Here is a 188,919-nt window from a genome sequence, read left to right as displayed (position 1 = left end):
CCCTTCTGCTCTGGCCCCTGCCTCGCGGCGCTGGTCGCGCCGCCGCCTCAGTCCTTCGGCGTGTGGCGCCCTAAGCCGCCGGGCTCCTCGGACGGGGCTCCGCCCTCCTCGCGCTTGCTCTCGTACGCGCCGAGGTGCAGCCGCTCGCCGTGCGCCTTGGCCTCGCGGCGCACCTTGACGACGCTCGCGATCGTCGCGACCGCCATCGAGAGCACGATGACCCCGAGCGAGAACCAGGTGCTGATCTCGGGCACCGGCACGTGCTCACCGCCGTTGATGAACGGCAGCTCGTTCTCGTGCAGGGCGTGGAAGATCAGCTTCACGCCGATGAACGCCAGGATGAACGCGATGCCGTACTTGAGGTACTCGAGGCGCTCGAGCAGTCCGCCGAGCAGGAAGTAGAGCTGACGCAGCCCCATGAGCGCGAACACGTTCGCGGTGAAGACGATGAACGGGCTCTGCGTGATGCCGAAGATCGCGGGGATCGAGTCGAGCGCGAACAGCAGGTCGGTCGCGCCGAGCGAGATGAGCACGAGCAGGAACGGGGTGAACATGCGCTTGCCGTCGACCGTCGTGCGCAGCTTGCCGCCGTCGTAATCATCGCTGAACGGCATGACCTTCTTCGCGAGTCGCACCGCGAGCCCGTCGCCCTGCTCCTCGTGCCCGCCGGGCTTCACCTGCTGCCACGCGGTCCAGATGAGCCAGGCGCCGAAGAGGAAGAAGATGGCGATGAAGCGCTCGATGATCGCCGCACCCGCGAGGATGAAGAGACCGCGGAAGACGAGCGCGAGGATGATCCCGATCATGAGGGCTCGCTGCTGGTAGGCCGTGGGCACCTTGAAGCTGCCGAGGATCAGGACGAAGACGAAGAGGTTGTCGATCGAGAGACTGTACTCCGTGAGCCAGCCGGCGAGGAACTCGCTGCCGTGCTGCGCGTCCCCCAGCAAGAACATGCAGCCCGCGAAGATCAGCGCGAGCAGCACGTAGAAGCCCACCCACAGGCTCGCCTCCCGCATCGACGGCACGTGCGGGCGCTTGATGATGAGCAGCAGATCGACGAGCAGGATCCCGACCAGAACGATCATGGATCCGATTTCGAACCAGAGCGGCAGAACAGCGTTCACTCAGGTGTCCCTTCGGTATGGCGCAGTGGATATGCGAACGACCGAAGGTCTCTTCCCGACCCGGCGCTTCGCCGCGGGCCGCGCCTGCACCGGCCGGGCCACGGAGCCAGGCGTATTGACGATGCGGGCGGGAACGGAATACTCCCCTTCGCTCGGGTAAGCATACTCGATCTTCCCCGTTTCTTCGGCATCCCGCCAGGGTCGACGCGGCATCGCGGCCCCGACGCAGACGGCACCACTAACATGAAGAACGTTTTCCGACCCATCGAGGAGCCCTTCGTTGAATCAGACGTCCGCCGCTTCACCCCACCGCCGCTCCGGACAGGGCCCCGGCCCCGCCTCGCGCACCATGGCCGCATTCATCTTCGCGAGCCGCTGGCTGCAGGCGCCGCTCTACCTGGGCCTCATCATCGCGCAGGCCGTGTACGTGGTGCTGTTCTTCGTCGAGCTGTGGCACCTCGTCGAGAACGTGGTCTCCACGGGGCACATCAAGGAGACCGACGTGATGCTGAGCGTGCTCGCGCTCATCGACATCGTGATGATCGCCAACCTGCTGATCATGGTGATCATCGGCGGCTACGAGACCTTCGTGTCGAAGATCCGGGTCGAGGGGCACCACGACGAACCCGACTGGCTCTCCCACGTCAACGCGAACCTGCTCAAGGTGAAGCTGGCGATCTCGATCATCTCCATCTCCTCGATCCACCTGCTGAAGACGTTCATCGAGGTCGGGCGCATGGAGGGCGGCTACGTCTACGGCGCCAACGGCACGATCATCTACTCGTCGGAGGGCGTGATGTGGGAGGTCGGGATCCACCTCGCCTTCATCGTCTCCGCCCTCGCGCTCGCCTGGGTCGACCGCATGAGCCAGCACCACCCCGCCGTCCGGGGAACACGCGAGACGCCGGTGCCGTCGCTTCCCGACCTCGTCACCGGGGCGGAGTCGGGTGGCGCCACCGCCGCGCCGGCACCCGACTCCTACGTCACCGTCCGCCTCCCGGCGGGCACCGCGCTCCCCGAGGGCGCCGAGGTGGTCGCCGCCGAGCAGTCCCGCTAGCGCGACTGCAGCTCGGGCTTCCCGTTTCCGATCAGGCTCGGTACGCTGCACCGAGCAGGAAAGATCGTCGCGAGAGGCGGGTTTTCACTGCAGGTGGAGCGGATTGCAGTGAGAATTCGCCTCTCGACAGGGTTCGCGGATCTAGATTCCGCCTGCGCCGAGTTGAAGCCGGGGCGCTCTGTACCTGACGTGTCGCACTCACTCGAGGAACGCCAGCGCTCCGCGCACGAGCACCGCGATCGTTCCGGCCCAGGCGATGCCGAGCATCCCGAGCCTGGACCATCTCGACGGCACGATTCTCGCGAGGAGCACCCCAAGCAGCGTGCCGAGGATCGAGAGGCCGATCAGCCAGCCGAGCTCCTCCGCCTCTATTCGCGGCAACCCCCGCCAGGCGACGGTGATCAGGTGGTAGACCAGGAAGACGACCTGCAACGAGGCGGCGAAGCTGCGCTGATCCCATCTGTCGTTGAGCCCGTATGCCACGAGCGGAGGGCCCGAGAGTCCGCTGGCGACGTGCAGGAATCCGCTCGCCGACCCGGCGAACAGCGCCCCGCGTGTGCCCGTGAGCATGCGCGCGACGCTCACCAGCCGCCCGCCCAGCAGCGAGAGGAGCCCCGCCGACCCCACGATGAGCAGCAGTGCCTGCGGGGGCGAGACGTGGACGACCCAGGCCGCCAGCGGCGAGGCCGCCACCCCCGCGGTCGCGAGCAGGAGGCTGCGCCGCCAGTCGACCTCCCCCAGCATGGTCGCCAGCATCACGATCGCGGCCACCGCCCCGGCGACGACGACGACCAGCACGCCGTCGACCGGTCCGTACAGCAGCACCATCAGGGGCGTCGCCACCAGCGCGAACCCCAGCCCGGTCAAGCGCTGGACGACCCCGGCGACGACCATCACGATGCATGCGACGACGAGCAGCATCAGAGCCCCGAGATCGCCTTCAACGCGGCGAAGGTGACGACGCCGAACACGAGGATCACCACGACGTCGGGCACTCGGGAGAAGCGATGGGCCAGGTAGGCGACCACCACGAGGACGAGGCTCGCCGCCAGCGTCGCTACGGGCATCGCGCCCGCCTCCCCCGCGATCTGGGCGCTCACCCGGAGCATCGAGAGAGCGGTCGTCATGAGCAGGCCACAGATCACCGGGAGGATGTAGAGGGCGATGTTCCGCACGAGACGCGAGTGCCCGAGGCTCCCGTAGCCCGCGAGCACGCCAGAGGCCGCGGCCCCGCACACGCCCACGGTGATGAGCAGCGCGGCAGTCGCCATCACGAGGCCGAGGGGCCCGCCTGCCAGGTACGCCACTCCGGCGGCGATCTTCACGAGGATCGGGCCCGGCAGCGCGTTGGCGATGGGCACCACCTGCCCGTAGAACTGCGTCGAGTCGACGGCGCCGGTGGCCACGAAGAAGCCGTCGGCCACGGCGACGTAAGCCTCGCCCCCGCCGAAGGAGGTCCCCGTCGAGGCGGCCACCGAGAGCATGAAGCCGAGCGACTGGCGGACCGGCGGCACCAGGAGCGCGAGCGCGGCGCCCAAGAGGAAGAGCGCGGTGAAGGCCGCGATCGCGATCAGCGCCCGCCTCCCGATGCCCGATCCGCCGCCGGTCTCGCCAGGAGGGGGCGGCACCCGGCGGCGCCTGCTCCGGATCCGCTGCCAGAGGGTGAGACCGGTGATGAGCGCGAGCGCGACGATGACGACCTGGACGACCGAGAGGGCGGGCAGGCCCGGGTCGACGGTCGCCCCGAGCAGATCGCCTGCGAAGCGCAGCGTCTCGTTGAGCCCCGTGAGCGCGAATGCGGCGAGAGCGATCGCCAGCGGCACGGGGCGGAGGCGACCGGAGGGGGCGAGCACCTTCAAGATGTAGTGCAGCAGCAGGTACACGATGAAGGCAGTGATGCCGACGGAGGAGTACTCGAACACCTCGACCACGCCCGGCCCGAGGAGCCTGGAGAGCGCGAGCAGGGCCACCGTGCCGACTGCCCCCGGCAGAGCGACGCAGAGCGCTCCCGCCACCGCCGACGCTCCGCCGTGCAGGCGCACCCCGGCGAGTCCGGCCAGCTTGACCGGGAGCGCCCCTGGCGTGATGTTCGCGATGACCGTGTCCTGGGTGAACTCGGGCTCGTTCAGCATCCGCCCGCCGACCAGCTCCCGCTCCATCACCGGTATGAGGGCGCTGCCGCCCCCGAAGCCGATGGCGCCGATCTTGAGCATGGATAGCGCGAACCGGGATCGACTCGTCGAGCCGGGTTGCGCGGCGCCCTCCCGCTTCACTGCACGAGCGGGATCTGCAGGGTTTCCTTCACCCAGGAGCGGATCGTCTTCGCTCCACTCGCGGCGGTGTGCTCGCGCGCGGCCTGCCACTCCGGGGAATTGTAGGCCGTCATCGCCGCTTCCATGTCGGCGAACTCGAGATAGTCCGTGCCTGCGATCGCCGGATCGCCGCCGCTCTCGTCGGTGTCGGCGAGGTTGATGGTGTAGCCGAGCAGCCCGGGCATGCGCTTGGCCATCGGCGCATGATCCTCGAGCCACCACCGATGCTGCTCTTCGAGCGATCGGTCGTTGCGGAACAGGATGATTGCTATCTTCACGGTCATCGTCGACTCCTAGTGCTCATGCGCCCGGCGCCGAGCGCTTCGACCGCTTCGCATCCGGGCACTCCTGAATGTATCTGAATCGTACCTAACATTCATATCCAATTGTACCCATGAAAATGTGAATAATAAAGCACGAATTGTGCACCCGAGGGCGCAGTGGATCGAGGTGGCGAGACGCGCTACTGCACGCCGCCGGTGTCGAACGTGTACGAGATCTCGGGCGGCAGCTCGGCCGCCACGTCCGCCGTGAGCTCGAAGGCGTCGGGGTGGATGTAGGTGACCGTGTACTCGAGGAAATCGCCGCGGGCCCCCTCGGTGAACCGCTCGAGCCGCGGCACGTAGAGCAGATCCTCGGCGCCGAGCATCGTGGCGATGTGCTCCGGCGGCTCCTGCATCGTCACCCTCAGCTGAGCCTCTCGCAGCTCCTGGCCGAGGCTCTCCTGCAGCACCTGGTAGACCGGGTGCTGCTCGATCTCCGCCAGTGTCACGCCCGCGCCGATCTCGCGCGGCATGTAGATCTCTGCGACGGCGAGCGGCGTGCCCTCCGACTCGTAGATCCGTCGCACGAGGAGGAAGCTGGTGCTCTTGTCGCGGATCGCGGCGGGCACCGCCTCCAAGTCGTGGATCCAGGTGAACTCGCGCAACCGCACGGTGGGCCGGATGCCCGCGACCGTGAACGACTCGACGAAGGGGACGAGCTTGGTCGCGGACTGGATCGGGCGCGAGCCCGTGACGAAGGTGCCCTTGCCCTGCCTGCGGATGAGGAGCCCCTGATCCACTACCAGCTGCACGGCCCGCCGCACCGTGGTGCGGCTGAGGCCGTACGCCTCGATCAGCTCCTCCTCGGTGGGGAACCGATCGCCGGGGCTCGCCTGCTCCGCCTCGGAGATCAGGTGACGCGCGAGCTGCATGTAGACGGCCTCGTGGCTGTCGCGCTCGATCTCGGCAAGCCCCCCGTTGCGGTCACTGGCCACGCGGCACTCCCTCTCCGAATACGACTCAGCTGTCTGCCCACCCGAGTGAGGCCATTGTACCCAATGGTTTCTCGGCCCCCGAACCCGTTCTCCCGCCGGGACGACCGCTCGGGGAGGCGGTCGTCCCGGCGATCCTCAGCTCGACAGGTTGCAGGTGCCGTCGTCGAGGTAGTCGTGCAGAGGCGCGGAGTTGATCATCGAGAACACGTCGCTGTTCGAGAGCGACTGCTCGAACACGCCCGTGGTCTCGAGGACCTCGCTCGCATCGGAGAGCTGCGCCGCGAGCCCGCCGTCCGGGTCCACGATGGAGAACGGCGAATCCTCCTCAGCCTGCTCCTCGATGCTCGGGATGCGCAGCGTGTCCACCGTCTTGAGAGCGACCTCGGGCGAGATACCCAATTCGGTCTCCAATGTGCGCGCCGCGGCCTCTCGGTCGGTGAGACCCATCTCGATCGCCCGGGCGTGGCCGTCGATCATGCGGCAGGCCGCGCCGGGGTGCTCCTTCTCGAAGGCCGGGCGGATCGCGATGTTCGTCGGGCAGAGCCCGACCCCCTCCTGGTAGTCGGGGTCGAAGTTCACGATCTTGTTGCCCTCGGTCTCGAGCGCGAGGTTCCAGGGCCCCCAGATGAAGACCCCGTCGACCTCGTTGTTCGTCAGCGCTCCGCTCATGACGGTCGGATCGAGGTTCGAGATCACGACCTCATCGGTGGTGAGGCCGGCGGCGTCGATGGCGCTCACAGCCGAGATGTGGCCGCAGGTGGCGGTCGGCGCGCCGACCACCATGCCCGGCCGCAGATCCTCGTAGGAGGTGATCGGGCTGCCCTCCGGCACCACGAGCCCCTCCTGGCTCGAGGAGTCCAGGGGCGTCAGCACGTACTCGAGCTCGACGCCCTGGTTCACCGCGAAGAGCGTCGCGAGGCCGGTGTACACGGCATCGATGCTGCCGCTGTCGAGCGCCGCGATCAGCGGCGCTCCGCTCGTGAAGCTGATGTACTCGGCTTTCAGGCCCGCCGCCTCGAACAGTCCCTCGTCGCGCGCCAGGTAGCCGGGCCAGTAGTTCGAGACCGGGAGCCCGATCCGAATCGTGATCAGCTCCTCGGCGCCGTCGGCGCCACCGCCGTCCGCGGTGTCCGGGGACGACGAGCAGGCCATCAGCCCGGCGGCGCCCAGGACGACGGCGCCCAGGCCCGCGGCGATCCTTGCTCTTCTCGATCCATGCATGTGCATGCCTCCTCGTTGATGGTGATCGATGTGCCTGTCACCCCGGGATCGGGGCCTTCCTACGATTCGGCCCGGGCCATCCCGTCCGTCGAGGTCCATCCCCCGTCGACGACGATGTCCGCGCCGGTGATGAACGCCGAGGCGTCCGACACCAGGAACACCACCGGGCCGACGAAATCGGCCGGCTGAGCCCAGCGCTTCAGCAGCGAGCGCTCGGAGACCTGGTCGACCCACTCCTGCTTCGCGCGGACGTCGGCCGTGAGCGGCGTCGCGACGGGAGACGGGGCGATGGTGTTGAAGCGCACGCCCTCGGCGCCGAACTCGAGCGCGAGCGACTTCATCATGAGGATCAGCGCGGCCTTCGAGGCGGAGTACATGCCCGAGTGCGTCTCGACCACCTGCGCGCGCACCGACGACATGGCGACGATGCTGCCGTGACCGCGCTCCGCCATCTTCGCGGCGAAGCCCCGGGCGATCAGCAGGGTGTACTTGATGTTGAGGGCGAGCTGGAAGTCGATCTCCTCCTCGGTCTGGTCGATGAGCCGCTTGCGCACAAGCGCGGCGGGCATGATGACGACCGACTCGGCGTCGGAGTGCGCCTCGACGAGCGCCGCGATCGACGACGAGTCCATCATGTCGCACGCCTGCGCCTCGACGCTGCCGCCGGCGGCGCCGATCGCTTCGGCGGCCGACTCCGCGAGCTCGTCCGAGCGGTCGACGGCGACGATGTGCGCGCCGAAGGCGGCGAGGCCCACGGCGACGGTCTGCCCGATGCCGCCGGCGGCGCCGAGCACCACGACCTTGCGGCCGTCGAGGCGGAAGAGCCCGGCGAGCGCGCCGGCCGCCTCGTAATCGACCGGCATCCTCGGGGTGCTGCTGCTGTTCATCTGTCTCTCCTTAGTTCTCGTTGAAGCTGACGACCGTGCGCGCGCCGGGCCGCTCGAAGCGGAAGGATCGGATGCGCGGATCGCGGGCGACCGTGTCGAGCAGCACGCCGAGCGCGTTCCTGGGCGTCGCGCGGTACCCGTCCCAGTCCTTGCAGTTCCACTTCTCGAGGTCGGTCTTCGAATAGAAGATGGCGAGCGCGAGCGCCTCGTCACTCTCGAACGGCCCGTTCTCGGCCGCGAAGCGCTCGACCATCGGCTCGAGCACCTCGCCCGGTCGCCGGGTGATGGGCTCGGCATCGCCGATGACCCGGTCGAGCACGTCGGGATCGACCGGCCCGGGCGTCGCGCCGTAGTAGCCGAGCAGGTAGCTGCGCACCTCGTCGGGCACCATCGCATAGCGGTCGCCGGTCACCACGTTGAGCACGGCCTGGATGCCGACGTACTGCGCCATCGGGCTGACGAGCAGCGGGTAGCCGAGGTCGAGGCGGACGCGGCTCACCTCGTCGAGCACCTCGGGGAGCCGATCCGCCATCCCCTGCTCGGTCAGCTGCCGCTGCAGGTTGGCGAGCATCCCGCCGGGCACCTGGTGCACCAGCATCGCCGGGTCGTCGGGCACCTCGTGGCTCGTCGGCATTCCGCGGCGACGGGCGAGGCCGGTGAAGTAGGCCTCCATCTCCCGCACCGCCTCGCGATCGATGTCGACGGTGAAGCCCCGCTCCTCGAGGTTGTCGATGAGGAACTCGTGGGAGGGGTGGGAGGTGCCCCAGGCGAACGGCGGCACAGCCCCGTGGAAGACATCCGGGGTCAGATCACCGAGATCCATCGCGGCACGGTGCACATCGGGCCCGGTGCCGGTCGAGGTGTGACAGTGCAGCTGCAGCGCCTGCCCGTTCAGCACCTCGCGGAACTTCCTGATGAGCGACTGCGCGCGCTCGGGCACGAGCAGCCCGGAGGGGTCCTTCAGCGAGACCGCGTCGACGCCCATCGCAACGAGCTCCTTCGCCTTCTCCACGAAGTGCTCGTCGGTGTGGTACGGGCTGATCGTGTAGGTGACCGAGCCGATCGTGTACATGCCCAGGTTCTTCGCCGCTCGGCAGGAGAACTCGAGGTTGCGCATGTCGTTGAGCGGGTCGAAGAGCATCACCGAATCGATGCCCGCCTTGCCGAACACCCGCAAGGCGAGCTCTGCGACGTCGTCGGGGTACTGCGTCCACCGGAAGACGCTCTGACCCCGGGTGTTGAAGTTCAGCCGCGAGTCCGGCATCAGCTCGCGCAGGATCCGGATGCGGTCGAACGGGTTCTCCCTCAGGTAGATGATGCTCGTATCGATCGCGGCGCCCCCGGTGACGTCGATGATGTCGAAGCCCGCGCGGCCCATGGTCTCGGCGATCGGGACGATCTCATCAGTGGCGAGCCGGGTCGCCCAGAGGCACTGCGCCCCGTCGCGGATGGAGATGTCTTCGAGCTTGATCTTGCGCGACATCACAGGTCTCCTCTCGCCTCGCCCTGCGGAGTCGCCGACTCCAGAACCTGCAGGATCGAGGGCATCTGCTCCTCCAGCCACTTGGTGTGGAAGAGGTTCGCTTCGTAGTTCGCATGCTCGAGCACGCCGAGCAGGAACGGGATGTTGGTGGTCACTCCGTCGATGTGAGTCTCGGAGAGGGCGCGGATCGCGCGCCGGCGCGCGGCGTCCCGGTCGCGGTCGTGCACGATGATCTTCGCGATCATGGAGTCGTAGTAGGGCGAGATCATCGCCCCCACCGTGCAGTGCGTGTCGACGCGCACGCCCGGGCCGCCAGGAAGCTGCAGGCCGGTGATCCTGCCCGGCGACGGCATCATGCCGTTGCGCGCGTCCTCGGCGTTGATGCGGAGCTCGATCGCCACGCCGCGCAGCAGCACGTCGCTCTGCGCGAAGCTCAGACGGTGCTCCGGGTCGGCGACCCACAGTTGCTCGCGCACGAGGTCGATGTCCGAGACCATCTCGCTGACCGGGTGCTCGACCTGGATGCGCGTGTTCATCTCGATGAAGTGGTGGGTGCCGCGGTTCAGGTCGACGACGAACTCCACGGTGCCCGCGCCGACGTAGCCGATCGACCCGACGAGGCGCACCGCGTCCTCCTCGATGCGCGCCCTCAGCTCCGGGCTGATGGCCGTCGCCGGGCCCTCCTCGACGATCTTCTGGTATCTGCGCTGCACGCTGCAGTCGCGCGTCCCGACGTGGACGACGTCGCCGCCGTGGTCGCCGACGACCTGCACCTCGATGTGCCGGATGCGCTCGAGGTAGCACTCGCCGAAGATGACGTCGGAGCCGAAGGCGGCGAGTGCCTCGCGCTGGGCATCCTCGAGGTTGCCCCGCACCTCGTCCGCGTCCCGGATGATGCGCATGCCGCGACCGCCTCCGCCCGCTGCGGCCTTGACGAGGATCGGATACCCCTGCCGCTCGCCGAGCTCCAGCAGATCCTCGACCGATGCCGCGCGGTCTCCCGTGCCCTCGACCACGGGAACCCCGGCCTCGACCGCGATGCGGCGAGCGTTCACCTTGTCGCCGAGCCGGTCGATGATCTCGGCGGAGGGGCCGACGAAGGTGACTCCGCTGTCGGCGCAGAGCCGGGCGAGGTGCGCGCTCTCCGCAAGGAAGCCGTAGCCGGGATGGATGGCGTCGGCTCCCACCGCGAGCGCTACCTGCACGAGGGTCTCGGCGCGGAGGTAGCTCTCGCCCGGTCGCGGGCCCCCGATGCGCACCGCACGATCCGCCATCGCGACGTGCCGGGCGTCCGCGTCGGCCTCGGAGTACACCGCGACCGTCTCGAGCCCGAGCTCCTGGCAGGCTCGGAGGATGCGGACCGCGATCTCGCCGCGGTTCGCCACCAGCACTCGCGAGATCACTGGTCACCCGCTTCGTCGGGCTCGATGACGAACAGCGGCGCGCCGTTCTCGACCAGCTGCTCGTTCTCGGCGCACACCTGCCTGACCGTGCCGCTGACGGGCGACGAGAGGCGGTTCATCAGCTTCATCACCTCGATGATGGCGAGGTCATCGCCCGCCTCCACCCGCTGCCCCTCGGCGGCGAAGGGCGGGGCGTCGGGCGAGGGCTGCCGGTAGAACACGCCCGTCATGGGCGAGCGGACGGTGTGGCCGCTCTCGATGGCGGGCGCCGCAGCAGCCGGCGCGGCAGCGGGCTCAGGGGCGGGCTCGGGCTCCCGGGCGGCAGGCGCGGCGGTGGGAGCAGGATCGGTCGCCGGCGCCGGCGCCGCGACCGGGGCCGCCGGGGCGGCAGCGGCGGGAGCTGGGACCGCGGCCGCCGCATTCTCGTCGCCCTTGGCGACCTTGAGCTTGAGATCTCCCACCCGTATCTCGAAGGTCCCCGAGCGCGGCGAGGCGTCGAGCAGCCTCAGGATGTTATCCAGCTCCTGGAAAGACAGCACCTGCTTCTCCATGATGTTCCTTACCTTCTCTGTTGTTCCCGTTGCGTGATGCCGGATGCGGCGATCAGCCCTGCTGAATGGCGAGCGCGTCGACGGCCGTGACCGTGTCGCCCCTGACGATGACCGGGTTCACCTCGATCTCCTCGAGGTCTGCGCTCGCCTCCGCGGCGATGCTCTGCAGCACCCCGGCGATGTCGGCCACGGCGCCGAGAGCGGTCTCGCCGAGCCGAGCCTCGCTCACCACGGCGAGCCTGCCGAGCGCCTCGAGCACCTCCTCTTTCGAGATCGGGGTGGGCACGAGCACCCGGTCGCCCATCTCCTCGACGCCGGAGCCGCCGCGGCCGAGCAGCAGGAAGCCGCCGAGCGAGCGATCCCTCAGGTAACCGATGATGAGCTCGGTGCCCCGCTCGGCCATGCCCTGCACGAGCATGCCGCGCATCTCGTCCTCGGGCCTCCCGGTCGCGAGCGCCGCCAGGTGATCGGCCGCCTCGCGCACCGCACGAGTGCTCTGCACGCCGAGTCGGATGGCGTCGACCGCCGCCTTGTGCGGCACGTCGGGCGACTGCAGCTTCACCACCACGGGGAACCCGATCTCCTCGGCCGCCCGGGCGGCCTCGTCGGCGTTCTGCACGAGGCGCTGCTCGGGCACGGCCACGCCGCGCGAGCGCAGCTCCTCGAGCACGTCGAACTCGACCGTGCGCGCCCAGTCGCGGCCCCGCTCGGCCGCGGGCTGCGGCGCGGCGGCCCCGGCAACCGCCGCGCCGGCGAAGCGGGTGTAGCGATCCATCGCCTTCAGCGCGCGCTCGGGGCTCTTGAACACGGGGATGCCGGCCTCGGCGAGCAGCTCGAAGGCCGCGCCGTTGAGCTCGTCGCGCGCCGACCAGGAGACGACGATGGGCACCGAGAGCCTGGTGGCGGCGTCGACGATGGCCCGGGCCACCCGCTCTCCGACCGCGCTGTGCACCGACGCGACGCAGGCGAGAATCTGATCGACCGCCTCGTGCTCGGCGAGCACGCCCACGACCCGTTCGAAGAGCTCGGGGTCGTTGAAGATCTGCGCCGTGACGTCGACCGGATTGACCGAGGTCGCGAAGCCGGGCAGCTCGGCCGCGATCCGTTCGACCGCGGCTGCCGGGAACTCGGCGAGCTCGAGCGTCTCCATGCGCTCGAGGGTGTCGGCCGCGACCACGCCCGCGCCGCCCGAGACCGAGATGACACCGACGCGGCCACCGGCCGGGCGCCGCGAGCTCTGCGCCATCTTGAGCACGTCGATCATGTCGGCCGAGTCGTCGACCTCGATGATCCCGTAGCGCTCGAACACGGCGCGGTAGCGCTCCATGTCGCCCGCCATGCGCCCGGTGTGCGAGACGACCGCGCTGGCGCTCGCGCTCGACTGGCCGGCCTTCCACACGACGAGGGGCTTGCCCGCCTCGAGCGCGCGGCCCGCGACGCGGGGGAACTCGCCCGAGTCCCCGAGGCCCTCGATGTAGGTCACCAGCACCCGCACCGCTGGGTCGTCGACCCAGGCGTCGAGCACGGTCTCGATGTCGACGTCCATGGCGTTGCCGGTGTGCACGAAGTGGGCGAACTGCACGCCCTGTTCATCGGCGACGGTGAGCAGGGATCCCCCCACGCCGCCGGACTGCGTGACGAACCCGACGGGGCCGGGTTGGAAGTCGTAGTCGAAGAAGGCCCCGAAGCCGGCGTACACCCGGTTGGCCGCGCTGATGAAGCCCACGCAGTTGGGGCCGACCACGCGCACCCCCGAGGCGACCGCGGTCTGCCGCAGTTCTTCCTGGAACCGCACTCCGTCGCCGCCCGCGTCGGCGAAGCCCGAGCTCAGCACGAGCGCGTAGGGGATCCCCCTGCGGCCGCAGGCCTCGACCACCCCGGGCACGACCGCGGCGGGCACCGCGATGATCGCGAGGTCGATGCCGTCCGGCGCCTCATCGATTGACGGATAGCACCGCAGCCCCTGCACCTCGTCGCGGTTGGGGTTCACGGGGTAGATATCGCCGGCGTAGCCGTGGCTCACGAGCTGCGAGATGGGTTTCCCGCCGATGGCGGCCGGATTCGCCGAGGCGCCGACGACCGCGATGCTCCGGGGGTTGAAGAGCTGTTCCATCTGTCTGGTGACTCCTTGTGTCTGGTGAACGCTCTAGCCCGCGGGGGCTTCGAGCACGAGGGTGGCGTGCGTGGACATCGTTCCGCCGATGCCGTGCGCGACTGCGGTCCGGGCCGAGACCTGCCGGTCGCCCGCCTCGCCGCGCAGTTGCGTCATGGCCTCGATGACGGTGTAGATGCCGAACATGCCGGGATGGGTGAAGGCGAGTCCGCCGCCGGAGGTGTTCAGGGGCAGCTTGCCTCCGGGTCGCGTGTGACCCGCCTCGATGAACGGGCCGCCCTCGCCCTTGGCGCAGAAGCCGAGATCCTCGAGGATCATGAGGGGGTTGATGCTGAACGCGTCGTAGATCTGGACGACGTCGATGTCTTCGGGCCCGATGCCCGCCTGCTCGAACGCCGCGCGACCGGAGAGCACCGCGCCGCAGCTGACGAGGTCGGGCATCGCGCTGACGGTCAGGTGCTCCGAGGCTTCGGCGAGACCTCGGACCCTCACCCCTCGCAGGCCGCGGGCGGCCGCGCGCTCAGCCGACATCACGACGATCGCGCCGCCGCCGTCGGTGATCAGGCAGCAGTCCAGCTTGTGGAAGGGCGTCGAGATGAGCGCCGAGGCGACCACGTCGTCCACGGTGATGCGGTCGCGCAGCTGGGCGGCCGGGTTGAGCGCGGCCCACTCGCGCGCGGCCACCGCGACCGAGCTGAGCTGCTCCCGCGTGGTGCCGTACTCGTGCATGTGCCGCGCCGCCATGAGCGCGTACGAGGCGATCGGGAACAGGGCGCCGGCGCCGGCCTCGAAGGGCGGCACGTGCGCGACCGCGGGCCGCGTGCCCGTGTCCTTGAGCGCGGTCCGCTGGGTGCTCCCGTAGACGACCAGCGCGACGTCGATGGCCCCGGACCGGATCGCCGCCGCCGCGTGGGCGATGTGCGAGAGGTTGGAGGATCCGCCGTGCGCCGTCGAGTCGAGATACCGGGGCGTGATGCCCAGGTGCTCGGCGAGCGCGAGCGACGGCAGCGAGGCCTGAGCCGTCGCGGTGAACACTCCGTCGACCTCTCGGGCGGCGACTCCCGCGTCGCGCATCGCGAGGATCGCAGCCTCCGCCATGATGTCGAGGGGGTCGCGGTGATGGGGCGCCCGGGTCTCGGCCAGGCCGTACCCCGCGAGCACGATATCGGTCATCGCGATCCTCCTCTTCGCAGCACCGGCACGCGGCTTCCCAACTCGGTCTCCGCCTCGGCGACGTCGAGCACCACGGCGTCGCCGATCCGCGCCTCCGCGGCGTCGGACCCGACCACCTCCGCGAAGAGCCGGCCGCCCCCGTCGACGCACTCGAGCTCGGCGAGGGCCACCGTCCTGCCGTTCGGCATGCGGGTGAGACTGTAGATCGTGCCGGTCGCTCCCGTCGCGTCGTGCCAGCCGAGCCGTTCGGCCCCGCAGGCCGGGCAGAGGGCCCGCGGCGGCAGGAAGCGCACGCCGCACTCCTCGCACCGCGGCACCGATGGGGTGCCGTCGGAGATGAGGGCGAAGTACTCGCGCACCTGCTGGGTGACGTTGTGCATCAGCCGCGCCCCCGCCAGTGGATGAGCCGGCTCTCGATGAAGTTGATCAACAGGTTCAGCCCGAGCCCGATGACACCGATGAGGATGATGCCGATGAAGACGATCGGGATCTGGAAGAGCAGCGCCGCCTGGTTGATCATGTAGCCGAGACCGACCTGCGCACCCACGAGCTCGGCGGCCACCACGACCGCCCACGAGAGCGCGAGGGCGACCTTCAGGCCGGCGAAGATGTTCGGCAGGGCCGCCGGCAGGATCACCCTGAAGAACTCGACCCGCTTCGGGATGCCGAGGGTAGCGGCGGCACGGCGATAGGCGACCGGTACCCCCGCAGCGCCGGCCTGGGCGTTGACCACCGCGTAGTTGAACGAGGTGAGCGCGATGAGCACGACCTTGCCCGTCTCGCCCAGGCCGAAGTAGAGCACGACCATCGGGATGAAGGCGATGGGAGGGATCGGCCGGAGGAACGCCATGATCGGCGAGATGGCCGCCGAGACCACCGCGCTGGAGCCGGCGGCCAGGCCGACGATGATCCCGATGAACGAGCCGATGACGAAGCCCGAGAGCGTGCGGCCGAGACTCGCGCCGATGTGCTCCCAGAGCGACTTGCCCTGGTAGCCGTCTGAGAGCAGCACGCCGAACTGCGCGACGAGCTCCTGCGGCTTCGGCAGGTACTTCGGCCCGACCAACCCGGTATTGGTCACTGCGAACCAGACCACCAGGATCACCACGATGGTGCCGATCGAGATCGGGAGCAGGCGCCTCGATCTGCGCTTCTTCTGTCCGCCCGACGACGCCCTGGGGCGGGTGCGGATGGGGGCTGTTATTGCCATGGTTCGTCTTCTCCGTTCGATTGCCGGCGACGATGGGCGGGTCTGCGGTGCCCGCCGCCGGCTGATCTCAGTGCTGTCTATTCGCCCGCGAAGACCGCTTCGAGAGCAGTCGGGTCGACGGCGTTCTTGAGGGTCTCCGCTGAGAGCGGCTCCGCGATCACGCCGAGGTCTACGAAGGCGTCCGCCGCCTGGTCGAATTGGCGGACGATCCCCTCCGTTCCGACGAAGCTGTGCGCACTGCCCGCGGTGGCGAGATCCTCGAGCGTGGGCTGCGATTCGATCGTGCGCTCGACGACCTCGAGGGCGGTCTCCTCCGAGCCACCCATACGGTCGAGCAGCGCGGTGACGCCGATCTGGGGATCCTCGCGAAGATCAGCCCAGGCCCGCTCAAGAGCGCGCACGATCTTCACCGCCGCATCCGGGTGCTCGTCGAGGAACTCGCTGCGGCCGTAGTGGGTCTGCGGGCAGCTCGCGCCGCCGGGCACCCAGTCCGTGTCCCACCCGATGATCGTCGCGCCGCTGTCGCGCTGCAGGTCGAGGATGTACGGCGACCACGAGAAGCCCGCATCGACCGACCCGCTCTCGAACGAGTTGGCGAACAGGTTCGGCGCGAGGTCGACCACATTGATGTCGGAATACTCGAGGCCGGCCTTCTTCGCCGCGAACAGAGCAGATATCTGCGCGCAGGTCCCGGTAGCGACACCCACCGGCGCGCCGTTCGCCAGGTCATCGATCGACTGGATCGACCCGCCCGCGCGGGCGACGAGCCCCTCCGTGATGTCCGTGCCCCCCTCGAAGCCGAAGATCCGGATGTCGATGCCCTGCCCCAGTGCGAACACCGAGGCCAGGCCGCTCGTCGCGATGTCGAGGCTGTCGCTCTGCAGGCCTGCGAGGAGTGGGGCGCCCGATTGGAAGGTCTGGAAGTTCGGAGCCAGGCCCTCGTCTTCGAAGTACCCCTGGTCCTCCGCCACGTACAGGGCGACGTAGGCCGAGGTCGGCACGCCCCACTCGAACTCGATCGGGGTCTCCGCACCCGATCCTTCGCCGTCGGATCCGCTCTCGGCACCGGTGCCGCCGGAGGAGCAGGCGCTGATCCCGCTGAGGGTGAGCCCGGCGATGGCGACGGCACCGATCACGCGCACGGCTTTCGATGTGAACATCATTCTCCTTCACTATCGTCTTGCTGGGACCGGGTTACTCGCCGTTGACCACCGCTTCGATCGCGCTCGAGTCGACGGCGGACTGGAGCCGTTCGAGGGGAATCGGGGCCTCGATCACGTCAAGAGCCGCAAAGGCGTCGGACGCGACCTCCAGCTGGGCCACCAGACCCTCGTCGCCGACGAAGGCGAAGCGGTTGGAAGGGTCGAGCAGGTCGGCGAGCTCGGGCTGCGCATCGACGTAGCGGTCCACGACGTCGACCGCGGTCTCCCGGGAGACGCTCAGGCGCTCCACGAGCGCATCGACGGCGATGCTCCGGTCTGCTCGGATGTCGGCCCAGGCGCGATCGAGCGCCCGCAGCATCTTCTCCGGCACCTCCGGGTGCTCGTCGAGGAAATCGCCCCGCCCGAACTGAGTCTCGGGGCAGCTGCCACCTCCGGGGACCCACTCGGCGTCCCAGCCGATGATCTCGCTGCCCGCGTCCTCGAGATCGACGATGAACGGCGACCATGAGAAGCCGGCTTCGATCGAGTTGCTCTCGAAGGAGTTGGCGTAGAGGTTCGGCACGACGTCGACCACGTTCATATCGTTGAACTCCGCTCCGATCGATTCTGCGGCGTAATACGCCGAGACCATCGCGCAGGTACCGGTCGGCACGCCGACGGGGCTGCCGTTCGCGAGATCTTCGAGGCTCTGGATCGAGCTGCCCTCGCGCGCGACGAGACCGGAGGCCGCGGAGGCGTCGCCCTCGAGGCCGAAGTACCGGATGTCGATGTCCTTGCCGAGCGCGAAGACGGTGGCGAGGCCGACGGTGCCCACGTCGAGACTGTCGCTCTCGAAGGCGGCGAGCATCGGGGCGCCCGACTGGAACACCTGGATGTTGGGGTCGAGGCCCTCGTCGGCGAAGTAGCCCTTGTCGAGCGCGATGTACGTGGCCAGATACGACCCGGTCGCCATGCCCCACTCGAACTTGATCGGGGCGTCCGTCGAGCCGCTGCCGCCCGAATCGCCCCCGGCGGAGGCGCCCCCGCTGCATGCGCTCACGCCCAAGGCGAGACCGACTGCGGCGAGTGCACCGATGATCCGTGTCTTCTTCGACATGAACGCTTCTCCTTGCTTTCACTGTGTGCATTACTAGGCCGCGGCTGCGCGCGCGGCGGTGATCTCTTCCTGGACCGACTCAAGGATCTGGTGCTCGAGTTCGGTGAACGTGGACGAGGTGAGGAAGTCGAGTGATCGGGGCTTGGGCTCGCTCACGGTCACGTCGAGCTTGACGCGGCCCGGGCGGGCGGTCATCACGATAACCCGGTCGGAGATGTAGATCGCCTCGCCGATGTCGTGCGTGATGAACAGGATCGTGGGCTCGAACTCCTCCCAGAGCTCGAGCAGCAGGTGCTGCATGAGGATGCGCGTCTGGTAGTCGAGCGCGCCGAAGGGCTCGTCCATGAGGAGCACCTCTGGGCTCGAGATGAGGGCGCGCGCGATCTGCACGCGCTGCTGCATGCCGCCCGAGAGCTGGTAGGGGTAGTGCTTCTCGAAGCCGGTCAGGCCGACCGCCTTCAGCAGGGTCGCCGCCTTCTCGAGGTAATCGTCCTTCGGCATGCCGCGAGTCTTGACCCCGAACACGACGTTCTCGAGCACGTTCATCCAGGGGAAGAGGGCCGCGTGCTGGAACACGACCGAGCGGTCGGGACCGGGACCGTGGATGGTCTGCCCGCCGAGCAGCAGCCGGCCGTCGGTGTGCTCGTCGAAACCGGCGACGAGGTTCATCGCAGTCGACTTGCCACATCCCGTCGGGCCGACGATCGAGACGATCTCGGACTTCCCGACCGCGAGGTCGAGGCCCGAGACAGCGGTCACCGTCGATGCGGACTTCGTCGGCGGGTCGAAGACCCTCTCGACACCGATGAACTCGATCTTCGGCACCTGCACCGCGCTGTCTCGCATCGCTTCTCCTTTGAATGTAGCGAGTCGAATCCGACTAGTTCCTGTGTTCAATGACAAACGTTATTCAACATCTCTTGGACGAGATTAGCGGAGAGCATCGGAATCCACAATCCTTTTTTTCTTACAGTTCAGCATGATCCGGGCGTTATAGAGCAGAACATCCACTTGCCGTGCTTTCCGATCTCAGCTATAAGTCTATATGTAACGTATCTAATCGTCTCCAAAGGAGATCACCCATGATCCTCACACCTGAAGAGCAGCACATGCTCGACTCCGGCGGTGCAGTCGCGGCGGCGCTTCGCGAGCAGATGCTCGTCGGGGAGTTCTTCGGCGCACGGGGCTTCGTGGAGATATCCAACGCCCACTTCACGGGGGACCCGGAGGTCTTCGGAACAGCGGGGAGGGAGTACCTCGAGGAACTCGTCGAGGGGCGGGGGCGGTGCCGCATCCCGACCACCCGCAACGCCATCTGCGTCGACCTCGAGTCGATGGACGAGCTCGCGCAGTCCACCCACCTCGCAGAGGAGGAGCTGCTCGTGCGCAAGCTCCTCGCCTCTCTCGGGGCGATGGCGGTCAACACCTGCATCGGCTACCAGACCGTCTACCAGCCCCAGCGAGGCGAGCACGTCGCCTGGGGCGACACGGGCACCGTCGCCTATGCGAACGCGGTGCTCGGCGCCCGCACCAACTACGAGGCCGGCAGCGCCTCCCTCCTCGCAGGGATCACCGGCCGCACGCCGGCCTACGGCTTCCACCTCGACGAGAACCGGGCCGCGCGCTACCTGGTCGAGGTCGACGCCGAGCTCACCGATCCCGCGCACTGGGGGGCCGTGGGGGCTCTCGTCGGCCAGCGGTACCGCGGCTACGACAACGTGGCCGCCATCCGGGTGCCCGCCGGCAGCGCTCCCGACACCGACGACCTCAAGCATCTCGCCGCCGCCATCGCGAGCTACGGCTCGATGGCGATGTTCCACGTGGTCGGCGTGACGCCGGAGGCGCCGACGCTCGAGGAGGCGACCCGTGGCAATCCACTTCTGGCCGCTTCGTCCCTCTCCGCGGCCGAGCTCGACGCCTTCCTCGAGCCCGGTGCGGGCGAGGCCCCCAGCGTCACGGTCTTCACCGCGCCGCAGCTATCGCTGTTCGAGGTGGCCCGCATCGATCAGCTGATGCTCGGACGCCGGGTCGCAGACGGCACGACGATGATCCTGACGACGAACCGGATGGTCGGAGAGGAGGCGGAGCGGCTCGGATACGCCGAGCGGCTCCGCGCAGCGGGGGTGAAGATCATCCACGACACCTGCTGGTATCTCATGGATCCCGCCAGTCAGCGCGAGGAGTTCGGCTGGTCGACGCTCACCACGAACTCCGCGAAGCTGGCGAACATCGTCCGCGCCCACGGCTACCAACCCTCGATCCGCACGACCGAGGACTGCATCGTCATCTCGACCGAGGAGATCTGAGAAATGGAATCCACTGCAACCCGGTTCTCCCTCGCTCGCGCGATCGGTCCCACCGTGCGGGCCCGCGCCCTCGTCAGCACGGTTCCGTTCAGCGCCCGCTACGACCTCGACCGGGTGAACGGCGTCGTCAGCCGCATCGATCATCCGCTGCGGGGCTCCTCCATCACCGATCGCTTGTTCATCGCGCCGGGCGTGCAGGGCGGCGTCGCGGGCGGGTGGGCGCTCATGGCCATGGCGAAGCGAGGAATCGGCTTCGCCGGCCTGATCCTGGGCGACACCAATCCCGTCATGGTCCAGGGCGCAGTGACCGCGGGCATCCCCATCGCCGCGGGCTTCGATGTCGAGCTGCTCGAGACGGTGCGGACGGGCGACCTGATCGAGCTCGATCCGGAACAACGCACGCTCCGCATCATCGAACGACTTCGGAGTTGAGCAGGTTATGGTTGTCAAGTCCGCGGACTCTCCGGCATCGGGCGGCCCCTCCGACCTTCGGCCGGCCAGTGCCCGTGCAGGTGGGCAGCACCCGCTCCGAGGCCGGGATGGAACATCCAGTCGTCGACCCCATGAGCCGCTCTCACCGGACCAGGAGTCTGGCTTCCATTTTCACTCCACCGCAACGCCCCTCTGCAAGACGATCGGACGGCGGCGAGAACGATGAGACGCACGCGGCCTGAAGACTCGGCGACGGCGGTGAGCGCTTTCGTCGACATCATGGGGAAAGCGAATGTGCTCACGACTGGGCGCTCCACCGAGCGGTACGTCAAGGGCAACCGATTCGGATCGGGGAGAGTGCTCGCGGTGCTCCGCCCGGGCAATCTCGTCGAGATATGGCGTGCTCTGCAGGTGTGCGTCGAACGCGATCTCATCGTCATCCCGCAGGCGGCGAACACCGGGCTGACCGGCGGATCGGGTCCCGGTGACCAGGATTACGACCGGGAGATCGTGATCATCTCGACACTGCGTATCAACCAGATCTACCTGATCAACGACGCCCGTGAGGCCGTCTGTCTCGCCGGCTCCACGCTTCATGAGCTCGAGGAGATCCTCGCCCCGCACGGGCGAGAGCCCCATTCGGTGATCGGATCCACCTCGATCGGCGCTTCAGTGGTGGGCGGTATCGCCAACAACTCCGGCGGGAGCCAGGTACGCAAGGGCCCCGCCTTCACAGCACATGCGATATACGCCCAAGTCGGCATCGATCGCAAGATCAAACTGGTCAACCACCTGGGCATCGAACTCGGCGATGATCCTGTGCACGTGCTCGACAGCCTGCAGAGCGGCGTCTGGGGCGCCGTGGATGCCGCAGCCGCGCCGCAGGAGGGCAGTCGCGTTCCGTACAGCGATCACGTGCGCCGGATCGTCGGCACGCCGGCACGTTTCAACGCCGACCCTGGTTTCCTCTTCGAGGCCTCGGGGTGTGCGGGCAAGATCTTCGTGTTCGCCGTCCGCACACCCACCTTCCCGAAAGAAAAGAACACCACTACCTTCTACATCGGCACGGAACGCCCATCTGAGCTCGAACAACTGCGCCGAGATATCCTTCGATCGGAAAGCCAGCTGCCGATCTCGGGCGAGTACCTCGGGCGTTCAGCATTCGACCTCGCGGCGAAGTACGGCAAGGACACCTTCGTCGGGTTGAAGTACGCCGGCAGCCGGCAGGTCGGGCGGCTGTTCGCAGTGAAGAGCTGGGCGAACGGTATCTTCGCAAAACTGCCGTTCTTCGGCCCGACCTTCGCAGACACGATCGCGCAGCGAGCATTCGGTCTGCTGCCCGAACATCTGCCGCAACGCATGCGCGACTACCGCGACCGTTTCGAGCACCATCTGCTCATGGTCGTCGGCGACACGCAGAAGCAGGAGACCGAGGCATTCCTCAGCTCCTTCTTCGCACAGTCCGGGCGCAGCGGTTCTTTCTTCGTCTGTACCGACGACGAGGCCACAAGCGCGATGCTCCACCGCTTCGGAGCGGCCAGCGCGATGACGCGCTACTACAACCTGCATCGCAAGGACAGCGCCGGCATGATCACTTTCGACGTCGCGCTGAGGCGCGACGACGAAGACTGGCTCGAGACACTCCCGCCTGAGATCGCCGAACAGCTCGCTGTGAGTTCGTACTACGGCCACTTCTTCTGCCATGTACTCCATCAAGACCATGTCGCAAAGGAGGGAGTCGATCCGACGGAACTCAAGAAACGGATGACGGCACTACTCGAAGCCCGTGGCGCGGCCATCCCGGCAGAGCACAACTTCGGCCGTCTCTATCAGCTCCCGTCGGCGCTGGAAGCTCACTTCACACAACTCGATCCCTGCAACATCTTCAACCCGGGGATCGGCGGCACCTCGCCGCATAAGAACTGGGGCGAGTCGACCCCCAGAGAACATGAGGCTGAGGCGTGAGATGCAGCTCATCAGTGCCGCGTCCCTGTGAACGGTGGGGTTTCGCGCCGCACGAACTACGGTAGGAACGCGAAAACCCCCGCCTGAGCGGGGGTTTTCTTGTTGGTGACCCCAGCGGGATTCGAACCCGCGTTACCGCCGTGAGAGGGCGGCGTACTAGGCCGCTATACGATGGGGCCGTGTACAACCCGGGCCGGCGGTTCCTCCGCTGCCCTGGCAACTCATATATTGTGGCATAGGTTCTCGAGACGTTTCAAATCGGACCGTGCACGACGGCGCGTCGCGAGTGATTCCGCCGTTTTTGCCCGCACCCGGAGACCTGCTCACCACGCGCTCACCCCGCTCATCCAGGCCGCCGCCCGCTCGCCCGTTCTGCCGCGCTGAGCGCTGCAGGACGGGCGAGCGCACCGCCTACCCCCGCGAAGCGCCGAGTCGCGAGCGCGTCCAGAGCGCGAGGGCCGCCGCGAGCAGGGCCGACCCGGCAACCGCCGCGAGGGGTGCCGTCGCCGCCGTGTGCAGCCACAGCAGGCCGAGCGCACCGCCGACGATGACGGCGAGGATCGCGCCGTCGAACGTCCAGAGGAAGACGTGCACCCCCGCCAGATCCCCGATGGGAGTCGGCACGGGCGCGAGCAGCCGCTGCGGCAGCGGCCCCTTCAGCGCGGCCAGCAGTCGCAGCAGCAGGGCGGCTCCCAGGAATGCGAGCACGGTCGCTCCGAGGCGGAGCAGCTCTGCGGCGCCGGGCTGATGCCCCATGCCGAAGGCCCAGACCCCCAGCGCCGCTCCCCCCGTCAGCAGCGCCGCGCCGAGCGCACCGGGCACCAGCAGATGGCGCAGCAGCAGCGCGCCGGGAGACAGCGGCAGCAGCGGAGGGCTGCCCACCCCCTCCGCGGCGACGCGAAGTCCGCGGCACAGCGGCACGATCGCCGAGCAGCACGCCATCGCCGCGGCGGCGCCGAGCAGACATGCGAGCTGCGGATCGACGGCGAGAAATCCACCAGCGCGCCCGGGGCCGGCTGCCAGTGCTCCCGCGCCGAGTCCGGAGCCGAGCAGCGCCGCTGCTGCGGCGAGCGTTCGGGCGGGCGTTCGCGCGATGCCGAGCAGGTCGCGGGCCGCGATGACCCGCCACAGTCCGCCCCGTGACTTCCGCACCGACCGCCGACGCGACCACCGCCGCGACCACCGCCACCGCCTGCCGATGCGCACCGGCGCCCCCAGCCGCGCCGCCGCGACCCGCGAATCGCCGGTGATCGCGAGCGCGCTGACGGAGCTCCACAGCGCGGCCTGCTCCCGCAGCGTCTCCCAGCGCAGGCGTCCTGTCAGCCACGGCGCGCTCAGCGCCGCGAGGCCGCCGCAGACGAGCGCGGGCATCGCGGGCCAGAGCACGGCCGCGGGATCGCCTCCCGGGCAGGCTTCCGGATCGAGAGCGGCCGAGAGCAGCACCGCGGCGAAGCCGGACCAGGGGTCCATCGCCGATGCCCGGCCGCAGGCGATCACGCTCCCGACACCGGCAGCACCCCCGGCACCGGCAGCACCTCCGGCACCGGCGAGCGAGGCGACGCCGATCCCGAGCTGCACGACCGTCAGCGCGAGGAGCGCAGCGGCGGAGGCGGCGCGCACGCGTCGCCCGAGCTGGCCGACGAGCGCGCCGACCGCCGTCAGCACCCCGAGACCGACGGCGCCCAGGACGAGGGCGGCGCCGAGCCACGGGTCGAGTTCGCCGCGCAGCAGCCGCGCCGCCCCCACCAGGGCGGCGCCCAGCGCCGGGACGGCCGCCCCGAGCGCGATGCCGCGCACGAGCGAGCCCGCGAGCAGACGCGGCCGCGAGAGCGGCGCCGTGAGCAGCAGGTCGATGCGCGGCAGATCTGCTCGCGCCGGGCCGATCCGCGCCCCCGCGAGCACGACGAGCGCCGAGACGAGGGTCAGGATCGCCGCGACGATCGGCACGGGAACGGCCTCGAGGACGGGCATCGCCTCGGCGATCCGCAGGACACCGACCCGCAGAAGAGGTGCGATCGCGGTGAGCGCGAGCATCGCGCCCAGGTAGACGCGATACGGCATGTCGAGCCCGCGCGCAGGCCGGCCCGCGCGCAGCAGGCGGCCGACCGACGCATGGCCGGCCGAAACGCCCCTCCCCGGGGCGCCCCGCCTCTCCGGGGCGCTCATGCGCCGACCCGGAGACGGCGGTCGGCGAGGCGCTCGACGAGGCCCGCGTCGTGAGATGAGAACACGACGGCAACGCCGCGGCTCCGTGCCTCCGCGATCGCCTCGGCCACGAGTCCCCGGCGCCCGGGATCGAGCCGCTGCTCGGGCTCATCGAGCAGGAGCGCGCTCATCGGCCTCGCGAAGGTCACGGCGAGGGAGACCAGCTGCCGCTGCCCGCTCGAGAGCTCGTGGGGGAACCGGTCGCCCAGGGCTTCGAGGTCGAAGCGTGCGAGGGCGGCCGTGCCCAGCCCCGCCATGATCCCGCTTTCTGCTCCGTCGGGAGAGCCCGCCCAGGCCGCGTCGATGAGGACGAGCTGGTCGCGCACGGTGAGATCGGGGTAGAGCGCCGGAGGGTCGATGAGCGCGGCGATCTCACGGCGGGTCGCGGCGCTGCGCTCGTCGAGCGGCCCGCCCCGGAGCCTCACGGTTCCGGCGGTCGGGCGGAGCCTCCCCGCCAGCACGCGCAGCAGCGTCGTCTTGCCCGCTCCGTTCGGGCCGAGCACGGCGAGGCACTCTCCGGGCGAGGCCTCCGCGCTGGTCGCCGGCAGCAGCACCGCTCCGTCGACGGTGACGGCGGCATCGCTGGCGGTGAGGATCGGAGGGCGCGTGTTCGGCGTCGGGTCTGGTGCGGTGGGCATGGTCGTCTCTTTCGTTCGACGTGATCGATCGGCGCATCTGCCCGAGCGGGAGGCACGCGAGGGAGACCGAGATCGACGAAGACGCCGTGCGTCGCGGCGAGAACGAGACGGTGCGCGCTACCCGAGGGGCCGGGCGGACGCGGAGGGGGCGCGAACGCGCACCGTACCGCGCGAGCCGGCGGCGCAGGGACGGAGGAAGAGCGGGATCGGCGCCGCGCGCACGAACCGTGGAGGAGCGCCGGGGGCGATCCCGAGCAGGTGGGAGAGGAGCCTGACGAGCAATGGGGTCGCCGACGCGAGCACGAGCGCGCCGATCAGCGCGAACAGGAGCACCTGGAGGAACTGCGCCGGACCCGTCGGGAGCAGCGGTTCGATCAGGAGCCCGAATGCGAGGAACTGCACGATCAGCCAGACCCGAGTCCGCATCGCGCACCTCCCTGGTGTTCCGTCGTTCCGCGGGCCCAGCCTAGTCGAGGGGCGGAGTCGCCGCGACGGCACCGCGACGCCGAGGCGGACGCCGGAGCGCCGCAAGGCGGACGCCGGAGCGCGGCAAGGGCGAGGCGGGAGGGCCTACGCCTCCTCGAGCTCCCACGGATGCGGTCTCGCCCACCTCGCCGCGGTGTCGGGGCCGTCCCAGACCTTCACGATGCCCCAGGCGACCGCGGCGATCGGCACGGCCAGCACGGCTCCCAGAATGCCCGCGAGCACGGTGCCGATGGTCAGGGAGAGCAGGATCACGAGCGCGTGCAGCTTCAGCGCGCGCCCCATGAGGACGGGCTGCAGCAGGTTCCCCTCGAGCTGGTTCACGAGGACGACGATGCCCACCACGATCACCGCGCTCCACAGGCCGTGCGTCACGAGGGCGACCAGGGCCGCGAGGATCCCGGCGACGGTCGCGCCCACGAGGGGGATGAAGGACAGCATGAACACGAGCACGGAGAGCGGCAGCGCGAGGGGCACCTGCAGGATCGCGAGCCCGATGCCGATGCCGATGGCGTCGACCGCTGCGACCGACGCCGTGCCGCGCACGTACGAGCCGAGCGTCTCGACCGTCTTCTTGCCGGCGCGTTCGGCACGGGCGAGGTGGTGGCCGCGGAAGGGGCGGAGGAGGAAGTGCCAGATCCTCGGCCCGTCCTTGAGGAAGAAGAACAGCACCACGATCATGAGTACGAGCCCGGTGACGAAGTTCGCGACGATCCCGACCCCGGCGAGGGCTCCGGAGCCGAACTGAGCGCTCGTCAGGAACTCGGTGGTCCACTCGACGGCCCGGTCCTGCCACTCGGCGATCTGGGCGGCGTCGGGCGCGAACGGCAGCGTCTGCACCCAGTCGACCACCTGGAAGAAACCGTCCTGCGCCTGCGAGGAGAGCTCGTCCCACTGATCCCTCACGGCCCACACGATGAGCCAGCCGACCCCGGACAGCAGGAGCAGGATGCCGAGCAGCACGATGACCGTCGCGAGCGCGTCGGGCACCCGACGCCTGCGCAGCCAGGCCATCACGGGAGCGAACGTGCTCGCGAAGATCAGGGCGAGCAGGATCGGGATCACGACCGTGGTCAGGGCGCGCAGGCCCCAGATGATCCCGGCCGTCAGGATCAGCACGATGATGATCTGCAGCGAGCGGGTGGCGAGCAGGCCGAAGCCCTCGGCCCAGGCGCCCCGCACCCCCGGGGCGGGAGCGGCGCCGTCAGCGGCGTCGATGAAGCGGGACGTCGCCCCGCGCGCGGCCTCGGCCGTCCTCGTCGCCCCTGCCCGTGCCGTGTCGCGGGTGCGCGACCGCTTTCCGAACACCATCCTGCCCTCCCCGAGCTCCGATTCGTTCACAGCCGTACCGTCGTTAGACTACGCGGTTTCGGAGGGCGTCGTCCGATTTCGGGCGTTCCCGCCGTCCGCAGGGACCGGAGCTACGGCTTGAGCGCGCGGGCGGCGACGTACTCCCGCAGCGCCGCCGCGTCGTCGGGCATCTCCACCACGCGCTGCGGCAGATCCAGCAGCTCGGCGAGATGCTCGGGCAGCGGCTCCGTCTCCCCGATCGCCTCCACGACGATCTCGGGGAACTTCGCGGGCTTCGCCGTCTCGAGCACGAGCATGGGCACCCCCGCCTCCGCGTACTCACGAGCCGCCTTCACGCCATCGGCGGTGTGCGGGTCGATCACCGCCCCGCTCGTCTCGTGCACGGAGCGGATCGTGGCGACCCGGTCGGCGTGGCTGCTCGTGCCGCTGACGATGCCGAACTCGCGCTCGAAGCGCGGCAGCTCGGCCGAGAGATCGATCTGCCCCTCGGCGGCGAGCTCGCCCCACGTCGCCGCCAGGCGTTCGGGATCGCGGCCGAGCAGGTCGAAGACGAAGCGCTCGAGGTTCGACGCCTTCGAGATGTCCATCGACGGGCTCGAGGTCGCATAGGTCTCGGCGGCGCCGCGGGGCTTGTACACGCCCGTGCGGAAGAACTCGTCGAGCACGTTGTTCTCGTTGGTGGCGAGCACGAGGCGGTGGATCGGCAGGCCCATCGCCCTCGCGAAGTGCCCCGAGAGGATGTTGCCGAAGTTGCCCGAGGGCACGGTGAACGAGACCTTCGCGGTAGCGCGATCCTGCTCGGACAGCGCATCGGTGGCCCGCAGCCACGCCCAGAAGTAGTAGACGATCTGCGCGCTGACACGCCCGAGATTGACGGAGTTCACCGCACCGAGATGGTTCGCCCGCTTGAACTCGAGATCCTCGAAGAGCGCCTTCATGAGGTTCTGGCAGTCGTCGAAGACGCCCTCGACCGCGATGTTGTGGATGTTCTCATCGGTGAGCGAGTACATCTGCGCCCGCTGGAACGCGCTCATGCGGCCCTGCGGCGAGAGCATGAACACCGCGATGCCGTCCTTGCCGCGAAGCGCGTACTCCGCCGCGGAGCCCGTGTCGCCCGAGGTGGCACCGACGATGTTCAGCGTGCGGTCGGTCTTCGCGAGCACGTGCTCGAGCGCCTGCCCGAGGAACTGCATCGCCATGTCCTTGAACGCGAGGGTCGGCCCCTCGGAGAGGCCCACCACGCTCAGCGGAGCGCCGTTCGCCTCGCCGATCGGCGTCAGCGGCACGACCTCCTCGGCGAGGAAGTTCTCGGGGCTGTAGGCCGCGCGGCACATGCGCTCGAGATCCTCGCGCGGGATGTCGGTGGCGTAGAGGCTCAGGATCTCGGTCGCGAGCGACGCGTAGTCGAGCTCGCGCCAGGCCTCGATCTGCGCGGCCCCCACCTCGGGCACCGTCTCGGGAACCACGAGGCCGCCGTCGGTGGCGAGGCCCTCCAGCAGGACCGCGCTGTAGGGGGCCGGCTCCATGCCGCCGCGCGTCGAAATGTACTTCACCTGTGCTCCTCTTCCGGGGTCGGGCGTTCGAGCCAACCCCTCCATTCTTTCACCCTTCCCGGCGCGGCCGGCGACCGAGGGCCGGAATGACCTCGGTCTGCTCGGTGGGCCGGCGCGGCAGCGGCACTGATCACCAGCTCACCGGGAGCGCCTTGCCCTCCTCGTAGCCCGCGGCCGACTGCAGCCCCACGTGCGCGCGGACGTGGAAGTCGGAGAGGGTGGGCGCGCCCGCGTACGTGAAGGAGGAGCGCACTCCCGAGGTGATCATGTCGAGCAGGTCCTCGACTCCCGGACGCAGCGGATCGACGTAGATCTTCGAGGAGGAGATCCCCTCCGCGAACAGCTCTTTGCGGGCCCGTTCGTACGCGTCGAGGCCCCCGAATCGGGCCTGCACCGCCTTCGTCGAGGCCATGCCCCACGACTCCTTGTACTGCCGCCCCGAGCCGTCGCTCAGCAGCTCGCCCGGCGACTCCGCGGTTCCCGCGAACCAGGATCCGATCATCACCGACGAGGCGCCGGCCGCGAGCGCCAGCGCGACATCGCGGGGATACCGCACTCCCCCGTCGGCCCAGACGTGGGCGCCGATCTCCCGCGCGGCCTGGGCGGTCTCGAGGACCGCGGAGAACTGCGGCCGTCCCACGGCGGTCATCATGCGGGTCGTGCACATCGCGCCCGGACCCACGCCGACCTTCAGGATGCTCGCTCCGGAGTTCACGAGGTCGTGCACGCCGTCGGCGGTGACGATGTTGCCCGCGACGATCGGGATGCCGAGCCCGAGCCCGGTGACCGCGCGGAGGGCGCGCAGCATGCCCTCCTGGTGCCCGTGTGCGGTGTCGACCACGAGCGCGTCGGCGCCCGCCGCGGCGAGTGCCCTGGCCTTGCCCGCGACGTCGCCGTTGATCCCGACCGCCGCGACCACGGCGAGACGTCCGTCGCGGTCGACCGCGGGGCGGTAGAGCGAACTGCGCAGCGCGCTGCGGCGGGTGAGGGTGCCCACGAGGGCGCCGTCGGCGACGACGCAGACCGTCTCCGCGCCGGTCCGGGTCAGGGCCGCCTCGACCGCGTCGAAGGTCTGCCGCGGCGTGCGAAGCCCCTCGGCGTCGATCGTCGGGGCCTCGCCGTGGATGAGGTCTCCGAGCCTCGCATCGTCGGGCACCGAGGAGAGCCGGGTCGCGGCGAGGACGCCGTGCACCGCGGAGAGCGGCAGCGGCAGACCCGCGTCGTCGGCGACGACCACGCCGTGCCCCTCGGCGACCGGCACCAGGCGGAGCGCGTCGGCCGCGGTCGCCGAGGGCGGCAGCACGATCGGGGTGTCCCACTCGACGGGCTGAGCCTTCACCCAGCGGATCGCGGCCTCGAGGTCGGGCAGCGGCAGATCCTGCGGCAGCACGCCCAGACCCCCGCGCCGGGCCAGCACGGCGGCGAGACGCGGGCCGGTGACCGAGTTCATGTTGGCGGCCACGAGCGGGAGCGTCGCGGGCGTGCCGTCGTGCGGCGCCAGATCGACGCCGAGGCGGCTGCCGACCGTCGAGTGCCTGGGCACCAGGAACACGTCGGAATAGGTCAGGTCTACCGCGGGGCGTGCGCCGATGAACTCCATGCCTCCACGCTAGGCCATGCAGCCGGATCCGCACCTCCGCGACGGCGCAGAGTTCCGGCGCGCGCACGAGGATGCCAGACTGGAGGCGCACGCGCGGGCGCGTCCTGTGCGGAGCGACCACCGGAGCAGAGGGAGCAGAGGGAGAACGATGTCTGACCAGCAGAACCCCGGCGACGCCGCGCACGACGGGGAGCCGCAGAGCCGGGAACCCGGCACCCCCTCGGGCCCTCCGGCCCCGCAGACCCCGCCGCAGCCGCCGGAGCCCCCCGCTCCGCCTGCAGCCCCGCCGGCCCCGCCGGCACCAGCAGCCCCTCCGGCACCAGCAGCCCCGCCGGCCCCGCCGGCACCATCAGCCCCTCCGGCGGGTGGGTATCCCCCGATCCCGCCGGCGGGCGGCCCGCAGCCCCCGTACTCCCCGTACCAGGGCCAGCCTCAGCTCGAGCCCCCGATGAACCCGCTCGCGCTCGTGGCCTTCATCGGCTCCTTCTTCGTCAGCCTCGTCGGTATCATCTGCGGCCACATCGCGCTCAAGCAGACGAAGCGCGACGGCACGCGAGGCCAGGGCTTCGCGCTCGCCGGCACCATCATCGGCTACGTGATGCTGGGCGTCCAGGTGCTCACGGCCATCGTCCTGATCGTCATGCTCAGCGTCTTCGGCGTGACGATGGGGGCGCTGTTCTCCGCCGCCGAATCCGCGTCCCGCAGCGCGGAGGGCCCGGATCCGTTCGAGGCGCCGGACTCCGACTCCCGGTTCGGCTACGCCCCCGAGAACATGCTCTCGGGCGGCGCCGTCTTCGAGGAGGGCTTCACGGTGATGCCGACCCCCGCGCTCGCCGAGTTCGAGGATCGGGTCGCGCCCGACGTCGACCGCGATGCGCTGCCGCTCGACGTGACGGTGTACGTGGACTACATGTGCCCCGCCTGCGGATCCTTCGAACAGACCTACGGCACGATGCTCGAGGACTTCGTCGACGCCGGTGACATCACCCTGCAGGTCTACCCGCTGAACTTCCTCGACAGCATGTCGATGGGCGGCGAGTACTCGACGCGGGCCGCGAATCTCTTCGGGTGCCTGGTCGAGCAGCAGCCGGAGACCGCTTTCGCGGCGCACGGCCTCCTGCTGAGCCCGGACGTGCAGCCCGCCGAGGGCACGGAGGGTCTGACCGCCGACGAGCTGCTCGACGTCGCCGAGGACGCGGGAGCGATCGTCGACGAGGAGCTCGAGGGCTGCGTGCGTGAGGTGCCCTTCGACGACTTCTTCGACGAGAACACGAGGGTCGCCACGAGCGAGGGCATGCTGGGCCTGGAGGGCGGCCCCCGGCCCGTCAGCTCCACCCCGACGGTGGTCGTCAACGGTGTGCCGTGGGACCAGGCGAGCGACGGCGATCTGGAGGCGCACCTGCTGCAGGTGCAGTCCGAGCTCCAGCCCTGAACCCCGGCGGGGCCGGGCGTCTCCGCCGGGCACCGCGGGGTCGGAACCGGGTCCACCGGGACTGATACATTCTGAATACGGTCGTCCGCCGCGCGGCGGACGGTTCCCGAGCAACGTGTACAAGGAGACGCCGTGGCACTGGTGATGGGTATCGATTCGTCGACGCAGTCGTGCAAGGTCGTGATCGTCGACACCGCGAGCGACGAGATCGTCCGCTCGGGGCGCGCCTCCCATCCCGACGGCAGCTCGGTCGATCCTGAAGCGTGGTGGACCGCACTGCAGAGCGCCATCGCCGACGCGGGCGGCATCGACGATGTCGAGGCGTGGGCGATCGGCGGCCAGCAGCACGGCATGGTCGCGCTCGACGACGAGGGGCGCGTCATCCGGGACGCGCTGCTGTGGAACGACACCCGCTCGGCCGGCTCGGCGCTCGATCTGATCGAGGAGTTCGGCGCGGCGGAGTTCGCGCGCCGCACCGGCGTCGTGCCCGTAGCCTCGTTCACGGTGACGAAGCTGCGCTGGCTGCGCGACAACGAGCCCGAGAACGCCTCTCGCGTCGCGGCGGTGGCGCTTCCGCACGACTGGCTCACCTGGCGGCTGCGCGGCTTCGGCCCCGAGAACCCGGCGCTCGACGAGCTCGTCACCGATCGCTCCGATGCGTCCGGCACCGGCTACTGGAGCCCCGACTCGGGCGACTACGACCGCGAGATCCTGTCCGCGGCGCTCGGCGGGGACGCGCTGCTGCCCCGCGTGCTCGGCCCTCTCGAGAGCGTCGCCGACGCGCGCGGGCGTCGCGTCGGCCCAGGTGCGGGCGACAACGCCGGGGCCGCGCTCGGCGTCGGGGCGCACACGGGCGACGTGGTCGTCTCGATCGGCACGAGCGGCACCGTCTTCGCGGTGAGCGCCGAGCGCACCATCGACCCGAGCGGCACCGTCGCGGGCTTCGCGGACGCCGACGGCGGCTTCCTGCCCATCGTCGTCACGCTCAACGCTGCACGCGTGCTCGACGCGATCGCGCGCCTGCTCGGGGTGGACCACGGCGAGCTCAGCGACCTCGCCCTGCAGGCCGAGCCGGGGGCCGGGGGCCTGACGCTGCTGCCCTACTTCGAGGGTGAGCGCACCCCGAACCTGCCCGACGCGACCGCCTCGCTCAGCGGCATGACGCTCGCGTCGACCACCCGGGAGAATCTCGCCCGCGCCGCGGTCGAGGGCATGCTCAGCGGGCTCAGCGCGGGCGTCGAGGCGCTGCGCGGCCTGAACGTCCCGCTCGAGCGCGCGCTGCTCATCGGCGGCGGAGCCCAGTCGGAGGCGGTGCGTCGAATCGCACCCGAGATCCTCGGCCTCCCCGTGGAGGTGCCGACCCCCGGCGAGTACGTCGCGCTCGGCGCCGCGCGCCAGGCGGCCCGGGTGCTCGGGGCCTGAGCGGCGGGCGGCGGATCGGGCCCGAGTCGACATGGCCGGGGTCGGCGCCGGGCCTGAGCGGCCGGTGCGGGATCAGGCCGGCTCGGGATCGTCCTCGCGCGACCACGCGATCGCGATGAGCCGGCGCAGCACGTCGAGGTCGATGTCGTCGAGCTTCTTCACGTAGACGCAGCCCGCGCCCTCGGTGTACGTGCCGAGATCCGGAAGCAGCGCGGCGCCCTCGGGCAGATCCTTCAGCCCGTAGATCGAGAGCTGCGCCTTGCGCGGCGAGAAGCCGGCCTTCGGCCAGTCGCCGCGGGTGCGCGGATTCGCCGGGGAGACGTAGCGGTAGCTGCCGTAGCCGACGATCGACGGGCCCCACATGACCGGATCGGCGCCCGTGACCTCGTGGAACACGGCGGCGAGCGCGAGCCCGTCCTCGCGGCGGCGGGCGGGGGTCGCGGCCTCGAGGAACGCGCGGACGCTCTGATCGGTGGGTTTCGTCTTCGGCTCGGCCATGCGCTCATTATCCTCTACGCCGCGAGTGGATGGCTCTTTCTCGAGCGGATGGCCGAGACACGGTCCCGGTGCGCGATTCAGGCATCCACTCGCGAATCCCCCATCCGCTCGCGAAACGCCCGCTGCGCTACGCCGAGCGCCCGTTGAGCCGCGCCAGGAAGATCGCCTCGCTGAGCAGCGCCCGCTCGAAGACGCCCAGGTGCAGCGACTCGTTGGGGCTGTGCGCGCGGGTGTCGGGATCCTCGACGCCCGTCACGAGGATCTGCGCGTCGGGGAACTCCTCGGCCAGCTCGGCGATGAACGGGATCGATCCGCCGATACCGGTGTCGACGGCCTCGCGGCCCCATCCGGCGTGCATCGCCGCCCGCATCTCCTCGACGGCCCACCCGCCCGTGTCGATGAGGAACGGCTGGCCGGCGTCGACGTCCTCGAAGTCGAGGCGGGCGCCGAACGGGGCGTTCCGCTCGAGGTGCTCCCGGATCGCCTCGTAGGCCTCGCCGGCGTCCTGGCCCGGTGCGATCCTCGCGCTGATGCGCACCCTGACTCCGGGGATGAGCGTGTTCGAGGCGTTCGCGACGTCGGGGGCGTCGATGCCGGTGACGGTGATCGCCGGCTCCGACCAGAGGCGGGAGAGGATCTCGCCGCGGCCGATCGGCTGCACCCCGTCGAGCAGCCCGGTCTCGGAGCGCAGGCGATCCGCGTCGTAGGCCGGCACCTCGAGGCCCGCCGAGCGGAGCCCCTCGACCGCCACGGCGCCGTCGGCGTCCCAGAGCGTGTCGAGCAGCCGGACCGCGGCGAGCATCGCGTCGGGCACCGCACCCCCGAACATCCCCGAGTGGGAGGCGCGATCGAGCGTGTCGACGCGCAGGTTGAAGGCGACGGCGCCCCGGAGCGCGACCGTGATGGCCGGGGTCTCGGTGTCCCAGTTGTCGGAGTCGGCGACGATGATCGCGTCGGCCGCCAGGAGCTCGCGATTCTCGCGCAGGAAGTTGCCGAAGGATCGGGAGGCCCACTCCTCCTCGCCCTCGATGAACACCGCGAGGCCGAGGTCGAGATCGGGGCCCAGCCCCTCGAGCGTCGCGGCGAGCGCGCGGATGGCGCCCACGTGCACCATGACGCCGGCCTTGTCGTCGGCGGCTCCGCGCCCGTAGAGCCGCTCGCCGTCGGGGCTCTCGCGGCGTACCGGCTCGAAGGGCGGCGTCTGCCACGCCTCGTCCCGGCCGGGAGGCTGCACGTCGTGGTGCGCGTAGAGCAGCACGGTCGGCCTGCCGTTCCGCGCGGTCCGACGCGCCACCACGGCGGGCTGCCCCGGTTCCGAGCCGCCCTCGACCGGCGCTCGCCGGATGTCGACGGTCTCGAAGACGCCGGTGTCGCGCAGCAGCTCGGCGACGGCTTCGGCGCTCTCGGCGACGCGGGCGGGGTCGAAGGCCGGCCACGAGACGGACGGGATGCGCACCAGCCGCTCCAGCTCCGCGATCGCCCGCGGCAGTCCCGATTCGACCGCCGCTCGGAGCCCCGCCTCCACAGCGGCGGCAGGCGGTTCGACGGGTGCGGTCTCGGCGGCGGTCTCGTGCTCAGCGTCCATGCCCTCGATCCTCTCACCTCCGGTGCGTCGGGCGCGCGGGTGCGATGCCCGTGGCCGTCCGAGGTGCCGCTCCCTCCCGGCTCACCCGCCCGAGGGCGGGCGCTTCAACTCGCCGAGCGTCTCCCTGGCCCCACGCTCGCGGAGCGAGGTCAGCGCCCGGAGGTAGGGCCCGACGAACTCCGGTCGATCCGCGAGATCGCCGAAGATCTCGCGGTTGCCGAGGAATGCGAGCGGCTCCTCCCCCTGGCGGCCCGCCCGCTCCATCAGCTGCTCACGCAGCGGATCCCGCACTTCGAACGGCTCGCCGTCATCTCCGACGCCCTCCGCGTATCGGGCCCAGCTCGCGACCACCGCTGCGCAGACGTCGGCCCGCTCGTCGGCGCCCAGCCGGTCGAAGACGACCGGCAGCAGGAACTTGGGGATCCGGTCCGAGGTCTCCTCGCAGATCCGCACGAGGGTGTCCTGCAGCTGCGGATTGCCGAACCGCTCGAGCACCGTGCGGCCGAAGGCCCGGAAATCCTGGCCGGGGATCGGGGCGAGCGTCGGAATCGCCTCTTCGTCGATGTATCGCAGCAGTACGGGGCGGATGTCGGGATCGACGATCGCCTCGTGCACGTACGTGTGCCCGAGGAGCCTGCCGAAGTAGGCGAGCGCCTGGTGCGTGCCGTTCGCGAGCCGCAGCTTCATCAGCTCGTAGGGCACGACGTCGTCCACGATCTCGACCCCGGCCTCCTCGTAGGGCGGTCGGCCCGCGGCGAAGTCGTCCTCGAGCACCCACTGGCGGAACGGCTCGGCCGTGACCGGCCACCGGTCGTCGAGCCCGTAGCGCTCGAGCAGATGCGCGCGGTCGGCGTCGGAGGTGCGCGGGGCCACCCGGTCGACCATCGAGTTGGGGAACGAGAGGTTCCGCTCCATCCAGGCCGCCAGATCCGGATCCCTGCGGCGCGCGAACCCGAGGAACGCCGCCTGCGCGACGCGCCCGTTGCCCTGCATGTTGTCGCACGACATGACCGTGAGCCCGCCGTCGCCGCGATCCCGGCGGATCCGCATGGCCTCGAGCACCAGTCCGAAGGCGCTGCGGGTGCAGCGCTCCGCCTCGAGGTCGGCGCGCACGATCGCGGAGCGCCCGAGGAATTCCCCGGTGCGGTCGTCGACGTCGTAGCCGCCCTCGGTGATGGTCAGCGAGACGATGCGGGTCTCGGGTCTGGCGATCCTGGAGATCGCGAGCTCGGGATCGTCCGGCGCGTAATGGTACTCGCTGATCGACCCCACGACCCGACTCTCGCATCGGCCGTCCGGATGCTTCTCGGTGAGGGTGTAGAGGCAGTCCTGCGGCCCCATGGCGGTGCGCGCGGGGGCGTTCGGCGAGATCAGCCCGATGCCGCTGATCGCCCAGTCGAGCGCGAGGCCGCGGTTCATGAGGTCGTCGAGGTAGAGCGCGTGGTGCGCGCGCATGAAGTTGCCGACCCCGATGTGCACGATGCCCGGAGCGAGACCCGCGCGGTCGTAGCGGGGGCGCGCGATCCGCTCGGGTAGCCGCTCGAGCGACCCGTCGTTCAGTTCCATGCGGTGCTCCTCGCACGAGAGTCGGGTGCCTGCAGCAGCGCGCCGTCGATGCGGCAGGTCTCGGAGGCGATCGCCACGGCGTCGCCCAGCACGGCCGGCCACCCGACCAGGCTGCCCGGCCACCGCGGGGAGCCGAGGTCGAGGGCGAGCCGCGCCATCAGTGCGTCGCCCGCCCCCATCGAGTTCACGACGGGCTCGGGAAGCGGTGGCGGGGAGATGCTCGAGCGCCCCTCCGGCGTGTGCACGGTCGCGCCGCGCGCGCCGGCGGTCTCGACCACGGCGGCAGCGCCGAGATAGAGGAGCCCGCGGGCGTGGGCGCCGGGGCCCCGGGCATCGTTCCCGTCGCCGTAGAGGAGCCCGAGATCCTCGGTGCTGACCTTCACGAGCGCGGCCATGCCGGCGAGCCGTTCGAACCCCCTCCGGTACGCGTCGCGATCCGGCAGCAGCGCCGCGCGGGCGTTCGCGTCGACCGCGACGGGGATCCCGATGCGCGACAGCAGCGCCGTCAGCCGCTCGACCTCCTCCGGATCGCCCATTGGGAACGACGTGACCACCACGGCCCGGCACTCGCCGAGTCGCCGCTCGGCGTCTTCCGGATAGGTGTAGTGCCGGTTCCGGATCTCGTCCGAGAACGAGTAGCTCGGCTCTCCGTCGCGGGTCGACGACTCGGCGACGCCGGTCGCGCGCCCGCCCGGCAGCGGCACCGCCTCGACCCCCTCGGTTCCGAGGAGCCGTCTCAGCCCCCGGCCTCTCGCGTCGTCGGCGAACGGCGCGGCCAGCATCGCGCGGCCCCCGAGCCTGGCGATGCCGACTGCCACGTTCAGCCCCGCTCCCCCCGGATGCTCGACGGCCCCCCTGGCGTCGGTGACGACGTCGATCAGGGCGTCGCCGACGATGCCGACCGCGGGCTCCATCACGTGGACCTCCACTCGTCAGTCCCGGCCGTCAGAGGAAGTTGGTGTGGCGCGCGGCCATCAACTCGTGCGGCGTACCCCTGCGGTTCATCTGGTCGAGCACGATGCTGTCGAGCAGCACGAGCGCCGACTCCTCGAACAGCGTGCCGCCGAACTGCGCGGACGTCGCCGGGATCACGATGGCCGCGTCCGCGAGATCCTGCAGCGGTGACTCCTGCTGGTGCGTGACGAGCAGCACCCTCGCGCCGACGCCGCGGGCGACCTCGGCGAAGTTCACGCTCACCGGCGTCTTGCCCGAGCCGGAGATCACGACGAGCGTGTCGCCCGCCGCGATCGAGGGCGCCGTGGCCTCCCCCACGAACGACGACGGCAGGTCCATGTGCATGAACCGCATCGCGACCATACGGGCCGCGAGCCCGGAGCGTCCCTGGCCGGTGAAGAACACCCGCGACGAGGCGCTCAGCCCGTCGAAGCGCGAGGCGAACGCCTCGTACGCGTCGGCGTCGAGCCGCTCCGCGACTTCCGCGAGCTCCCCGGTGGTGGTCAGCCACGCTCCGTGGCGATCTGTGCCGCGATCCATTCCGCTTCCTCCTCGGGTCGGGAGGCGCCGGTCACGGACGAGCCGATCACGATGACCTCCGGTGGGTTGGTGAGTACGCGCGACAGGTTGTCGCGGCCGATACCGCCGGCGAGCGAGACGCGGAATCCCGCCCGTCGCCTGGCGCCGACGCGCTCGATGTGGGCGTCGTCCCCCTGGCCCGCGAGGCGGGCGTCGGAGGCGTTGTGCAGTGCGAGCCAGATCTCCTCGCCCGCGCCCGGGCCACCGCTGTCCGGGCCGCCGCCGTCGCGGTCGTCGCGCAGCGACTCCGCGGGGAACTCCCCGTCGAGGATCGTGTCGTAGACGACGGTGACGCCGTAGCGGGCGGCCACCTCGCGCGTGACGCGCCGGGTGGCGGGGGCCGCGTGGGCGACCACCGTCATCATCGACGCGCCCGAGGCGCCCACCATCTCGGCCTCGAGCGCTCCGCCGTCGACCGTCTTGGTGTCGGCCAGCACCGGGATCCCGCGCCCCAGCTCGCGAGCGGTGGTGATCGCCGAGAGCCCGAACCGCTTGAGCACGGGCGTGCCGACCTCGATGATGTCGAACCAGCGGCGCAGGCGCGGGATCAGTGCGAGGTGCTCCGGCGCGTCGATCGCGAGCTGCAGCTGCGGCCGCGACGCCGCGACAGAGGGATCGGTGATCGTCGGTTGTGTGTTCACAGCGGAGCCTCCTCGGCGAGACCGGTGATGACTTTGAGCAGGCTGTCGGGCGTGAAGCTCGAGGTGGGCCGGTCGGCTACCACGCGCCCCAGCCGCAGCACGACCACACGGTCGGTGGCCTCGAGCACGTGCGGCAGGGTGTGCGAGATGAAGATCACGCCGAGCCCCTGCTCCTTCGCCCGCCTCATGACGTTGAGCACCTCTCCGGCTTGACGGGCGCCGAGGTGGTTCGTGGGCTCATCGAGGATGACCACCTTGCGCGCCCACGCGACCGCACGGCCGATCGCCACCGCCTGCCGCTGACCGCCCGAGAACTGGTCGACGGTGCGGCGCACCCCCGCGAAGCCGATCCCCGCGCGATCCAGCGACGCGGCGGCCTCGCGCTCCATCGCCTGCTTGTCGAGGAACCCGAGCTTGCCCAGGACCCCGGGGCGCCGGATCTCCCGGCCCAGGAACACGTTGCCGCTGACGGTGAGATCCGGGCAGAGCCCCGCGTCCTGGTAGAGGGTCTCGACGCCCGACTCGAGGGCGTCGCGCGGCGACTTCCAGGAGTGCTCGCTGCCGTCCATCAGGATCGTGCCGTCGTCGGGCGCGAGCGCTCCCGAGAGGATCTTGACGAGCGTCGATTTGCCGGCTCCGTTGTCGCCGACGAGCCCGATGACCTCGCCCGCGTGGAGGGACAGGCTGGCGTTCTCGAGCGCGACGACGCTCCCGTACGACTTGGAGACGTTCCTCGCCTCGTATACCGGTGTGCGTTCACCCACGGCTCGCTCCTCTCGACTGCCTGACCGAACTCAGCTGCTGCACGCCGACCGCACCCGCGATCAGCACGCCGACGACGACCTGCTGCCAGTAGGGGCCGACGCCGATCAGGATCAGCCCCGACAGCACCGAGGTTGTGATGAGGGCGCCCAGCACCGTTCCCGACATGCGGCCGCTGCCGCCGAACAGGCTCGTGCCGCCGATCACGACGGCCGCGATGGCCTGCAGCTCGAAGCCGAGCCCCGAGGTCGGCGATCCCGATCCCAGCCGGAAGTAGACGAACAGCCCGCCGAGCGCCGCGGTGACGCCCGAGAGCACGTACACCTTCATCAGGTGACGGTTCACGTTGATGCCCGCGCCCCGCGAGGCGAAGCCGTTGGATCCGATCGCCTGCGTCCAGCGGCCGAACTGCGTCTGCTCCATCACGACCCACGCGATCGCGAGCACGACGAACACCACGATCAGCGGAACTGTGACGAGCCCCAGGAACTTCGTCGTGCCGAGGGCGATGACCTCGGACGGGCCGCCCGCGATCTGGACGCCGCGGGTGACGACCAGCGTCATCCCGGCTCCCGCCCCCATCGTCGCGAGCGTTGCGATGAAGGGGGCGAGGCCGACTCTCGTGATGAGCAGGCCGTTGACGACCCCCACCACCGCGCCGACCAGCAGCGCGGCGACCACACCGACCGCGATCGCGATCGCCGCGGGCTGGCCGCCCTCGGTCAGGGCCCGGATGACGAGCGCCCCCGTGACGCCCGAGAGCCCGAGCGTGGAGCCGACCGATAGATCGATGCCCGCCGTCATGATCACGTAGGTCTGCCCGATCGCGAGCAGCATCACGGGCGCCCAGTCCTGCAGGATCGTCGCGAACGCCGGTCGCGACAGGAAGAGCGGGTTCATGACCGTGAAGAACGCGACCATGATCAGCAGGACGAGCAGCAGGGCCGTGTCCTGCCTGAGCAGGATCCGGCGCAACCTCGGCCCGACGCCCTCAGGGGATCCGCCGGCCCCGGCGATCGCACCGCCGGGGCCTCGCACCGCGGTTCCCGCCCCCGCGTCAGTTCGGGTACTGGTACTGGCCGGTCTCATCGAAGTTCTCCTTCGTCATCACCACGTTCTCCATGACGACCTCCTGCTCGACCGACGACGTGTCGCCGTCGATCGCCGCGAGAATGGAGTCGATCGCGAGCGCGGCCATCTCGCCCGGCTTCTGCACGACGAGGGCGGTGTAGACGCCGGCCTCGAGGTCGGCCACCTGGTTGTCGTAAGCGTCGTAGCCGATCAGGGCGATCTCGCCGACGACGCCGGCATTGCGCAGCGCGGCGACGGTTCCGGTGCCCGAGGTGCCGTCAACGGCGAAAATACCGGCGAGGTCGGGGTGCTCGAGCAGGATCGTGCTCACCGCTGACGTGGCGTTGGCTGGCTGGCTGTTGGCGTATTCGACTCCGACGAGCTCGATGTCGGGGTACTCCTCGAGCGCCTCCCGGAAACCCTGCTCGCGCAGCGTGTTGGTGGTGGCGGTGGGGGAACCCGACATGAGGAATACCTTGCCCTCGCCGCCGATCTGCTCGGCGAGGGTCTCCCCCGCCATGCGCCCGCCGTCGAGGTTGTCGCCCGTGATGTGCGAGACGAGCGCGCTCTGGTCGGTCACCGTCGTGTCGACCGTCGCGACGGGGATCTCGGCGCCGACGGCACTCACCACGCTGGCCTGCAGGGCGTCGGGGTCGGTTGGTACGACGATCAGGCCGTCGACCTGCTGGGTGATCATCGACTCGACGAACGGGATCTGCGACTGCGGCGAGTACTCGTCCGGGGCACCCTGCCAGATCAGCTCGACGCCGAGCTCCTCCGCGTGCTCCTCGGCGCCCTGCTGCATGGCGACGAAGAACGGGTCGGAGGCGATCCCCGGCACGAAGCCGATCGTCACGCCCTCCGGAGTCTCGCCGTCTCCCGTCGTCGTCCCCTCCGATGCGCCGCACCCCGCCAGCGCGGCCGCTGCTGCGAGCGCGGCGGCGCTCGCGATCCATCTGCGTACCCGGGCCATCTCGTACTCCTTCGTACTCTTCATCCGACCGCTTCGATGCGGGCGGCCTGCCGCGTCCGCAGCGCGGTCATCGCGCTGCCTGCCTGCGAGGTTACGGGAAGCCAAGCGCTTGCGCAACTAATTGCGCAAGCGCTTGGCAGAGATCCTCTATGCTCGATGCATCGGCAGGATTCGGGGGTCGCGCCGTTGCCTCCTCCGAGGGAGACGTCAGGAGGTCAATGCCGTGGTAACCATGGCCGACGTCGCACGACGAGCCGGAGTCTCCGTGACCACCGTGTCGCACGCGCTGAACAGCACGCGTCGCGTCGCCCCCGCGACCGTCGAGCTGGTCATGCAGGCGATCGCAGAGACCGGATACCGCCACAACCTGACCGCGCGGGCGCTCGCCACCTCGTCCACGACGACCATCGGGCTGGCGATGTCGATCGTGACCAACCCCTACTTCGGGGAGCTCGCCGGGCAGCTCGAGGAGCGACTCCGTCAGGCGGGCTTCTCCCTCGTGCTCGCCAACACCAATGACGATCCCGGCCGGGCACTCGACGTCATCGAGGATCTCTGCGCCCGGCAGGTCTCCGGGATCATCGCGGTGCCCATCGAGGGGAGCCCCGAGCTGACCGAGGCGCTGCGGCGTCTCTCCGAGCAGCGCTTCCCCCTCGTCTTCCTCGACCGGCCCTCGGATCTGCCCGTCGACCAGGTGTACTCTGACGGCGAGCGCTCCGTCTACGACCTGGCCGAGCACCTCGCGCTGCTCGGCCATCGCCGCATCGGGTTCGTCAACGGAACCACCGAGTCGGCGAGCGGGCTGGACCGCCTCGCGGGCTATCGGCGCGCCGTCGAGGCGCTCGGGATCGAGGACGACCCCGAGATGATCATCGAGGGCGAGTCCGACGAGCGCGTCGCGCAGACGGCGGTGCGCCGTCACCTCGGGTCGCCGCGCCGCGCCGAGGCGCTGATCGTGTCGAACAATCAGATGGCGATCGGCGCGCTCCGGGCGATCCGGGAGGCAGGGCTGTCGATCCCCCACGACATCGCCGTGGTGAGCTTCGACGATTTCAAGGGCGCCGACCTGCTGAGCCCCGGGCTGACCGTCGCGAAACAGGATGTGGACCTGCTCGCATCCTCGGCCGTGCGTCTGCTGCTGCGCCAGGTCTCGACCCCCGGACGCGCCCCCGACACCGTGGTGGCGAAGACCCGGTTCGTCCACCGGGAGTCCTGCGGGTGCCCGGCGCGCGGAACGGGAGAGGGAGGACCGCCATGATCCCCGTGATCGCCCTGACCGGGCACCTCGGTGCGGGCAAGACGACGGTGCTCAACCACCTCCTCCGACGCCCCGGGGCAAGGGTCGGCGTGGTCGTCAACGACTTCGGGGCGATCAACGTCGACGCCGGGCTGGTCACCGGCCAGGTCGACGAGGCCGCCTCGATCGCCGGCGGCTGCATCTGCTGCCTGCCCGAGGCGGGCGGCCTCGATCAGGCGCTGTCGCGACTCACCGAACCGCGACTGCGCCTGGACGCCGTGATCGTCGAGGCGAGCGGCGCGGCCGAGCCCCTCGCACTGGCGAGGCTCATCAGGTCCAGCGGCGCGGAGCACGCGCGCCCGGGCGGGCTCGTCGACGTCATCGACGCCGTCGAGCACTTCCGCACCGTCGACACCGGCGGGCTGCCTCCCGCGCGCTACGCCGCGGCGAGCCTCGTGATCGCCAACAAGATGGATCTCCTCCCGCCCGAGCAGCGGGAGACGAGGCTCGCAGAGCTGACCGCGCGCGTCCGCGAGCGCAACCCCGTCGCACCGGTGGTTCCGACCGAGCGAGGAGCGATCGACCCCGCTCTCGTCTTCGACGTCGCCGAGGCGGAGGATCCGCCCGACCAGCTGCCCATCGCCGCGCTGCTGCGGTCCCTCGAGACCGGGCACGACGGCCACGGGCACGACGCTCCCCTGCACGAGCACGCGTCGGCCGTCACGGCGCGCGCCGATGGGCCGGCCGACGCCGGAGCGATCCTCGATCTCCTCGAGGATCCGCCGCGGGGCGTCTACCGGCTCAAGGGGTGCGTGGCGGTCCGCACGCCCCGGGGCGGACGCCGCTACCTGTTCAACCTCGTCGGCGCGTCGATCCACGTCGCACCGGCCCCGCCCCGGAGCGCGGACGGCGCGGACGCCCTCGTCGCGATCGGGCCCGAGCTGGACGAGGCCGAGGTCGGCGCGAGACTCGCCGCGGCCCTCGCGCCGGCGGACCGCGCGGCGGCGGCCGGGCTGCGCAGGCTCCAGAGGTATCGTCGTCTCAGCGCGTGATACGCGGGCGGCGAGGGAGGGGGCATCCATGTCAATGACGGACGAGCTGCTGGGAGCGGCGACCGCGAAGGCGCTCGTCGACGCCCTGGAGGCTGCGGGCGGCGGGCGCCTCGACGGCACCAGGCGCGCGGCCGAGTCGCTCGGCGCGCTGACCCTCAGCGAGCGGTCGCGGGCGCTCGCCCGCGCGATCCTCGCGGATCTCGACGGCGATCGCCTCCGCCTGCTGACGACGGTGCGGCGGGCGGGCGACGATCCCGCTTTCGCGGGGTGGATGCTCTGGCCGGTCGGGCTCGCCGTGGCGTGGCGCTCGGTCGAGGCCGACAGCGCCGAGGGCTTCGACGCGGGCATGACGACGCTCCGGGAGCTGACGCCGCGCATGACGTCCGAGTTCGCGGTGCGGCCGATGCTGCTCCACGACCTGCCGCGAGCGCTCGCCCACATGGCGGAGTGGACCGGACACGACGACTGGCACGTGCGCAGGCTGGCATCCGAGGGCAGCCGACCGCTGCTCCCCTGGGCCGAGCGGATCCCCGCGCTCGTGGCAGACCCGACCCCGACCCGGCGGATTCTCGACACGCTCTACGACGACCTCGAGGAGTCCGTGCGCCGCTCCGTGGCGAACCATCTGAACGACCACAGCCGGGCCCACGCCGCGTTCGCGGTCGACACGGTGACCGGCTGGCAGGCGACCGGTGGCACGCACCTCGCCCGCACCTCCAGGCACGCCTTGCGAACGCTCGTGAAGCGGGGGCACACGGGCGCGCTCGAGCTGCTCGGCTTCCCGCCGGCCCAGGTTGCGGTGTCCCCACTCTCCGTGACGCCGGGCGCCGTCGCACCGGGAGATGCGGTGCGCTTCCGGGCCACGGTCGAGAACACCGGGGGAGAAGCCGCGAACCTCGTGATCGATTACCTGCTCTTCTTCCCCGATGCCCGCGGCAGCGAGCGCTCGAAGGTGTTCAAGATCGCGCAGCGGAGGCTCCTTCCAGGCGAGAGCACCGTGGTCGAGGCCTCGCACGCGTTCCGGGAGCTCACGACCCGGCGCTACTACCCGGGCAGCTACGGCGTCGCACTCCAGGTGAACGGCGTCGTACAGGAGCGCGTAGCTTTCAGTGTGGGGGCGGCGCCGGCGCCACGGTCTCCGGAGGAGTAGACGCGGCGCATCCTCCACGCTCTCCGTTGGCCGCTCAGCTCCCGGCCGTCGCCATTCTCGCGGCACTCTGCTTGTCGACGGCCCACATGGCTGCTGCGCCGAGAGCCGGCCCGATGGCCAGGACGCACAGCGCCAGGTTCCACGAGGCATGTTCCACGATCTGCGGCACCAGCCAGAGCGTCAGTGCCGTCGTCGTGTAACCGAGCGCGAGCTGCAGCGACAGGGCACCGCCGACGTACTCGGGTTCTGCGTTCTCCGCGACGAGTGCGGAGAACTGCGCGGAATCCGCGATCACCCAGAAGCCCCAGAAGCCGCACAGCGCGATAATCACCCAGAATGGCAGGGCTTGGTAGGTGAGACCGAGAGCGAGCGCCGCGGCACCGGAGCACACGAGGCTGATGAACGCCGCCCTCGCACGCCCCCAGCGATCGCTGAGCACGCCTCCGACGAAGCTCCCCACCGCACCGACGCCGATGCAGAAGAACGCCAGAATAGGCGCCAATACCCCGGACGAGGGTCGAGAGAGCTCCGGAAGGGAGAGGATGAACGCCCCCACACCCGCCCACATCGCGTACAGCTCCCACATGTGCCCGACATACCCCACGTTGGCGAGCGCGACCTCGCGCGTGCGCATCGAGCGGAAGCCCGCCGCAAAGCTGAACGGGCGCCGGGGGAACGGATACGGCCCCTGGCCGCGAACCAGCAGCACGACGAGGCCTCCCGCGATTCCGAGGAGGCTCGTGGCGGCGATTACCACGCGCCAGTCGAGTCCTCCGGCGGCGCCCACGAGATGCGGCAGGGCGGAGCCGAGCGTCAACGCACCGATCATGAGACCGAGCGCCTTACCGCGCCCTCGCACGAACCAGGTCGACACCTCTTTCAGGGCCGGAGGGTAGACCAACGCCAGGAACATCCCGGTGCCGAACCTCGCCGGAACCGCCCACATGAGGTCGTCGCACCACAGCAGACCGGCGTTGCAGAAAGCCGCGCCGAACGCCCCGAAGCACATGAGCTTGCGCGGCGACAGGCCGTCGGCGAGACCGCTGGCGGTGCTTCCCAGAGCGCCCACGACGAATCCGCCCTGCACAGCGATAGTGAGCAGAGAGGTCTGACCTTCGCTGAGCTTCCACTCGAGACTGAGCGAGGGAAGAACGAAGGTCGCCGAGAACCACACGCTCATCGTCAGCAGGGTGCTGAGGGCGACGATCCCCACCGCTGTCCCGGGGCGGGACCGTCGCACCCGGCGCACCGCTGTCGATTCGAGGTCCATGGCCGAGTTCAGGCTGCTTCCTTCGCAACGGCGGACGACCGGCCGGCGGTCGCCCACTTCTTCCCCGCAAGAGTCAGGAACCTCGCGCCGCCGATCGCCGCTATCGCACGGTCGACGGAGTCGAACACCGCCACACCGGCTGCTCGCGCTACTCGGGCCAGGTCGCGCACCAAGAGGTCCTGGTGCTCTTCGAACCCGCTTCGGAGTACCAGCGCCAGTGGCGTACCGCGGGTCTCGGCACGAACCATGTCCTCGGTGAGGCGCTTCAGCAGCCGAGCACCGGATTCTGCGCTCTCGATGTCGAAGACGGTGCCAACATCGATGAACGCGCAGATCGCGTCGATGGAATCGTCGAGCGCGACACCGGCGACCATAGCCCCCGTCCAGCACTCGTCTCCACGGAACATCGACCACACCGGGATGTCTACCGGGTTCGCGAGGCTGGCGCCCGGCGCCGCGAAGGGGGCGAGGGCGGCAGACGCTCTCTCGCCGAGACGCGGGACCTCCAAGCCCCAAGCGTCAGCGGTGTCGGCGCCAACCACGGCGACACCGCCGCCGGAGCCGACGATGCCGAGCCCATCCCCGCGGATGCCGGGAGCGAACTGCAGCATCGCCAGGACGTCGAGCAGCTGGTCGAGATCCTCGACCAGCAACACTCCCGCTTGTTCGGCGATGTCGAGGAGCAGCTGCGGGTCGCCTGCGAGAGCCCCCGTATGAGAAGCCGCCGCCGCCCCTCCGGTCGCAGTCCGTCCTCCCTTGAGCAGCACGACCGGCTTGCGGGTGGTGGCGGCGAGACGGAAGAACTCCTCCGCCCCCTCGTCGCCCTCGAGGTAGAACGCGATCACCTCCGTCTCGGGGTCGGCCTCGCAGAACGCGAGCAGCTCGGCGGGAGACACGTCGTCGCAGTTGCCCACCGAGGAGACGAAGCTGAAGTCGAGTCCGAGCTGGGATCCCCTGCGCACTACGTCACCGGCGTAGGTGCCCGACTGGGAGACGACCGCTATGCGGCCGGCCGTGCGGCTGCTCGACTCAGGGGCGATCATCGTGATCCCGAGTCGCGGGGCGTAGTGCCCCATGCAGTTGGGGCCGAGCACTCGCATTCCCCGCTCGCGCAGCTCAGGATCCAAAGGCGGAATATCGGAGGTGTAGACGTGCGCAGCACGGATGCCCTGCTGAGACAGCTCGTCGAGCGCTGTCGGTACGCCGGCGGCAGGGACCACGACCACGGCCTTCTCGATGCCTTCCGGCAGTTCCGAGATCGAAGCCACCGCCTGCAGCCCGCACACCCGATCGCTCGATCGGCTGACCGGTACGATCCGGCCTTGAAAGCCCATCTCGATGAGCCCGCTGACCACCCTGTACCCCATCTTGGAGCGGTCCGCCGACGCGCCGACGACCGCTACCGACCGCGGGTAGATGGCGGGGCGCAGCCCCTGATAGCAGTCGTCGGGATCCGGCGCCTCGGACGGAGCGTCGCATCCCGAACGCTCGATGGCTCGCGCGTCTACGGCCACCACCCTCCCCTCACTCACGACGATGGGGTTCAAGTCGACCTCCGTCACGTTCTCGTTCTCGAGCATGCCGTCCGCCCCTCCGATCGCGAGGAGGGTGTCCACGAGATCGCGGACGCGATCGGGCAACCGCTTCTTCAGCGCACGGCCTACACGGGTCCGCGAGATCAGCCCCTCGGCCTCGGCCTCGCCGAGCGGCGCCATCGCGAACGCCACGTCCTCGAGCTCCTCAATGTCGACACCGCCGTGCCCGAACATCACCACGGGTCCGAACCCGGGCGTGTGCAGACCGCCGATGACCACCTCGACGCCGGGATCCACCATCGCTTCGACGGTCACGCCGCGCACGTCGCTCCCGAGCCCGCGGTGCCTGGCGAGCATCTCGTCGGTCCGCTGCCGGACGTGCTCGGGCCCGATCCCGAGCAGCACGCCCCCCGCCTTGCTCTTGTGGATCACGTCGTCGGCCACGAGTTTGATCGCGACAGCGCGTCCGAGATCCGCGGCGATCCGTTCCGCCTCGGTCCCGTCCTCACAGAATCGCACGACGTTCGCGGATCCTCCATAGGCGAGCACCATCTCGCGCACGATGTCTTCCCTCAGCCGCGCCATCACCGATCCCCCTCGCTCTTCCCAATCGTCCCGGCGACTACCGCATCGAGTTGCGCCTGCAGCCGCGCGGGAGCATCGGGATATTCGGCCGGACGCTTCTCGAGGAACGACGCGACGCCCTCACCGCCATCCGGAAGCTCCCGCACGGCCGCTGCGAGCAACGGCTCGATCCGCTGACCCGTGACCGCTCCGTGGGCGATGGTCGCCGACAGCCCCGTCTTCACTGCGCGCACGACCGAAGGCGATGCCTCGCTGATGCGCGTGGCCAGTTCGACGGCCCGGTCGACCGTCTCCTCGGGATCGCAGATCTGGTCGACGAACTGACAGGCGAGTGCGTACTCCGCATCGACCGGCAAACCGGTCGCGAGCATCCTGAACGCGACGGGATATCCGACGAGGTGCAGCAGCCTGCTCAGCTGGCCCCCCACCGGCACGAGCCCGATCTTCGCGCCGACCGCGCAGAAACGTGCGTTCGTACCCGCGATGCGAACGTCGCAGTTGAGCGCCAGGATGAAACCGGCTGCGTAGGCGTTTCCATTGATCGCACCCACCACGGGCGTCCCCAGCGACGGCGCGAGGACAAAGGCCGCATTGGCCTCCGGATCCCCCGCCGTCTCGGGATTCTCCAGCACTTCTGCGAGATCGTGCCCGGAAGAGAAGGATTGCGTGCCGTCGCCGGTGATTACGATGCACCGTACGGAGGGGTCCCGATCCGCCTCGGTCAGCCGGTCTCGAAGATCGGGGGCCATTGACCCGCTGAATGCATTGCGCTTGGCCGGGTTCGAGATGGTGAGCACCCGCACCGGCCCCTCATCGCGGCAGCCGATCGAAGGCCCCTCATGGTGGTTCGTCCGTTCAGACATCGTCTCCTCGTTCTCTCGTCCTTGAAAGGGCGGGTCTCGCACAGTCGATCGAACGGGTGGCCCCGGGAGAGCTGCCGCGATACTCGCTGAATCCGATGCTGCCCCTTCCCTCTTGTGCTCGAATACACAAACTTCGAGAAGAAGAAGAGCGGTTGTTTGCAATATCCGCAAACAGCTTCCGCACATGCCGTGCAAGAATCGTTGTCGGAGTCGGACGTGAGGGGGCAGCCACATGGGGATTCAGGAGCGCAGTCTCAACGGTTCCGAGCCCCCGACGCTCCCCCGCGCCGAGCACCCCCGGGAACGGTCCCCCCTCGAGACAGCCCGGACGGGGCTCATCCATGAACTGCTGCGGAAACGGCAGGCGATCGCCGACGACATCGTGCACGTCGTCAGCCACGACATCGTGGACTACGGCGAGCTTCGGGCGAACACGCTCTCGGAGGATGTCAGAGAGGCCGCGATCACGACGGTGACGGTGCTCTTGGACAGTCTCCTGCGCCGCGAGACCTACGAGCAGGAGCTCGAGGCCGTCAGACGTTCCGCGGCGCGGCGCGTCCATCAGGAGGTCAGCCTCCCCTCCCTGCTCCACAGCTATCGGATCTGGGGCCGCGAACTCTGGCAGACGGTACTGCGAGAGGCCGGCGACGACTCCCTGATGCGCGACGCGGCACTCGGCCTGGTCAGCGACATCCTCGACTTCGTCGATCGGATATCGGTCCTCGTCGCACAGGTGTACCTGGAGGAGGCGGCGGGAGCCTACCGAGCCCGCGACGTGCTGCGCAGCGATGTGCTCGAGTCCCTCCTGATCGGCAAGTCGCTCTCGGACAGAGCCAGAATCGACATCGCCCGCTTGAATCTCAGCGAGGATTCGCGCATCGCCGTGGTGCTGGTCCGCCTCAGCAGCATCGCTCCCGAACGCATCCGCACGGAGTCGCTGCGCGTGCTGCAGGCCATCCGCGAGACCGTCGCCCCGCTCTCCAACACCCTGCTCGGGGTGCGCGAGAGCGACGTCATCTGTCTGGCCCGCATCGGCAGAGACTCCAGCCTCGAGGCCGTCATCGAGGCGGTCCGTACCATCGCCGAGCACCGGCCCGCCTGGCGTGTCTGCATGGGGCGCCCGCACGATGGCATCAACGGCGTCCCCCGCTCGTTCCACGAAGCCCAAGAGGCCGCCATCGTCGCCGCGGCGCAGAAACGGGAGGGCCGGGCGACCCTGTTCTCGGAGGTGATGCTCGACAGGATCCTCGTGCACAGCGACTACGGAGAAGAGCTGATGGACGAGTTCGTCCGGCCGCTCCTCGACTACGACAAGCAGCACTCCTCGAGCCTCGTCCGCACTCTGCAGGCATACATCCGGAACGACCTCAACCTCTCGCGCACTGCGAAGAGCCTCACCGTCAGCCCGAATACCGTCGCTTACCGCATCAAGAGAATCGGAGAGTTGACCGGTCAGGATCCCGCGACCTCCTCCGGGATCCTGACCTTGACGCTCGCCCTGCGCCTGCACGACGGGTGAGGCGCGGGATCAGGGGACCAGTACGACCTTGCCCTGCACGCTCTCCGACTGCAGCACCTCGAGCCCTTCTCGGGCCTGAGACAGGGGCCTCACCGAGTCGATGTGAGGGCGGATCCCCGTCGTCTCGAGCAACGAGAGCAGTTGCGAGAGCTCTTCTCGCGTCCCCATCGTCGAGCCCAGCACCCTCAGCTGCAGAAAGAACACGCGGTTCAGCTCCGAGGGCGGATTCTGGCCGCTCGTAGCTCCGCAGGTCACGATGGTGCCGCCCGGTTTGAGAGACTTCAGCGAGTGCGACCAGGTGGCCTGCCCGACGTTGTCGATCACTGCGTCGACCCTCTCGGGCAGCCGTGCCCCGGATTCGAAGGACTCGTCAGCACCCAGAGATCTCGCGAAGGCGCGTTTCTGCTCGCTGCGACTCGTCACCCAGACGCGGAGCCCCGCAGCCTTCGCCAGAACGATGGCGGCGGATGAGACGCCACCCCCACCGCCCTGGATGAGCACGGTCGTACCGGGCGCGAGGGCGGCTTTGATGAACAGCATCCGATAGGCGGTGAGCCATGCCGTCGGAAGGCAGGCGGCCTCCTCGAATGAGATCGCAGCCGGCTTCGGTACGAGATTCCGACGCGGCACCAGCACCTGCTCCGCGAGCGTGCCGTCGTAGACCTCAGAGAGAAGCGAGCGCTTCGGGTCCAGCGTCTCGTCGCCGGCCCATTCGGCAGTGGAGATCACCGAGTGCACGACCACCTCGTTGCCGTCCTCGTCGACGCCGGAGGCGTCGCCTCCGAGAATCATCGGCAACTGTTCCGGGCGCAGCCCCACCCCACGCAGCGACCAGAGGTCGTGGTGGTTCAGGGAGGCCGCGCGCACGCGCACCTTCACCCACCCCTCGCGTGTCTCGGGCTCGGGCCGATCACCGACCCTCAGACCTTCGAGCGGGTTCGAGTCATTCATCGACGCAACATATGCAGCAAGCATTCTTCCGATCCTTCTTCTATTCGCTTCTCATCCGGCTCTTCGAGCCGCGGACCCTCGGTTCGGACGGTCGTCGCTCATGTGTCGAAACAAGCTCGTCGACCAGCGCTCCGGGCTCCCACAGCGCATTTCCCGCATGATCCAGTCCCCGGAAGCGGGCCCGACCCCACTGAGGATTCTTGTCCTTGTCGACCAGCATCGCTCGGACGCCCTCGATGAAGTCGTCTGTTCTCGTTATCTGCCCCGCGAGGGCGAGCTCGGCGCGCAGGCATGACTGCAGGCTCTCCTTTCTCGCCCAGCGGAGCAGGGCGTGGGTTACCTCGAGGCTCTGCGGCGACATCGATCTCAAGGTTGCGCGCACCTGCTCCGACCATTCGGATCCGTCGACCTCGAGCCGACCGAACAGCTCGGCGACGGAGTGAGCGCTGAATACCTCGTCGATGCGCCCGCGGTGCCGCGCGACCTCGCTCGGTGGAGCAGGCCGCGTGAAACGGTCGACCACCTCGGCCACCGTCTCTTCGCCACCATGCACCAGTGCGTCGAAGAGCTCCTGGGCGTCGAGCTCGGCGACGTAGTGCGTGCCGAGCCCGCCGTGCATCGCGTCACCCGGAGAGATCCGGGCGCCCGTCAATCCCCAGTACGCGCCCAGGGCTCCCGGCAGACGCGAGAGGAAGTAGCTCGCACCGACATCCGGGAAGAAGCCGATCGCGGTCTCGGGCATCGCCATCAGCGAATTCTCGGTGACCACGCGGATCCCCCCGTGGATGGAGAGGCCCATTCCGCCGCCCATGCACACGCCGTCGATGAGGGAGAGGAACGGGGACGGATAGGTGGCGATCCGCTCATTCAGACGATATTCGCTCGCGAAAAAGCTGCGGCTCCGCTCGAACGCCCCCTCGAGGGTGTTCGAGCGGATCGCCCGGATGTCGCCGCCGGCGCAGAACGCTTTCGGATGGGTGCTGTCGAGCATCACTCCCCGCACCCGCCCTTCCCACTCGTCGAGCGCTGCTGCTATGGACCGGATCATAGGCTCCGTCAGCGCGTTGAGGGCGACGGGACGATCCAGTGTGATGCGTCCGAAGCCGCCTTCCAGCGAGGTCAGCACTTCTCCGCTCATGTGCGGGTCCCGTCCGATGCCTGAGGATCGTAGGCCTGCACATACAGGCTCTCGATCTCTTCGGCGGTGGGAAGGATCGGATTATTGGCAGGAGACCCGGAGTCGATCGCCTGTCGCGCCATCGTCGGGATCAGCTCTTCCCAGGCGTCGCGTTCGATGCCGTAGCTCGCGGGCGAGGGCACCTCGAGGTCGGAGCACAGGCGTCTGAGCCACTCCACCAGCGCACGGGCCGCGACCGCGTCGTCGGTGGCGGCCGTCGCAGCCCCCAGCGCACGAGCGACGTCAGCGTATCTGCTCTCGGCTCCGCCGATGGAGAAGCCGGTCACAACGGGTAGCAGCATCGCGTTGGAAAGTCCGTGCGCAATCCGGAAGTTCCCGCCGATCGGACGGCTCATGCCGTGGATCAGCGTAACGCTCGCATTCGAGAACGCTATCCCGGCCTGTAGAGATGCCAGCATCAGGGCCTCTCTGCCGGCCCGGTCGCCGCCGTCGGCGTAGACCTCACGAATGCACGAGCTGCTCGCTCTGAGTGCCGACATCGCCATCGAATCGGTGAAAGGCGTTGCCTTACGGCTCACGTAGGCCTCGATAGCGTGGCACATCGCATCCACCGCGGTGTCGGCGGTAAGGCGAGAGGGCTTCGAAAGCGTCAGCTCGAAGTCGAGGATCGCTGCGACCGGCAGGAATCCCGGCCCCGCGCACAGCATCTTCTCGTTCGTCTCACTGTCGGTGATCACGGAGAACTGCGTCGCCTCCGATCCGCTGCCCGCTGTCGTCGGTACGGCGACCACCGGCAGTGCCGGACCGTAGTTGACCCGTGGGGCCTTGTAGTCGCGCATCGCGCCGCCCTGGGCGCTGAGCATGGCCAGCGCCTTGCCCGTGTCAATCGGGCTGCCCCCGCCGACGGCCACGATCGCATCCGCGTCGTGCGACCGGACCGCCTCGACTCCTGCCTCGAGCGAGGCCGTCGTGGGATCGGGAACGGTCTCCGAGAACACAGCCGGTTCGAGCCCCGACTCGCGGAGGTGCCCCATCACCAGCTCGGCCGTGCCGGTGGACACCATGAACGCGTCGGTGACGACGAGGGGGCGCCGGGCACCCAGCGTTCTCACGAGTTCTCCGACCTCTGCGATCGCGCCTCCGCCGACTCGCATCGTGCGGGGCAGCATGATCTGTGCAGCCATATCCAGCCCTACCTGTTCGTGTACTTCGCCGGACGCTTCTCGAGGAAGGCGGCCATGCCCTCTTTCTGTCCCTCGGTCGCGAACGCGGCGTGGAAGAGACGGCGCTCGTAGCGAAGCCCGTCGGCGAGCGGGGTCTCGAATGCGCTGTTCACCGCCTCCTTCGCCATCAGCACAGCCGGCCGCGAGAACGCGGCGATCTTCTCCGCGGCGAGGAGCGCCTCATTCAGGAGGTCGGACGCCGGTACGACCCGCGCGACGAGGCCCATGCGCTCCGCTTCCTCAGCATCGATCATCCGGCCGGTGAGCACCATCTCCATCGCCTTCGACTTGCCCACCGAACGGGTCAGTCTCTGGGTACCTCCCGCTCCGGGCAGAATACCGATGCTGATCTCGGGCTGCCCGAACTTCGCACTGTCGGCGGCGATGATGAAATCGCACATCATCGCCAGCTCCGCTCCGCCTCCGAGCGCATACCCTGCGACCGCGGCGATCACCGGTTTGCGCCCCTTCGATGGAGCCTCCCACGTGCTCGTGATGAAGTCCGCGAGGTACACGTCGGAGAACGACTTCGGCTGCATCTCCTTGATATCGGCGCCGGCCGCGAAGGCCTTCTCGTTGCCGGTGATCACCACGGCGCCGACCTCCTCATCGCTCTCGAACTCCTCCAGCGCGTCAGTCATCTCGGCGGTCAACGCATCGGAGAGAGCATTGAGCGCCTTGGGGCGATTGAGGGTGATGAGGCCGACCGCCCCCCGCTTCTCCACGACGAGGTTGTCGTAGTCCCCGAGCTGGACGGCGTTCGTGTTTTCAGACATCGCATTCTCCTTACAGAGGGTCGTTCGTATTCCGAGCGGGTCAGTTCTCGATGGGCGTACTCTGAACCATGCGCCTCCTGGGGGCGCCCTCGCCGATCTCCGCGAGATCGACCCCCGCCGTCTCGTCCATGATCAACCAGCCGACGAGCGCCAGGGCGCCGAGGCCGACGATGTACGCCGAGAAGACCCAGGACATGCCGATCGAGGCGAGCCAGGTGTTGAGGTACGGGGCGGTTCCGCCGAAGATCGCGACGGACAAGGAGGTGACGAACCCCACACCAGTGGCACGTGCCCGAGTCGGCACCTGTTCCGCCATCAACGTGGGATAGATGCTCGAGACCGAGGCCCAGATGAGCAGGCCCAGTCCCTGCATCAGGAAGAGCGTCCAGGGCTCAGTCCCCAGGATCCATGAGAGCGGGAACGCCATCACCATGATCGAGACGCCGGCGATCATCACTATCGGGCGGCGACCGATCTTGTCCGAGAGCAGGCCGAACAGCGGAAGCGCGACGAGCGCGACGACCTGGGCGAGGGTGCTCGCGATGTATGCGCCCTGACTGTCCATGCCGTGCTGTGCGATGGCGTAGCTCGGCGCGAAGGTGGACCAGGTGTAATACGCGACATTGGTGCTGCACGAGAGCAGCACGATGCGGAAGACGATCTTCGTGATCTCACGACGCGAGAGCGGTGTGGGGACCTTCACCGGTTGGGTCTTCTCCTCTTCGTAGACGGGGCTCTCGTCGATCGAGCGCCGGATATAGATCGCGATGATGCCCAGCAGTGCGCCGACGATGAACGGAACACGCCATCCCCAGCTGTTCATCGCAGGCTCCTCGAGGACGCTGGTGAGGACGGCGCCCATGCCGGTCGCACCCATGACGCCGAGAGTGACGGCGACGTAGATCCAGCTGACGAAGAAACCGCGGCTCTTGATCGGTGCCGCCTCCGCGATGTACGTATAAGCGACACCGGTTTCACCGCCGTGCGCCAGCCCCTGTACGAGCCGCGTGATCACCAGCAGCACGGAGGCCCACCAGCCGATCTGGGCGTAACCCGGGAGTACGGCGATCAACAGACTTCCGATCGCCATCAGGATCATGGTGATGACCATCACCATCTTGCGCCCCAGTTTGTCGCCCATCCTGCCGAAGATGACACCTCCCAGCGGGCGAGCCAGGAAGCCCACGGCGAATACCGCCAGCGCGGAGAGCGTGGCCGAGGTCGGGTCGGCGGCGTCGAAGTAGCGTGCGGCGATATACGGCGTGAACACCGCGTAGATGGTCCAGTCGTACCACTCCAGCAGGTTTCCGAATATGGAGGCCCTCAGCGCCTGGAACCGCTGATCCTTGGTGAAGCGGATCCTCTCCGGCCGGCCAGTTTCCAAACTCACGCTCTGCACGTCGCTCATAAGTTCTTGTCAACTCCCTTGTCATCAAGATTCGCCAGCCGCGCTACACAGGCTGGACACGGTTCTTCCGAACCTTTCGCGCTCTACGACGTCGTAAGGTCGAGGCCCGGATCACGGCCCCGGCGACTGCCAGGAGACCGTACAGAGATACTGACGGCCCCCGCAGTCCCTCGATCATTCCGTTTTCTAGAACTTTCCAGCCTCCCCGTAGGAGAAAGCGCAAACGGCTCCTTCACGGCCGACCCTCTCGAGAGCAGAGCGGGCAGAGGGATCGTAGGTGGAGGCAGGGGCTCCTCCCCTGCCCGCGACGGCGTTCCCGTCTCACCCCCGCAGGCGCCGAAGGCGATCCTCGGCCCGCTCCCGCCGATCCTCGGCGCTCATCTCCCACCACGGGGTTCCGCGCTCGCCGAGCCCCTCCTTGGCCAGCTGCACCCGGTCGCGGAGGGCGCACCGATCCTCGTCGCTCTCCGTCGTGCGGATGCGCGACCTCGCGCGGCCGAGCTCCGAGCGCAGGGCCGCGGCCACCTCGTCGGGGATCAGCGGGTCGGAAGCGCGCCAGCGTCGGCCGCCGACCACGATGTAGCGGCCGTCTTCGGTGCGTTCAGGCGAGGTCATCGTCCGATATATACCCCGTGAGACGGATACCCGCAACGGTGGGGCGCACGGGAGGATACCCCGGTAGCATCGCCGGAACGTTCGATTCGACGGGGAAAGCGGGGAAGATCATGACCGGAACAGAGGAGCTCACGCAGGATCAGGTCGTCGACATCATGCGGGGCGAGCGCTTCGTGATGCTGTCGACCGCGACGCCGGACGGCAAGATCGTCTCGCACCCGATGACGCCGCAGGAGGTGACGGATCGCGGGGAGGTCTGGTTCTTCATCGGACTCCAGGGCGACCAGGCCGACGCGATCCGCGCGAATCCGCAGGTGAACCTCGCCTTCGCCGAGACCGGCAGCTGGCTGTCGGTCGCTGGCGTCGCCGAGTTCGTCGAGGATCGCGCCAAGGTGGAGGAGCTCTGGGACGGCCAGGTGGACTCCTACTTCGACGGCGGGAAGGACGACCCGAATCTCAGCCTGCTGAAGGTCACGGGCGAGTCGGCCCAGTTCTGGGGCGTGCCGGGCGGAGGCGTCGTGGCGGCGCTCAAGATCGCCGCCTCACGGATCCGCGGCACCGAGGGCCCGGGAGTCTCGGGGACCGTTGACCTCTGAGCGGCCGGAGGAGCTGAGCTCGCCGACCGGCCGGGAGCCCGGGCTCCGCGCGGTGCCGCGGCCCGACGGCACCGCCCCTCGGGCCCTCGTGCTGGGGGCCACGGGGTACGTGGGCGGCAGGCTCGTGCCTCGGCTGCTGAGCGCCGGCTACGCCGTGCGCGCCCTGTCGCGCAGCCCCGAGCGGACGGGCGCCTTCCCCTGGCGCGACGAGGCGGAGGTCGTCCCCGGCGACGCCGCGGACTGCGAGGCCCTCGCGGGAGCGATGCGCGACGTCGACGTCGTGTACTTCCTCGTGCACTCGATGTCGGCCGGTCGGGGCTTCGCCTCGACCGACCGCGCGATCGCGCAGAGCGTGGCGGCGGCGGCCAGAGCGGCCGGGGTCGGGCGCATCGTCTACCTGAGCGGCCTCGCCCCCGAGGGCGACGGCGTCGAGCTCTCCCCCCACCTCGCCTCGCGCCGCGAGGTGGGACGGATCCTGCTCGACTCCGGCGTCCCGGTGCTGGTGCTGCAGGCCGGGGTCGTCATCGGATCCGGCTCGGCCTCGTTCGAGATGATCCGGCACCTCACGGAGGTGCTCCCCTACATGCCCGCGCCCCGCTGGGTGCGCAACTTCATCCAGCCGATCGCCGTCCGCGACGTGCTGCACTATCTCCTGGCCGCGGCGAGGACGGATCCGTCCGTCAGCCGCACCTTGGACATCGGCGGCCCCGACGTGCTGCGCTACGGGCAGATGATGAACGGCTACGCCGTCGAGGCGGGGCTTCCGCAGCGGCGCATCGCCGCGCTGCCCGTGCTCACGCCCCGGCTCGCGTCGTACTGGGTCGGCCTCGTCACGCCGGTGCCCCGGCGGCTCGCGCAGCCCCTCGTCGAGTCGCTGCAGCACGAGTGCGTGGTGAAGGATCGCGACGTCGACGACGTCATCCCTCCGCCCGAGGGCGGCCTCACCGGGTACCGGCAGGCGGTGCGGCTCGCGCTCGGCCGGGTCGAGACCGACGTGATCGAGACGAGCTGGGTCGACGCGAGCCTGCCCGGGGCGCCCAGCGATCCGCTGCCGAGCGACCCCGACTGGGCCGGGCGCACCGTGTTCACGGACGCCCGTTCGCGGGCGACCACGGCCTCCCGCGACGACCTCTGGTCAGTGATCGAGAGCATCGGCGGCGCCAACGGCTGGTACTCGCCGTCGCTGCTGTGGCTCGTGCGCGGCTGGATGGACCGGGTCGTCGGGGGCGTGGGATCGAATCGCGGCAGGCGCAGCCGGGCCCGCCTCGCGGTCGGGGACGCCGTCGACTTCTGGCGCGTGGAAGCGGTCGAGCGCGGCGCGCTCCTGCGGCTGCGCGCCGAGATGAAGGTGCCGGGAAGCGCCTGGCTCGAGATGGGCTGCGTGGAGGCCGACGGGGAGCTGCGCTACACGCAGCGGGCGGTCTTCTTCCCCTCGGGGCTCGGCGGGCGTCTCTACTGGCTGTGCGTGCTGCCCTTCCACGGCGTCGTCTTCACCGACATGGCGCGCCGCATCGTGGCGCTCGCCGAGGCGGGAGGGGCCCGCCCTCCTTACGACACGATCGGCCGGGAGTCCAGGCCCTTGTAGCGTCGCACCGCGGTCGGAACGATGGGGAGCAACCCGCCCCGACCGAAGGAGACGAATCGTGCGAGCTCTCACCTGGCAAGGCAAGCGGAACGTGAGCGTCGAGACGGTGCCGGACCCGATCCTGCAGGAGGCCGACGACGTCATCGTGGAGGTGACCTCGACGGCCATCTGCGGCTCCGACCTCCACCTCTACGAGGTGCTCACCCCGTTCATGGACCGCGGCGACATCATCGGCCACGAGCCGATGGGGCGGGTCGTGGAGGTGGGGGCGGAGTCGAGCCTCGCCGTCGGCGACCGCGTCGTCGTGCCCTTCACGATCTCGTGCGGATCGTGCTGGATGTGCAGTCGGGGGCTGACCACGCAGTGCGAGACGACCCAGGTGCGGGAGTACGGATCCGGAGCCGCGCTGTTCGGCTACTCCCGGCTCTACGGCTCGGTTCCCGGCGGGCAGGCCGAGTACCTGCGCGTGCCCTACTCGAGCTTCAACCCGATCAGGGTCGGCACCGACCTCCCCGACCACCGCTATCTCTTCCTCAGCGACATCCTCCCTACGGCCTGGCAGGGCGTGCAGTACGCGAACGCGGGGCCCGGCGACGCCCTCGCCGTCTACGGGCTCGGCCCCGTCGGGCAGTTCGCCGCGCGCATCGGCGCCTTCCTCGGCGCCGAGGTGTACGCGATCGATCCCGTCCCCGAGCGCCGGGAGCTGGCGGCGCGCTACGGCGCGCGCACCTTCGACCTCACCGACGACGTCAACGACGAGATCCGCGACGCCACGCAGGGCCGCGGGCCCGACGCGGTGATCGACGCGGTCGGCATGGAGGCCCACGGCTCCCCCGTCGCCAAGGTCGCCCACCAGGCCGTGGGGCTGCTCCCCGACCCGGTCGGGCGCAAGCTGATGGAGACGAGCGGGGTCGACCGGCTGGCCGCGCTGCACGCCTCGATCGATCTGGTGCGCCGCGGCGGCACCGTGTCGCTCAGCGGCGTCTACGGCGGGCAGGCCAGCCCGATGCCGATGCTCTCGCTGTTCGACAAGCAGATCCAGCTGCGCATGGGCCAGTGCAACGTGAAGACCTGGATCGAGGATCTCCTGCCCCTCGTCGAGGATCCCGAGGATCCGCTCGGCACCGAGGATCTCGTCACTCATCGCCTTCCGCTGTCGGAGGCCCCGCAGGCCTACGAGATGTTCCAGCAGAAGAGCGACGGCTGCATCAAGGTCGTCCTGGACCCGCGCTCATGAGCGGCGCGGCGGACCAGCGGGGCCAGGTGGCCGACCTCGTCGTCGAGCGACTCGCGGAGTGGGGTGTACGGCGGATCTACGGCTACGCCGGCGACGGCAACAACCCGCTGCTCGGAGCGCTCCGCCGGGGTGCGGAGGCGCCGGAGTTCATCCGGGCGAAGCACGAGGAGGGTGCGGCCTTCATGGCCGTCGGCGAGGCCAAGTACACGGGCGGGGTGGGGGTGGTGACCTCCACGCAGGGACCGGGCGCCGTGCACCTGCTGTGCGGCCTCTACGACGCGAAGCTCGACAGCGCACCGGTCGTCGCACTGGTGGGTCAGCAGCACACGAGCGTCCTCGGCTCCGACTACCAGCAGGAGATCGATCTGCAGCACCTCTTCCACGACGTCGCCTCGCCGTTCGTGCAGATGGTGTCGTCGCCCGAGCAGCTGCCCATGGTGCTGGATCGGGCCTTCCGCTCGGCGCTCACCCGAGCCCAGCCCGCCGTCGTGATCCTGCCCCACGACGTGCAGCAGGCGCCGACGCCCGAGCTCGGCCAGTCGCACGGCGTCGTCGTCACGGCGCCGCGCTGGACCACGGGCCGCCTGCTGCCCCGGGACGAGGATCTTGACGCCGCGGTCTCGGTCATCGAGGCCGGCGAGCGGATCGCGATCCTCGCGGGCCGCGGGATCGCCCATGCGCAGGAGGAGGTGGTGCGGCTCGCAGAGCGGTTGGGCGCCGGCATCGCCACGAGCCTGCTCGGCAAGCCCTACGTCGACGAGTCGCACCCGCTGTCGGTCGGCACGATGGGGCACCTCGGCACGACGGCCTCGGCCCGCCTGCTGCAGGAGTGCGACACGCTGCTGATCCTCGGCTCGAACGATCCGTGGACGGAGTTCTACCCGCCGCCCGGTCAGGCGCGGGCGGTGCAGGTCGACGTCGATCCCGCGGTCATCGCGGGCCGCTACCCCGTCGAGGTCGGGCTCGTGGGCGACAGCGCGGCGACCGTCGAAGCCCTCCTCGAGCGCGTGGAGCCGCGCGGGGAGACGGCCTGGCGGTCGGAGGTGGAGCGCCAGGTGCGCAACTGGCACGAGATCTCGCGTCTGCGCTCGGAGGTGCCGGCGGATCCGCTGAATCCCGAACTCGTCGTCAGGCGATTCGGCGAGCAGCTGTCGGGCGACTGGCAGCTGGCGATCGACGTAGGCAGCGCCGTCTACCACTACGTGCGGCAGATGCGGCTGCCGACCTCCGTGCCGGCGCACCTCTCGAGCACCCTCGCGAGCATGGGCTGCGGGATCCCGTTCGGCATCGCGGCCAAGGAGAACGCACCCGACCGCCCGGTCGCCGTGCTCGCCGGCGACGGCGCCATGCAGATGCTCGGCAACACCGAGCTCCTCACGCTCGCGGAGCGCTGGCGGCGGTGGCGGGATCCGCGCTTCGTCGTGCTCGTGCTCCACAACCGGGATCTCGCCGAGGTGAGCTGGGAGCAGCGGGAGATGGAGGCGCAGCCGCGCTTCGAGGATTCGCAGGAGGTGCCCCGCTTCGACTTCGCCGGTTACGCCGAGCTCCTCGGCTTCCGCGGCATCCGGATCTCCCGTTCCGAGGACGTGCCGGCGGCGCTGGAGGAGGCGTTCGCCACGGATCGGCCGGTGATCGTCGAGGCGCTCACCGACCCCGACGTGCCCCTGCTGCCGCCCTTCCCGCACGGCCGCGAGCAGCTCGACTCCATGCGGGTGGGCCTGCGGGCGGAGGGAGCCGCGGGCGCCCGCGGGCTCGGACTGCTCGACGCCTACGTCCGTATCGAGGAAGCGCACGGGTGAGGAGCGCAACCCCGTAGACAGGGCGTACGCCGTGAATCAGGGTGATGAGGACGCCCGAGGCCAGACGACGCCGAAACCAGAAGGAGGTACGTGATGACCGAGAACACGACGAACCGAACCGGTGCGCACGAGAGCGGCGCGACGAAGGGGCAGACGGATCAGCTGACGTTCCAGAACCCCGTGACGCGCTTCCCCCGGATCTCCCCGCCCGAGCAGCACCAGCCCGAGCCCGGCCTCGACCAGGAGCTCGTGCCGCAGACCGACCGCGGCCAGGACTCCTATCGCGGCACCGGCCGCCTCGCCGGGCGCAAGGCGCTCATCACGGGCGCCGACTCGGGCATCGGCGCGGCGGTCGCCATCGCCTTCGCGCGGGAGGGCGCCGACGTCGCCCTCTCCTATCTGTCCGCCGAAGAGGAGGACGCGCAGGAGATCAAGCGGGTCATCGAGGAGTCGGGGCGACGGGCGGTGCTGCTGCCGGGCGACATCTCCGACCGCGCCTTCTGCGAGCAGCTGGTCGAGCGCGCGGTCGAGGAGCTCGGAGGCCTCGACGCCCTCGTGAACAACGCCGGCCGGCAGATCGCCGTGGAGGACATCGCCGACCTGCCCGACGAGCAGTGGACCGCGACCTTCGACACGAACATCCACGCGATCTACCGCATCACGCGGGCGGCCGTCGAGCACATGCCGCCCGGATCCACGATCGTCAACACGACATCGATCCAGGCGTACCAGCCGTCGACGCACCTGCTCGACTACGCGTCGACCAAGGCGGCGATCAACAACTTCAGCAAGGGCCTCGCGCAGGCGCTGGCCCCGAAGGGGATCCGCGTGAACGCGGTCGCGCCGGGCCCCATCTGGACCCCGCTGCAGGTCTCCGACGGCCAGCCGAAGGAGGCTCTGCCGGAGTTCGGCCACGACACGCCGCTCGGCCGGGCCGGGCAGCCGACGGAGCTGGCGCCGGCGTACGTGTTCCTCACGTCGCCGGAGTCGAGCTACGTGCTCGGCGAGACGCTCAACGTCAACGGCGGAACGCCCTCGCCGTGATCCTCGCGATGATCCGGATCGAACGCACTCACCAGGGAGGTCTCTCATGCGCGTAGCAGTGGTCGGAGCCAGCGGGAACTCGGGCACGGCGGTGCTCCGGGCCCTCGAGGAGACGCCGGAGGTGGACTCCGTGCTCGGCATCGCCCGCAGGATGCCGGACACAGAGGTGCCGCCGCACTCGGGGTGCGAGTGGGCGGCGATCGACATCGCCGCCGCGAGTTCCGAGGAGGAGGCCGAGCGGAGCCTGACCGAGGCCTTCGCTGGCGCCGACGCGGTGGTCCACCTCGCCTGGCTCGTGCAGCCCAACTCGAACCGTGAGCTGCTGCGCCGGGTGAACGTGGACGGCACGGCCCGCGTGGCCCGGGCGGCCGCGGCGGCCGGCGTACGGCAGCTCGTGGTCGCGTCATCGGTCGGCGCCTACTCCCCCGCCTCAGGCCTGGACCGGCGGGACGAGAACTGGCCCGCGACCGGCGTGCGCACCTCCCACTACAGCGTGGACAAGGCGGCGCAGGAGCGCGTGCTCGACGAGTTCGAGGCCGCCCACCCCGACATCGTCGTCACGCGCCTGCGCCCGGCGCTGATCTTCCAGGCCGACGCGGCGTACGAGATCCAGCGCTACTTCCTGGGCCGTTGGCTGCCCCTGCAGGCGCTCGACACCGTCAAGCCGCCGGTGCTCCCCCTCCCGAAGGGGCTGCGCGGCGTCCAGGCCGTGCACGCGGAGGATGCGGGGCGCGCCTACGCAGCCGCCGTGGTGAAGCGGGCGCCCGGCGCGTTCAACATCTGCGCCGACGACATCCTCGGCCCCCAGGACCTCGCCGACATCGTCGACCACGGCCGCTTCATCGAGCTGCCCGCGCGGCTCACCCGCGCCTTCCTGTTCGGCGCGCACAAGGCGAAGCTCGTGGCGGCGGACGAGGGTTGGATCGACATGGCCCTCGCGGTGCCCATGATGGACAACGCCAGGGCCAAGGCGGAACTCGGCTGGGAGCCCCGGTACACCGCGGCCCAGGCGCTCGAGGATCTGCTGCGCGGCATGATCGAGGGGCGCGGCACCGGTTCGCTGCCCCTGCGGCCGCGCGACGCCGAGGACGCGCGTCTCGCCGCCGCGGATGGACCGGTCGACGTCGGGGCGGACGCCGGAGACGGCGGTGACAGCGGCGGCGAGCGCGCCCGGATGGACGCGGAGGGCGGCGTCTCGGAGCGGATCTCGCGGGATCTGCTCGGGCTCTACCTCTCCGATCACCTGACCGGGGCGACCGCGGGTGCCGAGCGGATGGAGCGCATGGCCGACGACTTCGTCGACACCCCCGTCTTCGCCAGGCTCTCGGAGCTGGCCGAGCAGATCCGGCTCGAACGGGCGTTCCTGAGGGAGCTGATCGGGGATCTGGACCTGCGGCAGCGCCCCTACCGGCAGGCGGCGTCGTGGGCCGCCGAGCGCCTGGGGCGGCTCAAGGGCAACGGCCGGCTGCTGTCGCGCTCGCCGCTGACGCTCGTGCTCGAGGCCGAGCTGATGCGGAGCGCCGTGATGGGCAAGCTCGGCGTCTGGCAGACCCTCGAGGACAACGCCGAGGATCTCGGGCTCGATCCCGCGGTGTTCGCCGAGCTGTCGGAGAGCGCGCGGAGCCAGATCGCCACCCTCGACACCGTCCACGAGTACGCGCGAGAGCGGGCGTTCCGCGAGGATCTCGAGACCTTCGAGCCGCACACCTCGGAGGATCCGGAGCACCGCCCCGCCGATGAGGAGATCGATCGAAAGGAGAAGCCCGTGTCCGCTGCAGCATCCGAGAACGCCCGGCCCGGCGGCCCCGAGGAGGAACCCCCGGGGTCCGATCCCGTGCCCGAGGCGCCCGACACGTCGGACTCGCCCGACACCGCTGAGAAGAAGACGCCGGAGGACGTGGCCGAGAAGCCGGGCTCCCGCGCCGTGCCGCACGAGCGCGCCGACGAGCTTGCCGACGAGTGGGGCGAGGAGTCGTTCCCCGGGAGCGACCCGCCCGCCCACTACTGAGCGCCGAGCGGGGAGGAGGACGCGGGTCCCCTCCCCGCTCGGTGTGCCCCGCTACCCTGCCCGGCGCGCAGGGTAGCGTGGACGATACCCGACGAAGGACGGTGACGATGGTGGAGACTCGACCCCCGGTCGCGAAGCAGATCGCGGTGGGCCTCGGTCTGCTCGCGGTGGTGGCGCTGATCGCGTTCCTGGGCTCGCTGGCGACGATGCCGAACACCGAGGGCTGGTACGCACGGGTCGAGAAGGTTCCGTGGGATCCGCCGAACGCGGTCTTCGGGCCGGTGTGGTCGATCCTCTACGCCCTGATCGCGGTCGCGGGCTTCCTCGTCTGGCGAGCCGGGTACCGCGGCGGCGAACCCAACGCGGCTCGGGGCACGCTCGGGATCTACGCCGCGCAGCTCGTGCTCAACGGGCTGTGGACGCCCATCTTCTTCGCGGGATACCCGGTCGTCGGCGAGGTGGCCTGGTGGCTCGCGCTGGCCGTGATCCTGGCGCTCATCGCCTGCGTGGTCTGGCTCGCGATCTCGGCGGCGAAGTGGTCGAGGATCGCCGCGTGGATCATGGTGCCGTACCTGCTGTGGCTGGCGTTCGCGACCACACTGAACGCCGGCATCATCGTGCTGAACTAGCGTCGGCGGGCGACGCCGTCGCGGGTCGGCCGGTCGCACGAGGGCCGAGGCGCAGCGGCGACGCTCAGCTCTCGTCCCAGCCGCTCTGCGGAGTGCGACAGGTCTCGCGGAACACGAACTGCGACGGCGGGCGTCGCTCGCGGCTCGACCAGTCGATGGCGGGGCGCTGCGAGGTCTCCGGCACGTAGCCGAGGCGGTAGAGGGCCATGAGCTCGAGGTCGTCGGGCACGGCGAGCATCTCGGTGAGCCTGGCCCACTGATCCGGAACCTCCATGGGGAACGAGATGAACTGGATCCCCATGCCCAGCTCGACCGTGGTGAGCCACACGTTCTCCATCGCCGCGCCCATGCTGAACTGGCAGTAGAAGTCGGCCAGCGGGTGCGCCTCACGCTCGCGGCGGTCGAGCATGACGCCCAGGATCAGCGGGGATCCCGCGACGAGCTTGCGGTTCTCCTCGCCCAGGGTCTGGGGCACCCGCAGCATGCGCATCGTGCTGATGCCGGCGCTGGTGAAGACGGCCTTCGTGAACGGCCGCAGCGGGGCCGGCAGCTTGTCGAAGTACATGCCCGACCGGTGCTCGGCCATCTCCTCGGCGCTGAATCGGAAGTGCCGCTTATAGCGGTTGAAGAAGGAGCCCTCGGAGATGACGGCGGTCATCGACTCCCCGCTGATCTTCGCGATGGTCTCGATCGTGGAGCGATCCTCGATCACCAGGAAGCGCCAGGGCTGGCTGTTGAACTGCGACGGCGCCGACGCGGCCGCCTTGAGGAGCAGTCGCTGGTGCTCCTCGCTCACCGGGTCGGGCAGGAACGGCCCGTTCGTGGTGCGGCGGCCGAAGAGGGCGTCGAGGAATTCCATGGGGTGCTCCTGTGCTCGGGGTTTCTGGACGGTGTCGGCGTCGGGTCTCGGGGCGGTGCCGGGGTTCGGGGCGGTGCCGCGGTTGGGGGCCGTGCCGCGGTTGGGGACGGCGCCGCGGCTCGGGGCGGCGCCGGGATTCGGGGCGGCTCGCGTCCTCGTACGGTGGCCGCCTCGACGCGGGCGTCTTCGTGCCTCTCATCGCGGCTGCACCGCCCACATCGTGAGGGCCGCGAGGTAGCAGGGGGCGACCGAGAGCCCTATCGCGACGTGTCTGCTCGGATGTCGGCGCACCGGCGCGCTGAGGAACGGGAGCAGGGCCAGCGGCACGAGCGCGACGGCGAGCAGCAGGCCGCGGATCCAGTGCTCCGGGAACGAGAGGATCGCCGCCACGACCGTGAGCGCGCAGGTGAGGATGAAGAGGCGGCTGTGCCACCTGCGACGGATGCGGTGGCCGCGCATGCTGAGGGTGCCGACGGCGATGGTGACCGCGTAGGAGAGGACGGCGAGCAGCGTCCACGGCACCGCCTGCGCGATCTCGAGCAGGGGGTGCAGCGGGGACGAGCCGGGGTCGACCATACTGCCAAATCTACGGTCGCGGAGCTGCCCGGCATAGCCCTTGTGGTGCGGGATCGGGGGTCGCTACCCTGCTGCGGCGTCCCCCGAGACCCGCTGATGCATGCCCAGCGCCTCTTTGCTCGAGAACCCGAGCGACTCGTAGACACCGACGGCTTCCTCGCTGGCGAAGAGGCCGATGAATATCTCGGCGCCGGGATCGGGCCGCAGCAGGTCGACGAGGCGCGCGACGAGGGCGGTGGCGATACCCTCGTCGCTGTGTTCGGGTTCGACGATGACGTCTTGGATATAGGCGTACTGCAGCCCGTCGCCGACGGCCCGTGCCATGCCGACGGTGTCGCCTTCATCGTCGACATACACGACCCCGGCGATGGAGGCGGCGAGCGACGCGGCTCGGAGATGGTTGTCGAAGTGCGACTGCCAGCCGACGGCTGCCGCCAGTCGGGCGTGCTCTTCGGGTGTCGCCACCCGGTCGATGATGCGGCCGGTCATGCTGGCATCGTCTCATTCTTCGCTGGCTGCGACAACGCCGAGCCGCGACCGGCTTGAGGCTCGTGAGACTCGAACCAAGAACAACTGAAGGATCCGGAGTCCGTTGTGCCTGAGCGCCGATCGGGCGAAACACCGCGTGTTTCTGCGGTTCTCATGGCATCAGCTTACCGGTTGGTACCGGCCGATGCCAGCCAATCTGGTGACCTCGGAAGGGGTTTCTGGTGATCAAAGTGGTGACCGAGGCACTCATGATTCGGGTGGCCTCGAAGCCTCCCGCTCCGAGGCCACCGAGACGCCAACCTGGGTGCTCGGCGGTCAGTGCTCGTTCGGATCAATCGCCAGCCGCAACTTTGGCTTGAGGTCGCTTCCCGCCTCGATCACCTCGTTGATCTGATGCTCAGTGAGACGACTCGCGACGGCGAGATCCGTGCTATCGATTCCAGCGTCCTTCAAAAGAGAGGCAGCCCGACCAAGGAGTGACGGAGACTCAGGTAGGCCGAGTGGGCCAGGCTCTGGGAGGCCTTGCACCGCGAGTTGTTTGCTCGCGTTCCGGTAGGTGTAGTCCCCCCACACCTCTAGGTCGTGAGCTCGGTAGATGAGTGCCTTCAGGCTGATACCCCACTTGGCCTTCAGTTTCAGAAGGGCTTCCCAGTCCACTCTGGTCGGTAGCTCGGGTATGAGCTCAGCACTCGGAGCGAGGAACTCGGCGGCGAAGCGGTGTGCTTGATTCTCGATGATCTTGGAACCCGGTTCAACCTCGTGGTGCATAACGAGGTGCCCCAGCTCATGGGCAGCGTCGAATCGACTGCGAGCCTTGTCATGCTTTGAAGGCGAGAGGAGAACTAGGGGCCGGGAGCCGACATCGGTTGAAAAAGCATCCACCTTTCGATCGATGTCTTGAGGCAGGCGAAGGACGACTATGCCGTGGGCTTCCATCAGCCGCACGACGTTCGGTACCGGTCCTGCCTGCAACCCGAGTTTTGCGCGAGCTTGAGCGGCGAGTTCGGCTATACGTTCGCGACTGGGTTCGTCCTCAACCGGGTCGATGATCTCCGTGACTGGAGGAAAGTCGACGTACTGCTCGAACACGTCCACGACAGCGAGGGCTATCTCGGCGAAGGCGAGGGCCTGGTCTCGCGCGATCGCTGGCGTGGCTCTGAGCGAGCGGAAGTGAGCACTGCTCGCTGGGACTTGCTCTATCGCTCGGCCGCGTTGGAAGAAGCCAGTTGGGACCCCCAGCGCGAGAGCAAGCTCGGCGACAACAGTGTTGGTCGGCCGTGAGGTTCCTCGTTCGAACTGTGTGATTGCTGCTGCCGAGACAGTCGTCTTTGCAGCGAGGGTGGTTCGTTGTAGTCGCCTGAGGCGTCGAGCTAGAGAGAGTCGCCGCCCGTCGAAGTCAACGGATGTCCCGGTGGTACGACGTCGTCGGGCGCGTTCCGTCGGGTCTACTTCCTCTGTCACAGCGAGTTTCCTTCTATCTTCCGGACCTTCAGTGAGATGTTCGGAACCGGTTCTGGCTGATCCGCAAAGCCAACGTTCTCAGTCGAAGCGTCCGCGTCCTCGAACTTCGTTGTGCGCGATGCAGGTTCGTCCCACCAGAGGGGCGCAACCGCGAGCCAGCGATCCGGAGTAGTGGTCGGAAGGCCAAGCCATCCCGCAGTGAGCTCGGACTCGTACTCAGCGCCCCATACAAGGAACGCGTCCCTGCAGCCCCGGACGCTCTCGGAAGCATCGATCTGTTCAATCTCGAACAACGGCGACATCTCGGGTCTGCGGATGGGTGGCGAGTACGCCCCGTGGTTGCGGGCCGCCGCGGCTAGACGGGATTCGCTGTCCCTCCAGTCAAAGCTGGACACGAAGTCGGGCTTACGCGCAGCGAGGTGCGGGGTCTTGACCAAGCGAATATCAAAGGCGCCCACGCGCAAGACGGTGGCCGCAAAGTCCCTGGTTGCGGAAACCCCAGCACGTCGTAGCCCGCTATCCCTGTTCACTGTCGTATACAGGCGATTGGCGAGATTTCTGCTCGAGACGGTGCTCAACGTGAAAGCGTCGTCGAAGAGTTCCTCCGGCTCGTGACGTGCACGGTTCGCACTCCAGACCTCCTTGACGGCCTCCTGCACGAGAACGTCGAGGCTCACATCGGCTACAGCCCGCTTTATCTCCTCGAGGCGCTCTGCACCGTGCGGATCCCATGACATCATGCAACCAGTAAAGCAGACGCACGCGCAACCCTGTCACGCGACGCGCCATACAAGCAACAAGCTACTTCCGTTGTGATAAACTTAAGTAGAAGGTCAAGATCTACGTTGCGCTAGCCAGGCTCTCCTGTCATCCTGATCTCGAACCAACTGCCAGATGAGCTCTACAGATCAGGAGAACGACATGAGCAAGAAGCAGCCGCCCAACGCGGGCAAGCCCTGGACCTCGGCCCGAGACGCGCAACTGCGACGAGAGGCCAAAGGCAACACACCGACCCGCGTGATCGGCCTGCACATGGGAAGGAGCGAGGATGCCGTCCGGAGCCGCGCAAGCGACATCGGTGTCTCACTCAAGCCGACCAACCAGAGCCCGTACGGCACCCGAAAGTAGTCCTCAGTGAACGGCTTCGGAACAAGGTTGATGGCGAACTACACGCCATCGACCTTCGGGGACACTGTCATACGTGACTTTCAGGCACGTCGCGAAGGGCGAAACCTCAGCGAACTCTACGCGTCGGCCGCACCCGAAGCCAAGGCGCTGGGCCACCCTGCCTTCGAAGACCTTGCAGTAGGAGAACGTCGCACCGTTCCTCTGGCAGTCGCGTTCCTCGATCTCACCGACTTCACTGGCCGCACCTTCTGGGACGAAGAAACCCAAGTCGTGGATCTTGCGCACGCCGTGCTGACGGGCTTCATCGAAGTAGTCCTTGCTTACGGCGGTTATCCGCTCGGACTCCGGGGAGACGGCCTATTCGCAGGATTCGGTCCGGGAAACTCACAAGTCGACGCCACTATGGCTCTCGGAGCCTGCGCGTTCGCCCTTGGAGCAGTGGAGAGTGAAGTGAACCCGCGGCTCGAGTACCGCAGTATCCATCGGGTGCAGGCGAGAGCTGGTCTTGACTACGGTCGAATCACCTTCGTGCGGACGGGCAGCTCGGGTCACAGCGAAGTGAACCCTCTTGGGTTTGCTGCAAACTTCGCTGCGAAGTGCGAGAAGAAGGCGAACTCCTGGGAGATCGTCGTGGGCGAAGGACTGACAAGCCAGCTTCCGGGGGCGACCTCATTCGTCGAGCACAGTGACTCTCCGAAGACATACCAGCGCGACTATGAACGCAAGAAGTACCACTTCTATGACTACCACTGGCGGCAGGCTCTTCCGTATCTAGACGATGTGGCACTGCAGCTCAGCGGAAACCCGACATCGTCCATCGCGATCAGATAAGGCAGGCGTCATGAGCATCGCTGCACTTCTTCATCATCACGGAGTCGACGTTCCTCGATACGTCACCGTGAATGGGCAGATCGTCTTCGACGATGTACAAGCGTCGCCCTCCGGCTACGTTCACAGTTCCCTCGGGTTCGTCACCCCGGTCCAGAAGCACACGTTCCACGGCGGCGAGGAAGCCCCTGACAATGCTGTGAATGACGCGCCCTGGTGGACAGATAGCGCACGTCTACAGCATCACATCAGCGCCATGGAGCAGTCGTTCCCTGGCTTCACCTACCTGCCCGCTTCAGACGGCCTCGGTCCCTGCTGGGGCGGTGAACTCAACACGGGGCGCGGCAAGTTCAAAGTGCTGATCATGACCCGGCAGGATGAAGGCCTCCCCAGAGTCGCGGTCGTGGGGCCCAAGCTCGGCATCGCCGCAGGTCGATCTTGGGTGCCTTCACCTCACCTTTACTTGAACGGGAATCTGTGCGTCGCCGACGAAGACGACTGGGACCCTCATGAACACACTGTCGCCACGGTTACTGCTTGGGCGGCGCATTGGCTCGCTGCCTACACAGAGTGGCGCATCACGAGGCGTTGGCCAATCGAAGGAGCGCAGGCTCTTGTGGCCTAAGCGACGACCCGAGGCCGGTCCAACAGACGGGAGCAGTCAAGCTCTCGACCAGATCGCGAACTGGGTACGATTTGCAGACACCAAAGCGACCGTCCTCATTGCAGGTTTGGGCGTCGCAATGACGATGCTGGTAAGCAACTCCAGCACGATCATGAAGGCGGCGCAGCAGTCATGGATCACTGGACTCTACGTGGGGGGCCCAGCCACCTTGACGCTCCTCACGTTCATGTGGACATTGTTCTGGCTGATGAAAGCAATCGGCCCTCAACGCAAGGTTGGCTATCTGCAACCCAACAGATTCTCGTGGCCTTCCCTTGCCCGTGCGTCAGTCACCGACTTGCACGAGCACCTCTCTACCTCCTCAGCCGCGGATGACGCCTGGCAGCAGATCCTCGACCTTTCTAAGCTCGCTGAGCGAAAATTCGCCGCATGCGAGAAAGCCGTCTACGGATTCGGCGCACTCATTCTCCTCGGCTTCTCTTGTGTCGCGATCGCGATGATCATCATCGTTTAGATTCCTTCCGAAGTCTGCCAAGCAGAAAGCGGCTGACCCCAACCACCAGTCCTACGCCGTCACGAGTTGCATCAGCTCGGTGTAGTCGGTGACCACGTCATACGTGACGTCCTGTCCGTTCTTTTCGCTGAGGGATGCGAAGAACTTGCGGGCGCACTCGATCTTCGCGTCCTCGACGCCCTTAAGCTGGAGTGTCGACAGCGAGCCCTTCGTTTCGGCGACGAAGTAGACATGCTTCACGCTGCCCTCGGTGAACGCGATGGCCCAGTCGGGGTTGTAGTCGCCAACAGGCGTGGGGATGAAGAACCCTCGCGGGAGCTTCGCGTAGACGGCGACCTCGTTGCTGGTGTCGAGTTCGGTGACGAACTCGCGCTCGATCTTGGAGTCGGTGACCACGTAGTCGTAGACGTGCTTCTTGAGCTTCGACCCAGCCTTCGAGAAGTCCTGAGCCGTCTGGTTCTCGGTGAAGATCGCGGAGTCGAATCGGTCTTCGAGTGCGTCGTAGGCGAGGTGCTCGACGATGACCGTGGCCTTCTGCTCGTTGATGAGTCGGGCGGCCTCGGTGATGAACTGCTCGGGGTTGAGGCGGAACTTGGCGAACGTTCCTGGAGTGACGCCGCGGAGGATCGCCGCGACCGTGCGACGGGTGAGCTGGGTCTTCTCGGTGATCTCGCCGAGCAGGTCGTACTTCACCTGTGAGCCGGCGCTCACGGTCTCGGTGTGCGTCTGCGTGGTCTGCACTGCGAAGCCGGAGCCGCCGGTCAGGTCGTCCGCTTCCAGCTGCTCGCGCTGCTGCCCGGCTTGCACCACGTATTGCAGCGCGGCGACGTTGAGGTGCTTGTCGAGGTGCTCGGTCGCCTTGCGAATCAGTTCGCCCGAGTCGAATTCGACCTGGTAGACGGCGCGGTGGTTGATCCGGCCCCACAGAGCCTGGAACTCCTTGCGCGCGAAGTTGGCTTCGTTCAACGGAATCTTCTTCGGCTTGCGGTCATCGGTGGGCACCGGCAGGTCAAGGTAGAGGACGTCGATCAGGGGCCACACGAAGTCGATGACGGGCTTGAGCGCGTCGGAGGTTGGCGCAGCCAGTGTGCCATCCTCCTTGGCCTGCTTGTAAGCATCGGAGATGGTGTCGTCGTCGTTCACGTAGTCGTTCTTGACGAGGTACTTGTAGAGCGCCTGGGCGACGGCCTCCTCGATGACCGACTCGCCAGAGAGAGTATGGATGGTCTTGCCGACGAAGAACTTGACGCTGGCCTTGCGTGGCCGCGCAGCCAGCGACTCGGAGATTTCACGCTGAAGGCCGGTCACGAAGTCGGTGTAGGACTCGTCGGTGACGACGGTCAGCTCGTTGATGTCGTGCACGGTGACGTGGTTGTCCATCCGTTCGCCGTGCTGGTCGACGGCCAGCCGCAGGCCACGCCCGATCTCCTGGCGCCGGGAGACCGTGTTGTCGCTCTTCTTGAGCATCCCCATGACGAACACGTTGGGGTTGTCCCAGCCCTCGCGCAGTGCCGAGTGGGAGAAGATGAACCGGACGGGTTCGGTGAACGACAGCAGGCGTTCCTTGTCTTTGAGGATCAGGTCGTACGCGTCGGTGTCGGTGGACTGGCCCTTGTCGTCGCCACGGCCGGAGACCTTGCCGTCGATCTGGTGCTTGGTCTTCTTGTCGATGGAGAAGTAGCCCTCGTGGACCCGACGCACGTCGTCACGGCGCAGGTAGGCCTGGTACTCCTCGGTCGCCGCATCGATGGCGAGTTCGCCGAGCACCTCGTCGCGGATCGCGGCGTACTCCTCTTCGAAGATGCGGGCGTAGTCGCCGAGGGTGTCCTCGCGGTTGTAGTCGCGGTACTTGGCGACCTCGTCGATGAAGAACAGCGAGAGCACTTTGACGCCCTGGCTGAAAAGTTCGCGCTCCTTATCCAGATGTGCACGGACGACCTCGCGAATCTGGATGCGCCGCTTGGTCTCCTCGGTGACATCCCGGTCGGCGAGCTGCCCTGCCACGACCACGTCACCGTTGCTCAGCTCAATCACGTCGCGGTTGGCGTCCACCTCGGTGATGAACAGTCCCTTGTATGCCTCGATCCCGTTCGAGACGTCGTGGAGGTTCGCGCCCATGTCGAGACGTTTGACCTGTCGCTTGATGCCCGATGCGGTCTGCACCTCAAGCTCGACCCGCGCCCGAGGCTTGGCGCCCTTGGCGATCTCGATTGCGTCCAGGTATAGGTAGGCAGCCGATCCAGCGAGTCCCTTTACGGTGATGCCGCGCACGGCGATCTTCTTCACCAGCTTCTGGTTGTAGGCGTCCAGTGCGTCGAGCCGGTGCACCTTCGTGTGATCGACCTTGTGTGTGGCGGAGTAGCGAAGCAGCATCAGGGCGTTGAACCGCGACAGTGCTTCGAGCGACTTGGGTGCTCCGATCTTCTGGGGCTCGTCGATGATCACGATCGGGCGGTTGGCGCTGATCACGTCGATCGGGCGGCGGGACTGGAAGTCGTCCAGCTCGTCGTAGATGCGGCGGTTGTCTTTGCCGGTGGCGTTGAACGCCTGAATGTTGATGATCATCACCTGCACGCCGGCGTCCGAGCTGAAGCGCTCCAGTTCGTGGAGCTGGGAGGAGTTGTAGATGAACGAGCGAGGCTTGGTGCCGTAGAGCTGCTGGAAGTGCTCGGCGGTCACGTCGAACGACTTCTTCACGCCCTCACGGATCGCGACCGAGGGCACCACGATGATGTACTTCGACCAGCCGTACCGCTTGTGGAGCTCCATGATCGTCTTGATGTAGACGTAGGTCTTGCCGGTACCGGTCTCCATCTCGACATCGAGGTTCGGAGCGCCCGGGGCGGCCTTGCTGTCGATCAGCTTGGTAGACAGTGGCAGGTTCCGTGACCGTTGCACCGCATGCACGTTCTCCAGCAGCCGCGCGCCGGACAGGGCGATCTCGGCGTTGCGGAGGCCGGCGTCTGGGCGCTCCTCGGTCTCGAACAGCGCCGGAGCGGTGGCAGGGCGGACCTTGCCGGGGTCGATCCGGTAGGAGATACCGTCGTGCTTCGGCTGCCCGGCGAAGGCCTCGACGACAGCATCGACGGCATCGGTCTGGTACTGCTGGACCTTGAACTGGAGCTTCATCGGGTGTCTTTCTTTCTGCAATCAGCGCTGTTCGTCGTCGCTGCTAGAAGGTTGCGGACGGCGTAGATGCCTGTATTCACACTGATCCCGCCCCTCCAGCACCACTGCTGTCGTCGTCATCCTTCTTGCGCGGGGGCTCGGACTGCGCGCCTTCGTCGCCTGCGTAAGAAAGCTCCCATCGTGGCTTCGTACGCGTGCCGCGGTTCACGATGACGCCCTGGCGTCGCAGCTTCGTCAGCAGGTTCGTGATCTTGGTTGCCTTCTGCTGCTCGGTGAGCGCCTCGCTGAGCGCCGGTCGGAGCAAGGCCTCCACGTCGCCACGGTCTGCGTGTCCCTGCGCGCGGAGGAAGTCAGTCAGCAGGGCTGCGTAGTGCGCGTCCGCCTGAGGCTGGGTGCGGATGTAGTCGGCCATCGCCCCGGTCGCCGCTGCGACGCGAGGAGTGATCCGGCGGTGAGGCTTGCGGCCCTCGATCAGACCGACTCTGCGCAGATGGCGGGCAGCCTTCTCACTGATGTCGAGTCCCTTCTGCACCCGATCCAGCGCAAGCACGTCTTCGAGCGGAAGATCGGTTCGGACCATGAGCAGCTGAGAGTAGGACTCATCGATCACCGCGCCCGGGATGGTGAGCTTCACCTCGCCAGGGGTGCTGAGGTCGTAGTCCGGCAGCGGCAAGAAGCGACGGACCTGGTCCCGCACCATCCGGTGGATCCCGTAGCCCATCTGGTCGATGAGGTTCAACTCCGTCATCGCCTCCACGAGGAACGGGTTGCGGTACTGCCGTGGGGTGCGCTCGTCCAGGGCGTAGTCATCGGGTGCGCCGTCGAAGAACTCGCCCACGCTCTCGAACACGATGCGGTCGGCAAGCTCGGTGACGATGATCCGAGAGTTTCGCGTGTAGTCCTGGTGCGCGATGCAGTTGTAGAGCGCTTCGAGCAGGCTGCGTTCGTCGTACTTGCTGATCTCTCGATAGATCAACTCATCTGGCGGCAGGAGCCGGAGCTGCACGTTGCGGATGCGCTTCGCGAGCGCGGTCGTGTTCAGCAGGAACGGCAGACGGAAGTGCTCGTTCGCCCGCTGCTCACCAACGAGCTTCCAGGTCATCTGAGCCGGGTGCGGGCTCAGCAGGTGCGTGGAGGTGTCGGCGCCGAGCAGAAGGAGCGCGGCTCGCGTGATCTGACCGTCGCGGGTCAACCTCGCCTTGGCCAAGAACGTCGCGTCATCCCATGAGTCGATGTCAGCGGCAGGGATACGAGAGGCGTAGCGCTCGGTGAACCCCTGTCGTGCGCGTGCGATCGCCGCTGGATCGAGGTGAGCGAGCGTGGCGTCAGGAACCACCACCGCTGTCCAGTCCGCGCTGATGGTCTGCCGCCGAATCTCATCCAACTTGTCGAGCGAGAGCGGCACCAGGCTCTCGCCGGCGCGAGCTCGGTAGTCACCCTTCCACGAGATTGGGATGCCGCGGGGCGCCGCTGGCACCTCAAGAAGGACCACACGCTTGCCCGAGTGCGTGACCTCGTAGACCTCTCGCACGGTCAGGCCTTGGTCGATGGACTGATGGATGTGGTGCTTCAAGGTCTGACGCTGCTGCACATCGATGAGATGCGTTGTGCCCACGACCTGCCGAGCGTTCGAGACCCCGAAGACGAGCCACCCCGAGGCGAGTCCGCGTAGGTTCGCCTCGTTGCTCAGTGCCGAGATGTACTCACCTGTCTTGTCCGCAGAGAACTGCCGCGCAGCCTCCTTGAACTCGACAACCTCGTTCTCCCAACCGGCCAACAGCCGGTCGAGGAGCTCGGTGAGTTCGTCGTTCGTCAGGGTCATGTCGTTCCTCAGATAGTCCTTACCTCAGTCGCGGGCGACACCTCACGGAACACCTGCTCGGCGTTGATACGTGCAGCGTCTGTGGCGAAGCCTGAATCCAGGAAGACAGCCCGTAGAGGCTGCCGCCTCGCGACCTCGCTGATGATGGTCGGATTGATGTCCCCGGAGAAGCAGGCGACGAGGGCTCCCTCGGCCACCGAAAGGATTTCACGGCCGTCAACTTGTTCGACGACGACGGGTTCGCTCAGGTCCAAAGCCCAGTCGATCAGCACTTGGAACAGCAGGTCGTACGCGTCACGATCCGATCGGACGCTGTTGATCGCTCCGGACAGCATGTCCTGCGAGAGGCCGTCGGGGACCGCCAGAGTGTCGACCAAGTTCGAGCTGTCAACTCGCAGCACGCGGAAGCCGCTATCCACCAGCAGGTCACTCGCAAAACGCTCGTGAGCGAGGCGCATTCGCTGCTTGGTGATCTCAGCAACTGTCGCCGGACGCCCGAGGTGCGTGAGGTGCCGGATCGCATTCGTGGTGATCTGCTTCGCCGCCCCCTTGGCCGTGTTGAGAGACTCGTTCAAGTCCTCGGCGACCTGGATTCCGATGAAACGGCATGACATCGACTCAGCGCCGTTGAGTTCGAGAACGGCCTGCATCGCCGATCCGGAACCCGCGAACATGTCGAGCACGATGTCGTCGCCAGACACGCCGACTGCGCGATAGACGTCCCGGAGCAGGAACTCGTCCTTGGGGTTCGTGAAGACCTTCTCGCCGAACAACGTCGCGAGCCGTTTCGAGGCCGCGCGGCCATCGACGTAACGGATGCTCGTGAGGTTCTGATACTCGGTGTTCGCAAGGTAGGTCTTGTTCTTCGGCACCCCGGTGTGGTCGTTCCCGAAGTGGACTCGGTTCTCCGCGATGCGGCGAAGCATCTCGTCTTTCGGGTAGCGCCAACCGGAAGCCGGCATCTTCACAACTTCGCCGGTCACGGGATGTGCTACGTCGTAGACGTACTGACCGTCGTTTGGGCCGGAGATGTCGGACGCGAAGTAGATTCCACGTTCGTCCATCCAGTCGTAATGCTTGCTTCCGGCGACTGGATCACTCGCCTGGAAGGTCTTGTACCAGGCCTTGGCCTCCGCATTGATAGCTGCCCAGTCGTCGCCATGCTTCCTCCGGAACCCGTCGAAGGCTGCATATATCTTGTCGAGTCCCTCCTTCTTCTCAACCCAGTCACCGGCGTTGGCCTGCCGGTTCTTCACGAAGAAGACGATGTACTCATGCTGAATTGAGACGTACGCCTGGTCGTTCTTGCTGCTGTTCTTCAGCACGATCTCTCCGACGTACGACGCATCGCCGAGCACCTCCTCGCCCAGGCGGACGAGACTGGCGTGCTCGTTCTCGTCGATAGAGACGACAAGCACGCCATCGTCGGTCAGTAGGTTCCTGGCCAGCTTGAGTCGCGGGTACATCATGCTCAGCCAGTCAGAGTGGAAGCGACCGTTCGCCTCGGTGTTCGCAACCAGGCGCTCGCCGCTCTCCATGCTCTGACCTGAGCGGGCGAGGTACTCGGCGCTCGACTCGGCGAAGTCATCGTCGTAGACGAAATCGTTTCCCGTGTTGTACGGCGGGTCGATGTAGATCAGCTTGACCTTGCCGAGGTACGACTCCTGAAGCAGCTTGAGCGCCTCCAGGTTGTCGCCCTCGATGAAGAGATTCTTCGTTGTGTCGAAGTCCACCGACTCCTCACGCACCGGACGCAGCGTCTTGGCGATCGGCGTGTTGGCGGCGAAGGCTGCGGCACGCTTGCCGGGCCAGTCGAGCCGGTACCGCTCCTCTGGCCCTTCCACGATGTGGTCGCTGAGTTCCTGACGGAGCAAGTCGAAGTCAATCGCGGTGATCACGTTGCCCTCCGGGTCGCGGGACTCGGTGATGACTTGCGGGAACAGATCGGCGATCCGCTCGATGTTGCGAGCGGTGAGGTCGGGCGTATGTAGGGTGCGCTTCTCCATCACGCACCACCGACCAGCGAGCGACGGTCATATGGTCTTGACCTCAGTGTGTGGCGAGCGTTCACTGAACACCTGCCCGACGTTGATGCGCTCCGCGTCGTCCGCGAAGTCTTCGTCGAGGAACACGACGCGAAGCGGCTGACGTTCCGCGATGGCTGCGGCAGCCCGAGAGAGAGAGGAATCGCGCGCCTCACGCGGACGTGTGCACAGGATCAACGCACCCTCCTCAACGTCGTACACCTCGAAGCCATCGATGGTCTCCTTCTTGATCGGCATCGTGAGTTCCAAGCCCCAGTCGAGAAGAACCTGAAACAACAGGTCTTCACCCGTGCGGTCGGGTTTCACGCTGCTGACAGCGTCGATTAGAGCGGTCTGCACAAGATCGTCAGCTGCGGTTGCCGTATCTGCCAGGTTCGTTGTGTCAACACGGAGTGCTCTGAAGCCAACGTCGACCGTGCCTTCGAGCATGCCGGCTTCACTCTTGAGTGTGACGCCGGCGCGACGGATGCGCTCCTTGGAGAGCGCGGCGATGGTCGCAAATCCCGCCGAGGCTGCTTCTGACTTTTCGTCAGTCTGCTCATCGAGTTGGATCATGATGAAGCGACGTGTCCCGCCATCTCCAAGGTTGGCATCAAGAACCGCGTGTGCCATTGACGAGCTTCCGGCAAAGAAGTCGAGCACGGTTCCGTTGGTGCCGCAGGCGATATCTATGATGCGCTTCATGAACTCGGGCGACTTGGGAAAGTCCATGACGGCACTGCCAAATAGTTTCTTGACAGACTTGCGACCATAGTCGTTGGAGAACTCGGGGTCGAGCCAGACCGACTTGGCCAGCGTTTTCGCAACCTCACCGTCTGTGCCGTGGAGGTAATCCTTCCGGAACACCCGCCAATCGTCGCCACTACGTTCGGCGAGTAGAAGTGCCTCTTCGGCGGCCACCTTCTCTCGGCTCCAGGTCCAGCACGTCTGCGTGCCGTCAGGTGCGTCCGGCATGACTTGGACAGAAAACTCGTCACTGCCGACGGCCGAGACTCTGCCGGAGGAAGGAGAGATGAAGAGCGGGTAGTACAGGTTCGGACGCGTGCTTGGGTTGAATGCTTGATTCCGATTTCTTAGCCCTAGAAGACGGTATGGACCGCTTTCGTCCACGCGGTTGTACTCATCCGCCATGCGACCGTCCTTCTCGACACCGGTGATGGCATCGCTCAGGGGATCGCGCACGAAAACGAGGAGGGACTCGTGCGTCTTCGCTATGAACCTGTCAAGGTGTCGTCCACGCGGGTTCACCTGGATAGCGAGTTGAGCGATGAAGCTTCGGGGACCAAACACCTCTTCCGCGAGTTTCCGAAGGTTCGCGCTCTCGTTGTCATCGATCGACATGACGAGTACCCCGTCGGCCGCCAGGAGGTTTCGCGCCAACTTGAGGCGCGGGTACATCATGCTCAGCCAGTCAGAGTGGAATCGACCGTTGGACTCGGTGTTAGCCGTTAGCCTTGCGCCTGAGTCGCCCACCTGACCGGATCGGACCAGATACTCCTCAACGGACTCGGCAAAATCGTCGTTGTAGACGAAGTCGTTCCCGGTGTTGTAGGGCGGGTCGATGTAGATCAGCTTGACCTTGCCGAGATACGACTCCTGGAGCAGCTTGAGTGCGTCGAGGTTGTCGCCTTCGATGAAGAGGTTCTTCGTGGTGTCGAAGTCCACCGACTCCTCGCGAACGGGACGGAGGGTCTTCGCGATCGGCGCGTTCGCTGTGAAGGCTGCGGCACGCTTGCCGGGCCAGTCGAGCCGGTACCGTTCCTGCGGACCCTCGACGATGTGGTCGCTGAGTTCCTGACGCAGGAGGTCGAAGTCGACAGCTTGCACTGGGTTGCCGTCGGCGTCGAAGTTCTCGGTGACGACGCTGGGGAACAGCGTGGCGATCTTGTCGATGTTGGCCTGCGTGAGGTCGGGTGATGTCATGCGTAGTCTCTCCACGGGTTACCTCTGCTGTTCCAGTTCGTGTTGCTTCGTCTTGAGCGCGCGGCGGAGCTCGACCTTGCGGTTGAGCTGTGGCTCGGTACGGAGCTTGCGCTCCAAGGACGCGACCTCGCGTTCGAGCTTGCGCACCGTGGCCAGTCTGTCGGCGACGTCTGACATCTCCTCGCCCGGGCGCGCTGTGATCGGGGTCAGCGGCTGCAGGAGCGCGGCGTAGAGCGCAGGCAAGGTGATCGCCGTCGGCAGGGCCTGCCGCGTGGTGTCCTCTGGCTGCCAACCAGTCGAGTAGTAGGCGCTGAGTTTCGGCGTTCCCGCCCCGAGTTGCTTGTGCGCCGCAGCAATCCGCACCTCGGGCTGTTCGCGGTGACGCGCGATCTCGAAGATGATCGGGAACGGGATGGCCTTGTCGATGGCGCCCAGGACACCCTCGCTGACGTAATCGGTCTTGGCGTCGATCGTGAAGACCTGTATCTCGGGCACCGCCGACGTGCCAGGGAGGTTGATCGTGGTTTCGGCGAGTTTGTAGGCCCAGGTGATGCGTTGGACTTCGTTGATGAACTTCTCGCGCACTGCGGTGCTGACGGTGCCGTGCTCGTAGAACTTCTCTTTGGGCACGCGTCTGCCGAACTTTGCTGCCTCTGGCCAGCGGTAGAGGATGTCAGTCATCGGCACCGCCCTCGGTGGGGTCTACGACAGCGATGAACGCGGTCAGCTCGAAGTCGTCGAGGCCGGCGATGGTTTGGGTGAGGGCGGTGGTGCTCCCGCCGGTGAAGAGGCTGTCGATGTCGCGTTCCTCGGTGACATCGATCATGGAGTGGATCGCATCGGTGAGCAGCGCCGAGTACTTGCCCATCTGCGCACCCTCGCCGGTCGCGGCATTGAACACGCCGACGACTTCGGTGACCGGCTCTTCGTAGGGTCGGCAGCCGACGCGCAGCAGGTCGAGGAGGTGCTTGGCTTCGGTGTGATTCGCGATGACCTCGCCCTGGTCGTCGAGATAGACGAGGTAGTGCGGGTGGAGGCGGTTGCCTCGGTTGAGGTGTTCGTCTGCGGTGAGGTTTCGCAGGGCGAAGATGACGCCGGGTCGCAGTCCCTTTGCGGGGTCGGCTGGGATCACGGCGTGGAGGCCCCGGGGGGCGGTGTCGAGGTCGCCGTGTTCCTTGATGTAGCCGAGCAGGTCCATACGGAAGTCGTTGAGCCCGAGATCAGTGATCGAGACACCGGTGCGGACGTCTTCGAGCTCGATCACTTCGTCTTGGAGCTTGCGGAGCTGCTCCTTGCGGAAGGCGGCGTCGGAGTCTTCGAGGGTGAGGACGTTGTCGTCGGCGGTGCTGGCGAGGTCGGCGATGACCATGCGGTTCTCGACGCGCTCCTTGAGGTTGATGTACTCGTCGAGGGAGATGTCGGGCCAGAAGTTCACGAGCTGAATCTGGCTGTTGGTGGAGCCGATGCGGTCGATGCGCCCGAAGCGCTGGATGATGCGTACCGGGTTCCAGTGGATGTCGTAGTTGATCAGGTAGTCGCAGTCCTGGAGGTTCTGGCCCTCGCTGATCACGTCGGTGCCGATGAGCACATCCAGCTCGCGGGTCTCGCGCGGCATCGTGAGATGGCGCTGCTTGGAGCGAGGCGAGAATAGCGACATGACCTGCTGGAAGTCGAAGCCCGTGCCGAGGGTCGTCTTCGCACCGTGGCTGCCACCGGTGATCACGGCTGTGTCCAGCCCGGCGGCTGCGAGCGTGGGAGCAAGTTCGCGGTAGAGGTAGTCGGCGGTGTCTGCGAAGGCGGAGAACACGAGCACCTTGCGGTTGCCGTCGTTGATCGGGTGCCGGGCCTTGTCCTCGATGAGTTGCTTGAGTCTGCGGAGCTTGAGGTCGTGGTCGGGGGTGACCTTGCGCATCTCGTCGAGGAGCTCGCGCAGAGTCTCGCGGTCGTTCCACAGGTCGCGCTGCCAGGACTCGATGTCGAGGTCGTCGAGGTCGATCTTGATCTTCTCGCCGAAGGACAGCGCCTCGATGTTCGCGTCGTCTTCGTCATCGACATCGAAGTCGAGCCCTGCGAGCTCGGGGCTCAGGTCGGCGAGGTTGCCCGCGTGGTTGCTGATACGCCCGAGCGTGTGGGTGACGGAGCCTTCGATCTTCGCCAGAGTGAGGCGGAAGGCATCGACCGAGCTTTCCAGACGCTTGAGCAGGTTGACGGTCATGAGCTTCTTCAAGCCCTGCTCACGCCCTGCCTGTCCGAGATTGGATCGGGCACTGCCGGCGGTGACGTTGTACAGGTCTTCGTACTTGGAGCGTCGGCTCGGGAACACGTAGGCGAGCGGGGTGTAGACGGCGAGGGTCAGTGCCTGGAGCTGCTCGAAGATGTCGTTGAAGCCGGGCACGTCCGGGAGGTCCGTGAGCGGCTCGCGGATGGAGAGCGGCGGGCGTCGTTCCGGGAAGGCGCCGATCTCGGTGGTGTCGTAGAACGCGTGGATGTGTTTGCGCGAGCGGGCGATGGTGACCGAATCGAGCAACTCGAAGAAGTCGAAGTCGAGCATCTGGAGGATGCGGTCAGTGGTGCGGTGCTCAGGGTCCAGCTTGGACCACTCGTTGAACACGCGTTGCGCGTCGGAGAACACCTTCTCGACCGTCGTGGACAGGTTCAGGTGTTGGGCGAGGTTCTCCGACTCGCCCTCGTAGGCGAGCTGGAGCTGGTTCTTGAGGTCATTGAACCGGTTGTTCACCGGGGTGGCCGAGAGCATCAGCACCTTGGTCTTCACGCCCTCGCGGATGACCTGGCGCATGAGGCGCTGGTAGCGCGACTCCTTCTCCTCGGCATAGTCGGCGTTGCGGAAGTTGTGTGACTCGTCGATCACGACGAGGTCGTAGTTGCCCCAGTTGATCCGATCCAGCCGCAGGCCGAGCGACTCACCCTTCGTGCGGGAGAGATCGGTATGTGCGAGCACGTCGTAGTTGAACCGGTCGGAGGCGAAGATGTTGGTCGTGAGATTGGCGTTGTAGTTCGTCCAGTTCTCCGCGAGCTTCTTCGGGCAGAGCACCAGCACGGACTTGTTGCGCAGTTCGTAGTACTTGATGACGGCGAGTGCGGTGAACGTCTTGCCGAGGCCCACGGAGTCGGCGAGGATGCAGCCGTTGTAGGTCTCCAACTTGTTGATGATGCCGGTGGCCGCGTCGCGCTGGAAGTTGTAGAGACTCTGCCAGATCTTCGTCTCCTGATACCCGGTGCGGTCGTTCGGCAGCACGTCCTCGTTGATGTCGTCGAGGAACTCTGCGAAGAGGTTGTAGAGGATCAGGAAGTAGATTCGTGCCGGGGAGTTCTCGGTGTACACGCTGGCGATGTGGTCGTGGACGGCCTGGGTGACATCGCTGACCTGTTCGGGGTTGTTCCAAATCTGGTCGAACAGCTGCATGTACTGCTCGGTCATCGGGGCCTCGTCGAGCCGGTTCACGAAGCTCGACACGGCGTTGCCGCGTTCGTAGCCGAGGTCGGCCGTCGTGAACCCCTGGAGCTGGGTGTAGGCGGCCTTGTCATCGATGACCGCGAACTGCTGCATCGGGTTGCCCGTGGCGTTTGAGCGGAAGGTGACCTTGCGGCGAACCCAGTCAGCGCACTCTCGTGCGATCGCGCGCTGGGTGAGCTTGTTGCGCAGTCTGATCTCGAAGTCGGACCCCGCGAGGCTTGACTCGGCCTGCCCGCCGGGGATGAAGAACTCGCGGCGCTCCTTGCGGAGCTTGTCCGTCACCTTCTCGGTTACGAACGATGGCGACGTGAAGATGAACTCCAACTCGCTGACCTTCTCAAGCTCCTTGCGGAGTGCTTCGAACGCGAAGATCGAGAACGTCGATGCTGCGATGCGCACCTTCGAGCCCGGCACGATCACGGCCTTGAGATCGTCGCCTAACAGGTCGCTGACATTGTTGATGATCCGCACGCGACTACCCGGCATCCTCGTCGTGAGTCGAGGCCGATGCTCCGCCTCGTCGCACCCAGTCGTCGATCTCGCTGGCTTGGAACTTCCAGAGGCGTCCGACTTTGTGGGCGGGCATGGCCTTCTCGGCGATCCAGGTGTAGACGGTGTCTTTGGTGATCCCGAGGTGGGCGGCGATGTCGTCTGCGGACAGCCACGGCTCAGACATCAGGTCTCCATTCAGGTGGTAGCCGGGTTTCACCGGGTTACTCCGATCCTACCGGGCGGCAAGCCCTTCAGCATAGGCTTCGGACGGCGCACGCCTCGGTGTCGTCCGGTCTGTAACTTTTGCGCCGATAATGCTCCTTGCATCGACGATTGCCGATCGTGTGTGGGAAAAACGCTGGCTGGAATCTCAGCAGCCTTCCGTCGCCGACGGTCGTTCCGGCGCTGCGGACACTCGTCTGCGGGCACGCGGGCACAGCTGCCGCTGTGTCGCGACGGAAGATGAGGTCTGCCCGTGTGTTCCCAGACGGAGGCGTCATCGCGGCACGTCGCCGGGAACGGGGCAGCGGAGCGCCTTTCTCGGTGGGGGCGACCTGACTCACGTGTCGCTCCCCCGCCAGCGGCTACGCCTCAGCGATCTCGAGGGCCTCGAGGTATGCGTGGACAAGCCCGGCGGCGTGAAGCGCGTGGCGGGAGCGCCGGTTGAGAGCTTCGCGGCGTTCGGTGATGGCGGCGGTCAGGGCTTCTGTTGATCCGGCCCCGTTGAGGGCAGCAATTGCCGGGCGAATGCGGTCGAAGAGATATCCGCCCTGTCGGAGCAGATGGACGACTCGCGCGGCCTGAACCTGCGGTTCGTTGTACTCCCGATATCCGTGAGCACCGTCGCGCATGGCGCGGAGGAGGCCTGCTGCCTCCCAGACGCGCAATGCGGAGGTTCGCACGCCGAGCATCTCCGCGAGTTCGCCGATGCTCACGCGATCCGTCGCATTCTGCACGCGAGGTTGCTCGCGTCCGATCATCTGTAGCGCGAGTGCAAGGTCATCGAGTTCCTCCCGCTGAGCATGTAGGGCTGTGTGCGCTGCATCTACTTCTGCAACCCCGGTTGCAATGTCTCCCGCAGTGATCGCGACCATGATGCTGCGCGCAGTGGGTGCACCATGTACGCGGGTGAGTGTTCGATAGGCATGGAGCGCACTCAGGTGGGTCGGACCGTATCTGCGGTAGCCGCTCGCAGTGCGCTCGGCTGCCGGGAGCACGTTCTGTGCTTCGAGATTCCGAACCGTCTGCGGTGTGACCTGCGCGGCGCGGGCAAGATCGACGGGACGCATACCACCTCCATCCCCTCGCACCTCACGAACGCCACGGAGCTGCTCATGCCAAGTTTATAGAAGCACTTCAATGTCACAGTTGAAAGAAACAAGTTTCGCGTACGAAAGGACAACGCCATGCGGTTCCATCTTGAGATCGACCTCAGCGCACTCCCTCAACCCCACGATGCCGAACTGGGGAGGATCCTGCGGTACTGGGCCGGAAACCTCAGCCACTATGACCTCTCGGTCGAGACGAGCGAATCGATCCGCGACTCCGCCTACGAAGAAGTCGGCTCCTGGCGGGTAACGGCATAAGAAGCCCGCAATGGCGAAGCTGAACATTCTCAGGATGCGCACATGAAGAAAATGGCGCGCCCGCAACCGAATCTTGAACCTAGCGGGGGTGCCGATTCGGCACACCCGCTCCCTGTTCCGCCGAAGGCCATAATTTGAGCCTTTTACGGTGGTGCCGAATCGACACCACCGCCCCCTCTCTTAGAAAAATCGTGGATCTGGGCGGTCTGAACCGGTGGCAGTTCCGGAATCTTAGCTTCGTTCCGATGGAACGTCAACCACGAATTCTCGACACCGCAGCTACTTCCGAGCGTCTTCATCACACCCGCAGGCGCGACAACTCACCGCACGATCACGGAGCTATTCCTCCTTTCCGAGAGTGCTCCTCTACTCGATAGGTATGCAGCCCATCTCGCGTTCAGGACGATGCCCTGTTCCTCAGCCGACGGACCACGCGGATTTACTGAACAGCCCTGACCGAACTCGATTCAATGCAGCAGGGATTGTCGGATGTCAGAGCTATCCTCAACGCCATGAAGGAAGAGCGATTCGAACACTGGTACGAGGCGTGCGGCACGACCGCAATGCTGACCTCCGAGGAAGCCTTCGAAGCGGGATGGGATTTTCCGCCTCGGATGGGCGCGTGGGGTGTGGTTTCCTCGCGTACCTGCGGTGATTGCGGCATCGAGCAGACACTCTGGTGGGCGCTCACTGTCGAGAAGAAGGGCATCGACGGCTGCACTCCGCGGCAACGGCAAGTACTCGCGCGAATATTGAACAAGGTATCCGATTAGGGCAGCAGGTCGATCATCTGCGGTCGAGCTTTCATTGCGTGAATCACCAACTCATTGCCGCTGTCGAAGACGAGAACGACTGTCTCTAAGAGTCGACCGCGAGCGTCGAAGCCGAGCCGCAACTGCCGTGCCGGACTGTTCTCGTCGAGATCCTCAATCCATATCGCCCATGTCGCTGCTTGGATCGCGTCTTCACGGAGAACGCCGTGCTTCAGTGCCGAGTCGTGAACGTTCACGCTGCCGATAGATGAAGCGCTTCGCGGATGACTTCTGAGCGTGACTTGCCCTCACGCTCTGCGCGCTCGTCGATCGCGGCGATCTCTTCAAGTGTGAGCCGGAGCGCGACTACCTGAGACGGCTCAGCCCCTCGACCTGGACGTCCGCGACCTCGCTTCTTCAATGCCGCAACATCATAGCCAGCCTCGGCTTCGGCGGCCCAAGCGCCGATCTGCTCCTCGGTGACGGGAACTCCGTTGATCGTCTCGCGCTCGCTCATGTCATTAATGTATAACGAAAATACTGACTCGGCAAGAGAGTTTCTTCGCGTGGTCAACTCCCCAGGATCTGGTCGAGCACGTCGACAGTGATGGGGTCGACCTCTTCGGCGCTGACGACGTAGCTGGTTCTCGTGATCTGCTCGTTCGCGTGCCCGAGCAAACGCGATGCGAGTGTGAGGCCCGCCGCGCGCTCAACGAGCGTCGCGGTCGTGCGGCGGTAGATGTGCGTGGAGTACTGATCGACCTCCACGCCGAGCTTCTCGAGGGCATCGCGGTTGTCGTCGACGAAAGAGCGCAAGAGACGTTCGTAGTTGCTGACGCTGATCGGATTGCCGTTCTTCGTCGCAAACAACAGCGCCTCCTTCCCCCGCCCCGCCAACGCGAGGCGACGACGCACGGCACCCGCCGACAGCGCGGGAAGCGCCACGCGGCGGCGTTGTCTCGTGCGCTTGGGCGAATTCTTCCGGTGAATGCCCTGCTCTTTGGTCTGCACGATCGTCCCACCGATGAGCACCGTTGGCGGCGACACCGTCATGTCCACGTCGCACCGTCTCAGGCCGATACACTCCCCTACGCGCGCGGAGGTGCCGAGCATGATGTCCATCCCGTCGATGAGCGCCCGATAGTCGGGACGCGGACCGTTGCCGGGCTTCACGCGCCACTGCTGCATGAGCTCGCGGATCCCGGCGATCTGCTCGGGCGTGAGGATCGAGGTCTTCTTCTCCGGCAAAGGCAGCCGCTGCACATCCCGCACCGGGTTGAACGGGATCGCATCATCCCGCACGGCGTGGCCGCAGATCTGCCCGAGCACGGCGCGGACGCGGCGGGCGGCGGAGACGCTGCATCCGAGCATGATCGCCTGGATGATCCGATCGCACCGGCCCACGGTCAATGCGTCGAGAGTTATTCCGCCGCACTGCGGCAGCAGCACGCAGCGCACGGTTCCCGAGTACGACTCGTACGTCGAGAACGTCAGCGATCCGGCGACCGCTCGCGCTCTCACCTGTTCCAGCCAGGACACGGATGCTTCGGCGATCGTGTTCGCACCCGTGAGCCCGAGAAACGAAGACGAGCTGAGCGCTTCGACCTTGCGGCGCAGATCGATCCGCGCCGCTTCCTCCGTCGCGGCGACGGCGACGATCTGATGGAGTACTCCGGCGTCGTCCCGCGCTCTCGCACGAGCACGAATCTTGCCTTTCGCGAGCCTCGTGATCTGGACCGTGCCGACCTCTCCGGCGCGGATGCGGGGCCTACCCATGGCGGTGTTCCTTCACCCAGGCAAGCAGTTCCGCCTGCTCGTAACGGACGTGCCGTCCGAGCTTCACCCACGGCGGTCCCGAGCGCGTGAGCCGCCAGTCCTCGACAGTGCGGACAGGCACGCGAAGGAGGTCGGCGACCTCACGTTGAGTGAGGAACACGGGGGTGAGGGGCGGGTGGAGGTCCATACCGGGCAGGTACGTCTCCCACCGGGAGCGTCCGGTAGCACCCGGCACTCCCCCGCCGAGAAGCCCGAGAACAGGGGCGACGGGAGGGTTTCTGGTGACCAAAGTGGTAAAACTGCCCGAAACGGGCCGAGTTACGGAGTGGGCGGATGGGCTGGATAGCCGCGGAATCTCGCCATTTTTATGGCTGGGGTACCTGGACTCGAACCAAGAACAACTGAATCGGTTCCTAGGTTCCAGTGGGATCCCATAAGCAGGAGGGAGATCCTCGGGGCCCGTTCAAGGAGCTTAATCAGGTTCGATCTCTGCGAAACCGATCGTGGGCCCCAGCTTCCTCGGCAGTCGGATACGGCACCGGCGAGCTCTACTGTCGCACCATTACCCTGAATCCATGGCGATCCTCATCGACCCGCCCGCGTGGCCGGCCCACGGCACCCTGTGGAGCCACCTCGTCTCCGACACCGACTACGACGAGCTGCACGCCTTCGCCAGGCGTCTCGGGATTCCCCGGCGCGGCTTCGACCTCGACCACTACGACCTGCCCGCCGCCCGCTACGAGGAGGCCGTCGCTCGCGGCGCACTGCCCGTCACCGCGAAGGACATCGTCCACCGACTGCGCGACACCGGGCTGCGCGTGCGGCAGATCGAGCGCGAGACGATGACCCCGATCCGGCGCCGGCAGTACCTGCACGCCGAGTGGGCGATGCTCGCCGAGCTCAGCGGCGCCACGACCGCGGCCGGCGAGACCCAGGTCGCCGCCCGAGCCGCAGACGACTGGCACCGTCTCGGCGAGCACCTCATCGCCCGATGGAACGAGCCGCACCGCACCTACCACGACGAGCGGCACCTCGAGGACGTGCTGCTCGCCCTCGATCACCTCGCGACCCGCGGCGAGCGCCTCTCCCCCGTCACTCTCCTGGCCGCCTGGTTCCACGACGCCGTCTACGCCGGCACCGACTCGGACGAGCTCGCCTCCGCGCACCTCGCCACCACGACCCTCGGCGACCTCGGCCTCGACCCCGCGCTGGTCGGCCAGGTCGGCGAGTTCATCGTCTCGACCGCCCCGGCGCTGCGGGTTCGGGATCCCGCGCCGCCGCTCGCCCACCTGCTCGACGCGGACCTCGCGATCTTCGCCTCGTCGCCGCACCGGTACGAGCAGTACGCGACGGCCGTGCGCACCGAGTACGCCCACGTGCCCGACGCGGATTTCGCCGCGGGCCGATCCCGCATCCTAGCCGGGTACCTGGAGCAGCCGACGATCTACCGCACGATCGCGGCGCAGGGGCTCTGGGAGCAGCGCGCCCGCCAGAACGTCGCGGCCGAGATCGAGCGACTGCTGCACTGATCGCCCGAGCCGGTTCAAGCCGCCGGCTCTTCGAGCAGTCCGAGCAGGGCGGCGCGACTGAGCGCGGCCTCGCGCGAGGAGACCCCCAGCTTCCGGTAGACGTTGCGCAGCTGCGACTTCACCGTGTTGCGCGACACGAACAGCCGCGCGGCGATCTCGTCCATCGTCCCGGCGTCCACGAGCGCCTCGAGCACGGCCTGCTCGCGAGGGGTGAGCGCGACAAGCGGTTCGACCTCGGCTTCGGCGGGGAGCGCCTCCGCCGCGACGAGCGAGGTGATCGCCTCTGCGACCCCGGCTCGCAGCAGCGCGTCGACGAGCGGCTCGCGGTCGCGCGGGGCGATGGTGCGCAGCGGTGCGCGGACCTCCGTGCTGCGGACGAGCTCGGAGATGCGCGTCGCGAAGACCTCGACGTCGCGCGGGTGGCCGGCGCGCAGCGCCGAGCACGCGAGCACCAGCTCCGCCTCGAGGCGGCTGCGCGGGGTCGCCGCCGGCGCTCCGAGCACCCGCTGAGCGTGGACCGCGGCCTCGGAGGTGCGATCCAGGGCGAGCTCGGCTCGGGCGAGGACGAGGCGGCACACCGCGCTGTGCTTCGCCGAGCGCGCGGCGACGCGGCGAGCGGTGACGGCCTCCCCCGAGGCCAGGCGCAGCTCGGCCTCCGCGGCGTCGAGGAGGCTCCGCGCCATGGCGGTGCCGGGCGCCGCGCCTCGCTGCTCGCGCAGCCGCTGCACGCGCATGAGCCCCGCCTCGACCTCGCCCGCGAGGCGGTCGCGGCGGGCGCGGACGAGCGCGTAGAGGGTCCAGTGCTCGATGATGTCGACGGTCGGTCCGGCCGCGTCGAGGTGCGCCTCGGCGGCGTGCGGGTCGCCGTCCTCGAGCGCGAGCACCGCTCTGCCGAGATTGAAGAAGTCCGCGGGGCTGGAGCCGCGCCACCCTGCGGGCCACTCCGCCGCATCGGCCTCCTCGAGCAGGCGGCGTGCGAGCGGCAGATCGCCGCTCAGCGCAGCGAGGCCGGCCCGCATGGAGAGCGGGTCGACCCGATCGGCCCGACCGGCCTCGATGTGCTTGGCGTCGGCCATCTCGAAGCAGCGCCGGGCGAGCTCGAGATCGCGCAGATAGAAGGCGCCGATCCCGAGATGCACCTGCAGCATCGGCCCCATCCTGCCCAGCGCGTCCACGTCCTCGTCGCTGAGCGCCGAGAAGTCCTCGACGGCACGCCGGATGAGCGGAAGCGCGCGGCCGGAGAACGGCGTGAGCCGCAGCGCCGCGGCCTCGAACGCGCGGTAGACCACGCGCTCCCGGTGCAGGCCGCGACTCGGATGCAGCCGCTGGAAGATCGACTCGGTGGCGAGCAGCTGCAGCGCTCGCGGTCGCGTATCCGGATCCATGTTGGAGAGCAGCGCGAGCAGCACCGTGAGGCCCGGGTATCCCCGGAGATCCGACGGCGGGATCCCCTGGAACACCTCGTACGTCGCGTCGCGCGCCTCCAGCAGCTCGACCATGTTCGCGAAGACGACCTCGGTCGCGAGGCCGAGGTCGCGGAGCTCGAACGCCGTGCGCAGGCCCTGGAGCGGATCCCGCTCGACGAGCGAGGAGCGCACGGCGGCGGCGAGCAGGCGACGGCGCTCGACGAGGGGCAGCTGCTGCTCCGCGTCTTCGGCGAGCACCCCGCGGATGTAGGGGTGCATGCGCAGCCAGTCGTCGTCCCACTCCGCGAGACCGGCCTCGTCCAGATCGTCGACGAACCGGTCGGGGATCTCCCAGCCGGCGAGGATCGCGCGGTCGACTCGGGGCAGCAGTGCGACGCGCAGAGCGGCTTCGTAGCGTCCGCCGTGCGCGCCGAGCTCGCTGCGCAGCAGCCGCCGCAGCCGCTCGCGCGCACCGGAGGTTCGGCCGAGCGCGTCGTCGATCTTGGCGCGCACCGCCACCGCCAGCCCCTCGGAGCGCCGCAGCAGCTCGAGCCGGGCGTCGTCGCCGTCGAGCAGGTCGGCGTCGCGAAGCTCGTCCAGGGTGACGAGCAGGTCGGCCGGTCCGATGACGTCGAGCGCCGCGTCGGACGCCGCCGCGAGTTCCCGCGCGGTGCGCGTGCTCCGGGTCGCCACCGCCACTCGCAGCCGCGGTGAGCGATCGATGAGGGATCCGAGGCGCGCGAACTGCGCGGCGTCAGCCCGCTCCCCGAGGTCGATCACCAGCACGCCCGCTCCCGCCGCGGCGAACGCCTCCAGTTCGGAGAACGGCAGGGCCCCCGCCTCGGGCTCGCACCAGAGCACCGGGGATGCCAAGGATGCGACCCACGAGGCGAGCAGCGTCGTCTTGCCGGAGCCGATGGGCCCGTGCACGACGGTGATGTCGGGCCACGAGTCCAGGCGTTCGAGCAGCCGCGGGCGGCGGAACACGGTGGCCGAGACGCGCGGGGCACCCTGCGCACCGCCACCTTCGGCGCGGCCGGTCGCACGCTCCATATGCACCTGTCAGGCGCGCTGGTCCCCTCGCTCCCCCAAGCTCGTGCCGATGCACGCGAGACGCACTCTTTCCTTCCCTGAGTGCCACTTTAGCGATGCATGTCGAAAAGCGCCAAGCAGATGAACCCGGACCACGGGCAACGCCGGCTCGCACACGCGGTCGCCGGGAACGACGGAACGCCCGGTCGGATTCTCATCCGACCGGGCGTTCTCTCTGCTGGGGTACCTGGACTCGAACCAAGAATGGCGGTACCAGAAACCGCTGTGTTGCCAATTACACCATACCCCAAGGGTGGGATTCCGCAGCTCGGAGGAGCGCGGCACCGAGAGATAACTGTACCTCAACACGGAAGCGGAATCAAAACGACCTGCGCAGCTCGGGAGTGGCGGCACGGGATCGGCGTCGAAGCGGCACGGGCGCGGGCCGCGTCCCGCCCGCCACCCCCTAGCCACGGCCTGGCGGCGCGCCTATCCTGGCCTGCATGAACGCGATCGAGATCCTCACCGACCTGGCCGAGCGCACCCGCGAGAGCGCCGAGGCGCTGCGCCCCTCGCTCACGCCGGAGCTGCTGAACGCGCATCCCCACCACGACAACTCGGTCGCCTGGCTGCTGTGGCACGCGGCCCGCGAGCTCGACGAGCAGCTCTCGCACCTCTCGGGCGACGAGCCGGTCTGGACGGCGCAGGGCTTCGAGCAGCGCTTCGCCCTCGGCACCGCCGCCCACGAGATCGGCTACGGCCACTCCTCCGCCGAGGCGCGGGCGATCCGGGTCGACGATGCGGAGCTGCTGCTCGAGCACCTCGACGCGGTGGTCGCCGCGCAGCTGAGCTATCTGCGCACCCTGAGCGACGCCTCCCTCGACGAGATCGTCGACGAGCAGTGGGATCCGCCCGTCAGCCGCGGCGCCCGTCTCGTCAGCATCTCGGTCGACGCGATCACCCACGTGGGGCAGGCCGCCTACATCACGGGGATGGGGCGGGCGGCCTTCGAGTAGCCGGCGCGCAGCTGCAGCCGCGGCCACTCCCCCAGATCCCGCAGCAGCTGACGGTCGTGGCTCGACACCACCACGGCCGACGGCGTCGCGCGCAGCGCCTCGGTCATCTCGTCGACGAGCGCGATCGACAGGTGGTTCGTGGGTTCGTCGAGCAGCAGCACCCGGGGCCGCGCGGCGAGCACGAGCGCCAGGTCGAGACGCCGCCGCTGGCCCATCGAGAGCTCGCCGATCCGCTTGCCACGCTCGGCGGGCCGCAGCAGCCCGAGCGATGACAGGCTCACCGCCTCGCCCTCGGACAGCGCGCCGCGGGAGATCAGTCGACCGAGGGCGGTCTCGAATGCCTCGCGGGCGGAGCGATCCAGCGGCAGCGACGACTCCTGGCGCAGCAGCGCGACGCGCGCCCCCGGCGCCCGGCTCACCCGGCCGGCACTCGGGCTCAGCTCTCCGGCGAGGATCGCCAGCAGGGTCGACTTGCCGGCGCCGTTCGGCCCCGTGACCACGAGCTTCGAGCCGCCGTCGAGTTCGAGCGAGACGGGAGACGCCAACCGCCCCTCGGCCGCCACAGCGTCCGCGCGCAGCAGCGGCTCACCGGGCCTCGCCGCGAGCTCCGGGAATCGGAGACGCAGCGGGGGCTCGGGCATCGTGACGGCGTGCGCCTCGAGCGCCGCCCGGCGGCGATGCACCGCCTGCGCGATGCCGCCCGCGCGACTCGCCCGCTGGTGCTTGCCGGTGCCCTTGTCGGGACGCCAGCCGCTCACCAGTCGGTTCTGAGCCGCGCTGAGGTCGTCCTGGAGGAGCCGACGCTCCTCCTGCTCGCGCTCGTAGCGCTGCTCCCATCTCGCCCGCTCGGCGGCGCGGGCCTCCCGGTATCCCTCGTAGCCGCCGCCGGTGATGCGCGGCCGACCGTCGGGCGTGGGATCGAGGTCGACGATCGTCTCGACGACGTCCGCGAGCAGCGCCCGGTCGTGGCTGACCACGACCACGCCGCCGCGCCGGCCGCGCAATCGGTCGGTGAGGAAGTCGAGGCCGGCGCCGTCGAGGTGGTTTGTCGGCTCGTCGAGCAGCAGGATGTCGTCGTCGCCCCCGAGCAGGCACGCGAGCCGTACCCGGTAGCGCTGCCCGACCGACAACTCGCCGAGGGGGCGGCTCCAGTCCTGCTCGGCGCCGAGTTCGGCGAGCGCGACCCGGACGCGTCGCTCCGCATCCCACGCGTCGAGCGCCTCGGCGCGCTCGAGGGCCGCGGCGTAGCGATCGGCCGGGCTTTCCTCCGCCCGATCGTCGATCTGCGCGGGATCTCCGGTCTCCCCGGGCTCGTGGGCCTCCGCGAGAGCCCGGCCCGCGGCGTCGAGCTCGGCGAGAGCGGCCACGGAGCCGGCGATCGACTCGCGCACCGCGTCGCCGACGGTGCGCGAGTCGGAGGCGGGCATCTCCTGTTCGGCGAGACCGACCGTGCCGACGCGGCTCACCGCCCCCTCGGTCGGCGCCGGATCGGGCTCGGCACGGGAATCCGGCGGGAGCGACGAGGAGGATCCGGTCCGGGCCTCGGATCCGCGGTCCCCCGGCCCGGCGAGCAGGTGCAGCAGGGTCGACTTCCCCCGGCCGTTCTCGCCGACGATGCCGATGCGGGAGGCGGCGGTGACGGTCAGGTCGAGGCGGTGCAGCACGCGGACGCCGCCTCGGACGACCGTGACATTGGACAGGGTGATCTGCGCGCGGGAGCGCGCAGGAAGAGCTGAGTGGGTACGCAAGATACTTCCTTCGACAGGGCACGCGAGACCCGCCGCGATCAGACGCGACGAAGCCGCGGCAGCGCAGGGACGGAAGCCGCGACGGAAGATGGGGCGCGTGCGAGAGACATCGGCCCGAAGGGCCATGACGTGCTGTCGCCGCGAGCCGGGGCCGAGAGCCCTGCGGCGCGGCGCGCGCCGCCTCCTAGATGAAGAAGTACCACTGCATGGACCCAGGATACCAAACCCGGATCCGCGGATCCCGGCGGCGTCTACAGGATCTGCCGGAGATTCGTTCTGGCGAGATCGAGCACCTCGTCGCCCCGCCCCGAGAGCACCGTGCGCAGCGCGTAGAGCGTGAAGCCCTTCATCTGCTCCGCGCTGATCGACGGAGGCATCGAGAGCTCCTGCCGATCCGTCATCACCTCGACGAGCGCGGGCCCCGGGTGCTCGAGGGCCTCGCGCAGCGCCGGCTCCAGCTCGGAGGAGTCGCGCACCTGCGCCGCGTGCAGGCCGACGGCCCGGGCGACGGCCGAGAGATCAGGGTTCTTCAGCCCCGTGCCGTAGTTCACGAACCCGGCGGCCTTCATCTCGAGCTCGACGAAGTTCAGCGACGAGTTGTTGAAGACGACGATCTTCACGGGGAGCGGCTCGTTCTGATGCAGGGTGAGCAGCTCCCCGAGCAGCATCGCGAGACCGCCGTCGCCCGCCAGCGCGATCACCTGGCGATCCCGGTGCGCGGCCTGCACGCCGATGGCCTGCGAGACGGCGTTCGCCATCGATCCGTGCGTGAAGGAGCCGATGAGCCGCCGCCGCCCGTTCATCGTCAGGTACCGTGCCGCCCACACGACCGGCGAGCCGACGTCGGGGATGAACACGGCGTCCTCATCGGCGAGCTCGTCGACGAGCCGCGCCACGTACTGCGGGTGGATCGCCTTGCCGCGTCCCGCCGGAGTGGCGAGTTCGTCGAGCTTGCGGCGGGTCTTCGCGTAGTGCTCGGTGGAGCTCTTCAGGTGGGATCGCTTCCGCTGCCGCTCGAGCAGCGGCAGGAGCGCCCGGGCGGTGTCGCCCACGTCGCCCACGAGGCCGAGGTCGAGCGGCGTGCGCCGCCCGAGGTTCTCGCCGCGCAGGTCGATCTGGATCTTCGTCGCGTGCTCCGGGTAGAACTGCTGGTACGGGAAGTCGGTGCCGAGCATCAGGATCGTGTCGGCGCTCTCCATGGCGCGATAGCCCGAGGCGAAGCCGAGCAGCCCGGTCATGCCGACGTCGAAGGGGTTGTCGTACTCGATGTGCTCCTTGCCCCGCAGCGCGTGCACGATCGGCGCGGCGAGGGCGTCGGCGAGCTCGATCACCTCGTCGTGCGCTCCCGCGACGCCGGCACCGGCGAGGATCGTGACCTTCTTCGCGCCGTTCAGCAGCTCGGCCGCACGGCGCAGATCCTCCTCGACCGGCGTCACGCGCGGTCGCGCTGTCGAGATGCGCGCCACCCCGGTACTCGCGGCGTCGGCGAGCGCCACGTCCCCGGGGATCACCACGACGGCGACGCCCCGCTTCTCGACGGCGGTCTGCATCGCGATGCGCAGGATCCTGGGCATCTGCTCGGGCGTGGAGACGTGCTCGACGTAGACCGAGCACTCGCGGAAGAGCTCCTGCGGGTGCGTCTCCTGGAAGTACCCCGACCCGATCTCGCCGCTCGGAATGTGCGCCGCGATCGCGAGCACCGGGACCCGCGAGCGCTGCGCGTCGAAGAGCCCGTTGATGAGGTGCAGGTTGCCCGGTCCGCAGCTGCCGGCGCAGACGGCCAGCTCGCCCGTCGTCGCGGCCTCGCCGGACGCTGCGAACGCGGCCGCCTCCTCGTGCCGCACGTGCACCCACTCGATCTTCGAGGTGCGCAAGGCGTCGGTGAAGCCGTTGAGGGAGTCGCCGGGAATGCCGTAGACCCGGCCCACCCCGTTCGCCTCGAGCGTGTCGACGATGTTCTGCGCGACCGTGGTCATGGTGGCTCCCTCCGCCTCGCTTCCGGGTCAGGACAGCAGGTCTCTGAGCGTGTCGTGCAGCTCCTCGCTCGTGTGGGTCTCCTGGTCGAGATTCGCCTGCAGCAGCGACACGGCGTCGGGGGCCCGCAGCGCCTGCGCCTGGAGGATGAGGCCCTGGTATGCGGAGATCTCGAAGTGCTCGTTGCCGAGCGCGCTCATGAGCGTGACCTGGTCGTGCAGCTTGGGGTCGGTGCGCTCGATGAGGGAGGCGGCCTGGTTCTTGATCCCGGTGGTCGCGGGCGACGGCGCGGTCGATTCGCGGAAGTCGAAGAGCTGGAACACCTTCTCGAGATTCGCGATCTGCTCCTTCGTCTCATCCGCGTGGTGCGTGAAGAGGTGCTTCACGTCGCTGCTCCTTGCGGCGCTGTGCAGCTCCTCGAGCGCCTCGAACGAGTGCTGCTCCATGGTGAGCGCGCTGCGCAGTTGGAAGTGGATGAGCTCCTCGGGGGTCTCCAGGTTCTGCTGGGTCATGTCGCTTCCTCTCTCGTGCGGTTCGGACGCGCGATCCTCCGTCGCGGCCGAGCCGATCCTGCGGCGCTGCGGGGCCGCTCCCGAGGCCGCAGCTGAGCGCGGCCCGTGATCACGATCCTGTCGTCGATGCGACCCCCGGAGCAGGGGCTTGTGCCGGATTCCGCCGTGTGCATAATGGGGCGTGGCCCGCTGCCGAGGGCCCCACGAGGATGGGAGCTCCATGAGGATCTGGTCGCTGCACCCGCGGCACCTCGACCGCGCCGGGCTGGTCGCCTGCTGGCGCGAGACGCTGCTCGCGCAGGCGGTGCTCGCCGACCGCACGAAGGGGTACCGGAATCATCCGCAGCTCGAGCGGTTCCGGGCGACCGCCGATCCGCTCGGGGCGATCGGCGCCTACCTCTCCGGCGTCGCCGCCGAGGCGGACGCGCGGGGCTACCGCTTCGACGCGAGCAGGATCCTGCGTCCGATCGCCCCCGGCACCGGTCGGATCCCGGTCACGCGCGGGCAGCTCGACTACGAGTGGCGCCACCTCGGCGCGAAGCTGGAGCGCCGGAGCCCGCCGGATGCGGAGCGCTGGAGCCGGGACGCCCCGGGCCCCCACCCGCTCTTCACCGTCGTGCCCGGCGATGTCGAGGCGTGGGAGCGGCCCTGAGCCTCGACGGCCACCAGATCGCGGGGCCGATGTCGGTCGCGAGGGCGGGCACCAGCAGCGAGCGCACGACGAAGGTGTCGAGCAGCACGCCGAAGGCGACGATGAACGCGATCTGCACGAGGAACAGGATCGGGATCACCGACAGCGCCGCGAAGGTCGCGGCGAGCACGAGGCCGGCCGAGGTGATCACGCCTCCCGTGATCGCGAGCCCGCGCAGGATCCCCTCGCGGGTGCCGTGCGCGAGCGACTCCTCGCGCACCCGGGTCATGAGGAAGATGTTGTAGTCGATCCCGAGGGCCACGAGGAAGACGAAGCCGTACAGCGGCACCGCGGGATCCGCGCCGGGGAACTCGAAGACGCCGTTGAAGACCAGCGCGGCGACGCCGAGCGCGGTGCCGAAGGAGAGCACGGTCGTGAGGATGAGCAGCACCGGGGCGAGGATCGAGCGGAGCAGCAGCATCAGGATCACGAGGATGACCGCCAGCACGACCGGGATGATGAGGGTGCGGTCGTGGATCGAGGCGTCGTTGGTGTCGATCGCCGTCGCCGTGACGCCGCCCACGAGGGTGCCGGGCACCTGCTCGTGGAGCTGGGAGCGCAGATCCCGCACCGCGTCGGCCGCCTCGTCCGAGTCTGCGGCCGCCGTGAGGGTTCCCTGCAGCAGCACGTCCCCGTGCGCGACCGTGGGCTCGGGCGCCGGGGGTGCTGGCGCGCCCGGTGCGGCGGGCGGGCCGAACCCCGACAGCCCGTCCTCGGTGACGGCGGCCGTGCCGCTCGGCGAGTCGGCCGAGGCCGCGGAGACGCTCTCGATCCCGGCGTGCTCGAGCATCAGGTCGGCCGTCTCTTGCAGGCGGTCCTCGCTCGTGACGACGTACACCGGGCTCCCCGAACCGCCGGGGAAGTGCTCGCCGAGAGCCCGCTGACCGTCCCGCGCCTCCGACTCCCCGAGCACCAGGTCGGACTGCGGCACCCCCGAGGCCTGCAGCTGCGTCGCGCCGAGCGCTCCCGCGAGCAGGACCAGAGCGGTGACGACCCAGATCGTCCGCGGCCTGCGCGCGATCTGCCGGGTGAGGCGCAGCCACGGGCCGCGCGCGGGCATGCCGTTCTCCGCCGCGACCGCCTCGGGCTCGTAGGTCGGGCGCCGGGGCCAGAACGCCGCGCGCCCGAACACGAAGAGCATCGCGGGCAGCAGCGTGAGCGCCGACAGCATGGCGAAGACGATGCCGATCGACGCCACCGGGCCGAGCGTGCTGTTCGACTTCAGATCGCTCAGCAGCAGGCACAGGAGGCCGGCGATGACCGTGCCGCCCGACGCGACGATGGGCTCGAACGAGCCGCGCAGGGCCCGCATGCTCGCCGCCCAGCGGTCCTCGGTCAGGCGCAGCTCCTCGCGGTAGCGCGAGACGTACAGCAGCGAGTAGTCGGTGGCGGCACCGATCACGAGGATGAACAGGATCCCCTGGGTCTGCCCGCTCAGCAGCAGCACGCCGGCCTTCGCGAGCCACCACACGGTCAGCAGCGCGACGCAGAGCGCGAACAGGCTCGTCGACAGGACGGCGATCGGCAGCAGGAACGAGCGGTAGACGATCACGAGGATGACGAGCACGGCGAGCAGCGCGACGCCGAGCAGCAGTCCGTCGATGCCCGCGAAGCCGGCGACGAGATCCGCCGTGAACCCTGCCGGCCCCGTCACGTGCACTGTCGTGCCTGCGGGGGCCGCGGCGCGAAGCGTCTCCCCCAGCTCCGCGACGGCGTCGCCGACCTCTCCCTCGGCGTCGACGGGGACGAACGCCTGCACCGCGCGGCCGTCCTCCGAGGGGATGGGCGGCGAGACCTCGCCGTCGATGCCGGCCTCGCCCGAGAGCTCGGAGAGCGCATCGGCGATCTCCGCGAGCTCGCCCTCGGAGAGCTCCGTCTCGCCGGTGAACACCACGATGGCGGGGATCGCGTCGGAGTCGGTGAAGTCGGAGAGCATGCGCTGCACCTGGGTCGCGTCGGCCGATTCGGGAAGGTAGCTCGTCTGGTCGTTCGAGGAGACCTCGTCGACCTTGCCGAAGTAGGGACCGCCGACGGCGGCGCCCGCGAGCCAGGCGACGATCAGGATCGCCGGCGCGAGCACCCGCACCCACGTCGGCACCCGACGCGCGGGGCGAGAAGGCTCCGACCGGGCCGCGGCGACCTTCTGATCCGTCTCCACCCCGTGCATGAGCTGTCCCCCGATCTCCGCGACTCCATTTAGCTAGCCAAGCTAGAAAAAAGACTAGCACGAATCATGAGGGATATACGATGGCATCATGTCCGCAGCAGACGAGCACCGGGAGGCGGATCGCCCGAGCGTCTACGACCTCGACGCGAGCGACCCGCGGGGCGAGCTGGTCGATCGCACGTCGGTGGATGCTGCGGAGATTCCGCAGATCAACCGCCTGATGGCCGCACTCGGCCGGTTGCGCGAGGCGGAGCAGCGACTCTCAGAGGCCTCCCGCGACTACATGAGGCTCAACGACACCGACATGCGCGCGCTCCACTTCCTCATCGTCTGCGAGAACCGCGGCGCGGTCGCGACCCCGGGAGCGATCGCCTCGCATCTCGGGATCTCGACCGCGTCCACGACGAAGCTGCTCGACCGGCTCGAACGGGCGGGTCACGTGAGGCGCGCCGCCCACCCGAGCGACCGCCGCGCGCTCGCGATCGCCATCACGCCGGAGACGCGGGCCGCTGCCATGCAGACCGTCGGCCGACAGCAGGCGAAGCGCTTCCACGCCGCTGCTCGCCTGAGTGACGAGGAGCGCGAGGTGGTCATCCGCTTCCTCGACGACATGGCGGGCGAGCTCTCGCTTCGCGACGAGGAGTGGGCCCGCCCGACGCGGGGCGGATAGGCGAGGGACCCGGTCAGCCCTGCGCGCTCCGCCCCAGCCGCTCGCGCAGGAGCTGCTTCCCCTGCTCCCCCGCCTTGAAGCTGTTGTGCTGAATCTTGCGGAACCACTCCGCGAGTTCCTCGTCGCCCTCGCGCTCGGCGTCCGCGATGTACGCCTCCATCGTCCATGCGTTGCGCAGCGAAGACTCGAGCACGCTGACGAGATCGTAGGTGCGGTCCTTCACCGGGGTGTCGGATTCGATGCTCATGGTCGTTCCTCCTTAACTCGGTTTCCTTCTCCGGTTCGTTTCCTGCTCCGGTTCGGTATTCAGGATCGACGGGATCCGAGGCGACCGACACAGCCTTGCAGGTCGGCCGAGGGGCGCCTATCCTGCCCCGCACGGGGGCACCGTCGACGCACCGCCGTCGCAGTCCGCTCGGTGCCATCGAACGGCATGCGCCGCCCGGGACCGCACGATGTCAAGCCCCTGGCGGGAATGAGCGCCTGCCGCCTAGGTTCGCGGACATGAGCTCACTGTGGAGACTGACCGCGGCCCCGGTACGAACCGACCCCTTCCCCGCGAAGGAGAGGTGGGATGTCGTCGTGGCCGGAGCGGGGCTCACCGGGCTCACGACCGCGGTGCTCCTCGCACGTGCGGGGCAGCGGGTGCTGGTGCTCGAGGCGCGGGATGTGGGCTCGGTGACGACGGGGAACACGACGGGAAAGCTGAGTCTGCTGCAGGGCACCGTGCTGAGCGAGATCCGCAAGCACGCGGGAGACGAGGTGCTGCGCGCCTACGCGCAGGCGAACCGCGAGGGCCAGGCCTGGCTGCTCCGCGAACTGACGCGCCGCGGTGCACCGGCGGACCGGCGGCCGGCCTACACCTATGCGGCCACGGACGCGGGTGTGCCGACGCTGGAGGCCGAGTTCGACGCCTCGGCGGCCGCAGGCATTCCGGCCCGCCTCGTCGAGGGACCCGCCGACATCGGCCTCCCGTTCCCCGTCCAGGGCGCGCTGCAGCTCGAGGAGCAGGCGCAGCTGCAGCCGATGGCGGTGCTGACCGAGCTGGCCGTGGAGCTGCGCGAGCGCGGCGGGATGCTCGTGGAGGGCTGCCGTGTGCTCGGGGCGGAGGCCGACTCGGTGGGCGTCGACGTCGAGACCACGCTCGGCCCGCTGACCGCCCAGGTCTGCGTGCTCGCGACCGGCGTCCCGATCCTCGACCGCGGCATGTTCTTCGCGCGCCTCGAGCCGACGCGCTCCTACGCCGCCGCCTACCGTCTGCCGCAGACGGATCTGCCCTACGGGATGTACGTCTCGGCCGACGGGCCGACCCGCTCGCTGCGCACCGCCGCGGGTCTCGACGGGAGCGACGTGCTCGTGGTGGGAGGAGGGTCCCACGTCACGGGGCGATCGGCGAGCACGCCCAGCGCGCTGCGCGAGCTCGACGAGTGGACGGCGCAGAACTTCGCCGGCGCGAAACGGATCGCGTGGTGGGGCGCGCAGGATTACCGGGCGCACTCGCGAGTGCCCTTCGCGGGCCCCGTCGTCGGCAGCCACGAGCGCATCTTCGCCGCCACCGGCTACAACAAGTGGGGCATGACCAACGCGATCGCCGCCGCACTCACCCTCTCGGCCGACATCCTCGGGGGCCGGCTGGACTGGGCCCGGAAACTGCGCGAGCACGGGCTCGGCGCGGCGACGCTCGGCGCCGCGGCCGCCGCCAACGTCTCGGTGGCGGGGCGGGTCGTGTCCGGCTGGGCGAGCGCGGAGACGCAGCCCGAGGGCGACCCCGGCCCGCTCGCCGAGGGCGAGGGCGTCGTCGTGCGCGAGGGCCTCTCCCCCGTCGGCGTCTCGCGGGTGGACGGCGTGCAGTGCCGGGTCTCGGGCGTGTGCACCCACCTGGGCGGGGTGCTCAACTGGAACGCCGCCGAGCGCTCCTGGGACTGCCCGCTGCACGGTTCGCGCTTCTCGGCGCGCGGCGAGCTGCTGGAGGGGCCCGCCGTCCGCGATCTCGAGCAGCGCTGAGCGGCCCGCGGATGGCGGGTCGCCCGGGCGACGAGGGTCAGTCCTCGGGGCCGTGGCCCGCCCGGAAGTTGCGCTCATAGCGCGCTTCGGCCTCCGCGAGCAGCTCGCGGCTCAGCAGTGCGATCGGGATGGTCTCCGCGAGCAGGGGCTCGCAGTCGGGCCCGCGCGCCACGGTGCGCCCCGTGAGGGTCCACGCGAACCGCGCGGGATTGCGCTCGGCCAGGTGCTTGTACTGGCAGAGCTGCCGCGCCAGCCAGTCCTCCACCGGTCGGCACCACCACGGTTCGGCGCTCAGCGGGTTCACCGACAGCCCCGGCAGCTCCAGGCCGCTCTCGGTGTCGATGCTGCTCTTCGAGGCATCCGCGGCGGGGCCCCTCGAGTACCGCACGTAGAGATCCGGATAGCGCTCGAGCAATTGGACGAGTTGCCGCAGCGAGGTCACCGGCTCGACCGCGAACCCGTGATCCCGCCCCCGCTCCCGCCCGTGAACGGCCGCCCCCTCACCGTCTGACATGACTCACTCCGCCTCGACCGCGCTCTGCCCGTGCGGGGTGCCCACCGGCTTCGACTCGGACGATCCGCGCTGGCGCAGGAAGATCGAGAGCGCGACCATGCTGCCGACGGCGAGCAGCTCGGACTGCCAGTTCTGCAGAGTGCGGTTCCAGAAGTCGGCGGAGAGCATGTACCCCCCGACGGTCAGCGCGGGCTGACCGTGCAGCTCCTGCTCCGAGTTGTAGACCACGGTGCCGGCGAGCGCCTGCGCCAGCCACGACAGCACGAAGACCGTGCCCATCGTGAGCAGCAGGGAGTTGCTGAACACCCACCTGCGCCAGCCGAACGCCTTCGCCCATTTCGGCGAGTCGGGTCGCGCGTGCTCGCCCATCAGCTGGTCCTCGTCGGTGCCGAGCCCCTCGTCCCCCGGTTTCTTGGACTCGGGCGAGCCGCGCTGCACGAGCCACACGGTGGCGAGGATGAAGAGGAAGAACTGCAGGTACTCCGACTGCCAGTTCTCCGCGACGTCGACGACGAAGTCGGAGGAGGTGACGAACGAGAGCCAGCTCTCGGTCGCGGCCCCGTGCGCCGCCTGCTCCTCGTTGTAGGCGGCGAGACCGGCGAACGACTGACCCAGCAGCGTCAGCAGGAACACAGCCGCGAAGGCGAGCGAGAGGCCGTGATCCCTCACGCGTGCGAGCATCGCGCTCACCTCCCCATCGCCACGACGGCGAACATGAACACCAGCCCGACCGCGATCATCAGGAGCCACATCGAGAACACCGTCTTCATGTGACGATCGTAGGACGGAGAACCGGTTTCGAGCAGAGCCTTGCTTCGAATGTCGGAGTTGTGGCAAGACGTCGGGCGCTACGCCCCGCGCTCCCGCTCCAGGGCGAGCAGCGCCGCCTTCGCGTCGAGGCCGCCGATGTAGCCGCCGAGACCGCCGTCGCTGCGCAGCACGCGGTGGCACGGCACGACGACGGGCAGCGGGTTCGTCGCGCACGCCGTTCCGACCGCTCGGACCGCTCGCGGGTTGCCCGCGAGCTCGGCGACGTCCTTGTAGCTGCGCGTGCTGCCGTAGGCGATGCTCGGCAGGAGCCGCTGCACCGTGCCGCGGAACCCGGACGAGAGCACGTAGTCGATCGGCAGCTCGAAGCCGCGGCGAGCGCCCGCGAAGTACTCGTCCAGTTCGCTCGCGGCCTCGTCCAGCCGCCGCGGCGCCTCGAGCACGCGCGGGCCGAGACGCCCGGCGAGGGCCTCCAGCACCCGGTCGAACCCCTCCCGCTCGAAGGCGACGCGCGCGAGCCCCCTGGCCGTCGAGGCGAGGAGCAGCCGGCCGAGCGGCGTGTCGATCGTGCGATAGGCCACCTCGATGAGCCCCTGCTGCCCCGCGCGGGAGACGAGCAGCTCGTGCAGTCCCGCCAGATCGGCGCCGGTCACTGGGAACATGGCGTCGCGCTCGGACTCTCCGTCGTTCACGATTCCGCTCTCCTCTCTCGTGCGCGGGCCCGCGCGCCCGCGCCGTTCCGCTCCTCCGGGCCGTTCCGCTCCTCCGCGCGAATTCGCTCCCCCGCGCGGCCTCTCCCCGCCTCGGCGCTGGCCTGCTCCTCGTCCGCGCGATACCGGCGTCGCAGTGCACCGACGCCGTCCGACGCCGCTCGCCGCACCGCCTCCGCGCTGCCGCCGATGATCGCCGCGGTCTCGGCGTGCGGCAGGCCGCCGAGGTAGTGGTAGGCGATGGCGAGCCGCTGCCGCTCGGGCAGGTCCGCGACCGCGGCCCACAGTCCGAGCTCGTCGCCGCCGGGGTTGCCGAGCGGCGACGGACGATCCGGGATCTCGTCGCTCGGGATCGCCCGTCTCGCCCTGGCGCGGGTGATGTCGATCGCCTTGCGCCGAGAGACGCGCACGAGCCACGCCTCCACATTGGTCGTCTCGGGCAGTTCGGGCCACGCGCGCATCGCCGCGAGGAAGGTCTCCGACCAGGCGTCGTCGGCATCGGGCCCCGCGCCCAGCACGGCGCGGCACACCCGCAGCACGGTCGCCCCGTGCCGCTGCACGGCCTGCTCGAACGGTTCTCTCATCCCGATCACCCTAGACGTCGGCGCGCTTGCCGCTCGCCCCTCAGAACAGCCGCGAGGCCGCGGCCTCGGGGGGCTCCTCGATCTCCAGCAGCCGCCGCTTGCGCTCGAGGCCCCCCGCGTACCCCGTCAGCGAGCCGTCGGCGCCGACCACGCGGTGGCACGGAACGATGATGCTCACCGGGTTCCGCCCCACAGCCTGGCCGACGCGCTGCGCGAGGCGCGGCTCGCCGAGACGGGCCGCGATGGCGCCGTAGGTCGTCGTCTCCCCGTAGGGGATCTCGCGCAGGATCAGCCAGACCCGCTCGGAGAACTCATCCCCAGCGGGGGCGAGCGGCACGTCGAACTCGCGCCGCGATCCGGCGAAGTACTCGGCCAGCTGCGCGCGGGTGCGGGCGAGTAGCGGATCGCTCGCGGCGTCGACGCGCGGCCCGAACCCCGACGCATCGGGCATGCGGCGGTGCGATGGGAAGTACAGGCCGGTCACGCCGGCGTCGCAGGCGACCATCAGCAGCTCGCCGAGCTCGGTGCCGGTCCACGCGTGCCGCGTCGTCGACGCGCCCGTCCCGCTCGCCTCGGTGTTCATCGTCATCTCCCCTCTCTACCGTGAAGACGCGCGGGCCCGCCGGAACGTGAGGTGCGGATTCCTCACGGTGCGATGCGCTCGCGCACGAGCGGCCCCCGCTCCACCGGCTCGGAGCCGATGCTCCACCCGCCCTGGAGGGCCTCGAGGGCCCGCTCGAAGCGGTGCTCCTCATCGGCGAAGAGGGTGAACAGCGGCTGCCCGGCGACCACCCGGTCGCCGGGCTTCGCGTGCAGCTCGATCCCGGCCGCGTGCGCGACCGCGTCCTCGGCCCGGGCGCGTCCCGCCCCGAGACGCCAGGCTGCGACGCCGAAGGAGAGCGCGTCCGTCTCCGTCACGACGCCCGCACGGGGCGCCGCGACGACGCAGGTCTCGCGGGCGATCGGCAGCGGGGCGTCGGGGTCGCCGCCCTGCGCGCGGATCATCGCCCGCCACGCGTCCATCGCCCGGCCGCCGTCGAGCGCCGCCTCGACGTCGGCGTCGGGCAGGCCGGCGAGCGCGAGCATCTCCCTGGCCAGGGCGAGGGTCAGCTCCCGCACGTCGGCCGGGCCCTCGCCGGCGAGCACCTCCGCCGACTCGCGCACCTCGTTCGCGTTGCCGATCGCGCGCCCCAGCGGCACCGACATGTCGGTCAGCAGCGCCGTCGTCGCGACCCCCGAGTCGGCGCCGAGCTCGACCATCGTGCGCGCGAGCTCGCGCGCGTCCTCGAGCTCGCGCATGAAGGCGCCGGAGCCGAACTTGACGTCGAGCACCAGGGCGTCGGTGCCCTCGGCGATCTTCTTCGACATGATGCTCGACGCGATGAGGGGGATCGAGTCGACCGTCGCCGTGACATCGCGCAGGGCGTAGAGCTTCCTGTCGGCCGGCGCCAGTCCGGAACCGGCGGCGCAGATCACCGCGCCCGCCTCCCGCAGCTGGGCGAGCATCTCGGCGTTCGAGAGCTCGGCCCGCCACCCCGGGATCGACTCGAGCTTGTCGAGCGTGCCACCCGTGTGCCCGAGGCCGCGGCCGGAGAGCTGCGGCACGGCGACGCCGAACGAGGCGACGAGCGGGGCGAGCGGCAGCGTGATCTTGTCGCCCACCCCGCCCGTCGAGTGCTTGTCGACGGTGCGCTTCCCCAGGCTCGAGAAGCTCATCCGCTCCCCCGAGTCGATCATCGCCCCCGTCAGCGAGCGGATCTCCTCGCGCCCCATCCCCCGCTGGAACACGGCCATCGCAAAGGCGGCCATCTGGGCGTCCGACACGTATCCGCGGGTGTAGGCGTCGATCAGCCACCGCAGCTCGCGCTCGGGCACGACGGCTCCGTCGCGCTTGGCCCGGATGACGTCGACGGCGTCGAAGGGCTCGCTCATCGCGCCGGCCCCGACTCCTCGGCGGGGTCCGGATCCGAACCCCGATCCCCCTCGGCGCGGCCCTCGCCGTCCCGATCCCGCCGCCCCGCGAGATCGCGCGGACCGAACGCGTCCGGCAGCAGCTCCTCGATCCCGCGCGGCCCCGATCCCGTCTCCAGCAGCATCCCCTCGACGGCGTGCTCGAACAGCAGCTGGCGGCACCGCCCGCACGGGGTGATGGTGCGCCCGTCGCCGTCGACGCAGACGAAGCCCCGCAGCCGTCCCCCGCCGCCGGCGTGCAGTGCGGAGACAAGGCCGCACTCGGCGCAGAGGGTCAGACCGTAGGAGGCGCTCTCCACATTGCAGCCGGTGACGATCCGGCCGTCGTCGACGAGCGCGGCCGCCCCGACCCGGAAGCCCGAGTAGGGGGCGTGGGCGCGATCCGCGGCGGCGACGGCCGCCGAGCGCAGCGCCTCCCAGTCGATCCCGCGCCCGGCCTCGCTCATGCCGGGCTGCCCATCAGCGCGCTGACCGGCTCGGCGCCGCGCCCGTCGAGCGCGTCGATGTAGCGCAGCACGATGCCCTCGCGCAGCGCCCACGGCGAGATGGTGAGCGTCGACACCCCGAACACCTTCATCGCGGTGCGCAGCACGACCGCCCCGGCCATGATCTGATAGCCGCGCTCCGGCGTGATCCCGGGCAGGTACTCGCGCACGGAGCCCGGCATGCTCCGCAGCGACGGCTCCCACTCCTTCAGGCCCGCGTAGTGCAGTTGCGCCAGATCGCCGGTCTCCGGGTCCGAGGGCCCGCCGATGAGCCGGGCGAGCGAGCGGATCGTCTTCGAGGTGCCCACGACGCGCTTGGGGCGCGGTCGATCCGAGAACAGCTCCTCGCGCACCCGCGTGAACTCGGCCCGCGCGTGCGCCCGCAGACGGGACACGGCCTCCCGAGGCGGCGGATCCTCGGCGAGGAAGTTGATGGTCGAACGGCCGGCACCGAGCGGCAGCGAGACCTGCACGTCGGGGTACTCGTCGGCCCCCTGGGCGATCTCGAACGAACCGCCGCCGATGTCGAACAGCAGCACCTCCCCCGCCGACCAGCCCAGCCAGCGCCGCACGGCGAGCATCGTGATCCGCGCCTCGTCCTCCCCCGAGAGCACCCGCAGCTCGACGCCCGTCTCGCGGGTGATGCGGGCGAGCACCTCCTCGCCGTTCGCGGCTTCCCGGATCGCCGAGGTGGCGGTCGGGATCACGTCGTCGACGCCGATCTCGGCGATCGTCTCGACCGCCCTCCTGATCGCGTCGACGATGCGGACGACGCCCTCCTCCGTGATCGCGCCATCGGCGTCGAGGTACCGCATCAGCCGAAGCACCGACCGCTCGGAGTGGTAGGGCACGGGGCTCGCCCCGGGGTGCGCGTCCACGACGAGCAGGTGGACGGTGTTGGATCCGACGTCGATCACTCCGAGGCGCATGGCGGAAAGTCTATGGGTTTCCCGGGCGCCGCAACAACGCGGGCGGGCGGCGCCCGAGCCGTGGGCGTGCGGCGCCCGATCCGCGATCGCCTACGCTGAACCCATGACGCACGAAGCGAAGGACCACAGGGCGGACCAGGCGGCAGCGGCGCGGCTGCTCGCCCTCGATCCGGGCTCCTCGGCGCCCCCGTTCCGCCAGCTGCACGACGCCGTGGTGCGAGGGGTCGCATCGGGCTCGCTGCGACCCGGGCAGCGGCTGCCCACGGTGCGCGCGCTGGCGGCCGAGCTCGGGCTCGCCGCGAACACGGTCGCCTCTGCGTACCGCGCCCTCGAGGAGAGCGGCGTCGTCGAGGGGCGCGGGCGCGCCGGCACCTTCGTGTCGCTCGGCGACGACCCCGTGGAGGCCGCGGCGCGGAGGATCGCGATCGAGGCTGCGGCGCGCCTGCGCAAACTCGGCCTCGACGCCGAGCGCGCGGGGCGCCTCCTCGTCGAGGCCGTGGAGGGCTCGGAGGCCTCCGGGGGCTCCGGGGGATAGCTCTCAGGCGCCGGGCGGCTCCGACCGCTCAGGAGCTGCAGCGCTCTCGCGTGCGGCGGGCTCCGCTCCGGAGCGAGCGGGTGCGTGGAAACCGACCCGCATCGTGCTGAGGCGGCGCCTCCGATCGCTCGTCCGGACGAGGTCCCGACGCAGGCGACGGTCGCCGTGATAGAGGATCGCCTGCCAGTTGATCTGGGCGGCCGGGTCGGGAGCGGGCTTGCGCTCCGCCGCGGCCTTCTTCTCGGGCACGTAGAGCCAGCCGACGATGCCGAGCGCCGCGTCCACGATCGAGGCGCGAACCCCGATGTAGGAGATCGTCGCCCATGTCGCCATGATCGCGTTGAAGGTCGCGAAGATGGCGTTGCCCCAGTTGGCGACCTGGAAGTCGCGCACCGCCGTGAACACCGAGAACCCGATGATCACGTAGGGCAGGATCACGTACACGGCCGGAGCCGCGGTTCGCCCGACCACCTTCGGCGTGCGGGCGAACGGGATCTTCTCGCCCGTCACCCCCTGCTGGATCGACTTCAGCACTCCGGCCAGGTTCACCGGCAACAGCACGAGGTTGAAACCGTAGATGCGGAGGATGTCGCCGTAGCGATGGCCGCTCGCGCGCAGGTCGAACCCCATCGAGAGGAAGTACGGCAGGGCCGCCGCCACGACGAGCGGGCTCAGCAACCTCGAGTCGAAGGGGAAGAAGAGCAGGAACAGCAGGCCGAAACTCGCCCACGCGAGCGACGACATGTAGTTGGTGCGCAGCATCTTCTCGGTCGCGCGTACGCGCATCGGGGTTCCGCGTTTCGCACGCACCATCTCGACCAGCTTCGGCATGATCAGCAGCCCGCCGTTCGCCCAGCGCCGCCGCTGCACGATGAGCGAGCCGAAATCGGGGGGCGTCGCGCTGTAGCTCAGCCGCTCGGGATAGTTCTCGAGCGTCCAGCCGTGCAGGCCGAGGTCGATGCTCGACTCCGTGTCCTCGATCACCGTCCGATCCTGCACGTACGTGGTGATCTCGAAGCCTCCGACCGTCTCGGTGACCGCGATGTCGGCGAGCGCGACCTTGCGGATCACGGCGTTCGCGCCCACCCAGAAGGTCGCGTTGAAGTAGGTGAGCCCCTGGTGCTGGATGTGCTGCAGGTCGGTCGTGGCTCCCGCGATCCGCTCGATGCGCGTGGGCGCCCCGCGGAACGAGGAGTAGGGCGTCTGCGTCACGGCGACGCGCTCGTTCTCCGGCTGCTCGAGCAGATAGACCAGCCTCACGCAGTAGTCGCGCAGCAGCTGCGAATCGGCATCGAGGGTCAGCAGGTAGCGGCTGTCGGGGATCACCAGGTCGGCGGCGGCGTCGGCGGCGTCATGCCCGAGCGGTTCGAGAATCCGCTCGCCCGTCTCGCTGGACACCCGGAACCGGCCGCCCATGAGCGAGATGTACGAGTTGAGGTTCATCGCCTTGTTCGGCTCCTGGGAGAGGGAGGCGTACCGCTTCCGCTCGAAGGAGTCCATGTCGGCGCTGAAGATCCAGACGAGGCGTCGGTGCAGCTGCGCGAGCCGCTCGCGGTCGGGCGAGGCGCCCTGATCGTGAGCGGCGTCCAGGGCGAGCCGGGTGAGACGCAGGTCGTTCGACAGGCCGAGCAGCACCTGCTCGGCGAAGAACTCCGACATGTGATCCTCGATGGGCTCGGCGGCGGCGAACTCGTCGAGCCACACGGCCGCTTCGAGATACGCCTCGGCGGCGCGTTTCGCGTCGCGGGGGCCGGGATGCTCCGGAGCTCGCTCCTCGAACTCCCGCAGCGCCCGCAGCGCCCGCTCCCGAGGGGCCTCGAGCGCATCGGAGATCTCCCCGAGCAGACCGCGCGTGCGCTGGAGCCGCTCGAGCGCCTCTCCCTCCAGGCCGTCCTCGCGGTCGTCGATGAGCAGCACCACGCGCACGGAGGGGAACTCCTGCAGCGCCGCCGACCAGAGAGTGTACCGCACCACCTCCGGCTCCTCGTCGTAGCTCGGAATCAGCACCGTGACGGTGCCGTCGGAGTCGGCGAAGTGACTGTCGATCAACGCGCGCTCGACGCGCCGGTGCTCGCGGAAACGCACGAGGGCGCCGTACCTGGCCGTGAGGTACATGATGGCCGAGAAGGTGAGAGCCGTGACCGTGATCCCGTACACCCAGGTCTGGACGTGGAAGGAGAATGACTCCCGAGGTCCCTCGATCACCATCCGCATGATCGTCGTGACCATGTAGGCGAACCACGAGAGGGCGGTGATGACGATCGCCGCGCGAGCCCAGACGATGGCCGCCGGGCTCGGGCGCGAATGCATGATCGCGAGCGGTTCGGATCGTCGCTCGGCCCCCCATTGGCGACGCCGAGCGGGCCCCTCGTCCTTGACCATCGAATCCCCCAGATCCGCCCCCGCGGCGCAGCGCTCCCGGGCCCTATCCCGGGGTGCGTCGGCACCCGCATGCATGTCCCCGACTGAATGCGATTCGCGCGAGAACATGTCGGGAGCGTCGAATCGATAGCATAGCTGACGGCGACGCAGCGGCCGGGGAGCCCATCTGCGGCCTGGGGAGACGGGGAGTACATGGCGAAGTGGTTTCCAGGGCGCAGGCTCTCGTGGTTTCGCCTGAGCCTGCTGATCCTGATCGTGGCGGGTCTCGTGCTCGCTCTGGGCTACGCGTGGACGGGCTGGCGGGATCGGCAGGCCGCCGCTGAGCGGAAGCCGTGGTTCGACGCCTACGTCGACGTCACGGCGACGCCCAGCATCCCCTTCGAGTCTCCCGGTGAGAGCGGACAGCGCAACGTGGTGCTCGCGTTCGTCGTGGCATCGCAGGAGGAGGCTTGCGACCCGGCATGGGGAGGGGTCTACGGGCTCGACGAGGCCGAGCACACGCTCGACCTCGACCGCAGGCTCGCCCGCTTCCGCATGCTCGGCGGCTCGGCGATGGTGTCGTTCGGCGGCCAGGCCAACTCCGATCTCGCACTCGCATGCGACGACCCCTCGGCGTTGACCGAGGGGTATCGGAGCGTGATCGAGCGTTACGAACTCGGAAGCATCGACATGGACATCGAGGGGGACCTGCTGAGCGATGCGACCGCCGTCGAACGCCAGGCCCGGGCCATCGCGACGGTGCAGGACGACCGTTCGGACACGGGCGAGCTCGACGTGTGGCTCACGCTGCCGGTCGCACCCGACGGTCTCACCTTCGACGGCGTGCAGGCTGTGCGGGCGTACCTCGACGCGGGAGTCGAGCTGGCGGGCGTCAACGCGATGACGATGAACTACAACTCCGGCGGTCGAGAACTGATGCCGACGATCCGGGAGAGTCTGACGGCGGTGCAGGCGCAGCTGCGTTCCCTGTACCAGGAGATCGACGCACCGATCGGCGACGCGACCGCGTGGAGCCGCGTCTCGGCCACGCCGATGATCGGGCAGAACGACGTGCGCGACGAGGTCTTCTCCCTCTCCGACGCGGAGGCTCTCGCCGACTTCTCCTCGGAGCACGGGATGACGCGCATGTCGATGTGGTCCCTCAACCGGGATGACGAGTGCGACGAGAACTGGCCCGATCCGAAACAGGTCTCCGACTCCTGCAGCGGTGTCGCGCAGGAGTCGGGCGCGTTCTCGAAGACGCTCCGAGAACAGCGCCCGGGCGGCATCACGCAGATCGCCGAGGAGGCCGTCGAGCACCTGGTGGAAGAGTCGGAGAGGACCGAGGACGATCCCGAGACGAGCCCCTACCCCATCTGGGACGTCGACGTCGCCTACCCCGCGGAGACGAAGGTCGTCTGGCACCGCAGCGTCTACGAGGCCAAGTGGTGGACGCAGGGCGACCAACCGGATCAGCCCGCTGAGAGCGGAGCGCAGCCGTGGCGGCTGCTGGGGCCGGTGCTGCCCGGCGAGAAACCGGTGGAGCGCCCGCAACTGCCCGCAGACGCCTACCCGGCATGGCAGAAGGGCGAGGAGTACCGCCGCGGGGCACGCGTGATCTTCGACGGCACCGGGTACGAGGCCAAGTGGTGGACCCAGGGCGACAGCCCCGACGCCTCGCTCGTGCAACCGCAGGAATCGCCGTGGCGACAGCTCACCGATGAAGAGGTCGCCGCGCTGCTCGCTACCCCGTGAGCGGGCCCACCCGCTCGACCCTCACGACCGCCTCGCCGGCCTCCTCCGAGGCCCCCAGGTCGACGACGCCCTCGATGCCCCAGTCGTGGTCTCCCTCGGGGTCGGCGAGCACCTGGCGGAACCGCCACACTCCCGCCGCGAGGGCTTCGGGGCCGCGGTCGAGCTCGAGCAGCGCCGCAGAGCGGGCGGCAGCGTCGACGCCGATGGAGTCGTACTCCGTGAAGTAGCCGTCGAGCGCGTCGCGCCAGCGTTCCGCGCCGAACCCGCCGCCGAGGCCGGCGCCCGCCGAGCCGTCGAGCTCCTCGAGCTCGTGGTAGCGCTCGAAGGCGGCCGCCTGCACCCTCCGGAAGAGAGCGTTGCGCACCATGACCAGGAACGCCCGCTGGTTCGCGAGCAGCGAGCGGGGCCGCGGCGGCAGCGGCCCCTCGCTCGCTTCGCTCCGTGGGCTGCCGCCGTGTGCGGCACCAGCCCCTCGGCTGAAAGCTCCGCTTCCAGCTTCGAGGGCCTGCCATTCGTCGAGCAGGCTCGAGTCGACCTGGCGCACGAGCTCGCCGAGCCACTCGATGAGCTCGGCGAGCTCCTCGCTCTTCGCCTGCTCGGGCACGGTGCGCTCGATGGCGCGGAACGCGTCGCTGAGATAGCGCAGCACGCTGCCCTCCGAGCGGCCGAGCTGGTAGAAGGAGACGAGGTCGCGGAAGCCGAAGGCGCGCTCGATCATGTCGCGCACCACGGACTTCGGCCGGAGCTCGAAGTCGCGGGCCCACGGCACCTCCTTGGCGTACTCGCCGAAGGCCTCCTCGAGCAGCTCCTTCAGCGGTTGCGGGTGCGTGATCTCCTCGAGCCGCTCCATGCGCTCCTCGTACTCGACCCCCTCGGCCTTCATCGCCGCGACCGCCTCGCCCCGCGCCCGGTGCTCCTGGGCGCGCAGGATCGCCCGCGGATCCTCGAGGGTCGACTCGATGATCGAGACGACGTCGAGCGCGTACTCCGGCGAGTCGGGGTCGAGGAGCTCGATGGCGGCGAGCGCGAACGGCGAGAGCGGCTGGTTGAGCGCGAAGTTGGCCTGCAGCTCGACCGTGAGTCGCAGCAGGCGGTGGCCCCGGGCGTCCTCCTGCACCTCGACGATGCCGCCGTTGCGAAGGGTGCGGAAGATTCCGATCGCGGTGCGCGCGTGCGCGAACCGGCTGGCGCGGGGCTCGTGGCTGTCGAAGATGAGCGTGCGCATGACCCGCAGCGCATCGCCCTCGCGCTCCTCGCCGCGGGCGATGACGCCGAGCACCATGGAGTGCGTCACCCGCATGCGGCTGACGAGGGCCTCAGGCTGGGAGCCGACGAGTCGCTCGAGGGTGCCCTCGTTCCAGGAGACGAAGCCCTGCGGGGCGGCCTTCTTCTTGACGGGCTTCGGCTTCTTCCCGCCCCTACCGTCGGCGGCCTTCGCCGCCGCCTTGGCCTCGGCCCGGGCGTTCTCGATCTCGTGCTCGGGCGCGAGTGCGATCACGTCGCCTTCGGTGTCGTAGCCGGCCCGGCCGGCGCGGCCGGCGATCTGGTGGAACTCCCGGGCGCTGAGGCGGCGCATCCGCTCGCCGTCGAACTTGGTGAGCGCGGTGAGGAGCACGGTGCGGATCGGCACGTTGATGCCGACGCCGAGCGTGTCGGTGCCGCAGATGACCCGCAGCAGGCCCCGCTGCGCGAGCTGCTCGACGAGGCGCCGGTACCGCGGCAGCATGCCGGCGTGGTGCACCCCGATGCCGGATCGGACGAGCCGGGAGAGCGTGCCGCCGAAGCCCGTTGAGAAGCGGAAGTCTCCGATCGCCTCGGCGATCTCGTCGCGCCCGGAACGGTCGATGAGGCGGATGCTGACGAGCGCCTGCGCCTGCTCGACCGCGTGCGACTGGTTGAAGTGCACGAGGTAGGCGGGGGTCTTGCGCTCGTCGAGCAGTCGCTCGATCGTCTCGTGCACGGGGGTGACCGCGTACTCGAAGGTGAGCGGCACGGGTCGCTCGACGCCGGTCACGAGCGCGGTGTCGCGACCGGTGCGCCTCGTGAGGTCGGCGCCGAGCTCGGTGACGTCGCCGAGCGTCGCGGACATGAGCAGGAACTGGGCGTCGCCCATCAGCAGCAGCGGCACCTGCCAGGCCCACCCGCGATCCGGCTCCGCGTAGAAGTGGAACTCGTCCATCACGACCTGGGTGACACCGCCGGTGTCGCGATCCCGCAGCGCCAGGTTCGCGAGGATCTCGGCCGTGCAGCACAGGATCGGGGCGTCCGGATTGATGGAGGTGTCGCCCGTGACCATGCCGACGCGGTCGGCGCCGAACACATCGACGAGGTCGAAGAACTTCTCGCTGACGAGCGCCTTGATGGGCGCCGTGTAGACGGTGCGCCGCCCTTCGGCGAGGGCGATGAAGTGGGCGCCGAGCGCGACGAGCGACTTGCCGGTGCCGGTGGGCGTCGAGAGGATGACGTTGCTGCCGAGGGCGAGGCCGAGCAGCGCCTCCTCCTGCGCCGGGTAGAGCCGGAGGCCCCGCTCCTGCGCGGCCCACTCCTCGAACGCGGCGAACACCTCGTCGGGCTCGTCTGGGTTCATCCCCGGCGCCGATTCCGGGTGCGAGCTCGCGCGTGCCGCGGCGGCCGCGTCGAGGATCCGGCTCAGGCTCATCGGGTCTCCCACTCTCTCACTGTCGTTTCCCGCAGGCCGCCGGGTTCCCGCACGTCATCCGGTTCCTGCGCCTCGTCCGGTTCCTGCACGCCGTCGCCGCGCAGACTGCTGATGCCGCGGTGATCGACGATCACCTCCAGCTGCGCGGGGATGCGCTCCTTCATCTCGGTCACGTGGCTGATGAGCGCGACCGTGCGGCCTCCCTCGCGCAGCGTGTCGAGGGTCGCCATCGCCTGATCCAGCGCATCGGGATCGAGCGAGCCGAAACCCTCGTCGATGAACAGCGTATCGAGTGCGATGCCGCCGGACTCGGCGGTGACCACGTCGGCGAGGCCCAGGGCGAGGGCGAGCGAGGCGAGGAACGTCTCGCCGCCCGACAGCGAGTCCGTGCTTCGAGCGCGCCCGGTGTACTCGTCGAGCACGCGCAGCCCGAGCCCGGATTGGCGGCCGCGGCTGCGGAGCCCGTCGTCGTGCTGCAGCGTATAGCGGCCGCCGACCATCGTCCGCAGACGGCGATTGGCCGCATCGACGATGGCCTCGAGCCGCGCGGCCAGGACGAAGGCCTCCAGCCGCATGCGCCGCGTGTTGGGCTCCTTGCCCTGCACAGTGTCGCTGAGGCGTCGGAGACGGCGCAGTGCCTCCATGCCCGCTGCGGCCTCGGCGACGGCGACGTCCAGGCGCTCGAGCTGCCCACGGCGCTCACGGACGCGATCCTCGGCCGTGACGGCGGCGCGTTCCGCCTCTCGCGCAGCGCCCTGCGCGGCGGTCAGCTCGGCCTCGTGCCGATCCAGCGGAACCGGATCGGCGGGCAGGCCCTGCAGCTCGGGATCCGCGAGAACGCCTGCGATCTGCTGGCGCTCGGCCTCGTGCTCTTCGATGCGCCTCCTCAGCTCGCTGCGCGCCTCCTCGGGCATCGAGGCGGCGATGGCGGCGGCGAACGATTCGAAGCCCGCTCGCGCGGTCGCTTCGCGGCACTCCTCCCAGGTCGTGTCGTACTCGGCCCGCGCCGCCGTGAGCTCCGCACCGCGCCGCAGCGTCTCGTCGAGGGCGTTCCGCAGCAGCAGCTCGGCCTGGCGGCGTTCGGCGAGCGTCTCGAAGGCGCCGCGCATGGCGCGGAGGCGCTCGGCGACCGCGGCGCGATCGCGCTCCACGATCGTGAGCTCGTGCTCCGCGGCGAGCACCGTCTCCGAGAGTCCGCGTTCGCGCTCCGCGGTCGACTCGAGCTCGGTCTCGAGCTCGGCGAGCCTCCTCCGCCGCTCGGCGAGCTCCCGCTCGGCCTCCGCCGCGGCGCTCACGGCCGAGCGAGCCTCGGCGAGGGCCCGTTCGGCTTCGACGGGGGCGCGTCCCTCGGCCTGCGCCCGCGCCTCGGCGAGGTCGGTCTCGAGCTGCCGCTCGGACGCCCGGGCGTCGTCGAGGCCGGTATTGGCCACCGCGGCCCCGCGCTCGGCCCGCTCGATCTGCTCGGACGACACGGGGTCGTCGCGGTCGGCGGGTTCGGGATGCTCGACGGCCCCGCAGACGGGGCAGGGCTCGCCAGCGCGCAGTCCCTCGGCGAGCTCGCCCGCCATGCCCTCGAGCCGGCGCGCCAGCAGGTCTCGCACCCGCGCGGCGGCATCGGCGGCATCCTCGGCCCGCTCGCTCGAGAGCCGCCGTGCCGTGGCGAGAGCCGTGGTGAGCTCGCCGGCGCGAAGAGCGGCCTCAGCCGTCCGCTCGGCTCGTTCGAGCGTGCGACGCAGCTCGTCGAGCGGCGCCGCGAGGCGGGCGAGCCGTTCGACGGAGGTGCGGGCCTCGTCGCGGAGGCCCGGCAGCACTTCGGCTCGGTTCCGCAGGGCAGCCCCTGCCTCGCGGCGCTCGGAGAGCAGGCCGCGCAGGCGCTCGGCCTCGGCCTCCAATGAGGCGAGGTCGGCCTCCCGGTCACGCGCTTCGTCGAGGGCCGCGAGAGAGGCGGCGACCTCGTCCCGCCACGGCTGCAGCACCGCGGGCTCGAGGCCCTCCGCAGCGACCGCGATCTCCGCGTCCTGGCCGCGTTCGGCGTACTCCCCGTGAGCGAGAGGCCTCTCGACGAGTGCGGCGACCCGTTGCGACTCCCCCGCCCGTTCGGCGGCCTCGATCAGGTGCTCTCGTGCGGCGCGGAGACCGTGCATGATCTCCTCCTGCTGCTGGGAGAGCCGGTTGAGCCTGGTGGAGGCCAGTTCGACCGGCGCAGCGCGGTCGGCACCCGCGAGGATCGCGCGATCCCGCTCGACCGCCGCTTCCCCCTCGGCGAGACTCCGCTCGCGCTCCCTCGCCTCCGACAGCCGTCGCTGGGCTGCGGCGAGCGTTCGGGAGAGCCGGGCCCGCTCGTCCGCCGCTCCGGCGGCGCGGGCGGTCTCGGCGGCACGGCGCCGGAGCCCGTCGGACTCGGAGCCCAGCGCGGCCACCGCCGCGGCCACCGCGCCGCGGCGCGCATCGATCGAGTCGGCGGTCTGCCCAGACCCGGCCGTCTCGGACGCGGGGTCGGGCGCCTCGGCGATGGCCGCCTCCGCCTGTTCGAGCAGACCGGAGATGCGCGCCTCCGCCCGCCCCACCGTCTCGTCGAGTTCCCGGCGCCGCTCCGCGAGCAGGCGCTCGACCTCGGCGAAGCGCTGCGTGCGGAAGAGCGTTCTGAGGGTCGCCTGGCGCTCCTGGTCCTGCGCGTGCAGGAAGCGCTGGAAACCGCCCTGGGCGAGCAGCACGACCTGGAGGAACTGCGCGTGGCTGAGCCCGAGGATCTCCTGCAGCTCGGGCGCCACGTCGACGGGCCGCGAGGCGATGCCCTCCCAATCCGATGCCGCCTCGTCCCAGCGCCACAGCCGGGCCTCCTGCTTCTGCAGCGTCGTGCCGGTGCCGCGCTGCTTCGGCCGCTGCCACTCGGGTCGCCGCTCGACCCGATAGCGCGCTCCGCCCATCTCGAAGTCGAGCGTCACCCTCGTGGGCCGCGTCGGCTCGCTGTGATCGCTGCGCACGCGGCCCGGCTGCCCGTCGTAGCGCGGCACCGCGCCGTAGAGCGCGAAGCTCACGGCGTCGAGCAGGCTCGACTTGCCCGCGCCGGTGCGGCCAGCGATCAGGAGGATGCCGCCGGCCGCGGCACGGTCGAACCGCAGCACCTGCCGGTCGCGGAACGGGCCGAAGCCCTCGAGGTCGAGCGTCAGGATCCTCATCGCGCCCCGCCCTCCCGCACCTCGGCGAGCACCTCTGCCAGGAGCTCGCGCTCGGCGTCGTCGGGCCCCTCCCCCGAGCGGACGTGTGCGAGGAACTCCCCGATCACCTCGTCGTCCCCACGACCCGCGACCCGCGAGGCGTAGCTGCGGCGGGGGCCCTCCGCCCCTCCGATCGGCGCGAACTCGATCCGGGCGCAGTGCGGGAACCGCTCCTTCAGACGGCGCATCGCGTCGATCGGACGCACGCAGTCGGTGAGCGTGGCCTCGACCCAGCTGCCCTCGTGCTTCGCGAGCCCGCTCGCACTCAGGAGCTCGTCGATCGTGCCCCGGATCCTGACCAGCGGCCGCGGCACCGGCAGCTGCAGCCAGTCGACGCGGGCGAGCCCGCCGCCGTCGAGCTCGACGAGCCAGGCCCCGCGGGGCTTGTCCGCTTCGGAGAACGAGTAGTGGAGCGGTGCGCCGCTGTACCGCACGTTCGGGGCGAGCGTGCCGCGGCCGTGGAGATGCCCCAGCGCGGCGTAGTCGACCCCGCCGAAGATGCCGGCCGGCACGAGATCGAGGCCGCCCGCCGTCAGGTCCCACACCAGATCCGAGTTCTCGAGCGCCGCGTCCCGGGCGGTCGCCTCGTTCACCGCGAAGCAGTGCGAGAGCACGACGCTGCGGTTGCCCCGCTCGGCCACGAGCCGATCCACCTCCCCCATCACCCGCGCGAGCAGGGTGCGGTGCTCGCGCAGCCGCTCGCCGGGGTACAGCTCGCGCTGCAGCATGGGCTCGAGGAACGGGACGCCGTAGAAGTCGACGGCGCCGTGCGCGTCGGTGAGCGTCAGGGGCTCCCGGAAGGCGGAGCCCCTCGTGATGACGTGCACCCCTCCCATGGCCGCCCACTCGGACTGGAAGCCCAGCCTCGCGGCGTTGTCGTGGTTGCCGCTGATCATCACGACGACGGCGCCCGCCTCGCGGATGCCGCGGATCGCCCGCGCGAGCGCCTCGTAGAGCTCGGCGGCGGGCGCGGCGTGGTCGAACACGTCGCCGGCCACGGCGACGACGTCGACCCCGTGCTCCGCGATCAGCGCCGGGAGCGCCCCGAGCACCTGGCGCAGCTGGGGAGCGGTGGAGTGCCCGTGGAAGCTCCTCCCGAGATGCCAGTCGGAGGTGTGCAAGATCTTCACGGCCGCTCCTCTCTCGTGTGCTGGGCGGACGCGTCAAGCCTGGCACAGACCGCTGACACCGGTTCGCACGACCGGCCCCCTCCCCGCTGCCGACGCGGCTCTCGCCGCAGCCGCAGGGACGCGCGCCCCGGGCTTCTAGACTCGAGGGATGGCCGATCCCATCCTGTTCCGTCCGCTCCGCCTCCGCGACGTCGAGTTCCGCAACCGCCTCTGGGCCTCGCCGATGTGCCAGTACTCGGTGACGGCCGAGGACGGCGTCGCGACCGACTGGCACCTCCAGCACCTCGGTTCGCTCGCCCGCGGCGGGGCGGGGCTCGTGCTCACCGAGGCGACCGCGGTGGTGCCCGAGGGCAGGATCTCCGCGCTCGATCTCGGGCTCTGGAACGACGCCCAGGCCGACGCGCTCGCCCGGATCGTCGACGCGGCGCACGCCCACGGCGCGAGGATCGGCGTGCAGCTCGCCCACGCGGGGCGCAAGGCCTCGACCCACCCGACGCTGCCCGGCTCCCCCTCGGGATCGCTCGCCGCCGCGGAGGGGGCGTGGGAGACCGTCGCGCCCTCCGCCATCCCGTTCGGCGACTTCGCGACCCCGCGCGCCCTCGACGCCGTCGAGCTGCCCGTGCTGGTGCGCGCCTTCGCCGACGCCGCCGACCGCGCGGTGCGAGCCGGGGCCGACGCCGTCGAGGTGCACGCGGCGCACGGCTACCTGCTGCACGAGTTCCTCTCGCCGCTGTCGAATCATCGCCGAGACGCGTACGGCGGCGAACTGGCAGGGCGGGCCCGGCTGCTCCGCGAGATCGTGCGGGAGATCCGGGATCGGCACGCGTCCCTGCCGATCCTCGTGCGCGTCTCGGCCACCGAGTGGGTGCCGGGCGGCTTCTCCGTCGAGGAGGCGACCGAGCTGTCCTCCTGGCTCGCCGACGACGGCGCCGACCTCATCGACGTCTCCTCGGCCGCGAACGTGCCGAGCGCCCCGATCCCGGTCGGCCCGTCCTATCAGGTCGGCCTCGCAGCCGAGGTGCGCCGTGGGCCGCTGCCCGTGGCCGCCGTCGGCCTCATCACCCAGGCGGCGCAGGCCGAGGGGATCCTCGCCACCGGCCAGGCCGACACGGTGCTGCTCGGGCGGGCGCTGCTCACCGACCCGCACCTGCCGATCCGGTGGGCGCACGAGCTGCGCGCGCCCTCGGCGGCGGCGCTCGTGCCGCCGCAGTACGCGCGGGCCCGGTTCTGATCCGCGCCCTCGGGCTGAGCAGGATCTCGCCCCCGCGGGTCGGCGGCGAGCCGTTCGTCGAGGGCGGGGTCTACGATTCTCGACATGACCGTCGAACTGGGTGCCGCCGACCTGCTCCGCCTCCGCATGCGCGCGCTGGGGCTCGAAGGGCTCGATCGCGGTGCTCACGGTGCCGCCCGGAGCGCCGGTTCGGCCTCTGACCGGGATCGGGATCACGACGACCCGGCCCCGGAGCGCATCGCGAGCACGGCGCGGCGCATGCTCGCGTCGCAGGGGCAGGATTGGCGGTCGGCCCGCTGGGCACTCGGCGTGCGCACGCCGGGCAGCGCGGTCGACGACGTCACGGCGGCCTTCAACCGGGGTCTCATCGTGCGCTCCTGGCCCATGCGCGGCACCATCCACGTCGTCGCCGCCGAGGACATCGGCTGGATGCAGGGCGTGACCGGGCACCGGGTGCTGGCCGGCGCGCCCAAGCGCCGCGAGTTCCTCGGCATGAGCGACGCGGCGCTCGACGCGCTGGTCGAGACCGCGGTCGAGGCCATGAGCGGCGGACGCAGCCTCGACCGGGACGAGCTCTCCGAAGTCTGGACGGGAGCCGGTCTCGAGTGGCGGAGCAACTGGCGCTACCACCTGATCTGGTGGCTGTGTCAGAACGGGATCGCCACGCTCGGCCCCGTCGTCGACGGGGAGCCGCGGCTCGTGCTCGCCGACGACTGGATCGCCTCGCCGCGCCGTCTCGAGGGCGACGAGGCGCTCGCCGAGTTCGCGCTCCGCTACGCGGGCGCTCGCGGTCCGGTCACCGCCAAGGACTTCGCCTGGTGGACCGGTCTCACCGCGCGCGACGCGAGACGGGGGCTCGCGCTCGCCGCCGAGGCCGGGCGGCTGGCGCCGCTGCGCGTGGCCGATTCCCCCGCCGAGTTCTGGGCGGCGCCCGAGGCGCTCGACGAGCTCTCCGGTTCGGGCGGATCCGGCGCAGGGTCGCGCGCCGGCGCAGGATCGCGCGCGGGTTCGGGCATCGGGTCCCGTGGGGGCGCGTGGCTGCTGCTGCCGGCGTTCGACGAGCACCTGCTCGGCTACACCGACCGCTCGGCGCAGCTCGATCCCGCGCACTTCGAGCGCATCGTGCCGGGCCGCAACGGGATGTTCCTCGCCACGGTCGTGCACGACGGGCGCGTGGTGGGCACCTGGAAGCGCGGCACCCGCAAGGGCGAGGACGTGAGCGCCACCGCGCTGCCGGGCGAGCGCCTCGACGCCGCGGCGCTCGCCCCCGTCGCGGAGCGGTGGGGCGCCTTCCACGGCAGATCCGGGACGGCGATCGCGGTGGCCTGAGGCCTCAGCGGGGCCGGCGCAGCTGGAAGACGAGCGCGAGCAGGGCGAGCAGCGAGGCGGCCGAAATGGCGACGGGCAGCGAGGCGGCCGTGGTGATGCCGCCGACGGCGGGGCTGAGCCCGAGGCTCGCCACGCGCATGATCCAGCTGATCCACGTCACGCCGGCGTGCGGGCGCAGGCCCGGCATGGCGTCGGCTCCGGCGAAGGCGAGCGGGATCGTGACCGCGCTGCCGAAGCCGGCGAGCGCGAGGCCCGCCAGCGTGAGCCACGCCCACGGCGCCCATGCGGCGAGGACGAAGCCTCCGGCGATCATGACCAGGCTGACGAGGAGCGCGGCCCGGTTGCCGACGCGGTCGATGAATCGGTCGCCGACGAGGCGGCCGGCGAACTGCGCTCCCAGCAGGACGCTCAGACCGATCCCAGCCGACGCGACCGGAACGCCGCGCTCCGTGGCGAGCAGCACGGCTGACCAGTTGTTGCCGATGTCCTCGACCGCGATCCCGGCCAGCGCGACGAGCGCGAGCGGAATCAGCAGCCGCAGGGCGCGAGCGCCGATCCTGCCGGTGCCCGGATCCGCGGTCTCCCCGACGTGAGCATCGGCGAGGAAGAAGCGCCCCGACCAGGTCATCGCGACGACGCAGACGACCCCCCAGGCGGCCACGTGGACGAGCAGCGGCACGCCCAGCGAGCCGGCGACCGTGCCCACGACCCCGCCGACGGCGGCTCCCACGCTCCAGCCGGCGTGCATCGAGGAGAGCAGCGACCTGCCGTAGGCCTCCTGCACCCGGAGGCCCTGCGCGTTCTCCGCCACGTCGACCGCGGCGTCGCCGAAGCCGGCGAGCACGAGACCGACGACGAAGAGCCACAGCTGCCCCGTCGCGACCCCGAGGGTGGCGAGCACCAGCGCGAGCGCGATCCAGACCGTCCCGGTCGACGTGGCACCGCGGCTGCCCAGGCGGCGCAGGATCGCGCCCGGCAGCTGGAACGCTCCGGCGGCGCCGAGGAGGTAGCCGACCACCACGATGCCGAACACGGCGGCGTCGATCCCGAGGAGCTCCTTCACCTCCGCGTACCGGGCCATCAGGGTCGCGGGCAGCGCGCCGTTCGTGGCGAAGGCGATCATCGTCGCGACGCGGGCGCGGCGACGGTCGGCGAGGGGAGACATCTGCACCATCGTAGTGGCGGGGCGACCGCCGTCGCGATCCCGGCGAAGCGACGGGGCCCCGGGCCGGCTCCTCACCCGATGCTTCACGGGCGGCGGCGCGGCTCAGCCGATCACGTCGAAGCGCTTGAGGCGCTTGCGATCGGCCTTCGACGTCGAGTTCTGCAGGGCGAGCAGCTCGGCGTAGATGCCCCCGGACTCGGTGAGCTCGGCCGGGGTGCCGATCTCGTCGATGCGCCCGTCGCGCAGCGTGATGATGCGGTCGACCTCGGCGATCGTCGAGAGGCGGTGCGCGATGATCAGGCTGGTGCGCCCCCGCATGAGCTCCTCGAGGCCGGCCTGCACGAGGCGCTCCGACTTCGTGTCGAGCGCGCTCGTCGCCTCGTCGAGCACGAGGATGGGCGCGTCCTTCAGCATGGCCCGCGCCACGGCGATGCGCTGCTTCTGGCCGCCCGAGAGCTTCATCCCCCGCTCGCCGATGACGGTGTCGTAGCCCGCGGGGAACTTCTCCACGAAGATGTCGACGGCGGCCCGCTTCGCCACCTCCTCGATCTCCTCGCGGCTCGCATCGGGGCGCCCGTAGGCGATGTTCTCGGCGATGGTGCCGGAGAAGAGCGAGGGATCCTGGAACACGACGCCGATGCTGCGGCGCAGCGCGGAGAGGTCGCCGTCGATCCCGGCGACCTCGATGCTGCCGGAGCGCGGCGAGTACAGCCCCAGCAGCAGGTTGATCAGGGTGCTCTTGCCGCCGCCGGACTCTCCGACGAGCGCCACCCGCTCGCCGCGCGCCATGTCGAAGGAGATGCCGGAGACCACGTCGTCGTCCTCGTCGTACCCGAAGCGCACGTTCCTGAACGACGCCATCGGCGCGTCGCCGCCGTCGCGCGAACCGGGAGCGCCGGGAGAGGCCGCATCGCGGATATCCGCCGCATCGCGGCGACCCGTCGCTCGGCCGGCCGGTCCCCCGTCGAGATCCGCCGGGTCGATCTCCATGACCTCGAAATACGACTTCGATCCCGCGATGGCCCGCTGGGCGGAGTCGACGACCCAGCTGAGGCTCGTCACCGGCTGCCGCGCCATCGCCATGAGCTGGATCAGCATCACCATCTCGCCGGGCGTGAAGTGCCCCGTCACGGTGCGCACGAAGATGATCACGTAGAGGGCGAAGAAGATCACGTTCAGCACGCCGCGGCGCAGGCCGTCCATGAGGTGCCAGTGCCGGGACTGCTCGGCGGTGAGCTGCACCGTCTCGTCGAAGTGCTCCTCGAAGTGCTGCAGCTCGCTGCGCTCCCGCACGAACGATTTGACCACGCGGATCTGCCCGACGACCTCGGAGAACCGGCCCGAGGCGATATCGACGTGCTCGTTCTTGCGTCCCTCCAGCCGCTGCCACTTCCGGCTCGTCAGCGCCGTCAGCCAGAGATAGAGGGGGTAGGCGATGAGCAGCAGCAGCGCGAGCGGCCAGTAGTGCCAGGCGCTGATCGCGAGCACCGCCACCGTCGTCATCAGCATCGTCACGAACATGTTCGAGAACGACTTCATGAAGTTGGTGACCTCGGAGATCGACCGGTTCAGGCGGGCCACGATGGTGCCCGTGAGCTCGTTGTCGTAGTAGCGCTGCGGCAGGGAGAGCAGTTTCTCGAAGTAGCGCGTGGAGAGGATGGTGCGCATCTTCGCGCTCATCACGTCGCCCCAGTACCCGCCGATGTTGCTGACGAAGGTCTCGACCAGGCTCGCCGCCAGCAGCGCGAGCGAGAGCAGCACCACGATCCGGATCGCGTCGTCCGGCACCCCCTCGCCACCCGCGATCGAGCGCACGGCCTCCACCACCACGTCGGTCGCCTTCCCCGTGATGAAGGGGACCGACAGCCCCGCGGCGGTCACCACGGCGGCCGCGACCATGATCCCGATGTAATAGGGGGTCAGCGATCTGGTGAACTGCAGGATCCGCATGAGCGTGGACACGTGAGATGGCCTCCGAGAAGAAGTTCGCCCGTCGCGGCGGAATCGCCCGGGGAACCTCGCAGGGAAGCCCGGGCGAGTCTCCCGGTGCACCTCTCGGGCGAGGTCCTGGGCGAGCCGCGCAGGCCCCCCAGGATAGTACGAACCCTCGGTCGCCACGGATGCGCGGTATCGACCCGCATATGCCGCATCGGTGACCGATGAGCATCCGCCTCGACGATCTTCACCCCGACAGGTCGGCTATCGCCCGGGTCACGGTCCCGAGGCCCTCGCCTGCGAGACGCGGCTCTAAGCTGAGTACATGGAAATCGGGTTGCTCGCCGTGGCGGCGGTGGTGCTGGTGGTCGGAACGGCCATCGTCGCCGGCCGGATCGGGATCGCCGCGCCGCTCATCCTCGTCGTCGTGGGCATCGGCATCGGCTACCTGCCGTTCGTCCCCCGCGTCGTGATCGATCCCGAGATCATCCTCATCGGAGCCCTTCCCCCGCTGCTCTACGCCGCGGCGGTCAACGTGCCGCTCGTCGACTTCCGCCGCAACCTCAAACCGGTGGTCGGGCTCTCGGTCCTGCTCGTCATCATCTCGGCACTCGTCGTCGGCGTGCTGCTGCACCTGCTCGTGCCCGCGATCCCGCTGCCCGTCGGCATCGCCCTCGGCGCCGTGATCAGCCCCACCGACGCGGTCGCGGCGACCTCCATCGGCAAGCGGCTCGGCATGCCCGAGCGGCTGGTGTCGATCCTCGAGGGCGAGAGCCTGGTCAACGACGCGACCTCGCTCGTGCTCCTGAAGACCGCGCTCGCGGCGGTGGCGGGCAGCTTCGTGTTCTGGGACGCCGCGGGTTCCTTCGCCTTCGCGGTGACCGCCGCGATCGCGATCGGGTTCCTCATCGGCGTCATCACCGTCTGGGTGCGCTCGAAGCTGAGGAACCCGGTCTACGACACCGTCGTCTCCTTCATCGTGCCCTTCGTCGCATTCATCCCCGCGGAGGAGGTCGGCGCCTCGGGGGTGCTCGCGGTCGTCGTCACCGGCCTCTACACGGGGCACCACTCGGCGCGGAGATTCAGCGCGACCGCGCGGATGAACGAGCGGCTGAACTGGCGCACGGTGCAGTTCGCGATCGAGAACGGCGTGTTCCTCGTCATGGGGCTGCAGCTGCACGCCCTGGTGGACGAGGTCGGCGACAGCGGATTCCAGCTGCGGCACGTCGGCCTGATCGCGCTCGGCCTCGTCGTCCTCCTGATCCTCTGCCGCACGGTCTTCCTGGTCCCGCTGCTCTGGTCCATGCGGGGCGACCTGGATCGCTACGAGGCCCGCTCCGAGGGATTCACCCGGCTGACGGATCGCGTGCGCGAGAAGGGCTCGGGATCGGAGCGCAGCAGGAGGCAGCTGCGGAAGCTCACGCTCATGCAGCGGCGCTCCGAGGCCGATCTCGCCCACGAGCGCGAGAGGCGCCTCGGATGGCGCGACGGCGCGGTCCTCTCCTGGAGCGGGATGCGCGGTGTGGTCACCCTCGCCGCCGCGCAGTCGATTCCCGTCGAAGTGCCCTACCGCGCCCAGGTGGTGCTGATCGCGTTCCTCGTCGCGGCGGCGACGCTGCTGCTGCACGGGCTGACCCTGCCGATGGTCATCCGCAGGCTGTGGCCGGACGGGCAGGAGTCGAGCTCGTCGGCGCGGGAGCTCATCGCCCTGAGCAAAGACCTGGTAGAGGAGGGAACCGCGGCGCTCGACGAGACCCTCGCGGCGGAGCAGGAGGACGGGTCGTACCCCGAGCCCTCCCCCGCCATCGTCGAGCGGGTGCGCGCCACGGCTCGGAACTCGCTCGCGCCGATCGCGCTCTCGCTGCCGCACACCGGGTCGCCGCAGGGGCAAGCCGTCGAGACCGCGGCGCAGGCCTACCTGCGCCTCTCGCGGGTGGTGCTCGACGCCCAGCGGGCGGCCCTGCTCGAGGAGCGCGCGATCGGCCGCTACAGCTCGGCCACCCTGCGCCTCGCCGAGCTCGCGCTCGACGAGCACGAGGCCCGACTCACCCCGCCCGCGGAGCACTGAGCGCAGGCGGAGCACTGAACCCGCAGGCGACTCACGCGATCTCGACGCCGGCGGATGCGAGCTCCTTGAGCGCGGCCACAGTGCTCTCCGGGGCGACTCCCGCGACCATGCCGCTGAGCACCCGCGCCTCGCATCCGGCCTCGACGGCGTCGAGGGCGGATGCCCGCACGCAGTAGTCCGTCGCGATGCCGACGACGTCGATGCGGTCGACGCCGTGCTCTGCGAGCACCTCCGCGAGAGCCCGGCCGTCCGTCGTCTCCCCCTCGAAGGCGGAGTAGGCGGGCCGCCCCATCCCCTTGCGCACGTGCACGTCGACGCGGTCGATGTCGAGCGCGGGGTGGTAGTCGGCCCCCTCCGTGCCCCGCACGCAGTGCCGCGGCCAGGTCTCGCGGAAATCGGGTTCGGCGCCCTCCGCTGCGAAGTGGCCGCCGTTGTCGCCCTCGGCGTCGTGCCAGTCGCGCGAGGCCACCACGAGGTCGTAGCGATCCCGCGATTCGCGCAGCAGCTCGGTGACCCTCGCCACGACGGCCGAGCCGCCCGCGACGCCGAGCGCGCCGCCCTCCGTGAAGTCGTTCTGCAGGTCGACGATGAGCAGTGCTCGAGACATGCCGGTCGTTCCCTTCTCGCACCAAAGCAGGATCCGAACCTCATTGTCGCAGGAGGTCGCGATGGTGACCACCGCGAACGCGGCGCCGGGCGATCCCGCAATGCAGAGCGTCGCCCCGCCCCCGCCGCGTCGGAGTTCTGCTAGCCTCGGCGCAGAGTCAGAAAGGCAGCAGGAATGTCAGAGACTTCTGCCCAGGCCACCCCGCTTCAGGCCGGTGACCGCAGGCTTGAGCCCGTCAACGCCTCCATGACGCTCTCGAAGAAGGACGCCGCCCGCAGAGAGATCCGTCGGTCGATCATCACGGGGTCTCTGCAACCCGGAGAACGGCTCACCGAGCACCAGCTCGCCGACTCGCTCAAGGTGAGCCGCCCCACCGTCCGTGAGGCGCTTAACGAGCTGGCCGATGAGGGCCTGGTTACGAGGTCTCCCCACCGCGGTGTCAAAGTCTCGGCATTGCACCCCGCAACCTTTCACGACATCGCCCTGGGCAGGATCGCTCTCGACATGGTCGCGGTCGACGCCATCCTGTCCGACGAGTCCGGTGAGAGATTCGAGCGGGTCGAGCGGTGCTGGCGGCAGTACGAGATCGAGGCCTTCGATCCCGACCCCGTCGTACAGCACGACGCGCACCTCGCGTTCCACCAGGGGATCTGGGAGGCTTCGGAGAACTACCTCCTGACGAAACTGTGGCCCGTGACGGCCGCCCAGATCACGATCGCGCTCGCGGAGGACCAGCGCAGGCGCTCAGATCCCGAGCGAGAGCATCGCGTCCACAGCGCCCTCATGGATGCATTGCGCACCGGTGATCGCAGAGTGATCGAGCGGCGGATATCGCTGCACATCCTCACGAGCGCAGAACGCATCGCCAAATTCATGGCGGAGAAGGGTCGCCCCAGCACGGGCGGGGCGGGCGGGATCGACCGCGCCGCGGCGGGCCAGCTCCCGTCGACGAGCCGGTAGGGGCCGAAATCAGTCGAAGACGGTACGGTTCTGGTATGGCGATGACGCCTGGCTCGCGGGATACTCGCCCGGAGCCGGGTTCTCGTGCGCGACCGAGTGGAGTGATAGCTTTCAGAAATCCAAACTGACAGTTCAGTCGCAATGGGCGCACCCTCGCGCCGACCCGAAACTTTCAAGGAGAAACATGTCGAAGTACCGTGTCCAGAACCCCGCAACCGGCGAGATCGTCGAGACCTTCGAGGCAGCCACCGACGAGCAGATCGAGCAGGCGATCTCGAGCGCCGACTCCGTCTACCGCGAATGGCGGGAGAAGAGCGTCTACGAGCGCGCCCAGGTCGTGAAGCGGGTCGCCGAGATCTTCGAGGAGCGCAAGGACGAGCTCGCCCGCATCATCGCCCTCGAGATGGGCAAGTCGATCGCCGAGTCGATCGACGAGGTCGAGTTCGCGCGCGACATCATCGAGTACTACGCGGTGCACGGCCCCAGCCTGATCACCGACTACGAGATCCCCAGCACGATCCCCGGCAAGGCGTACATCGAGCACCGCCCCGTCGGCGTGCTGCTCGGCGTGATGCCGTGGAACTTCCCCTACTACCAGGTCGCCCGCTTCGCGGCCCCGAACCTGGTGCTCGGCAACACGATCCTGCTCAAGCACGCCGACATCTGCGCGCGCTCCTCGCTCACGATGCAGGAGATTTTCGAGGAGGCCGGCGTTCCGGTCGGCGGCTATCAGAACGTCTTCGCCTCGCACGACCAGATCGCCACGATCATCGCCGACCCCCGTGTCCAGGGCGTCTCGCTCACCGGCTCGGAGCGCGCAGGCGCGATCATCGGCGAGCAGGCGGGGCGCCATCTGAAGAAGTGCGTGCTCGAGCTCGGCGGCATCGACCCCATGGTCGTGCTCGACGCCGACGACGTGGCGGCGGTCGCCAAGGAGGCGTGGGCCTTCCGCGTCTACAACGGCGGCCAGGTGTGCAACTCGAACAAGCGCCTGATCGTGATGGACGACATCTACGACGAGTTCGTGGCCGAGCTGAAGAAGCTCGCCGAGGGCCTCGTGCCGGGCGACCAGCTCGATCTGGCGGACGGCGCCTTCGTGCCGCTCTCGACCCGCACCGCGGCCGAGACCGTCAACGCCCAGGTGCAGAAGGCCGTCTCCGAGGGGGCGACCCTCGAGGCCGGCGGCGTGCTCGCGGACGGCCCCGGCGCGCACTTCTCGCCCGCCGTGCTGACCGGTGTGCCCCGCGACTCGGAGTCGTACCGCGAGGAGATCTTCGGCCCCGTCGCCACCGTCTACAAGGTCTCGAGCGACGAGGAGGCGCTGGAGTTGGCGAACGACTGCGAGCTCGGACTCGGCGGCTCGGTCTTCTCCACCGACGAGGCTCGCGCCGCCAAGGTCGCCTCGCGCCTCGAGACGGGGATGACCCACGTGAACACCATCGCCGCGGAAGCGGCCGAGATGCCCTTCGGCGGCGTGAAGCGCTCCGGCTTCGGCCGCGAGATGGGCCCCGTCGGCATCGGTGAGTTCGCGAACAAGCGCCTGTACTTCGTCGCGAAGTAACGCGCCAGACGCAGCGGGGGGGGGGGGGGGGGGGGGCCCCCCCCCCCCCCCCCGCGGGGGACCCCCAACCGGGACCCCGGGGGGGGGGGGGTTTTTCCTCCCCCCCGCCCCCCCCGCTGCGTCTGCATCCGAATCCGGTTCCTATTCGGAGCGCACCGGGTTCTGGAAGTGGCTGAACACGATGCTCGTGCGGGTCGACGAGACCGCGGGGTGGGCCGACAGATGCTCGATGACGAAGTCGCGCACGTGATCCGCGTCGCGCGCCGCGAGGTGGATGATGAAGTCCTCGTCGCCGCCGAGGAAGAACAGCTGCATCACCTCGGGGAGAGCGGCGATCTCCTCGCTCAGCTCCCGGATCCGCTGCCTCGCCCCCGAGCGCACGGTGACGCTCACGAGCACCTGCAGCCCGAGACCCATGGCCCTGGGGTCGACGCTCGCGGTGAAGCCGGTGATCACCCGTCGCGACACGAGGCTGCGGACTCGCGCGATGCAGGTCGATGCGGCCACGCCGACGCGCTCCGCGAGCTCCGCGTTCGTGATCCTCCCGTTGGTCTGCAGTTCCGCGATAATCTTCCGATCGACCTCGTCCAGTTCCGTTTCCTGCTGCAGATTCTTCGACGACTCAGCCACACCCGATCCCATTTGCACATCATTTCCAGCCAATCCCCTCGATTCCCGAAGAGAATTCACCGATTTACTACTGATCCCGAATATACTGCACAATCGATACGTATCCCGCAAGCTCCCGGCGCCGAACAGCGCGTCGGAACGCTTCGGCGAGCAGGGCCATCAGAACATTCCGAGCAGTCATTACGGAGCACATCATGCGCGTCGGCATTCCCACCGAAATCAAGAACAACGAGAACCGTGTCGCCATCACGGAGGCCGGGGTCTTCGAGCTCAGCCGCCGCGGTCACGAGGTCCTCGTCCAGGCCGGCGCCGGCCTGGGCTCGGCCATCACCGACGAGGCCTACGTCGCCGCCGGTGCCACGATCGTCGAGGGCGCCGACGACGTCTGGGCTCAGGCCGACATGATCCTCAAGGTCAAGGAGCCCATCGCCGCCGAGTACGACAAGATGCGCAGGGACCAGGTGCTGTTCACCTACCTCCACCTCGCGGCGTCGCGCGAGTGCACCGACGCGGTGCTCTCCTCCGGCACCACCGCCATCGCCTACGAGACCGTGCAGCTGCCGAGCCGCGCGCTGCCGCTGCTCGCCCCCATGTCCGAGGTCGCGGGCCGCCTCTCGGCCCAGGTCGGCGCCTACAGCCTGATGAAGGCCAACGGCGGTCGCGGCGTGCTGCTCGGCGGGGTCACCGCGACCCGCCGCGGCAAGGTCGTCGTGATCGGCGGCGGCGCGGCCGGCGAGCAGGCCGCGCGCATCGCGTTCGGCATGGGCGCCGAGGTCACCATCATCGACATCGCCATCCCCCGCCTGAAGCAGCTGGAGGACGAGTTCAGCGGCCGCATCCAGACCCGCACCTCGAATGCGCACAACATCACCGAGGCGCTCAAGGACGCTGACCTCGTCATCGGCTCCGTGCTGATCCCCGGCGAGAAGGCCCCGAAGCTCGTGACCGACGAGATGGTCGCGCAGATGAAGCCGGGCTCCGTGCTCGTCGACATCGCCATCGACCAGGGCGGCTGCTTCGAGAACTCGCGGCCCACCACGCACGACGACCCGACGTTCCCCGTGCACAACTCGATCTACTACTGCGTCGCGAACATGCCCGGCGCCGTGCCCGAGACCTCGACCGCGGCGCTCACCAACGCCACGCTCCCCTACGTCGTCGCTCTCGCCGACAAGGGCTGGGTCAAGGCGCTGAACGATGACGCGTCGCTCGCGAAGGGCCTGAACGCCCATGACGGCGTGCTCACCTTCAAGGGCGTCGCCGAGGCGTTCCCCGAGCTCGCCTACTCCTCCGTGGAGGATGTGCTGGCGGCGCAGGCGTAACGAGAACGCGCCAGCGTTCTCGTAGCCTGCGGTGCCGCACACGGCCGCAGCCCACGGAGCGAAGCGAGGGGCGGCTGGCGGCGCAGGCGTAACGAGAACGCACCGCAGAGGCCTCGAGAGGTGGGGTTTGGGGGGGGGTGTGGCGAGGGGGGGCCCCAATAGACCCCCCCCCGGGGCGCCTGGTGTGGGCGCGCGGGGCGCGGCCCCCGCCCCCCCCCCCCCCCCCCCCACCTCTCGGCGCGCAGAGGCGCCCTCGCTCGGCTACAGCCGGGCGAGGGCGTCGATGTCTTCCAGGAAGGAGTGGATGTCGGTCTCGGAGACCGTCGCCCGGGTCACCTCGAGCGCTGCGAGGTAGTCGGAGGTCGTGAGTTCGGCCGCCGTATCGCCCGGCGCACCCGCGGCCCGCCCGGTCTCGTCGGCACCGTCGGCGCCGCCGGCGCGCGAACGGTCCGCGCCCGCCCGCGAGCGCAGGGCCCTCGCCAGCGCCTCCTGGGAGGCCCGCCGCGCGGCGTACTCGATGTCGGCGGGGGTGAGGCCCTCGCTCCGCGCCACCAGCACCTCGAAATCGATCTCGTCGGCGATCCCGCCCGGCACGTAGCGGCCCCAGATGGCGCGCCGCGCCTCGGCGTCGGGCAGCCCGATCGGCAGCACGTAGTCGAAGCGTCCGTGCCGCAGGAAGGCGGCGTCGAGCGCGCGCACGAAGTTCGTCGCGCAGACGAGCAGCAGCCCCTCCCGGTCGCGGAAGTCCGCGACGAGCTTCAGCAGCTCGTTCGTCACGCCCTGCGTCGGGGACGGCGGATCTCCACGACGCTGGGAGGCAATCTCCTCCACCTCGTCGATGAACACCACCGCGTGCTCGAGCTGCCCGATCCGCTCGAAGATGCCCCGCAGCGACGCCGCCATGCCGGCGGGGCCGTCGCCCAGACGGGAGGGGAAGACCTCGACGAACGGCCAGTCGAGGCGCGAGGCGACCGCCTTCGCGAACGTCGTCTTGCCGGTGCCGGGAGGGCCGAACAGCATCACCGCCCGCGGGGGCACGACGCCGTAGCGGTCGGCGAGGTCGGGCTGCGCGAGCGGCGCCACGAGCCGCTCCTCGAGCAGCTGCTTCTCCTGCCGCATGCCCGCCACGTTCTCCCAGAGGTGACGGGGCAGGATCCTGCCGCCCACATCCTTCAGCAGATCGAGCTCGCGCCGCTGCACGGGCATCTGCCGCTCGAGGTAGCGCAGTCGGTGGCGCATCTGGAAGCCGTTCGTGGTGAGGGCGTCGAGGCGATCGCCTCCCTCGGGCATGAGCACGGAGAGCGTGGAGAGCCCGAGCGGGGCCATCTTCCGCTCGAGAGCGTCGAGCAGCTGAGCCGAGACGCTCTCCTCGGAACGGGCGGCCTCGGAGAGCCCGAAGAAGACGATCCACCCCTGCGCGTGAGCGGCCCGCCCGACGGCCGCGGCGACGACCTGCTCGTCCCTGACGGCGACGACGGCGTGATCCTCGCGGCACGACGCGATGACCTCGGCGAGCGAGTAGACCTGCTGCTCGGTGGGCGTGTTCAGCTCCTCCCACAGCCTGACGATCGCGTCGAGGTCGTCGTCGTGGAATTCGCGGATGTGTGTGCGTCCCATGCGCCCATCCTGGCAGAAGAGCGGGCCAGCCGAGGAGGTTAGGCTGGGTGCATGGACCTCAAGTTCAGTTTCGGCGGCTCGGAACCCGAGCACCACGATCACGGAGCAGCATCCGGCACGACGCCGGACGGTGTTCCGCCCGGCGGGATCCCCCTCCCCTTCTCGACCGCTCCGGCGTCGTCGAGCGGGGTGCTGGAGCTGGCCGTGCGGCGCTCCGGCGGCACCCTGGTCGCCGAGGCGGTCTCGGGCGACGGCGTCACCTACGGCCGCTCCGAGGTCCGCCTGGGAGGAGAGGACCCCGCGGCCCTCGCCGCCGCCGTTCGCTCGGCGCTCTCGCGAGTGGTCGCCGAGCTCGGCGTTCCGCTCGCCGGATCGGTCACCGCGCTGACGCTCGACCTCGCGGCAGCCGCGCATCCCGTCGTCGCCGAGCTCGGCTTCCCGACGCACGGGGATCCCGGATCGGCGAAACCGCGCGACCCGGGGGCCACGGCCGTGACCGACACGGCGTTCCAGCGCCGTACCGGCATCGCGGCCGGCACTCCCGTTCGCACCGTCTAGACGGCGCGCCGGCAGACAGAGGCGGAGACCGGAAGACCGAGGCCGACAGGGGCCGGGCGTCCAGACGCCCGCCCGCACCGGACGAATATGCGAAAGCCCGCACCGGCCGGCCGGGCGTGAGCCCGCGTAGCATTGGGGCGTGTCCCTGAGTCTCCGCAAGCTGCTGCAGAACCCGTCCCTCCACCTCCGCCTCGTCGTCGGCGGCAAGGACGACGCACCCGAGCAGCACGCCTTCGACCAGGAGTTCGAGTGGCTGCACGCCACCGACATGATCGACCCCACACCGTTCCTGGGGCCGGCCGAGGTCATCCTGACGCTCGGCTGGCAGTTCCCGGTGACGAGCTCGGCCGACCCCTCAGTTCCGGAGGTCCGGGTCTCCCCCGAGCGCCTGGACCGCATCTACGACGACTACGCCGCCCTCGTCGCCGCGCACGGCGTGATCGGCATCGGCTTCGGCAGCGACGTGCTGCACAAGGGGGTGCCCCACGAGCTCGCCCGCGCCTGCATCCGGCACGGGCTGATCCTCTTCGACGTCCCCTACGAGATCTCGTTCATGGACCTGCTGCAGGAGGCCGCACGCGTGCTGCAGCGCGACCAGACCGAGCGGTACACCCGGTCGCTGCGAGCGCAGAAGGCCATCGCCAACGCCGCCACGCGTCGCGACGGGCTCACCGCGACGCTGCGGGAGACCGCGAGGCAGCTCGGCTGCGGCGTCGCCCTCTACGATTCGCTCGGCCACCCGGTCACCCTGGTCGAGGCGCCGGAGGGACCGCGCGTGCAGGAGGCCGAGCTGACCCCCATCGTGCGGAGGACCCTCGAGGGCGAGCTGCGCTTCCGTTCCACGCAGGTGACTCCGGAGGTGGAGGCCGTGCTCCAGATGCTCGGCGAGCCCGGGGACCCGAGCGGCATGCTCGTGCTCACCCTCAGCCGCGGTTTCGACGACGTGTCGCGCAACGTGCTGTCGAGCGTGCTCGCGCTCGTGAGCGTCTCGCTCGAGCAGAACCAGGCGCTCGCCTCGCTGCACACCACGCTGCGCCAGGCGCTGCTGCAGCTGCTGCTCTCCGGCAGCATCGGCGTGACGAGGCACATCGTCGAGAGCGTCTGGGGCCCGCTGCCGACACCGCCGATCGTGACGCTGGTCGGGATTCCGCAGCACTTCGATGCGGGTCGGATCATGCCGGCGCTCGAGTCGATGAGCCCCGAGGAGGAGCGCCCGGTCTTCTTCGCCCAGTACCGCAGCGACATCGCGGTGCTCGTGCACGAGGACGACGCCGAGCGCGTGATCCGGCAGTTGCGATCGTTCGGCATGGTGCTCGGGCGATCCCGCTGCGACCGCTGGGAGGGGCTGGAGCTCGCCCTCGAGGAGGCGAAGAAGGCCGCGGAGTTCGGCCTGCGCCGCGGGGCGGCGGGGGTCACCGCGTTCCCCGACATCTGGCGTGACGGCGTGGCCGACCTCATCGACGCCTCCGATGCGACGCACGTCGCCCGCCGGGTGCTCGGCCCGCTGAGCGCGCACGATCGCGCGCAGGGCTCCGAGCTGCTCCGCACGCTGCAGGTCTGGCTGAAGCACCACGGTCGGCAACTCCCCGCGGCGAGAGAGCTCGAGGTGCACCGGCACACGCTGACCAACCGGCTGGATCAGATCGCCTCGCTCACGGGCTCGGATCTCGAGGACTTCCAGGTGCGCGCCGACCTCGCGCTCGCCCTCCGCTACTACCGCCGCGAGCAGACTGTCGAAGAGAGCGCCCGCGGGTAGCGCTTCTGAAATATATCTCACCCCTGTCGGCTGGACAACTGGTCCAGGCCCATCGAAGAATGCGTCATTCTGTCCAATGCGACATCGTTGTCCATGCCGCATGCTGGGATGCGTCGCATACGACGGTCATGCGCAAAGGAGCTGATAAATGACGAAACTCAAACGAAGTCTCGGATTCGGGGCCGCATACGCCGCCTCCACCGGCCTCGTTGTCTCGGGCACGGCGATGGTGTCCCTCGGCAACGGGTTCGGCACCGGCGGACTCGCCTTCGCGATCCCGGCCTTCATCGGCCTCATCATCATCACGATGGTGGCCATCTCCTACGGCGAGCTCGCATCGATGCTGCCCGGCGGCGGTATGGTCGGCGAGTACACGCTCCCCGCACTGGGCCGCCTCATGGCGATCATCGCGGTGCTCGGCGGCTACCTCGTCCTCGTCTCGGCCGACGGCGGCACGCAGCTGCTCGTCGCCGGCGACTCGTTCGAGTCCCTCACCGGCTTCCCGGCCCCCGCCTTCTCCTTCCTGCTCCTCGCGGTGCTGCTCACCCTGAACCTCTCGGGCGTCGACATCTTCGCCCGCGTGCAGATCCCCCTCGTGTTCGGCATGATGGGCATCCTCGCGATCATGGGCCTCGCCGGCGTCTTCGGCCTCTCCAGCAGCGAGCCCGTCGACAACCCCGTGCTCAACACCGACTGGGGCACGCTCGCCTCGATGGGCGCCGTCGCGATCTGGCTCTACATCGGCATGGAGTTCGTGGCGCCCCTCGCAGAAGAGGTGAAGCGCCCCTGGAAGAACATCCCCCTCGCCATGGTCGTCGGGGTCTTCACGATCTTCCTGGTCGACGTGCTGTTCGGCTGGGGCGCGACCCGCTTCGCCGACCTCGCGGAGATGGCCGGATCCTCGATCCCGCACGTCGTCGGCGCGACCGCGATCTTCGGCGCCACGGGCGGCCTCATCATGACGCTCGTCACGATCCTGGCCTCCTTCTCGACCGGCAACTCCTACCTCGCCGCGATCCCGCGCATGCTCTACGGCCTGGCCAACGAGGGCCTGCTGCCGAAGTGGTTCGCCAAGGTGAGCCGTCGCACCCGGGTGCCGTGGGCGGGCATGCTCGTCACCGCCGGATGCATGGCGTCGGTGCTGCTCTACTCGACGTTCGCCGAGGGCGGGATCGACCTGATCCTCAACCTCATCAGCATCGCCTGCACCACGTGGCTGCTCAGCTACATCATCGCCCAGATCGACGTGATCGTGCTGCGCCGCCGCTACCCCAACGCGAAGCGCCCCTTCAAGACGCCGCTCTACCCGCTGCCGCAGATCATCGGCATCGCCTCGTGCGCCTACCTGATCGCGTTCATCGTGCCCGAGATGGAGCAGCGCCTCGTGGTCTGGGGAACGGCCGGCATCATCATCGCCGCGATCGCGCTGTTCGGGATCGTATGGCTCAAGAGGAACCGCCTGCCGCTGTTCACGCCGACCGATCTGACGCACACGCAGGCCAACATCGTGGTCCGCTCCGAGGATCTCGGCGGCGAGTACACCGCGGCCGAGGCCGTCGCAGCGCGCGGCGAGGCTGTGACGGCCGAGGGCGCGGAGGGCCGTTGACGCCCTTCCGAGCGCGAGCCGAGCGGAAGCACGCGCTCGCCGGAAACGGTCCCATCGTGGACCGCGCCCGGCGGGCGCTGCGCCTCGTCGCCGAGCAGTTCGGCGAGGTCACGGCGACGACGCAGACGACGGTCGACGTGCGGACCCCCGACGGCATCGAGCTGACCCTGAGCTACGACCCGGGGAACTACATCTTCTCCCGCGTCTACAACCTCGCGATCTCGACGACGCTGCCCGACGGCTCCGCGGCGCCGTCGGGGGTCGCGGTCTCGCATCGGGATCGCGGCGGAGCGCGCTACGTTCCCGCGGCCGGCCGCGCCACGGGCGGCCCCGCGCGAGGCGGCGGGGCGGCCCCGAGCGGCGGATCCGGGGCCCTGCGACGGCTCAACGAGGTCGCGGGCCCCCTCCTCGACGGCATCGACCTCCACTCCTCGACCATCGCGACGACGGGCGGCGGGCGCACCCTCACCGTCACGCCGCTCGGCGGCTCCTACGTGTGGGTGCTCATCCCGCCGGTGTTCAAGGCCACGGCCTTCCCGCAGGGCGAGCCCGAACGCATCCTCGAGCTCATCCGCGCCGTGCGCGGCTTGAGCGCCCCAGACCCCTCATCACCCACCCAGAAAGGACCAGCATCATGAGCAGCACCGTCGACGTGAGGGCCGCCGTCTTCACCGGCCCCCAGCAGCCCCTCGAGATCCAGGATCTGCGGATCTCCGCCGAGCCCGGCCCGAACGAGGTGCTCGTGAAGCTCGCCGCCTCCGGCGTGTGCCACAGCGATCTGCACGCGCTCGACGGCGACTGGGAGACCCCGGCACCGCTCGTGCTCGGCCACGAGGGCGCGGGCATCGTCGTCGCCGTCGGGTCGGAGGTCTCCGACCTCGAGGTCGACGACCACGTGATCCTCTCCTGGACCCCCTCCTGCCAGAAGTGCGAGTTCTGCGTCTCGGGCAACCCCGTGCTCTGCCAGCTCGCCAACGAGACCGCCTACCAGCACGTCTTCTTCGACGGCAAGCCGCGGCTCAGCGACGGCGAGCAGGATGTGAAGAGCTTCCTCGCGGTCGGATCCTTCGGCGATCACGCCATGGTGCCCGCCTCGGCGGCGATCAAGATCCGCAAGGACGCGCCGCTCGCACAGGCCGCCCTCGTGGGCTGCGCCGTCACCACCGGCATCGGCGCGGTGATCAACACCGCGAAGGTCGAGCCCGGTTCGACGGTGCTCGTCGTCGGCTGCGGCGGCGTCGGCCTCAACGTCGTGCAGGGCGCGCGCCTCGCCGGTGCGAAGCAGATCATCGTCGCCGACGTGAGCGAGGAGAAGCTCGAGCTCGGCCGCACCTTCGGCGCCACGCACACCGTGAACAGCCGCAAGGTCAACCTCGTCGAGGCGGTGCGCGAGCTCACGGGCGGACGCGGCGTCGACTACGCCTTCGAGGCGATCGGCCTGCCCTTCACGATCGAAGCCTGCTACGAGGCGGTGCGCCGCGGCGGTACCGCCGTCGTCGTGGGGCAGGTCGCCGACGGGGTGAAGATCTCGATCGATCCCTTCGTGATGAGCGACCAGGAGAAGAAGCTGATCGGCTGCAACTACGGCTCGACCCGCATGTCGATCGACTTCCCGAAGATCGTCGACCTCTATATGGAGGGCAAGGTCGACCTCGACTCGATGGTCACCGACCGCATCAAGCTGGATGACGTCAACGAGGCGTTCGCCCAGATGCGCCAGGGCAAGGGCATCCGCTCCGTCATCGAGTACTGAGCGCGGGCCCGGTTCTCGGGCCCGGTTCCCGCGGCCCGGTCCTCCCGGTTCTCGGCCGACGGGCTCCCCCACGGAAGGGGCCGCCTCCCGGGTCTCGCTGTCCGCAGACCCGGGACGCGGCCTCTTCCGCGTTCCGGCACCCCGACCGGGCTCATGTCGTATCCTGTGGGGAGAATCGTCGTCGGCGGGTGACGATGTTCTCCGGGGGAAGCGCGTGGTGACGACAACCGGGCCGACCTCCGAGGACGGCCGTGAGCGCCTCGCCGACGACGAGCTGTGCCGCATCATCCGCGGCGGCGAGACGTGGCCGCTCGACCTCCTCTGGCGGCGGCACGGCCCGACGGCCAGGGCCTGGGCGATGAAGAAGGACCCGACGGCCGCCGAGGACGTCGTCGCGGAGAGCTTCACGCTGGTGTTCCAGACGCTCCTCGGCGGGGGCGGGCCCACCGAGTCGTTCCGCGGCTACCTCTACAAGACCATGGAGTCGGTCTTCGCGAAGCACTGGAGGGCTCAGCGGCGGACGACGCGGCTCGAGGACCTGGAGTCGCTCGCGGAGGACGACGGCGAGCTCCCGGACGCCCTCCTCCGGGAGGAGCGGGAGGCCGCAGCCGTCGCGCTGACAGAGCTCCCCGACCGGTGGCGGCGGGTCATCGTCGCGGTCGATCTCGAAGGCAGACCGGTCCAGGAGGTCGCCGAGGATCTGCAGCTCTCGCCGAACTCCGCCTCGGCCCTGCTCAAACGGGCCCGCGAGGGGCTGCGCAAAGGATGGATGCAGCACCTCCATCGCCCGTCGTCGACCCTTCCCGCGGGATGCGTCCAGACGGTGAAGCACTTCGGCATCCTTCGGTGGGGGAAGCGGGGCACCCGGCGTCGCGCCGAGGCCGAGACCCACCTGGAGGGCTGCGGGGCGTGCCGTACTCGCTACGCCCAGTTCCTCGAGCAGGCATCCGCGGTGGGCCTGGGTCTCGCCGGTGTCATCGCGCTGACCCGCGAGTGGCGGGAGAAGCTGATCCCTTCCCTCGCGACATCGGCGGCGGTGGCCGCCTCCTTCTCGGTGACGGTCACCGTCGTCCCTCCGGCGTTCGATCCTCCTCCGCCGCCGCCCACCACCACCGAGACCGTGGAGCCGTCTGCGACGACGGGTGCGGACGTCGGCGGTGATCCCGCCGTGGGGACGGGCGACCGCGATCCCTCGGGCGAGGAGCCGGAGGTCGATTCCAACGTCGATGGGACGCTCACCGAGGATGCCGAGGACGAGGATTCCGGCAGCCGGCCCGACGGCGGCGGCGCGGAACTGCTCTACTTCGGCGACTGGAGCGGTTGGGACGAGGACGCGAGCCGCTTCCGCCGGGCGCCGTGAAAGCCGAGGCCGCTACCCGAATCGCCGGGGTCGGGCCGCGCTGATCTGCCGGGAGATGCCGATCTGCGCGAGGATCACCCCCAGGCCGACCAGCGCGCTCGCCGCGATGATCGGACCTCGCAGCGCCCCGATGCCTGCGGTGGCGAGCTGCCCCGCGCCGACGCCGGCGACGCCGGGATCCGCTGGTGCCGCATCGGTCGCCTTCCGAGGGCGCCCGGGGTCCGGGATCGCGGCCGTGGTGAGCCCCGGCTCCTCGACCTCTGACCCCGCGGCATCGGTGCCGGCATCGGTCTCGGTCGCCGGTTCTCCGAGGTCCCCCTCGACCTGCGACGCCCGCCGCTCCTCGAGCCTCCGCCACTCCTCGACCCACTGCCGAGCGGCGAGCTCCGCCTCGAGGTCCACGACGGTCCCCGAGAGAGGATCGTGCTTCGTCGGCTCCGGCTGCGGTCCGAGCGGGCCCTCCGGATTGGGCGAGGCGTAGGGGCCGAGCAGCATGAGCGTACCGGTCGACGTCGAGACCGAACCGCCCACCGCACGGGCCATGACGTGGGCGCTCGCTCCGCTCGTCGCCTCCGGTCCGAGATCCGGCACCGTCGCATCGAATCTGACCGTCGTCTCCTCGCCGGGCGCGATCGTCTCGGGCAGCCGCCGGTGGTCGTTCACCGTCCCGCTGATCTCCACCTGCACATCCTGCAACTCGTAGGCGCTGTCGTTCGCGAAGTAGACGTAGACCTCCATCCGCTCCCCCGGCGTCGCTCTGCCATCGCCGTCGACATCCTCGACTCTCGTCGTGATGTCGGATTCGATCTGGACGTGCGTGGAGTCGGGCAGCTCCAGTACGGCGCGGTCGTTGTCGCTGTCGAGGTCGGGCTCGGCGCCCGCCACGCTCGCGATCCAGAACGGGGGCCAGAGCTCCCCCTCGGCGCTCGGCACTGAGAAGACGAAGTGGTACTGGCGCATCTCACCCGGGCGCAGGGCTCCGGAGACGCAGCGGAACCCCCGTCCGTCCTCGGTGCACCCCTCGGTGCGCACGGTCACCGTCCGGTCGCTCCCGAGCTGCGGAGCGAACTGCAGGGTGTGGCCGGTCGACACCGTCGTTCCGTTGTTGCGCACCGCGACGAGGGCGTTCACCGGGCTTCCGTGCCCGAGCCAGTACGGCATCAGGAGCACCTGGAGATCCGCGGCCCCGTCGGAACTCGTCTCCCCGGAGCCGGTCTCCCCGGAACCGGTCTCGTCCGAGGTCGTCTCTGCCGAGCTGGTCTCCCCGGCGGCGTCTCCGGGATCCGACCTCGGCTCGACTCGGGCATCCGGCGGCCCCGGCAGCCCGAGCGCCGGCGCCGGCCCAGAGGCGGTGAGCGCGATCGCGCCGAGGACGACCGCGACCGTCGCCCGAGTCAGACGTCGCATCGCCCGCTCTCCACCGGTCGGGATGTGCGGAGCCCCAGCATTCCCCGTGCGCATCGTTCCTCTCCCCCAGCCAATGTATATCCGCGACCCGGCCGGGACAATCCCGTATCGGCGCCGCAGGCACGGAGCCGGCCGGTGCGAACGCGGGGCCGGCTCCGGTGCTGCGGTGGATCAGGCCGGCAGCACGGGGACGGTGGCGTCGAAGTTGCCGCTCACGGCTCCGATCGGGGCGCCGGTGAGCTCGACTCCCCAGTAGGCCCGCTCGCCGCTGCCGTCGCCCTGGCCGGAGACGCGGATGTTCGGGCTCCTGAGCTCCCAGGTGTTGGGAACGGTCGTCGGCTGCGAGGTCATGACGACCTGGATACCGTCGTTGGACACGACCGTCCAGGTCAGACCGTTCAGGACGATGATGGAGCCGGGGTTGAGCCCGTCCGAACCGGAGGCGCCGAGGAGCGAGAAGACGGGTGCGGGGGACGAGGCCCAGGCGCCGGATCGGGTGTAGGTCGCGGTGAGCGCGGGCACGATGATGCTCTGCGAGGAGGAACCGTCGAGACCGTAGTAGGCGGACGCGGAGCCGCTCACCGTGTTCGTCGACGCGCTCGCGTTGAGGCTGCCGGAGACACCGCTCGCGTCGATCTCCCACACCGGCTGGCTGCTCGCGCTCATGGCGGGCACGGCGACGGCGGTGGCGATCACCGGAGCCGCCCAGGCGGCCGCCTTCACCACCGAACGGCGCTTGATGCCGCGGGAGGCTTCGAGGCGGGTGCTCGTCTGCACGTTTTCGTTCATGAAGATCGGAGAGTCCTTTCGAGGATGTGCGGCCGCGAGTGACAGCACCCGCGGTCGCGACGGGTTGACGGAGACGACATGCTGAACGTCTCCACCCGAGTGAGATACGACATCCCTCGAAATATGACGCGGTTGGACCCGAGCAGTTCGAGGCGACGGCGGGATCCCGAAGCGATCCCTGACCGGACGAGCCGGGCGACCGCCGCCTTCCCCGCCCGGCGGCGCGGACGATCGCGACGATCCGCGGGGCGGGCTACTGCTCCGCGACGCTCGTGAAGCCGCGCAACCGCAGGCTGTTGCCGACGACGAACACCGATGAGAATGCCATCGCCGCGCCCGCGAGCATGGGGTTGAGCATGCCCAGGGCTGCGATCGGGATCGCGGCCACGTTGTAGGCGAACGCCCAGAACAGATTCGTCTTGATCGTCGACAGGGTCTTGCGGGAGAGCCGGATCGCGTCGACCGCCGATCTCAGGTCGCCGCGGACGAGGGTGATGTCGGCCGCCTCGATCGCGACGTCGGTGCCGGTGCCCATCGCGAGCCCGAGGTCGGCCTGCGCGAGCGCGGGGGCGTCATTGACGCCGTCGCCGACCATCGCGACGACCCTGCCCTCGCCCTGGAGACGGGCGACGACGTCGACCTTGTCCTGGGGCAGCACCTCGGCGATCACCTGGTCGATGCCGACCTCCGCGGCGATCTGGCGAGCCACGGCCTCGTTGTCACCGGTCAGGAGCACCGGCGTCAGGCCGAGCCGCTGAAGCTCGGCGATGGCCTGGGCGCTGGTGGGCCTGACGGTGTCGGCGACGACGAGGATGCCGCGCGCCCGCCCGTCCCACCCGACGGCGACGACGGTCTTCCCCTCGCCCTCGGCTCGAGCCTTCGCCTCCGCGATCTCAGCGGAGAGCCGCTGCGACCAGTCGGCGAGCAGCGTCTCACGGCCCACCACCACGGTGGTGCCGTCGACAGAGCCCAGCACGCCCGCGCCCTCGACGTTCGCGAAGTCCTCGGGGGCGGGCAGCGGACCGACCTCGTCGGCCGCGCCTCTCGCGATGGCCTGGCCGATGGGATGCTCGGAGGCGTTCTCGAGTGCGCCGGCGTAGCGCAGCAGCTCGGCACGGTCGACGCCGGGCTCCATGATCACGTCGACCAGGGACATCTTGCCGCTGGTGACGGTGCCGGTCTTGTCCAGCACCACGGTGTCGACCTTCCGGGTCGATTCCAGCACCTCGGGGCCCTTGATGAGCACACCCATCTGCGCGCCCCGCCCAGTGCCGACCAGCAGCGCGGTCGGAGTGGCGAGCCCGAGCGCGCAGGGGCAGGCGATCACGAGCACGGACACGGCCGCGGTGAACGCAGCTGCGACGGGGAACCCGGCCCCGAGCCACGCCCCGAGCGCGGCGACGGCGATCACGATCACGATGGGCACGAACACCCCGGAGATCCGGTCCGCCAGGCGCTGCACCTCGGCCTTCCCCGTCTGCGCGTCCTCCACGAGCTTCGCCATCTGCGCGAGCTGCGTGTCGGAGCCCACGCGGGTGGCCCGCACGACGAGGCGCCCGCCGGCGTTCACGGTCGCCCCGGTCACCGTGTCCCCCTCGGCGACCTCGACGGGCACCGACTCGCCGGTGAGCATCGACGCGTCCACGGCGGAGGTGCCCGAGACGACGGTGCCGTCGGTGGCGATCTTCTCACCCGGGCGCACGACGAACTCATCGCCGACGGCCAGTTCCGACGTCGGGATCTTCACCTCGACCCCGTCGCGGAGCACGGCGACCTCCTTCGCCCCGAGCTCGAGCAGGGCGCGCAGCGCGGCCCCGGCCTGCCGCTTGGAGCGCTTCTCGAAGTAGCGGCCGGCGAGGATGAACATCGTCACCCCGGCCCCGACCTCGAGGTAGATGTTCGCCGCACCGTCCGAGGGGGCGATCGTGAACTCGAAGGGGTGCGTCATCCCCGGCGTGCCCGCCGTGCCGAGGAACAGCGCGTACAGCGACCACAGGAACGCCGCGGCGGTGCCCATCGAGATGAGCGTGTCCATCGTGGCGGTGCCGTGCCTGAGGTTCGCCCACGCGGCCCTGTGGAACGGCCACGCCGCCCACACGATCACCGGCGCGGCCAATGCCAGGGAGGCCCACTGCCAGTAGGTGAACTGCAGAGCGGGGATCATCGCCATCGCGATCACGGGCACCGTGAGCACGATCGAACCGACGAGCCGCTGCCGCAGCGAGATCAGCTCCGGATCGGCCTCGTCATCCGCCTCAGACGTCGAGGCGGGCTCGGCCCGCTTCGGCTTCGGCAGCGCGGCGGAGTACCCGGTCTTCTCGACCTCGCTGATCAGCAGCGCGGGGTCGTACCCCTCGGGCGCCGTGACCTTCGCCTTCTCGGTGGCGTAGTTGACCGTCGCGGAGACCCCGTCGAGCTTGTTCAGCTTCCGCTCGATCCGGTTCGCACAGGAGGCGCAGGTCATCCCGCCGATCTCCAGCTCGATACCGGCGTCAGTCTCCGATGATGTGTGCGTGCTCACCGCGCGCCCCTTCCCTTGTCCTCTTCCTCCACGACGGCCTTCATGCGACCGACCGCCCCGTCGCGACCGATCAGCCCGCGGGTCGGATCTCGCTTTCGACGACCCACCTGTGGTTCGTCATCGTCATGCCGTCGACCTCGAGGTCGACCATGTAGACGGTCTCACTCGTCGAACTCGCGATCGTCGCCGTCGACCCCCGCATCCCCGCCATGTGCTCGGCCAGCAGGACGGCCTCCGCGCCGTCGGCCAGCGGCGCCGCGCCGGGGTGCTCGAGCTCCTCGTGCACGACCCACTTGTGGTCGATCACCGGCTCCCCGCCGTCGGCGGGGGTGTAGCTGACCGAGTAGGTCGTCGTGGTGAACGCGCCGGAGACCGTCGCCTCCGCCCCGTCCATGCCCGGCATGTGATCCGCGCTCAGCCTCACGGTCGACCCGATCGGATAGCTCGGATCCGTCGCTACCCGGATGCCCGCGGGCGGGGCACCGCCGTCGGCGGGATGGTCGTGCCCGCCCATGCCGCCGCCATCGTGCTGCGCACTGCCGTCGTCCTCGCTCACGTGGTCCGCTCCTTCACTGTGCTCGTTCTCGTCGTGCTCGTCCTCGTCGTGCTCGTTCATCTGGCTCTGCTGCGTCCACGACTCCACGACGCGGTCGGGGACGACGGCGTCGCCCAGCCCGTAGGCCGCGCCGAACGCCACCACCAGCCCGGCGCCGTAGAGCGCGAGCCGCCCTGCGGCGTGCATCAGACGCGTTCGGCCGCGTACCCGGCCTCGTCGACCGCTGCGAGGATCTGCGCGTCGTCGATCTCGCCGTCCGCGGTGACGAGCAGCTTCCCGGTCTGCGCGCTGACCTGCACCTCGGTGACGCCCGCGACCTCGCCGACCTCCTCGCGCACCGACATCTCGCAGTGCGCGCACGTCATCCCGGTCACCCGGTACTCGTTCTCCGCCATCATGATTCCTTCCTGCCGCATACCTCATGGGGGTATCATCTTCAGAGCCAACGGTATACCCCCTGGCGGTATTCCCGCAAGGAGGCGAACCTATCTCGCGTCGCCGGCCGAGCGGCGACGCGCACAGCGGACGCGCTCGCATTCGGCGCGCTACCGCCGCTCGGCGGGCGCATCTGAAGACTGCGGGGACGCAGGCGAAGGCTCCGGCTCCGGCTCCGGCTCCGCCCGACGCTCGTCGCGTCGTCGGGCGGAGCCGGAGGAGGCGGTCTGCTCTCGGCCCGCCGCTCAGCCCCTCTGGAAGCGCAGGATCCTGTCCAGGGCCTCGGACACGGCGGCCTCGCCCGCGGCGTAGGAGAGCCGCACCGCGCGCCCGCCGTTCACGGGATCGAAGTCGTTGCCGGGCACGACCGCCACGTCCGCCCCCTCGAGCAGCGCGCGGGCGTATCCGCTCGAGTCGCCGTAGCGCTCCAGCTGCGCCCCCAGCTCGGCGTAGAAGTAGAAGGCACCGTCGGAGGGCGCGGACGCGCCCCAGTCCAGCTCCGGCTCGGCCTCGAGGATGAGCGCGCGGGCGCGGGCGAAGCCCGCGACCACGGCGTCCCGCTCGGCGTAGCTGTCGGGGGTGAATGCGGTGAGGGCGAGCTCCTGCGCCGGGGCCGGCGGCGAGAGCGCGAAATTCGAGGCGAGGGCCTCGAACGGGGCGATCAGCTCCTCGGGCAGCAGCGCCCAGCCCAGCCGCCATCCCGTCATGCCCCAGTACTTCGAGAACGAGTTGATGACGACGGCGCGCGGATCCCATCGGCGCACGGTCGCGCCGCGGGGGTCGGGATCGCCGACTTCGGGGAACGTGATGCCGTGGTAGATCTCGTCGCTCACGATGCGTGTGCCGTGGCGGCGGCACCAGTCGACGAGCGCGGTCAGCTCGGCGCGGCCGAGCATGGTGCCGGTCGGGTTGGCGGGCGAGGCGATCACGAGGCCCGCGAGCGGGCCGTGCTCGGCGACCGCCGCGTCGAGCAGCTCGGGGGTCGGCTGGTACCGGCTCTCGATCCCGGTCGGGATCTCGATCACCTGCACGCCGAGCGCCGTCAGGATGTTGCGATAGGCCGGATAGCCGGGGCTCGCGAGCGCCACCCGGTCACCGGCGTCGAACGCGGCGAGGAACACGAGCTGGAAGGCGCCCGAGGAGCCGGTGGTGACGGCGACCGACCGGGGATCGACCTCGACGCCGTACCATTCCCGGTAGTGGCCGGCGATCGCCTCGCGCAACGGCGCGGTGCCGAGCGGCCCCGTGTATCCAGCCGGCCGCAGCGTGCCGGGCGCCGGCCGGGCGCCCGGCTCCCCCGCGCAGAGCGAGACCACGTCGTGCCCGGCGAAGCGACGTCGGGCGATCTCATCGGTGATCCGCATGACCTCGAAGGCCGGGACGCGAGACCTGGCCGAGGGCTCGAGACCCCGCGACTCGGGAGAGCCCGGCTCGCGCGCGCCTCCGCGGAGCTCCGGAGCGTCGGCGCCGGGTTCCGACGCGGGCACCCGCTTCGACGGCGGGGTCTTGAACGGGCCTCCTGGTCTCACCATGCCTCCACGCTACCGTCCCCGCCGCCAGCGGGACCGCCGAATATCTGCGCAGTCGCACCGGCGGGGCCGCCGCGAAGACCGCGACCGGGTTGCGTCAGGATCCCCGCTCCGTCAACCTGAGGTATCCGGAGAGGGCGGCGAGCCCCTCGGCGCTGGTGGGAAGGCCGTCGCCGAGGTGCCTCGACGAGACGAGGTGCGCCGCCCACTGCGCCCGGCTGATCGCGACGTTGAGGCGGTTGCGCATGAGCAGGAACTCGAGTCCCCGCGGTACGTCCTCGGGGCTGGACGCCGCGAGGGTGACGATCGCGATCACGGCCTCCTGACCCTGGAACTTGTCGACCGTGCCGACTCGGACGCCGCCCAGCCCGGCGGCCGCGAGCGCCTCGGAGACGCACTCCACCTGCGCGTTGTAGGGCGCGACCACGATGAGATCCCGCCGGCCGAGCGCGCGCGGGGGCTCACCGGGTTCGCGAAGCACTCCCCCGAGCCCCTGCCGCACGAGGCGCACCACCTCGGCGGCCTCCTCGGGCGAGCTCGTGGAGTTCGCCCGGTGGGCGACGGGATGCCAGACGACCCCGGGCGGCCCCGCCCCCTCGACGCTGCGGAGCGCGGCCGTCCGATGGGCGTGCAGACGCCCCTCGTAGGCCAGCTCCGACACCACGTCGGCGAGCTCCGGGCGCATGCGCCGGGTCTCGGCGAGGAAGTAGCCGAGATCGTCCGGCATGGTCTCGTGCTCGCCGAGCAGCCAGCCGAGCGCCGAGGTGTCGACGGGTTCGGGGTGCGAGCCCTGGGAGACCTGCGGCAGCTGCTGGGGGTCGCCGAGCAGCAGCAGGCGCTCAGCGGCGACCGAGGCCGCGATCGTCGGCGCGAGCGAGAACTGCCCCGCCTCGTCGATGACGAGCAGGTCGAGCCCGCGGCGCGGGAACCGGTTCTCGTTGCTGAAATCCCACGCGGTGCCGCCGACCACGCTGCCCCTCCCGGCTGCTCGGTGACCGCCGACGAAGAGCGCGTGCGTGTTCTTCCTCAGCACGGTGTACACGGGCGCCGCGTCGGGATCGGGCGCGCCGCCCTGCGGCACCTTGCCGACCTGTGAGGAGTCGAGACCGGCGCGCACCACCCCCTCGAGCACGTTCTCGACGACGCGGTGCGACTGCGCGACGACGCCGACGTGCCAGCCGTACCGTTCGACCAGCCGCCGGATCACCCGGGCCGCGAGGTAGGTCTTGCCGGTTCCCGGCGGCCCCTGCACGGCGAGTGCGGAGCGGTCGAGCAGGCGCAGGCTCTCGGTCACCGCGCCGATCGTCCGCGCGTCCTCGTCGCCGCCGGCGGCCGCGAGCGCTTCGTCGGAGGCCGGATGGACGAGGCCGCGCCCCGGTCCCGAACCGCCCGAGTCGACCGGCCCGCGCTCTCCGATGAGCCGCGGCGGGGTGCGGCGCATGATGTCGACGACGGGATCGGCGGGGAACTCGCCGCGGTCGAGCGCCGCGGCGAGCGCGCGACCCCACTCCTCGATCGCCCCCTTCTGGGTGCCCGCCCGTGGCGGCGGGCCCGGCGCCAGGGCGACCGGCAGCGCCTCGTACTGCTCGATACCGCCGCTGAGCGCCTCCTCGATCGTCACGCCGTCCTCGTGCCGCTCCACGATGGTGACCTCGCGGGTGCCGCGCGCGCCGGGCGCGGCACCCGGCTGCGGGAACGGCGCGGGGTGCTCGTAGAGCAGGAAGGCGCGGCTTCCGGGCTTGAGCGAGCTGCCCGGGGCGATCTCGCCGCGCAGCCTGACGTGCCGCCGCTCGATGCGGGCGCGGGCGGGGAGGAACCAGTCGACGAGCACCCCGCTGAGCACCTCGTCGATGACCATGACGTCGCGGGTGTCAGCCCAGTCCTCGATCGGGTCGACCAGCCTGGCGAAGTGCGCCCACCAGAACGACTTCTGCTCGCGCTGGTAGTAGTCGATGGCGCTGCCCGCGAGCGCGGCCGCGGTGCGATCCCGTGGATCCTCCGCGAGGCTCGCGTGCATGGTGAGGGCGGCGCCCACGGTGCTGAGCTCGGTCTCGGGGCCGTCCTCGTCGTCGGCCGGTCGCGACGGGTACGGCTGCACGCCGTGGTCCGCCGCCCGGGCGAGCAGCCAGTCGCGCAGCCTGAGCGTCGAGACGCAGTCGTAGCGGTTGTAGTCGGCGATCGCGTCGAGGCGCCGCCGGCCCTCGGCGCGCTCCTCCGCGTCGCTCGACGCGAGCTGGGCCGTCGCCTCGGCGTACTCGCTGACCGACTGCGCGCCGCTCGTCACCCCGTCTTCGTCGCGGAGTTCGTCGCCCATGTAGAGCGGTTCGAGCTTCTTGATCGAATAGGAGCGCGACCCCACCCGCAGCGCACGGCGCACGATCGGATAGAGGTCGACGAGCACGTGATCCCGCAGCAGCTGGTCGACCTCGGCCTCGCAGGCCCCGTGCCTGGCTGCGATGGAGAGCAGGTGGCTGCGCTCGTACGCCGCGTAGTGGTAGATCTTCATGCCGGGGTACTGCGCCCGTCGCCTCGTCACGAGTGCGAGGAACTGCTCGAGCGCGCGCCGCTCGGCGTCGAGGTCGTGCGCCCACAGCGGCGTGAACCGCTCGTGCACGTCGACCATGCCGAAGAGGTAGTCGAGCCCCCAGCGCGCGGTCTCGTCGTCGCCCGGCTCGCGGTAGAGCGGGTCGCCCTCGAAGTCGAAGAACAGGTCGCCCGCGTTCGGCTGCGGGATCGCGGCGAGCGCGTCGGCGTCGACGACCCGCACCGCGGGCACGGCGTCTCCCGCCGACTGCACCTGCATGTCGGCCTGCATCGCGAGGCGCTCGAGCACCGGCTGCGAGATGCCCTCGACGGCGAGGCCCGCCTCCCCGGCCGAGCGCACGATCCCCTGAGCGGCGGCGGTCTCGTCGCTCACCACCGCGGGCAGGGCGTCGGCCACCCGCTCGATCGTGTCGAGCCCGGCCTCGACCAGGCGATCCCGCTGCACCGCTCGGATGCCCGCGATCAGCAGCGGATCCCGCGTGCGCACGACCTCGGGCTCGCACACCTCGCACCGCCCGCATGCGACGACGCCTCCGACCCCCCACGCGACCGGCGGCGCGCTCGCGAAGCCGCCGTCGGAGCCGGTGGCGCAGGCGCGCTCCAGCAGGATCCGATGCAGGCGGGCGCGACGAGCACGGAAGACGGGGGCGACGTCGGCGATCCGGTGACGCGAGCGCGCTCCGTCGCCGAGGATCAGCGTCGCCTCCGGCGCGACGGGCATGCCGAGGCGCTCGAGCTGCTCGGCGTAGGCCGCGAGCTGCATGAGCGCCGTCACCTTCGCCCGCCGCGCGAGCTTCGCGTCCTGCACCTCGTACGAGCCGTCGGGCAGGCGCGCGAGGAAGTCGGCGAAGCCGACGAAGCCGATCTCGGGGGCTCCCGTCGCCGTCGCGGGCGCCTGCGCGGGCTCGAAGAACGTCGCCTGGAACACGACGTCGGCGCCGCCCCGCAGCGCCTCCAGGCTCCGATCCGCGACGGCGCGCAGGTCCTCCGCGCTCATCGACGCGGGACGCGGGATCTCGACGACGCCGCCTCCCGAGCCGACCGTCCCGGAGCCGAGCCGCTCGCGGTAGGCGCCGAGGGTCCGCTCCTCGTGGGCGTCGCCGAGCCGCGCCGCGCGCCGCAGCATCGCATCGTCGTCGGGCGGAACCTCTACATCGCGCCCGAGCTTCGCGTCGACCCTGCGCAGGAAGGCGAACTCGCAGGCGCTCGCGGCGGCGAGGTCGCTCGCGCTCGTCACGAGCCGCCGCGTACCGTCGCCGAGACCCTGGACGAACATGCGCTCTCCCTTCCGTGGCGGAGGATCCGGCTCCGACCGGATCGCCCTCCCGACGCTACAGGCAGCCGCCGACATCATCGTCCCCGAGCGGCTCGGAGGCGATTTCCCAGCCCGCTCAGCCGCCGCATCGGCTAGGCTGGAGGAGTTGACGCCTCCAGCGTCACGCGTCGCTTTCACCGCACCGCCCGCTCGAACCACGAGCCCGGGCGCCGTTCGGCCCGATCCGCGGCGAACGGATGCGCGATCCCGCGCACTCGATACATCCGGCAGCGACGCACGGTACGACCGCGGCCCCGCGCTCTCCAGCGGGCTCCGATCCGGAGCCCGGGGCTCGCGCTCGCACGCCGTCGCACAGCGCTGCCCGACACGAAAGGTCCCCGTGACCACTCAGACCATCGCCCCCGACTCCGCCACGCCCTCGTTCGCAGAGCTCGGCGTCCCCGCACCCCTCGCGGAGGCGCTCGCGAAGAACGGCAAGACCGCCCCCTTCCCGATCCAGCGCGACACGCTGCCCGACACGCTCCAGGGCCGCGACGTGCTCGGCCGCGGCCGCACCGGCTCCGGCAAGACCATCGCGTTCGGGATCCCGCTCGTCGCGAACCTCGCCGCCGGCGCCGAGGCGAAGCGCCGGCCGAACCGGCCGCGCGCCATCGTGCTCGCGCCCACGCGGGAGCTCGTCACGCAGATCGCCGAGACCGTGAAGATGCTCGCCGACCCGGTGAAGGTGCGCGTGACCACCATCTTCGGCGGCGTCTCGCAGCGCCGCCAGGAGGAGGTGCTCGAGCGCGGCGTCGACATCGTCGTCGCCGCTCCCGGCCGCCTCGACGACCTCATGAAGCAGGGCCTCGTCGACCTCTCGGGCGTCGAGATCACGGTGCTCGACGAGGCCGACCACATGGCCGACATGGGCTTCCTGCCCGTCGTCACCCGCATCCTGAACAAGACCCCGAAGGTCGGCCAGCGCCTGCTGTTCAGCGCGACGCTCGACAACGGGGTCGACAACATCGTCAAGAAGTACCTGCACTCGCCGATCCTGCACTCGGTCGACTCGGCCGAGTCGCCCGTGCCGCAGCTCACCCACCACGTCTTCGAGGTGGCGGGCAAGGACGAGAAGGACGCCCTCATCGAGGCTCTGGCCTCGGGCACGGCCCGACGCATCTTCTTCACCCGCATGAAGCACCAGGCGAAGCGTCTCGCGAAGAAGCTCACCGCCGCGGGGATCCCCGCCGTCGAGCTCCAGGGCAACCTGTCGCAGAACGCCCGGGATCGCAACCTCGCCGAGTTCGTGAGCGGCGAGGCCAAGGTGCTCGTCGCCACCGACGTCGCCGCGCGCGGCGTGCACGTCGACGGGGTCGAGCTGGTGGTGCACATCGACCCGCCGGTCGAGCACAAGGCCTACCTGCACCGCTCCGGCCGCACCGCCCGCGCGGGCGCCGAGGGCGACGTCGTGACGCTCGTGCTCCCCGAGCAGCGCGGCGAGATGCGCACGCTGATGCGCGCCGCGAAGATCAAGGTCACGCCGCGCAGGGTCGATCCGAATGCGGCCCAGGTCGATCCCGAGGTGCTCTCGCTGATCGGCGAGGTCGCTCCGCGGGTGGACCCCAGGGAGACCGACCGCCGGCGGACAGCCGCGCAGGCCGCGCAGCAGCGCGCCGCGGGTCACGCACCCGCGGGCGAGGGCGCGTCGCAGGGCGCCAATGCGAAGCGCAAGCGCTCGCGGGGCGGTCGCGGACGCGGCAACGCCGGCGGCTCGGGATCGCAGGGCGGTTCGGGATCGCAGGGCGCCTCCGGCGGGAGGTCCGGATCCGGGGCCGGCACCCGGACCTCGGCGACCGGTGCGGGCTCCGCATCGGGTCGCGGTCAGGGTCGTGCCCAGGGCCAGGGCCAGGCCCAGGGCCGCGGCGGTGCGCAGCCGCAGCGCCAGGGCGGGCAGGATCAGCCGCGCGGGCGTCGCCGGTCGGGCCGCCGCGCGCAGAACCCCGGCGGCGCCATCTACTCGACGAGCTCGTCGCAGTAGGCGCCGGCCGCCGAGGCCCTGTCCCGGTATCCGCTGAGTCGGCAGAAAAGTACCCAGGTTCGGTGCCTGGAGAGCATCTTCTGCCGACTCCGCAGACCGTTGCCGAGGCAACCGTCGATGCCGCAGAGTCTGGCGATCGGCATCTCGTTGACCTCGGCGTTCTGCCTGAGTGCTCGCGTCAGCTCAATCGCGTCAAGCCGACAACGGGAAGCACCTCAGAGTTCGGGGTCGAGCGTCGTCCCGTCGACGTAGAACCACGCCCCGCCCTCGCGAGCGAAGCGGCTGCGCTCCCGCTGCACGAGGCGCGACCCGCCTTCGCGGGCGATCGCCGTGAAGGTCACGCGGCCGGTCGCGTCGAACGGCCCTCCCGCCTCGCAGGCCTCCACCAGCAGTCGTTTCCACTCGAGCCCGTCGTCGAGCTCGAGCGATGCCGGGCGCGTGGACGGGTGCCAGGTTCGCAGCAGGTACGCCGCGTCCCCCACTGCGAACGCGCTGTACCGCGAGCGCATCAGCCGTTCAGCCGTCGGGGCGACGGCGACCGCCGCGTGGAACGGTCCGCAGCACCGGCCGTACGCGTCGCCGCCGCACGGGCACCTCGAGCCGGGATCGGCTCCCGGTCTGCTTGCAGAGCACACCGCATCAATCTACCGCGACTCCGGCGATCGTCGGCGAGCTGAGAGAATGGCCAAACCCACGCCTCACCGGTCTCCTCTCGGAACGATCCCTCCCCAACGACCCGGAAAGCCACGGATGCCCCGTTTGCTCGCACGCCATCCCCTGACAGCCTTCTTCGTGCTCGCCTACCTCGGGTCGTGGGTGACGTGGAGTCCGTGGTGGCTGTCGCGGAGCGGACTCGGCCTGCTGCCGTTCGAGCTGCCGTTCGCGGCGGTCGCGGGAATCAACCAGCTCGGCCTGTTCGCCGGCCCCTTCGCAGCCGCTCTGGTGATGACCGGTCTCACGGAGGGCCGCGAGGGCGTCCGCCGGTTCTGGCGGCGGATCGTGCAGTGGCGCGCCCACCCTGGCTGGTACGCGCTGGCGCTGATCTGCATCCCGTTCGCCGCGGGCATCGGCTACCTCGTCGTCCCGGGCGTCGACGGGGCGTTCGGTGGCGCGGATGCCTCCGTGCTTGGGCTGCTCGCGGGCACCTATCTCGTCTACCTTCTCGGCGGACCGTTCCAGGAGGAGCCCGGCTGGCGAGGCTTCGCGCTCCCGCGTCTGCAGCACCGATTGCATCCGATGGCCGCGGCGCTGGTCCTCGGGGTGCTCCACTGCGGCTGGCACGCCCCGCTGTTCCTCACCGACGAGTGGGATACCGCGCGGCAGGACGCCGGCCAGTATCTGGCCTACCTGCTGCTGATCGTCAGCATGTCAGTCGTCATGTCCTGGCTCGCCAACGGCTCGCGCGGCTCGACGCTGCTGGCGATCCTCGGGCACAACGGCATCAACTGGGCGCTCTTCGGTGCCGAAACCGTCACCGGCGCCGAGGCGGCGAGCACCTGGCCCGCGGCCGCAGGGGTCGCGGGTCTCGCGATCGTCGCGGTGGTGGCGACCCGTGGGCGTCTCGGCCACCGAGCCTCGCCGCCGGCGAGCTGATCCCCCGGCACGGGAGGAGGCCGCACGGGGAGTTCGCCGCCGAATTCGCGGAAGAGCTCACCGCGGAGTTCGCGGGAACGCCCCGCGCACGGCAGAATGGAAGCAGCACGCGGCGCATCGAAGCCGCACCGCCCCGAACGCACCCGCGAGGAGACCAAGAAGTGAAGATCCGCACCCGCATCGCCACCGCCGTGACCGTCGCACTCGCCTCGGTCTTCGTCGCGGCTCCCGCATTCGCGCACGAGGGCGAGACCCACAACCCGTTCTCCCACGCGGGCGAGCCCGTCGACGTCGTCGCGATCTCCATCGTCGGGGTCGTGCTGCTGGCGATCGTGCTCATCGGCTCGACGCTCATCGGCAACCTGTTCGACAAGCGAGGGCGCTGATCATGAGCGTCGCGGCCCACATCGAGAATCTGGAGTGCGCGACGCTCGAACTCGAGGTGCGCGACGCGGTGCTGACCGTGCGCGTGCACCGTCCCGAAGCGCTGAACGCCCTCTCGCCCGAGGTCATCGCCGAGCTTCGCGAGGTCTTCGACCTGCTCCGCTCCCTGGGCCGCGCCGACGCCGTGGGCGACCCGGACTGGTCGATCCGCGGCGTGATCCTGACGGGGTCGGGCGGCCGCGCGTTCGTGGCGGGCGCCGACATCACCCGGATGCGCGACATGAGCCGCGAGGAGGTGCGCGCGTACACGCGCGACGCCCAGGAGCTCACCGTCTGGATCGAGACCCTCCCCGTGCCCGTCGTCGCGGCGGTCAACGGGTTCGCCCTCGGCGGCGGCTGCGAGCTCGCCATGGCGTGCGACATGATCTACGCCTCCGAGAACGCCGCGTTCGGGCAGCCCGAGGTCGCCCTGGGCCTCATCCCGGGATTCGGCGGCTGCGTGCGCCTGCAGCAGTACGTGGGGATCGCGGCTGCGCGCGAGCTGATCCTCACCGGCCGCCGCATCCCCGCCGAGGAGGCGCAGCGCATCGGCCTCGTCTCCCGGGTGCTGCCCGACACCGGCGCGCTGATGGGGGCGGCCCGGGAGTCGATCGCGCTCGTCGCCGCCCAGTCGCCCACCGCGGTGGCCGCCGCGAAGCGCGCGATCCGCGCCGCGCAGGCGCTGCCGACCGACGCCGGCCTGCAGATCGAGCTCGAGGCCTTCGCCGACCGCTTCGGCACCCCCGACATGACGGAGGGCACTGCGGCCTTCGTCGAGAAGCGCACCCCCCGGTTCCCCGGGCTCTGAGGGGCCGCGGGGCCGGAAGGGCCCCGGGGCCGCCCCGTGATCCGCGGGCTCAGCCCTCGATGGCGGGCAGGTGCGTGGCCAGCAGGTCGTCGTACGTCTCGCGACGCGCGACGAGGCGGGCCTCCCCCTCGGCGACGAACACGATCGCGGGCTTCAGCGCACCGTTGTAGTTGTTCGCCAGGGTGTAGCCGTACGCACCCGTGGTCGCGACCACGGCGATGTCGCCGACACGGGCCTCGGGCAGCTGCGCCCGATCCACGAGGAGGTCGCCCGACTCGCACTGCCGACCGACGAGCTGCGCCGTCTCCGTCCAGGGATCGAGCACCCGGTTGCCGAGCACGGCCTCGAAGCGCTGCCCGGTGAGCGCCACATCCATCTGGTCGGCGAGCCCGCCGTCGACGGCCACGAACACCCGGCCCGTGCGCTTGACCGTCGTCACGCGATAGAGCGTGACGCCCGCCCGCGCGACGATGGAGCGTCCCGGCTCGATCATGATCCGGGCTTCGGCGGGCAGGTGGGCGCGCGCGGCGTCGACGACCGCGTCGAGGTAGGCCTCGACCGAGGGCGCGTCGTCGTCGTACGTGTACTTCACCCCGAGGCCCCCGCCCACGTCGTAGACGTCGAACTCCCCCGCCGATGAGATGTTGGCGACCGCCTCGGCGAACTGCTCCACCTCGAGGATCTGCGAGCCGATGTGCAGGTGCACCCCCTCGAACTCCATGAGCGGATGGGCGCGCATCCGCTCGATCGCGGCGAGCGCCTGATCCATCGGCAGGCCGAACTTCGAGTCCGCTCCCCCCGTCGCCTGCGAGGCGTGGGTCTTCGCCTCGACCCCCGGGATCACGCGCAGCAGCAGTTTCTGGGGCCGTTCGAGCAACCGCTCGAGCCGGTCCAGCTCGTCCTCGTTGTCGACGATGATCGTGTCGAGCCCCGCGTCGAGCGCCATCCGCAGTTCGTCGTCGGTCTTCGCGTTGCCGTGGAAGTGCAGCTTCGCCGGATCGACGCCCGCCGCGAGCGCGAGCCGCAGCTCGCCGCCCCCCGCGATGTCCACGGAGAGCCCCTCCTGCTGCGCCACCCGGTACATCCCCACGGCGGGGAACGACTTCGATGCGAACAGCACCTCCGAGTTCGGCCAGCGCTCCCGCATGCCGTCGACGAAGCGGCGGATCTGCCGGCGCAGCCCCTCCTCGTCGTAGACGTACAGCGGCGTGCCGTAGGTCTCTGCCAGCCGAGCGACGGACACGCCGCCGATCGTGAGCGCACCGTTCTCGTCCACGCCCGACTCCTCGGGCAGGATCGACCAGAGCTCTCCGAGGCGCGTGTGCTCGGGGCTGGGCCGGTTCGTCTGCTGCATTCCTTCTGCGCTCCTTCTGCTCGTGCGCTGTCCGCGCCCGTTCCTCTCGCGGGCCCGCGGGTTCCTTTCGCGAGTCCGTGCTTCGTGTTCGCTATGCGTGGCGCGCCCGCGCGGCGTACTCGTCGGTCGCCCGCCGCGGCACCATCACGACGGGTACCGGCGAGTGGCGCACGATCTTCACCGCGTGCGAGCCGAGCGAGATGCGGCTGAGAGGACCGAGGCTGCTCGAGCCGACCACCAGCACCTCCGCGTCCCTCCAGTCGAGGGCGCGCAGCGCGGCCCGCCAGTCGTCGCCGGCGCCGACCGCCACCTCGACGGAGGCGGGCTGCCGCGCGAACCGGCCGATCTCCTCCAGGATCTCGGCGGTGTCCTCGCGGATCAGCTCCTCCCACTCGGCGCTGATCTGATCCTCGACCGCCTGTCCGACCCGCGCCATGGCGAAGGCCCGGGGCCGAGTGCGGAAGGAGGCGATGCGGATCCCCTCGCCGGCCTCGGCCGCGATCGCTGCAGCACCGAGCACGAGCTCGGCCGAGGTCTCGGAGCCGCTGTAGGCCGCGGTGACCCGCTCGATGCGGGCGCCCTCGGGAGGCTCGAATCCGTGCGGGGCGATCGCGACGGGCAGATGGGCGCTCTGCAGCAGCCCCGTGACGACCGAGCCGAGCACGATCTCGTCCTCGGCTCCCTCCGCCTTCGCCCCCACCACGAGCCGCGATGCGCCGAGCTGCTCGCACACCTCCAGGAGCCCCCGACGGGCGCTCGACGCGTCGTGCACCCGGTAGCTCGCGTCGATGTCGGCGGGCATCAGCGCGCTCGCCTCGTCGAGTGCCGACGCGGCCTGCTCGGCGACGAAGCGCCGGTACTCGCCGTCGACCCCGCTGAGGGTGCGTCCCGGCGACCAGGCGGCGGAGTTGACGGCGACCGCGACGAGCGGCAGCTCCGAGGAGCGGGCGAGCAGCGCGCCGAGGTGCACCGCGGCCCGCGAGCAGTGGCCGGGCGCGACGCCCACGACGATGGTCATCGCTCGCCCCGTCCGTCGTCGGCGAGGCCGGCGCCGGGCGCCGCCTCGGGCTCCGCGCGGCGTCCGGGCTCCTCGGCTTCCCCGGCCACCCGGGTCTCCCCGGCCGCGGAGCGCCCGTCGGCGTACTTGCCGGGGCCCGTCAGCACGATCAGGCCCGTCTTGATCTGCTCGCCGAGCACCGAGCTCTTGCGACCGAAGATCAGGTAGAGCGCCACGACCACGACGGTCCAGATCGCGAACACGATGATCGTGATGGGCCGCAGGTCCTTGATGATCCAGAGGCAGCCGACGATCGACAGGATCGGGATCACGGGGCCGAACGGCACGTGGAACTTGCGCTCCAGATCGGGTTCGCGGCGTCGCAGGATCATGACGGCGAGGGCGACGGAGATGAAGGCGGCGAGGGTGCCGATCGAGGTCATCTCGGCGAGGAAGTTGATGGGCAGCACGCCGGCGAGGATCGCGACCGCGACCGACACGATGATCGTGTTGGCCACCGGGGTCATCGTGCGCGGGTTCACCCGCTGGAAGACCTTGGGCGCCATGCCGTCTCGGGACATGGCGAAGAGGATGCGGGTCTGCCCGTAGAGCACGACGAGCGTCACCGAGAAGATCGAGATGATGGCGCCGGCCGCCACCACGGTGCCCGGCCAGGAGGCGCCGAGGATGTTCTCGAGGATCGCCGAGAGGCCGGCGGACTGGCCTTCGAACCTCTCGGGCGACTGCGCGCCGAGCGCGGTCACGGCGACGAGCACGTAGACCGCGGTGACGATGACGAGCGCCGAGATGAGCGCGATGGGCATGTTGCGTCGCGGGTTCTTCGCCTCGTCGCCGGCGGTGGCGACGGCGTCGAGGCCGACGAACGAGAAGAAGATGATGCCCGCGCCGGTCATGATGCCGGTGAGCCCGAAGGGCGCGAAGTCCGCGAAGTGGTCGGCGTTCCAGCCGGTGAGGCCGATCGCCACGAAGAAGCCGAGCACCGCGATCTTGATGATCACCATCACCGTGTTCGTGATGGCCGACTCGGAGGTGCCTCGGATCAGCAGCAGGCCGCAGAGGGCGACGAGGATCACCGCGGGCAGATTGACGATGCCGCCGGCCTCCGGCGCGTAGAGCAGCTCGGGCGGGAACTCGAAGCCGAAGACGTTCTTCACGAACTGATTGACGTACTGAGACCAGCCGACGGCCACCGCCGCCGTCGAGACGCCGTACTCGAGCAGCAGGCACGCCGCGACCACCATGGCCGGCAGCTCGCCGAGCGTGCTGTAGGCGTACGAGTAGGAGGACCCCGAGACCGGGACGCTGCTGGCGAGCTCGGCGTAGTTGAGGATCGAGAGCCCCGCGACGACGCCGGCGATGATGAACGACCAGATCACGGCGGGGCCCGCCACGGGCACGGCCTCCGAGAGGATGAAGAAGATGCCGGTGCCGATGGTGCCGCCGACGCCGATCATCGTGAGCTGGAACAGGCCGATGCTGCGCTTCAGCGCGCTCTCGCTCTCACCCCCGTCTCGGGGTACGGGTTTCACGCGGAAGAGCTGTTCTCGCAGTGACGCCATCTGTGTGTTCTCCGACTTCGTTGTCTCGGCGGGAGGGCACGGCGTGCCCGGGCCCCGCGGTGGATTGTCCCCGCTGCTCGGAATCCGCAGCGGGCTCCCGGTACGACGGTCGTGCCGGGAGGATCGCGGTCAGCGCCGCGAAGTCATCAGGCGCGCACCACCCGGAACAAGGTTACTCCCGCGTCGATCGCGCCTCTCACGTATCCCGTCGGCGATTCCGCGACGGCGCGCAGGAAGGCCACGGCCTGCTCGGTGATCTCCTCGCCTGGCATGACGTTGGGGATGCCGGGCGGGTAGGCGGCGAGCGTATCGGCCGAGATGCGCCCCACGGCCTCCGCAGCGGCGACGACCTCGGTCTCGCCGAGGAAGCCGTCGCGCGGCAGCATCCGCAGGGGCCCCGGGTCGGGGAGGGCGGGGAAGGCCGCGTCGCCGACGTGAGCGGCGCGCTCGGCCTCGGCGTCGGGCGACTCGACGGCCGAGACGAGCGCGCGGTGCACGAGGTCGAAGTCGGGCGTCTTGCCGGCGCCCACGACCGCGACGATCGAGGTGGCGGTGGCCATCTCGAAGTAGATGCCGTGCCGGTCCATCAGGTGGTCGCGCATCCAGTGGCCGCTGACCCCGCTCGCCGAGACGTCGATGGGTACCCTGAGCAGGTCGGTCGCGACCACGTCCTCGAACCGGTCGAAGCCGTCGCTCACCACGGCGAACCGGGGGTCCTCCCGCAGCGCCCGGCGGAACCGCTCGGCAGCCTCGATCGATGCCCCGATGGCCGCCTCGCCCGTCGCCAGGGCGTGCCTGGCGATGTCGAGCGAGCCCATGAGGAGCGCGCTGGCCGAGGTCGAGGCGGTCATCGTGAAGGCGCGCTCGATGAGCGGCTCGAGGCGACCCGCGAAGGGTCCGTCGCCGAGGTGCAGCATCGCGGACTGCGTGAGCGATCCCGCGAGCTTGTGGGTGCTCGAGACCACGAGGTCGGCGCCGAGACGGGCGGGCGACTCCGGCAGCCCCGGGTGGAATCCGAAGTGCGGCCCCCAGGCCCCGTCGACGATGAGCGGCGCTCCGTGGGCGTGCGCCACCTCCGAGAGGCCGCGCACGTCGGACACGGAGCCGAAGTAGCTGGGCGAGATGATGTAGACCGCCGACGCCGGGCGCCCCTCGCGCTCGGCCCGGGTCAGCGCCTCGTCGAGCGCCGCGGGTGAGACGCCGTGGGCCATGCCGTGGTGCTCGTCGACCGTCGGCAGCACGAACGACGGCGTCAGGCCCGCCAGCAGCACGCCGTCGCTGAAGCTCGAGTGGGCGCTGCGCTGGGAGACGATGTGCTCGCCGAGGCCGCGCGCGGCGATGGCCGCGGTGCGGTTCGCCTGCGAGGCCCCGTTGGTGAGGAACCAGGTGCGCCTCGCGCCCCAGGCCTCGGCCGCCAGTCTCAGGGAGTCGCTGAGCGGCGACTCGGGCCCGAGGTCGATACCGTCCATCAGCATGGGGATGTCGAGGTGCAGCGCCCGCTCGCCGATGAAGTCGGCGAGCGGCCCGCTGATGCCCCGGTCGGTGCCGCCGTGGCCCGGGACCATCAGCTGCAGCGTGTCGCGCGCGGCGTGGCGTCGCAGCGCGTCGGCGTACGGAGTGTCCCGCTGCGTGGGGCGCGCCGGCGCCGCGTCGTCGCTCCTCCGGGGCCGGCGAAGCGGCTCCGCAGAGGTCGGGAGCGTCGTCGCGGGGTCGTCGGAGTGGGCCTGAGCGTGCAGCATGCTCCCATCGTGGCGACGCGGAGGCCGCCGGGGAATCCCTCACTTCTCTCCAGGGCACCATACGGCCTATGGAGCAGATGCGAGCCATCGGCGTCGGGCTCAATAGGGGGTAGAGTGACGGGATGATCGATCTGCGGCAGCTCGAGGCCCTGCGCGCCGTGGGCAGCGAGGGATCCGTCGCCAGAGCCGCGCGCCGGCTGGGGTGGAGCCAGCCCACCGTCGACTACCATCTGCGCAACCTCGACCGCCTCGTGGGCGCGCCGCTGCTGCAGCGGTCCACCCGGGGCAGCGCGCCGACGCCCGCGGGCGCCCTGATGCTCGAGCGGGCCGCGGAGATCCTGACCCTCGCCGACCGGGCGCTCGTCGACGTCCGCAGCCTCGCGGAGGCCGGGCACGTGCGACTGCGATTCGGCACCTTCCCCACCGCCGCGGCGCGCCTGCTCCCGTCGATCGCCGCGCAGGTGTCGGAGTGGGGCATCGAGCTCGACGCGACCCTCGAGGAGGTCGCACCGCTCGTCGCCCACGTCAATCAGCGCGAGCTCGACGCCGTGCTGGTCTACTCCGTGCCGGGGTACGATCTGCCGTTCCGCTCGGACGTCTCGACCACGGAGGTGCTCAGGGATCCGCTGCAGCTCGCGGTCCCCGAGTCGCACCCCCTCGCCTCCCGCGAGAGCATCGACCGGGCGACCCTGGTGGCGCTCAGCCAGGAGCGCTGGCTGCTCGGCGCGACCCGGAACGACCCCATGGACTCGGTGGTCGTGGACGCCTTCGCCGAGGCGGGTCGCACGATCGACGTCTCGATCCGCACCGACGACTTCTCCGTCATGCTCGGCATGATCGCCGCGGGCATGAGCATCGGCCTCGTCCCGAAGCTGGCGAGCGGGTCCGTGCAGCCCGGCGTCGCGCTGCTGCCGATCGACGACCCGGCCTTCGCGCGGTCGATCCTCATCGCGGCCCCCGGCGAGGGGGCCGGCAGAGAGCCCTCCCCGGCCGTCAGGCGTCTCGCCGCGGCGGTGCGGCACGCCATCGAGGTGCTCGACTGACGAGCGCCGGCGACCGCGCGCACCCTCGCCCCGGGGAGTCCGATGGACCTCGACGGTCGACCCGAATACACTCCGAGTGTGAAGAGCGCGCGAATCCGAGCCCCGAGATGGATCGTCGCGGGGGCCGCAGCCGCGGGCGCGGCGTGGGTGCTCCTGGCCGGCGCGCCGGCCGGAGCGGTCGAGCCCGTCGCCCTCGGCGACTCCTACGTCGCCGACGAGGCTGACGTGCTCGGCGCGGCCGATGAGCGGGCCGCGAACGCGCGGCTCGCCGCCACCTTCGCCGAGACGGGGATCGACCTCTACGTGGTGCTCGTCGACGAGTTCACGAATCCCGGCGATCGCGTCTCGTGGGCGAACGAGACCGCGGAGCTGAACGGGCTCGGCGACTCGCAGTACCTCCTCGCGGTGTCGACGGAGGGCCGGCAGTACTTCATCTCGGCGCTCGACGGCGGCCCGCTGAGCGATCGCCAGCTCGACGCGATCGAAGAGCGCATCCTGCCCGAGCTGCGCGACGGCGACTGGTCGGGGGCCATCTCGGCCGCCGCCGAGCAGGTCGAGACGGAGCACGGCGCTGCAGGCCGCACGACGGCGATCGTCGTCGGTTCCGTCGCCGGTGCCGTGGGCGTCGGGGGCGCGGCCTTCGGCATCTCCCGCGCGGTTCGCGGCAGACGGGCCTCGCGCGAGCGGCGCGAGGAGCTCGAAGAGCTCGAGCAGCGCTCCGGGTCCGCGCTCGTGGCCGCCGACGACGCCGTCACGACGAGCGAGCAGGAGCTCCAGTTCGCAGGCGCCCAGTTCGGAGAGGCCGCGGTGGCCGAGTTCGCCGAAGCCCTCGAGGCCGCACGGACGCAGCTCATCGAGGCCTTCGGTCTGCGACAGCAGCTCGACGACGCGGTGCCAGACACCGAGGAGCAGCGGCGGCAGTGGCTCACCCGGATCCTGGAGCTGTGCGCGGCGGTCGACGCGACCCTCGACGCCCAGTCCGAGCCCTTCGAGCGGCTGCGCGACATCGAACGCAATGCTCCGGCGGCGCTCGAGGCCCTGGAGCAGCGACGGGCCGCCGCCGCGGGCGGCGCGGAGACCGCACTGGCCGAGCTGTCCCGGCTGAGCGCGGACTACGCCGCCGAGGAGCTGAGCTCCGTCTCCGCCAACCCCGGACAGGCCGACGGACTGCTGTCATTCGCGCAGGTCCGCGCCGCAGCGGCGCGGACCTCGCTCGAGGGTGGCCGCACCGGCGAGGCGGCGGTCGCGATTCGGGAGGCGGAGGCCGCGGTGGGTCAGGCTGAGGGCCTGGGACGCGCGATCGGCAAGCACGGGGAGCAGCTCGCCCGGGTCGAGGAGCGCTGCACCGAGTTGATCTCCGAGATTCAGGGCGACGTCGCGGCGGCGAGCGCGGTGCCCGATCCCGACGGGAGGATCGCCGCCGCCGTCCGGGAGACCGAGGAGCGGATCGAGCGGGCCCGCGCCGACTTGAGCGGCGCCGACCGGCGCCCCAGCCGGGCCGTGGAGGCGCTCGAGGCGGCGAACGCGAACATCGACGGCGTCGTGCAGGCTGCCCGGGACGCCGAACGGGCGCGGCAGCTCCTGAACGCGACGCTCGCGCAGGCCGGCGACCGGGTGCTGCAGGCCGAGGGCTACATCGCCTCCCGCCGCGGCGCCGTCGGCTCGACCGCGCGCACCCGGGCCGCAGAGGCGAGGGCGTCGCTGTCCAGAGCCGAGTCGGCGCGCGCCGGCGATCCGCAGAGCGCACTCCGGGAGGCCCAGCGCGCCGATCGGCTCGCCGCGGAGGCGCTGAGCGCCGCCCAGCTCGACGTCGAGGGTTTCGGCGGTGCCGACGGGTACGGCGGGTACCGCGGCTCGTCGGGCGGCAGCCCCGACCTCGCGGCCGTCCTCGGCGGCATCCTCGGTGACTCGGGCGGCGGCTTCGGAGGCTCGCGAGGCGGTTCGTGGGGCGGATCCTGGGGCGGTGGATCGCGGCGCGGCGGCGGTTCCAGCCGCAGCAGCAGGTCGCGCAGCAGCGGATCGCGCCGCAGCAGCAGCTCGCGCAGCAGCGGGTCGCGCCGCAGCCGAGGGGGCGGCCGCTTCTGAGCCGCGCGCCCGGCACGCTCTACTCGGACGGCTCCCCGGAGCCGCCATCGCTCCCGGCGCCGCCCCCGTCCTCTGCAGCCCTCCGCTCGGCCCATCGGGCGCACGCCGCCGCCGGGTCCTCCGGCAGGCCGAGCACCGTGCGAGCCGCCACCGCCGCGTCGCGGGCGGCGTCGCCGTCCCACATGTAGCCGGCCGCCTCCTCGGCGGGGAGCTCCGCCACCGCGAGAGCCTGCTTGCGATCGGCGACCAGTGTGACGCGGACCTCCTCGATCTCGTCCCTCGCCTCCTCCGGCCACACGATGTCGCCGGCGTCGAGCTGCTCGGCGGCTTCGCCGCTGGCGTCGGCGAGCGCGCTCATCGCCTCCGCGAAGGGGGCGGTGTCGAAATCCTCCCCCCGCGCGACGCCGATGCGCAGCCGGTCGATCTCGACATCGGCCTCGTCCCAGGCCGCGTTCACCGGGCAGACCGCCTCGAGGTACACGCCACCGGCCTCCGTCACCGAGAGCACCTCCGGTTCCGGCTCGGGGTCGGGCGCGCACGCCGCCAGCGACAGCGCGACCGTCGCCGCGGCGACGAGCGCGGCGGCGGCCCGGGAGCGCTGCAGGGGGCTGGAGGCGGCCCGGGAGCGGGAGCCGGCATCGCGGAGCGCCGCGGACGTCGTGCCGGGGCGGCGTGCAGACGCGGTCCTCTCCACAGCGGCGTTCTCCTCTCCTCCGGCGTGCCCGTCCTCGACGAGGATAGCCCGTCCCCTCCCCGTGAGTCTGAACCGCCCATTCCGCAAGCCCCTGGTCCCGTCGGGGCCCGGGGCCTAGGCTGATGCCCATGTCCAGATACGTCGATGAAGCACAGGCCGCAGCAGACGGATTCCGCATCGAGCACGAGCCCGAGCGCTCGCGCTTCGCCGTGGTCCAAGATCGGGGCGACGGGCGGCGGGTGCTCGGCGAAGCCCACTACACGCTGCTCGGCGACGCCGCGATCGACTTCGATCACACGGAGGTGACCCCGGATCTGCGCGGGACGGGTCTCTCGGGGCTGCTCGTGCAGCACGCGCTCACCGATCCCGTCGTGCGGGGGCGCCGGATCGAGGCGTCCTGCTGGTTCGCCTCCGGGTACCTCGACCGGCACCCCGAGCTGCGGAACACGGATGCCGATTGACGGCTACCCGCGCCCCTCGCCCTCTGATCCGTTCTTCCTGCTCCGCGCCTTCCGCAGCTTCCCGGGCTTTGCCGCCCGCTGCTGCACGAGCTCGGTGAGATCCTTCTCGATGAGCTGCTGGATCCGCCCCTCGCGCGCCTCCCGGTACTCCTCGCTGGCGCCGCCGCTGTAGTAGGGGTGGGTCGCGCGCTCAGCGAGCGAGTCGCCGATCTCGGCCCATGCGGCCTCGCGCGCCCGTTCGACGGTCGTCTTGAGATAGGCCTCGTCGGCCGCGCGCTCCCGCAGCTGGACCGCGATGTTCTCGTAGACCTCCTGACGGTGCCTGAGCGTGCGGCTGTCGTCGTTCCCGTAGTCCGACTCGCTCCACGAGCTGCGTCCCGTGTTGCTGATCTCGTTGCGCATGCGCTGGATGTGACGGGCGTCCCGCTCTCGTTCCTCGGCGAGGTCGACGGTCGCCTCCTGCACCATCTCGGTGACCCGCTGCTCGTCGTAGTCCACGTGCCGCTTGAGCGCGTTCATGATGATCGCGTTCTTCACGCTCATGCGCACGGCGACGTCGGCCACGAGCAGCCCCTGCTCGACGATCTCCTCGACGGGGGCGAGCACGCGTCTCGGCAGGCGCCGCGGCGGGCGCGGCCTGCGCCGTTTCCTGAAGCCGAACACCGCTCTCCTCTCCGCTCGTGCCCCTCCCTCTAGTATCGCCTACGAGCGGCATCGGGGCGCACCCGACTGCGGAACTCGGCGAAGATTCTCGCCGCCTGCGGAGCCCTCGCCGCGGACGTGTGAGACTGGAGCGGGCCCCGCGGCGCGTGGGGCACGGGCGCGGCGCTGATCGTCACGGTCGCCATGGCGATGGGCACCGCGGCGGACGGCTGAGCTATGCGGCCTCCGGCAGCACCGACGCCCAGATCGAGGCCGCGGCGGCCGCGCCCAGGCTCACGGCGTCGTCCGCGCCGTCCACGCGCACGGTGACGGTCTCGGAGTAGGGCTCCCCGGGCAGCACGTGGAGCTCGGCGTCGACGACGAGCCCGCGCGACGCGAAGTACTGCAGCATCTCGTTGTCGGCGTCGGAGATCCGCTCGATCCGGGCGCGGCAGGGCGCCGGCGCCTCCGTGAGCACGACCGCGTCGGGGCGGTGCACCGTCCCCTCGGCGCTCGGGATGGGATCGCCGTGGGGATCCCTCGTCGGGAATCCGAGCGCGCGGTCGATGCGGTCCATCAGTCCGTCGGAGACGGCGTGCTCGAGCCGGTCGGCCTCCTCGTGCACCTCGTCCCAGGCGTAGCCCAGCATCTGCACGAGGAAGGTCTCGAGCAGGCGGTGGCGCCGGATCATCGACACCGCGTACCCGCGCCCGACCTCGGTCAGCGTCACGCTGCCATAGCGCACGTGTTCGATCAGCCCCTGGTCGGAGAGCTTGCGCAGAGCGTCCGAGACGGTGGAGAGCCGCACCCCCGCGGCCTCGGCGATCGCGGAGTTCGACACCGGGGTGTCTGACCACTCCTGCAGCCCCCAGATCACCTTCACGTAGTTCTGCATGCCCGGGGATAGATCGTCGACGCTCACGCCTCCAGGGTATCGCCCGTCCGGCGTCGCGCTCGGGTTCCGGCGCGGACGGCGGCGCCGGAGCCCCCGTCGGCGAGCGCGGCGGCGATCTCCGCGAGCGCCCGCTGCAGCTGGAGGTCGGTGGGCGCGCCGTAGCCGAAGACGATGCCCTGCGGTCGTCGTGCGGCGCCTTCGGCATGAACGGGGTGGCGGTAGGCCTCGAGCGAGGCGACCCTGATGCCGCGGTCGGCGAGGCGCGCGATCACCTGCTCCGCCGACCGGCCCCGCGTCCACGTGAGAGCGGCGTGCAGGCCGCCCTCGATCGCGGCGAGCCCGACGCGGGGCGCGAGGTGGGCGGTCGCGTCGATGACGAGCGCCCGCCGGTGCGCGTACTCGCGGCCCACGCGGATCAGGTGGCGCCGCAGGCCGCCGCTGCGCAGGAACTCCGCGAGGGCGGCCTGGACGAGACCGGAGACCGGTTGCCCGAGGTCGGCGCGCACGTCGAGGACCCGGCGGCGCAACGACGCGTCCGGCACGACCAGGTAGCCGCAGCGCAGCCAGGGCGAGAGGGTCTTCGAGTAGCTGCCGACGAGCGCCACGCGGTGCTCTCCGTCGAGCGAGGCGATCGTCGGGAGCGAGGGCGCGCCGTGCCGGAAGTCGCTGTCGTAGTCGTCCTCGATGACGATCGCACCCGCGTCGCGCGCCCACGCGAGCAGGGCGAGACGCGCCGCGACGGGCAGCCTGCCGCCCAGCGGGTACTGGTGGCTCGGCGTCAGGAGCACCGCCGCGAACGGCCCCGGCGCCGCGGCGAGGGCGGCGGCGTCCATGCCCCCATCGCTGACGGGGATCGGCACGGGCGTCGCGTCGAGCCGCGCGATCACCCGGCGGGCCGCAGGGTAGCCGGGATCCTCCGTCGCGATGCGCGCGCCGGTCGGCCCCTCCGGACGGAGCCCCTGGACGAGCAGGCCGAGGCCGTCGCTCGTGCCGGCGGTGACCACGACGTCGTCGGGGTCGCAGCGCACGCCCCTCGCCGCTCGCAGGTGCTCGGCGATCAGGGATCGCAGCTCCTCCGTGCCCGCCGCGGGCGGTGGCAGCGAGGGCAGCTCGGCCCTCACGGCGCTCCGCCAGGCCGCGGCCCAGTCGCGGTGGGCGTGGAACCGCGTCGAGGGGCTGCCCGGCGAGAGGTTGATCACCGGGCCTCCGGTGCCGGCCGGCTCTCCCGCGGGGGACGGGCGGGAGCCGGCTCCCTCGCGCGGGGGTCCCGGTTCGGCGGCGGGGCGCGGCGCGTCAGCGGTGTCCCATCCGATTCGCGGGGATCCGGGCAGGTCGTCGGCGACGAAGGTGCCGGATCCGGGTACGGTCACGACGTAGCCCTCGCCGGCGAGATCCTCGTAGGCCGCGACGACGGTGCCGCGCGAGACGCCGACGGCGGCGGCGAGGCTCCGGGTCGACGGGAGGGGGTCGCGGGCCCCCGCCTGCCCGGAGAGCAGCGCCGCGCGCAACTGCCCCGTCAGGCGCTCGCGCGCGGTACGGCCGGGCCGCTGCTCGGTGTCGAGCACCAGGTTCATCGGGAAGGCGTGCCGCATGCCGGTCTTTCTGGTCCTGTCTGCATTTGCTTTTCCGGCATTGTCTCAGATCCGGAAACACCAGCAGGATGAATTCGACGGCGCGGGCGCCGCGCCGAGCCACCACCGCAGGAGGGATCCCGATGACCGCAGCTTCCACCCCCGACGTCCGCCCGCTCACCACAGCCGACGAGGAACGCTGGCGCGAGCTCTTCCGCGGCTACCGCGACTTCTACCGGCTGCAGGAGTCCGAGGAGGTCGTCTCGCGCGTCTGGGGGTGGATCACGGACTCCGCGCACGAGTGCGAGGCACTGGTCGCGGAGGCCGACGGGCGCATCGTGGCCCTCGCACACTACCGCCGCTTCTCGCGGCCGTCGACCGGAACGGTGGGCATCTGGCTCGACGACCTGTTCACCGACCCGGAGACCCGGGGCCGAGGAGCGGCCGGCGCCCTGATCCGCCGGCTCACCGAGATCGCGGCGGCGGAGGGCCGTTCCGTGGTGCGGTGGATCACGGCGAGCGACAACGACCGCGCGCAGGCGCTCTACGACCGCGTGGCGACGCGCACCCGCTGGGTCACCTACGACGCCGCACCGGTGTCGCCGTGAGCGGCCGGGAGCCGAGCCCCGTGAGCGACCGGGAGGCGAGCCGCATGCACGCCGGCGCAGAAGCGGCCTCGATCAACGAGTTCGGCCAGCCGATCGGAGCGCCGGTGCCCGACTGGGAGCGGCGGTCGCTGCCGGAGGCGACGGTGATCACCGGTCGCCTCGTCGATCTCGAGCGGCTCGACCCCGATCGCCACGCCGAAGACCTCTTCGCCGCGTTCGCCGCCGCGCCCGACGGCCGCGACTGGACGTACATGCCGGTGGGCCCGTTCCCGAGCCTCGATTCGTACCGCGAGTGGGCGATCGCCGCGGCCGGGAGCCGCGATCCCCGGCACTACGCCGTCGTCGAGCGCGCCTCCGGACGCGCGCTCGGCACGTTCTCCCTGCTGCGCCACGACCCCGCGAACGGCGCCATCGAGGTCGGATGGGTGGCCTTCTCCCCCGCCCTGCAGCGCACCCCCGCGTCGACCGAGGCGCAGTTCCTCCTGATGCGCTACGTCTTCGACAGGCTCGGCTACCGCCGCTACGAGTGGAAGTGCGACAGCCTCAACGAGCCCTCCCGCCGCGCCGCCGAGCGGCTCGGCTTCGCCTACGAGGGCACCTTCCGCCAGGCCGTCGTGACGAAGGGGCGCAACCGCGACACGGCCTGGTTCGCCCTCGTCGACCGCGACTGGCCGCGGGTGCGCGAGGGGCTCGAGCGGTGGCTCGATCCGGCGAACTTCGACGAGCAGGGCCGGCAGCTGCGGCCGCTGCGCACACGGGCCTGATCCTCGGGCGCGGGCCCGGCGCTCGCCCGGTCGGCGAGGATTGGCTGTCGGCGACACCCGTTCGTTAGGGTGGATCGAACAGACCGGCACGCGTCGAGACGGACCCGTCTCACCGTCTGAGGGGAGAAGCACCGTGACCGATCGCCCCGATCCCGGACCGATGGCGGGCCGATCCGCGCCCGGCGACGGCCCTCGAGAGCCAGGCGACGATCCCCGATCCGACGGGCGGTCGCGCGGGTCGACCGCGGCGTCCGGTCACATGCAGCGCCCGGCGCGCACCTACGAGACCGGGGCGGTCACGCGCTGGATCCGGCGCGTGACGGTGGCCCTCAGCGCGGCGACGATCCTCGCCGCGCTCCTCCTCTATCCGACGCTGCCCGAGAGGATCCCCACTCACTTCGGGATCTCGGGGCAAGCCGACGCCTGGGGCCCGCGCTCGTCCGTGTTCCTCCTCCTCGGGATCTTCGCGGCCCTCGTGGGAGGCCTGACCTGGCTCTCGCACCACCCGCGCATCTTCAACTACCCGGCAGTGGTCACCGAGCACAACGCCCAGCGGATGTACCGCGCGGGCGAGCAGCTGATCGTCTGGATGAACGCCGCGTGCGCCGCCATCTTCTGCGGCATCCTGGTCTCCGTGATCCTCCCAGTAAACTCCAGCCTCTTCGTCGTGCCCGGCATGGTGGGGATGGTCGCGGCGCTCGCCGTCGGCATGGTGCGGATGTTCAGGGCCTGACGTCGCGGATGCCGGCCTCACCCGTCGCTCTTGCCTCGCCCGTCGCCTCCGGTCTCGCCCGTCGCTCGCGCCTCGCCCGCCGCGCCGGAGAGCGGGATCTCCGCCAGGGTCTCGTGCAGCGCCGATCCCCCGCGCCCCGCGCCGAGCTCCGACCGGACGAGCAGCACTTCGTCCGCCGTCCACTCCGGGCCCTGGTAGACCGAGAGCGCCGCGGCGCAGTGCTGCAGGATCCCCTCACCGCGGCGGCGATCCCGAGCCCGACCGACGGTGACGTGCGCCCTCCGGCGGTCGCGGGCGGCGAGCAGCTCCCCGCGCGACGCGAAGAGCGCCCCCGCCTCCTCGCAGACGGCCATGAGAGCCGTGAGCCGGTCGCCGCGCTCGCCATGCGCGCGACCGCGCTGCTCCTGCACCCCCACCCACAGCGTGCGTCCGGAGAACACGCCCGCGCCGCGGAGGCGCACGACCGGCGCCGGCAGTCGAAGGAGCGAGCGGCGCAGCTCGAGCGTCAACTCGTCGACCGCGCCGCCGGGGGTCTCTCCGAGGAAGGCGAGCGTGATGTGCCGCTGCTCGCGCGGAGTCCACCGGACTGCGGGGCGGCCGCTCCCCGATTCCGAACCGCGCTCGGCCCCGCCGCGTCGGCCGTCGGTCGCCCCGACTCCCCAGGCTGCGGCGTCCGCGACGGCCCCGACCGCCAAATCGAGATGCTCGGCGACGGTCGCCGGCAGCGGGAGGGAGAGGAAGAGTCTCATGTCCCCAGCATGCCCGGGCCCGCAGTCGCGGGAAACCCCTCGCGCAGGATCGACCGGGCATCAGCCGCGGAGGATCTCCCGCAGCCGTTCGAGCGCCCGCTCGAACTCGCGATCGTCGGGGCCGCCCATCCCGATCACGAGCCCCGAGCTGCCGGGCACGCGCCGCTGCCAGTACTCCCCGAGCGGGGCCGCGCCGAGACCGTCGGCGTTCGCGAGCCGGATCGCCTCGGCTTCGCGCGAGGCTGCCTCGGCGCCGGCGCCGAACTCGATGACCGCGTGCAGGCCTCCGCTCATCGGACGCACCCGCACGCCGCGGAGGCCGGCGAGGGTCTCCGAGAGCCGGTCGCGCCGATCCGCGTACCGCCTCCGCATGCGCACGATGTGGCGCCGCAGCTCGCCGCTGGCGAGGTACTCGGTCAGCGCGACCTGCACGACCGCCGAGACCGGGCCGCCGAGCTCCATGCGAACGGGCTCGATGAGGGACCGCAGGCCCGTCGGGGCGAGCATGAAACCGGCGGCGAGCGCCGGGGTGATCGTGCGCGAGAACGTGCCCAGGGTGACGACCGCGCCGCTGTCGGGGTCGTCGAGCGCCGCCAGCGCGGGAAGGGGGCTGCCGGCGTGCCTGAGCTCGGAGTCGTAGTCGTCCTCGACGATCACGGCCCCGGTGCGACGCGCCCACGCGATGAGTTCGCGACGCCGCGCGAGCGGGAGGGACCCGCCGAGCGGATACTGGTGGCTCGGCGTCACGATCACGAGATCCAGCACCCCCTCGGGCAGCGCCGCCGTGTCGAGACCGTCGGCGTCGACGGGGAGCGCCACGATCTGCGCACCGTGCCGGGCGGCCACACCCCGGAGTGACGGATATCCGGGATCCTCCACCCCTACGACGAGCCGGTGGCCCCGCGTCGCGCCGAGCGCCGTCAGCAGCAGGCCGAGCCCCTCGCGGGCGCCGGCGGTGACGAGCACGTCGTCGGCCTGCCGCGCGGTGCCGCGCATGCGGCGCAGGTGCTCGGCGATCTCGATGCGCAGCTCGGGCGCCCCGAGGGCCGGGGCCGCGAGGTGGGCCCGGGCGGCCGCGGTGCGCCAGGCCGCGCGCCAGGCTGGGCGGTCCACGGCGTCGATGATCGGCATGCCCGGCGCGAGCGGGCCGCGGTGCTGAGCCGCGTCGAGAGGGCCGGACCCTTCCGCGGCAGCGACGCTCGCGGTCCCCGTGTCGGCGGCGGCTGCGCCGGCACCACCACCGTTACCGCCGTCACCGTCACCGTCACCGGAGCCATCGTCCCCGGCTGGCTCCCCGTCGGGCCCGGCACCGAGCCGCGGCCCTGCGCCCCGCCCGAGCTCGGGGTTCACCGCGGTGCCCCTCCCGTGCCCGGCGGTGAGGTACCCCTCGGCGATGAGCTGCTCGTAGGCCGCGACGACGACGCCTCTCGCCACTCCGAGCCGACGCGCGAACTCCCGCGTAGCCGGCACGCTCTCGCCGGGGCGCAGCGTCTCGGCGTCGATCGCCTCGCGCAGGGAGGCCGCGAGCTGCACCGGCAGGGACGCCTCGGAGGCGCGGTCCAGGTGGACGGGGATCTCCCCCGAGGTTCGGAACGTCTGCGCCGCCATCCCGTCAGTCTGCCAGGAGCAACTGCGTGTGGTCTACTCTGATGCGCTCAGATCGGGGCCTGAGGTGGACCAGTCACCGCTCTCGACGAAGCGCACCCGCCGACCGGCGAAGCGCCCCCGCATCACGTCGAGCGCTTCAGGGTTCTCGTCGATCAGCACGAAGCGCCGCCCCAGGTCAGCGGCCGCCGCACCGGCCGTGCCGCTGCCCGCGAAGGCGTCGAGCACCCAGTCGCCCGGCCGCGACGACGCCTGCACGACGCGGCGCAGGATCCCGACCGGCTTCTGCGTCGGGTAGCCGGTGCGCTCCCTGCCCGTCGGCGACACGATCGTGTGCCACCAGGTGTCGGTCGGCAGTTTGCCGAGGGCGGCCTTCTCGGGCGTCACGAGGCCCGGCGCCATGTAGGGCTCGCGGTCGACCGCGTCGGCGTCGAAGAAGTACGCCTCGGGATCCTTCGCGTACACGAGGATGTTGTCGTGCTTCGTCGGCCAGCGCCGCTTGGTGCGCGCGCCGAAGTCGTAGGCCCAGATGATCTCGTTGATGAAGCACTCGGGGCCGAAGAGGGCGTCGAGCAGCACCTTCGCGTAGTGCACCTCGCGGTAGTCGAGGTGCAGATAGAGGGTGCCGTCGTCGGCGAGCAGGCGCCAGGCCTCCTCGAGCCGGGGCTCGAGGAAGTCCCAGTAATCGAAGAACCGGTCGTCGTAGGCGAGCGTCATCTCGCGCGTCACGGCGTAGCCCCGACCGCGGAAGCCGAGCCGGCTCTGCGGCTCCCCCGCGCTCTCCCCCTGCGCGGAGACGCTGCGCACCCGCTCCGCCCGTCGGTTGCGCCCGGTATTGAATGGCGGGTCCAGGTAGATCACCCGGAACGCGCCGGCGGGCAGCCCCCGCAGGATCGGCAGGTTGTCGCCGGCGACCACGAGGTCGGGGCCTTCGGGGTGCCAGTGCGCGCTCATCCGTCCAGGCTATCCCGGACGCCGCGCCGTGGGCCGGGGAAGCGCTCCGATCCGTGTGCCCGCAGCGGATCCGGATCGCTACGGCAGCACGAGCGGCGCTTCGTCCTCGCGCAGCGGCGCCAGCACCGCCGCGACCTCCGCGGCGTCGATCTCCTCGATCCGGGTCGGCCGCCAGCGCGGCGCGCCGTCCTTGTCGACGACCTGGGCCCGCACTCCCTCGGCGAAGTCGGGGCGGCGCAGCAGTCGGCCGAGCACCCGCAGATCGTCGGCGAGCACCTCCGCGAGCCCGAGGCCCAGCCTCCGCGTGCGGTCGAGCTGCGCGAGCGTCACGGCGACCGAGACGGGGCACACGGCGCGAACGGCCCGTGCCGCATCGGCCGCCCGCGCCGCGGCGGGGCCCGTCGCGGACGCGGCCGCCTCGAGCTCCCGGATCAACCGCAGAGCCGCGGCAGCAGGATCCTCCGAGGCGGACGCTTCGTTCCCGCCGAGCGCGCGCTCCGCGATGGGATCGAACCACTCCCGCGCCTCGATCAGCTCCGAGGCCGGCGGCTCCTCGACCACCGCCCGCACCGCGTCCTCGGGCGAGGCGCCCTCTGCGAGCGCCTCCTGCAGTTCAGGCAGTCGCGAGGAGGGCACGAAGCGATCCGCGAATCCGAGCGCCACGGCGTCCCCGCCGGTCATGCTGCCCGACGTCGCCGCGAGCAGCTCCCCGAGCCGCCCCGGCGCGCCCGCGAGCAGCAGGTGGCCGCCCACGTCGGGGGCGATCCCGATGCGGGTCTCCGGCATCGCGAGGCGGCTGCGCTCGGTTACGACCCGCAGCGCCGCGTGGCCGGTCAGGCCGATCCCGCCGCCCATCGTGATGCCGTCCATGATGCCGACGACGGGCACGCGCGAGGTCGCGACCGCGTAGTCGGCGCGGTACTCCGCGCGCAGGAAGTCCACGGCGTCATCCGGGCTGCCCCCCGTCATGGCCTTGATGTCGCCGCCGCCGCAGAAGCCGCGGTCACCGGCTCCGTCGAGCAGGATCGCGCTCGATCCCGAGCCGGCCGCCTCCGCGACCGCGGCGATCACCGTCTCCGCCATCTCGCGGTTCAGGGCGTTGATCGCACGCGGACGGTTGAGCGTGACGCGGGTGATGGCCCCCGCTCCGCGGACGACGACGAAGGGTTCTGCGCCGGGGGCGGGGGCGGCTGCGGTGCTCATCCCAGCACCGTATCACCGGGCGCGGGCGGCCGCCGCGGCTACGGAACGGGGTGCAGCGCGTCGTACCGCTGGAAGCCGTGCCAGGTGCGCAGTAGCACCGCCATGATGGCGGCGATCAGGATCCCGCCGATCAGCGCGGGGGCCCACAGCGCGATGAGCGTCGCCGCGGCGCCCGCGACGAGATCCCCGACCCTCGGGCCGCCGGCGACGACGACGTAGAACAGGCCCTGCATGCGGCCGCGCACGTCATCCGGGGCGGCGGCCTGCAGGATCGTCGTGCGGAACACGGCGCTCACGTTGTCGCTCGCCCCCGTGCCCGCCAGCGCCAGGCCCGCGAGCACGAGCGCCGGCATCACGACGCCGTCGGGGCCGCCCGGCCCCACGACGGCGCCGGTGACCAGCAGCACGACGCCGAACAGGGCGGTGAAGATCCCGAACGCCCCGATCGCGAGGGTCACCGCGCGCCCCTGCCTGCGCACTCGTCCGAGGGGCCCGGAGAGGAGGCTGCTCAGCAGCGAGCCCACGGCGAACGACGCGGTGAGGATGCCGACCGTCACCGCCTCGCCGCCGAGCACGAGCGCTCCGGCGGCCGGGAACACGACGCGCGGCGTGCCGAGCGTCATCGCGATGAGATCGAAGACGAAGGTCGCCCGCACGTTCGGCGCCCGGCGCAGGAACGAGAGGCTCTGCGCGATGGAGGCGAGCACCGGCGCCCGGGCCGCGCCCGCGGGCACCATGGGCGGCAGGCTCAGGATCCCGAGGAAGGCCGCCGAGAAGAGCACGGCGTCGACCAGGTACGTCCACGAGAATCCCACGCCCGCGACGAGCAGCCCCGCGAGCGCCGGCCCGACCGTGACCGCCAGGCCCATCGTGATCCCGTTCAGCGCCGCCGCGGCGGGCAGCAGCTGCGGGGACAGCAGGCGGGGCAGGATCGCGCCGCGCGCCGCCCCGATGATCGTGGCGGACGCTGCGTTCACGGCGGCCAGCAGGTAGTAGGGCCACGTGGTCGAGACCCCCAGGAACGCGATGAGCGTCATCGTGCCGATGCTGGTCCAGGCGACGATCGCCGTGAGGAGCGCGACCCTGCGCCGGTCGAAGCTGTCGACGAGCACACCGCCGACGAGTCCCGCCACGATCATCGGGCCGAGCGCCCAGAGGGCGACGAGCGAGACGGCGAAGGTGGAGCGGGTCAGCTCGTAGATGTGCAGGCCGACCGCCACGATCGTCAGCTGCGCTCCGATCTGAGCGACCGAGGATCCGGCCCAGAGCCGCGCGAACTCCGGACTCGTGCGCAGCGGCGCGAGGTCGACGAACAGGCCCCTCCAGTCGCGTCCGCGCCTGGGCGCGGGTTCCTCGGGGTCTGTGCTCACCACAGCACGCTATCACCGCGCTCGCTGCGCCCGACGGATCGGGGCGGCCCGTCGACGTTCTAAGCTCGGAGTCGTGTTCGACGAGAGATACGACTCCGACCCGCTCGCCCGCATGAAGCCCCGGCGCGGCCCGGTGACCCGGACCCCCGTGCCCCTCGCTCGCGGGCTCGTGGTCGAGCACACCGAGACGGAGTGGTGCGGTGCAGTGGTCGCGGTGCGGCAGGGGCTCGTGGAGCTCGAGGACTTCCGCGGCAAGGTTCGGGCGTTCCCGCTCGCCGACGGCTTCCTGATCGACGGGAAGCCCGTCGCGCTCGTCATGCCGCGCCGGCAGCCGGAGGGCCGCCGCCGCACCGCATCGGGATCCTTCGCCGTGGAGCAGCAGCGCGCCCGAGTCGCGATGCCGAGCCGCATCTTCGTCGAGGGCAAGCACGACGCCGAGCTCGTGGAGCAGGTGTGGGGCGACGACCTGCGCGTGGAGGGCGTCGTCGTCGAGATGCTGCAGGGGGCGGACAACCTCGACGAGGTGCTCGCCGACTTCGGACCGGGGCGGGGCCGCAGGGCCGGCGTGCTGCTCGACCACCTCGTCGCCGGAAGCAAGGAGACGAGGATCGCGCAGGCCATCGCACGCGGCCCGCACGGTCCGCACGTGCTCATCGTCGGGCACCCCTTCGTCGACATCTGGCAGGCCGTGAAGCCCGAGCGAGTGGGGCTGCGGGAGTGGCCGGAGATCCCGCGCAGCATCGAGTGGAAGCGGGGCATCTGCCGCGCGCTCGGCTGGCCCTCCGACGAACCGGCCGACATCGCGGACGCCTGGTCGCGCATCCGCTCCCGCGTCCGGAGCTTCCGCGATCTCGAGCCGAGCCTCGTGGGAAGGGTCGAGCAGCTGATCGATTTCGTCACCGTCGGCGAATAGGCGCCGCACGGGGCGAGCGGGCTGCGGCCATCGGCGCAGGGGCGCCGCGCAGGGGCGAGCGGAGAGCGCGAGCGGAGAGCGCGAGCGGAGAGCGCGAGCGGAGAGCGCGAGCGGAGAGCGCGAGCGGGATCGGGACGGCGTGCGCTCTCAGCGAATGCCGACGCTCCGCGCCCGGGGTTCGGCGTAGCATGAAACCCTCAGCGAGACGCGAGGTGAACAACGATGCCAAGGCCCGCATATCTGGTCATGCCCCAGTGGCAGGGATCCCCGTCGACGCGCGCGATGCAGCTGATCGAGGGCGCGAACGCCCTCCGGGAAGACCTCCCGTCGTCGGCGAGGCACGAGGTCTCCGTGCCCCTCGAGGCCGGCGACGGGCTCGGCACCCCGGTGGCGCGTCTGAGCAGCGTGCTGCGATCCCGCGACGCGGCGACGGAGATCATCGACGGGATCGCCGGCCCGGCGATCTCACTCGGCGGTGACTGCGCGTCGACGCTCGCCGGCCTGCAGTCGGCCGTCGCGGGCCCGGGCGCCGACGGGCTCGCCGTGCTGTGGTTCGACGCGCACGCCGACCTGCAGCATCCCAGCACCTCGCCGTCGGGCGCCGCCGCCGGCATGGCGCTGCGCCACGCCCTGGGCGACGGGGTCGAGGATCTCGCGTTCGATCCCCCGGTCTCCCCCGACGCGGTGACGCTCGTGGGGGTCCGGGCGCTCGACGCGGAGGAGGACGTGGAGCTCCGCCGTCTCGGTCTGCGCACGATCGAGGCGGGCGAGCGGGACGCGGCCTCGGCGGTGCGGGAGCGGCTCGCGCAACTCGGTGCGCGCAGCGTCTACGTGCACATCGACCTCGACGTGCTCGACCCCTCGGAGTTCAGGTCGGTGCACACGGCCGTGCCGTTCGGCCTGAGCATCGCGCAGCTGACCGCCGCCGTCAAGGCCGCGGTGCAGGCGGTGCCGCTCGCCGGGGCCGCCATCTGCGGCTTCGCCCCTGGCGACGCGGAGGCCGCGGCCGACGACCGGCCGACGGTGCTGCGGCTGCTCGGCGCGCTCACCGCAGGGCAGGAGCGCACGTGAGCGACGAGCGCCCGCTGCCCCTCGCCCGACTGGGCTACGCCTACGCCACGGCGGTCGGCCTCCTCTGGGGATCCGTCTGGAGCACGGGGCGCGTCCGCCGCGTCGACGGCCTCTGGGTCTTTCGAGGCATGCCTCGCTGGACGTTCGGCCGCGGCGGCAGCTGCGTCGGAGCCTGCTATCTCACCGCCGACAACGACGGGCCGGCCGTGCTCCGCCACGAGCGCGTCCATCGGGACCAGTGGCGCCGATACGGCCTCGCGCTCCCGATCCTCTACTTCCTCGCCGGGCGCGACCCGCTGCGCAACCGCTTCGAGATCGAGGCGGGGCTGCAGGACGGCGGATACCGCTAAGAGCGACACCTGACGTTCGTAACAAGACGGCAACGAGGTCTTCGCCGGCGCGACAACGGTGCGTCTCGGCGCGTACCCTCGGCTATCGACGTTCGTGCATCGGCGCGCGCACCGTCCGACAGTCTTGATGCCCATCAGCCTGCGTGCGGCCGCGAGCCGCCTGTACGATTCCGAGGAGCCCTCCGCAGTGACCCAGCCGAAGCCCGGCGCGCGACCGGATCCAGCCGCGACCCGCCGACGGCGGCGCGTGCGTGCGCGCCTGCTCGTGGCCGCGGCCGTCGCGGTGGCGGTCGTTGCGGGCGCCGTGGCGGCCTCCGTCGTCCGCGATCGCGGCGCGGCCGGTGAGGAGCTGTCGATCGGCCTCATCGCCGAGCCGCAGAGCCTCGACGTGCGCACCGCCGTCGGGGTCCCCGTCGACCAGATCCTCGTCGACAACGTCTACCAGGGGCTCATCGGCCTCGCTCCCGGCAGCATCGACGAGTTCGTCCCGGTGCTGGCGGAGGAGATGCCGGAGATCGCAGACGAGGGGCGGAGCTATACGTTCGCACTGAGACGGGGGGTGACCTTCCACTCGGGGAGCCCGCTCACCGCCGGCGACGTCGCGGCCTCCCTCCGCGACACCCTCACCGCCGAACTGCTCGGCACCGATGCGGAGGTGCTCGAGGTCGACGCCCGGACCGTCAGGATCGAGCTGGCCGAGCCGAACAACCAGCTGCTGTGGCACCTGGCGAACCGCCCGGGTCTCATCCTGGAGGGCGGCGCCGTCGACGGGCTCGCGCAGACCGCGAACGGCACGGGCCCCTACCGGTTCTCGGAGTGGGATCGGGGCGAGAGCATCACGCTCGTGCGCAACGATGACTACTGGGGAGCGCCGGCCACCCTCGGAACCGCGGTGTTCCGGTTCCTGCCCGAGGGGCGCGCCGCCGTCACCGCCCTCCGGCGGGGCGAGCTGGACGTGCACACCGCGCTCCTGCCCACGCTGCGTCCCGAGTTCGAGGGCGACGACGACTTCACCATGATCCGATCCGAGGGCACCGATGTCTTCACCCTCGCGTTCAACTGCTCCAGGGCGCCGCTCGACGACCCGCGGGTGCGCGAAGCGCTGAGCCGGGCCATCGATGTCGAGGCGCTGATCGAGGCGCAGCACGGCGACGGGAGGGCGCTCGGAAGCCCCATCACCGAGCAGGAGCCCGGCTACGCCGACCTCACCGCGGTGCACGACTACGATCCCGAGGCCGCCCGGCGCCTGCTCGTCGAGTCGGGCCAGCAGAATCTGAGTCTGACCCTCACCGCCCCCGACCACTACGACCGGGCTCCGCTCGACCTGCTCACGAGCCAGCTCGCCGATGTCGGGGTCAGCGTCAAGGTGAGGACGGTCGACTTCTCGATGTGGCTCGACGAGGTCTACACGAATCACGACTACCAGCTGAGCTACGTCGACCACGCCGAGGCCCGGAAGTTCTCGAACTACGCCGATCCGGCCTACTACTTCGAGTACGACAGCGAGCGCGTGCAGCGCCTCTACGCCGAGTCGCTCACCACCCCCGACCGCACCGAGGAGGATCGGCTGCTGGCGGAGGCCGCCCGGCAGGTCGCGGAGGACGCCCCGGCGAAGTGGCTCTTCAACTACACACCGACGAACGTCGTGAGCGATCGGGTCTCGGGCTTCCCCGAGAGCAACACGAACTCGCGGATCAACCTGGAGGGCGTGACCGTGCGGAGGTGACGGTCCGGAGGCGACGGTCCGGAGGCGACCGTCGCGTTGCCGGCGGAGCCGGAGCTTGCCAGGATGGGGGCATGACGACCCGCCTGCTGCCCGTCGAGGGCACGTACAACTTCCGCGATCTCGGCGGCTACGAGGCGGATGGCGGCGCGACGCGGACGGGCGTGTTCTTCCGCTCGGACGCGCTGCACGGGCTGAGCGATCGGGGCCGGCAGCAGGTGACCGACCTCCGGGTCCACCGCGTGATCGACCTGCGCGACGACGACGAGCAGCGGCTGGCCCCCGACGCGCTCCCCGCCGCCTCCGCGCTGATCCCGCACCCCATCTTCCCCAGCGCCCGCGAGCACATCCGCCGCCGCCTCGGGGTCGTGGAGGTCACCGAGCTCCTCTACTCCCGCTACGCGAGCACGATCACCGCCGCGGTCGCCCTGCTCGCCGAGGAGGAGCCGGCCGGAGAGGGCGAGGCGTTCGGGATCGCCTCGGCGACCGTCTTCCACTGCACTGCCGGCAAGGACCGCACGGGTGCGGTGGCCGCGCTCACGCTGCTGGCGGTCGGAGTCTCCCGCGAGGACGTGGTCGCCGACTACGCGGAGTCGGAGCGCCACCTCGCGGGCGCGTGGCTCGACGGGTACCTCGAGACGCTCCGCGGCCGCGGCCGGGAGATCACCGACGACCTCCGACAGCTGGTGGGAACCACGCCGGTCGCCGCGATCGAGGCGGCGCTCGCCGGGATCGAACGGGAGTACGGCTCCGCTCGCGACTACCTGCTGGCCAACGGCATGGACGAGGCGACGCTCGAGCGGCTGAACGTGCGCCTCGTCGGGTAGCGCCGCGGCCTACTGCTCGAGCGCCTGCGGCGCCGGCCCGCCCTTCAGCGCCGCCAGCCGCGCCTCGACCTCGGTGACGACCTCGAAGTTCTCGAGCTCGGTGAACTGGGCGTCCAGGCTCGATGCGGCGAGCTCCTGCTTGCCCTGGGCGAGGGCCTCCTGGCGCCGGATCTTGTCCTCGAAGCGGCCGAGCTCGCTCGTGGGGTCCAGGATGTCGACCGACTTGACGGCGTCGGCGACGCGGTTCTGGGCCTCCGCCACCTTCGCGCGGGCCACCAGCTCGCTGCGCTTGGTCTTGAGCTGCTCCAGCTTCTGCTTCATCCCCTCGAGGCCGGCCTTGAGCTTGTCGACGACCTCGTTCTGCGCCGCGATCGTGGGAGCCGCCTCCTTCGCCTCGTTCTCGGCGCTGATCTGCCGCTGCAGGGCGACCTTGGCGAGCGCGTCGAACTTGTCGGCGTCGGCCGAGTTGCCCGAGCCGCGCAGCTGGTCGGCCTTCCGGCTGGCCGCGACCGCCTTCGTCCCCCACTCGTTCGCCGTCTCGACGTCCTCGGCGTAGTCGCGCTCGAGCAGGCGGAGATTGCCGATGGTCTCGGCGATCGCCGCCTCGGCCTCGGCGATGCTGTTCGTGTAGTCCCTGACGAGCTGATCGATCATCTTCTGCGGATCCTCGGCGGAATCGAGCAGCGAGTTCAGATTCGCCCGAACCAGCGCTGAGATACGGCCAAAAATCGATTGCTTGGTCATCGTGTTCCTCTCGATCGGGAGCCTGGAGGCGACGGTTCCGACGGGGCGGTGTCCGACGAGCGCTGCCCGCCCGGCCGCCTCTGCCGCTCACTCTATACGCAACGTGTGAGAGTAGGATCGGGGTCATGGTGGGTTTCTGGGGACGCCGCAGACGCGAAGCGCAGGAACAGCAGGAGTCCGCGGACGCTGATCTCGGCCGCCGCGCGCGCACCGCGCTCGTCACCGCGGACGAGCGCATCCGCACCACCGAGGACGAGCTCGCGTTCGCCGTCGCCGAGCTCGGAGAGACGCCCACCCGCGAGCTCCGGACGGGCCTCGACGCCGTGAAGACCCACCTCGCCGAGGCGTTCCACCTGCACCAGCTCAACCACGACGAGATCCCCGATGCCGTCGAGGAGGTCCGCACCCGCAACGCGCGCATCCTGCAGCTCTGCGAGTGGGCGGAGAGCGTTCTCGACGAGCGCACCGAGGCGCTGGGCGAGCGCGTCGCCCGCGTGCGACGGGCTCCGCGGATCCTCCAGCGCGTGCGCGACGACATCTCGGCGCTGCGGGGGCGGCTTCCGCAGATGCGGGAGACGATCGAGCGACTCGGCGAGCGCTACAGCGCCTCGGCGCTGCAGCGGGTGCGCATCACCGCGGAGGAGGCCGAGGAGCTGCTCGACTTCGCCGAGCGCTCCGCCGACCTCTCCGAGCGCAGACGCGCGGCCGGTCGCGCGGAGGAGGCGAACCTCGCGCTGGAGACCGCGACGGAGACCGTGCGCCGGGCGGCGTCGATCGTGGACGGGGTCGACGGTTTCGAGATCGAGGCCATGCGCGCGCAGGCCACGCTGGGCGATGTGATCGAGGATTCGCGGGGCGACCTGATCGCGGCGAGGAGCGCCCCTCGAACGCCGGCGGTGACGCACGCCGTCGAGCGCCTCGAGGCGGCGCTCGCGGAGATCGCGTCGCCGGGCGGTCGATCGGATCCCTTCGCGGACCTCGCGTCGGTGTCCGAGGCCAACGCCGCGCTCGACGCCGCAGTGGCGCAGGCGCGGGAGCGCGCCGCCCACCCGCTGCCCTCGGCGGAGCACGTGTGGCATGAGGTGGGGGTCGCCGATCGCGCGCTCGGCATCGCGGACGGGCTGATCAACGGCCACCGCGGGTGGATCGGCGCCGACGCCCGTACGCGCTTCGCGGAGGCGCAGCGGATCCGATTCGAGATCGATCCGCTCGTCGTGCCCGAGGAGACCCGGGAGCGGGCCCAGCAGCTCGCGAGGCGCACCGCGCAGCTCGCGGACGAGGCGGTGCGCCTCGCTCAGCGCGACATCGACTCTTCCCGCCCGGACGACGACGACTGGGGCGGGTGGGGCGGCCATCGCGGTGCCCGCGGCGGCGCCGGCGTGCTCGGCCCGGTGCTCGGGGGCGTGCTGCTGGGCGGCCTCCTCGACGACATCTTCGACTGAGTGCGCGGGGCCCGCCCGGCCCCGCCCGCCCCGGCCCCAGCTCGACAGTAGATGCTCAAAATTCGACGGCGGTTTCAGGGGGTCAGTGCAACACCGGTGAGTAGAGCTCCTAGCTTCTCACGCGGCGTTGCCCAGTCCAGAGTCTTGCGCGGGCGATCGTTCAGCAGGTCTTGCAACAGTACGATCTCTTCACCAGTCACCTGGTTGAAGTTCGTGCCCTTGGGATAGAAATCCCGGATCAGGCCGTTGAGGTTCTCGTTCGATCCACGTTGCCAGGGCGAGTGCGGATCACAGAAATACATCTCGCACCCCGTCGCAATCGTGAACCTGTGATGCTGAGCCATCTCCTGCCCCTGATCCCAGGTGACCGTTTTGACGAACTCGGAGGGCAACGAACGGATCATGCGCTGCATCAACTCGATCACCGTCATCGATTCCCGTGTCCCGGGAAGCTTCCCGATCAACGCGAACCTGGTCTGCCGCTCGACCAAAGTCACCAGGCCAGAGTTCCCAGGACCGACCACGAGGTCACCTTCCCAATGCCCGGGGACTGCCCGGTCTTCCACCTCGGCAGGACGATCCGATAACCGTGCCCCTTCGAGCCAAGGCCGGTTTGAACGGCGGGGAAGTTTCGACTGCGCAACCCTGCCCGTACGCCCAGACCGGAGTGCTTTCTCAACGGTGAGCTCGTGCCGGAGCGCGCCTTTGCCCTGCACGTAGAGGGCCTGGTAGATCGTTTCGTGGGACACCTGCAACTCCGGATGATCGGGATAGTCCACGCGGAGCCTGTGAGCGACTTGTTGCGGGGAGTGCTTCTGATTCAACCCTGTCACTACTCGCGCCCGTACCACGGGGTCGGCGAGCTTTCCCGGATGCGGGCGCGGGCGCGCGGCAAGGGCCCGGTAATGCGCAACCTCGGCGACATACTGACGATCGCGCCCGTGACGCACGCCATGCGCGATGATCTCTCGCGACACGGTCGAGGGAGCCACCCCCAGCTCAGACGCGATCCCTCGCATCGAGAGGGGCGTGGGCAACGATCTCGCAGCCTGAATGAAGGCGCGGTCCCCAAGCGTCAGCCTTCGGTACTTCCGCGACGTACTCTCCGGCACGACACCACTGAGATCAACCGTGTGCGCGCCACCGTGATAGCCCCGAGCGAATTCCATACCCAAACGCTTACCCCACCCCGTGACCGTGGTCCTGGGGACACCAGTCCTTCGACTGATCTCGAGCGTGGAATAGCCCTGCACCAAGAGGTGCAAGAGTGACTCGATAGTAGACCAAGGCCAGAACTTCATGACAGCACCTCCGGGTAAAAGAGGTGTTGCGTTAGCCCCCTGAAACCACC

161 protein-coding genes, 2 tRNA genes and 2 pseudogenes are annotated in these 188,919 nt (G+C 70.1%); 59 read left to right on the top strand and 106 right to left on the bottom strand.

The window, feature by feature from the left end:
• Positions 1 to 47: 47 nt before the first annotated feature.
• The gene (locus JD276_RS08560) at positions 48 to 1,124 is read right to left on the bottom strand and encodes a TerC family protein (RefSeq protein ID WP_200115222.1); all 1,077 of its coding nucleotides are present in this window, start codon (positions 1,122 to 1,124) and stop codon (positions 48 to 50) included.
• Positions 1,125 to 1,404: 280 nt separating this feature from the next.
• On the opposite strand from JD276_RS08560, the gene JD276_RS08555 reads away from it, so the two are divergent.
• A complete protein-coding gene (locus JD276_RS08555) occupies positions 1,405 to 2,181 on the top strand; it encodes a TIGR00645 family protein (RefSeq protein ID WP_233615479.1) in 777 nt (258 codons plus the stop codon).
• A 198-nt stretch (positions 2,182 to 2,379) separates the two neighbouring features.
• Here JD276_RS08555 and JD276_RS08550 read toward each other — a convergent pair whose 3' ends face one another.
• The 16 genes from JD276_RS08550 to JD276_RS08475 form a co-directional block, all read right to left on the bottom strand.
• On the bottom strand, positions 2,380 to 3,102 hold the full coding sequence (locus JD276_RS08550) for a sulfite exporter TauE/SafE family protein (protein WP_200115221.1): 723 nt from the start codon (positions 3,100 to 3,102) through the stop codon (positions 2,380 to 2,382).
• Positions 3,102 to 4,394 (bottom strand): chromate transporter, encoded by a 1,293-nt coding sequence (locus tag JD276_RS08545; RefSeq protein ID WP_200115220.1) that lies wholly within the window; start codon positions 4,392 to 4,394, stop codon positions 3,102 to 3,104. The genes JD276_RS08550 and JD276_RS08545 overlap by 1 nt, the downstream gene beginning before the upstream one ends.
• 56 nt (positions 4,395 to 4,450) lie before the next feature.
• Positions 4,451 to 4,777 carry an EthD family reductase gene (locus JD276_RS08540; protein WP_200115219.1) on the bottom strand — a complete coding sequence of 109 codons (327 nt, stop codon included), beginning with the start codon at positions 4,775 to 4,777 and terminating at the stop codon, positions 4,451 to 4,453.
• 179 nt (positions 4,778 to 4,956) lie between these two features.
• The gene (locus JD276_RS08535) at positions 4,957 to 5,751 is read right to left on the bottom strand and encodes a GntR family transcriptional regulator (RefSeq protein ID WP_200115218.1); all 795 of its coding nucleotides are present in this window, start codon (positions 5,749 to 5,751) and stop codon (positions 4,957 to 4,959) included.
• A gap of 135 nt (positions 5,752 to 5,886) precedes the next feature.
• Positions 5,887 to 6,972: an ABC transporter substrate-binding protein gene (locus tag JD276_RS08530; protein WP_200115217.1), complete on the bottom strand. Its 1,086-nt coding sequence runs from the start codon at positions 6,970 to 6,972 to the stop codon at positions 5,887 to 5,889.
• A 59-nt stretch (positions 6,973 to 7,031) separates the two neighbouring features.
• Positions 7,032 to 7,859: an SDR family NAD(P)-dependent oxidoreductase gene (locus JD276_RS08525; RefSeq protein ID WP_200115216.1), complete on the bottom strand. Its 828-nt coding sequence runs from the start codon at positions 7,857 to 7,859 to the stop codon at positions 7,032 to 7,034.
• Positions 7,860 to 7,869: 10 nt separating this feature from the next.
• Complete coding sequence (locus tag JD276_RS08520; protein WP_200115215.1) at positions 7,870 to 9,342, bottom strand: pyruvate carboxylase subunit B; 1,473 nt, start codon at positions 9,340 to 9,342, stop codon at positions 7,870 to 7,872.
• Positions 9,342 to 10,733, bottom strand: a complete 1,392-nt coding sequence (locus JD276_RS08515) for an acetyl-CoA carboxylase biotin carboxylase subunit (RefSeq protein ID WP_307866504.1) — start codon at positions 10,731 to 10,733, stop codon at positions 9,342 to 9,344. The genes JD276_RS08520 and JD276_RS08515 overlap by 1 nt, the downstream gene beginning before the upstream one ends.
• A gap of 8 nt (positions 10,734 to 10,741) precedes the next feature.
• The gene (locus JD276_RS08510; protein ID WP_200115214.1) at positions 10,742 to 11,296 is read right to left on the bottom strand and encodes an acetyl-CoA carboxylase biotin carboxyl carrier protein; all 555 of its coding nucleotides are present in this window, start codon (positions 11,294 to 11,296) and stop codon (positions 10,742 to 10,744) included.
• A gap of 52 nt (positions 11,297 to 11,348) precedes the next feature.
• The gene (locus JD276_RS08505; RefSeq protein ID WP_200115213.1) at positions 11,349 to 13,409 is read right to left on the bottom strand and encodes an acetate--CoA ligase family protein; all 2,061 of its coding nucleotides are present in this window, start codon (positions 13,407 to 13,409) and stop codon (positions 11,349 to 11,351) included.
• A 33-nt stretch (positions 13,410 to 13,442) separates the two neighbouring features.
• Positions 13,443 to 14,582, bottom strand: a complete 1,140-nt coding sequence (locus tag JD276_RS08500; protein WP_200115212.1) for an acetyl-CoA acetyltransferase — start codon at positions 14,580 to 14,582, stop codon at positions 13,443 to 13,445.
• Positions 14,579 to 14,962 carry a Zn-ribbon domain-containing OB-fold protein gene (locus JD276_RS08495; RefSeq protein WP_200115211.1) on the bottom strand — a complete coding sequence of 128 codons (384 nt, stop codon included), beginning with the start codon at positions 14,960 to 14,962 and terminating at the stop codon, positions 14,579 to 14,581. Before JD276_RS08495 ends, JD276_RS08500 begins: the two co-directional genes overlap by 4 nt.
• On the bottom strand, positions 14,962 to 15,792 hold the full coding sequence (locus tag JD276_RS08490) for an ABC transporter permease (RefSeq protein ID WP_200115210.1): 831 nt from the start codon (positions 15,790 to 15,792) through the stop codon (positions 14,962 to 14,964). Before JD276_RS08490 ends, JD276_RS08495 begins: the two co-directional genes overlap by 1 nt.
• 77 nt (positions 15,793 to 15,869) lie before the next feature.
• A complete protein-coding gene (locus JD276_RS08485) occupies positions 15,870 to 16,955 on the bottom strand; it encodes an ABC transporter substrate-binding protein (RefSeq protein WP_200115209.1) in 1,086 nt (361 codons plus the stop codon).
• Positions 16,956 to 16,986: 31 nt separating this feature from the next.
• The gene (locus JD276_RS08480) at positions 16,987 to 18,051 is read right to left on the bottom strand and encodes an ABC transporter substrate-binding protein (RefSeq protein ID WP_200115208.1); all 1,065 of its coding nucleotides are present in this window, start codon (positions 18,049 to 18,051) and stop codon (positions 16,987 to 16,989) included.
• A gap of 33 nt (positions 18,052 to 18,084) precedes the next feature.
• Positions 18,085 to 18,897 carry an ABC transporter ATP-binding protein gene (locus JD276_RS08475; RefSeq protein ID WP_200115207.1) on the bottom strand — a complete coding sequence of 271 codons (813 nt, stop codon included), beginning with the start codon at positions 18,895 to 18,897 and terminating at the stop codon, positions 18,085 to 18,087.
• 236 nt (positions 18,898 to 19,133) lie between these two features.
• On the opposite strand from JD276_RS08475, the gene JD276_RS08470 reads away from it, so the two are divergent.
• The 3 genes from JD276_RS08470 to dld all read left to right on the top strand — a co-directional run bounded on the left by JD276_RS08470 (position 19,134) and on the right by dld (position 22,754).
• Positions 19,134 to 20,357: an aconitase X gene (locus tag JD276_RS08470; protein WP_200115206.1), complete on the top strand. Its 1,224-nt coding sequence runs from the start codon at positions 19,134 to 19,136 to the stop codon at positions 20,355 to 20,357.
• 3 nt (positions 20,358 to 20,360) lie between these two features.
• Positions 20,361 to 20,789: an aconitase X swivel domain-containing protein gene (locus tag JD276_RS08465; RefSeq protein ID WP_200115205.1), complete on the top strand. Its 429-nt coding sequence runs from the start codon at positions 20,361 to 20,363 to the stop codon at positions 20,787 to 20,789.
• 222 nt (positions 20,790 to 21,011) lie between these two features.
• Positions 21,012 to 22,754 (top strand): D-lactate dehydrogenase, encoded by a 1,743-nt coding sequence (gene dld, locus JD276_RS08460; RefSeq protein WP_200115204.1) that lies wholly within the window; start codon positions 21,012 to 21,014, stop codon positions 22,752 to 22,754.
• A 103-nt stretch (positions 22,755 to 22,857) separates the two neighbouring features.
• On the opposite strand, the gene JD276_RS08455 is transcribed toward dld, so the two are convergent.
• The 7 genes and pseudogenes from JD276_RS08455 to guaB1 all read right to left on the bottom strand — a co-directional run bounded on the left by JD276_RS08455 (position 22,858) and on the right by guaB1 (position 30,544).
• Positions 22,858 to 22,933 (bottom strand) — tRNA-Glu (locus JD276_RS08455).
• Between the two features lie 232 nt (positions 22,934 to 23,165).
• The gene (locus tag JD276_RS08450; RefSeq protein WP_200115203.1) at positions 23,166 to 24,920 is read right to left on the bottom strand and encodes a hypothetical protein; all 1,755 of its coding nucleotides are present in this window, start codon (positions 24,918 to 24,920) and stop codon (positions 23,166 to 23,168) included.
• Positions 24,917 to 25,486 (bottom strand): annotated as a pseudogene (locus JD276_RS08445) (ABC transporter ATP-binding protein); the annotation flags it as partial. The pseudogene JD276_RS08445 and the gene JD276_RS08450, both read right to left, overlap by 4 nt.
• Before the next feature lie 228 nt (positions 25,487 to 25,714).
• Positions 25,715 to 26,023, bottom strand: a complete 309-nt coding sequence (locus JD276_RS08440; RefSeq protein ID WP_200115201.1) for a hypothetical protein — start codon at positions 26,021 to 26,023, stop codon at positions 25,715 to 25,717.
• 144 nt (positions 26,024 to 26,167) lie between these two features.
• The gene (locus JD276_RS08435) at positions 26,168 to 27,421 is read right to left on the bottom strand and encodes an AI-2E family transporter (RefSeq protein ID WP_307866503.1); all 1,254 of its coding nucleotides are present in this window, start codon (positions 27,419 to 27,421) and stop codon (positions 26,168 to 26,170) included.
• Positions 27,422 to 27,501: 80 nt separating this feature from the next.
• A complete protein-coding gene (thrC, locus tag JD276_RS08430) occupies positions 27,502 to 28,944 on the bottom strand; it encodes a threonine synthase (protein WP_200115200.1) in 1,443 nt (480 codons plus the stop codon).
• 130 nt (positions 28,945 to 29,074) lie between these two features.
• Positions 29,075 to 30,544: a GMP reductase gene (gene guaB1 / locus JD276_RS08425; protein ID WP_200115199.1), complete on the bottom strand. Its 1,470-nt coding sequence runs from the start codon at positions 30,542 to 30,544 to the stop codon at positions 29,075 to 29,077.
• A 448-nt stretch (positions 30,545 to 30,992) separates the two neighbouring features.
• On the opposite strand from guaB1, the gene JD276_RS08420 reads away from it, so the two are divergent.
• Both JD276_RS08420 and xylB read left to right on the top strand, forming a co-directional pair.
• A complete protein-coding gene (locus tag JD276_RS08420; protein ID WP_200115198.1) occupies positions 30,993 to 31,976 on the top strand; it encodes a DUF4190 domain-containing protein in 984 nt (327 codons plus the stop codon).
• Between the two features lie 132 nt (positions 31,977 to 32,108).
• Positions 32,109 to 33,398, top strand: a complete 1,290-nt coding sequence (xylB, locus tag JD276_RS08415; protein ID WP_200115197.1) for a xylulokinase — start codon at positions 32,109 to 32,111, stop codon at positions 33,396 to 33,398.
• Between the two features lie 72 nt (positions 33,399 to 33,470).
• Here the strand turns inward: xylB and JD276_RS08410 are convergent, their stop codons facing one another.
• The 9 genes from JD276_RS08410 to JD276_RS08370 form a co-directional block, all read right to left on the bottom strand.
• Positions 33,471 to 33,896, bottom strand: coding sequence for a DUF1801 domain-containing protein (locus tag JD276_RS08410; protein ID WP_200115196.1), 426 nt, complete (start codon positions 33,894 to 33,896; stop codon positions 33,471 to 33,473).
• 127 nt (positions 33,897 to 34,023) lie between these two features.
• Positions 34,024 to 35,481: a dipeptidase gene (locus JD276_RS08405; protein WP_200115195.1), complete on the bottom strand. Its 1,458-nt coding sequence runs from the start codon at positions 35,479 to 35,481 to the stop codon at positions 34,024 to 34,026.
• 81 nt (positions 35,482 to 35,562) lie between these two features.
• On the bottom strand, positions 35,563 to 37,047 hold the full coding sequence (locus tag JD276_RS08400) for a mannitol dehydrogenase family protein (RefSeq protein ID WP_200115194.1): 1,485 nt from the start codon (positions 37,045 to 37,047) through the stop codon (positions 35,563 to 35,565).
• Positions 37,038 to 37,961, bottom strand: a complete 924-nt coding sequence (locus JD276_RS08395) for a PfkB family carbohydrate kinase (RefSeq protein ID WP_233615500.1) — start codon at positions 37,959 to 37,961, stop codon at positions 37,038 to 37,040. The genes JD276_RS08400 and JD276_RS08395 overlap by 10 nt, the downstream gene beginning before the upstream one ends.
• Before the next feature lie 31 nt (positions 37,962 to 37,992).
• Entirely contained in the window at positions 37,993 to 38,541 is a 549-nt protein-coding gene (hxlB, locus tag JD276_RS08390) for a 6-phospho-3-hexuloisomerase (RefSeq protein WP_200115192.1), read from the bottom strand.
• Positions 38,505 to 39,221, bottom strand: a complete 717-nt coding sequence (locus JD276_RS08385; RefSeq protein WP_200115191.1) for an orotidine 5'-phosphate decarboxylase / HUMPS family protein — start codon at positions 39,219 to 39,221, stop codon at positions 38,505 to 38,507. Before JD276_RS08385 ends, hxlB begins: the two co-directional genes overlap by 37 nt.
• Complete coding sequence (locus JD276_RS08380) at positions 39,218 to 39,985, bottom strand: ATP-binding cassette domain-containing protein (RefSeq protein ID WP_200115190.1); 768 nt, start codon at positions 39,983 to 39,985, stop codon at positions 39,218 to 39,220. Before JD276_RS08380 ends, JD276_RS08385 begins: the two co-directional genes overlap by 4 nt.
• Entirely contained in the window at positions 39,978 to 41,072 is a 1,095-nt protein-coding gene (locus tag JD276_RS08375) for an ABC transporter permease (RefSeq protein ID WP_200115189.1), read from the bottom strand. The genes JD276_RS08380 and JD276_RS08375 overlap by 8 nt, the downstream gene beginning before the upstream one ends.
• Entirely contained in the window at positions 41,041 to 42,051 is a 1,011-nt protein-coding gene (locus JD276_RS08370; RefSeq protein WP_200115188.1) for an ABC transporter substrate-binding protein, read from the bottom strand. The genes JD276_RS08375 and JD276_RS08370 overlap by 32 nt, the downstream gene beginning before the upstream one ends.
• 208 nt (positions 42,052 to 42,259) lie before the next feature.
• Here JD276_RS08370 and JD276_RS08365 point away from each other — a divergent pair, with 208 nt between their 5' ends.
• From JD276_RS08365 to JD276_RS08355, 3 genes are read left to right on the top strand one after another with little or no spacing between them, the layout of a single operon-like run.
• Positions 42,260 to 43,285 (top strand): LacI family DNA-binding transcriptional regulator, encoded by a 1,026-nt coding sequence (locus JD276_RS08365; RefSeq protein ID WP_233615497.1) that lies wholly within the window; start codon positions 42,260 to 42,262, stop codon positions 43,283 to 43,285.
• Positions 43,282 to 44,316 carry a CobW family GTP-binding protein gene (locus tag JD276_RS08360; protein ID WP_200115186.1) on the top strand — a complete coding sequence of 345 codons (1,035 nt, stop codon included), beginning with the start codon at positions 43,282 to 43,284 and terminating at the stop codon, positions 44,314 to 44,316. The genes JD276_RS08365 and JD276_RS08360 overlap by 4 nt, the downstream gene beginning before the upstream one ends.
• A gap of 28 nt (positions 44,317 to 44,344) precedes the next feature.
• A complete protein-coding gene (locus JD276_RS08355; RefSeq protein ID WP_200115185.1) occupies positions 44,345 to 45,466 on the top strand; it encodes a DNA alkylation repair protein in 1,122 nt (373 codons plus the stop codon).
• 34 nt (positions 45,467 to 45,500) lie between these two features.
• Here JD276_RS08355 and JD276_RS08350 read toward each other — a convergent pair whose 3' ends face one another.
• The 3 genes from JD276_RS08350 to JD276_RS08340 are packed head-to-tail and all read right to left on the bottom strand — an operon-like array spanning position 45,501 to position 49,659.
• Positions 45,501 to 46,736, bottom strand: coding sequence for an MFS transporter (locus tag JD276_RS08350; protein ID WP_200115184.1), 1,236 nt, complete (start codon positions 46,734 to 46,736; stop codon positions 45,501 to 45,503).
• Positions 46,737 to 46,744: 8 nt separating this feature from the next.
• Positions 46,745 to 48,856: an acetate--CoA ligase family protein gene (locus JD276_RS08345; RefSeq protein ID WP_200115183.1), complete on the bottom strand. Its 2,112-nt coding sequence runs from the start codon at positions 48,854 to 48,856 to the stop codon at positions 46,745 to 46,747.
• A complete protein-coding gene (locus tag JD276_RS08340) occupies positions 48,856 to 49,659 on the bottom strand; it encodes an enoyl-CoA hydratase/isomerase family protein (protein ID WP_200115182.1) in 804 nt (267 codons plus the stop codon). Before JD276_RS08340 ends, JD276_RS08345 begins: the two co-directional genes overlap by 1 nt.
• A 292-nt stretch (positions 49,660 to 49,951) precedes the next feature.
• Between JD276_RS08340 and JD276_RS08335 the strand changes: the two genes are divergently transcribed.
• Entirely contained in the window at positions 49,952 to 51,238 is a 1,287-nt protein-coding gene (locus tag JD276_RS08335) for a PucR family transcriptional regulator (protein WP_200115181.1), read from the top strand.
• Between the two features lie 9 nt (positions 51,239 to 51,247).
• Here JD276_RS08335 and JD276_RS08330 read toward each other — a convergent pair whose 3' ends face one another.
• The 6 genes from JD276_RS08330 to JD276_RS08305 all read right to left on the bottom strand — a co-directional run bounded on the left by JD276_RS08330 (position 51,248) and on the right by JD276_RS08305 (position 57,349).
• On the bottom strand, positions 51,248 to 52,213 hold the full coding sequence (locus JD276_RS08330) for a zinc-binding dehydrogenase (RefSeq protein WP_200115180.1): 966 nt from the start codon (positions 52,211 to 52,213) through the stop codon (positions 51,248 to 51,250).
• Between the two features lie 16 nt (positions 52,214 to 52,229).
• Entirely contained in the window at positions 52,230 to 53,327 is a 1,098-nt protein-coding gene (locus tag JD276_RS08325) for an enoyl-CoA hydratase/isomerase family protein (RefSeq protein ID WP_200115179.1), read from the bottom strand.
• On the bottom strand, positions 53,324 to 54,481 hold the full coding sequence (locus tag JD276_RS08320; RefSeq protein WP_233615495.1) for an iron-containing alcohol dehydrogenase: 1,158 nt from the start codon (positions 54,479 to 54,481) through the stop codon (positions 53,324 to 53,326). Before JD276_RS08320 ends, JD276_RS08325 begins: the two co-directional genes overlap by 4 nt.
• Before the next feature lie 38 nt (positions 54,482 to 54,519).
• Complete coding sequence (locus JD276_RS08315; RefSeq protein WP_200115177.1) at positions 54,520 to 55,326, bottom strand: enoyl-CoA hydratase; 807 nt, start codon at positions 55,324 to 55,326, stop codon at positions 54,520 to 54,522.
• Between the two features lie 40 nt (positions 55,327 to 55,366).
• Entirely contained in the window at positions 55,367 to 56,734 is a 1,368-nt protein-coding gene (locus JD276_RS08310) for an MFS transporter (protein ID WP_200115176.1), read from the bottom strand.
• A 321-nt stretch (positions 56,735 to 57,055) separates the two neighbouring features.
• Positions 57,056 to 57,349 (bottom strand): biopolymer transporter Tol, encoded by a 294-nt coding sequence (locus tag JD276_RS08305; RefSeq protein WP_200115175.1) that lies wholly within the window; start codon positions 57,347 to 57,349, stop codon positions 57,056 to 57,058.
• 110 nt (positions 57,350 to 57,459) lie between these two features.
• Between JD276_RS08305 and JD276_RS08300 the strand changes: the two genes are divergently transcribed.
• The 7 genes from JD276_RS08300 to JD276_RS08270 all read left to right on the top strand — a co-directional run bounded on the left by JD276_RS08300 (position 57,460) and on the right by JD276_RS08270 (position 66,247).
• The gene (locus tag JD276_RS08300; protein ID WP_200115174.1) at positions 57,460 to 57,945 is read left to right on the top strand and encodes a pyridoxamine 5'-phosphate oxidase family protein; all 486 of its coding nucleotides are present in this window, start codon (positions 57,460 to 57,462) and stop codon (positions 57,943 to 57,945) included.
• Complete coding sequence (locus tag JD276_RS08295; protein WP_233615478.1) at positions 57,935 to 59,530, top strand: SDR family oxidoreductase; 1,596 nt, start codon at positions 57,935 to 57,937, stop codon at positions 59,528 to 59,530. Before JD276_RS08300 ends, JD276_RS08295 begins: the two co-directional genes overlap by 11 nt.
• 58 nt (positions 59,531 to 59,588) lie before the next feature.
• The gene (locus tag JD276_RS08290) at positions 59,589 to 60,767 is read left to right on the top strand and encodes a zinc-dependent alcohol dehydrogenase (protein ID WP_200115173.1); all 1,179 of its coding nucleotides are present in this window, start codon (positions 59,589 to 59,591) and stop codon (positions 60,765 to 60,767) included.
• Entirely contained in the window at positions 60,764 to 62,566 is a 1,803-nt protein-coding gene (locus JD276_RS08285) for a thiamine pyrophosphate-requiring protein (protein WP_200115172.1), read from the top strand. The genes JD276_RS08290 and JD276_RS08285 overlap by 4 nt, the downstream gene beginning before the upstream one ends.
• A 93-nt stretch (positions 62,567 to 62,659) precedes the next feature.
• A complete protein-coding gene (locus JD276_RS08280; protein ID WP_233615477.1) occupies positions 62,660 to 63,610 on the top strand; it encodes an SDR family oxidoreductase in 951 nt (316 codons plus the stop codon).
• Between the two features lie 46 nt (positions 63,611 to 63,656).
• Positions 63,657 to 65,618, top strand: coding sequence for an NAD-dependent epimerase/dehydratase family protein (locus tag JD276_RS08275; protein ID WP_200115171.1), 1,962 nt, complete (start codon positions 63,657 to 63,659; stop codon positions 65,616 to 65,618).
• Between the two features lie 107 nt (positions 65,619 to 65,725).
• Positions 65,726 to 66,247 carry a TspO/MBR family protein gene (locus JD276_RS08270; protein ID WP_200115170.1) on the top strand — a complete coding sequence of 174 codons (522 nt, stop codon included), beginning with the start codon at positions 65,726 to 65,728 and terminating at the stop codon, positions 66,245 to 66,247.
• A gap of 64 nt (positions 66,248 to 66,311) precedes the next feature.
• On the opposite strand, the gene JD276_RS08265 is transcribed toward JD276_RS08270, so the two are convergent.
• From JD276_RS08265 to JD276_RS08245, 5 genes are all read right to left on the bottom strand, one after another.
• A complete protein-coding gene (locus JD276_RS08265) occupies positions 66,312 to 67,106 on the bottom strand; it encodes a nitroreductase family protein (RefSeq protein WP_200115169.1) in 795 nt (264 codons plus the stop codon).
• Positions 67,107 to 67,301: 195 nt separating this feature from the next.
• Positions 67,302 to 67,682 carry a hypothetical protein gene (locus JD276_RS08260; RefSeq protein ID WP_200115168.1) on the bottom strand — a complete coding sequence of 127 codons (381 nt, stop codon included), beginning with the start codon at positions 67,680 to 67,682 and terminating at the stop codon, positions 67,302 to 67,304.
• A gap of 63 nt (positions 67,683 to 67,745) precedes the next feature.
• Positions 67,746 to 68,171: a GNAT family N-acetyltransferase gene (locus JD276_RS08255; protein ID WP_200115167.1), complete on the bottom strand. Its 426-nt coding sequence runs from the start codon at positions 68,169 to 68,171 to the stop codon at positions 67,746 to 67,748.
• 315 nt (positions 68,172 to 68,486) lie between these two features.
• Complete coding sequence (locus JD276_RS16320) at positions 68,487 to 69,632, bottom strand: helix-turn-helix domain-containing protein (protein WP_200115166.1); 1,146 nt, start codon at positions 69,630 to 69,632, stop codon at positions 68,487 to 68,489.
• Entirely contained in the window at positions 69,629 to 70,372 is a 744-nt protein-coding gene (locus JD276_RS08245; RefSeq protein WP_200115165.1) for a hypothetical protein, read from the bottom strand. Before JD276_RS08245 ends, JD276_RS16320 begins: the two co-directional genes overlap by 4 nt.
• 181 nt (positions 70,373 to 70,553) lie before the next feature.
• On the opposite strand from JD276_RS08245, the gene JD276_RS08240 reads away from it, so the two are divergent.
• The 4 genes from JD276_RS08240 to JD276_RS16460 are packed head-to-tail and all read left to right on the top strand — an operon-like array spanning position 70,554 to position 72,727.
• Complete coding sequence (locus tag JD276_RS08240) at positions 70,554 to 70,760, top strand: hypothetical protein (RefSeq protein WP_200115164.1); 207 nt, start codon at positions 70,554 to 70,556, stop codon at positions 70,758 to 70,760.
• Between the two features lie 6 nt (positions 70,761 to 70,766).
• Positions 70,767 to 71,591: an adenylate/guanylate cyclase domain-containing protein gene (locus tag JD276_RS08235; protein WP_230763028.1), complete on the top strand. Its 825-nt coding sequence runs from the start codon at positions 70,767 to 70,769 to the stop codon at positions 71,589 to 71,591.
• 10 nt (positions 71,592 to 71,601) lie between these two features.
• On the top strand, positions 71,602 to 72,213 hold the full coding sequence (locus JD276_RS08230) for a type II CBASS E2 protein (protein WP_200115163.1): 612 nt from the start codon (positions 71,602 to 71,604) through the stop codon (positions 72,211 to 72,213).
• Complete coding sequence (locus JD276_RS16460) at positions 72,098 to 72,727, top strand: Pycsar system effector family protein (protein ID WP_491510104.1); 630 nt, start codon at positions 72,098 to 72,100, stop codon at positions 72,725 to 72,727. Before JD276_RS08230 ends, JD276_RS16460 begins: the two co-directional genes overlap by 116 nt.
• 51 nt (positions 72,728 to 72,778) lie before the next feature.
• Here the strand turns inward: JD276_RS16460 and JD276_RS08220 are convergent, their stop codons facing one another.
• From JD276_RS08220 to JD276_RS08185, 8 genes are all read right to left on the bottom strand, one after another.
• Complete coding sequence (locus tag JD276_RS08220) at positions 72,779 to 75,856, bottom strand: type III restriction-modification system endonuclease (protein ID WP_200115161.1); 3,078 nt, start codon at positions 75,854 to 75,856, stop codon at positions 72,779 to 72,781.
• A 76-nt stretch (positions 75,857 to 75,932) separates the two neighbouring features.
• Positions 75,933 to 77,678, bottom strand: coding sequence for an RNA/DNA-binding domain-containing protein (locus tag JD276_RS08215; protein ID WP_200115160.1), 1,746 nt, complete (start codon positions 77,676 to 77,678; stop codon positions 75,933 to 75,935).
• Between the two features lie 8 nt (positions 77,679 to 77,686).
• The gene (locus JD276_RS08210) at positions 77,687 to 79,684 is read right to left on the bottom strand and encodes a site-specific DNA-methyltransferase (RefSeq protein WP_200115159.1); all 1,998 of its coding nucleotides are present in this window, start codon (positions 79,682 to 79,684) and stop codon (positions 77,687 to 77,689) included.
• Positions 79,685 to 79,711: 27 nt separating this feature from the next.
• Positions 79,712 to 81,646 (bottom strand): site-specific DNA-methyltransferase, encoded by a 1,935-nt coding sequence (locus JD276_RS08205; protein WP_200115158.1) that lies wholly within the window; start codon positions 81,644 to 81,646, stop codon positions 79,712 to 79,714.
• An 18-nt stretch (positions 81,647 to 81,664) separates the two neighbouring features.
• Entirely contained in the window at positions 81,665 to 82,327 is a 663-nt protein-coding gene (locus JD276_RS08200) for a DUF4391 domain-containing protein (protein ID WP_200115157.1), read from the bottom strand.
• Entirely contained in the window at positions 82,320 to 85,607 is a 3,288-nt protein-coding gene (locus JD276_RS08195) for a helicase-related protein (RefSeq protein ID WP_233615476.1), read from the bottom strand. The genes JD276_RS08200 and JD276_RS08195 overlap by 8 nt, the downstream gene beginning before the upstream one ends.
• The gene (locus JD276_RS08190; RefSeq protein WP_200115156.1) at positions 85,597 to 85,797 is read right to left on the bottom strand and encodes a helix-turn-helix domain-containing protein; all 201 of its coding nucleotides are present in this window, start codon (positions 85,795 to 85,797) and stop codon (positions 85,597 to 85,599) included. Before JD276_RS08190 ends, JD276_RS08195 begins: the two co-directional genes overlap by 11 nt.
• A gap of 400 nt (positions 85,798 to 86,197) precedes the next feature.
• Positions 86,198 to 86,902, bottom strand: coding sequence for a MerR family transcriptional regulator (locus tag JD276_RS08185; RefSeq protein WP_200115155.1), 705 nt, complete (start codon positions 86,900 to 86,902; stop codon positions 86,198 to 86,200).
• A 117-nt stretch (positions 86,903 to 87,019) separates the two neighbouring features.
• On the opposite strand from JD276_RS08185, the gene JD276_RS08180 reads away from it, so the two are divergent.
• Both JD276_RS08180 and JD276_RS08175 read left to right on the top strand, forming a co-directional pair.
• A complete protein-coding gene (locus JD276_RS08180) occupies positions 87,020 to 87,199 on the top strand; it encodes a hypothetical protein (RefSeq protein ID WP_200115154.1) in 180 nt (59 codons plus the stop codon).
• 512 nt (positions 87,200 to 87,711) lie between these two features.
• The gene (locus tag JD276_RS08175; protein WP_200115153.1) at positions 87,712 to 87,972 is read left to right on the top strand and encodes a hypothetical protein; all 261 of its coding nucleotides are present in this window, start codon (positions 87,712 to 87,714) and stop codon (positions 87,970 to 87,972) included.
• Here the strand turns inward: JD276_RS08175 and JD276_RS08170 are convergent.
• Genes JD276_RS08170 through JD276_RS08160 form a run of 3 tightly spaced genes read right to left on the bottom strand, consistent with a single transcriptional unit; the run spans position 87,969 to position 89,322 of the window.
• Positions 87,969 to 88,208, bottom strand: a complete 240-nt coding sequence (locus tag JD276_RS08170; RefSeq protein WP_200115152.1) for a toxin — start codon at positions 88,206 to 88,208, stop codon at positions 87,969 to 87,971. The two genes, JD276_RS08175 and JD276_RS08170, sit on opposite strands and share 4 nt — an antisense overlap.
• Positions 88,205 to 88,468 (bottom strand): ribbon-helix-helix protein, CopG family, encoded by a 264-nt coding sequence (locus tag JD276_RS08165; protein WP_200115151.1) that lies wholly within the window; start codon positions 88,466 to 88,468, stop codon positions 88,205 to 88,207. The genes JD276_RS08170 and JD276_RS08165 overlap by 4 nt, the downstream gene beginning before the upstream one ends.
• Before the next feature lie 53 nt (positions 88,469 to 88,521).
• On the bottom strand, positions 88,522 to 89,322 hold the full coding sequence (locus tag JD276_RS08160) for a tyrosine-type recombinase/integrase (RefSeq protein WP_233615475.1): 801 nt from the start codon (positions 89,320 to 89,322) through the stop codon (positions 88,522 to 88,524).
• Between JD276_RS08160 and JD276_RS15910 the strand changes: the two genes are divergently transcribed.
• Positions 89,321 to 89,614, top strand: coding sequence for a hypothetical protein (locus JD276_RS15910; RefSeq protein ID WP_233615474.1), 294 nt, complete (start codon positions 89,321 to 89,323; stop codon positions 89,612 to 89,614). The genes JD276_RS08160 and JD276_RS15910 overlap by 2 nt on opposite strands.
• 105 nt (positions 89,615 to 89,719) lie before the next feature.
• On the opposite strand, the gene JD276_RS08155 is transcribed toward JD276_RS15910, so the two are convergent.
• Complete coding sequence (locus JD276_RS08155) at positions 89,720 to 89,914, bottom strand: helix-turn-helix domain-containing protein (protein ID WP_200115149.1); 195 nt, start codon at positions 89,912 to 89,914, stop codon at positions 89,720 to 89,722.
• A gap of 388 nt (positions 89,915 to 90,302) precedes the next feature.
• Between JD276_RS08155 and JD276_RS08150 the strand changes: the two genes are divergently transcribed.
• A complete protein-coding gene (locus JD276_RS08150) occupies positions 90,303 to 91,256 on the top strand; it encodes a DUF4031 domain-containing protein (protein ID WP_200115148.1) in 954 nt (317 codons plus the stop codon).
• 14 nt (positions 91,257 to 91,270) lie between these two features.
• Here the strand turns inward: JD276_RS08150 and JD276_RS08145 are convergent, their stop codons facing one another.
• Both JD276_RS08145 and JD276_RS08140 read right to left on the bottom strand, forming a co-directional pair.
• Complete coding sequence (locus tag JD276_RS08145) at positions 91,271 to 93,715, bottom strand: LuxR C-terminal-related transcriptional regulator (RefSeq protein ID WP_200115147.1); 2,445 nt, start codon at positions 93,713 to 93,715, stop codon at positions 91,271 to 91,273.
• A gap of 217 nt (positions 93,716 to 93,932) precedes the next feature.
• Positions 93,933 to 94,004 (bottom strand) — tRNA-Gln (locus tag JD276_RS08140).
• Positions 94,005 to 94,197: 193 nt separating this feature from the next.
• On the opposite strand from JD276_RS08140, the gene JD276_RS08135 reads away from it, so the two are divergent.
• The gene (locus JD276_RS08135) at positions 94,198 to 94,710 is read left to right on the top strand and encodes a mycothiol transferase (RefSeq protein ID WP_200115146.1); all 513 of its coding nucleotides are present in this window, start codon (positions 94,198 to 94,200) and stop codon (positions 94,708 to 94,710) included.
• Here JD276_RS08135 and JD276_RS08130 read toward each other — a convergent pair.
• From JD276_RS08130 to JD276_RS08120, 3 genes are all read right to left on the bottom strand, one after another.
• Entirely contained in the window at positions 94,674 to 96,458 is a 1,785-nt protein-coding gene (locus tag JD276_RS08130; RefSeq protein WP_233615473.1) for an ATP-binding cassette domain-containing protein, read from the bottom strand. The genes JD276_RS08135 and JD276_RS08130 overlap by 37 nt on opposite strands.
• Positions 96,459 to 96,709: 251 nt before the next feature.
• Positions 96,710 to 98,434: a ubiquinone-dependent pyruvate dehydrogenase gene (poxB, locus tag JD276_RS08125; RefSeq protein ID WP_200115144.1), complete on the bottom strand. Its 1,725-nt coding sequence runs from the start codon at positions 98,432 to 98,434 to the stop codon at positions 96,710 to 96,712.
• Positions 98,435 to 98,461: 27 nt separating this feature from the next.
• Complete coding sequence (locus tag JD276_RS08120; protein ID WP_200115143.1) at positions 98,462 to 98,944, bottom strand: YciE/YciF ferroxidase family protein; 483 nt, start codon at positions 98,942 to 98,944, stop codon at positions 98,462 to 98,464.
• Between the two features lie 220 nt (positions 98,945 to 99,164).
• Here JD276_RS08120 and JD276_RS08115 point away from each other — a divergent pair, with 220 nt between their 5' ends.
• Complete coding sequence (locus JD276_RS08115) at positions 99,165 to 99,596, top strand: pyrimidine dimer DNA glycosylase/endonuclease V (RefSeq protein WP_200115142.1); 432 nt, start codon at positions 99,165 to 99,167, stop codon at positions 99,594 to 99,596.
• Here JD276_RS08115 and JD276_RS08110 read toward each other — a convergent pair.
• Complete coding sequence (locus JD276_RS08110) at positions 99,553 to 101,802, bottom strand: MMPL family transporter (RefSeq protein WP_200115141.1); 2,250 nt, start codon at positions 101,800 to 101,802, stop codon at positions 99,553 to 99,555. The genes JD276_RS08115 and JD276_RS08110 overlap by 44 nt on opposite strands.
• Positions 101,803 to 101,890: 88 nt before the next feature.
• Here JD276_RS08110 and JD276_RS08105 point away from each other — a divergent pair, with 88 nt between their 5' ends.
• Positions 101,891 to 102,472 carry a MarR family winged helix-turn-helix transcriptional regulator gene (locus JD276_RS08105; RefSeq protein ID WP_200115140.1) on the top strand — a complete coding sequence of 194 codons (582 nt, stop codon included), beginning with the start codon at positions 101,891 to 101,893 and terminating at the stop codon, positions 102,470 to 102,472.
• Positions 102,473 to 102,485: 13 nt separating this feature from the next.
• On the opposite strand, the gene JD276_RS08100 is transcribed toward JD276_RS08105, so the two are convergent.
• Positions 102,486 to 102,719: a hypothetical protein gene (locus JD276_RS08100; protein ID WP_200115139.1), complete on the bottom strand. Its 234-nt coding sequence runs from the start codon at positions 102,717 to 102,719 to the stop codon at positions 102,486 to 102,488.
• A 257-nt stretch (positions 102,720 to 102,976) separates the two neighbouring features.
• Here JD276_RS08100 and JD276_RS08095 point away from each other — a divergent pair, with 257 nt between their 5' ends.
• The gene (locus JD276_RS08095) at positions 102,977 to 104,476 is read left to right on the top strand and encodes an FAD-dependent oxidoreductase (RefSeq protein WP_200115138.1); all 1,500 of its coding nucleotides are present in this window, start codon (positions 102,977 to 102,979) and stop codon (positions 104,474 to 104,476) included.
• Positions 104,477 to 104,513: 37 nt separating this feature from the next.
• On the opposite strand, the gene JD276_RS08090 is transcribed toward JD276_RS08095, so the two are convergent.
• From JD276_RS08090 to JD276_RS08055, 8 genes and pseudogenes are all read right to left on the bottom strand, one after another.
• Complete coding sequence (locus tag JD276_RS08090) at positions 104,514 to 104,990, bottom strand: DUF6098 family protein (RefSeq protein ID WP_233615472.1); 477 nt, start codon at positions 104,988 to 104,990, stop codon at positions 104,514 to 104,516.
• Between the two features lie 3 nt (positions 104,991 to 104,993).
• Complete coding sequence (locus tag JD276_RS08085; RefSeq protein WP_200115137.1) at positions 104,994 to 105,671, bottom strand: DUF6766 family protein; 678 nt, start codon at positions 105,669 to 105,671, stop codon at positions 104,994 to 104,996.
• Positions 105,672 to 105,838: 167 nt separating this feature from the next.
• On the bottom strand, positions 105,839 to 106,420 hold the full coding sequence (locus JD276_RS08080; protein ID WP_200115228.1) for a methylated-DNA--[protein]-cysteine S-methyltransferase: 582 nt from the start codon (positions 106,418 to 106,420) through the stop codon (positions 105,839 to 105,841).
• Positions 106,421 to 106,446: 26 nt separating this feature from the next.
• A complete protein-coding gene (locus JD276_RS08075; protein WP_200115136.1) occupies positions 106,447 to 107,052 on the bottom strand; it encodes an RNA polymerase sigma factor in 606 nt (201 codons plus the stop codon).
• A 40-nt stretch (positions 107,053 to 107,092) separates the two neighbouring features.
• Positions 107,093 to 107,641, bottom strand: coding sequence for a methylated-DNA--[protein]-cysteine S-methyltransferase (locus JD276_RS08070; protein WP_372432834.1), 549 nt, complete (start codon positions 107,639 to 107,641; stop codon positions 107,093 to 107,095).
• A 56-nt stretch (positions 107,642 to 107,697) separates the two neighbouring features.
• Positions 107,698 to 108,984, bottom strand: coding sequence for a thymidine phosphorylase (locus tag JD276_RS08065; RefSeq protein WP_200115135.1), 1,287 nt, complete (start codon positions 108,982 to 108,984; stop codon positions 107,698 to 107,700).
• A 77-nt stretch (positions 108,985 to 109,061) separates the two neighbouring features.
• Positions 109,062 to 109,469: pseudogene (locus JD276_RS08060) on the bottom strand (cytidine deaminase); the annotation flags it as partial.
• Positions 109,466 to 110,437, bottom strand: coding sequence for a Ppx/GppA phosphatase family protein (locus tag JD276_RS08055; protein WP_200115133.1), 972 nt, complete (start codon positions 110,435 to 110,437; stop codon positions 109,466 to 109,468). The pseudogene JD276_RS08060 and the gene JD276_RS08055, both read right to left, overlap by 4 nt.
• 103 nt (positions 110,438 to 110,540) lie before the next feature.
• Here JD276_RS08055 and JD276_RS08050 point away from each other — a divergent pair, with 103 nt between their 5' ends.
• Entirely contained in the window at positions 110,541 to 110,972 is a 432-nt protein-coding gene (locus JD276_RS08050) for a GntR family transcriptional regulator (protein WP_200115132.1), read from the top strand.
• Positions 110,973 to 110,975: 3 nt separating this feature from the next.
• Here JD276_RS08050 and JD276_RS08045 read toward each other — a convergent pair whose 3' ends face one another.
• Positions 110,976 to 113,282, bottom strand: a complete 2,307-nt coding sequence (locus JD276_RS08045) for a glycosyltransferase family 2 protein (RefSeq protein ID WP_233615471.1) — start codon at positions 113,280 to 113,282, stop codon at positions 110,976 to 110,978.
• Positions 113,283 to 113,546: 264 nt separating this feature from the next.
• Between JD276_RS08045 and JD276_RS08040 the strand changes: the two genes are divergently transcribed.
• The gene (locus JD276_RS08040) at positions 113,547 to 115,088 is read left to right on the top strand and encodes a chitinase (protein ID WP_200115130.1); all 1,542 of its coding nucleotides are present in this window, start codon (positions 113,547 to 113,549) and stop codon (positions 115,086 to 115,088) included.
• Here JD276_RS08040 and JD276_RS08035 read toward each other — a convergent pair.
• The 3 genes from JD276_RS08035 to JD276_RS08025 form a co-directional block, all read right to left on the bottom strand.
• Positions 115,078 to 117,675, bottom strand: coding sequence for a DEAD/DEAH box helicase (locus JD276_RS08035; RefSeq protein WP_233615492.1), 2,598 nt, complete (start codon positions 117,673 to 117,675; stop codon positions 115,078 to 115,080). The two genes, JD276_RS08040 and JD276_RS08035, sit on opposite strands and share 11 nt — an antisense overlap.
• A 68-nt stretch (positions 117,676 to 117,743) precedes the next feature.
• On the bottom strand, positions 117,744 to 120,926 hold the full coding sequence (locus JD276_RS08030; RefSeq protein ID WP_200115128.1) for an AAA family ATPase: 3,183 nt from the start codon (positions 120,924 to 120,926) through the stop codon (positions 117,744 to 117,746).
• Entirely contained in the window at positions 120,923 to 122,095 is a 1,173-nt protein-coding gene (locus JD276_RS08025; protein WP_200115127.1) for an exonuclease SbcCD subunit D, read from the bottom strand. Before JD276_RS08025 ends, JD276_RS08030 begins: the two co-directional genes overlap by 4 nt.
• Before the next feature lie 148 nt (positions 122,096 to 122,243).
• On the opposite strand from JD276_RS08025, the gene JD276_RS08020 reads away from it, so the two are divergent.
• Positions 122,244 to 123,326: an NADH:flavin oxidoreductase/NADH oxidase gene (locus tag JD276_RS08020; protein ID WP_200115126.1), complete on the top strand. Its 1,083-nt coding sequence runs from the start codon at positions 122,244 to 122,246 to the stop codon at positions 123,324 to 123,326.
• A gap of 84 nt (positions 123,327 to 123,410) precedes the next feature.
• Positions 123,411 to 124,655 (top strand): winged helix DNA-binding domain-containing protein, encoded by a 1,245-nt coding sequence (locus tag JD276_RS08015; protein ID WP_200115125.1) that lies wholly within the window; start codon positions 123,411 to 123,413, stop codon positions 124,653 to 124,655.
• Positions 124,656 to 124,659: 4 nt separating this feature from the next.
• On the opposite strand, the gene JD276_RS08010 is transcribed toward JD276_RS08015, so the two are convergent.
• Positions 124,660 to 125,820, bottom strand: coding sequence for an MFS transporter (locus JD276_RS08010; RefSeq protein ID WP_200115124.1), 1,161 nt, complete (start codon positions 125,818 to 125,820; stop codon positions 124,660 to 124,662).
• 102 nt (positions 125,821 to 125,922) lie between these two features.
• Positions 125,923 to 127,782, bottom strand: coding sequence for an ABC transporter ATP-binding protein (locus JD276_RS08005; RefSeq protein ID WP_200115123.1), 1,860 nt, complete (start codon positions 127,780 to 127,782; stop codon positions 125,923 to 125,925).
• Positions 127,783 to 128,080: 298 nt separating this feature from the next.
• On the opposite strand from JD276_RS08005, the gene JD276_RS08000 reads away from it, so the two are divergent.
• Complete coding sequence (locus tag JD276_RS08000) at positions 128,081 to 129,823, top strand: cation:proton antiporter (protein ID WP_200115122.1); 1,743 nt, start codon at positions 128,081 to 128,083, stop codon at positions 129,821 to 129,823.
• Between the two features lie 31 nt (positions 129,824 to 129,854).
• On the opposite strand, the gene JD276_RS07995 is transcribed toward JD276_RS08000, so the two are convergent.
• Positions 129,855 to 130,430 carry an isochorismatase family protein gene (locus JD276_RS07995; RefSeq protein WP_200115121.1) on the bottom strand — a complete coding sequence of 192 codons (576 nt, stop codon included), beginning with the start codon at positions 130,428 to 130,430 and terminating at the stop codon, positions 129,855 to 129,857.
• Positions 130,431 to 130,604: 174 nt separating this feature from the next.
• On the opposite strand from JD276_RS07995, the gene JD276_RS07990 reads away from it, so the two are divergent.
• Together JD276_RS07990 and JD276_RS07985 are read left to right on the top strand one after the other, a co-directional pair.
• Positions 130,605 to 131,390, top strand: coding sequence for a GntR family transcriptional regulator (locus JD276_RS07990; protein WP_200115120.1), 786 nt, complete (start codon positions 130,605 to 130,607; stop codon positions 131,388 to 131,390).
• Between the two features lie 184 nt (positions 131,391 to 131,574).
• A complete protein-coding gene (locus JD276_RS07985) occupies positions 131,575 to 132,951 on the top strand; it encodes an NAD-dependent succinate-semialdehyde dehydrogenase (protein ID WP_200115119.1) in 1,377 nt (458 codons plus the stop codon).
• Positions 132,952 to 133,092: 141 nt separating this feature from the next.
• Here the strand turns inward: JD276_RS07985 and JD276_RS07980 are convergent, their stop codons facing one another.
• Positions 133,093 to 133,581: an Lrp/AsnC family transcriptional regulator gene (locus JD276_RS07980; RefSeq protein WP_200115118.1), complete on the bottom strand. Its 489-nt coding sequence runs from the start codon at positions 133,579 to 133,581 to the stop codon at positions 133,093 to 133,095.
• A gap of 194 nt (positions 133,582 to 133,775) precedes the next feature.
• Between JD276_RS07980 and ald the strand changes: the two genes are divergently transcribed.
• On the top strand, positions 133,776 to 134,903 hold the full coding sequence (gene ald / locus JD276_RS07975; protein ID WP_200115117.1) for an alanine dehydrogenase: 1,128 nt from the start codon (positions 133,776 to 133,778) through the stop codon (positions 134,901 to 134,903).
• Positions 134,904 to 135,164: 261 nt separating this feature from the next.
• On the opposite strand, the gene JD276_RS07970 is transcribed toward ald, so the two are convergent.
• On the bottom strand, positions 135,165 to 136,520 hold the full coding sequence (locus JD276_RS07970; RefSeq protein ID WP_200115116.1) for an ATP-binding protein: 1,356 nt from the start codon (positions 136,518 to 136,520) through the stop codon (positions 135,165 to 135,167).
• A gap of 51 nt (positions 136,521 to 136,571) precedes the next feature.
• On the opposite strand from JD276_RS07970, the gene JD276_RS07965 reads away from it, so the two are divergent.
• The 6 genes from JD276_RS07965 to JD276_RS07940 all read left to right on the top strand — a co-directional run bounded on the left by JD276_RS07965 (position 136,572) and on the right by JD276_RS07940 (position 143,553).
• Entirely contained in the window at positions 136,572 to 137,078 is a 507-nt protein-coding gene (locus JD276_RS07965; protein ID WP_200115115.1) for a hypothetical protein, read from the top strand.
• Between the two features lie 139 nt (positions 137,079 to 137,217).
• Positions 137,218 to 138,834: a helix-turn-helix domain-containing protein gene (locus JD276_RS07960; RefSeq protein ID WP_200115114.1), complete on the top strand. Its 1,617-nt coding sequence runs from the start codon at positions 137,218 to 137,220 to the stop codon at positions 138,832 to 138,834.
• Between the two features lie 148 nt (positions 138,835 to 138,982).
• Positions 138,983 to 140,440, top strand: a complete 1,458-nt coding sequence (locus tag JD276_RS07955) for an APC family permease (protein ID WP_200115113.1) — start codon at positions 138,983 to 138,985, stop codon at positions 140,438 to 140,440.
• Entirely contained in the window at positions 140,437 to 141,078 is a 642-nt protein-coding gene (locus JD276_RS07950) for a DUF3156 family protein (protein ID WP_200115112.1), read from the top strand. Before JD276_RS07955 ends, JD276_RS07950 begins: the two co-directional genes overlap by 4 nt.
• Complete coding sequence (locus JD276_RS07945) at positions 141,075 to 142,193, top strand: Zn-dependent alcohol dehydrogenase (RefSeq protein ID WP_200115111.1); 1,119 nt, start codon at positions 141,075 to 141,077, stop codon at positions 142,191 to 142,193. Before JD276_RS07950 ends, JD276_RS07945 begins: the two co-directional genes overlap by 4 nt.
• A 214-nt stretch (positions 142,194 to 142,407) precedes the next feature.
• Complete coding sequence (locus JD276_RS07940; protein WP_200115110.1) at positions 142,408 to 143,553, top strand: sigma-70 family RNA polymerase sigma factor; 1,146 nt, start codon at positions 142,408 to 142,410, stop codon at positions 143,551 to 143,553.
• A gap of 12 nt (positions 143,554 to 143,565) precedes the next feature.
• Here JD276_RS07940 and JD276_RS07935 read toward each other — a convergent pair whose 3' ends face one another.
• From JD276_RS07935 to JD276_RS07905, 7 genes are all read right to left on the bottom strand, one after another.
• Positions 143,566 to 144,960: a COG1361 family protein gene (locus JD276_RS07935; protein ID WP_200115109.1), complete on the bottom strand. Its 1,395-nt coding sequence runs from the start codon at positions 144,958 to 144,960 to the stop codon at positions 143,566 to 143,568.
• Between the two features lie 171 nt (positions 144,961 to 145,131).
• The gene (locus tag JD276_RS07930; RefSeq protein WP_200115237.1) at positions 145,132 to 145,749 is read right to left on the bottom strand and encodes a hypothetical protein; all 618 of its coding nucleotides are present in this window, start codon (positions 145,747 to 145,749) and stop codon (positions 145,132 to 145,134) included.
• A gap of 253 nt (positions 145,750 to 146,002) precedes the next feature.
• Positions 146,003 to 148,270 carry a heavy metal translocating P-type ATPase gene (locus JD276_RS07925; protein WP_372432832.1) on the bottom strand — a complete coding sequence of 756 codons (2,268 nt, stop codon included), beginning with the start codon at positions 148,268 to 148,270 and terminating at the stop codon, positions 146,003 to 146,005.
• Positions 148,271 to 148,340: 70 nt separating this feature from the next.
• Positions 148,341 to 149,012, bottom strand: a complete 672-nt coding sequence (locus JD276_RS07920) for a YdhK family protein (protein ID WP_200115108.1) — start codon at positions 149,010 to 149,012, stop codon at positions 148,341 to 148,343.
• The gene (locus tag JD276_RS07915) at positions 149,012 to 149,221 is read right to left on the bottom strand and encodes a heavy-metal-associated domain-containing protein (RefSeq protein WP_200115225.1); all 210 of its coding nucleotides are present in this window, start codon (positions 149,219 to 149,221) and stop codon (positions 149,012 to 149,014) included. The genes JD276_RS07920 and JD276_RS07915 overlap by 1 nt, the downstream gene beginning before the upstream one ends.
• A gap of 285 nt (positions 149,222 to 149,506) precedes the next feature.
• Positions 149,507 to 150,793 (bottom strand): pyridoxal phosphate-dependent aminotransferase, encoded by a 1,287-nt coding sequence (locus JD276_RS07910; protein WP_200115107.1) that lies wholly within the window; start codon positions 150,791 to 150,793, stop codon positions 149,507 to 149,509.
• 94 nt (positions 150,794 to 150,887) lie between these two features.
• On the bottom strand, positions 150,888 to 154,610 hold the full coding sequence (locus JD276_RS07905; RefSeq protein ID WP_200115106.1) for a TM0106 family RecB-like putative nuclease: 3,723 nt from the start codon (positions 154,608 to 154,610) through the stop codon (positions 150,888 to 150,890).
• A gap of 379 nt (positions 154,611 to 154,989) precedes the next feature.
• Between JD276_RS07905 and JD276_RS07900 the strand changes: the two genes are divergently transcribed.
• The gene (locus JD276_RS07900) at positions 154,990 to 156,627 is read left to right on the top strand and encodes a DEAD/DEAH box helicase (RefSeq protein ID WP_307866502.1); all 1,638 of its coding nucleotides are present in this window, start codon (positions 154,990 to 154,992) and stop codon (positions 156,625 to 156,627) included.
• A 215-nt stretch (positions 156,628 to 156,842) separates the two neighbouring features.
• On the opposite strand, the gene JD276_RS07895 is transcribed toward JD276_RS07900, so the two are convergent.
• Complete coding sequence (locus JD276_RS07895; protein ID WP_307866501.1) at positions 156,843 to 157,262, bottom strand: YchJ family protein; 420 nt, start codon at positions 157,260 to 157,262, stop codon at positions 156,843 to 156,845.
• A 124-nt stretch (positions 157,263 to 157,386) separates the two neighbouring features.
• Here JD276_RS07895 and JD276_RS07890 point away from each other — a divergent pair, with 124 nt between their 5' ends.
• From JD276_RS07890 to JD276_RS07880, 3 genes are all read left to right on the top strand, one after another.
• Complete coding sequence (locus JD276_RS07890) at positions 157,387 to 158,220, top strand: CPBP family intramembrane glutamic endopeptidase (protein ID WP_200115104.1); 834 nt, start codon at positions 157,387 to 157,389, stop codon at positions 158,218 to 158,220.
• 161 nt (positions 158,221 to 158,381) lie between these two features.
• Entirely contained in the window at positions 158,382 to 158,606 is a 225-nt protein-coding gene (locus tag JD276_RS07885; RefSeq protein WP_200115103.1) for a hypothetical protein, read from the top strand.
• Between the two features lie 2 nt (positions 158,607 to 158,608).
• Positions 158,609 to 159,451: an enoyl-CoA hydratase/isomerase family protein gene (locus JD276_RS07880; protein ID WP_200115102.1), complete on the top strand. Its 843-nt coding sequence runs from the start codon at positions 158,609 to 158,611 to the stop codon at positions 159,449 to 159,451.
• A 49-nt stretch (positions 159,452 to 159,500) separates the two neighbouring features.
• On the opposite strand, the gene lysA is transcribed toward JD276_RS07880, so the two are convergent.
• The 4 genes from lysA to JD276_RS07860 form a co-directional block, all read right to left on the bottom strand.
• On the bottom strand, positions 159,501 to 160,805 hold the full coding sequence (gene lysA / locus JD276_RS07875; RefSeq protein WP_200115101.1) for a diaminopimelate decarboxylase: 1,305 nt from the start codon (positions 160,803 to 160,805) through the stop codon (positions 159,501 to 159,503).
• Positions 160,806 to 160,896: 91 nt separating this feature from the next.
• A complete protein-coding gene (locus tag JD276_RS07870) occupies positions 160,897 to 161,823 on the bottom strand; it encodes a universal stress protein (protein ID WP_200115100.1) in 927 nt (308 codons plus the stop codon).
• Positions 161,820 to 163,382 carry an amino acid permease gene (locus JD276_RS07865; RefSeq protein WP_200115099.1) on the bottom strand — a complete coding sequence of 521 codons (1,563 nt, stop codon included), beginning with the start codon at positions 163,380 to 163,382 and terminating at the stop codon, positions 161,820 to 161,822. The genes JD276_RS07870 and JD276_RS07865 overlap by 4 nt, the downstream gene beginning before the upstream one ends.
• A 146-nt stretch (positions 163,383 to 163,528) precedes the next feature.
• Positions 163,529 to 165,121, bottom strand: coding sequence for an aminotransferase class I/II-fold pyridoxal phosphate-dependent enzyme (locus JD276_RS07860; protein ID WP_200115098.1), 1,593 nt, complete (start codon positions 165,119 to 165,121; stop codon positions 163,529 to 163,531).
• Positions 165,122 to 165,243: 122 nt separating this feature from the next.
• Between JD276_RS07860 and JD276_RS07855 the strand changes: the two genes are divergently transcribed.
• A complete protein-coding gene (locus JD276_RS07855) occupies positions 165,244 to 166,164 on the top strand; it encodes a LysR family transcriptional regulator (protein ID WP_200115097.1) in 921 nt (306 codons plus the stop codon).
• Between the two features lie 78 nt (positions 166,165 to 166,242).
• Entirely contained in the window at positions 166,243 to 168,249 is a 2,007-nt protein-coding gene (locus JD276_RS07850) for a TPM domain-containing protein (RefSeq protein WP_200115096.1), read from the top strand.
• Between the two features lie 19 nt (positions 168,250 to 168,268).
• Here JD276_RS07850 and JD276_RS07845 read toward each other — a convergent pair whose 3' ends face one another.
• Positions 168,269 to 168,943 carry a hypothetical protein gene (locus JD276_RS07845; protein WP_200115095.1) on the bottom strand — a complete coding sequence of 225 codons (675 nt, stop codon included), beginning with the start codon at positions 168,941 to 168,943 and terminating at the stop codon, positions 168,269 to 168,271.
• Between the two features lie 128 nt (positions 168,944 to 169,071).
• Between JD276_RS07845 and JD276_RS07840 the strand changes: the two genes are divergently transcribed.
• Positions 169,072 to 169,404 (top strand): GNAT family N-acetyltransferase, encoded by a 333-nt coding sequence (locus JD276_RS07840; RefSeq protein ID WP_200115094.1) that lies wholly within the window; start codon positions 169,072 to 169,074, stop codon positions 169,402 to 169,404.
• A 3-nt stretch (positions 169,405 to 169,407) separates the two neighbouring features.
• On the opposite strand, the gene JD276_RS07835 is transcribed toward JD276_RS07840, so the two are convergent.
• The 3 genes from JD276_RS07835 to pdxR (JD276_RS07825) form a co-directional block, all read right to left on the bottom strand.
• A complete protein-coding gene (locus tag JD276_RS07835; protein WP_200115093.1) occupies positions 169,408 to 170,067 on the bottom strand; it encodes an asparagine synthase in 660 nt (219 codons plus the stop codon).
• Positions 170,068 to 170,281: 214 nt separating this feature from the next.
• Complete coding sequence (locus JD276_RS07830; protein WP_307866500.1) at positions 170,282 to 170,968, bottom strand: metal-dependent transcriptional regulator; 687 nt, start codon at positions 170,966 to 170,968, stop codon at positions 170,282 to 170,284.
• Positions 170,965 to 172,533 (bottom strand): MocR-like pyridoxine biosynthesis transcription factor PdxR, encoded by a 1,569-nt coding sequence (pdxR, locus tag JD276_RS07825; protein ID WP_200115092.1) that lies wholly within the window; start codon positions 172,531 to 172,533, stop codon positions 170,965 to 170,967. Before pdxR (JD276_RS07825) ends, JD276_RS07830 begins: the two co-directional genes overlap by 4 nt.
• Positions 172,534 to 172,655: 122 nt before the next feature.
• On the opposite strand from pdxR (JD276_RS07825), the gene JD276_RS07820 reads away from it, so the two are divergent.
• From JD276_RS07820 to JD276_RS07810, 3 genes are all read left to right on the top strand, one after another.
• Entirely contained in the window at positions 172,656 to 173,120 is a 465-nt protein-coding gene (locus JD276_RS07820; RefSeq protein WP_200115091.1) for a GNAT family N-acetyltransferase, read from the top strand.
• 44 nt (positions 173,121 to 173,164) lie between these two features.
• Positions 173,165 to 173,884, top strand: a complete 720-nt coding sequence (locus JD276_RS07815) for a GNAT family N-acetyltransferase (protein WP_200115090.1) — start codon at positions 173,165 to 173,167, stop codon at positions 173,882 to 173,884.
• A 133-nt stretch (positions 173,885 to 174,017) separates the two neighbouring features.
• Positions 174,018 to 174,617: a DUF1648 domain-containing protein gene (locus JD276_RS07810; protein WP_200115089.1), complete on the top strand. Its 600-nt coding sequence runs from the start codon at positions 174,018 to 174,020 to the stop codon at positions 174,615 to 174,617.
• Positions 174,618 to 174,634: 17 nt separating this feature from the next.
• Here the strand turns inward: JD276_RS07810 and JD276_RS07805 are convergent, their stop codons facing one another.
• The 5 genes from JD276_RS07805 to JD276_RS07785 all read right to left on the bottom strand — a co-directional run bounded on the left by JD276_RS07805 (position 174,635) and on the right by JD276_RS07785 (position 180,498).
• Positions 174,635 to 175,366, bottom strand: a complete 732-nt coding sequence (locus tag JD276_RS07805) for a 2'-5' RNA ligase family protein (protein WP_200115088.1) — start codon at positions 175,364 to 175,366, stop codon at positions 174,635 to 174,637.
• A gap of 60 nt (positions 175,367 to 175,426) precedes the next feature.
• Positions 175,427 to 176,974, bottom strand: coding sequence for a MocR-like pyridoxine biosynthesis transcription factor PdxR (gene pdxR / locus JD276_RS07800; protein ID WP_200115087.1), 1,548 nt, complete (start codon positions 176,972 to 176,974; stop codon positions 175,427 to 175,429).
• 33 nt (positions 176,975 to 177,007) lie between these two features.
• Complete coding sequence (locus JD276_RS07795) at positions 177,008 to 177,925, bottom strand: DNA-methyltransferase (protein ID WP_200115086.1); 918 nt, start codon at positions 177,923 to 177,925, stop codon at positions 177,008 to 177,010.
• A gap of 78 nt (positions 177,926 to 178,003) precedes the next feature.
• On the bottom strand, positions 178,004 to 179,128 hold the full coding sequence (locus JD276_RS07790; RefSeq protein WP_200115085.1) for an enoyl-CoA hydratase/isomerase family protein: 1,125 nt from the start codon (positions 179,126 to 179,128) through the stop codon (positions 178,004 to 178,006).
• Between the two features lie 38 nt (positions 179,129 to 179,166).
• Positions 179,167 to 180,498, bottom strand: a complete 1,332-nt coding sequence (locus tag JD276_RS07785; protein WP_200115084.1) for an MFS transporter — start codon at positions 180,496 to 180,498, stop codon at positions 179,167 to 179,169.
• Between the two features lie 73 nt (positions 180,499 to 180,571).
• Here JD276_RS07785 and JD276_RS07780 point away from each other — a divergent pair, with 73 nt between their 5' ends.
• The 5 genes from JD276_RS07780 (at position 180,572) to JD276_RS07760 (ending at position 185,382) form a co-directional block, all read left to right on the top strand.
• Positions 180,572 to 181,411, top strand: a complete 840-nt coding sequence (locus JD276_RS07780; protein ID WP_200115083.1) for a DUF3097 domain-containing protein — start codon at positions 180,572 to 180,574, stop codon at positions 181,409 to 181,411.
• Positions 181,412 to 181,633: 222 nt separating this feature from the next.
• Positions 181,634 to 182,482 (top strand): arginase family protein, encoded by an 849-nt coding sequence (locus tag JD276_RS07775; protein WP_200115082.1) that lies wholly within the window; start codon positions 181,634 to 181,636, stop codon positions 182,480 to 182,482.
• The gene (locus tag JD276_RS07770) at positions 182,479 to 182,832 is read left to right on the top strand and encodes a Fe-S oxidoreductase (RefSeq protein WP_200115081.1); all 354 of its coding nucleotides are present in this window, start codon (positions 182,479 to 182,481) and stop codon (positions 182,830 to 182,832) included. Before JD276_RS07775 ends, JD276_RS07770 begins: the two co-directional genes overlap by 4 nt.
• A gap of 187 nt (positions 182,833 to 183,019) precedes the next feature.
• Positions 183,020 to 184,558 carry an ABC transporter substrate-binding protein gene (locus JD276_RS07765; protein ID WP_200115080.1) on the top strand — a complete coding sequence of 513 codons (1,539 nt, stop codon included), beginning with the start codon at positions 183,020 to 183,022 and terminating at the stop codon, positions 184,556 to 184,558.
• Positions 184,559 to 184,629: 71 nt separating this feature from the next.
• The gene (locus tag JD276_RS07760; protein WP_200115079.1) at positions 184,630 to 185,382 is read left to right on the top strand and encodes a tyrosine-protein phosphatase; all 753 of its coding nucleotides are present in this window, start codon (positions 184,630 to 184,632) and stop codon (positions 185,380 to 185,382) included.
• 9 nt (positions 185,383 to 185,391) lie between these two features.
• Here JD276_RS07760 and JD276_RS07755 read toward each other — a convergent pair whose 3' ends face one another.
• On the bottom strand, positions 185,392 to 186,126 hold the full coding sequence (locus JD276_RS07755) for a PspA/IM30 family protein (RefSeq protein ID WP_200115078.1): 735 nt from the start codon (positions 186,124 to 186,126) through the stop codon (positions 185,392 to 185,394).
• Positions 186,127 to 186,251: 125 nt separating this feature from the next.
• On the opposite strand from JD276_RS07755, the gene JD276_RS07750 reads away from it, so the two are divergent.
• Positions 186,252 to 187,568, top strand: a complete 1,317-nt coding sequence (locus JD276_RS07750) for a hypothetical protein (protein WP_200115077.1) — start codon at positions 186,252 to 186,254, stop codon at positions 187,566 to 187,568.
• A 74-nt stretch (positions 187,569 to 187,642) separates the two neighbouring features.
• Here JD276_RS07750 and JD276_RS07745 read toward each other — a convergent pair whose 3' ends face one another.
• A complete protein-coding gene (locus JD276_RS07745; protein WP_443673896.1) occupies positions 187,643 to 188,869 on the bottom strand; it encodes an IS30 family transposase in 1,227 nt (408 codons plus the stop codon).
• Positions 188,870 to 188,919 lie beyond the last annotated feature (50 nt).

This window comes from Leucobacter chromiisoli, assembly GCF_016522505.1.
Lineage (GTDB): Bacteria > Actinomycetota > Actinomycetes > Actinomycetales > Microbacteriaceae > Leucobacter > Leucobacter chromiisoli.
Note: the sequence above shows the minus strand (reverse complement) of the source record. Positions and strands in the feature narration are given on the sequence as shown.

Excerpts from the sequence above, each read along its gene's own strand:
- JD276_RS08550 (WP_200115221.1), bottom strand. The coding sequence starts at position 3,102 with ATGCTGCTCGTCGTCGCATGCATCGTGATGGTCGTCGCCGGGGTCGTC.
- JD276_RS08545 (WP_200115220.1), bottom strand. The coding sequence starts at position 4,394 with ATGCTCAAGATCGGCGCCATCGGCTTCGGGGGCGGCAGCGCCCTCATA.
- JD276_RS08540 (WP_200115219.1), bottom strand. The coding sequence starts at position 4,777 with ATGACCGTGAAGATAGCAATCATCCTGTTCCGCAACGACCGATCGCTC.
- JD276_RS08530 (WP_200115217.1), bottom strand. The coding sequence starts at position 6,972 with ATGCATGGATCGAGAAGAGCAAGGATCGCCGCGGGCCTGGGCGCCGTC.
- JD276_RS08525 (WP_200115216.1), bottom strand. The coding sequence starts at position 7,859 with ATGAACAGCAGCAGCACCCCGAGGATGCCGGTCGATTACGAGGCGGCC.
- JD276_RS08520 (WP_200115215.1), bottom strand. The coding sequence starts at position 9,342 with ATGTCGCGCAAGATCAAGCTCGAAGACATCTCCATCCGCGACGGGGCG.
- JD276_RS08510 (WP_200115214.1), bottom strand. The coding sequence starts at position 11,296 with ATGGAGAAGCAGGTGCTGTCTTTCCAGGAGCTGGATAACATCCTGAGG.
- JD276_RS08505 (WP_200115213.1), bottom strand. The coding sequence starts at position 13,409 with ATGGAACAGCTCTTCAACCCCCGGAGCATCGCGGTCGTCGGCGCCTCG.
- JD276_RS08500 (WP_200115212.1), bottom strand. The coding sequence starts at position 14,582 with ATGACCGATATCGTGCTCGCGGGGTACGGCCTGGCCGAGACCCGGGCG.
- JD276_RS08495 (WP_200115211.1), bottom strand. The coding sequence starts at position 14,962 with ATGCACAACGTCACCCAGCAGGTGCGCGAGTACTTCGCCCTCATCTCC.
- JD276_RS08490 (WP_200115210.1), bottom strand. The coding sequence starts at position 15,792 with ATGGCAATAACAGCCCCCATCCGCACCCGCCCCAGGGCGTCGTCGGGC.
- JD276_RS08485 (WP_200115209.1), bottom strand. The coding sequence starts at position 16,955 with ATGATGTTCACATCGAAAGCCGTGCGCGTGATCGGTGCCGTCGCCATC.
- JD276_RS08480 (WP_200115208.1), bottom strand. The coding sequence starts at position 18,051 with ATGTCGAAGAAGACACGGATCATCGGTGCACTCGCCGCAGTCGGTCTC.
- JD276_RS08475 (WP_200115207.1), bottom strand. The coding sequence starts at position 18,897 with ATGCGAGACAGCGCGGTGCAGGTGCCGAAGATCGAGTTCATCGGTGTC.
- JD276_RS08470 (WP_200115206.1), top strand. The coding sequence starts at position 19,134 with ATGATCCTCACACCTGAAGAGCAGCACATGCTCGACTCCGGCGGTGCA.
- JD276_RS08465 (WP_200115205.1), top strand. The coding sequence starts at position 20,361 with ATGGAATCCACTGCAACCCGGTTCTCCCTCGCTCGCGCGATCGGTCCC.
- dld (WP_200115204.1), top strand. The coding sequence starts at position 21,012 with ATGAGACGCACGCGGCCTGAAGACTCGGCGACGGCGGTGAGCGCTTTC.
- JD276_RS08450 (WP_200115203.1), bottom strand. The coding sequence starts at position 24,920 with ATGAGCGCCCCGGAGAGGCGGGGCGCCCCGGGGAGGGGCGTTTCGGCC.
- JD276_RS08440 (WP_200115201.1), bottom strand. The coding sequence starts at position 26,023 with ATGCGGACTCGGGTCTGGCTGATCGTGCAGTTCCTCGCATTCGGGCTC.
- guaB1 (WP_200115199.1), bottom strand. The coding sequence starts at position 30,544 with ATGGAGTTCATCGGCGCACGCCCCGCGGTAGACCTGACCTATTCCGAC.
- JD276_RS08420 (WP_200115198.1), top strand. The coding sequence starts at position 30,993 with ATGAACCCGCTCGCGCTCGTGGCCTTCATCGGCTCCTTCTTCGTCAGC.
- JD276_RS08410 (WP_200115196.1), bottom strand. The coding sequence starts at position 33,896 with ATGGCCGAGCCGAAGACGAAACCCACCGATCAGAGCGTCCGCGCGTTC.
- JD276_RS08405 (WP_200115195.1), bottom strand. The coding sequence starts at position 35,481 with ATGGACGCTGAGCACGAGACCGCCGCCGAGACCGCACCCGTCGAACCG.
- JD276_RS08400 (WP_200115194.1), bottom strand. The coding sequence starts at position 37,047 with ATGGAACTGAACGACGGGTCGCTCGAGCGGCTACCCGAGCGGATCGCG.
- JD276_RS08395 (WP_233615500.1), bottom strand. The coding sequence starts at position 37,961 with ATGGAGCCCGCGGTCGGCATCGTCGGCGACGCCCTGATCGACGTCGTC.
- hxlB (WP_200115192.1), bottom strand. The coding sequence starts at position 38,541 with ATGGATCGCGGCACAGATCGCCACGGAGCGTGGCTGACCACCACCGGG.
- JD276_RS08375 (WP_200115189.1), bottom strand. The coding sequence starts at position 41,072 with ATGAGACCGGCCAGTACCAGTACCCGAACTGACGCGGGGGCGGGAACC.
- JD276_RS08370 (WP_200115188.1), bottom strand. The coding sequence starts at position 42,051 with ATGAAGAGTACGAAGGAGTACGAGATGGCCCGGGTACGCAGATGGATC.
- JD276_RS08365 (WP_233615497.1), top strand. The coding sequence starts at position 42,260 with ATGGCCGACGTCGCACGACGAGCCGGAGTCTCCGTGACCACCGTGTCG.
- JD276_RS08360 (WP_200115186.1), top strand. The coding sequence starts at position 43,282 with ATGATCCCCGTGATCGCCCTGACCGGGCACCTCGGTGCGGGCAAGACG.
- JD276_RS08355 (WP_200115185.1), top strand. The coding sequence starts at position 44,345 with ATGTCAATGACGGACGAGCTGCTGGGAGCGGCGACCGCGAAGGCGCTC.
- JD276_RS08350 (WP_200115184.1), bottom strand. The coding sequence starts at position 46,736 with ATGGACCTCGAATCGACAGCGGTGCGCCGGGTGCGACGGTCCCGCCCC.
- JD276_RS08345 (WP_200115183.1), bottom strand. The coding sequence starts at position 48,856 with ATGGCGCGGCTGAGGGAAGACATCGTGCGCGAGATGGTGCTCGCCTAT.
- JD276_RS08335 (WP_200115181.1), top strand. The coding sequence starts at position 49,952 with ATGGGGATTCAGGAGCGCAGTCTCAACGGTTCCGAGCCCCCGACGCTC.
- JD276_RS08330 (WP_200115180.1), bottom strand. The coding sequence starts at position 52,213 with ATGCTTGCTGCATATGTTGCGTCGATGAATGACTCGAACCCGCTCGAA.
- JD276_RS08325 (WP_200115179.1), bottom strand. The coding sequence starts at position 53,327 with ATGAGCGGAGAAGTGCTGACCTCGCTGGAAGGCGGCTTCGGACGCATC.
- JD276_RS08320 (WP_233615495.1), bottom strand. The coding sequence starts at position 54,481 with ATGCGAGTCGGCGGAGGCGCGATCGCAGAGGTCGGAGAACTCGTGAGA.
- JD276_RS08315 (WP_200115177.1), bottom strand. The coding sequence starts at position 55,326 with ATGTCTGAAAACACGAACGCCGTCCAGCTCGGGGACTACGACAACCTC.
- JD276_RS08310 (WP_200115176.1), bottom strand. The coding sequence starts at position 56,734 with ATGAGCGACGTGCAGAGCGTGAGTTTGGAAACTGGCCGGCCGGAGAGG.
- JD276_RS08305 (WP_200115175.1), bottom strand. The coding sequence starts at position 57,349 with ATGACCTCGCCTGAACGCACCGAAGACGGCCGCTACATCGTGGTCGGC.
- JD276_RS08300 (WP_200115174.1), top strand. The coding sequence starts at position 57,460 with ATGACCGGAACAGAGGAGCTCACGCAGGATCAGGTCGTCGACATCATG.
- JD276_RS08285 (WP_200115172.1), top strand. The coding sequence starts at position 60,764 with ATGAGCGGCGCGGCGGACCAGCGGGGCCAGGTGGCCGACCTCGTCGTC.
- JD276_RS08280 (WP_233615477.1), top strand. The coding sequence starts at position 62,660 with ATGACCGAGAACACGACGAACCGAACCGGTGCGCACGAGAGCGGCGCG.
- JD276_RS08275 (WP_200115171.1), top strand. The coding sequence starts at position 63,657 with ATGCGCGTAGCAGTGGTCGGAGCCAGCGGGAACTCGGGCACGGCGGTG.
- JD276_RS08270 (WP_200115170.1), top strand. The coding sequence starts at position 65,726 with ATGGTGGAGACTCGACCCCCGGTCGCGAAGCAGATCGCGGTGGGCCTC.
- JD276_RS08265 (WP_200115169.1), bottom strand. The coding sequence starts at position 67,106 with ATGGAATTCCTCGACGCCCTCTTCGGCCGCCGCACCACGAACGGGCCG.
- JD276_RS08260 (WP_200115168.1), bottom strand. The coding sequence starts at position 67,682 with ATGGTCGACCCCGGCTCGTCCCCGCTGCACCCCCTGCTCGAGATCGCG.
- JD276_RS08255 (WP_200115167.1), bottom strand. The coding sequence starts at position 68,171 with ATGACCGGCCGCATCATCGACCGGGTGGCGACACCCGAAGAGCACGCC.
- JD276_RS08245 (WP_200115165.1), bottom strand. The coding sequence starts at position 70,372 with ATGATGTCATGGGATCCGCACGGTGCAGAGCGCCTCGAGGAGATAAAG.
- JD276_RS08240 (WP_200115164.1), top strand. The coding sequence starts at position 70,554 with ATGAGCAAGAAGCAGCCGCCCAACGCGGGCAAGCCCTGGACCTCGGCC.
- JD276_RS08230 (WP_200115163.1), top strand. The coding sequence starts at position 71,602 with ATGAGCATCGCTGCACTTCTTCATCATCACGGAGTCGACGTTCCTCGA.
- JD276_RS16460 (WP_491510104.1), top strand. The coding sequence starts at position 72,098 with ATGAACACACTGTCGCCACGGTTACTGCTTGGGCGGCGCATTGGCTCG.
- JD276_RS08220 (WP_200115161.1), bottom strand. The coding sequence starts at position 75,856 with ATGAAGCTCCAGTTCAAGGTCCAGCAGTACCAGACCGATGCCGTCGAT.
- JD276_RS08215 (WP_200115160.1), bottom strand. The coding sequence starts at position 77,678 with ATGACCCTGACGAACGACGAACTCACCGAGCTCCTCGACCGGCTGTTG.
- JD276_RS08210 (WP_200115159.1), bottom strand. The coding sequence starts at position 79,684 with ATGGAGAAGCGCACCCTACATACGCCCGACCTCACCGCTCGCAACATC.
- JD276_RS08205 (WP_200115158.1), bottom strand. The coding sequence starts at position 81,646 with ATGACATCACCCGACCTCACGCAGGCCAACATCGACAAGATCGCCACG.
- JD276_RS08200 (WP_200115157.1), bottom strand. The coding sequence starts at position 82,327 with ATGACTGACATCCTCTACCGCTGGCCAGAGGCAGCAAAGTTCGGCAGA.
- JD276_RS08195 (WP_233615476.1), bottom strand. The coding sequence starts at position 85,607 with ATGCCGGGTAGTCGCGTGCGGATCATCAACAATGTCAGCGACCTGTTA.
- JD276_RS08190 (WP_200115156.1), bottom strand. The coding sequence starts at position 85,797 with ATGTCTGAGCCGTGGCTGTCCGCAGACGACATCGCCGCCCACCTCGGG.
- JD276_RS08185 (WP_200115155.1), bottom strand. The coding sequence starts at position 86,902 with ATGCGTCCCGTCGATCTTGCCCGCGCCGCGCAGGTCACACCGCAGACG.
- JD276_RS08180 (WP_200115154.1), top strand. The coding sequence starts at position 87,020 with ATGCGGTTCCATCTTGAGATCGACCTCAGCGCACTCCCTCAACCCCAC.
- JD276_RS08175 (WP_200115153.1), top strand. The coding sequence starts at position 87,712 with ATGAAGGAAGAGCGATTCGAACACTGGTACGAGGCGTGCGGCACGACC.
- JD276_RS08165 (WP_200115151.1), bottom strand. The coding sequence starts at position 88,468 with ATGAGCGAGCGCGAGACGATCAACGGAGTTCCCGTCACCGAGGAGCAG.
- JD276_RS15910 (WP_233615474.1), top strand. The coding sequence starts at position 89,321 with ATGATCGCCTGGATGATCCGATCGCACCGGCCCACGGTCAATGCGTCG.
- JD276_RS08160 (WP_233615475.1), bottom strand. The coding sequence starts at position 89,322 with ATGCTCGGATGCAGCGTCTCCGCCGCCCGCCGCGTCCGCGCCGTGCTC.
- JD276_RS08155 (WP_200115149.1), bottom strand. The coding sequence starts at position 89,914 with ATGGACCTCCACCCGCCCCTCACCCCCGTGTTCCTCACTCAACGTGAG.
- JD276_RS08150 (WP_200115148.1), top strand. The coding sequence starts at position 90,303 with ATGGCGATCCTCATCGACCCGCCCGCGTGGCCGGCCCACGGCACCCTG.
- JD276_RS08145 (WP_200115147.1), bottom strand. The coding sequence starts at position 93,715 with ATGGAGCGTGCGACCGGCCGCGCCGAAGGTGGCGGTGCGCAGGGTGCC.
- JD276_RS08135 (WP_200115146.1), top strand. The coding sequence starts at position 94,198 with ATGAACGCGATCGAGATCCTCACCGACCTGGCCGAGCGCACCCGCGAG.
- poxB (WP_200115144.1), bottom strand. The coding sequence starts at position 98,434 with ATGACCACGGTCGCGCAGAACATCGTCGACACGCTCGAGGCGAACGGG.
- JD276_RS08120 (WP_200115143.1), bottom strand. The coding sequence starts at position 98,944 with ATGACCCAGCAGAACCTGGAGACCCCCGAGGAGCTCATCCACTTCCAA.
- JD276_RS08115 (WP_200115142.1), top strand. The coding sequence starts at position 99,165 with ATGAGGATCTGGTCGCTGCACCCGCGGCACCTCGACCGCGCCGGGCTG.
- JD276_RS08110 (WP_200115141.1), bottom strand. The coding sequence starts at position 101,802 with ATGCACGGGGTGGAGACGGATCAGAAGGTCGCCGCGGCCCGGTCGGAG.
- JD276_RS08105 (WP_200115140.1), top strand. The coding sequence starts at position 101,891 with ATGTCCGCAGCAGACGAGCACCGGGAGGCGGATCGCCCGAGCGTCTAC.
- JD276_RS08100 (WP_200115139.1), bottom strand. The coding sequence starts at position 102,719 with ATGAGCATCGAATCCGACACCCCGGTGAAGGACCGCACCTACGATCTC.
- JD276_RS08095 (WP_200115138.1), top strand. The coding sequence starts at position 102,977 with ATGAGCTCACTGTGGAGACTGACCGCGGCCCCGGTACGAACCGACCCC.
- JD276_RS08090 (WP_233615472.1), bottom strand. The coding sequence starts at position 104,990 with ATGTCAGACGGTGAGGGGGCGGCCGTTCACGGGCGGGAGCGGGGGCGG.
- JD276_RS08085 (WP_200115137.1), bottom strand. The coding sequence starts at position 105,671 with ATGCTCGCACGCGTGAGGGATCACGGCCTCTCGCTCGCCTTCGCGGCT.
- JD276_RS08080 (WP_200115228.1), bottom strand. The coding sequence starts at position 106,420 with ATGTTCCCAGTGACCGGCGCCGATCTGGCGGGACTGCACGAGCTGCTC.
- JD276_RS08075 (WP_200115136.1), bottom strand. The coding sequence starts at position 107,052 with ATGAGAGAACCGTTCGAGCAGGCCGTGCAGCGGCACGGGGCGACCGTG.
- JD276_RS08070 (WP_372432834.1), bottom strand. The coding sequence starts at position 107,641 with ATGACGATGAACACCGAGGCGAGCGGGACGGGCGCGTCGACGACGCGG.
- JD276_RS08065 (WP_200115135.1), bottom strand. The coding sequence starts at position 108,984 with ATGAGCGAGCCCTTCGACGCCGTCGACGTCATCCGGGCCAAGCGCGAC.
- JD276_RS08055 (WP_200115133.1), bottom strand. The coding sequence starts at position 110,437 with ATGCGCCTCGGAGTGATCGACGTCGGATCCAACACCGTCCACCTGCTC.
- JD276_RS08050 (WP_200115132.1), top strand. The coding sequence starts at position 110,541 with ATGACGCACGAAGCGAAGGACCACAGGGCGGACCAGGCGGCAGCGGCG.
- JD276_RS08045 (WP_233615471.1), bottom strand. The coding sequence starts at position 113,282 with ATGCATTCGCGCCCGAGCCCGGCGGCCATCGTCTGGGCTCGCGCGGCG.
- JD276_RS08040 (WP_200115130.1), top strand. The coding sequence starts at position 113,547 with ATGGCGAAGTGGTTTCCAGGGCGCAGGCTCTCGTGGTTTCGCCTGAGC.
- JD276_RS08035 (WP_233615492.1), bottom strand. The coding sequence starts at position 117,675 with ATGAACCCAGACGAGCCCGACGAGGTGTTCGCCGCGTTCGAGGAGTGG.
- JD276_RS08030 (WP_200115128.1), bottom strand. The coding sequence starts at position 120,926 with ATGAGGATCCTGACGCTCGACCTCGAGGGCTTCGGCCCGTTCCGCGAC.
- JD276_RS08020 (WP_200115126.1), top strand. The coding sequence starts at position 122,244 with ATGGCCGATCCCATCCTGTTCCGTCCGCTCCGCCTCCGCGACGTCGAG.
- JD276_RS08015 (WP_200115125.1), top strand. The coding sequence starts at position 123,411 with ATGACCGTCGAACTGGGTGCCGCCGACCTGCTCCGCCTCCGCATGCGC.
- JD276_RS08010 (WP_200115124.1), bottom strand. The coding sequence starts at position 125,820 with ATGTCTCCCCTCGCCGACCGTCGCCGCGCCCGCGTCGCGACGATGATC.
- JD276_RS08000 (WP_200115122.1), top strand. The coding sequence starts at position 128,081 with ATGGAAATCGGGTTGCTCGCCGTGGCGGCGGTGGTGCTGGTGGTCGGA.
- JD276_RS07995 (WP_200115121.1), bottom strand. The coding sequence starts at position 130,430 with ATGTCTCGAGCACTGCTCATCGTCGACCTGCAGAACGACTTCACGGAG.
- JD276_RS07990 (WP_200115120.1), top strand. The coding sequence starts at position 130,605 with ATGTCAGAGACTTCTGCCCAGGCCACCCCGCTTCAGGCCGGTGACCGC.
- JD276_RS07985 (WP_200115119.1), top strand. The coding sequence starts at position 131,575 with ATGTCGAAGTACCGTGTCCAGAACCCCGCAACCGGCGAGATCGTCGAG.
- ald (WP_200115117.1), top strand. The coding sequence starts at position 133,776 with ATGCGCGTCGGCATTCCCACCGAAATCAAGAACAACGAGAACCGTGTC.
- JD276_RS07970 (WP_200115116.1), bottom strand. The coding sequence starts at position 136,520 with ATGGGACGCACACACATCCGCGAATTCCACGACGACGACCTCGACGCG.
- JD276_RS07965 (WP_200115115.1), top strand. The coding sequence starts at position 136,572 with ATGGACCTCAAGTTCAGTTTCGGCGGCTCGGAACCCGAGCACCACGAT.
- JD276_RS07955 (WP_200115113.1), top strand. The coding sequence starts at position 138,983 with ATGACGAAACTCAAACGAAGTCTCGGATTCGGGGCCGCATACGCCGCC.
- JD276_RS07945 (WP_200115111.1), top strand. The coding sequence starts at position 141,075 with ATGAGCAGCACCGTCGACGTGAGGGCCGCCGTCTTCACCGGCCCCCAG.
- JD276_RS07935 (WP_200115109.1), bottom strand. The coding sequence starts at position 144,960 with ATGCGACGTCTGACTCGGGCGACGGTCGCGGTCGTCCTCGGCGCGATC.
- JD276_RS07930 (WP_200115237.1), bottom strand. The coding sequence starts at position 145,749 with ATGAACGAAAACGTGCAGACGAGCACCCGCCTCGAAGCCTCCCGCGGC.
- JD276_RS07920 (WP_200115108.1), bottom strand. The coding sequence starts at position 149,012 with ATGCACGCCGCAGGGCGGCTCGCGCTCTACGGCGCCGGGCTGGTGGTG.
- JD276_RS07915 (WP_200115225.1), bottom strand. The coding sequence starts at position 149,221 with ATGGCGGAGAACGAGTACCGGGTGACCGGGATGACGTGCGCGCACTGC.
- JD276_RS07910 (WP_200115107.1), bottom strand. The coding sequence starts at position 150,793 with ATGGTGAGACCAGGAGGCCCGTTCAAGACCCCGCCGTCGAAGCGGGTG.
- JD276_RS07905 (WP_200115106.1), bottom strand. The coding sequence starts at position 154,610 with ATGTTCGTCCAGGGTCTCGGCGACGGTACGCGGCGGCTCGTGACGAGC.
- JD276_RS07880 (WP_200115102.1), top strand. The coding sequence starts at position 158,609 with ATGAGCGTCGCGGCCCACATCGAGAATCTGGAGTGCGCGACGCTCGAA.
- lysA (WP_200115101.1), bottom strand. The coding sequence starts at position 160,805 with ATGCAGCAGACGAACCGGCCCAGCCCCGAGCACACGCGCCTCGGAGAG.
- JD276_RS07870 (WP_200115100.1), bottom strand. The coding sequence starts at position 161,823 with ATGACCATCGTCGTGGGCGTCGCGCCCGGCCACTGCTCGCGGGCCGCG.
- JD276_RS07865 (WP_200115099.1), bottom strand. The coding sequence starts at position 163,382 with ATGGCGTCACTGCGAGAACAGCTCTTCCGCGTGAAACCCGTACCCCGA.
- JD276_RS07860 (WP_200115098.1), bottom strand. The coding sequence starts at position 165,121 with ATGCTGCACGCTCAGGCCCACTCCGACGACCCCGCGACGACGCTCCCG.
- JD276_RS07855 (WP_200115097.1), top strand. The coding sequence starts at position 165,244 with ATGATCGATCTGCGGCAGCTCGAGGCCCTGCGCGCCGTGGGCAGCGAG.
- JD276_RS07840 (WP_200115094.1), top strand. The coding sequence starts at position 169,072 with ATGTCCAGATACGTCGATGAAGCACAGGCCGCAGCAGACGGATTCCGC.
- pdxR (WP_200115092.1), bottom strand. The coding sequence starts at position 172,533 with ATGCGGCACGCCTTCCCGATGAACCTGGTGCTCGACACCGAGCAGCGG.
- JD276_RS07820 (WP_200115091.1), top strand. The coding sequence starts at position 172,656 with ATGACCGCAGCTTCCACCCCCGACGTCCGCCCGCTCACCACAGCCGAC.
- JD276_RS07815 (WP_200115090.1), top strand. The coding sequence starts at position 173,165 with ATGCACGCCGGCGCAGAAGCGGCCTCGATCAACGAGTTCGGCCAGCCG.
- JD276_RS07805 (WP_200115088.1), bottom strand. The coding sequence starts at position 175,366 with ATGAGACTCTTCCTCTCCCTCCCGCTGCCGGCGACCGTCGCCGAGCAT.
- pdxR (WP_200115087.1), bottom strand. The coding sequence starts at position 176,974 with ATGGCGGCGCAGACGTTCCGAACCTCGGGGGAGATCCCCGTCCACCTG.
- JD276_RS07795 (WP_200115086.1), bottom strand. The coding sequence starts at position 177,925 with ATGAGCGCGCACTGGCACCCCGAAGGCCCCGACCTCGTGGTCGCCGGC.
- JD276_RS07790 (WP_200115085.1), bottom strand. The coding sequence starts at position 179,128 with ATGAGCACCGCAGCCGCCCCCGCCCCCGGCGCAGAACCCTTCGTCGTC.
- JD276_RS07775 (WP_200115082.1), top strand. The coding sequence starts at position 181,634 with ATGCCAAGGCCCGCATATCTGGTCATGCCCCAGTGGCAGGGATCCCCG.
- JD276_RS07760 (WP_200115079.1), top strand. The coding sequence starts at position 184,630 with ATGACGACCCGCCTGCTGCCCGTCGAGGGCACGTACAACTTCCGCGAT.
- JD276_RS07755 (WP_200115078.1), bottom strand. The coding sequence starts at position 186,126 with ATGACCAAGCAATCGATTTTTGGCCGTATCTCAGCGCTGGTTCGGGCG.
- JD276_RS07750 (WP_200115077.1), top strand. The coding sequence starts at position 186,252 with ATGGTGGGTTTCTGGGGACGCCGCAGACGCGAAGCGCAGGAACAGCAG.
- JD276_RS07745 (WP_443673896.1), bottom strand. The coding sequence starts at position 188,869 with ATGAAGTTCTGGCCTTGGTCTACTATCGAGTCACTCTTGCACCTCTTG.